Annotated in this window: 183 protein-coding genes, 1 tRNA gene and 1 pseudogene (2 of these 185 cut by a window edge); 87 read left to right on the plus strand and 98 right to left on the minus strand. The window is 70.9% G+C overall.

All coding sequences use genetic code 11. The features are described from left to right. On the minus strand, positions 1–335 hold the start of the coding sequence (locus OV427_RS14725; RefSeq protein WP_267856735.1) for a polyprenyl synthetase family protein. 751 nt of this gene lie to the left of the window's left edge; 335 of the gene's 1,086 nt are visible here — the first part of the coding sequence; it begins with the start codon at positions 333–335; its stop codon lies beyond the left edge, outside the window. A 230-nt stretch (positions 336–565) separates the two neighbouring features. Between OV427_RS14725 and OV427_RS14730 the strand changes: the two genes are divergently transcribed. The 4 genes from OV427_RS14730 (at position 566) to OV427_RS14745 (ending at position 3,774) form a co-directional block, all read left to right on the plus strand. Then, positions 566–1,027: a hypothetical protein gene (locus OV427_RS14730; RefSeq protein ID WP_267856736.1), complete on the plus strand. Its 462-nt coding sequence runs from the start codon at positions 566–568 to the stop codon at positions 1,025–1,027. Further along, positions 1,024–1,929 carry a TIGR01777 family oxidoreductase gene (locus OV427_RS14735; protein WP_267856737.1) on the plus strand — a complete coding sequence of 302 codons (906 nt, stop codon included), beginning with the start codon at positions 1,024–1,026 and terminating at the stop codon, positions 1,927–1,929. Before OV427_RS14730 ends, OV427_RS14735 begins: the two co-directional genes overlap by 4 nt. A gap of 10 nt (positions 1,930–1,939) precedes the next feature. Continuing rightward, positions 1,940–2,992 (plus strand): alpha/beta hydrolase-fold protein, encoded by a 1,053-nt coding sequence (locus OV427_RS14740; protein ID WP_267856738.1) that lies wholly within the window; start codon positions 1,940–1,942, stop codon positions 2,990–2,992. 167 nt (positions 2,993–3,159) lie between these two features. Next, a complete protein-coding gene (locus tag OV427_RS14745; protein ID WP_267856739.1) occupies positions 3,160–3,774 on the plus strand; it encodes a hypothetical protein in 615 nt (204 codons plus the stop codon). A gap of 325 nt (positions 3,775–4,099) precedes the next feature. On the opposite strand, the gene OV427_RS14750 is transcribed toward OV427_RS14745, so the two are convergent. Beyond that, complete coding sequence (locus tag OV427_RS14750; RefSeq protein WP_267856740.1) at positions 4,100–4,747, minus strand: hypothetical protein; 648 nt, start codon at positions 4,745–4,747, stop codon at positions 4,100–4,102. Between the two features lie 37 nt (positions 4,748–4,784). Here OV427_RS14750 and OV427_RS14755 point away from each other — a divergent pair, with 37 nt between their 5' ends. The 3 genes from OV427_RS14755 to OV427_RS14765 all read left to right on the plus strand — a co-directional run bounded on the left by OV427_RS14755 (position 4,785) and on the right by OV427_RS14765 (position 10,302). Then, entirely contained in the window at positions 4,785–7,706 is a 2,922-nt protein-coding gene (locus tag OV427_RS14755) for a HEAT repeat domain-containing protein (RefSeq protein WP_267856741.1), read from the plus strand. Between the two features lie 209 nt (positions 7,707–7,915). Next, the gene (locus OV427_RS14760; protein ID WP_267856742.1) at positions 7,916–9,331 is read left to right on the plus strand and encodes a reverse transcriptase family protein; all 1,416 of its coding nucleotides are present in this window, start codon (positions 7,916–7,918) and stop codon (positions 9,329–9,331) included. Beyond that, positions 9,328–10,302, plus strand: a complete 975-nt coding sequence (locus OV427_RS14765) for a hypothetical protein (RefSeq protein WP_267856743.1) — start codon at positions 9,328–9,330, stop codon at positions 10,300–10,302. Before OV427_RS14760 ends, OV427_RS14765 begins: the two co-directional genes overlap by 4 nt. Before the next feature lie 22 nt (positions 10,303–10,324). On the opposite strand, the gene OV427_RS14770 is transcribed toward OV427_RS14765, so the two are convergent. Further along, on the minus strand, positions 10,325–10,600 hold the full coding sequence (locus OV427_RS14770; RefSeq protein WP_267856744.1) for a hypothetical protein: 276 nt from the start codon (positions 10,598–10,600) through the stop codon (positions 10,325–10,327). A 162-nt stretch (positions 10,601–10,762) separates the two neighbouring features. Continuing rightward, the gene (locus OV427_RS14775; protein WP_267856745.1) at positions 10,763–15,145 is read right to left on the minus strand and encodes a chromosome condensation regulator RCC1; all 4,383 of its coding nucleotides are present in this window, start codon (positions 15,143–15,145) and stop codon (positions 10,763–10,765) included. 275 nt (positions 15,146–15,420) lie between these two features. Between OV427_RS14775 and OV427_RS14780 the strand changes: the two genes are divergently transcribed. Next, on the plus strand, positions 15,421–16,788 hold the full coding sequence (locus tag OV427_RS14780) for a metallophosphoesterase (protein WP_267856746.1): 1,368 nt from the start codon (positions 15,421–15,423) through the stop codon (positions 16,786–16,788). A gap of 19 nt (positions 16,789–16,807) precedes the next feature. Then, the gene (locus tag OV427_RS14785; protein WP_267856747.1) at positions 16,808–17,440 is read left to right on the plus strand and encodes a TetR/AcrR family transcriptional regulator; all 633 of its coding nucleotides are present in this window, start codon (positions 16,808–16,810) and stop codon (positions 17,438–17,440) included. A gap of 137 nt (positions 17,441–17,577) precedes the next feature. Here OV427_RS14785 and OV427_RS14790 read toward each other — a convergent pair whose 3' ends face one another. After that, entirely contained in the window at positions 17,578–22,242 is a 4,665-nt protein-coding gene (locus OV427_RS14790) for a lamin tail domain-containing protein (RefSeq protein WP_267856748.1), read from the minus strand. Between the two features lie 227 nt (positions 22,243–22,469). Here OV427_RS14790 and OV427_RS14795 point away from each other — a divergent pair, with 227 nt between their 5' ends. Both OV427_RS14795 and OV427_RS14800 read left to right on the plus strand, forming a co-directional pair. Next, positions 22,470–24,080 (plus strand): serine/threonine-protein kinase, encoded by a 1,611-nt coding sequence (locus OV427_RS14795; RefSeq protein ID WP_267856749.1) that lies wholly within the window; start codon positions 22,470–22,472, stop codon positions 24,078–24,080. A 102-nt stretch (positions 24,081–24,182) separates the two neighbouring features. Continuing rightward, positions 24,183–25,034, plus strand: a complete 852-nt coding sequence (locus tag OV427_RS14800; protein WP_267856750.1) for an ATP-grasp domain-containing protein — start codon at positions 24,183–24,185, stop codon at positions 25,032–25,034. 12 nt (positions 25,035–25,046) lie between these two features. Here OV427_RS14800 and OV427_RS14805 read toward each other — a convergent pair whose 3' ends face one another. Then, positions 25,047–26,465 carry an alpha/beta hydrolase gene (locus OV427_RS14805; protein WP_267856751.1) on the minus strand — a complete coding sequence of 473 codons (1,419 nt, stop codon included), beginning with the start codon at positions 26,463–26,465 and terminating at the stop codon, positions 25,047–25,049. Positions 26,466–26,663: 198 nt separating this feature from the next. Here OV427_RS14805 and OV427_RS14810 point away from each other — a divergent pair, with 198 nt between their 5' ends. Beyond that, positions 26,664–27,200: an FHA domain-containing protein gene (locus OV427_RS14810; RefSeq protein WP_267856752.1), complete on the plus strand. Its 537-nt coding sequence runs from the start codon at positions 26,664–26,666 to the stop codon at positions 27,198–27,200. Positions 27,201–27,368: 168 nt separating this feature from the next. Here OV427_RS14810 and OV427_RS14815 read toward each other — a convergent pair whose 3' ends face one another. The 3 genes from OV427_RS14815 to OV427_RS14825 all read right to left on the minus strand — a co-directional run bounded on the left by OV427_RS14815 (position 27,369) and on the right by OV427_RS14825 (position 31,712). After that, positions 27,369–28,874 (minus strand): serine/threonine-protein kinase, encoded by a 1,506-nt coding sequence (locus tag OV427_RS14815; RefSeq protein ID WP_267856753.1) that lies wholly within the window; start codon positions 28,872–28,874, stop codon positions 27,369–27,371. Between the two features lie 332 nt (positions 28,875–29,206). Then, positions 29,207–30,493 (minus strand): MopE-related protein, encoded by a 1,287-nt coding sequence (locus OV427_RS14820; RefSeq protein ID WP_267856754.1) that lies wholly within the window; start codon positions 30,491–30,493, stop codon positions 29,207–29,209. Positions 30,494–30,500: 7 nt separating this feature from the next. Then, the gene (locus OV427_RS14825) at positions 30,501–31,712 is read right to left on the minus strand and encodes a hypothetical protein (protein ID WP_267856755.1); all 1,212 of its coding nucleotides are present in this window, start codon (positions 31,710–31,712) and stop codon (positions 30,501–30,503) included. 196 nt (positions 31,713–31,908) lie between these two features. On the opposite strand from OV427_RS14825, the gene OV427_RS14830 reads away from it, so the two are divergent. From OV427_RS14830 to OV427_RS14845, 4 genes are all read left to right on the plus strand, one after another. Further along, a complete protein-coding gene (locus tag OV427_RS14830; RefSeq protein WP_267856756.1) occupies positions 31,909–32,349 on the plus strand; it encodes a host attachment protein in 441 nt (146 codons plus the stop codon). 96 nt (positions 32,350–32,445) lie between these two features. Then, complete coding sequence (locus tag OV427_RS14835) at positions 32,446–34,344, plus strand: methyl-accepting chemotaxis protein (RefSeq protein WP_267856757.1); 1,899 nt, start codon at positions 32,446–32,448, stop codon at positions 34,342–34,344. A gap of 10 nt (positions 34,345–34,354) precedes the next feature. Then, positions 34,355–34,954, plus strand: a complete 600-nt coding sequence (locus tag OV427_RS14840; protein WP_267856758.1) for an HAD family hydrolase — start codon at positions 34,355–34,357, stop codon at positions 34,952–34,954. After that, positions 34,951–35,775 carry a glycosyltransferase gene (locus tag OV427_RS14845; protein ID WP_267856759.1) on the plus strand — a complete coding sequence of 275 codons (825 nt, stop codon included), beginning with the start codon at positions 34,951–34,953 and terminating at the stop codon, positions 35,773–35,775. The genes OV427_RS14840 and OV427_RS14845 overlap by 4 nt, the downstream gene beginning before the upstream one ends. Before the next feature lie 3 nt (positions 35,776–35,778). Here the strand turns inward: OV427_RS14845 and OV427_RS14850 are convergent, their stop codons facing one another. The 6 genes from OV427_RS14850 to OV427_RS14875 all read right to left on the minus strand — a co-directional run bounded on the left by OV427_RS14850 (position 35,779) and on the right by OV427_RS14875 (position 43,450). Next, a complete protein-coding gene (locus OV427_RS14850; RefSeq protein ID WP_267856760.1) occupies positions 35,779–36,438 on the minus strand; it encodes a glutathione S-transferase family protein in 660 nt (219 codons plus the stop codon). Positions 36,439–36,478: 40 nt separating this feature from the next. Then, positions 36,479–37,078 (minus strand): adenylate/guanylate cyclase domain-containing protein, encoded by a 600-nt coding sequence (locus OV427_RS14855; RefSeq protein ID WP_267856761.1) that lies wholly within the window; start codon positions 37,076–37,078, stop codon positions 36,479–36,481. A gap of 379 nt (positions 37,079–37,457) precedes the next feature. Then, a complete protein-coding gene (locus tag OV427_RS14860; protein ID WP_267856762.1) occupies positions 37,458–38,282 on the minus strand; it encodes a hypothetical protein in 825 nt (274 codons plus the stop codon). 13 nt (positions 38,283–38,295) lie between these two features. Next, positions 38,296–39,114, minus strand: a complete 819-nt coding sequence (locus OV427_RS14865) for a hypothetical protein (protein WP_267856763.1) — start codon at positions 39,112–39,114, stop codon at positions 38,296–38,298. 73 nt (positions 39,115–39,187) lie between these two features. Next, the gene (locus OV427_RS14870) at positions 39,188–41,200 is read right to left on the minus strand and encodes a serine/threonine-protein kinase (protein WP_267856764.1); all 2,013 of its coding nucleotides are present in this window, start codon (positions 41,198–41,200) and stop codon (positions 39,188–39,190) included. Between the two features lie 171 nt (positions 41,201–41,371). Beyond that, positions 41,372–43,450, minus strand: coding sequence for a S46 family peptidase (locus OV427_RS14875; protein ID WP_267856765.1), 2,079 nt, complete (start codon positions 43,448–43,450; stop codon positions 41,372–41,374). 133 nt (positions 43,451–43,583) lie between these two features. Between OV427_RS14875 and OV427_RS14880 the strand changes: the two genes are divergently transcribed. Beyond that, positions 43,584–44,723, plus strand: a complete 1,140-nt coding sequence (locus OV427_RS14880) for an esterase/lipase family protein (protein ID WP_267856766.1) — start codon at positions 43,584–43,586, stop codon at positions 44,721–44,723. Between the two features lie 4 nt (positions 44,724–44,727). On the opposite strand, the gene OV427_RS14885 is transcribed toward OV427_RS14880, so the two are convergent. After that, complete coding sequence (locus OV427_RS14885; RefSeq protein WP_267856767.1) at positions 44,728–46,209, minus strand: PLP-dependent aminotransferase family protein; 1,482 nt, start codon at positions 46,207–46,209, stop codon at positions 44,728–44,730. 142 nt (positions 46,210–46,351) lie between these two features. On the opposite strand from OV427_RS14885, the gene OV427_RS14890 reads away from it, so the two are divergent. Continuing rightward, positions 46,352–46,807, plus strand: coding sequence for a rhodanese-like domain-containing protein (locus OV427_RS14890; protein WP_267856768.1), 456 nt, complete (start codon positions 46,352–46,354; stop codon positions 46,805–46,807). A gap of 807 nt (positions 46,808–47,614) precedes the next feature. Here the strand turns inward: OV427_RS14890 and OV427_RS50795 are convergent. Together OV427_RS50795 and OV427_RS14895 are read right to left on the minus strand one after the other, a co-directional pair. Continuing rightward, positions 47,615–47,773 (minus strand): annotated as a pseudogene (locus tag OV427_RS50795) (helix-turn-helix domain-containing protein); the annotation flags it as partial. Between the two features lie 236 nt (positions 47,774–48,009). Then, complete coding sequence (locus OV427_RS14895) at positions 48,010–49,131, minus strand: ferrichrome ABC transporter substrate-binding protein (protein ID WP_267856769.1); 1,122 nt, start codon at positions 49,129–49,131, stop codon at positions 48,010–48,012. Positions 49,132–49,469: 338 nt separating this feature from the next. Here OV427_RS14895 and OV427_RS14900 point away from each other — a divergent pair, with 338 nt between their 5' ends. Continuing rightward, positions 49,470–51,275 (plus strand): hypothetical protein, encoded by a 1,806-nt coding sequence (locus OV427_RS14900; RefSeq protein WP_267856770.1) that lies wholly within the window; start codon positions 49,470–49,472, stop codon positions 51,273–51,275. Here the strand turns inward: OV427_RS14900 and OV427_RS14905 are convergent. Then, entirely contained in the window at positions 51,269–51,760 is a 492-nt protein-coding gene (locus OV427_RS14905; RefSeq protein WP_267856771.1) for a DUF4442 domain-containing protein, read from the minus strand. The genes OV427_RS14900 and OV427_RS14905 overlap by 7 nt on opposite strands. A 157-nt stretch (positions 51,761–51,917) precedes the next feature. Between OV427_RS14905 and OV427_RS14910 the strand changes: the two genes are divergently transcribed. The 7 genes from OV427_RS14910 to OV427_RS14940 all read left to right on the plus strand — a co-directional run bounded on the left by OV427_RS14910 (position 51,918) and on the right by OV427_RS14940 (position 57,624). Beyond that, entirely contained in the window at positions 51,918–53,309 is a 1,392-nt protein-coding gene (locus tag OV427_RS14910) for a flavin monoamine oxidase family protein (protein ID WP_267856772.1), read from the plus strand. A 94-nt stretch (positions 53,310–53,403) separates the two neighbouring features. After that, positions 53,404–53,946: a DNA starvation/stationary phase protection protein Dps gene (gene dps / locus OV427_RS14915; protein WP_267856773.1), complete on the plus strand. Its 543-nt coding sequence runs from the start codon at positions 53,404–53,406 to the stop codon at positions 53,944–53,946. Between the two features lie 117 nt (positions 53,947–54,063). Continuing rightward, positions 54,064–54,906: an SDR family oxidoreductase gene (locus OV427_RS14920; protein WP_267863427.1), complete on the plus strand. Its 843-nt coding sequence runs from the start codon at positions 54,064–54,066 to the stop codon at positions 54,904–54,906. Further along, complete coding sequence (locus tag OV427_RS14925; protein WP_267856774.1) at positions 54,903–55,532, plus strand: glutathione S-transferase family protein; 630 nt, start codon at positions 54,903–54,905, stop codon at positions 55,530–55,532. Before OV427_RS14920 ends, OV427_RS14925 begins: the two co-directional genes overlap by 4 nt. 77 nt (positions 55,533–55,609) lie before the next feature. Next, entirely contained in the window at positions 55,610–56,113 is a 504-nt protein-coding gene (locus OV427_RS14930) for a hypothetical protein (RefSeq protein WP_267856775.1), read from the plus strand. Positions 56,114–56,181: 68 nt separating this feature from the next. Then, the gene (locus OV427_RS14935) at positions 56,182–56,721 is read left to right on the plus strand and encodes an inorganic diphosphatase (protein ID WP_267856776.1); all 540 of its coding nucleotides are present in this window, start codon (positions 56,182–56,184) and stop codon (positions 56,719–56,721) included. Next, complete coding sequence (locus tag OV427_RS14940) at positions 56,722–57,624, plus strand: CHAD domain-containing protein (RefSeq protein WP_267856777.1); 903 nt, start codon at positions 56,722–56,724, stop codon at positions 57,622–57,624. Positions 57,625–57,632: 8 nt separating this feature from the next. On the opposite strand, the gene OV427_RS14945 is transcribed toward OV427_RS14940, so the two are convergent. Continuing rightward, positions 57,633–58,388 carry a TetR/AcrR family transcriptional regulator gene (locus OV427_RS14945; protein ID WP_267856778.1) on the minus strand — a complete coding sequence of 252 codons (756 nt, stop codon included), beginning with the start codon at positions 58,386–58,388 and terminating at the stop codon, positions 57,633–57,635. Positions 58,389–58,471: 83 nt separating this feature from the next. On the opposite strand from OV427_RS14945, the gene OV427_RS14950 reads away from it, so the two are divergent. Genes OV427_RS14950 through OV427_RS14960 form a run of 3 tightly spaced genes read left to right on the plus strand, consistent with a single transcriptional unit; the run spans position 58,472 to position 62,162 of the window. Further along, positions 58,472–60,085: a bifunctional 3-(3-hydroxy-phenyl)propionate/3-hydroxycinnamic acid hydroxylase gene (locus tag OV427_RS14950; protein WP_267856779.1), complete on the plus strand. Its 1,614-nt coding sequence runs from the start codon at positions 58,472–58,474 to the stop codon at positions 60,083–60,085. Between the two features lie 17 nt (positions 60,086–60,102). Continuing rightward, a complete protein-coding gene (locus OV427_RS14955) occupies positions 60,103–61,176 on the plus strand; it encodes a VOC family protein (RefSeq protein WP_267856780.1) in 1,074 nt (357 codons plus the stop codon). A 29-nt stretch (positions 61,177–61,205) separates the two neighbouring features. Beyond that, positions 61,206–62,162 carry a fumarylacetoacetate hydrolase family protein gene (locus OV427_RS14960; RefSeq protein ID WP_267856781.1) on the plus strand — a complete coding sequence of 319 codons (957 nt, stop codon included), beginning with the start codon at positions 61,206–61,208 and terminating at the stop codon, positions 62,160–62,162. An 83-nt stretch (positions 62,163–62,245) separates the two neighbouring features. On the opposite strand, the gene OV427_RS14965 is transcribed toward OV427_RS14960, so the two are convergent. Then, positions 62,246–63,127 (minus strand): hypothetical protein, encoded by an 882-nt coding sequence (locus OV427_RS14965; protein ID WP_267856782.1) that lies wholly within the window; start codon positions 63,125–63,127, stop codon positions 62,246–62,248. Positions 63,128–63,292: 165 nt separating this feature from the next. Here OV427_RS14965 and OV427_RS14970 point away from each other — a divergent pair, with 165 nt between their 5' ends. Together OV427_RS14970 and OV427_RS14975 are read left to right on the plus strand one after the other, a co-directional pair. Next, a complete protein-coding gene (locus tag OV427_RS14970; protein ID WP_267856783.1) occupies positions 63,293–64,549 on the plus strand; it encodes an Hsp70 family protein in 1,257 nt (418 codons plus the stop codon). 121 nt (positions 64,550–64,670) lie between these two features. Next, positions 64,671–65,174, plus strand: a complete 504-nt coding sequence (locus tag OV427_RS14975) for a hypothetical protein (RefSeq protein ID WP_267856784.1) — start codon at positions 64,671–64,673, stop codon at positions 65,172–65,174. Between the two features lie 23 nt (positions 65,175–65,197). On the opposite strand, the gene OV427_RS14980 is transcribed toward OV427_RS14975, so the two are convergent. The 4 genes from OV427_RS14980 to OV427_RS14995 all read right to left on the minus strand — a co-directional run bounded on the left by OV427_RS14980 (position 65,198) and on the right by OV427_RS14995 (position 70,203). Beyond that, positions 65,198–66,064: a hypothetical protein gene (locus OV427_RS14980; RefSeq protein ID WP_267856785.1), complete on the minus strand. Its 867-nt coding sequence runs from the start codon at positions 66,062–66,064 to the stop codon at positions 65,198–65,200. Between the two features lie 3 nt (positions 66,065–66,067). After that, positions 66,068–68,689 carry a TonB-dependent receptor gene (locus OV427_RS14985; RefSeq protein ID WP_267856786.1) on the minus strand — a complete coding sequence of 874 codons (2,622 nt, stop codon included), beginning with the start codon at positions 68,687–68,689 and terminating at the stop codon, positions 66,068–66,070. 51 nt (positions 68,690–68,740) lie between these two features. Beyond that, a complete protein-coding gene (locus OV427_RS14990; protein WP_267856787.1) occupies positions 68,741–69,520 on the minus strand; it encodes an OmpA family protein in 780 nt (259 codons plus the stop codon). 128 nt (positions 69,521–69,648) lie between these two features. Then, positions 69,649–70,203, minus strand: coding sequence for a chalcone isomerase family protein (locus OV427_RS14995; protein WP_267856788.1), 555 nt, complete (start codon positions 70,201–70,203; stop codon positions 69,649–69,651). 337 nt (positions 70,204–70,540) lie between these two features. Here OV427_RS14995 and OV427_RS15000 point away from each other — a divergent pair, with 337 nt between their 5' ends. After that, entirely contained in the window at positions 70,541–73,750 is a 3,210-nt protein-coding gene (locus OV427_RS15000; protein ID WP_267856789.1) for an NEW3 domain-containing protein, read from the plus strand. A gap of 224 nt (positions 73,751–73,974) precedes the next feature. On the opposite strand, the gene OV427_RS15005 is transcribed toward OV427_RS15000, so the two are convergent. After that, positions 73,975–74,682: a hypothetical protein gene (locus OV427_RS15005; RefSeq protein WP_267856790.1), complete on the minus strand. Its 708-nt coding sequence runs from the start codon at positions 74,680–74,682 to the stop codon at positions 73,975–73,977. 87 nt (positions 74,683–74,769) lie between these two features. Continuing rightward, a complete protein-coding gene (locus OV427_RS15010) occupies positions 74,770–75,690 on the minus strand; it encodes a 3-oxoacyl-ACP synthase III family protein (protein WP_267856791.1) in 921 nt (306 codons plus the stop codon). A gap of 299 nt (positions 75,691–75,989) precedes the next feature. Here OV427_RS15010 and OV427_RS15015 point away from each other — a divergent pair, with 299 nt between their 5' ends. After that, positions 75,990–76,862, plus strand: coding sequence for an arginase family protein (locus OV427_RS15015; protein WP_267856792.1), 873 nt, complete (start codon positions 75,990–75,992; stop codon positions 76,860–76,862). Here OV427_RS15015 and OV427_RS15020 read toward each other — a convergent pair. Continuing rightward, positions 76,856–77,755, minus strand: a complete 900-nt coding sequence (locus OV427_RS15020) for a hypothetical protein (RefSeq protein WP_267856793.1) — start codon at positions 77,753–77,755, stop codon at positions 76,856–76,858. The genes OV427_RS15015 and OV427_RS15020 overlap by 7 nt on opposite strands. 196 nt (positions 77,756–77,951) lie before the next feature. Between OV427_RS15020 and OV427_RS15025 the strand changes: the two genes are divergently transcribed. After that, positions 77,952–80,165: a molybdopterin oxidoreductase family protein gene (locus OV427_RS15025; RefSeq protein ID WP_267856794.1), complete on the plus strand. Its 2,214-nt coding sequence runs from the start codon at positions 77,952–77,954 to the stop codon at positions 80,163–80,165. Here OV427_RS15025 and OV427_RS15030 read toward each other — a convergent pair. Beyond that, positions 80,101–81,150, minus strand: coding sequence for a lysylphosphatidylglycerol synthase domain-containing protein (locus tag OV427_RS15030; RefSeq protein WP_267856795.1), 1,050 nt, complete (start codon positions 81,148–81,150; stop codon positions 80,101–80,103). The genes OV427_RS15025 and OV427_RS15030 overlap by 65 nt on opposite strands. A 258-nt stretch (positions 81,151–81,408) precedes the next feature. Here OV427_RS15030 and OV427_RS15035 point away from each other — a divergent pair, with 258 nt between their 5' ends. The 4 genes from OV427_RS15035 to OV427_RS15050 all read left to right on the plus strand — a co-directional run bounded on the left by OV427_RS15035 (position 81,409) and on the right by OV427_RS15050 (position 84,786). Beyond that, a complete protein-coding gene (locus OV427_RS15035; protein ID WP_267856796.1) occupies positions 81,409–82,395 on the plus strand; it encodes a zinc-dependent alcohol dehydrogenase family protein in 987 nt (328 codons plus the stop codon). Positions 82,396–82,398: 3 nt separating this feature from the next. Next, positions 82,399–83,172 carry a glucose 1-dehydrogenase gene (locus OV427_RS15040; RefSeq protein ID WP_163989931.1) on the plus strand — a complete coding sequence of 258 codons (774 nt, stop codon included), beginning with the start codon at positions 82,399–82,401 and terminating at the stop codon, positions 83,170–83,172. Between the two features lie 100 nt (positions 83,173–83,272). Further along, positions 83,273–83,914: a TetR/AcrR family transcriptional regulator gene (locus tag OV427_RS15045; RefSeq protein WP_267856797.1), complete on the plus strand. Its 642-nt coding sequence runs from the start codon at positions 83,273–83,275 to the stop codon at positions 83,912–83,914. Beyond that, positions 83,911–84,786 carry an alpha/beta fold hydrolase gene (locus OV427_RS15050; RefSeq protein WP_267856798.1) on the plus strand — a complete coding sequence of 292 codons (876 nt, stop codon included), beginning with the start codon at positions 83,911–83,913 and terminating at the stop codon, positions 84,784–84,786. The genes OV427_RS15045 and OV427_RS15050 overlap by 4 nt, the downstream gene beginning before the upstream one ends. 12 nt (positions 84,787–84,798) lie before the next feature. Here OV427_RS15050 and OV427_RS15055 read toward each other — a convergent pair whose 3' ends face one another. Next, positions 84,799–86,190: a hypothetical protein gene (locus tag OV427_RS15055; RefSeq protein WP_267856799.1), complete on the minus strand. Its 1,392-nt coding sequence runs from the start codon at positions 86,188–86,190 to the stop codon at positions 84,799–84,801. A 148-nt stretch (positions 86,191–86,338) separates the two neighbouring features. On the opposite strand from OV427_RS15055, the gene OV427_RS15060 reads away from it, so the two are divergent. Beyond that, positions 86,339–87,604, plus strand: a complete 1,266-nt coding sequence (locus OV427_RS15060) for a phospholipase D-like domain-containing protein (RefSeq protein WP_267856800.1) — start codon at positions 86,339–86,341, stop codon at positions 87,602–87,604. Between the two features lie 22 nt (positions 87,605–87,626). Here OV427_RS15060 and OV427_RS15065 read toward each other — a convergent pair whose 3' ends face one another. The 7 genes from OV427_RS15065 to OV427_RS15095 all read right to left on the minus strand — a co-directional run bounded on the left by OV427_RS15065 (position 87,627) and on the right by OV427_RS15095 (position 94,159). Beyond that, positions 87,627–88,340, minus strand: coding sequence for a double-CXXCG motif protein (locus OV427_RS15065; protein ID WP_267856801.1), 714 nt, complete (start codon positions 88,338–88,340; stop codon positions 87,627–87,629). Positions 88,341–88,342: 2 nt separating this feature from the next. After that, positions 88,343–89,068 (minus strand): TIGR02269 family lipoprotein, encoded by a 726-nt coding sequence (locus OV427_RS15070; protein ID WP_267856802.1) that lies wholly within the window; start codon positions 89,066–89,068, stop codon positions 88,343–88,345. 117 nt (positions 89,069–89,185) lie between these two features. Beyond that, positions 89,186–89,386 carry a hypothetical protein gene (locus OV427_RS15075; RefSeq protein WP_163989919.1) on the minus strand — a complete coding sequence of 67 codons (201 nt, stop codon included), beginning with the start codon at positions 89,384–89,386 and terminating at the stop codon, positions 89,186–89,188. Between the two features lie 366 nt (positions 89,387–89,752). Beyond that, positions 89,753–90,292: a hypothetical protein gene (locus tag OV427_RS15080; protein WP_267856803.1), complete on the minus strand. Its 540-nt coding sequence runs from the start codon at positions 90,290–90,292 to the stop codon at positions 89,753–89,755. 138 nt (positions 90,293–90,430) lie between these two features. Then, a complete protein-coding gene (locus OV427_RS15085) occupies positions 90,431–91,735 on the minus strand; it encodes a hypothetical protein (protein WP_267856804.1) in 1,305 nt (434 codons plus the stop codon). A gap of 48 nt (positions 91,736–91,783) precedes the next feature. Continuing rightward, the gene (locus OV427_RS15090) at positions 91,784–93,091 is read right to left on the minus strand and encodes a leucine-rich repeat domain-containing protein (RefSeq protein WP_267856805.1); all 1,308 of its coding nucleotides are present in this window, start codon (positions 93,089–93,091) and stop codon (positions 91,784–91,786) included. Between the two features lie 54 nt (positions 93,092–93,145). Continuing rightward, complete coding sequence (locus tag OV427_RS15095) at positions 93,146–94,159, minus strand: zinc-dependent alcohol dehydrogenase family protein (RefSeq protein ID WP_267856806.1); 1,014 nt, start codon at positions 94,157–94,159, stop codon at positions 93,146–93,148. Between the two features lie 119 nt (positions 94,160–94,278). Here OV427_RS15095 and OV427_RS15100 point away from each other — a divergent pair, with 119 nt between their 5' ends. Beyond that, entirely contained in the window at positions 94,279–95,193 is a 915-nt protein-coding gene (locus tag OV427_RS15100; protein WP_267856807.1) for a LysR family transcriptional regulator, read from the plus strand. Here OV427_RS15100 and OV427_RS15105 read toward each other — a convergent pair. Continuing rightward, positions 95,190–95,801 (minus strand): CGNR zinc finger domain-containing protein, encoded by a 612-nt coding sequence (locus OV427_RS15105; protein WP_267856808.1) that lies wholly within the window; start codon positions 95,799–95,801, stop codon positions 95,190–95,192. The genes OV427_RS15100 and OV427_RS15105 overlap by 4 nt on opposite strands. 147 nt (positions 95,802–95,948) lie before the next feature. Here OV427_RS15105 and OV427_RS15110 point away from each other — a divergent pair, with 147 nt between their 5' ends. After that, positions 95,949–96,476 carry a lipocalin-like domain-containing protein gene (locus tag OV427_RS15110; RefSeq protein WP_267856809.1) on the plus strand — a complete coding sequence of 176 codons (528 nt, stop codon included), beginning with the start codon at positions 95,949–95,951 and terminating at the stop codon, positions 96,474–96,476. Here the strand turns inward: OV427_RS15110 and OV427_RS15115 are convergent. The 4 genes from OV427_RS15115 to OV427_RS15130 all read right to left on the minus strand — a co-directional run bounded on the left by OV427_RS15115 (position 96,462) and on the right by OV427_RS15130 (position 100,886). Further along, positions 96,462–97,073, minus strand: coding sequence for a TetR/AcrR family transcriptional regulator (locus OV427_RS15115; protein ID WP_267856810.1), 612 nt, complete (start codon positions 97,071–97,073; stop codon positions 96,462–96,464). The two genes, OV427_RS15110 and OV427_RS15115, sit on opposite strands and share 15 nt — an antisense overlap. Before the next feature lie 10 nt (positions 97,074–97,083). After that, positions 97,084–99,876 (minus strand): M20/M25/M40 family metallo-hydrolase, encoded by a 2,793-nt coding sequence (locus tag OV427_RS15120; protein WP_267856811.1) that lies wholly within the window; start codon positions 99,874–99,876, stop codon positions 97,084–97,086. Between the two features lie 102 nt (positions 99,877–99,978). After that, positions 99,979–100,338 (minus strand): hypothetical protein, encoded by a 360-nt coding sequence (locus OV427_RS15125; RefSeq protein WP_267856812.1) that lies wholly within the window; start codon positions 100,336–100,338, stop codon positions 99,979–99,981. Beyond that, complete coding sequence (locus tag OV427_RS15130) at positions 100,335–100,886, minus strand: YaeQ family protein (protein WP_267856813.1); 552 nt, start codon at positions 100,884–100,886, stop codon at positions 100,335–100,337. The genes OV427_RS15125 and OV427_RS15130 overlap by 4 nt, the downstream gene beginning before the upstream one ends. A gap of 87 nt (positions 100,887–100,973) precedes the next feature. Between OV427_RS15130 and OV427_RS15135 the strand changes: the two genes are divergently transcribed. The 3 genes from OV427_RS15135 to OV427_RS15145 all read left to right on the plus strand — a co-directional run bounded on the left by OV427_RS15135 (position 100,974) and on the right by OV427_RS15145 (position 103,550). After that, positions 100,974–102,092 carry a hypothetical protein gene (locus tag OV427_RS15135; protein ID WP_267856814.1) on the plus strand — a complete coding sequence of 373 codons (1,119 nt, stop codon included), beginning with the start codon at positions 100,974–100,976 and terminating at the stop codon, positions 102,090–102,092. Between the two features lie 168 nt (positions 102,093–102,260). Beyond that, the gene (locus OV427_RS15140) at positions 102,261–102,626 is read left to right on the plus strand and encodes a PilZ domain-containing protein (RefSeq protein ID WP_267856815.1); all 366 of its coding nucleotides are present in this window, start codon (positions 102,261–102,263) and stop codon (positions 102,624–102,626) included. Between the two features lie 12 nt (positions 102,627–102,638). Beyond that, positions 102,639–103,550, plus strand: coding sequence for a LysR substrate-binding domain-containing protein (locus tag OV427_RS15145; RefSeq protein WP_267856816.1), 912 nt, complete (start codon positions 102,639–102,641; stop codon positions 103,548–103,550). Positions 103,551–103,562: 12 nt separating this feature from the next. On the opposite strand, the gene OV427_RS15150 is transcribed toward OV427_RS15145, so the two are convergent. Together OV427_RS15150 and OV427_RS15155 are read right to left on the minus strand one after the other, a co-directional pair. Next, positions 103,563–104,456, minus strand: a complete 894-nt coding sequence (locus OV427_RS15150) for a sigma factor-like helix-turn-helix DNA-binding protein (RefSeq protein ID WP_267856817.1) — start codon at positions 104,454–104,456, stop codon at positions 103,563–103,565. Next, positions 104,453–107,509: a serine/threonine-protein kinase gene (locus OV427_RS15155; RefSeq protein WP_324289958.1), complete on the minus strand. Its 3,057-nt coding sequence runs from the start codon at positions 107,507–107,509 to the stop codon at positions 104,453–104,455. Before OV427_RS15155 ends, OV427_RS15150 begins: the two co-directional genes overlap by 4 nt. A gap of 189 nt (positions 107,510–107,698) precedes the next feature. Here OV427_RS15155 and OV427_RS15160 point away from each other — a divergent pair, with 189 nt between their 5' ends. The 7 genes from OV427_RS15160 (at position 107,699) to ureG (ending at position 120,225) form a co-directional block, all read left to right on the plus strand. After that, positions 107,699–111,805 (plus strand): hypothetical protein, encoded by a 4,107-nt coding sequence (locus tag OV427_RS15160; protein WP_267856819.1) that lies wholly within the window; start codon positions 107,699–107,701, stop codon positions 111,803–111,805. Positions 111,806–111,885: 80 nt separating this feature from the next. Then, a complete protein-coding gene (locus OV427_RS15165; RefSeq protein WP_267856820.1) occupies positions 111,886–112,731 on the plus strand; it encodes an urease accessory protein UreD in 846 nt (281 codons plus the stop codon). Between the two features lie 102 nt (positions 112,732–112,833). Further along, on the plus strand, positions 112,834–116,223 hold the full coding sequence (locus OV427_RS15170; protein WP_267856821.1) for an Ig-like domain-containing protein: 3,390 nt from the start codon (positions 112,834–112,836) through the stop codon (positions 116,221–116,223). Positions 116,224–116,328: 105 nt separating this feature from the next. Further along, positions 116,329–117,099, plus strand: a complete 771-nt coding sequence (gene ureA, locus OV427_RS15175; protein ID WP_267856822.1) for an urease subunit gamma — start codon at positions 116,329–116,331, stop codon at positions 117,097–117,099. Next, positions 117,096–118,811, plus strand: a complete 1,716-nt coding sequence (ureC, locus tag OV427_RS15180; RefSeq protein WP_267856823.1) for an urease subunit alpha — start codon at positions 117,096–117,098, stop codon at positions 118,809–118,811. The genes ureA and ureC overlap by 4 nt, the downstream gene beginning before the upstream one ends. A gap of 16 nt (positions 118,812–118,827) precedes the next feature. After that, positions 118,828–119,490, plus strand: coding sequence for an urease accessory protein UreF (locus tag OV427_RS15185; RefSeq protein WP_267856824.1), 663 nt, complete (start codon positions 118,828–118,830; stop codon positions 119,488–119,490). A 12-nt stretch (positions 119,491–119,502) separates the two neighbouring features. Further along, complete coding sequence (gene ureG / locus OV427_RS15190) at positions 119,503–120,225, plus strand: urease accessory protein UreG (protein ID WP_267856825.1); 723 nt, start codon at positions 119,503–119,505, stop codon at positions 120,223–120,225. On the opposite strand, the gene cglB is transcribed toward ureG, so the two are convergent. Beyond that, entirely contained in the window at positions 120,222–121,481 is a 1,260-nt protein-coding gene (gene cglB, locus OV427_RS15195; protein WP_267856826.1) for an adventurous gliding motility lipoprotein CglB, read from the minus strand. The two genes, ureG and cglB, sit on opposite strands and share 4 nt — an antisense overlap. Before the next feature lie 199 nt (positions 121,482–121,680). Between cglB and OV427_RS15200 the strand changes: the two genes are divergently transcribed. Further along, positions 121,681–121,950: a hypothetical protein gene (locus OV427_RS15200; RefSeq protein WP_267856827.1), complete on the plus strand. Its 270-nt coding sequence runs from the start codon at positions 121,681–121,683 to the stop codon at positions 121,948–121,950. A gap of 12 nt (positions 121,951–121,962) precedes the next feature. On the opposite strand, the gene OV427_RS15205 is transcribed toward OV427_RS15200, so the two are convergent. Beyond that, positions 121,963–122,655 carry a type 1 glutamine amidotransferase domain-containing protein gene (locus OV427_RS15205; RefSeq protein WP_267856828.1) on the minus strand — a complete coding sequence of 231 codons (693 nt, stop codon included), beginning with the start codon at positions 122,653–122,655 and terminating at the stop codon, positions 121,963–121,965. A gap of 176 nt (positions 122,656–122,831) precedes the next feature. Between OV427_RS15205 and OV427_RS15210 the strand changes: the two genes are divergently transcribed. Further along, positions 122,832–123,734, plus strand: coding sequence for a LysR family transcriptional regulator (locus OV427_RS15210; RefSeq protein WP_267856829.1), 903 nt, complete (start codon positions 122,832–122,834; stop codon positions 123,732–123,734). A gap of 102 nt (positions 123,735–123,836) precedes the next feature. Here OV427_RS15210 and OV427_RS15215 read toward each other — a convergent pair whose 3' ends face one another. The 3 genes from OV427_RS15215 to OV427_RS15225 all read right to left on the minus strand — a co-directional run bounded on the left by OV427_RS15215 (position 123,837) and on the right by OV427_RS15225 (position 129,545). Then, positions 123,837–127,022: an efflux RND transporter permease subunit gene (locus tag OV427_RS15215; protein ID WP_267856830.1), complete on the minus strand. Its 3,186-nt coding sequence runs from the start codon at positions 127,020–127,022 to the stop codon at positions 123,837–123,839. Next, on the minus strand, positions 127,019–128,206 hold the full coding sequence (locus OV427_RS15220; RefSeq protein ID WP_267856831.1) for an efflux RND transporter periplasmic adaptor subunit: 1,188 nt from the start codon (positions 128,204–128,206) through the stop codon (positions 127,019–127,021). Before OV427_RS15220 ends, OV427_RS15215 begins: the two co-directional genes overlap by 4 nt. A 562-nt stretch (positions 128,207–128,768) precedes the next feature. Further along, complete coding sequence (locus tag OV427_RS15225; RefSeq protein ID WP_267856832.1) at positions 128,769–129,545, minus strand: SDR family NAD(P)-dependent oxidoreductase; 777 nt, start codon at positions 129,543–129,545, stop codon at positions 128,769–128,771. 124 nt (positions 129,546–129,669) lie between these two features. Between OV427_RS15225 and OV427_RS15230 the strand changes: the two genes are divergently transcribed. Together OV427_RS15230 and OV427_RS15235 are read left to right on the plus strand one after the other, a co-directional pair. Then, the gene (locus tag OV427_RS15230; RefSeq protein WP_267856833.1) at positions 129,670–130,095 is read left to right on the plus strand and encodes a winged helix-turn-helix transcriptional regulator; all 426 of its coding nucleotides are present in this window, start codon (positions 129,670–129,672) and stop codon (positions 130,093–130,095) included. 95 nt (positions 130,096–130,190) lie between these two features. Continuing rightward, the gene (locus OV427_RS15235) at positions 130,191–131,552 is read left to right on the plus strand and encodes an erythromycin esterase family protein (RefSeq protein WP_267856834.1); all 1,362 of its coding nucleotides are present in this window, start codon (positions 130,191–130,193) and stop codon (positions 131,550–131,552) included. Between the two features lie 80 nt (positions 131,553–131,632). Here OV427_RS15235 and OV427_RS15240 read toward each other — a convergent pair whose 3' ends face one another. Continuing rightward, a complete protein-coding gene (locus OV427_RS15240; protein ID WP_267856835.1) occupies positions 131,633–132,172 on the minus strand; it encodes a nuclear transport factor 2 family protein in 540 nt (179 codons plus the stop codon). Between the two features lie 98 nt (positions 132,173–132,270). Between OV427_RS15240 and OV427_RS15245 the strand changes: the two genes are divergently transcribed. Further along, entirely contained in the window at positions 132,271–133,053 is a 783-nt protein-coding gene (locus OV427_RS15245; RefSeq protein ID WP_267856836.1) for an alpha/beta fold hydrolase, read from the plus strand. A 27-nt stretch (positions 133,054–133,080) separates the two neighbouring features. Here OV427_RS15245 and OV427_RS15250 read toward each other — a convergent pair whose 3' ends face one another. The 9 genes from OV427_RS15250 to OV427_RS15290 all read right to left on the minus strand — a co-directional run bounded on the left by OV427_RS15250 (position 133,081) and on the right by OV427_RS15290 (position 143,146). Further along, positions 133,081–133,500 carry a hypothetical protein gene (locus OV427_RS15250; protein ID WP_267856837.1) on the minus strand — a complete coding sequence of 140 codons (420 nt, stop codon included), beginning with the start codon at positions 133,498–133,500 and terminating at the stop codon, positions 133,081–133,083. A gap of 37 nt (positions 133,501–133,537) precedes the next feature. After that, positions 133,538–134,173, minus strand: coding sequence for a hypothetical protein (locus OV427_RS15255; RefSeq protein WP_267856838.1), 636 nt, complete (start codon positions 134,171–134,173; stop codon positions 133,538–133,540). 91 nt (positions 134,174–134,264) lie between these two features. Next, positions 134,265–136,427 (minus strand): caspase family protein, encoded by a 2,163-nt coding sequence (locus OV427_RS15260; protein WP_267856839.1) that lies wholly within the window; start codon positions 136,425–136,427, stop codon positions 134,265–134,267. Positions 136,428–136,521: 94 nt separating this feature from the next. Further along, positions 136,522–137,442, minus strand: coding sequence for a hypothetical protein (locus tag OV427_RS15265; protein ID WP_267856840.1), 921 nt, complete (start codon positions 137,440–137,442; stop codon positions 136,522–136,524). 1 nt (position 137,443) lies between these two features. Continuing rightward, complete coding sequence (locus OV427_RS15270; RefSeq protein ID WP_267856841.1) at positions 137,444–140,179, minus strand: TonB family protein; 2,736 nt, start codon at positions 140,177–140,179, stop codon at positions 137,444–137,446. A 162-nt stretch (positions 140,180–140,341) separates the two neighbouring features. Further along, on the minus strand, positions 140,342–141,127 hold the full coding sequence (locus tag OV427_RS15275; RefSeq protein ID WP_267856842.1) for an energy transducer TonB: 786 nt from the start codon (positions 141,125–141,127) through the stop codon (positions 140,342–140,344). 10 nt (positions 141,128–141,137) lie between these two features. Further along, positions 141,138–141,566, minus strand: a complete 429-nt coding sequence (locus OV427_RS15280; RefSeq protein ID WP_267856843.1) for an ExbD/TolR family protein — start codon at positions 141,564–141,566, stop codon at positions 141,138–141,140. A gap of 2 nt (positions 141,567–141,568) precedes the next feature. After that, complete coding sequence (locus OV427_RS15285; protein WP_163989815.1) at positions 141,569–142,240, minus strand: MotA/TolQ/ExbB proton channel family protein; 672 nt, start codon at positions 142,238–142,240, stop codon at positions 141,569–141,571. A 72-nt stretch (positions 142,241–142,312) separates the two neighbouring features. Then, positions 142,313–143,146 carry a YARHG domain-containing protein gene (locus OV427_RS15290; RefSeq protein WP_267856844.1) on the minus strand — a complete coding sequence of 278 codons (834 nt, stop codon included), beginning with the start codon at positions 143,144–143,146 and terminating at the stop codon, positions 142,313–142,315. Positions 143,147–143,225: 79 nt separating this feature from the next. Between OV427_RS15290 and OV427_RS15295 the strand changes: the two genes are divergently transcribed. Then, positions 143,226–144,713 carry a serine/threonine-protein kinase gene (locus OV427_RS15295; RefSeq protein ID WP_267856845.1) on the plus strand — a complete coding sequence of 496 codons (1,488 nt, stop codon included), beginning with the start codon at positions 143,226–143,228 and terminating at the stop codon, positions 144,711–144,713. A 10-nt stretch (positions 144,714–144,723) separates the two neighbouring features. Here OV427_RS15295 and OV427_RS15300 read toward each other — a convergent pair whose 3' ends face one another. From OV427_RS15300 to OV427_RS15320, 5 genes are all read right to left on the minus strand, one after another. After that, positions 144,724–145,101: a hypothetical protein gene (locus tag OV427_RS15300; RefSeq protein ID WP_267856846.1), complete on the minus strand. Its 378-nt coding sequence runs from the start codon at positions 145,099–145,101 to the stop codon at positions 144,724–144,726. A gap of 91 nt (positions 145,102–145,192) precedes the next feature. Next, entirely contained in the window at positions 145,193–147,553 is a 2,361-nt protein-coding gene (locus OV427_RS15305; RefSeq protein WP_267856847.1) for a hypothetical protein, read from the minus strand. A 60-nt stretch (positions 147,554–147,613) separates the two neighbouring features. Then, positions 147,614–148,648, minus strand: coding sequence for an effector-associated domain EAD1-containing protein (locus tag OV427_RS15310; protein WP_267856848.1), 1,035 nt, complete (start codon positions 148,646–148,648; stop codon positions 147,614–147,616). Between the two features lie 174 nt (positions 148,649–148,822). Further along, a complete protein-coding gene (locus tag OV427_RS15315; protein ID WP_267856849.1) occupies positions 148,823–151,273 on the minus strand; it encodes an alpha-2-macroglobulin family protein in 2,451 nt (816 codons plus the stop codon). Continuing rightward, complete coding sequence (locus OV427_RS15320) at positions 151,270–154,365, minus strand: MG2 domain-containing protein (protein WP_267856850.1); 3,096 nt, start codon at positions 154,363–154,365, stop codon at positions 151,270–151,272. The genes OV427_RS15315 and OV427_RS15320 overlap by 4 nt, the downstream gene beginning before the upstream one ends. Positions 154,366–154,485: 120 nt before the next feature. On the opposite strand from OV427_RS15320, the gene OV427_RS15325 reads away from it, so the two are divergent. Further along, positions 154,486–155,676: a hypothetical protein gene (locus OV427_RS15325; RefSeq protein ID WP_267856851.1), complete on the plus strand. Its 1,191-nt coding sequence runs from the start codon at positions 154,486–154,488 to the stop codon at positions 155,674–155,676. A gap of 6 nt (positions 155,677–155,682) precedes the next feature. Here the strand turns inward: OV427_RS15325 and OV427_RS15330 are convergent, their stop codons facing one another. Both OV427_RS15330 and OV427_RS15335 read right to left on the minus strand, forming a co-directional pair. After that, positions 155,683–155,988, minus strand: a complete 306-nt coding sequence (locus OV427_RS15330; RefSeq protein ID WP_267856852.1) for a hypothetical protein — start codon at positions 155,986–155,988, stop codon at positions 155,683–155,685. Positions 155,989–156,047: 59 nt separating this feature from the next. Continuing rightward, positions 156,048–156,272 (minus strand): hypothetical protein, encoded by a 225-nt coding sequence (locus OV427_RS15335; protein WP_267856853.1) that lies wholly within the window; start codon positions 156,270–156,272, stop codon positions 156,048–156,050. Positions 156,273–156,494: 222 nt separating this feature from the next. Here OV427_RS15335 and OV427_RS15340 point away from each other — a divergent pair, with 222 nt between their 5' ends. Beyond that, positions 156,495–156,704, plus strand: coding sequence for a hypothetical protein (locus OV427_RS15340; RefSeq protein ID WP_163989770.1), 210 nt, complete (start codon positions 156,495–156,497; stop codon positions 156,702–156,704). Positions 156,705–156,824: 120 nt separating this feature from the next. Here the strand turns inward: OV427_RS15340 and OV427_RS15345 are convergent, their stop codons facing one another. The 5 genes from OV427_RS15345 to OV427_RS15365 form a co-directional block, all read right to left on the minus strand. Further along, positions 156,825–157,625: a hypothetical protein gene (locus OV427_RS15345; protein ID WP_267856854.1), complete on the minus strand. Its 801-nt coding sequence runs from the start codon at positions 157,623–157,625 to the stop codon at positions 156,825–156,827. Between the two features lie 219 nt (positions 157,626–157,844). Further along, positions 157,845–158,606, minus strand: a complete 762-nt coding sequence (locus tag OV427_RS15350) for a DUF5953 family protein (protein WP_267856855.1) — start codon at positions 158,604–158,606, stop codon at positions 157,845–157,847. 1 nt (position 158,607) lies between these two features. After that, the gene (locus OV427_RS15355) at positions 158,608–159,543 is read right to left on the minus strand and encodes a DUF6310 domain-containing protein (RefSeq protein ID WP_267856856.1); all 936 of its coding nucleotides are present in this window, start codon (positions 159,541–159,543) and stop codon (positions 158,608–158,610) included. Between the two features lie 126 nt (positions 159,544–159,669). Further along, positions 159,670–160,575: an AEC family transporter gene (locus OV427_RS15360; protein ID WP_267856857.1), complete on the minus strand. Its 906-nt coding sequence runs from the start codon at positions 160,573–160,575 to the stop codon at positions 159,670–159,672. Beyond that, entirely contained in the window at positions 160,572–161,609 is a 1,038-nt protein-coding gene (locus OV427_RS15365) for a LysR family transcriptional regulator (RefSeq protein ID WP_267856858.1), read from the minus strand. Before OV427_RS15365 ends, OV427_RS15360 begins: the two co-directional genes overlap by 4 nt. A 103-nt stretch (positions 161,610–161,712) precedes the next feature. On the opposite strand from OV427_RS15365, the gene OV427_RS15370 reads away from it, so the two are divergent. The 5 genes from OV427_RS15370 (at position 161,713) to OV427_RS15390 (ending at position 171,468) form a co-directional block, all read left to right on the plus strand. Beyond that, on the plus strand, positions 161,713–162,309 hold the full coding sequence (locus tag OV427_RS15370) for a hypothetical protein (RefSeq protein ID WP_267856859.1): 597 nt from the start codon (positions 161,713–161,715) through the stop codon (positions 162,307–162,309). 83 nt (positions 162,310–162,392) lie between these two features. After that, positions 162,393–164,192 carry a sigma 54-interacting transcriptional regulator gene (locus OV427_RS15375; protein ID WP_267856860.1) on the plus strand — a complete coding sequence of 600 codons (1,800 nt, stop codon included), beginning with the start codon at positions 162,393–162,395 and terminating at the stop codon, positions 164,190–164,192. After that, positions 164,189–168,031, plus strand: coding sequence for a protein kinase domain-containing protein (locus OV427_RS15380; protein WP_267856861.1), 3,843 nt, complete (start codon positions 164,189–164,191; stop codon positions 168,029–168,031). Before OV427_RS15375 ends, OV427_RS15380 begins: the two co-directional genes overlap by 4 nt. A 79-nt stretch (positions 168,032–168,110) precedes the next feature. Further along, positions 168,111–169,790 (plus strand): ADYC domain-containing protein, encoded by a 1,680-nt coding sequence (locus tag OV427_RS15385; RefSeq protein ID WP_267856862.1) that lies wholly within the window; start codon positions 168,111–168,113, stop codon positions 169,788–169,790. 427 nt (positions 169,791–170,217) lie between these two features. Beyond that, positions 170,218–171,468, plus strand: a complete 1,251-nt coding sequence (locus OV427_RS15390) for an MDR family MFS transporter (protein ID WP_267856863.1) — start codon at positions 170,218–170,220, stop codon at positions 171,466–171,468. A gap of 317 nt (positions 171,469–171,785) precedes the next feature. On the opposite strand, the gene traC is transcribed toward OV427_RS15390, so the two are convergent. The 4 genes from traC to OV427_RS15410 all read right to left on the minus strand — a co-directional run bounded on the left by traC (position 171,786) and on the right by OV427_RS15410 (position 174,435). Then, entirely contained in the window at positions 171,786–173,597 is a 1,812-nt protein-coding gene (gene traC, locus OV427_RS15395) for an outer membrane exchange accessory lipoprotein TraC (protein ID WP_267856864.1), read from the minus strand. An 89-nt stretch (positions 173,598–173,686) separates the two neighbouring features. Continuing rightward, complete coding sequence (locus tag OV427_RS15400; protein WP_267856865.1) at positions 173,687–173,830, minus strand: hypothetical protein; 144 nt, start codon at positions 173,828–173,830, stop codon at positions 173,687–173,689. A 51-nt stretch (positions 173,831–173,881) separates the two neighbouring features. Then, positions 173,882–174,022, minus strand: a complete 141-nt coding sequence (locus OV427_RS15405) for a hypothetical protein (protein ID WP_267856866.1) — start codon at positions 174,020–174,022, stop codon at positions 173,882–173,884. Further along, positions 174,019–174,435 (minus strand): LysR substrate-binding domain-containing protein, encoded by a 417-nt coding sequence (locus tag OV427_RS15410; RefSeq protein ID WP_267856867.1) that lies wholly within the window; start codon positions 174,433–174,435, stop codon positions 174,019–174,021. Before OV427_RS15410 ends, OV427_RS15405 begins: the two co-directional genes overlap by 4 nt. Positions 174,436–174,606: 171 nt before the next feature. Here OV427_RS15410 and OV427_RS15415 point away from each other — a divergent pair, with 171 nt between their 5' ends. The 5 genes from OV427_RS15415 to OV427_RS15435 all read left to right on the plus strand — a co-directional run bounded on the left by OV427_RS15415 (position 174,607) and on the right by OV427_RS15435 (position 178,487). After that, positions 174,607–175,458 carry a hypothetical protein gene (locus OV427_RS15415; RefSeq protein ID WP_267856868.1) on the plus strand — a complete coding sequence of 284 codons (852 nt, stop codon included), beginning with the start codon at positions 174,607–174,609 and terminating at the stop codon, positions 175,456–175,458. 266 nt (positions 175,459–175,724) lie between these two features. Beyond that, positions 175,725–175,961, plus strand: coding sequence for a hypothetical protein (locus OV427_RS15420; protein ID WP_267856869.1), 237 nt, complete (start codon positions 175,725–175,727; stop codon positions 175,959–175,961). 139 nt (positions 175,962–176,100) lie between these two features. Continuing rightward, positions 176,101–176,508: a response regulator transcription factor gene (locus tag OV427_RS15425; RefSeq protein ID WP_267856870.1), complete on the plus strand. Its 408-nt coding sequence runs from the start codon at positions 176,101–176,103 to the stop codon at positions 176,506–176,508. Positions 176,509–176,684: 176 nt separating this feature from the next. After that, positions 176,685–177,602 (plus strand): DUF4202 family protein, encoded by a 918-nt coding sequence (locus OV427_RS15430; protein WP_267856871.1) that lies wholly within the window; start codon positions 176,685–176,687, stop codon positions 177,600–177,602. 96 nt (positions 177,603–177,698) lie between these two features. Continuing rightward, on the plus strand, positions 177,699–178,487 hold the full coding sequence (locus tag OV427_RS15435) for an FRG domain-containing protein (RefSeq protein WP_267856872.1): 789 nt from the start codon (positions 177,699–177,701) through the stop codon (positions 178,485–178,487). A gap of 10 nt (positions 178,488–178,497) precedes the next feature. Here the strand turns inward: OV427_RS15435 and OV427_RS15440 are convergent, their stop codons facing one another. The 3 genes from OV427_RS15440 to OV427_RS15450 form a co-directional block, all read right to left on the minus strand. After that, positions 178,498–178,707: a hypothetical protein gene (locus OV427_RS15440; protein WP_267856873.1), complete on the minus strand. Its 210-nt coding sequence runs from the start codon at positions 178,705–178,707 to the stop codon at positions 178,498–178,500. Between the two features lie 158 nt (positions 178,708–178,865). Further along, entirely contained in the window at positions 178,866–179,726 is an 861-nt protein-coding gene (locus tag OV427_RS15445; RefSeq protein ID WP_267856874.1) for an alpha/beta fold hydrolase, read from the minus strand. A gap of 11 nt (positions 179,727–179,737) precedes the next feature. Continuing rightward, entirely contained in the window at positions 179,738–180,367 is a 630-nt protein-coding gene (locus OV427_RS15450) for a cysteine hydrolase (protein ID WP_267856875.1), read from the minus strand. A 185-nt stretch (positions 180,368–180,552) separates the two neighbouring features. On the opposite strand from OV427_RS15450, the gene OV427_RS15455 reads away from it, so the two are divergent. After that, on the plus strand, positions 180,553–181,428 hold the full coding sequence (locus OV427_RS15455; protein ID WP_267856876.1) for an alpha/beta fold hydrolase: 876 nt from the start codon (positions 180,553–180,555) through the stop codon (positions 181,426–181,428). A 9-nt stretch (positions 181,429–181,437) separates the two neighbouring features. On the opposite strand, the gene OV427_RS15460 is transcribed toward OV427_RS15455, so the two are convergent. The 10 genes from OV427_RS15460 to OV427_RS15505 form a co-directional block, all read right to left on the minus strand. Then, positions 181,438–183,018, minus strand: a complete 1,581-nt coding sequence (locus tag OV427_RS15460) for a PAS domain-containing sensor histidine kinase (protein WP_267856877.1) — start codon at positions 183,016–183,018, stop codon at positions 181,438–181,440. Positions 183,019–183,071: 53 nt separating this feature from the next. Then, a complete protein-coding gene (locus OV427_RS15465; protein WP_267856878.1) occupies positions 183,072–183,440 on the minus strand; it encodes a response regulator transcription factor in 369 nt (122 codons plus the stop codon). Positions 183,441–183,454: 14 nt separating this feature from the next. Then, complete coding sequence (locus OV427_RS15470) at positions 183,455–184,111, minus strand: response regulator transcription factor (protein WP_267856879.1); 657 nt, start codon at positions 184,109–184,111, stop codon at positions 183,455–183,457. Between the two features lie 46 nt (positions 184,112–184,157). Beyond that, entirely contained in the window at positions 184,158–184,973 is an 816-nt protein-coding gene (locus OV427_RS15475; RefSeq protein WP_267856880.1) for an alpha/beta hydrolase, read from the minus strand. An 80-nt stretch (positions 184,974–185,053) separates the two neighbouring features. Then, complete coding sequence (locus OV427_RS15480; protein WP_267856881.1) at positions 185,054–186,187, minus strand: hybrid sensor histidine kinase/response regulator; 1,134 nt, start codon at positions 186,185–186,187, stop codon at positions 185,054–185,056. Further along, a complete protein-coding gene (locus tag OV427_RS15485; protein WP_267856882.1) occupies positions 186,184–186,642 on the minus strand; it encodes a response regulator in 459 nt (152 codons plus the stop codon). The genes OV427_RS15480 and OV427_RS15485 overlap by 4 nt, the downstream gene beginning before the upstream one ends. Continuing rightward, on the minus strand, positions 186,639–189,785 hold the full coding sequence (locus OV427_RS15490) for a GAF domain-containing protein (protein ID WP_420718266.1): 3,147 nt from the start codon (positions 189,783–189,785) through the stop codon (positions 186,639–186,641). The genes OV427_RS15485 and OV427_RS15490 overlap by 4 nt, the downstream gene beginning before the upstream one ends. 148 nt (positions 189,786–189,933) lie before the next feature. Then, positions 189,934–192,279, minus strand: coding sequence for a xanthine dehydrogenase family protein molybdopterin-binding subunit (locus OV427_RS15495; RefSeq protein ID WP_267856884.1), 2,346 nt, complete (start codon positions 192,277–192,279; stop codon positions 189,934–189,936). Then, positions 192,276–192,746 (minus strand): (2Fe-2S)-binding protein, encoded by a 471-nt coding sequence (locus tag OV427_RS15500; RefSeq protein WP_267856885.1) that lies wholly within the window; start codon positions 192,744–192,746, stop codon positions 192,276–192,278. Before OV427_RS15500 ends, OV427_RS15495 begins: the two co-directional genes overlap by 4 nt. Further along, positions 192,739–193,587: an FAD binding domain-containing protein gene (locus OV427_RS15505; protein ID WP_267856886.1), complete on the minus strand. Its 849-nt coding sequence runs from the start codon at positions 193,585–193,587 to the stop codon at positions 192,739–192,741. Before OV427_RS15505 ends, OV427_RS15500 begins: the two co-directional genes overlap by 8 nt. Before the next feature lie 200 nt (positions 193,588–193,787). Here OV427_RS15505 and OV427_RS15510 point away from each other — a divergent pair, with 200 nt between their 5' ends. From OV427_RS15510 to OV427_RS15530, 5 genes are read left to right on the plus strand one after another with little or no spacing between them, the layout of a single operon-like run. Then, positions 193,788–194,609 carry a TadE/TadG family type IV pilus assembly protein gene (locus OV427_RS15510; protein WP_267856887.1) on the plus strand — a complete coding sequence of 274 codons (822 nt, stop codon included), beginning with the start codon at positions 193,788–193,790 and terminating at the stop codon, positions 194,607–194,609. A 29-nt stretch (positions 194,610–194,638) separates the two neighbouring features. Next, entirely contained in the window at positions 194,639–196,267 is a 1,629-nt protein-coding gene (locus tag OV427_RS15515) for a TadE/TadG family type IV pilus assembly protein (protein WP_267856888.1), read from the plus strand. 10 nt (positions 196,268–196,277) lie between these two features. Beyond that, a complete protein-coding gene (locus OV427_RS15520; RefSeq protein ID WP_267856889.1) occupies positions 196,278–197,387 on the plus strand; it encodes a TadE family protein in 1,110 nt (369 codons plus the stop codon). Positions 197,388–197,430: 43 nt separating this feature from the next. After that, complete coding sequence (locus tag OV427_RS15525; protein WP_267856890.1) at positions 197,431–198,279, plus strand: hypothetical protein; 849 nt, start codon at positions 197,431–197,433, stop codon at positions 198,277–198,279. Next, a complete protein-coding gene (locus tag OV427_RS15530) occupies positions 198,276–198,476 on the plus strand; it encodes a hypothetical protein (protein WP_267856891.1) in 201 nt (66 codons plus the stop codon). Before OV427_RS15525 ends, OV427_RS15530 begins: the two co-directional genes overlap by 4 nt. A 14-nt stretch (positions 198,477–198,490) precedes the next feature. Here OV427_RS15530 and OV427_RS15535 read toward each other — a convergent pair whose 3' ends face one another. Beyond that, positions 198,491–199,081: a hypothetical protein gene (locus OV427_RS15535; protein ID WP_267856892.1), complete on the minus strand. Its 591-nt coding sequence runs from the start codon at positions 199,079–199,081 to the stop codon at positions 198,491–198,493. A gap of 206 nt (positions 199,082–199,287) precedes the next feature. Here OV427_RS15535 and OV427_RS15540 point away from each other — a divergent pair, with 206 nt between their 5' ends. After that, entirely contained in the window at positions 199,288–199,878 is a 591-nt protein-coding gene (locus OV427_RS15540) for a hypothetical protein (RefSeq protein WP_267856893.1), read from the plus strand. A 3-nt stretch (positions 199,879–199,881) separates the two neighbouring features. Here OV427_RS15540 and OV427_RS15545 read toward each other — a convergent pair whose 3' ends face one another. After that, on the minus strand, positions 199,882–200,499 hold the full coding sequence (locus tag OV427_RS15545; protein WP_267856894.1) for a hypothetical protein: 618 nt from the start codon (positions 200,497–200,499) through the stop codon (positions 199,882–199,884). A gap of 311 nt (positions 200,500–200,810) precedes the next feature. Between OV427_RS15545 and OV427_RS15550 the strand changes: the two genes are divergently transcribed. The 5 genes from OV427_RS15550 to OV427_RS15570 all read left to right on the plus strand — a co-directional run bounded on the left by OV427_RS15550 (position 200,811) and on the right by OV427_RS15570 (position 206,395). Further along, positions 200,811–201,212: a hypothetical protein gene (locus OV427_RS15550; RefSeq protein ID WP_267856895.1), complete on the plus strand. Its 402-nt coding sequence runs from the start codon at positions 200,811–200,813 to the stop codon at positions 201,210–201,212. 22 nt (positions 201,213–201,234) lie between these two features. Next, a complete protein-coding gene (locus OV427_RS15555) occupies positions 201,235–203,037 on the plus strand; it encodes an acyl-CoA dehydrogenase (RefSeq protein WP_267856896.1) in 1,803 nt (600 codons plus the stop codon). 99 nt (positions 203,038–203,136) lie between these two features. Next, positions 203,137–203,946 carry a hypothetical protein gene (locus OV427_RS15560; RefSeq protein WP_267856897.1) on the plus strand — a complete coding sequence of 270 codons (810 nt, stop codon included), beginning with the start codon at positions 203,137–203,139 and terminating at the stop codon, positions 203,944–203,946. A 238-nt stretch (positions 203,947–204,184) separates the two neighbouring features. Beyond that, entirely contained in the window at positions 204,185–205,027 is an 843-nt protein-coding gene (locus tag OV427_RS15565; protein WP_267856898.1) for a hypothetical protein, read from the plus strand. 159 nt (positions 205,028–205,186) lie between these two features. Further along, positions 205,187–206,395, plus strand: a complete 1,209-nt coding sequence (locus OV427_RS15570; protein WP_267856899.1) for a DUF1615 family protein — start codon at positions 205,187–205,189, stop codon at positions 206,393–206,395. 18 nt (positions 206,396–206,413) lie between these two features. Here the strand turns inward: OV427_RS15570 and OV427_RS15575 are convergent, their stop codons facing one another. From OV427_RS15575 to OV427_RS15585, 3 genes are all read right to left on the minus strand, one after another. Continuing rightward, positions 206,414–208,030, minus strand: a complete 1,617-nt coding sequence (locus OV427_RS15575; protein WP_267856900.1) for a hypothetical protein — start codon at positions 208,028–208,030, stop codon at positions 206,414–206,416. A gap of 119 nt (positions 208,031–208,149) precedes the next feature. Continuing rightward, the gene (locus OV427_RS15580) at positions 208,150–209,625 is read right to left on the minus strand and encodes a M16 family metallopeptidase (protein ID WP_267856901.1); all 1,476 of its coding nucleotides are present in this window, start codon (positions 209,623–209,625) and stop codon (positions 208,150–208,152) included. Continuing rightward, a complete protein-coding gene (locus OV427_RS15585) occupies positions 209,622–211,028 on the minus strand; it encodes a M16 family metallopeptidase (RefSeq protein ID WP_267856902.1) in 1,407 nt (468 codons plus the stop codon). The genes OV427_RS15580 and OV427_RS15585 overlap by 4 nt, the downstream gene beginning before the upstream one ends. Before the next feature lie 200 nt (positions 211,029–211,228). Between OV427_RS15585 and OV427_RS15590 the strand changes: the two genes are divergently transcribed. The 5 genes from OV427_RS15590 to OV427_RS15610 all read left to right on the plus strand — a co-directional run bounded on the left by OV427_RS15590 (position 211,229) and on the right by OV427_RS15610 (position 223,455). Continuing rightward, entirely contained in the window at positions 211,229–212,707 is a 1,479-nt protein-coding gene (locus tag OV427_RS15590; RefSeq protein WP_267856903.1) for a hypothetical protein, read from the plus strand. A 45-nt stretch (positions 212,708–212,752) separates the two neighbouring features. Continuing rightward, positions 212,753–217,414, plus strand: coding sequence for a hypothetical protein (locus tag OV427_RS15595; protein WP_267856904.1), 4,662 nt, complete (start codon positions 212,753–212,755; stop codon positions 217,412–217,414). A 64-nt stretch (positions 217,415–217,478) separates the two neighbouring features. Further along, positions 217,479–221,702, plus strand: coding sequence for a DEAD/DEAH box helicase family protein (locus tag OV427_RS15600; RefSeq protein WP_267856905.1), 4,224 nt, complete (start codon positions 217,479–217,481; stop codon positions 221,700–221,702). 86 nt (positions 221,703–221,788) lie between these two features. Continuing rightward, on the plus strand, positions 221,789–222,550 hold the full coding sequence (locus OV427_RS15605; RefSeq protein WP_267856906.1) for a hypothetical protein: 762 nt from the start codon (positions 221,789–221,791) through the stop codon (positions 222,548–222,550). Continuing rightward, entirely contained in the window at positions 222,547–223,455 is a 909-nt protein-coding gene (locus OV427_RS15610; protein WP_267856907.1) for a type VI immunity family protein, read from the plus strand. The genes OV427_RS15605 and OV427_RS15610 overlap by 4 nt, the downstream gene beginning before the upstream one ends. Positions 223,456–223,463: 8 nt before the next feature. Here the strand turns inward: OV427_RS15610 and OV427_RS15615 are convergent, their stop codons facing one another. The 4 genes from OV427_RS15615 to OV427_RS15630 form a co-directional block, all read right to left on the minus strand. Continuing rightward, the gene (locus OV427_RS15615; protein ID WP_267856908.1) at positions 223,464–227,342 is read right to left on the minus strand and encodes a DEAD/DEAH box helicase; all 3,879 of its coding nucleotides are present in this window, start codon (positions 227,340–227,342) and stop codon (positions 223,464–223,466) included. A gap of 178 nt (positions 227,343–227,520) precedes the next feature. After that, positions 227,521–228,063, minus strand: a complete 543-nt coding sequence (locus OV427_RS15620; RefSeq protein ID WP_267856909.1) for a hypothetical protein — start codon at positions 228,061–228,063, stop codon at positions 227,521–227,523. A gap of 254 nt (positions 228,064–228,317) precedes the next feature. Further along, positions 228,318–228,390, minus strand: a tRNA-Phe gene (locus OV427_RS15625). A gap of 89 nt (positions 228,391–228,479) precedes the next feature. Next, a complete protein-coding gene (locus tag OV427_RS15630) occupies positions 228,480–229,289 on the minus strand; it encodes a sigma-70 family RNA polymerase sigma factor (RefSeq protein ID WP_267856910.1) in 810 nt (269 codons plus the stop codon). Between the two features lie 119 nt (positions 229,290–229,408). Here OV427_RS15630 and nhaR point away from each other — a divergent pair, with 119 nt between their 5' ends. Further along, positions 229,409–230,308 carry a transcriptional activator NhaR gene (gene nhaR, locus OV427_RS15635; protein ID WP_267863428.1) on the plus strand — a complete coding sequence of 300 codons (900 nt, stop codon included), beginning with the start codon at positions 229,409–229,411 and terminating at the stop codon, positions 230,306–230,308. A gap of 18 nt (positions 230,309–230,326) precedes the next feature. Here nhaR and OV427_RS15640 read toward each other — a convergent pair whose 3' ends face one another. After that, positions 230,327–230,686 carry the end of an amidohydrolase gene (locus tag OV427_RS15640; protein WP_267856911.1) on the minus strand. It continues 1,239 nt past the right edge of the window, so only the last 360 of its 1,599 coding nucleotides appear in the window; its start codon lies off the right edge, out of view; the stop codon is at positions 230,327–230,329.

A 230,686-nucleotide genomic window follows, 5' to 3' on the forward strand; every position in this document is an offset into this window, starting at 1 on the left:
TGGTCCGCCACGTCGTCGTGGATGAGGAGGAAGGTGTGCAGCAGCTCCAGCCCCGCCGCGAAGGTCCACAGGCCGGAAGGCACCGCCGTGCTCCCCCGCGCCAGCGAGTGCCCCGCCATGACCAGCGCCGGCCGCAGCCGCTTGGCCGGCCGCAGGGCATACGTGCGGGCCTGGTCCATGGCCGCCGCCCAACGCGGGTCCAGATTGGACTCATCCGGCAGCTCGAAGAGCGCCCTCAGCGAGGACTCCACCTCCGTCTGCACGAGCTGCAGCCAGGCCTGCTCCAGAGGAAGCGCCCCCGGCAGAGGCCAGGCATTGCGAACCGAGAGTGCCATGCGGCGATCCTCCAGAAAGCCCGAGCTCTTCATCCCAAGAGGTAGCGTTTGCGTCCAGAGCTTGTCAAGGGTATGTCTAAGGTTTACAAGAACCTTGTACACGGGGTTCCCTCATGAAGGCGTGGATCGCGGGTGCGTTGACGGTGTCCCTGGCGGCAGGGAGTGCGTACGGAAGCGAACCTGCGTACGGGCCAGTCGACGCGACGTTACGGACCTCGGCCGGACAAGAGGTGCGCCTGTCCAAGTGGCGGGGGAAACCGGTCGTCCTGTTCTACGAGGACAAGGACTCCACGACGCTCAACCTGTCCCTGAAGGAGGCCCTCTTCTCCCGAGGCAAGGAGAAGGGCCTGCTGGACTCCGCGTGGGTGGTGGCGGTGGCCAACCTGGAGAAGTTCGACTTCTTTCCCGCCCGGCAGATTGCCCTCTCGTACGTCCGGGACGAGGAGAAGAAGGTGGGCGTGCCCATCCTCGTGGACCTGGACGGGACGCTGGGTGACGCGCCCTGGGATTTGCCCAAGAAGACGTCCAACGTGCTGCTGCTGGATGCGACGGGGGCGGTCGTCTTCCGTCACTCGGGGAAGATGAAGCCGGAGGAGCAGGAGGCGTTCTTCGCCGCGCTGAGCCGGCTCATCGGCGTGGACCTGTCGGCGCCCGCGGCGCCGCCGGCTCCGGCTCCGGGAGGCCGTCCATGAAGGTGGCCGTCACCGGGGCGACCGGGTTCCTGGGTCCAGGCCTTGTTCAACGTCTACGGGCCCGGGGGCACGAGGTGCACGTGCTCGCCCGCGACGTTGAACGGAGCCTGAGCCGACTTCCGGCGGGCGTGACGGGCGCCGTGTACGACGCCGGCAAGCCGCTGGCGCCGGAGGCCCTCGCGGGCGCGGAGGCCGTGGTCCACCTGGCGGGCGAGCCGGTGGCGCAGCGCTGGACGAAGGAGGCGAAACACCGCATCCACGACAGCCGGGTGCAGGGCACGCGGACGCTGGTGGAGGCGATGAAGGCCGCGGGCACGGTGAAGCGCTTCGTGTCGGTGTCGGCGATTGGTTACTACGGCGGCACGCGCGCGGCGGAGCCGCTGACGGAGGAGAGCTCGCCCGGGGACGACTTCCTCGCGCAGGTGTGCCGGGCCTGGGAGGCGGAGGCCGCGCGGGCGCGCGAGGCCGGCATCCGCACGTCGGTGGTGCGCATGGGCGTGGTGCTGCACCCGGAGGGCGGCGCGCTGCACAAGATGCTGCCGCCCTTCCGCATGGGCGCGGGCGGCCCGGTGGGCAGCGGCAAGCAGTACGTGAGCTGGGTGCACCGCGAGGACGCGCTGGACTTGCTCCTCTTCGTGCTGGAGCACCCGACGCTGGAGGGCCCCGTCAACGCCACCGCGCCCACGCCCGTCACCAACGAGGTCTTCGCGCATGCGCTGGGCCACGCGCTGGGCCGGCCGTCGGTGATGCACGTGCCGGCCTTCATGCTCAAGGCGGCGATGGGGGAGATGGCGAAGGTGGCGCTGGAGGGCCAGCGCGTCCTGCCCAGGCGTGCCCAGGAGGCCGGCTTCACGTTCCGCCACACGGACTTGGAGGCGGCACTCAGGGAGTTGCTGACGTAGGGTGCGCCGCATGGATGCGAAGACGCTGGAGGCGCGGGCTCGCGCGGAAGGCACGCCCGTCATTGAAGGAGACACCGCCACCTTCGTGTGGCGCGGGCGCGGGCCGGTGTCGCTGCTGGGAGACTTCCAGGACTGGCGCGGCGAGCCGCTGCCGCTGGAGCGCGTGGCCCCCGGCCTGTGGGCGCGCACGGTGACGCTGCCCCGGGACGCGTATGCGGAGTACGTGCTCCTCGACTCGCGCGGCGACAAGGTGGAGGACACCTTCAACCCGCGCACGTCCGACAACGGCTTCGGCGACACCAACCACTGCTTCTACATGCCCGAGGGCGCCCCGCCCGAAATCCTCCAGCGCCCGCGCGGAGCGCCGCGAGGCCGTGTCACCCGGCACATGCTGGAGACAGAGGACATGGCGGTGGGCGGCAGACGCTCGGTGGCGCTCTACGCGCCGCCCGTGCCCGGCCCGGTGCCGCTGATGGTGGTGTTCGACGGGGACGACTACCTCAAGCGCGTGAAGCTGCCGGAGGTGGTGGAGTCGCTGATGGCGCGGGGGCTGATGGGCCCGGTGGCGCTGGCCCTGGTGTCCAACGGCGGCGAGGCGCGCAGCGTGGAGTACTCGTGCAGCGAGTACACGGTGGACCTGCTCTTGAAGCGCGTGCTGCCGCTGGCGCACGAGCACCTGTCGCTGGTGGAGGAGCCCGGGGCGCACGCGGTGCTGGGCTCGTCCCTGGGCGGGCTGATGGCGCTCTTCACGGGCATGCGGGTTCCCGAGGTCTTCGGCCGCGTGCTGGCCCAGTCCGGGGCCTTCGCCATCGAGGGCCGCGACTTCGTCGTCTTCGACCTGGCGCGGCAGACGCCTCGCCGCCCGCTGGACGTGTGGATGGACTGCGGCCGCTTCGAGGTGCTCCTGGAGGGCAACCAGCGAATGGCGCCGCTGCTCAGGTCTTCCGGGCATCGCGTGGAGTACCGGGAGTACAACGCGGGCCACAACTACCCGGCGTGGCGGGATGATCTGTGGCGGGGATTGCAGTGGTTGTTCCCGGTGTCGTCCGCCAAACGCCGGTAAGCACTGCGGTTTACAAGTGTCAGGTGGTGAAGGTCCGGGGGTGCGCGGGGGCAGGGTCGGCCCCACCCTTCCGAGAGGGACGCAACTGGCGTCGCACGCGTCCGATAACCTACATGTGAATTCCCCTGGCCCTGTCCGCCAGGGGGTTCCACTGCTGGAGTTCCCCCATGTCGCGCATTGATGGTGGCAACCGCTCGTCCTCCCCCAAGGGCCCCGTTGCGGAGCGCTCCGGAGCGGAGCGTCCGGACACCGCCGCCAAGGGTGCGCAGCCGGGCGCGGGGACGAAAGGCGGCCAGACGCACCGCGCGGTACAGCCCTTCCAGGGGCGCAGCGACTTCGAGCCGGACCGCCGTCCCACGCCGCGCGCCACGCCGGCCGTGGCCTCACCGGGCACCGCGGCGCAGGACCTCGCGGCCGCCGCCGGGGCCGACGCGGAATTGGAATTGCTCTCCGAGTTCCCCGACCAGGCGGATGCGCAGGGCGGCCTCGCCTCCGCGATGCTCCACGCGCACGCGGACGAGCCCGCCTCGCAGGCCCGCATCGTCGAGCGCCTGAAGCAGGACGGCCGGCTGGAGTCCCTCTTCGGCGAGGTGTTCCGCGAGGGCAACCCGTTCGTCGAGCAGCCGCACCGCAACGCCGTCGTGCGTGCGCTCGACACCGCGCTCGCGCGGGGCACGGTGACGGGTGAGGAGCTGCGGGCCTTCGCCCGTGGCGCCTATGCACAGGAGTGGCAGCAGATCGGCTCCGAGCTGGCGGGGCCCGCCGCATCCGGCAAGCCGTAGCTGGCACTCCCCCAGTGCTCGCGTAACGCGTCCCCTCCTTCGGCGGCCCCTCCGCCCTCGCGTCGTCCCCCATGCACGTTCCTCGTCGACGAAGCTCGGTGCCAGGCCGGAGGACTCCAACGTCCTGCCGTCCCGTCGTGGTGCGCCGCGCACAGGGCCCCCACCATGCCCGGCTCCGCCCGCCTCCTCCGAGCCGGTGCGGCGGGAGGACGCGCCCCGCACGCCGCTCGGTGTGAGGGCTGTCCGCGCGCGTTACGGAGCGCCGAGCGACAGGAGCAGGAGCGCACCGCGAAGCGAGGGAGCGCGCATCGTCATCGCCTCCGCGTCAGGTGCCGAGGCGCCCCACCAGCGCGCCTCGCACCGACTGGGCGATGACGCGCGCGTTGGCGGAGAGTTCCTCGGGCAGCCAGTAGTAGAGGACCTTGCCGTCGGTCTCCACCTTCGAGCGAAGGAAGGTCAGGCCGCCCGTCCCGGCGCGCTCGGGGCTCTTCGGGAAGCACCGTCCGCACAGACACGGCAGCTTCGGCTGCGTCTCGTGCGAGGTGAGGTTGGTGGGGCCGCCTCCGGTGTCCTCACCGCCCGCGGTCTGGAGCAGCAGCGCGGCGTCCGCGGCGGAGAGGGCCCGAGGCGTCTGCAGTGACATGCCCAGCGCGCCCTTCGCGGCCTGGATGCCCTTGCCGGACTCGAAGCGAATCTTCGGGATGAGCGAGGTGACGTCGGTGATGGGCACGGTGTTGGGACGGGAGCGCCAGCCCTCGGCGTCGGACTTGAGCCCTTCGAGCACCGCCACCAGCCAGAGCGCCTCGTTGGGCGGGCGCACGGTGAAGAGGAAGAGGCGCCCGCCCGAACTCAGCGACGCCAGGTGCTTGCTGTTGCTGCGGTAGCGGTCCATCGGAAGCACGTCACCGGGCTTCTTGCCGGCGGCATCCTTCTCGAACACCGCCTTGCTGATGATGGCCAGCATGTCGGGCATGTCCGTGAGTGTACCAGGGCGCATAGAGTCCACCGCAATGCCCGACCTGGACCCGGCCATGGTGCGGTTGCTCGACGAGGACGTCGCGGTTCGGCGCGAGGCGGTGGGAGAGGTCGGCACCTCCACGCTCCCGGGACGCTACGCCCTGCGGCAGGCCCTGCTCACGGACGAGGACGCGGAGGTGCGCGCCACGGCCGCACAACGGCTCGGTGGGACGCGGGATACGCGCTTCGTGCAGGCCCTGCTCGATGCGCTCGCGGACCCGATGCCGCTGGTCAGGGACAGGGCATGGCGCGCGCTGGCACGGCTGGGGGCACAGGCGCTGCTGCCGCATGCGGTGCGCGCGGTGCGGGAAGAGCCCGTGTGGTGGGTGCGCCGGGCGGTGGTGCGGGCGTCTGCTTCCGTCGCGGGCTCGGGTGCTCTGGACGTGCTGCTCGGCGCGCTGGAGGACCCGTTCTGGCGCGTGCGCCATGCGGCGGTGCAGTCGCTGGCGTGGATTGGGACAGGCAACCCGGCCGTGCAGCAGCGCGTGCGGCAAGCGGCGGAGGGCGCCACGCAAGGGCCGATGCGCTCCGCGGTGGCGTGGCTCGAGACGGCGTGGAATGCGGCGCCTTCGCCCCAGGCAGCGGAGCACGTCGGGGATGCGCCGGAGCAGAACGAGCCCCCGCGCACGGAGCGTCTCGAATCCCCCGGCAACGAAGACCCGGCGGTGACGACGGCGCGACTGGAGGCCACTCCCGCCTCGGCGCTCGCTGCTCGCGAACTGGTGGAGTGGCTGGGCGACCCGCATGAGCCGCTGCGACTCCTCGCGCGGCGGCGCCTCCGTGAGCGGAAGGACTTGGACGCCCTGCTCCTCGCGATGCGCTGGCTGGACGAGCCTCGCGTGCCGCATGCGGCGGAGGAGGCCCGCTCGCTGCTCGAACGCCTCGACTTGGAGGACGTCGAGCTCGCATCCCGTGTCCTCACCGCGCCGCCCCGCCCGGGCGCGGTGGCCTGGGCCTCGCGCGTCGCGGTGCGCGAAGGGCACTCCGAATTGCTGGAGCGCGTGCGCCTCCTGCTGCGTCACCCCGAGCCCGCCCTGCGGCGTGCGGCGCTCTCCGGCCTCGTCTACGACCCCGACAGTCTCGACGACGTGCTCGCCGCGCTCGAAGACCCGGACGAGCGCGTGCGCGCGGAGGTCATCGCCGCCTGGGAGCGCAGGCCCCCGGCACGCTCCACCGCCGAGGCCTTCGCACTGGCACTGGCGCGCTTCGCACCCCGCGCCGCCACCCCTCGCGAGCGGCGCGCCGTGGCGGTGGCGGCCATGTTCCTGGAGGAGCCCGAGCTGCTCATCCACACCTCACACGACGAGGACCCGGCCGTGCGCGCCGTGGCTCTGCGTGCCCTCGCGTCGCTCGACCTGCTCACGGAGACAGAGCGCCAGGAGGCCGAGGAGCACGAGGACCCATGGATTCGCTCCGCGGTGCTGGACGCGGACTCCGCGCTCCGGGTCTGCGCGGAGGACCCGGACCCCACGCTGCGCCGGACCGCGCTCGAATTGCTGCTCCCCCTGGGCCGTCGGCTCGCGGCCAGGCCAGACTGGGCAGACCACGGCTTGAGCACGACCGCCCTCGCCTGCTCGCAGTCCTCCGACGCGTGGATGCGCGCCCGCGCCGCCGAGCTGCTCTCCCCCACCCGTGGCCACGATGACCTGCGCGCCCTGCTGCGCCTGTCGCTCGACACCACGCCCATGGTCCGCGCGGCGGCGGCCTCCATCCTGGAGCCGTGCGCCACGCTCGACACGCTCCTCGACGACCTCCTTCACGGCCCCACGCGGGAGCGGGATGAAGCCCTGCGCACCTCCGCCTGGACCTGGCGCCTGCGCCTCGCGGACGCCTCCGCCTTCGAGCACCTCCGCGCTGCCCTCCTCGGCGACAAAGAGCCCGAGCGCGTCGTCTCCCACCTCCAAGCCCTCACCCTCGTCTTCCCCGACGAGCTCATCGCCTCCGAGCCCGCCCTCGCGCGCCACCGTCCCTCGCGCCCCGCACAGCCGCGCACCGCTCCCGCACCGCGCCCCGCCGTGCCGCTCCACACCTCCTCGCGCCCCCTCGGCCGCACGGGCCTCACCGTCTCACCGCTCGTCCTCTCCGGTGCGCACCTCACCTCGCCCGAGCCCTTCTTCGAGGCACGTGAAGCCGGCCTCAACACCTTCTTCTGGGAGCCGCGCTACACCGCGCTCACCACGTTCCTCCGCAGTGGCCGCAACCTGCGCGACGGGCTCGTCATCGTCGCCGGCAGCTACTCCTCGGGCGCCGCCGCCCTCCGCCGCGACGTGGAAACCGCGCTCCGCCGCCTGCGCACCCCGTGGCTCGACGTCTTCCTCCTCTTCTGGGTGCGCTCCCCCGAGCGCCTCAACGCGGAGGACTTCGCCGCCCTCGAACGACTGCGCACCGAGGGCAAGGTCCGCACCTTCGGCTTCTCCACGCACCTGCGAGACCTGGCCCGCGACGCCCTCCGCCAGCACCCCTGGCCCGTGGTGATGACCCGCCACAGCGCCGCGCACCCCGGCGCGGAAGGAACATTCCTTCCGGAAGCCCGGGCCCGCGGCACCGGCGTGCTCACCTTCACCGCCACCTGCTACGGCCGCCTCCTCCAGCCCGCCCCCGGCACTCCACCGGACGCGCCGCTGCCCACGGCCGTGGACTGCTACCGCTACACCCTCTCGCAGCCCGGCGTCAGCGCGTCCCTCACCGCGCCGCGCAGCCGCCGCGAGCTGCTCCACAACCTGGACGTGCTCTCCCGCCCGTACATGGAACCGGACGCCCTGCCCGCCATGCGCGTCCACGGCGAGCGCGTGCGTGCCCGGAGCCGCCAGCTCGACGCGCTCGTCCGCCGCGCGCCGGGTGGGCCGCGTGACGCCCTGCTCGCGCTGCTCGAGGAGGACGGCCCTCCTGACGCGGGTGACCTTCCCTCCTCCTGACGGATGTGATGTGCTTCGCCTCGCTCCTGGGGCCGCGTGCAGCCAGCCTTCCGTCCGCGATGTCACGTCGCGGCTGCCTGTGACTCCCATTGAAGGACGAAGCGGTGCGAGGTCCGCCTGGCGGGCTTCCCCGACCTCGCCCGCATCTGCCGTGCAGGTGGCGGTGGCCCCAGGAGCCTGCAGTCCTTCACCGCGGTCGGAGCGCCGGAATGGACCTCGTTGGCCTCATCCTCGAGCTGAAACCCCTGCTGGCCGACCCCGAGTCGAACTTCGACCGCATCGTCGCGCTGCTGGAGCGCCACCAGGGCCTGGCCGAGTACGAGGTCGCCCGCTTCTACGTGAGCCGCTCCTGGCTGGAGCCCGTCTCCCGCCGTCTCAAGAGCGTGGACCCGCGTGAGCGGCTCCAGGCCGTGCGCCTCATCCCCCTGCTCTTCGCCCGCGCCAGCGCCGCCGGACAGCTCCGCCGCCGCGTGAAGGACCCGGACTCGCGCGTGGCCGCGCATGCCCGCGCCGCCGTGCGCCGCCTGGGCCTCGCGGACGTCTCCCCGCCCGACACGCGCGCCGACCCGCCGCGCCACCCCAGCGCCACCTCCGTGGGCGGCTGGAATCCCACCGGCTGGAACTTCGGCCTCTACCCGAGCATGAACCCGCCGGTGAAGCGCAAGGCCGCCCTCACCGCCGCCCTGCCCGTGCTGAAGTCGCGCGCGGACGTGGCGAAGCTCGTGGGCGTGCCGGTGGCGGAGCTGGACGCGCTGATGCGCCCGGGCTCGGAGGCCGGCTCCGGCTACGTGGAGTTCGACGTGCCCAAGCGCTCCGGAGGCGTGCGCCGCCTGTGCGCCCCGCGCGCGAAGCTCAAGGCCGTGCAGCGCGCCATCCTCGACAAGCTCCTCGCGCACCTGCCCACGCACCCCGCCGTGCACGGCTTCGTCCCCGGGCGCTCCACGGTGACGAACGCGACTCCGCACGTGGGCTCCACGGTGGTGGTGCGCGTGGACCTGGAGGACTTCTTCCCCACGGTGCACTACCGCCGCGTGAAGGGCCTCTTCGAGGCGCACGGCTACGGCGACGAGGTGGCCTCCGTGCTCGCCGGCCTCACCACATGGCGCCCCCGGCTGCCGGACGGCACCGTGGCGTGGCCCGGCGTGCTGCCGCAGGGCGCGCCCACGTCGCCCGCCATCGCCAACCTCGTCTGCCGCCGCATGGACGCGCGCCTCACCGCGCTGGCGAAGAAGGCGGACGCCACGTACACGCGCTACGCGGATGACCTGACCTTCTCCTTCCAGAGGCCACCGGAGAAGCCGGGCCGCTTCCTCTGGTGGGTGAACGCCATCCTCCAGCAGGAGGGCTTCGCGGAGAACGCCGCCAAGCGCCGCGTGATGCGCCAGGGCGGACGCCAGCGGGTGACGGGCCTCACCGTCAACCAGCAGGTCTCCATCCCCCGCGAGGAGCGCCGCCGCTTCAAGGCCATCCTCGCCAACTGCCGCCAGCACGGCGTGGAGTCGCAGGCGCGCGGGCGCCCGGACTTCCCCCAGTGGCTGACGGGCTACGCCGCCTACGTGCGCATGGTGCATCCCGAGCTGGGGGAGCGCTGGCAGCGCGAGGTGAAGGAGCTGCTCGCCCGATGAGTACCTGGCAGGAGCTGGTGGCGCGCGTGGCCGCCGAGCCCGAAAGCAACGATGCGCGGCTGGTCTGCGCGGACGTCCTCTGTGGCACCGACGACGCACGCGTCGAGCTCATCCACGCCCAGGTGGCGCTGAGCGGACGCATGGACCCGGCTCGCAGGCAGGCCCTCACGAAGCGCGTGAAGGCACTCCTGTCCGAGCATGGCAGCCGGTGGCGCCAACCGCTCCAGGAGGCCCATGCGAGCGATGGGGACTTCTCCCGGGGCTTCATCGAGGAGGCCACCCTGTCCGAGGGCCACCTCGCGAAGCACGGCGAGGCGCTGTTGGCGCGCGAGCCGCTGCACCGGCTGACGGTGGAGACGAAGGACGGCAAGGGCCTGGCGCTCGCCGCCGGGCAGCCCTGGTTCGAGCGCATCCGCCAGGTGAGGCTCATGGGCTCCGGCGTGGCTCGCGCGGCGAAGGCACTGGCCTCCGCGCCGCACGCGGGCCACCTCGCGAGGCTGATGGTGTCCGGCGCCAACGACGAGGCCGTCGAGGCAGTGGCCGGAGGCAGGGCGCTGACGGGGCTGCGCTCCTTGAGCGTCTCCAGCGCCGAGCTGTCCGACGCGTCCGCCGAGGCGCTCGCGAAGGGGCCGCTGTCGCTGGAGGCGCTCTACCTCTCCGGCACTGGCCTGTCCGACGAGGGCGCCCAGGCGCTGGCGCGGGGCACCGCGCTCGCCTCACTCAAGCTGCTGGCCCTCAACCGCAACAGCCTGTCCGACGAGGGCGCCCAGGCGCTCGCGGCCAGCAAGACGCTGCTCCAGGTGGAGCGGCTGGAGCTGTCCCGCAACGAGCTGAGCGAGGAGGGAGTGCTCGCATTCCGCTCCGCCAAGGCGATGCCGAAGCTGCGCCGTCTGGAGCTGTTGGACATGGGCCTGGACCGGCGCGAGCTGGAGCCGGTGCACAAGCGGCTGGGCGCGGGGCTGCGGCTCTGACAGCCCCGCACCCGGCACTTCGCTACATCTCCTCGAGGATGGGCTCGCCCTCCTCGTCCAGCAGGAGCTCGCAGGAGATGCGTCCGCCGGAGTCACACTGCACGAAGCCGGTGCCCGCGGGGCCGTCCACCCTCCAATAGCAGACGCGCGCGCCGTAACAGGACACGGTGGAGCCATCCACACACTTGACGCTCACCGTGCAGGGACCAGCCTTCTGCCCGTACGCCCACGCCACGGCCGGTACCAGCGCGCCCGCCGCGGTGAGCACCGCAACCACCACTGCCATCCACTTCGACATGGACTCCCTCGCTTTCGGACAACCGGAGTTGTCACGACTCATGGTGAGCGAAGGACGGACGCACGTCAATGCAACGGGGTTGCGCATGTTTCCGGATGGCCTGCGCATCTCCATGGCAACGCGGGGTGCACCGTGTGGGCCCCCGCGCACCCGGCTCCAGGCTCAGGGCATGACCACGGTGCCGGGGGAGCCGCGGGTTCCGCGGACGCCCTGCCCCAGCGTGCCGTAGAGGTTGCTGCCCCAGCTGAGCACGGTGCCGTCCTCCAGCATGGCCATGGAGAAGTCGCTGCCGGCGGACACGTGGCGGGTGGAGGCCAGCCCCTTCACGAGCACGGGCTCGGGGTGGGAGATGCTGTCCCCGTTGCCGAGCTGGCCATGGGAGTTGCGGCCCCACGTCCAGACGGCGCCCTCCGGACTCACGGCGAGCGAGTGCCGGGCTCCGGCACCAATGGCCGTCACGCCCGCCACGCCCGAGACGGCCCCTGGCACCAGGCGGGGCTTGCCGATGGCCGTGCCGAGCTGGCCGTAGCCGTTGTCGCCCCACGTCCACACCGTGCCATCCTCGCGCCGCGCCAGCGTGTGGTACGCGCCGGCCTGCACCTCCACCACACCGTCCAGCGCCAGCACCGATACCCGCGAGTAGCGCGTGGTGGTGGTGCCGTCGCCCAGCTGCCCGCTGGCGTTGTAGCCCCAGCCCACCAGCGTGCCGTTGTCGAGCAGCGCCAGCGAGTGGTGGTCTCCGCCCGCGACGAGTCGCGCGTCCTCGACACCCTCCACCTGCACCGGCATCAGGCGCGACTCGGCGGTGCCGTCCCCGAGCTGCCCGAAGGCGTTGTAGCCCCAGGTCCACACGGTGCCGTCCTCGCGCACCGCCAGCGAGTGGTAGCTGCCCGCGGCGATGGCCTTCACGTCCGACAGGCCTTCCACCCGTACCGGCAGTTGCCGTGAAGACGTGGTGCCGTCACCCAGCTGGCCGAAGCCGTTGCCGCCCCACGCCCACACCGTGCCGTCCGAGCGCAGCGCCAGCGAGTGGTACACGCCCGAGGACACCGCCTCCACGTCCATCAGCCCAATCACCTCGGCGGGCGAGGACCGGCTCACCGTGCTGCCGTCGCCCAGCTGGCCGTAGGTGTTGTCACCCCACGCGTGCACGGTGTGGTCCGCCAGCAGCACCAGCGCGTGCTGGTGCCAGGCGCGCACGTCGAGCACGGGCGGCCGGATTTTGGGCCCCTGCACCTTCACCGCCACCGGCTCCAGGCGCGGGCCCGAGGCCACCTCTCCCAGCTGGCCGTACTCGTTGCTGCCCCAGGAGCGCACCGTGCCGTCGCGCAGGAGCGCCAGGGCGTATTGCTCGCCCGCGGCCACGGCCAGGGCGTCCGCCATTCCCGGCACCTGCTTGGGCACGCCCGCGGACGTGTACGAGCCGTCACCCAGCTGGCCGAGGCTGTTGTCGCCCCAGGCCCACACCGTGCCGTCGTTGCGCACCGCCAGCACGTGGTGCGCGCCCGCGGACACGGCGGTGACACCCTCCAGGCCCGGCACCTGCTTGGGCAGGTTGTGGCCGACGTTGGTGCCGTCGCCGAGCTGTCCGGACGGATTCGTCCCCCACGACCACAGGGTGCCGTCCAGGCGGATGGCCAGCGAGAAGGCCCGCCCCGCCGCCAAGGACATGACCCCCTCCAGCCCCTGCACCCGCACGGGCACGGTGCTGTTGACGGTGGTGCCGTCACCGAGCTGCCCGGAGGCATTGGCGCCCCAGGCCCACAGCGTGCCGTCCTCGCTCAGGCCCAGGCCGTGCGTCTCGCCCAGCGTCACCGCCACCATGCCCCCCAGCCGCTTGAGTTGGAGGGGGGTGGAGCGGTCCGTCGTGGTGCCGTCGCCGAGCTGCCCGGTGAGGTTGCTCCCCCAGCCCCAGACGGAGCCGTCCGCGCGCAGCGCCAGCGACGAGTCCCCGCCCGCCGCGACGGACACCACGCCCGACAGGCCATCCACCATGGCCGGCGTGGAGCGCGTCACGTAGGCCGTGCCGTTGCCGAGCTGTCCCCGGTTGTTCGCGCCCCACGCCCACACCGTGCCGTCACACGCCAGCGCCAGCGTGTGCTGCTGGCCGGTGGAGACGGAGCGGACGCAGGGCACCCCGGGCACGGAGACGGGCGCCGCGCGGTGGACGCTGGAGCCGTCACCGAGCTGGCCGGAAGCATTCTGCCCCCACGCGAGCACCGTGCCGTCCTTGCGAACCAGCAGCGAGTGAGCGCGGCCGGCCGCCAGCCGGTCCTCGCGACCGAAGCCGCGCACCTGCACCGGCACCGGGCTCCAGCCGGCCACGCCGAGGCCGAGCTGGCCGAAGCGGTTGTAGCCCCACGCGCGCACCGTGCCGTCCTGGCGCAGCGCCAGCACGTGCAGGTAGCCGGGGCACAGCGACTTCACCCCCGACACGCCCGGCACCGCCGCGGGCAGCGAGTGCGAGGTCAGCGTGCCGTCCCCCAACTGGCCATAGCCATTGGAGCCCCAGGCGCGCAGCGTGCCGTCGGACAGCAGGGCCAGCGAGTGGGAACGCCCGCCGCTGACACTGGTGACGCCCTCCAGGCCGGACACCTTCACCGGGCGGAAGCGGTCCGACCACGTGCCGTCGCCGAGCTGCCCGTCGGCGTTGTCACCCCAGGCCCACACCGAGCCGTCCGTGCGCGCCACCAGCGCGTGCGCGGAGCCCGCGGCCACCGCCGTCACGCCCGTCAGCTCGGCCACCATCACCGGCGTCGTGCGCTGCACCCCGGCGCCGTCGCCCAACTGCCCCTCGTAGCCCTCGCCCCACGTCCACACCGTCTTGTCCGAGCGCAGCGCCATGGAGAAGTACGTGCCGGCCGCCACCGCCGTCACGCCCGTCAGCCCCGACGCGCGCACCGGCGTGGGCCGGTTCACCGTGGTGCCGTCACCCAACTGCCCCAGCGCGTTGTAGCCCCAGGCCCACACCGTGCCGTCGCCGCGCAGCGCCAGCACGTGGCTGCCGCCCGCGGCCACCGACACCACGCCCGTCAGCCCCGGCACCTGCGCGGGCACCGCGCGGTCATTCGTCGTGCCATCGCCGAGCTGCCCGGAGGCGTTGCGCCCCCACGTCCACACCGTCCCGTCCGAGCGCAGCGCCACCGAGTGGTGGCTCGCCGCGGCCACGGCGATGACGACACCGGACATCGCCACCCGCACCGCCGCGGTGCGCTCCGTCTGCGTCCCGTCCCCCAGCTGGCCATAGGTGTTGCGCCCCCACGCCCACACCGAGCCGTCCGAGAGCAGGCCCAGCGAGTGGAAGCTGCCCGAGGCCAGCGATGACACCCCGGTCAGCCGCAGCACCGGCTCCGCGGAGAGGTGCCGCTCGGAGCCGCCGTGGCCGAGCTGGCCGGACGCACCGCCGCCCCAGCCCCACAGCGTGCCATCCGCGCGCAGCGCCACCGCATGCTGCGCCCCCGCCGCCAGGGCCGTCACCGCGCTCAGAGACTGCACGGCCACCGGGGCGCCCCGCTCCGTGGTGGTGCCGTCGCCGAGCTGCCCGGAGGCGTTGTAGCCCCACGCGAGCACGGTGCCCGTCTTGCGCAGCGCCAGCGAGCCGGAGTCCTGCGCGGCCACCGCCTTCACGTCCGAGAAGCCCGGCACCTGCACCGGCGTGGGCCGGTCCATCCACGAGCCGTCCCCGAGCTGGCCGGCGCCGTTGGAGCCCCACGCCCACACCGTGCCGTCCGTGCGCAGCGCCAGCGTGTGGTAGGTGCCCGCGGCCACGGCGGTGATGCCGGTGAGCCCGGCCACCTTCACCGGCACCAGGCGCTGGGTGGAGGTGCCGTCCCCGAGCTGGCCGGAGCCGTTGGCGCCCCAGGCCCACACCGTGCCGTCGTTGCGCGCCGCCACGGTGAAGTCATAGCCGGCGGACAGCGCCACCACTCCCGTCAGGCCCGGCACCGGCTTGGGCTCGGCGTCGCTGCTGGAGGTGGAGCCTCGGCCGAGCTGGCCATTGAAGTTGATGCCCCACGTCCACACCGTGCCGTCCGCGCGCAGCGCCAGCGAGTGGAACTCGCCCGCGGCCACCGACACCACGTCCGCCAGCACCTGCTTCGGCGTGGCGCGGTCCACGAGGGTGCCGTCGCCCAGCTGCCCGGAGGCGTTGCTCCCCCACGTCCACACCGTCCCGTCCGAGCGCAGCGCCAGCGAGTGCGAGTCCCCCGCCGCCACCGCCACCACGTCCGTCAGCCCCGGCACCTGCGCCGCCGCCAGGTGCTGGAAGGAGACGTCCCCCCCACCGAGCTGCCCCGCCGTGTTGCCGCCCCACGCCCACACCGTGCCTCCGGGGGCGATGTAGAGCGAGTGCTGCGCGCCCGCGGCCAGCCGGGGCAGGTTGCCCTGGGGCACCACCAGCCGGGAGGCCCGCGTTGTGGAGGTGGGGGCCTGGGGCGTGGCGGCGTCTCCAGCAGGGCCCGGCTCCCGCTCGCAGCCGGCCATCAGCAGGGCTCCGAGCAGCAGCCCCCACAGGGCGCGAGCTCCCGCGTTCATGTCCTTGCGCATCGGTTCTTCCTCCGGGTGAGTGCGAGCACGTCCGACTGGCGGCTCGCGCCGTCTCACGAGAGGCGAAGCGCCAGGGGCCGTCCGGCGGGGGCGGTGTATACGGCCAAACCTCGTCTACTTGTACCGCGAGAACGGCTCTCGGCGCCCCTCCAGGCAGCCAGCTGTTTCAGGGTTGCAGGAGGACGGGGTCGTTTAGCCCCATTTCGCTCGCGGTCCACACTTCTTCACACGGATTGCATTGCGGTGCGCCCCGGGGGGACGGCTATTGGAAGTCCATGGATTCGCCGGTTCGCTTCATCGTCTTCGCCGTCGTGTCAGCCGTCGTCACGCTGCTCGCCCACATCTACCTGTACCGGCGCCTGTTCGTGGATACGTCGGACAACCCCCGGTGGCGTCGGCTGGGCGGGTGGGTGATGGCGGCGCTGGCCGTGCCGCTCGTGCTGTCCTGGTCCGTGACGCGCTTCCTGCCGCTGGACGCCACCTTCGCCGTGGCCACCGCGGTGTGGACGTGGATGGGCGCGGCCACCTACCTGCTGTTCGCCTTCTGGGTGGCGGGGGGCATCCGCCGGGTGGTGGGGTGGGTGGCCCGGGCGCGGGGGCGGAGGGAGGCCCTGACGACGCCGCCGGGGGCGGGTCCGGCGATGCCGGCCCGGGCGGCTCCGATGACGGTGGCGCCAGGGGCGGGTCCGGTGATGGTGGGAGCGACCCGGCGGGCGGAGTCGCTCGCCATGGCGACAGAGCCACGGACCCTCCCCACCGAGGCCGTGGCCCCCATGTCCGTCGTCAGGGCACCGGAGCCCTCCCGGCCCGTGGACGTGGAGCGCCGCCGCTTCCTCGCGCGAGCCACCGCGGGCGGCGCGCTGCTCGCCACGGGCGGCGTCACGGGCTTCGGCATGTGGCGCGCCTTCCACGAGCCGGTGGTGAGCGAGGTGGCGGTGCGCCTGCCCGGCCTGCCCCGCGCGCTGGACGGCTTCACGATTGTGCACCTCAGCGACATCCACGTGGGCCCCGTCATCCAGCGCCGCTTCATGGAGGAATTGGTGGCGCGCTGCGACGCGCTGCGCCCGGACCTCGTGTGCATCACCGGAGACCTGGTGGACGGGAATGTGAAGTCGCTGTCCCCCGCCGTCTCCGCGCTGCGGGACTTGAAGTCACGCCACGGCACGTACTTCATCACCGGCAACCACGAGTACTACTGGAACGCCGCCGCGTGGGCGGACGCGCTGGAGCGCATGGACATCCACGTGCTGCGCAACCGGCACGTGCGCATCGGCGACGCGGCCGCCTCGTTCGACCTGGTGGGCGTGGATGACTGGGCCGCGCGGAACACCCGGCAGGGCTACGACCTGAACGCCGCAATCGCTGGCAGGGATGTGGAGCGCGCCTCCGTGCTGCTCGCGCACCAGCCGTCGAACTGGGTGGAGGCGGCGAAGGCGGGCATGGGACTGCAGCTCTCCGGCCACACGCACGGCGGCCAGTTCTTCCCCTTCACGCTGGCGGTGTCCGCCATCTGGCAACACGACGCGGGCCACTTCCAGGAGGGAGACCGCCATCTCTATGTCAGCCGGGGAACAGGCTTCTGGGGTCCGCCGCTGCGAGTCGGCTCACCGCCGGAGATCGTAAAGGTAACCCTGATGGCATGAGGTATAGAGTTGCATTGATATGGGTAGGGAACCTGCACAGCGGGAAATCAAACAGGAACGGGCGGCGCGCACGCGGGTGGAAATCCTCGAGGCAGCCATCACCCTGTTCTCCCGCCGCGGCTTCCTCGCCACGACGATGGCGGACCTGTCCCGCGCCATCCGGATGACGCCCGGGGCGCTGTACTGGCACTTCCCCACGAAGGAAGACCTGCTGCTGGCGGCCATCGAAGAGCTGCACCAGCGCTGCGTGCGTGAGTTCAACAGCCACCTCCAGGAGGCCCGGAGCCGCCCGGCCCGGGAGCAGCTCCAGTCCTTCACCGAGCGCACCCAGGAGTTCCTGCGCTGCCACCGCGAGTACGGCATCTTCTTCGCCATGCTGGCGGCCGAGGCGGCGGAGTCGAATGACCGCGTGGCGGACGCCATCCGCGAGAAGCTGGCCGTCTACGCGAAGGTGCTGGAGGGCATCATCCGCCACGGCCAGAAGACGGGCGAGTTCCGCCAGGACGTGGACGCGCTGCACGCGGCCCACGGCCTCTTCGGCGGGTACATGGGCGTGCTGGTGCACCAGAACCTCTTCCGCGCCACGCTGGACTACGCCCCGCTGGTGGGCGCGCTGCACCGCCTGGTGACGGACGGGACGCAGGCGCGGTAGGCCACGCAATCCCTCTCTTCCGGCCCGGGGGCCCGGAGCACCGGAGCCCTGAAATGCAACGGGCGACCCCTGACATCGCAGGGGCCGCCCGTCTCAATTCCTCTCACCTGCTCGCGCGGCCACCTGCCGCGCCAGCGTCACGGCGCCGGAGGAGGCGGCGTGGTGATGGCGTTGACCGCTCCCGGGGTGATGCTGGTGGTGAAGTGGAAGTCCGCGAAGTTGACGTTGGTGTCGGCGGAGTCCGCGCCGCGCGACAGCGAGCCGGCCACCGTGCCGCTGTCCTCCAGCTTCGCCGTGTCCGCCGTCCCCTCACGCAGGTCGAACTTCTTCGTCGAGCCGGCGATGGTGGCCTGCGTCACGTTGCCCTCGTAGGAGATGGAGTCGATGAGCGCGTCCTGCGCCGAGTCGTAGATGGCCGCGGCATCCGGAGCACCGTTCTGGATGTAGTCCGTGGTGCCCTTCTGCAGCGTCTTCACTCCGGGGCGTCCGGCCAGGGGGCCGACCACGTTGGCGGAGCCGATGACCAGGTACTCCCCGGCGCCGAGCGCGCCACCCGCCACCTCGGACAGGGCCACCTTCTGGTAGCTCGTCATGTTGCTGCCGTTGACGAGCACGAGGAACAGAGTGGTCAGCGACACGGACCTGGAGGACGAGTTGTAGATCTCCACGAACTCCATCGAGTCACCGGCGCCGGGCATGTCGTAGTCCACCTCGTTGATGACCAGGCCCGCGCCCGCGGGGACGTCCACCGTCACCTGGGCCGTCTTCTCCACGCCGCCGAAGCTCGCCTTGAGGGCGACCTGCGCCGGGGCATCCACGTTGTTCGCCGTGAAGGTGAACGTGGCCGTCGTGGCATCACGCGCCACGCGCACCGTGGCCGGCACCGAGCCCACGCCCGTCGCGGGCTCCAGCGTCAGCGCCACGTCCGTCTCGTCCGTCTGGGCGGGGCGGTCCAGCGTCACCGTGAAGGTGAACGTCTTGCCCGTCATCACCGTCGCCGTCGCCGGAGACAGCGTGCTGAGCTTCGGCGGCGGCGGCGTCACCGTGAGGTCCGCCTGCCGGGTGATGCCGAACAGCGAGGCGGACACCTTGCCCGCGCCCCCACCGTCCGCGTCGGCGGTGAAGGTGAAGGTGGCCTCCGTCTGGCCCGTGGTCAGCGTCACCGTGGCGGGCACCGAGCCGTAGCGCGCCCCCGCCGTGCCCGGCGTGGCCGCCAGCGCCACCGCCGTGTCCGCCGTCACCGGGCGGTCCACCGTCACCCGGAACTCGCGGGTGCCACCGGCGGGCACCGGGCCCGCCTCGAGCGCCTCCACGGACACCAGCCGCGGCGCGTCCTGGTCCAGCGTCACGGTGGTGCTGGCGCTGCTACCCAGCGTCGCCGTCACCGTGCCCGTGGTGCCCGTGGCGTCCGCGTCCGCGGTGAAGGTGAAGGTCGCCCGGGTGGCATCCGTCGCCACCGCCAGCGTCGCGTTCGCCACCCCGAAGGTGCCGAAACCCGTCGCCGGGTCCACGCTCAGCGCCACGGTGGTGTTGGCGGGCGCCGGCCGGTCCAGCTCCACCGTCAGCGTCACCGTGCCACCCGGCACCATCGTCACCGCGGCCGGGGTGAGCTGGTGCACCGTGGGCTGCTCGTTCTGCCCCAGCACGCGCACCGTGTGCTGCCGCGTGGAGTCACCCAGCGTCGCCGTCAGGGTGACGGCGGCGGCCTGGGCCAGCGGGTCCAGCCTCACCGTCGCGGACGTCTGGCCCGCGGGGATGAGCACCCCGCCCGCCACCGCGGTCAGCGCCGTGGAGTCACTGGAGGTGATGGCCACGGAGACTTCCTCGGGGAAGGTGGAGGCCATCGTCACGGTGAGCACGGTCGGGAAGGTGTTCCCGGAGGCGGAGCCCACGCGGATGAAGTCCCCGCCCGTGAAGCCCGTCAGCGCGGGCAGCGGCGGCAGCGGGACGCGCATGTCATTCGCGCTGCGCGGCAGCAGCCTGTACTCGTTGAAGCTGAAGGTCAGCACGCCCGTCAGCGAGACGTACTTCGTGCCCGGCGCCTGCAGCGGGTAGTCGAAGGCCTGGTCATCCACCTTGAGGCCGGTGGTGGCGCCGTCGCCGCTCGGGTTCTCGTCGACGATGAACTCGTCGAAGCTGTTGGTGGCACCCGTGAGGGTGACGTCGCGCACCTGCAGCAGCACGCCGTCCAGCTTCTCGGCGCGAGGCCCGCCGGTGCGCACCTCCTCGGTGCGGACCACCACGGGGGCCGGCAGCACGTTGCCCGCGCTGCGCTTGGTGAACGTCACGTTCGTCAGCTCCAGCAGCCCGCGGTAGAGCGCCAGCGTCGCCTGGCTGATGTCCAGCCGGTCGCCCACGGCGACGTCCGCCTTGGGCCCGAAGACGTAGATGGCGGAGTAGTCCGCGCTCTGGCCCTGCGGCGCGGCCTGGACGAAGTAGCCGCTGGTGCCGGTGGCGTTCAGCGCGGTGACGATGACGTCGGACAGCGCCACCTTGGTGTTGAGCAGCGTAATGGCGCCGTTCACCGGCGTCTTCATCTCCTGGATGGTGGTGGGGCACGAGGCGCCGTCGGGGTTGGCCGCCGCGCACGGGTCACACGCGTCGCCCTGGCCGTCACCGTCCGTATCCTTCTGGTCCGGGTTGGCCAGGTACGCGCAGTTGTCGCCGGGCGTCAGCACGCCGTCGCGGTCGGGGTCCGTGGGGTCCGGGTTGGCGCACGTGCCGCCGGCCTGCGCGGGGCAGCCGTCGCACGCATCACCCTTGCCGTCCGAGTCCCCGTCCGCCTGGCCCGGGTTGGCCAGGAAGGGGCAGTTGTCCTTCCAGGTGGCCACGCCGTCGCCGTCGTCATCCGCGGGGTTCGGCGTGGTGCAGGTGGTGGTGTTGGCCGCCAGCGGGCACGGGTCACACGCGTCGCCCACGCGGTCCCCGTCCGAGTCCGCCTGCGCGCCGTTGTCCACCGGCCGCACCGGGTTGAAGATGGTCGGGCAGTTGTCCGCGCTGTCGGCGATGCCGTCGCCGTCCTTGTCGTCCGCGGTCACCTCGCTCGTGTAGACGGTGGAGTTGTTGCGGGACGCCAGCCACTTCGGGTCCGTGGAGGCGCGGCGGGGCGAGCACACCGGCTCGTTCTCCGGCGGGCCGTTGCAGGCGAACAGCGGGTAGGCGGTGCTGTTGGCCGCCTTCAGGGCCGTCAGGTCCTTGCCCACCTCGCCCTTGAGGCACACCGCCTTGGCGGCGCCGCAGACGTCCAGGGTGTCGCAGGTGTCCGTGCCCTTCAGCCCGTCCACCAGGGTGCCGTCGCCGTAGAGCGCCTTGCCGCCGCGCATGGTGAGGACCACGTCCTCCGGGTTGGCGGTGATGACCGCGCGGTGCGGCGAGGCGGCGAAGGTGCGCAGCCGGTAGATGGACAGGTCTCCCACCTTGCCGTTGGCGATGCGGCCCACCTTCTCGAAGATGTCCGTGGCGTCCGCGGCGTTGGCCGTCACCATGCGCCACATCTGCTCGTCGGACAGCGTCTTCGCGAAGTACGTGGCGTTGAGGTAGTCCGCGCACTGCAGCTCGCGCAGCAGGTTCATGGAGCCGGACTGAATCCAGTCGGTGCCCAGGGCGATGTTCACCCCCAGGTGCTTGAAGGCCGGCACCATGGCCGTGTCGCCGTACAGCGCGATGTTGGAGCGCGGCGACCAGATGAGGCCGGTGCCCCGCGCCGCCATGCTCGCCATCTCCTTCGCCGTCAGGCCGATGCCGTGGATGATGGACGTGCGCGCGAAGAGCACGTCGGAGTTGCCCGCGGACAGACAGCGGAACTCGTTGAGCGCCCGCTCGTCGATGCCCTCGGCGATGTGCGGCAGGTAGGCGCCCACCTTCGGCAGCCCGGAGGACGACGGCAGCGCCGGGTAGCTGCAACCCGTGGTCAGCGTCTCACCCGCGGAGTCGCCCAGCGGGAAGGTGTCCGAGTCCGCGTAGCCCTCCTCGAGCCCCTCCTGGCGGGCCAGCGTGCTGACGTCCACGTTGCGCAACAGGCCCGGAGAGCCACCGGCGCCCGCGACGGAGGTGGTGCCGGCCATCAGCTGCCGCAGTTCCTGGAAGCCGATGATGTCGCTGGCCGTCTTGCTGCCGTTGTTGTCCACCCGGGTGTGCCCGCCCAGGCCGCGGCGCCAGTCCTGGCGCTGCTCGAAGCGCTCCTCCGTGCCGACATACGGCTTGTCGGGGAAGGTGATGTGGTCGTGCGGGTTGATGAGGCCCGGGGAGATGACACCCGTCGGGCACGACACCTGCGTGGCCTCGGCCGCGCCGGCCGCGCCGGCGCAGTCACATGCGGAGCACTGGATGATGCCCTTGTCGTCCACCAGCACCTGGCCGCCCAGTAGCGTCTCGCCGTCCTTCAGCACCACGCCCGTGAAGAGGCGCGCGCCGTTGCCGGCCTTCGTCACCTCGCAGGTGGCCCCGCTCGGAAGCGCCGGCGCGGACGCGGCGGCGCAGCGGGTGGTGGCGAACGAGCAGTCCGAAGCGCAGGCGTCACCGTCGGCGATGTTGCCGTCGTCGCATACCTCCAGGCCGTCCACGCGCCCGTTCCCACATTGGCCGCCCCCCGTCGGCGTCGGCGTACAGTCCGCCTGGCAACCGTCACCGTTGGTGGTGTTGCCGTCGTCGCACTGCTCGCTTCCCTCCTTCACGTTGTTGCCACAGACGGGCGGGGCAACGCCGCAGCCATCCCCCTTGCAGGCGGGGTCGTCCGAACATCCGGCGTGGAAGAGCAGGACCGCGCCAAGCGCGGCCAGCAGGAAGCGTGGGGACATTCGCATTTCGTGGGTCTCCCGGCGGACACCGCCACGGGGAAGGTGGCAGGTCCTTGGCACGCACGGAGCGTACCCCGTGAAACATTTCAGCGACACCTTACGTACTGAGTCCAGCGCCCTGGAGTCCCAGCAGGCATCCTGGTCGCGCAGTGCGTTAGCCTCACACGCATGGTGTCGCAATCTTTGGTACTTCAGCCTTTGGCACGCCATCCATTCATAAGAGCACCCACATCATGACCTCCCACACCCAGACGAGTCCCGTCTCGCGCTTCCTCGACAGCCACCTGCGCCGGGACGCACAGGGTCGGGAGCTGTCCGTGGCCCGCTTCATGGCGGGCCTGTCCGGTGCCTCGGTGGTGGTGGCGGCGGCGCTGGGGCCCTCGCTGGGCTGGGGGCTGACGCAGGCGCTGATGGGGCTCTCCGCGGTGCTGTGCGTCTGGTACACGGTGCTGTGGCGGGTGCTGCGCTCGGGCGTGTTCCACCCGGTGGTGCCGTGGATCAACGTGGCCATCGAGGTGAGCATCCCCGCGGTGGTGCTGGCCTTCGACCTGCGCTACCAGGGGCCCGTCTACGCGCTCACCGCGCCCACGCTCGTCATCTGGCCCACGCTGATTACGCTGGCCACGCTGCGCAGCAACCCGCGGCTGGCGCTCTCCGCCGGCATCCTCGTCGCCGCGGAGTACCTGGGCATCTACTTCCTCTTCGTGCGGCCGCTCCTGCCGGACGAGACGCTCATCACCCTCACCCCGCGCTTCATCGCCACGCGCGCCTTCTTCTTCGTCGCCGCGGGCGTCTTCACCGCCATCCTCGCGCGCCACTTCCTCCAGCTCACCCGGGGCGCGCTGTCCGCCCTGCGCGAGCAGGAGGTCATGGGCAAGTACGTGCTGCACGAGCGCATCGGCGCGGGCGGCATGGCGGAGGTGTACCGCGCCACCTACTGCCCCGAGGGCGGCTTCCAGAAGGCGGTGGCCCTCAAGCGCATCCTCCCGGCCTTCACGGACAACGAGGAGTTCGTCACCCTCTTCCGCCACGAGGCGGAGCTGTGCTCCTCGCTCAACCACCCCAACATCGTCCAGGTGTTCGATCTGGGCCGCCACGGCGGCACCTACTTCCTCGCCATGGAGTTCGTGGACGGGCTGCCGCTGAGCAGCCTCTCCAGGTCGCTGGGACGCAAGCCCCTGCCGCTGGCGGCCGCCACGTACGTCGCCGCGGAGCTGGCGTCCGCACTGGACTACCTCCACCGCAAGACGGGCCCGGACGGCCAGCCGCTGCACCTGGTGCACAGAGACCTCAACCCACCCAACGTGCTGGTGTCCCGCTTCGGCGACGTGAAGCTGTCGGACTTCGGCATCGCCCGGGGCGCGGCGCGCGCCCAGCTCACCATGGCCGGCAGCGTGCGCGGCAAGCTGGGGTACATGGCCCCCGAGCAGGCCATGGGCCGGCCCTTCGACGGGCGCGCGGACCTCTTCGCGCTCGGGCTCACCCTCTATGAAGCTCTCACCGGACGACGCGCGCTGCACGCCGCCACGGATGAGCTGCTGCTGCGCGCGGCGGTGGACCAGCAGGTGGAGCCGCCGTCGCGCCTCAACCCGGAGGTGCCCGCGGCGCTGGACGCGGTGGTGATGCGCCTCTTGGAGAGGGACCCGGCGCGCCGCACCGCCACCGGCGCGGAGCTGCGCTCGCAGTTGCTCGCCCTGGAAGGCGCGGCGGCACCCTTCCCCCGCGGGCAGGCGCTGATGGCGCAGGCGGCGCGCGAAGCGCAGGAGCAGGCGCGCCGCGCGGTGGCGGCACAGGAAGAAGCGGACCACGTGCCCACCAGCCGCAAACTCACCGCACGGGCCTGACGTCCGCCGTCCTCGTAGGGGCGGGCAGGCGAGCAAACCGCTGCGTCCCCGCGCCGTCCGCGCTATCAAGGCGCCGCCGATTCCCCACCAGGAGCCCGCACCTTGGACGTCGCCGTCCTCACCTACTCCGGCCTGCCCCAGCTCGACGCGTTCGATTACCCGCTCCTGCCCGCGCTGGCGGACCTGGGCGTGGACGCGCGCCCCGTCGTCTGGGACGACCCGGCCGTGGACTGGCGCACCGTGCGCGTGGCCGTGGTCCGCTACACGTGGGACGCGCACCTGCGGCGCGACGAGTTCGTCGCCTGGGCGGAGCGTGTGGGCCGCCTCACCCGCCTCTACAACCCGGCCGACGTCCTGCGCTGGAACACGCACAAGCTGTACCTGCGCGAGCTGGAGGCGAAGGGCGTCCCGGTGACGCCCACCGTCTGGGTGGAGCGCGGCGGCGGCCTGGACGTGGGCGCGCTGGCCCGCGAGCGCGGCTGGGACGCGGTGGTGCTCAAGCCCGCCGTGTCCGCGGGCGCGCTGAAGACGTACGTCTTCCCCCGCTCGGACGCGAAGGAGGCCACCGCGCGCGTCACCGAGCTGGCCGCCGGGTGCGAGGTCATGGTGCAGCCCTACCTCACCTCCTTCGAGACGGAGGGCGAGCGCAGCTACATCTCCTTCGACGGGGCCTTCAGCCACGCGGTGCACCGGCCGCCCACGCTGCCGAGCGCGCCGCGCGGCTTCTCCGAGCCCCGCACCTTCACGCCCGACAACCCGGCGGAAGTCCGGCTGGCCCAGTCCGTGCTGGAGGCCATTGGCCAGCCCCTGCTCTACGCGCGCGTGGACGTGGCCACCGACAACGCCGGCCACCCGCGGCTCCAGGAGGTGGAGGTGACGGAGCCTCGCCTCTTCCTCTCGCTCGACGCGGGAGCCCCGGGCCGGCTGGCCCGGGCCATCGCCGCGAAGCTGTGAAGCGCTGACGGCCTACAGGCCGCACACCTTCGGGTCCGCGTTGCGGAAGGAGCACAGGAGCTTCGGCAGGCGCTTCTTCCAGAAGGACCAGTCGTGCGCGGCGCCCGGCTCGTTCCAGTGCGCCACGGTGTACCCCTTGCCCTTGAGCGCCGCGACGAACTGGAGGCTGGACTGGCAGTCGTCGCCGCCCTCCTCTCCGTCGCGGGTGCAGCCCGCGGTGGGCGAGCCGTGGTCCACGTAGAAGCGCAGCGCCACCACCGGGTCCTGCCCCGCGCGGACCACCATCGCGTTGCCGTCATCCCGGTCAATCTGCCCGTCGTGCGGCCAGAAGAGCGAGCCGGACTGGCAGCCCACGAAGCCGAAGCGCTCCGGCATCTGGAAGCCCGCGTACACGGAGATGAGGCCGCCCAGCGACGCGCCGGAGATGCCGGTGTCCTGGGGCCCCGTCTTCACCCGGAAGGCCGCCTCCACGCGCGGCATCAGGTCATCGCGGAGGAAGCCCAGGTACTCGTTGCCCAGCGGCGTGGGCCAGTTCGGGTCCTTCTTCGGGGGAAAGGTGTACTGCGCCAGGCGCACGTTCTGGTTGGGCAGCGCCACGAAGACGAGCACCGCCGAGTCCCCCGGGTGGGCCGCGTACCAGCCGTCCGCGGCCTCGGCAAAGGACTCGCGGGTGAGGCTCTCGTTGCCGTCGTGGAAGTACATGACGGGCAGTGACGGGCAGTCCGGTCCGTCGTACGCCGCGGGCGTGTACACGAAGACGTCTCGCGCGTCGTCCAGGGCGGTGGCGTGCACGCCGTACCACGCGGTGAGCCGGCCCTTCGTCTTGTCCTGCAGGCCCGGGTACACCAGCGAGTTGAACTGCCCCACGTCGTTGCGGTTGAGGCCGTCCCACACCACGTGGTGCGCGGCCGGGTCCTGGAAGTAGTTGCCGGCCTTCACCAGCTTGTACGGCTGCGGGCCGGTGCGGGGGATGTCCACCTCCGCCACGTACAGGTCCGTGTCCCGCACCTGCACCAGCGGCGTGGCGGTGGCGGACCACTCGTTGAAGGCGCCCGCCACGAAGGTGTCCCGCCCGGCGTCGCCGCGCACGAAGAAGGCCACCCGGGGGCGGATGGAGCTGGCGTCATTCACCAGCGGCGCGCCGCCCTGCTCGGCCACCAGCGCCACGAAGCGGTCGATGGCCGCCACGCGCGCCTCGCCCGTCGTCGCGCGGCTCATCTCCAGCTGCAGCTCCGACAGGAGCGACATGGGCGCGCCGTGCACCACCGTGTCGCGCTGGCACGCCGAGGGCTCCTGGGGCCCGGCGTCCGGCGTCCCTCCGTCGGGGAACGTCTGGGTGAAGGGCGGGGGCGGCGGGGTTCCGGAGGCCGGAGAGTCTTCACAGGCGACCCACAGGGTCGCGCACAGCACGACGGCGGACAGACGGCGCATCACGTTTCCAGGAGGCTGGGGGCCTTGACGGAGGGGCGATCAGCAGGCGCCGCATGGGACCTGCGACAGCATGTGGGAGTGGGTGTACTACAGGCCCCGGCCCGCGCGCGAGTGGGGGTGCCCCGCCGATTCGTGGACCCGTGGACAACCTGTTGCGGCTTGTGCCGCACGCTGCCCTGAGGGAGGTTATGAGTCCTCATGGCCCGCGCTCTGTTGCTCTCGCTGCTCGTGCGTCAGCACCTGGCACTCAAGGAGAAGTTTCGCGCCAAGTACCCACACCCGTGGCTGGTGTGGGAGGCGGGTGCGTGGAACGTCCCGGAGACGCTGGAGGGCAACGTGGCGGCCACGCGGCTGCCGCTGACGGACCTGCGCGACTGCCTGCCCGCCGGGGACGCCATGTGCTTCGAGCTGGTGGCCATGGCCGAGCGGGGCCCCATCGGCCTGGGGCGCGCCTCGCACAACGCCATGGTCGTCAATGACGCCACGGTGTCCCGCGAGCAGCTCGTCCTGAGCCCCACGCCGGACGGGCAGTGGCAGGTGACGCGCCTGCCCGGCTCGCGCCCCGTGTCGCTGGAAGGCGTGTCGCTGGAGCCCGAGCAGCCCGCCGTCCTGCGGCCGGGCCTTCAGCTCCAGGTAGGCGACGTGCGCCTCACCTTCCATGACGCGGAGGGCTTCAACGAGCGCATCGGCCGCATCGCCGCGCAGGTCATGGCCCAGGCCGCCGCGCCCCGCTGAGCGTCCGACGTCCGGCCCCGAGTGGTGCCGAGGGAGCGGACCCGGCAGGACGCCCCACACTCCCCAGCGAGGTGGAAGCCAGGTGGACCTGGAAGGATGCCTCACGCCGCCCATGCGGACGACGGCGCCACCACCACCAGCAGCACCCGCGGGACCCGCGACAGACCGCTACGGGGCCGCGAACGGGTCGATGACCCTATCGCGCCCCTTTTTCTCCTTCCGGGTTTCCGGCCGCGAGGGGCCCGGCGCGTGCCGGGGCGCCGTCTGGGCCTTGGCGAGCGGAAACTCCAGCGACGCATGCTCGTCCAGCCGCACCACCCGCTCCGCCGGGACGTAGCCGGCCAGCTCCACCCGCAGGCCGATGGGCGCGTTGCCCCCGGGGAGCTCCTTGATGAGCGGCGTGACGCCCAGCACCTCGCCCGTGTCCGCGCGCAGCACCTTCGCCCCTTCCGGGAACGAGCGCACCGTGAGGGTGACGGGCCCGTGCGCCACGGCCGTGGGCGCCTCCGCCGCCGCCACCACCGACGCGGCTCCCGGCATCAGCGGCGCGGGCGCAAGCGCGGGCTCGCGCGCGAGCCGGAGCCCGGACCAGGTGAGCACGCCGGACACCAGCGCCAGCACCGCCGCGCCGGCCGCCAGCGCCACGCGGGGAGGCAACCGCCCCACCGCCGCGCGCATCCGCTGCGTGGGCCGCTCCGAGGGGTCCACCGCCTCGGCGGCGGACGCCGTCTGCGCGGGCGTCGTGGGCAACATCAACAGCGCCGTGGTCACCTCCGCCAGGCTCTGCGGCCGCGCCTCCGGCTCCTTGGCGAGGCAGCGGAGGACGAGCTCGGACAACTTCGGCGGCAGCGGCTCGCCCGAGGGCAGGTGCGTGGGCAGCGGCGGCGGCGGCTGGGTGATGATTTGAACCACCAGCTGTCCGAAGGCCGGCGCCAGGAAGGGCGGCCGCCCGGAGAGCAGCTCGAAGAGGATGTTGCCCACCGCGTAGACGTCCGCGCGCGGGTCCACCTGCAGGCCCGCGGCCTGCTCCGGGGCCATGTATGCGGGCGTGCCGATGATGGTGCCGTCCAGCGTCCCCGTGGTGTTGCCCTCGGACGTGAGGAGCTTCGCCACGCCGAAGTCCAGCACCTTCACGAAGTCCGGCTGGCCCGCGCGGTGGATGATGAAGAGGTTGTCCGGCTTGATGTCCCGGTGCACCACCCCCACCTGGTGCGCCGCCCCCAGCGCCGCGCACACCTGCACGACGATGCGCTGGATGCGCGCGAGCGTCAGCTTCTCCTCCTGGGCAAGCGATGACAGGCTCTGCCCGCGCAACAGCTCCATCACGCAGTAGACGTGCCCGCCCTCACCCTCGTCCACGAAGTCGAAGATTTCGACGATGTGCTCGTGGTTGATCTGGTTGACGGTGCGCGCCTCCTGGAAGAAGCGCTGCACGAAGCCGCTGTCCCGCGCGTGCTCGGCCTTGAGCACCTTGAGCGCCACCTGACGCCCCAGCCGCGCATGGCGCGCCTGGAACACCTTGCCCATGGACCCCTCTCCGAGGAGTCGCTCGAGCTGGTAGTTCCCCAGCATGGAGCCTTCCCGCAGCTCCACGTCGGACCGGTTCACGACGCCAGCCACGGCGCCCCCGGCGGTAGACAGGACGGTCTGTGCGAAGAGGTCATCGGAGCCCATGATGGGAAGAACTTTCCATGATCGGGTCCAACGGCAACCCTCTCACGACAGTCTGTCTTCCCAGGGACGGCGAACTTGTCGGGCTGTGAGAATTCGCGATGCCTCATGTGGGGAGTTTCCGAGGGAACGCCCTCGGAGCAACACCCACCCGCCCCACCAGGGCTGTTCGCCAGTCGCCATGCCGGGGCCGCATCCGCCCATCGGTGACTGACGACCAACGAACAGTGCGGGAGTGACGGATTCACGACGCGGGGGCTCGGGAGTCGAAGCAGGGTGGATGGCGGGGGTGCGCGGCGGGGACTCGGGGGAGGACCCCGCCGCGGGTCAGGCGATCACCCACACGTCTTGTTGGCCTGGCAGGTGCCCGCCGTGCCGTTGTTGCGCGTGCAGGAGGTGCCCTGCGGGCAGTCCGCGCTGTCCGCGCAGTCAGCGCCGTTGTTGTTGTCGTTGTCGACGCGGTCGTTGCAGATTGTCTCCTTCTTGATGCCGGAGCCGCAGACGCACCCGGTGCCACACACCTGGCCGTCGCAGTCGGCGAGGTCCGCGCAGTCGATTTCCGGGTCGCCGTCGTTGCTGAGGCCGTCGGCGCAGTCCGTCTCCGTCCGATTGCCGCCGCCACATGTGCAGCCCTGGCCGCAGGCCTCGCCGGTGCAGGACACGGTGTCCGCGCAGTCGATGCCATTCTTCCCGTCGTCGTCCACGCCGTTGGTGCAGTCACCCTCGACGCACGCATTGACCCGGCAGATCTTCCCGGCGCCGCACGACAGCCCGTCACAGTCCGAGTCCAGGCAGTTGGCGGAGCCGTCGCCGTCATCGTCGATGGGAGTGCTCTGCGCGGTCTGATTGCTGCACTCCGTCTCCTCCTTGCGGCCATTCACGCACGCGCAGCCGGTGCCGCACGACTTGTTGTCGCAGTCGTCGCGGTCCGCGCAGTCGGTGAACCCGTCGCCGTCCTCGTCGCCACCGGCGCCGCAGTTGGCCTCGGTCCTCCGGCCGTTGCGGCACACGCAGCCCTCGCCGCACGCCTGGTTGTCGCAGTCGTCGCGGTCCGCGCAGTCAGCCGGGCCGTCGTTGTTGTCGTCCACGCCGTTGCCGCAGTCCAGCTCCGTGCGCCGGACGCACTCCCCCTTCACGCAGCTCTGCAGGGAGGTGCAGACCACGTCGCACCGGCCGCAGTGGCCGGGGTCCGTCTGCAGGTCGAAGTCCTCGTCGATGCTGTTGTCGCAGTCGTCGTCCTTGCCGTTGCACGTCTCGGTGCGCGGGAGCACCTGATTGATGCAGACGATGGCGCTGTTGCGGTCGCACACGGACTGGCCGGTCTTGCACAGCCCCACGCCGCCGGTGCCCGCCGGGCCCGTGTAGCAGGGCGTGTCCAATTCATCGACCGCGCCATCGCAGTCGTCGTCCACGTTGTTGCAGCGCTCGGCCTCTTCCGGGAGGCAGCAGTACTTCGCCCCGTCGTTGGGCAGCGCCGCGCACAGGTAGCCGTCGCCGCCACAGTCCGCGTCCGCGTCGCAGGTGTAGGGCACGTCGTTGGGGAACTCCACCTTGCAGCCCGCCGCACCGGACAGGAGCAGCAGGGCGCAGAGCGCGCGCAGCCAGGGATTGAAGGTCTTCATAAGAGGCTCAGAAGCTCCCGCCGACGACGAGGTGGAGCGCCGTGGAGGACGAGGCACCGCCGCGCCCGCCCGGCTCCAGCGAGGTAGAAGAAGAGGCACCGCGCGCGGGCACCACCACCAGCCACACCACGCTGCCGGCGGCCACCACGCCGCCTCCGGCGATGAGCGCCGTGGCGAGGTTGGCCTGCGCCTGCGCGTCCAGCCGCTCCTTGCGGCTCAAGTCGTAGATGCCGTCCCCGTCCGCGTCGGTCGCACGGGCCTCCACGTCCTGGGCGCTCTTGCCCATCACCATGCCCACGCCCACCGCCGCCAGGCCCACCAGCGCGGTGTAGAGCGCCGGCCGCTTGAAGATGGCCGGGACACCGCCGCCGCGGCCGGAGGCCTTCGCCACCGCGTCGTCACCGGGCCCTTCCGGCGCCGGGCCGGAGATTTCCAGCTGCACCTCCACCTCTTCGCGCGCGCCGGGCTTGAGGTTCAGCGTCCGGGTGAAGGTGCTGTACTCGTCCGCGGACACCTCGAGCTGCGCGGTGCCCGGGGGCAGGCGCGCCTCCACGCCGCCCACGCCGAGGATGCGCTCGCCCACCTTCACCACCGCCGTCGTCACGTTGACGCTCACCTTCAGCACCGCGCGCGGCCGGGCCAGCGCCATCATCCGGTTGGACAGCTTGGTGGTGGACTCCTTCTGGAAGGCGGCGTCCTTCGGGTTGCGCCCCGTCACCACGTCCTCGTGCACCACGCGCTTGTCCCGGTCATACGTCCACATCCGCAGCGTCCAGCCCGCGTCCTCCAGGGACAGGCGCGCGGTGGTGAGCAGGTCCGCGTCCAGTGACTCGGCCGGCTCCGCCAGGCACGTGGCCTCCGTGCAGCGCACCGCCGCGTCGTAGCCTTCCGCCAGCCGCTCGCGCGCCTCCTGGAGGCTGGCCCCCAGCGTCACCATGCCGGAGGACATCGCCCCGCGTGCCAGGGCCTTCAGCCAGACGGCCGACTGCTGCGCGCCGGCCCGCTCGGGCGTGTCCAGCCCCAGCAGCACGAAGCGCGGCATCAACTCCGTCTTCGGGTCTTCGGCGCGCAGGTCCAGCCCCATGTCGCCCGGCTGCTCCTGCGTCGAGGTGTCGCTACTGAGGTCCAGGCCCAGTCCGCCCTGCGCCTGGGCCCACGCGGGATGGACCCACAGCGCGAGCGCCAGCAGGGCGACGGAAGAGGCGGCGGGAATACGCATGCTGAACGTTTTACCCTGTCACCTCCCACAACGGAATGATCCTCGGCCGTTACGGCCGCCGTCTCGGGAGCACCCCCTGTCAACCCGGGTGGGACATGGCCGCCTGCCCTGCGCACGGCGGGGGCGCGGCTCGGTGACGGAAGCTTGCCGGGCGCCATGCCGGTCCTCATCTCCCTTCCTAAAGGAGAGAAACGACATGGCGGATGGAACGCTCTGGATTCTCGTGGGGAACTCGAGCCGCGCGCGGCTCTTCGCGACGGACGCGAAGGCGCAGGGGGACTGGCGACTGGTGGAGGAGTTCCAGCACGAAGAGAGCCGCACCAAGGCCTTGGAGCTGCTCAATCAGCCGGACAACCCGAACGGGGGCACGCTCCACGGCCCGCCCCCGGAGAACGAGCCCGGCGGCCGCAAGGAGCTGGAGCATGACCGCTTCGCCCGCGAGCTGTCCGACTACCTGGACAAGGGGCATGATCGCCACGCCTTCGACAAGCTCGTCATCGCGGCGCCTCCCGTTTTCCTCGGACGCGTGCGGCGGTTGCTGAGCTCGCGCGTAAAGCAGCGCGTGCTGCTGGACGTGGACGCGGACTACTCCAACGTGCCGGCCAGGGATTTGCCTGACCGAGTGCCTGTCCTCTAGGCAGGCGAGCGCGGAAGGCACTCGCGCGGGCGGCTCTGGTGTATAGGGCGGGGGCAACCTCCTCGGAGGGCCCCCGTCCCCCGAGCCCCGAGACACATGTCCCCTCGCCTCCTCGGCACCCTCTCGCTTCGCGGGCGCCTGACCCTGTACGTCACCCTGCTGTCCGTCGTTCCGCTGCTGACGCTCAACTGGCTCCAGACGCGCAATGCGCGGCGGATGCTGGAGGAGCAGATTCGCGCGTCGCTGCTGCGGGAAGCCGAGGGCGTGAAGGACCTGATGGAGGCGACGCTCGCCGAGCGCGAGTCGAGCCTGCAGAACTGGGCGGAGGACTCGGACGTGCGCTCCGCGCTGCGCACCGGCAACACCCGGTCCGCGGACGTGCTGCTGACGCTGCTCCAGCGCCGCTACCTCACCCTCAACGGCATCGTCCTCTTCAACGACGAGGGCCACACCGTGTCCGCCAGCATGCCGGCGCTGCGCGAAGCCTACGCGGCCGTCCCGGAGCTGGTGAGGAGCAGCGCCTGGTTCCGCGAGGCGCGCAAGGGCCGCACCACCGGCGAGGGCGTCACCACGGAGGACCCCATCCTCGGCGTGCGCGTGCTGTCGCTGGCGGTGCCCGTGGTCGACCCCGCGACGAAACACCGCATGGGCGTGCTGATGGCCGCCTTCGACTGGGCCCAGGTGGACGAGCTGGTGCGCCCCTCGCTGACCCGCGCGGGCCAGCGGGACTTGAAGAGCTTCGCCCTGGTGCTGAGGCAGCCGGACGACACGGTGCTCTACGACTCGCGCGGCGCGGAAGGCGGCACGGACGCGGGGCTGCTGGCCGTTTCGGCCGTCAACGGCACGGACGTGAAGGACGTGGGCGACGGCTGGCGCTTCGAGGCGCTGGTGTCCCCGGACGAGGCCTACGCGCCGGTGAGCCGCGCGCGCACCGAGGCGCTGCTGATGGCCGTCGGCTTCCTGGCGGTGGGCGTGGTGGGCGCGTGGCTGCTCGCGCGCGGCGTCACCCGGCCGGTGCTGGCCCTGCGCGAGGCGGTGACGCGCATCGTCCGCGAGGGCGACCTCACCCAGGCCCTCGACGTGAAGGCGGGCGACGACGAGGTGGGCGAGCTGGCGGACGCCTTCGGCCAGCTCGTGAAGCAGCTGCGAGACACGGCGCACAGCCTGCACGGTGGCACCCGCGTGCTCAGCGACACCGTGGCGCAATTGCAGAGCGCCGCCGCCCAGCAGGAGCGCAACGTGGCGCGCCAGGCCGCCGCCCTGCAGGAGACGCAGGTGACGGCGCAGGAAATCAAGCAGACGTCGCTGCTCGCCGCGGAGAAGGCGGACGCGGTGCTGACGGTGGCCGTGCGCGCGGAGAAGGTGGGCCAGGCGGGCGAGGAGGACATCCGCGACAGCCTCGGCGGCTTCCAGTCCCTGCTGGACCAGTCCCGGCAGATGACCGACCGCATCTCCCAGCTCAACGAGCGCACGCGGCAGATTGGCGGAATCACCCAGACGGTGAAGGACCTGGCGGACCAGTCCAACATGCTGGCGCTCAACGCGGCGATTGAAGCGGCGCGCTCGGGCGAGCACGGCAAGGGCTTTGGCGTGGTGGCGCGCGAAATCCGCAGCCTGGCGGACCAGTCCATCGACTCCACGGTGCGGGTGCGCGACATCCTCAACGAGCTGGGCAACGCCATCCTCTCCACCGCGCGGATGACGGAGGCGGGCCACACCCGCGTGGCGGCGGGCCTGGAGCAGGTGCGCAGCAGCGGAGACAGACTGAAGGAGCTGGCCACCATCATCCAGGACAACGCGTCCGCGGTGAGGCAGATTGCCGGAGCGGTGGCCCAGCAGAACGCGGGCATCGCCCAAATCTTCGGCGCGGTGACGGACCTGTCCTCGATGATGAACGACACCCAGCAGGGCCTGGCGGCCACCACCCAGGCGGCGACGCTCCTGCGAGAGGTGTCCGAGCAGATGCAGGTCGTGGCTCGCGCCTACCGAATCTGAAGGAGGCTGCATGGCGGCGGTGAAGGCGGTGCTGTTGGATTTGGGCAACGTCCTCGTCTTCCATGACAACGCGTTGCTCTTCGCGCGGCTGGCCGCGCGCGCGGGGCTCTCCGGCCCGGAGGTGGGCCAGCGGCTCGCCGGCGCGGGCTGGACGGCCGCCAACCGGGGCCTGCTGGACGCCGAGGGCATCCGCCAGGACGTGTGCCGCGCGCTCGGCGTGGACCTCCCCATGGCGGAGTTCGCGCCGCTCTGGAGCAGCCACTTCACCCTGCACACCGCGGTGCTGCCGCGCGTGGAGGGGCTGGTGGGCCGGGTGAAGCTGGGGCTCGTCTCCAACACCAACGCGCTCCATGCCGCGTACCTCAAGCCCCTGCTGCCGCTGCTCGAGCGCTTCGACAGCGTGGTGATGAGCTGCGAGGTGGGCCACGTGAAGCCGGAGCCGGAAATCTACCGGCTCGCGCTGAAGGGCGTGGGCTGCGCCCCGCACGAGGCCGCCTTCTTCGACGACCTCCAGGAGTTCGTGGACACGGCCAATGCGCTCGGCCTGCGCGGCCACCTCTTCACCACCGCGGACGCGTTCGACGCGCAGCTGAAGGGGCTGGGACTGTGAGGCTCGGCGGCTACGTCCTGCACCGCGACAACCGCGACACGCTGGAGCCCTGCCTGCGCGGGCTCCTGGCGCTCTGCGACGACGTGGTGGCGCTGGACTCCGGGGCCACGGACGGCTCCGCGGACCTGGCGCGCTCGCTGGGGGCGCGCTCGGTGCCGCATGCGTGGCGCGGCTACGGGGCGGCGCGCGAGGCGGCGGTGGCGGCGCTGGAGCCGTGTGACTACGTCTTCTTCCTGGACTCGGACGAGGCGCTGTCGGCGGAGGCGGTGGAGACGCTGCGCGCGTGGAAGGCGTCCTCCCCCACCGAGGCCGTGTACCGGCTGCCCCGGCGGGACTGGGCGGAGCTGGAGGGCCACCGCTTCCTCTTCCGCACGCAGTGGCGCGCGCGACTGGTGCGCCGGGACAGGGCGGTGTGGCGGGCGGAGCAGATTGTCCACGAGGCGCTGCCGAAGATGCCGGGCGGCCGGGTGCACGCGCCGATTGAGCACCGTTTCGCCACGTCGGTGGCGCGGCGCTCGGCGAAGGAGGAGCGCTACGCGCTGCTCTGGGCCCTGCGCGCCCATGCCGAGCACCGGCGGCTCAAGCCCGTGGGCGTGCAGCGCGTGGCGGCCTGGGTGCGCGACTGCGTGCTGAAGGGCGCGCTGTGGCGCGGCGGAGGCGATGCGTCCCGCCTGGCGTGGGCCGTGGCGGGCTACCACGCCGCGAAGTACGCGTACCTCCGCGAGCTGCGCCAGGGCCGCTACCCGGAGCTGGCGCGCGCCTACGCGGAGGGCCGCTACGACGAGCTCTTCACACGCGTGCGGGAAGGCTCGCTCGGCTGAAAGTCAGTCGTACTTCGCCACCGGCTTGTCGTGCTGCGCCGCCTCGGCCCACTTCTGGAAGGCCGGCAGGGCGAGCACCGCGTCGCGGTACGCGGCGCACACCGCGTCCAGCGTCACGTCATACGTCACGAAGCGGGTGACGACGGGCGCGTAGAAGGCGTCCGCAATCGAGAACCGGCCGAAGAGGAAGGGGCCGCCCTGGCCGAAGCGGGCGCGGCACTCGTTCCAGATGGCCTGGATGCGGGTGATGTCCTCCGCCACGCCGGGCGCGCGGCCCTGGCCCGGCTTGCGGGCGCGGATGTTCATGTTCATGTGGTTGCGCAGCGCCGTGAAGCCCGAGTGCATCTCCGCCGTCACGGAGCGCGCCACCGCGCGGGCCGCCTTGTCCTCGGGCCACAGGCGCGCCTCGGGGAAGGTCTCCGCGAGGTATTCGCAGATGGCCAGCGAGTCCCAGATGGCCAGCTCGCCGTGCTTCAACAACGGCACGCGCCCGCTGGGCGAGTGCTGGAGGATTTTCTGGGTGGAGTCCGGCTCCCCGAGATGAATCACCACCTCCTGGAACGGCTGCCCGGTGTGGGCCAGCGCCAGGTAGGGGCGGAGGGACCAGGAGGAGTAGTTCTTCGTACCGACGACGAGCGTGAGCGGGGCGTGGGACTGGGACATGGCGGCACCCTAACGCCGTCCGGCCCCGCGCGCGCGAGCTTCAGTTCGCCGGCCCCATGCGGCCCAGGAACGAGCGCATGCGTGACAACAACGGCACCCGGTTGCGGCGCTCGGGCGGGTCGATGCGGTAGACGGCCACCGGCAGGCGGATGTTCTTCATCTCCCCGCGCCCCAGCCGCACCGGCGGCCTGGGCAGCCGGCCCTCCACCTGCCGCGCCACCGTCTCGCTGACGTAGAGCGTGCCGGGCCGGGCCAGCGCTTCGATGCGGGCCGCCAGGTTGACGCCCTCGCCGAACACGTCGCCGTCGCGGTGCACCACCATGCCCAGGTGCACGCCCACGCGCAGCACCATGCGCCGCTCGGCCCCGACGCCGCCGTTGCGCGCCGCCAGCGTGCGCTGCAATTCCAGGCCGAAGTCCACCGCGGCCAGCCCGCCCTCGAACTCCAGCAGGAAGCCGTCCTCCAGCCGCTTCACCTCGCGGCCACCGTGGCGCGGCAGCAGCTCGCGCACCAGCGAGGCGTGCTCGTCACGCAAGAGTTGTTGGAGCGCATCATCGCGCCACGAGTCCCGCCCCGGGCCTTCGATGCCCGTGAACAGGATGGCACAAAGCTTCCTGGGTTCCGGTGCCTCCATCACCATCGCTCAGCTCCCCTCCCCCCGGCACAGACAGTGGACGACGTTACTTCACGACGGGGTTCCCGGTCCCAGCCGGGCCCCCCGTCCCGGCTGGGACCGGGCCCCGGACGACCCTTCGCCACCGGGAGCGCGGCCGTACGACAGGCGCATCCCCACCACCCCCGCGAGCCCCGGCAGCGGAGGCGGGAGGCAGGCCCCCCGGCGTCAGCTCCGACCTGGACTGCGAGGTGGTGGACATTGCGTAAACCATCCTATTCGGTTCTATCAGGATAGGTCATCACTGACGCAATGCACCAACCTCCCGAGCGGTTCGCACGTGGGGTGTCCAGGGTCGGACTCAGGAGGTCGGGTGAGGTCCGAGCCCGAACAGTGCGGAGGTTGGCTACAGGTCGTCGCAGGGCGTGCCCAGGCGCGCGCCGGTGTAGACGCCCAGCTCGTTGTAGATGAGCAGGCGGTTCTCCTCCACGGGCACGGGGCGCAGCTCCCTGCGCTTCTTCTTCACAATCCAGAACGAGGGCTGCTCGCGGTCCAGCACGAGCTGCAAATCCCCGCCCTTCGTGGAGAAGATTTCGCCCTTCGAGTCCTCGACGACGTTGAGCATCCGCTGCGGCTTGAGCCGGCCGCGAGGGCCGATGGAGACGCGGTAGCCCTTCAGTCCAGACGTGGGCGTGCTCTTCTCCACGAGGTAGTAGGCGCCCTTCGTGTCCCGCAGCAGGGCATGCGGCTCGTACTTCTGCGGGCTCGGCTCGAACGCGGCCTTGAGCAGCAGCTCACGGGCCTGGGCGGGCTCCACCAGAGAGAAGGGCGTGGTGCGCCGGCCGCAGGTGACGGCACACGTCTTCGCCTTCGGGTCGACCACGACGCGCGAGTAGGGCCGCAGGTCGAGGCCACTGTCGTTCACGTTGCTGTTGGCCTCGGGGTTCTCGAAGCGTGGATCGAGGAACGCGCCCGGGGGCATCCAGATGCTGTTGGGCGCCAGCGGCATCTCGTTGAAGCGCTTCCCGTCACCGTAGAAGAGCTGGACGTGGGACTTCCCCGGGAAGGGCGTGGACGCGACGTAGTGGCCGCTGCCGTCGGTGCACAGCGAGGTGCGCTCGAGGGCCATGCGCTGGCCCAGGTTCTGCCCCGGACCCCAGGGTGGCTCGAGGGCCAGGGACCCGCCGGAGGAAAGGAGCACCGCCAGGGCGAGGACTCGTGAGGGTGACATGCGCGGGCTCCGCCTAGAGGGTGTCCATGAAGAACTGGGCAATCTGCTCGGCGCCCATGCTGTCCGCGCCGGGGGCGATGCTCCACTGCACCGTGTCCGCCTCGACGCGGCCGGAGAAGCGCTCACCGGCGCGGCAGTCCACGCGCTTCACCTTCGCCTGCACGGTGCGGCGTGCCTCCTCCGACTCGTCGCACAGCGACTTGAGCGCCTCGAGCGGCCTGGCGCAGTAGTCGCCGATGGCCTCTCCGTCATCGAGCAGCTTCTGGGGGACGGCGTCCCAGGTGATGGCCGCCGCCACCGAGGAGCCGCATGACGTGTTGAGGGCCTTCAGCGCCTCGGCGAGCCGCCGGTCATGGTCCCTGGACCAGAAGGCCTTGTCGAAGGCCTCGCCCCTGGCGAGCGTGCCGTCCGCGAACTGGCGCAGGTACAACTCCTGGACGTCCTCGGACTTCAGCGCGGCGGTGCGCTCCGCGTCGGGCTTCATGTGGATGGCGTCGTCCTTCAGGAGCGACGACACCATGAAGTCGCCCGTCTTCTTCCGGAAGCTCTTCCGCTCCTGGAAGAGGCGCAGGTTCCGGCCGCGCCAGCGCGCCCAGAACTCCGTCCCATCCTCCGTGGCGGTGTGGAGGAGCACCTTCCCGTCGTGGTCATCGCCGGGGACCTGGAACTGGATGAGGTACTTGCGCTCCTCCAGGGGCAGCAGCGGGACGACGCTCACCGACTCGCCGCTCGGGGCGGAGTAGACGGTGCCCTTTGCCACGGGATGGGTGCCCGGGCCGGTGGGGCGGGCGCCGCGGGCACAGCCCAGCGCGACGGCGAAGACGACACTCATGGCCAGCAGGTTTCTCAAGACAGCTCACCTCGGAGTGGAAGCCCGGCGCGGGCCCGGCGCGCGGGCCCGGCGCTCAGAGCGCGATGTCGTACTGCTTGCAGTACTGGCGCACCCGGGTGCGCTCCCAGGCGGGGACGCGCGGCCACGTGGTGCGGGCATTGGAGAGGTCCTTCTGGAGGCAGTACGCGCGGACGAGGAGCGCGTGGGAGGTGCCGGTGACCTGCACCCGCTGGCTGCGACGGACCAGGTGCAGCGCCTCGTCCGCGTCTCCGCGCGCCAGGGCCCGCTCCGCCGCCATGAGGTCCGCCAGCGCCGCTTCGGAAATGGGCGCGGACGGGTTCTTCGGCTTCTGGGTCGGCGGGCGCGCTGTCACGGAAGGGCCGGGCGGCGGCGCCACACCGGGCGCGCCGGAAGGGGGCGAGGTGGTACCTGCGTCCACGGAAGGGAGTGCTGCCATCGGCTGCGACGGTACCGGACCGGTCTGTCGCGGCTCCGGCTGCGCCGTGCCGGGCGGCTCGGCGGGGTTCACCTGCGCCGTGCCGGGCGGCTCGGACGGCCCCGGCTGCGAAGGCGCGACACCCGGCGAGGGCTCCTTCTGCGCGGGACTGGCCGGGTCGGCCGAAGGCGCTGCTCCAACCTGCTCGGGCCGCGCCGGCGCGGGCTGCGACGGCACACTCCCCACGTTCGCGACGTCGGGGCGGGGCGGCGTCATTCCGGGAGGAGCATCTGCTGGCGCGACGGGTGCGTCGGGCTTCGGCCCGGTGATGCCCGGCCGCAGCCCCATGGCGAGCCACACGGCACCGACGAGGACGAGCACCGCGGCGGCCACCCACCACCGCTTCCCGGAGCGCTTCGTCTCGATGAACGGCGCGGGGCCCTGGGCGACACCGACGTCCGGGCGCACCACGTGCGTGGCGCCTCCGGGGGGCGTCACCAGCAGCTCGGGCTCCGGCCGGGGAGCCATGGCCTCCGGCGGCGGCCCATCCACCGTCATGGTGACCACCTCGTGCAGGGGCACGTTGACGACGGGCCGCTTCGCCGAGGCCTCCACCGACGCGGATGACTGGAGCTGCCCCCGCTCCGACACCGTCTCCGCCCTCGACGGGGGCGCCTTCGCCGCCGGGGGCTCACGCCTCCCGCCCACCGTCTCGAGCTGGGACGGACGGACCGACAGGGCGGGCACCGGAATCGCGCTGGGAGGCAGCGTCTGCAGCGGGCTCCCCGTCAGCTCGGCGATGAAGCTGCCCACGTCGGGGTAGCGGTTCTCCGGCTTCTTCTCCAGGGCCCGCTCAATCGCATCCACCACGTTTGGCGGCACGCCGGGGACCAGCGACGCCAGCGGCTGCGGCGGGTCATAGACGATGCGGTAGATGAGCTCCGGCAACGGCCCGTCCTTGAACGGGAGCCGCCGGGCCAGCATCTCGTACACCATGCACCCGAAGGCGAAGATGTCCGTGCGGGGGTCCACCTCCTGGTTCTTCCCCTGGGCCTGCTCGGGCGCCATGTACTGCGGCGTGCCCAGCAGGATGCCGCCCTGGGTGTTGATGCTCTGCGAGTCGATGATCTTCGAGATTCCGAAGTCGAGCAGCTTCACGTGCTCCACGACGACGCCGCCCATCTCGGTGGGCATGAGGAACACGTTTCCGGGCTTGAGGTCCCGGTGGACGATGCCCGCGCGGTGGGCCGCCTGCAGCGCCGAGCCCATCTGCCGCGAAACGGAGAACACCTCCTCCAGCGTGAGGGCGGCCCCCCGCCGCAGCCGCCGGGACAGGGGCTGCCCGCGCAGGCACTCCATGACGAGGAACGGAGAGCCGTCCTCCAGGTTGTCGAAGTCGAGCACCTCGACGATGTTCGGATGCCCCAGGCGCGAGGCGATTTCCGCCTCGCGGCGGAAGCGGACGAAGACTTCCTTGCCCAGGCCCCCGTCGCCGCGCAGCACCTTGATGGCCACCTGCCGGCCGGGAAGCCGCAGGTGGTTGGCCAGGAAGACGGTGCCCATGCCTCCCCGGCCCAGCACGCCGACGATTTCGTAGGTTCCCCTCAGGACGGTGCCGAGGGGGATATCGCGAGTCACGGAGGAAGGCATGAAGGATGGGCTCTCAAACCCGAAAGCCAATTCTATCCTGTCCCCCCCGACACCCCTTGGCGAGTTGTCCGACCCGCCCGCGCCCTCCAAGAGAGGGATTAATGCTTCTGACTTTTGAGAAAGCAGGAGGCCAGCCCGGGGAGCCGACCTCCTGCGTCCCGAGGCCGGAGCCTACTTCGCGGGCGGGGCGCTGGCGTCACTGGCGGCGCGCAGCTCGCCCACCACGCGGTTGGCGCCGTAGATGTGCTCCAGGGCGGCGAGGATGCCGTCCCCGTGCACGGCGACGGCGCGGTTCGTCTCGGGCACGTACGCGTACCGGCCGCCGAGCGAGTGCAGGTTGCCGTCGAAGATGAGCCCCACCACGCGTCCTTCCCGGTTCACCATGGGTGAGCCCGAGTTGCCGCCGATGATGTCGTTGGTGGTGGCCAGGTCCAGCGGCGTCCCGGCGGGCACCTTCCCCTGCGCCTTCATCCAGGAGTCCGGCAGCTTGAACGGCTCCTTGCCGGTGTGGCGCGCATAGGCGCCGCCGAAGGTGGTGAGCGGCGGCACGGCGCGGCCATTCTCGTCCCAGCCCTTCACCTGGCCGTGGTTGAGGCGCAGGGTGAAGGTGGCGTCCGGATAGCCGGAGGTGCCGTACACCGCGACGTGCGCCTTGGCGATGCGCTCGCCGTTGCGCTTGAGCACCGCCTCCACCGTGTCCTCGTAGCGCTTGCGGACCGCGCGTGCCTCCGCGTCCACCTTGCGCGCGAGGAGAATCATCGGGTCCTTCGACGCATCGACCGCCGCCTTGCCGCCCTCGAGCAGCGCCTGGCGCACCTTCACGTCGCCCAGCTTCGTGCCCTTCACCAGCGAGCGGGCGAGGTCCGCCGGCGCCTCGCGGCCGAGCACGAGCTGCACGAAGGGGTCATCCGCGCCCAGCGTCTCGCGCACGCGGTTGAGGCCGAAGGCCAGCTGCGCCTGCTCCAGCTCGACGGCGATGGGCGCGCCGCGCAGCAACTGCTGGCGCAGGGAGGGCAGCTGGGCCTCGGTGTACTCGCGCAGCCGCTCCGCGTTGGGCTTGGGCTGCTCGTCGGCGGCGCGCACCAGCTGCCGGGCCAGGGTGAACAGCTCGCCGGGGTACGCGTCTGCTCCCTCCTTCATCTTGTACTCGGGGAGCATGCGGCGGTACGCGTCGAGCGCCTGCGCCGTCTCCTCCCACGCGCCCGCGGTGGCGGCCTTCACCTGCGCGTTGGCGTCCACCTTCCTGCGCAGCTCGGCTTCTTCCTGGCGCTTGCGGCCGAGCAGCGCCGGGTCGGCCAGCGCCTGCTGCCGGCCGCGCAGCGCCTTGAGGCCGTTCTCCACGGCGCGCAGCCGCGAGCGCGTGGTGCGGTAGCGCTCGGGCGAGGTGCTGGCGAACTCGCGCAGCATGCCGCGCAGCTCCGCGAGCTGGAGCAGCGTGTACGGCAGGTTGACGTCACGCTGGAACTCCAGCTCGGCGACGGTGGCCTTGCGCTCGGTGCCGCCGGGGTGGCCGGAGACGAAGACGAGGTCCCCCTCCTTCGCGCCCTCCTTCGCCCACGGCAGGAAGTCCGGACTCTTCGCGGGCGCGTCGCCCTGCCACACGCGCAGGAAGGCCGCGTCGAAGCCGAAGCGCGGGAAGTTGAAGTTGTCCGGGTCGCCACCGAAGGCGGCCATGGAGAACTCGGGCGCGAAGACGAGCCGCACGTCCTGGAAGCGGCGGTACTGGTACAGGTGGTACTTCCCGCCGTTGAAGAGCGTCACCACGTCACAGCGCCGGTCCACGGAGGTGGCGCACTCGGACTCGGCCGCGGCCATCTCCTTCTTGAGCGCGGTGTTGAAGGCCGCGCCGGTGAGGCCCTTCGTCGCCGCGTTCATCCGCTCGGTGACGTCGGTCATCTTCTCCAACTGGTTGGCCTCCACCTTGGGGCAGCGGCGCTCCTCGGCGGGCGTCTTCGCCACGAAGCCCTTGGCCAGCAGGTCCTCCTTCGGCGAGGACAAATCCTCGATGCACTCACGGACACAGTGGTGATTGGTCATCACCAGGCCGTCGGGTGACACGAAGCTGGCGGAGCAGCCGCCGGCGAGCCGCACCGAGCCGAGGCGGACCTTGTCCAGCCATGCCTGCGTGGGCGCGAAGCCGTAGGCCTTCTTCACGGCCTCCGAGGGAAATGCGTCGTAGGTCCACATGCCCTCGTCCGCCGAGGCGGGGAGGGACAGCAGCAGGCCGAGTGCGAGCAGTCTGCGGTCCACGTGCGGTCGTCCTTCTGGAATGACTGGGAGTAGGAGACCCGTTCTCGTCATGAGGACAGGCGCGCGTCAACCACCGTGCGCGGGGTGCATTCCCGGCGGGGCTTCACGCGTCGCGTCAGGTATGGTGGGGGCAATGCCCGCGAAGCACCACATCTACCTCGTCCCCGGCTTCTTCGGCTTCATCAACCTGGGCGAGCTCATCTACTTCGGCCACGCGTACGACTACCTCAAGGCGGAGCTGGCCCGCCGTGGGGTGGAGTCCGAGGTGACGATTGTCCTCTCGCACCCGACGGCCTCCATCCGGACGCGCACGGCGGACCTGCTGAGGGCCGTGCAGGAGACGGCGGCCGGCGACGACGGGCCCATCCACCTCGTGGGCCACTCGACGGGCGGGCTGGACTCACGGCTGTTCGTCAGCCCCGGGGCACAGCTGGCGGAGGGGCTGGATTTGGAGCCCTTCGCGCAGCGGGTGCGCTCGGTGGTGACGGTGTCCACGCCGCACGCGGGCACGCCGCTGGCCACGTTCTTCATGGGCCTGTTCGGTCAGAAGATATTGAAGCTACTGTCGCTCTTCACGGTGTACGTGCTGCGCTACGGCCGGCTGCCGCTGCGGGTGGCGTTCCGCTTCGGGCACGTGCTGGCGCGCGCGGACGACAACCTCGGGTGGAAGCCCACGCTGCTGGACCAGCTCTATGACCAGCTTCTGGGGGACTTCTCCTCCGAGCGGCGGGACGCGGTGGCGAAGTTCCTCAGTGACGTGGGCAACGACACGTCGCTGATTCCGCAGCTCACGCCGGAGGGCATCGACCTCTTCAACGCGAGCACCCTCGACCGGCCGGGGGTGCGGTACGGCTCGGTGGTGACGCAGGCGCGGCCGCCGTCGTTCCGCACGCGCATGGCCGCGGGGCTGGACCCGTACGCGCAATTGACTCACACCATCTACGCGCTGGTGTACGGGCAGACGCAGCGGATGCCGCTGACGTCCCTGCCGCCGCACACGCCCGCCCAGACGGCGGCGCTGGTGCAGGCCTACGGGGCGCTGCCGGGGCCCACTGCGTGTGACGGCATCGTCCCCACGCGCTCGCAGGTGTATGGCCGCGTGCTGGCGGCGGTGCGCGCGGACCACCTGGATGCGATTGGCCACTTCGACCAGCCAGCGCACCAGCCGCCGCACGTGGACTGGCTCATCTCCGGCTCCGGCTTCCGCCGGCCCCAGTTCGAGTCCATGTGGAAGAGCATCGTGGACTTCCTGATGGAGGAAGAGGCGCGCTGAAGGCTCAGCCGTTCCGCGGTCGCGTGAGCATGCGCACGGCCGCGCGCAGTCCCGCGGGGCTCGCGCCGGAGAAGCCCAGCACCAGCCCCTGCTCCGCGTCGCGGCCCAGGTAGAGCGGCGACAGCCTGCGAGCCCCGAGCCGCTTCGTCTCCGCGCGCCGCACGACGTCCTCGTCCCGCGCGCCCGACGCGAGGAAGGTCGTCACGTGCATGCCCGCCTCCGCCGCTCCGGGGCGCAGCCACCCGTCCGCGTCGCGACGCAGGGCATCCAGCAGCGCGTCCCTGCGCTCGGCGTAGGCCAGCCGCATCTGCCGCAGGTGCGCGGCGTAGTGCCCGGCCTCCATGAAGTGCGCCATGGCCGCCTGGGAGAGCAGCGGCGCATGGCCATCCGTGGCGGCCCGCGCGGCGGAGAAGGCATCCACCAGCGCCTCCGGGACGACGAGGAACGCGAGCCGCAGCGAGGGAAACATCACCTTGTTGAAGGTGCCCGCGTAGAGGACGCGCCCCGCCACGTCCAGGCCCTGAATCGCCGCCAGCGGGCGCGTGGCGTAGCGGAACTCGCTGTCGTAGTCGTCCTCGAATACCCAGGCGCTCGCGGCCCGGGCCCACTCCAGCAGCGCCAGCCGCCGGGGGAGGCTCAGCGTCACGCCGAGCGGGTACTGGTGCGACGGCGTGACGTAGGCCAGCCGCGCCCCGGGCGCGCGACGCTTCCCCACCTCGACGCGCAGCCCCTCCGCGTCCACCGGCACCGGAAACACGCGGGCCCCCGAGGACTCGAATGCGGCGCGGGCCCCGAGATACCCGGGCTCCTCCAGCCAGACCGGGTCCCCTTCATCCAGCAGCAGCCGCGCTGACAGGTCCAGCGCCTGCTGCGTGCTGGCGAGCACGAGCACCTGCCGCCACGTACAGCGCACGCCGCGTGCCGTGCCCAGGTGGGCGGCAATCGCCTCTCGCAGCGGACGGAAGCCCGCGGGCTCCCCCGCTGTCATCGACTCCGGGCCGAGCAGCCGGGCCTGCCTCGCCACCGCGCGTCCCCACAAGCGCGTGGGAAACAGGTCCAGCGCGGGCAGGCACGGGGTGAAGGGCTGGACGTCGCGGGGCTCCGGAGGGAGCACGTCGCGCGACAGCCGCTGGCCCCGACGTGACAGGCCCGGACGCGCTGGGACGCCATTGCGACGGCCCGGCGCCGCCGCGCCGCTCCGGGGCAGACGCGCATGCTCGGGCAGGGCCACCACGCTGCCGGAGCCCACGCGCCGCGCCAGGAAGCCCTCCGCGTCCAACTGCGCGAATGCGCCCTCCACCGTGCCTCGCGAGACGCCCAGCTCGCGCGACAGCGTGCGCGTGGAAGGCAGGCGGCTGCGCGGCGCGAGCGCACCGGAGAGGATGGCCTCTCGGAGGCGCTCGTAGAGCTGACGGTGGAGGGGCGCCCCTCCGCCCGTGTCCGGCTGCAAGAAGGGAAGTGGCACCCCGGCGGCCCGCTTCGGCATGGCGCCATGAAGCCAGGGCCTGGACCTTCAGGCAACCGTCGCCACCGCCATAATGGCCCATGCCCATGACACGAAATGGAGCTTCCCGCCGGACCACTCCGGGGGCACATTTCCCCGCGTCGAAGTCACTGGAGGTTTCGTCATGACCACTGCCGCCACCCCGTTCTCCTTCGTCCTCGAAACCCCGGCCGCCGCACCCGAGGAGGCGCGGCGTCACTTCCTCGCGAAGCTGTCCGTCGAGACAGACCCCGCCGATGTCCACCTGGACCTGGAGCGCGGCAAGAAGGGCTTCGTCGTGGTGGACGTGCGCTCGAAGGAGGCCTACGCCGAGCGCCACGTGCCCGGCGCACTCAACCTTCCCTCGCGGACCATCACCGCGGAGACGACGGCGCACCTGAACAGGGACGACGTCATCGTCACCTACTGCTGGGGTCCGGGCTGCAACGGCTCCACCAAGGCGGCCGCGCGCTTCGCCGCGCTGGGCTTCCGCGTGAAGGAGATGATTGGCGGCATCGAGTACTGGGTGAAGGAAGGCCACGCCACCGAGGGCACGGCCCCGCGAGGCGCCCCCGTGTACACGCATCGCGGCGACACCTGATTCAAGGCGCGAGACACGGCGGGAGGACGCGCCAGCCGTCGATTCCCCTGGCGCCGTCGAAGGCGCCACCGTGGGGCCGCCAGGCATCATGGAGGGAGGCTGGGTGGTACCTGAAGGAGGAGCATCCGTGCCCCGAGGCCCGGAGTCCGCGGCAGGCGCCAGGGCTCGCCAGAGAAACGCGGCCGAGGCGAGGACCTCGGCTTCAGTCACCTGCACGCCCTCCTCGGCCGGCGCGCGTACCAGTTCCATCAGCGCGCCCCATACCAGGCCCTCGCCCACGCGGGCGCTTCCAGGAGCCAGCGCGCCCTCACGCTCGCCCTGCTCCAGAATCTCGCGCACCAGCGCCCTCGCCGCCCTGCCGTGTGACTGCGGCCCCAGGGCGCGCGGCGCGCGAGGTCTGGAGGACTGGAGCGAATGCGTCCCCAGGTCATCTGCCCCGGGGCCGTCTGGCGCATACGGCTCCAGGACATCTGGCTCGGAGTCATCTGGGGCATACGCCTCCAGCGCCTCGGGCCCGAAAGCCTCGGGCGCATGCGCAGCGGGAGCGTCGGACGGGAGTGGCCCGAGGGAGCGCGGCACATACGGCGTGAGAGCGTAGCGCGCATGAGGTCCAGGGACCTGCGGGTGCCAGTGCAGGAACGTGAAGGCGAAAAGGCCGGGTTCATCCAGGGCCGCACCGACCAGCTCCCACCAGAAGGAGAAGAAGGCCTGGCGGAAGTCCACGCCCTCCCTGCCGTGCTCACACTCGAAGCCGCTGCGCGCCCGGATGCACAGGGCACTCTCCGCGAAATCCCGCACCGCCAGCGCGAAGCCATGCTTGCTGCCGTAGCGCCGGTAGAGGGTGCCCACCGACATGCGCAGCGCCCGGGCCAGCTCCGAGGCCTGCACGTGCTCGTACCCCCGACGCGCCAGCAACACCGCCGCCTCGCACATGGCGTCGGCGCGCATCTGCTCCAGAATCCCCATTCCCCTTCCCCTTACCCCGCCCCCGCGGGCGACCGACGGCTGGAAGGAACGTTCCTTCCACGCGCTCCTGTCTACCGGGTAGGTCTGACATGGAGGGGCAACCGGTGGCGGAGGCCTGGGCGGGAACAGCTCGCGACGCTGGCACAGGCACGGCGTGTTCCACGTCTCACCACCTGTGTGGACCGTGAGAACTCGAGAGCCCCGCAGCCCGGCGCGGGCCTCCTTCGAGCCCTGGGTCAGTAGACGCCAATCAGGTGGATCTGCACCCTGGGGTTGCCGAGGAACTCCTTCAACCGCCACCGGCTCCGCATCCCGTCGTCGTGGATGCCCACGCCGCCGTCGCTGGGGGCGTCTGCCTGGGCGAGGGCCTCGCGGAGCTGGGAAACGGCCCACTCGTCGAACTTCGGGTCGCCGGAGCCTTCAATCACCTGCAGGTCCAGCACCTTCCCGTCGCGGGCCTGGCGGACCTCGACGACGGCGGCGAGCGCCAGGATGGGCTCGGTGACGTCTACCATGAACATGTTCGCGGCGCGTCCCGCCTCCACGGCGGCCTGGAACCGGTTGCGCTGCTCCAGGCGATGGTCGCGCTCCTTCGGGGCGTAGGGGCTGCCCGTCTTGCCAAAGCGCTCGATGGCCTCCACCTGCTCGCGCTTCATCCGCGAGGCGAGCACCTTCAGGTCCGGCGGCGGTGGATTGACCAACTCCTTCGAGAAGTCCTTCTGCAGCTTCGCGAAGTACGGCGAGGGCGCCCCGCTCTCCGCGCGCGCCGACGCCAGCGAGTCCTTGGCCCAGCCATCCACCTTCTCGCGCGCCTCCTCCGCCTGCTGCCGCGCGATGACCTTCGGGTCGGGCACCTCTCCCGTGTTGCGCAACGTCCGTCCCGTCGAGGGTGGCTTTCCCGTCAGCCCCTCACCCAGCAGATGCCCCGGCACCAGGATGGGCCGCTCCGCCCGCTCTTCCGCGGGAGCATACGGCGCGTCCGACTTCGGGGGTTCCGCCTTCGCGGTCGCGTCGTCCTGTCCGGTCTTCGCTTCCGACGGCGTGTCCTGCCGGGAAGCGCCCGACTCCGGGGGCGAGGTCGCCACCTGGGGTTCCGGTGTCCCTGACTCCGATGGCGAAGGGCGCTCGGCCTGGTGCCGGGGAGGAGCCGTCACACGGCCGGGCGGCCGCACGGCCGCACCGGGAGCAGCCGGCGCCGTCGTCTTTGGGGGCGTGTGCAGGACTTCGAGCTCCACCACCTGCGTCGACGGCTGCTCCGGAAGCCGGGCGGACGGGACCCGCGACAGCGCGAACAAGAGCGCTGCGTGCAGGAGCACCGAGAGCAGCAGTGTGAGGCCCAGCCGGGAGCGACGCGACACAAGAGTCAGCTTGCCTCGCCGGGCCATCCGCGTGAAGCGCCCCGAGGTCCGGGTGTTGACCCGTCACGCCGTCCTGCCTGCCGGGCAGTTCCGCCGTCATATTGCGCCGCTCCCCGCAAGACATCCCCTGCGTCCCCGCCCGCTCCGAGGTACGCGAGCTGTCCCGACGATTCCCCAGACCCGGAAAGCCAGCATGGGGTCGGCCGCGGGCAGCCAAGAACCGGGCGCGGTCCGCGTCCACCGGAGGTGCCGCCTGGCGCCGGCCGCATGCGGTTTCTTGCGTGCCTCGAGCGCGGCGCCGGCCGCGTCCATGGGCAGTCCCGCCTAGAGTCAGCCGCATGCAGTCCTTGCTCCGTGTCCTGCTCGCGTTGCTCCTGCCTGCCCTGTCGTCCTGCGCGACTGGCGCCCCTCCCGCGGATGACGCGGGGGTGCCAGATGCGGGTGCGAGGCTGGAGGGTCCACGCGCGCTCCAGGTCCGCGTGCTCGGCCCCGACGGAGTGCCCCTTCCGGGCAGCCATGTGCAGGTCGTCTCCGAGTCGCTGGACGCCACCAACGTCTGGCTCCAGACGAACGACCGTGGAGAGGCGGGCCACGCGGCTCCCCCGCCCGGCCGCTATCGGGTGCTGGCCTTCTGGGTGGAGAAGGAACAGTTCCAGCGCTACGCGTGGCAGGACTTCGAATCAGGCCCCGGCACGGACGACCTGCGCATGGAGCTCCGCTTCCCGCAGCGCTCCGCGACCCCCATCTCGGGACGGGTGCGGAGGTTGGATGGGCAGCCCGTGGCCGGAGCCACGGTGGAGGCCTGGCAGCATTTCCCCTCCGTGCCGCTGGACGGAGACCTCCTCCGCAACACGTCCGCGCCTCGGGAGCTGGCAACGGCCACGACGGACGCCGAGGGCCGCTTCACGCTGGAGCCCTTTCGAGAGGGAGAGTACGGGCTCCACATCCAACACCAGGAGGGCCTGGGTGATGCCACGGCTCGAACGGGAGGCCCCGCGCCCGACATCGTGCTGGCCCCCCGCTGCGTGAGGAGCGCCGCCGGCCGCGTGGTCGACGAGCAGGGCACTCCGCTCAAGAGCTTCGAGGTGGGCTCGAGGCGCGTGCGCGACGCGAAGGGGCGCTTCCAGCTCGGGTCCACCTGCTTCACCCACATCGAGTCCGCCGGCTTCGTGTCCCAGGAACTTCCGCTCCTCGGCCTGAAGTCACTGCATGCGGAGCTGCCAGACATCGTGCTCGAGCGGGGACGCCCGCTCACGGGCCGCGTCGTGGGCCCGGATGGCAAGCCGGTGGAGTCGGTGGACCTCCGCGCGAGCTGGAATGGAGCCAGGGGCGGCGCCGACTCGACGAGCACGGATGCCTCCGGCCGCTTCTCCCTCGGACCGGTGCCGGTGGGCCGGGAAGTGGCACTCTGGACGAAGTGGGACGACCGGCTCCTGCGGCAGCGCATCCCCGCCGGGAAGGACGGGAAGGTCGAGGTCCAATTTCCCTCGGAGGACTCCCGCCTGGAGGTCCTCGTGAGGGACGCGCGGGGAGCGCCCCTCGCGGGCATGAACGTCATGGCGGAGGGCACGTGGGGCCTCCTCACCTTGCGTACGGACGGCGCGGGCCGTGCCGTCCACGGCGTGCCCGCGGGGAGCTACGAGGTCCGCGCCACCCACAAGCCCTCCATGCGCCGGGCGGGGCCGCGCGTCCCGTACCGCTTCGCCCCGGTGCGCGTGGAGGTCTCCCCCGAGAACAGCGCCACCGTCGTCGTCCAGGCCTCGCAAGGCGCCGGGCGGCTCCGAGTGCTGCTCCCCGAGTCGACGCACTACGACGCCATCTTCGTCGTTCCCGGCGCGCACGACTGGCCCGCCGACATCCCGGGCTGGGTCAAGCTCGTGGAGCACCCGCTGATCGAGAACATGAGCACGGACATGCGGGAGCAATACTCGGGGGGCATCATCTATTACGAGTCGCAGAACGACTTCAGCGAGCTGGTGCCGGGGCCCTACACCATCTTCGCCAGGAACCCGCGCGATGACGGCCCGGGCCTGCTCCTCTACCGCGAGGTCGTCCAGGTCGACGGCCGTGGGCGGCAGGTCGTCCAGGTCCGCTTCGAGGGTGATGGCTCGCGCAGGCTGCCTGAAGCGTCCACGCCTCAGTAGCGCTTGAGGACCGCGAGGAAGCGCGCGTCCGCGATGTGCCTGCCCTCGAAGTCCTCCAGCCGCACGGGCACCCACTCGCGGGCCTTGTCGTTCTTCTCGCGGAGGGCGGCGTCCAGCGTGGTGAAGAGCTCGGCGGGCGGCTCGCAGATGGCGCGCACGCCGCCCTTCGCCTTGGCGTGGAAGGACACCTCCACCTTGTCCACCAGCGCGTTGTAGCGGCCCGGCGGGAAGCGGCGGAAGAGCCACAGCCCCATCGTCAACTCCATCACCGTCACCTGCACGCCCAGGTACACGCCGCCCACGTGGTTGCGCGTGCGTCGCTTGAGGGGCACGGACGCGCGCGTCCTCGCGTCGGACGCCTCCTCCACCTTGAAGCCCATCACCGCCGACAGCGGGATGATGTTCTTCACCGCCACCGTCATCAGGGCATTCGCCGCCGCCGGCGACACCTGGCGCAGCCGTTCCACGAGGTCGAGCGCGAGCATGGCTCCTCACCATCCATCCACAACGAAGGGCCACCATCGTAGCGCCAGCACGGATGGAAGCACGGCCTCGAGTGGACCCCGGCACTCCATGTCCGGTGCGGGCACCCCGTGGCGCGCGCCTCTTGCGCCCGGCATAGAGTCCCGCCCCGGAGGGCACATGGACGCGAGCGGAGCGGATGTCGTCATCGTGGGCGCGGGGGTGGCGGGGCTCACCGCCGCGCGGGCGCTCTCGCGGACCGGGTTCTCCGTCGCCGTGCTCGAAGCCCGGGAGCGCGTCGGTGGACGCACGCTCACCCAGTCCCTCGGGGGTGAGGCCGTGGACCTCGGCGGCCAGTGGGTGGGCCCCCAACAGCGCCATGTGCTGCGCCTCGCGGACGAACTGGGCCTCAAGCGCTTTCCGCAGCACCACCAGGGCACCAAGGTGCTCGACGTGCGCGGGGCGCTGCGCACCTATCGCGGCCAGGTACCGTCGCTGCCACTGCTGTCGCTGCTGGACCTCCAGCGCATCATCTGGAAGCTGGACGGCCTGTCGAAGCGCGTCCCCCGCGAGCGCCCGGACGCCGCGCCCCGCGCCGCCGAGTGGGACGCCCTCACGCTGGAGGAATGGAAGCAGCGCCACGTGCCCACGTGGGGCGCCCGCGCCGCGCTGGACATCGCCACCCGCGCCGTCTTCGGCGCCGAGCCCTCGGAATTGTCCTTCCTCCACTTCCTCTTCTACATCCACTCCAACAACGGCCTCATGCCCCTCACCACCATCGAGGGCGGCGCCCAGGCCGAGCGCTTCAAGGGCGGCGCCCAGACGCTCAGCCTCCGCATGGCCTCTGAGTTGGGCGGAAGCGTCCACCTCTCCACCCCCGTACACGCCGTGCTCCAGGACGCGGACGGCGTCACCGTCACCGCCGGGGATGGCCGGACGTGGCGCGCGCGCTACGCGGTGGTCGCCGTACCGCCCGCGCTGGCCGAGCGCATCGACTTCGGCGCCGCCCTCCCCGCCGGGCGCCGCCGCGCCCACGCGGACATTCCCATGGGCAGCGTCATCAAGGTGGTGGCCACTTACGAGCGCCCCTTCTGGCGTGAGGCCGGCTTCTCCGGCGAGGCCGTGAGCGACACCGGCCCCGTGCGCCTGTGCTTCGACGACTGCGGCGCGGACGGCCACCATCCCGCCCTGGTGGGCTTCTTCCTCGGAGAGACGGCGCGCGCGTGGACGGGGCGTCCTCCGGAGGAGCGGCGGCGCGCCGCGCTGGACTCCTTCGCGCGCTTCTTCGGCCCCCAGGCCCTGAAGCCCACCGCCGTCGCGGACCTGGACTGGATTGCCGAGCCCTGGAGCAAGGGCTGCTACGTGGGCCTCCCCCGCCCCGGCACCCTCACCGCCATTGGCGAGGCCCTGCGCGCCCCCTTCGGCCGCGTCCACTGGGCGGGCACCGAGACGGCCCTCGAGGGCTGTGGCTACATCGACGGCGCGGTGGAGTCCGGCGAGCGCGCGGCCACGGAGTTGTCCGCACGGCTGGCCGCTCCCGGGGACGTGGGCGTCCGGGGCCGCGCCGTGTGAGGCCTGGCCGCCTGCCCTCCAGCCGTCGCGGCGTGGATTGGCGTCCCCCGGGGCCATCCCCACCCTTGGGGGGCCCTCTGGAGGAGGCCGGAACATGAACTTTCCCAGTCACGTGAATCTCCCCGCCGACGCGCGCGAAGAGCTCATCGATTCCCTCAACATCCTGCTGGCCGATTCCATCGACCTGCACTGGCAGATAAAGCAGGCCCACTGGAACATCCGCGGCAAGCACTTCTACAGCCGCCACGAGTTGTTCGACGAGCTGGCCAAGCACGCGCGCAAGCAGGCCGACGCGTTCGCCGAGCGCGCCGGCACCCTGGGCGGCTACGCCGAGGGCACCATCCGCCTCGCCGCGAAGAACAGCGAGCTGCCCGAATACGACTTGCAGGCCGTGGACGGCGACGCGCACCTGCGCGCCCTGGTGGACCGCTTCGCGCGCTACGGGGCCAGCATCCGCAACGGCATCCACCGCTCCGAGGAGCTGAATGACCCCGTCACCGTGGACCTGCTCACGCAGTCGCTGGGCGAGGTGGAGTTGGACCTGTGGTTCCTGGAGAGCCACCTGCACGGCGACGTGCGAGCCAACGCGCGCCGCGGCGCCGGGGAAGAAGCCGGCTCCCGGCCCCCCAACGCCTGACGGGCAATGAGCAGAAGGCACCGCCGCGCTCGCGGTTGGGCGAGCGCGCGGGCCGGCTCCGGCGTATAGAAGGCGTCCTCTCGCGACGGAGGACGCTTTTTGACTTCACAGACGCGGATGGACGGGAAGGTCTGCCTCATCACCGGAGCCTCCGGCGGCATCGGCCTGGAGGCGGCCAAGGCGCTGGCGGGCCTGGGCGCCACGGTGGTGCTGGTGGGCCGTGACGCGACGCGCACCGAGGCCGCCGTCAGCGCCGTGCGCGCCGCCGCCCCCGGCGCGAAGGTGGAGTGGCTGAAGGCCGACCTCGCCTCGCTCCAGTCCGTGCGCGAGCTGGCCGCCACCTTCAAGGCCCGCTACCCGCGGCTGGACGTGCTGCTGAACAACGCGGGCCTCATCCTCGACAACCGCGAGGTGACGGGGGACGGACTGGAGGGCACGATGGCCACCAACCACTTCGCGCCCTTCCTCCTCACGAATCTGCTGCTGGACGTGCTCAAGGCCAGCGCCCCGGCTCGCGTCGTCACCGTCTCCTCGGACGCCCACCGCGTCGGCAGGATGGACCTCGCGGACCTCCAGAGCGAGCGCGACTATGCCTCCTTCCGCGTGTACGGCACCTCCAAGCTGGCCAACATCCTGTTCACCCGCGCGCTGGCGAAGCGGCTGAAGGGGACGGGGGTGACGGCCAACTGTCTGCACCCCGGCGTGGTGCGCACGGGCTTCGGCCACAACACGAAGGGTTTCTTCCGCCACATCGTCAAGCTGGGCGCGCCGTTCATGCTTTCGGCGGAGAAGGGAGCGCGGACGTCCATCTACCTGGCGTCCTCGCCCGAAGTGGAGTCGGTGTCCGGGGAGTACTTCTACAAGTGCCGACCGAAGAAGGCGTCCTCCGCGGCCCGGGATGACGCCCTCGCGGAGCGGCTCTGGCAGGTGAGCGAGCAGCTCACGGGAGTGAAGGCATGATTGACCTGTACACGTTCGCTACGCCCAACGGGCGCAAGGTGTCCATCGCGCTGGAAGAGATGGAGCTGCCCTACAACGTCAAGGTGGTGGACATCACGAAGGGCGACCAGTTCAAGCCCGAGTTCCTGGCCATCAACCCCAACAACAAGATTCCGGCCATCGTCGACCACGCGCCGGTGGACCACCGGCCCCTGACTGTCTTCGAGTCCGGCGCCATCCTGCTCTACCTCGCGGAGAAGACGGGCAAGCTGCTGCCCTCCCACCCACGCGGCAAGGCCGAAGTCACGCAGTGGCTGATGTTCCAGATGGGCGGCATCGGCCCCATGCTCGGGCAGCTCGGCTACTTCACCCGCTTCAGCAAGGCGTACGTGCCGCACGCGATTGAGCGCTACCGCAATGAATCCAGGCGCATCCTCGGCGTGCTGGATGCGCAGCTCGGCCAGGGTGACTATGTGGCGGGCAAGTTCTCCATCGCGGACTGTGCCATCTACCCGTGGGTGGCGGGCGCGCGCGAGTACAACCCGGACCTCTTCCAGGGCCTGCGCAACGTCCCGCAGTACCTGCACCGCGTGGGCAGCCGTCCCGCCGTGCAGCGCGGCATGAAGGTGCCGGAGCTGAAGAAGTAGCAGCGCCCGGGTGCAGGGCGGGCGGGCAGGCGGGGCAGGCGCGGGGCAGCGGAAGGCCGGTGCGTAGCTTGAAGCGCATGATGGAACCGTCTGTCCCCTCGCGTCCCCGCCTCCTGCTCCGTGCCCTCGGGCCGGGGCTGGTGGGCGCCACGTCCCTGACGCTCGTCCACGAGGGTGCCCGCCGCGTGCTGGAGCACCCGCCCCGGATGGATGTGCCAGGCAAGCGCGCCCTGAAGAAGGGCCTCCGCTGGCTCGGCGGCAGGCCCGCGCACGGCCTGCGCCTGCACCGGCAGTCGCTCGCGGGGGATGCGTTGACCAACACCCTCTTCTACTCACTGGTGGCGCTGGGCCGGCCGAAGCGGCCGTACCTGCGCGGCGCGGTGCTGGGGCTGCTCGCGGGCCTGGGCGCGGTGGTGCTGCCGTCGTACCTGGGGCTGGGCCGAGGGCCCGCCCGCGCGCGGACGTCCACGTCGCTCTTCACCGTCGCCTGGTACACGCTGGGCGGGCTGGCCGCGGCGCGGGCCACACGCAGGCTCCTGGACGCGGCGCCACCCCTGGAGACGCATGGCCCTGGCTGGTAGGCCGCGCTCCTCGGGGGCGAGGGGTGGGTGCTTGCCCCGGGCGGTGATGCGGCCAACCTTGCCCGCATATGGTGACGGACCTCACCCGCCTGCCCCTGCGCGGGCAGAATGGCGCCTTCCACGTGGTCGTCGAGTCGCCTCGCGGCTCGACGGTGAAGCTGAAGTACGAGCCCACGCTGCGGGCCTTCTCCATCTCCCGGCCCCTCACGCGCGGGCTGCGCTACCCCTTCGACTGGGGCTTCATCCCCTCCACGAAGGGGCCGGACGGGGACCCGCTGGACGTCATGGTGTACTGGGACGACACGACGTGGCCCGGCGTGGTGCTGCCCAGCCGCGCGCTCGGCGTGTTGCAGGTGGACCAGAAGAAGCGCGGCGGCAAGCCCGGCGAGCGCGAGCGCAATGACCGCATCCTCGCCGTGCCCGTCTCCTCCACCCGCGCCGAGCACCTGCAGACCTTTCAACAGCTCTCCAAGCGCGAGCGCGAGGAACTGGAGCACTTCTTCCTCGCCGCCGTGCACTTCGAGGACAAGGACGCGCGCATCCTCGGGTGGGAGGGGCCAGAGGGCGCGGAGCGGATGCTGCGGCAGTACGCGCTCACGGAGGGCTGAGTGGCACACCCCACACCCATCCGGGGCCTGGGCCCCGACAGCCAGTTGGGACACGCCGCGCGGCGCATCCTCGCGGGCCGGCTCGCGGACGTGCGCAAGCCGGAGGCCGGGCTCGAGGACGGCGTGGATGACGAGTCCGTCCATGACATGCGCGTGGCGACCCGCCGCCTGCGCGCGGCCCTCCTGGTGTTCCGCTCCCTCGGGGGACTGAAGAAGCTGGAGCGCGACGTGAAGCGCCTCCAGGACGCGCTGGGGGGCGTGCGGGACTTGCACGTGCAGGCGGCCTGGCTGGAGGGCGCGGCCGGCAAGGCGGAGAAGGAGAAGCGCGGCACGCGCGCGGGCGTCCTCGCCCTGCGCGACGCGCGGATGGCCTCGCTGGACGAAAAGGAGCGCCTGCTGCGCGCGGAGCTGAAGCGCTGGGTGAAGCGGACGATTCCGCGGCTGCTGGAGAAGGTGGATGCGCTGGACGACAGCGCGCACCGCTTCGGTGGCCGGCGGGTGCGGAAGGTCCTGCGCGCGCGCGTGCGCACCGTGCGCAAGCGGATGGAGGCGTACGCGGACGCGCCGGACGCGGAGTCCGCGCATGCACTGCGCAAGGACTTGAAGAAGCTGCGCTACGAGCTGGAAATCTTCCAGCCGGCCTTCCGCCGGACGATGGACGCGATGCTGGAGGTACTCGTTCCCTTGCAGGACGGGCTGGGCGAACTGCACGACGCGGACGTGCGGCTGGAACTCTTCGAGCGGCTCGCCGCCGAGGCCGCGCCGACGGAGCGCAAGGCCGCGCGGGCGCTGCTGCCGCAGGTGCAAGATGAGCGCGCGGTGCTGGCGAAGGAGCTTGCGCGCGAGGTTCAGCGCTGGCACTCCGAGGAGATTCCCCGGCGGCTGCGCCGGATGCTCGCGTGACGGGAGCCCTACCCCACCGGCTCCGGAGTCACCGCCCCCTCGGGGAGTGGCCGCCTCGCGACGGCCGCTGCCTCCACCGCGGACAGCCCGAGCGTGCGCAGCACCATGGTGGCGGCTCGCTCCGGCACGCCTTCCGCGTCCAGACCGAGGCCACGGAGCAGCTCCGCCTGCGGCGCGCCCGGCACACCGAACTGCAGCTCCACGGAAATGGCGCCCAGGACGGTGCCGCCCACGGCGACGAAGGTCATCAACGGGTCGTCGGCCTTGAAGCGCCGGGCCTCGAGGCCCCTCTGGATGTCGCGCAGCAGGCGCTGCCCGAGGCCGCGTGACAACACGCGGGCCGAAGAGCCCTCGCGCATCAGGAAGCGCCCCCAGATTGGCTCCCGGCGCGCACGCCGGAGGGTGTGACGGATGGAGACCGCGATGATTTCCGCCGGGTCGGTGGTGTCCACCGTGAGCCGGTCGAGCGCATCGGCGAAGCCCTCGAAGACGGTGTCCATCACCGCGCCGTGGATGGCCTCCTTGGACTCGAAGTGGTTGTAGAAGGACCCGAAGCCGACGTCGGCGGCCTCCGTAATCTCGTTGATGGCCACCCCTTCCATTCCCCGCTCCGACATCAGCCGCAGCGCCGCGTCCATCAACCGCGCGCGCGTCTCACGCTTGCGGCGTGCGCCACGCGGCTCCTTCTCCGGCGGGACAACCTTCGCGGGCTTCGGGGACGGGCGCGTTCGCTGGGGACGCTTCGGGGCGGCGGGCTTGGGCATGGCTTCGAGCGGGCGGGCGGCCTCCAGCATAGCAGGCCGTCAAAGTTGACAAAGTCATCAGTTTTGACCAATACATTCAAATCATGGTGTCCCTCCCCGCGAAGGTCGAGGTGCTGGTGGTCGGCTTCGGTCCGGTCGGAGCCGCGGCGGCGAGCCTGCTGGGCGGGCATGGCGTGCGCACGCTCGTCGTCGACCGCTCGCGGGAGCTGCTCATGCATCCGCGCGCCATCGCGCTCGACAATGAAGCGCTGCGCATCCTCCAGCTCTGCGGCCTTCCGGAGGATGCCTTCCCCACGCTCGCGATTCCCTACGTGCGGATGCACTCGCCGTACTGCGGCGAGTTCGCGCGAATCAACACCGGTGGCGCCATCAACGGGCACCCGAAGCTGGTCACCTTCTTCCAGCCCGAGCTGGAACAGGCGCTGCGCGCGAAGGTGGCGTCGCACCCCACCGTGGACACGGCCCTGGGGGTGGAGTTGACGGAGCTCGAGGAGCGGGGTGGGGCCGTCGTCGCGACGCTGAAGCACGCCGACGGGAGCACGGCCGAGGTGGAAGCGGCCTATGTCGTCGGCGCGGACGGGGCCGGCTCCGCCGTGCGCCGGCTCATCGGGCTGGACTTCGAGGGGCGCACCTACGCCGAGGACTGGCTGATTGTCGACGCGAGGCACGTGCCGCGGCCCATCGACCACGTGGAGTTCCTGTGCCACCCGCGGCGGCCGACGCCGCACATGGTGGCGCCGGGCGGCCGCGAGCGCTGGGAGTTCATGCTGCGGCCCGGAGAGTCGCGCGAGGAAGTCACGAGCGACGAGGGCGTGCTGCGCCTGCTCTCACGCTGGGGCCGCCCCGAGGAGCTGCACATCGAGCGCAGGGCCGTCTACCGCTTCCACGCGCGCACGGCGGATGCCTTCCGCCGCGGCCGCGTGTTCCTGGCCGGCGACGCCGCCCACGTCACGCCGCCGTTCGTCGGCCAGGGGCTCGTCGCGGGCCTGCGAGATGCCGCCAACCTGTGCTGGAAGCTCGCCTGGGTGCTGCGCTACGGCGCCGCGCCCTCCATCCTCGACAGCTACGACGCCGAGCGACGCCCGCATGCCCGGAGGATGATTGCGCTCGCCCAGCGGATGGGCCGGCTGGTGATGCCGGGCAATGCCGCCATGGCGATGCTCACGCACGGACTGATGCGGCTGCTCCGGCTGGTGCCGCCCGTGCGCACCTGGCTCGAGGAGCTGGGCGTCAAGCCCCGGCAGCACTTCGAGCGGGGGCTGTTCGTCCGGGGACGCTCGCGCTCGCGCCTGCGTCGCGGCGGCATGCTGCCCCAGGGCTGGCTGCGGGGGGACGACGGCTCGGTGCGACTGAGCGACGACGTGCTCGGACCTTCGCTGACGCTGCTCGGCTTCGGCCCGGACGCCGGCGGGCAACTCGACGCGGCGGCCCGGGCCGCCTTCACCGCCGCGGGTGGCAGGGTGGTGCAGCTCCGGCACCGCGGCCAGCGGCTGCACCGCGCGGCCCACGGCGACTCCTGGGAGGACCTGCATGAAGCGCTGACTCCCGGCGCGGCGCCCTTCGGCTGGGCGGCCATCGTGCGGCCGGACCGCACCGTGCTGACCGACGGCCCCGTCAGCGAGGTGAACCGCCTCGTTCGCGAGGCACTCCTCCTGCTCGGCGCCCCGCGCGCGGCCGGGCCTTCCCCCCACCCCTGAGTGCCGGAGCCGCTCCCATGCCGCCATCCCCGCCCACTCCCCTGTCCCGCCACCCGCACCCGACGGTGAAGGCCCGGGCACTCGCCTTCCTGATGTTCGAGCGTCCGGAGCTCGACCTCACCGAGCGCTTCCTCACCGACTTCGGCCTGCGCGTGGCCGCGCGGACGGACGTGGCCCTGTTCCTGCGCGGCACGGCACCGGCGCCGTTCTGCTACGTGGCCTTGCAGGGCCGGAGGCCGCGCTTCGCCGGGCTCGGCCTGCGCGTGGGCTCGCGTGAGGACCTGGAGAAGCTCGCGATGCTCCCCGGCGCCTCCGAGCTGGAGCCCTCACCCTGGCCCGGAGGTGGCGAGCGCGTGCGGCTGACGGACCCTTCCGGCTTCGCGGTGCACGCCGTCCATGGCGCGGCGGAGGCCGAGGCGCTGCCCCACCGCGCGCCCATGCCACTCAACTCCGTGGACGCGCATCCCCGCATCAACGGCACGCAGCGGCTGCCGGTGGCGCCGCCCGACGTCATCCGCCTGGGCCATGTGGTCCTCGAGGTGGTGGACTTCCAGGCGACGGCCCACTGGTACCTCCAGCACTTCGGCCTGCTGCCCTCCGACGTGCAGGTGCTGCCGGACGGCTCTCCGGCCGTCGCCTTCCTGCGCCTGGACCTCGGCCCCCATCCAGCGGACCACCACACGGTGGCCCTGGCCCAGGGAGTGATGCCCACGTACAGCCACAGCGCCTACGAGGTCGTGGACACGGACGCCGTGGGCATGGGCCACCGCGTGCTGCGCGACAGGGGCTGGCGGCATGCCTGGGGTGTCGGCCGTCACATCCTCGGCAGCCAGATTTTCGACTACTGGCATGACCCCTACGGAGACAAGCACGAGCACTACACCGACGGGGACCTCTTCACCGCCGACGTGCCGGCCGGCGTGCACCCCACCTCGCGCGAGGCGATGGCGCAGTGGGGCAAGCCCATGCCACGCAGCTTCTCCCGGCCCCCACTCACGCCGCGGGTGCTGCTGCGCATCCTGCGGAACCTGCGCCGCAGTCCGGACCTGAGCCTCGGCAAGCTGCGCACCCTCGCCCGACTCTTCGGCTAGCACCGGCCTGACCTTCGAGGAACACCTCCATGCCACTGCACGTCATGCGCTTCGAGCATCAGGGCCGCGCCCAATGGGGCGTGGCGCGCGAGGACCGGCTCACGCCGGTTCCGGGCGACTTCCCGACCACCGGCGACTTCATCCGCGGCCACACCGTCGCCAGCCTCTGCGCGCTCGAGGGCCCCAGCCTCGCCAGGGAGGAGGTCCGGCTGCTGTCACCGGTGACGCGGAACCAGCAGTTCCTCTGCCAGGGCGCGAACTACCGGCAGCACATGCTCGAGTCGGGGATGGACCCGGACGCGAAGACATTCAACATGTTCTTCACCAAGGCGCAGAGCTGCATCGTGCCCGCCGACAGCGAGCTGGTGAGGCCCTCGCACGTGCGGTTCCTCGACTACGAGGTCGAGCTGGGCCTGGTGCTCAAGCGGGATTTGGACCGCGGGGCCGTCGTCACGCCGGCCTCCCTGCACGAGTTCATCGCGGGCATCGTCATCGTCAACGACTACTCGGCGCGCGACGTCCAGATTCCGCAGATGCAGTTCTACAAGGGCAAGAGCTACCGCACCTTCGGCCCCGTCGGCCCCCGGCTCTGCCTCCTGGAGCCCCGGGACATTCCCCGACTGGAGCAGCTCCACCTGGAGCTCACCGTCAATGGAGAGGTCCGGCAGCGGGACTCCACCGCGAACCTCGTGTTCGGCCCGGCGGAGACCCTGACCGAGCTGTCGGGACTGCAGGACCTCTTCGCCGGAGACCTCATCGCCACCGGTACGCCCGCCGGCTGCGCGCTCTCCATTCCCTCGCCCGCGAAGCAGCGGCTCGCCGCGTTCCTGCCGGAGAAGAAGAAGTGGGAGCTCTTCCTGAAGGCGCAGGCGAAGCGCTCCCAGTACCTGAAGGCCGGCGACGTCGTGGAGTCCCGCATCCACTGCCACGACGGAGCCATCGACCTCGGCGTGCAACGCAACCGCGTCGTGGATGAGGGCGCCTGAAGGCCCTGCCGTGGCATGCACCGCGCCCCGCCGGCCTCCACCGTGTAGCGGCGGGACCCAGGCGGGGCGCGGGGATACCACGGTTACTGCTGCTGCGTCGGCGCGCCCGGAGACGACTCGCCGCTCTCCGGTGAGGCCGGCGCGGTGGGCTTCACCTGCGACGTGGCCTCGATGCGCACCGCCTGCGGCTCGCCGCTGCTCTGGTCCGTGCGGTACGAGGCGCGCACCTGGCTGCCCTCCTGGATGTCCGCCGCGCTCGCCTGACGGCCGTCCACCGTCACCTGCGTCTGGGGGCCAATCTGCAGGCGGAGCTGCGGCTCACCGCGCGAGCTGAGCAGCACCTCCTGCTCGGTCGACGTCAGCACCTCGCCGACAATCTGCTGCTCGGAGCCCTGCGCCTGGGTCTTGGCCTGCGCCTGGGCCGGCTGCTGCGAAGGCTGGGCCGGCTGCTGCTGCGAGGGCTGGGCCGGCGCGGGCGCCGCGGCTACCGGCTGCTGCGCCTGTTGGCGGAGCTGCTCGGACTGCTGCTGCGCCTGCTGCTGGTTCTGCTGACTCTGCTGCGCCAGCTCCTGCTGCTGCTTCTTCTGGGCCTCCAGCGCGCTGGCCTGTGCCGACTGCGCCTCCTGCTGGGCCGCCTGCGTCTGCTGCTGGGCGGACTGCTGCGCCTGCTGAGCCTCCTGTGCCTCCTTCCCGGCGCGGGCCTGGGCATCCTGGAGCTCCTTCTGCTTCTCCTGGAGGTCCTGCTGGGCGTTGGCGGCCTCCTTCTGCTGCTCGGTGGCCTCCTCCTGCGAGTCGCGGGCCTTGCCGAAGGCGTTCTCCGAGCGCTCCTGCGCCTGCTCTGCCTGGCTGCTCGCGGACGCCTGCTCGCCCGATTGCTCGGTGCGACTCTTGCTCCGCTCCTCACAGCCCGTCCCCAGCACCAGCGCCGCCGCCCCGGCCATCAACCATCCCGCGCGGAATTTCATGGATGTCTCCTGTCGTGAAAGTGACAGCGCAAAGATGGCGAGCCCTCCAGCGGAGCCAACCCACACCCCATGCATGCGCCCGCCAACCCGCCCGGTCACCAGCGGGCGGCCCCCTCCACGCGGCGCTACCCTTGAGAGGACTTTGAGGGTAAGGGGCGCACCCCCATGCGTGCCTGCGGACTCGACTTCGGAACCAGCAACACCGCCGCGGCGCTGCCCGACGGCACGGTGCTGCCCCTGCAGCCCCACACCTCGGAGCCGCGCCTGTTCCGCTCCGTCCTCTTCTTCCCGGACGACGAGCAGCAAATCTACGCGGGCGCGGACGCCATCCAGCGCTACCTCGAGGACAACACCGGGCGCTTCATCCAGTCCGTGAAGTCCTTCCTCCACTCCAACTCCTTCCGCGCCACCCAGGTGAAGGGGCGCACGTACACGATTGAGGAGCTGGTCGCCGTCCTCCTGCGCCGCGTGCGCGAGGCCGCCGGTGTCCACATGGGCGGCCCGCCCGAGGCCGTCATCCTCGGCCGCCCCGCCGTCTTCACCCCGGACCCGCAGGCGGACGCGCTCGCCCAGCAGCGCCTGCTCCGCGCCGCCGAGCTGGCCGGCTTCCAGCAGGTGCAGTTCCTCATCGAGCCCATCGCCGCCGCGCTCGCCTACGAGGCCCAGCTCACCCGTGACGAGCTCGTCCTCGTCGCCGACTTCGGCGCCGGCACCACCGACCTCACGCTCATGCGCCTGGGGCCCTCGCGCCGCGGCAACGTGGACCGGCGCCCGGACGTGGTGGGCTCCACCGGCGTGCGCATCGGCGGTGACCGCTTCGACGCCGAAATCATGCGCCACAAGCTGCTGCCCCGCTTCGGCGCCGGCTCCACGTACCGGGTGCGCGGCTTCAGCGACAAGCGACTGCCGATTCCGCAGCACGTCATGGCCAAGCTGCTCTCCTGGCACGAGATGTCCTTCATCCGCGAGAAGTCCACCCAGGAACTCCTCGAGACGATGCTGGAGACGAGCGACAAGAAGGCCGAAATCCAGGCGCTCCATGACCTGGTCATGGACAACCTGGGCTACCGGCTCTTCCGCGCGATTGAGGCGGCCAAGGTGCGCTTGTCGCGCGACGAGCAGGCGACAGTGGACTTCGAGGAGGGTCGCATCCACCTCCATGAGCCGATTACCCGCGCCGAGTTCGACGCCTTCAGCAAGCCCCTGCTCGACGAGCTGGAGCAGTGCACCGAGGGACTGCTCGCCCGCCATCCGGAGGCGGCAGCCATCGACGCGGTGTTCCTCACCGGCGGCTCATCGCAGATTCCCGCGGTGCGTCAACTCTACGTGCGCCGCTTCGGCGAGGAGCGCGTGCGCACGGCGGATGCCTTCACCTCGGTGGCCGAGGGCCTCGGGCGTGCGTCAGCCCACCTGACCTCCTGAAGAGGAGACGGACTCGGGGCGAGTACGGGCGGACTCATTCCGCCCGTCCCGATGCGTGCGTCATCATCGTGCGCAAAGGGATGTCCTTCGCGAACCCCTCGCGCGAAGGCGGACACACCACATGGCTGGTCAGATTCTGGGCGCCTACTGCAGGGCCGTCATGAGCTCCATGCTCGACGCCACCGCGACGCTGCTCTTCCCCCAGCACCGCAAGCGCATCGCGGAGATGAAGGACGACGCGTGGTACCCGATGGAGGACTACGTGCGGATGATTCAAGACCTGCACGCGAAGCTGGGGGACACCACCATGACGGCGCTCGGCCAGGCCGCCGTCCAGAAGACCTTCCACCTCACCAAGGCCCAGGGCTTCGACACGCTGGAGAAGGTCTTCAAGGACTTCAACGCGCTGTCGTCGGCCGTGGTGAGGAACGCCACCCCTGATGAAGCCGTACGCACGGTGTCCCTGACGAAGGACACCGTGGTGATGGAGAGTGAATCGAAGGTGCCACCCTCGCTGATGGTGGGCTACTTCCGCGGGCTGTTCTTCGCCTTCGGGAAGCTCGTCACCAGCGAGACGGTGGAGCGCAAGGGCGACACCGTGCGCTACACGCTGAAATGGCTGTGAGGCACCAACTCCACGACTGAAGCCTAGGGGCCCACGTCCACCGTGCGGCTCAGCCACCCCACCCCACCGCGCCCGTCGCGCGCCACCACCCAGAAGGTGACGCGCTGGGGCGCGGCCGGCGTCTCGTACTTCGACGTGGGGTCGCCCGGCTTGTCGTCCACCGACTCAATCGAGCGGAACTCCTTCACCTCGCCGTCGCCGGTGGCGAACCAGCTGTAGAAGACCTGCTCCGTGCGCGGGCCGTCCTCCGCCTCATAGACTTCCGCGCTGCCCTCCGCGAGCACCGGCCGGAAGGTCACCTCCGTGCCCACCGGCAGCGGGCCCACCAGCGGCGCGCCCTCCCAGAGGACGTCCGCCATCTCCGGGTTCTGGTTGGGCGCGGCCGCCGCCCGAAGCGTCACGCGGCGCACGCCGCGCTCGGTGCCCTCGGGAGTGCCGGTGCCGTCCGTGGCCTCGTAGCCGACGAAGAGGGGAATGCCCTCCTGCAGTGCCGCGAGCAGCGCCGGGTCGTTCGGGTCCACCGGGCCTCCGCCGGGATTGGCCGCTTGCAGCGCCTCGGACAGCACCGCCTGCACGTTGGGGTCCTGGAGCGACAGCACGCCTTCCGGCAGCGGGACGCCGTTGTCCCCCGGGCAGCGACCGTCGTAGGGGTTGCCGGTGAAGCGGCACAGCGCATAGCTGACGGTGACGGGGCGCGCGTCCGCGGCCACCGCCAGCGCGTCGAACGTCATCGGGCCCGGGAGCGTGGGGGCGTTCGGGTCCAGCACCAATTCCGCGGGCTCGGCGCGAATCGCGAGCACGCGCACGCGGCGGATTTCACTCTGCAGCTCGAGGTCGGGGCCACACGCGGCCACGAGCGCGGCCAGCAGGACGAAGAGGGACGGGCGCATGCGCTAGAAGCTCCCCTTGGCGCCGAGAATCGGGAGGATGGGCAGCCCCTCGAAGTACGCGCTCTGCGAGTAGTTGTAGTTGTAGGCGATGCCTTCCACCGCCGGGTTGTTGTAGGCGTTCGTCAGGTCCAGGTAGACGTCCAGGGTCCACCGCTCGAAGACGAAGTTCTTGTCCACGCGGATGTCCAGTTGGTTGAAGGACGGCAGCCGCACCGAGTTCACCGCCGCGTAGAGGGGCACGAAGACGTCATTCACATCGTCGCGCACGGCGCCGACCACGGGCGTGGTGGGGTTGCCCGAGGCGAAGCGCAGGCGCGCGCCCACCTCCCAGCCCCTCGGCAGCTTGTAGGACGCAATCGCCGTCAGCACGTGCGTCTGGTCATTGTCGAAGAGGCGCCACGCCGCGTCGGGCGAGTCGCGGCGCTCGCTGCGGCTGAGCGTGTAGGAAATCCACCCGAAGAGGCGGTCCGTCAGCGAGCGGCGCACCAGCACCTCCAGGCCGTAGATGCGGCCCACCCCGCCGTTCTTCAGCCGCTCCGGCACCGGCTCGCCGTCGCGCACCACGGTGCCGTTGGAGCGGACGATGAGGCCATCCAGGTCGTTGTAGAAGACCTCGCCGCTGATGAACCACTCCGGCCTCGGCTGCCACTCCGCGCCCAGGCCGTACTGGAGCGAGCGCTTCGCCGCGAGGTCCGGGTTGCCGAAGGTGGCGCTCGGCTCATCCTGGATGGGCGGGCCGTGGTAGACGCCCGCGCCGCCCTTGAGCGACACCGTCTCCGTGAGCGCGTAGCGCACCGCCAGGCGCGGGTTGAGGGTGCGCTGCGGCGACGCCTGGTCCGTGAAGACGTAGCTCTCCGCGCGCACGCCCGGCACCACCAGCAGGTCCTTGATGGGCCGCCAGCGCGCCTCCACCCAGACGGAGGGGAAGTACTGGACGAAGTCCCCGTCGGTGACGAGCAGCTCGTCGGTGACGGTGGGCGTGGGCGGCTCGCCCTCGCGCGGTGGGGATTGGATGCGCGCGGTGACGTGCGCGAAGCTGCTCACCACGTCCAGGCCACCGGCCAGCGTGAGCGCGTCGCCGAAGGCGTACTCGGCGGTGGAGCGCAGATTCAGGTCCGTGGAGTCGATGCGCAGGCCGCGCTCGCCGATGGCGAACTCCAGGAGCGTGCTGCCCACCAGCGCCTGCGTGTCCAGCGTGAGCTTGTCGCCGCGGTACTGGTGGCGCAGCCGGAGCTGGTTGAAGCCGGTGGTGACGTCCAGGTCGCCGGTGACGGTGGGGTCATTGTCCGCCGGCTGGTCGAAGACGAGGCCCAGCCTGTCGCGCGAGGTGAGCCCCTGCAACGAGAAGGTGTGCCGCGACAGGGGCTTCCACACCAGCTTGAGCTGCGCGTCGTAGTAGCGCGGCGCCACCTGGAGGCTGGGCCCGTTGTCGCCCTCGGGCACCAGCCCCAGCACCAGGTCGATGTACGAGCGCCGGCCGCCCACCACGAAGCCCAGCGTCTCGGTAATGGGCCCTTCGATGACCGCGTTGGATTCAATCAGGCTGACGCCCACGGTGCCGTGGATGCGGTCCATGCGCGGCTCGCGGCTGCGCACGTTGATGACGCCGCCGGTGAGGTCGCCGTAGTAGGCGGAGAAGTTGCCGGGCAGGTAGTCCACCGCGTCCAGCAGCTCCGAGTTGTACACGGAGGTGAGGCCACCGAAGTGGTACAGCAGCGGAATGCGCTGGCCGTCGAGGAAGACGCCAGACTCCTGCGGGCTGGAGCCGCGGATGATGAGCTGGCCGCCGTTGAAGGCGGGGCGCGCCACGCCGGGCAGGTTCTGCACCACCTTCAGCGTGTCGCCCTGAGTGCCGGGGATGCGCTGCACCTCGGCCACCTGGATGGAGGTCTGCGTCACCTCCTTGCGCTCGCGCTCCGTGCGCACCACCGTCTCGTACTGGCTGAAGATGCGCTTGCGCACGTAGTACGTGACGCGCGTCTCCTGCCCTTCCGAAATCGTCTCCTTCGTGCGGTAGCGGTCGTACCCGCCCTGCACCACCAGCACCTCGTGGGTGCCCGGGGGGACGCCCCTGAACGAGAAGCGCCCCTCCGCGTCCGACACGGTGGACAGGTCCAGCTCCGGCAGCACCACCTCCGCGCCGTTGAGCGGGTTGCGCGTGCCGCGCTCCAGCGCCTGGCCGCTGAAATTCACGGGGGCCTCGGGCGTGGCGGCGCCGCCGTCGGTGCCCTCCGGCGGCGGGGCCGGGCGGAAGACGAACTGGTAGGCGTACTGGATGCGCACCGGGGCGGGGACGTTGTCCACCTCGGCGGGCTCGAACTGGAACTGCTTCACCGCCTCCACCGCCGCCTCGTCGAAGCCGTGGCCGGCGGGCTGGGTGACTTCGACATTCGTGACGGTGCCCGTCTCCGAGATGTCGATGAACATCACCACCGTGCCCTCGAGCTGCTGGGCGGCGGCGTCCGGCGGGTACGGGGCCTCCACCTGGCGCAGCAGGGCGGGCGGCTTCGTCAGCACACCGGTGGGGACACCGGCATCCATGGTGCCGGCGTCCTCCGGAGACTGGGGAAGCCAGGCCCGGGCTTCGGCCGCGAGGAGACAGAGGACGAGTGCGAGTGTTTTCATGAGGGGCGGGGAAGTGCCGAGCCCCTCATATACGTCCCTGCGCTTCGGGTGTTACTTGGGCGCGAGCACGATTTCGATTCGCCGGTTGAGCGAACGATTTTCCGGCGAGTCATTCGCGGCGATGGGCTGGTACTGGCCATACCCCGCCGCGGACAGCGTCGTGGGGTCCACGCCGGCGTCCTGGAGGCTGCGCACCACCGCCATGGCGCGCGCCAGGCTCAGCTCCCAGTTGGTGGGGAACTGGGCACTGCCGATGGGGACGTCGTCCGTGTGGCCCTCCACGCGGATGATTTTTCCCTGCACCGTCTTGAGCGCGTCGGCGATCTTCGCCAGGGCGTCCTCACCCTCCTTGCCCACGCGCGCGGAGCCGGAGGCGAAGAGAATCTTGTCCTTGAGCTGGACGGTCATCTTCCCCTTCAGCTCGGACAGCTGGATCTTCCCGTCGGAAATCTCCTGCTTGAGGCTCTGGGCGAGGTTCTCGTACTCGGAGCTCTTCTTCTCCAGCTCCGCCTTCGCCTGGCTCAGCTGCTTCGTGTTGCGCGCCAGCTCGTCGTTGAGGGCCTGGAGCTGCGCGTTCTTCTCTTCCAGGGCGCGGCGCTCGGCGGAGCCCGCGGTGAGGCGCGACTCGGAGGTGGTGAGCCGGGCGTTGAGCGCGTCCCGCTCCGCCTCCAGCGCCTTCACCTTCTCCTCGGCGGCCGCGCGCGCGCCCTTCTCGTCATTGAGCCCCTTGGCGAGCTGCTCCGCCTCCAGCGTCTTGGCTTCGAACTTCCCCTTCGAGACGCAGCCCGTGGAGAGCGCGACGAGTGCCGCCAGAACCAGCCGTGTCCGCATGTGTACGTGTCCTCCCGACAGCAGTGAATGAGCTGCCAGACTACCGCCAGCAGCGGCCCGGGTCAGGAAGAACCTCCACTTTGTTTTGAACACAAATGAACGCCCGCCAGGAGGGGGCTCGCCCGTGCTCAGCGGGGGAAGATGGGGTGGGCCTCCAGCCACACGGAGAAGAGGGCGTCGGCGAAGCTCTTGCCGGGGATGAAGGCCCCTCCGCTGGCGCCGCCGCCAATCTCCAGCCCGGCGCCGGGCAGGTAGGTGATGACGAGGTCCTCGCCCTTCCGGACGTCCTTGAGCGAGGACAGCATGACGCGCAGGTGGTCGGCCATGGGCCCCTGCTTCATGTCCGGGTTCTTCTGGAGGCCGTCGCGCAGGCTGCCCACGAGTTGCTCGCGGCTGATGTTGCGCAGGAAGCGGAAGTGGAGGCGCTTGACGGAGTTGGAGGCGATGGCCTCGGACGCGCTGCGCGGCTCGTTCTCCAGGTAGAGGCTCCACACGTAGACTTTGAAGAACAGTCGCTTTTGCAACTGCATATGCGCGAGGGCAATCCTGCGCCCCTGCAGCGTCAGCGAGTCCGGCATGTCGACGCCGCCCACCTGCTTCTGGCCCGCCTGGGCCGTGCCCACGGCGAGCACCATGCCGAGCACGAGCCACCGCGCACCTGTACGCCACGCCAGAGTTCTCATGCGTTGGACCCCCGAACCCCTCTCAATCCGGTACCGCGTACGGTGCGCACGGACGCGCCGGACCGCCACCGTCTGAAACCCCGGGGCTGTGCGGCAGTGGACGAGGACCACGGGTGGTGAAGCGCGGCACACCTCGGGTGCCAGGACGGTGAACACACCCATGTCCCGTAACACGCTGGGGCGACATCCCGGACAACTCCACGCAACGGCACGGGCCTCGCGCCCGCGAGTGCTGGAGTGGTGTTGAAAACATCCAGCGCCCCAGTGCACAAGGCGCGCGCGGCGGCCAGCAAGGCGCACTCCATGTGCCGGGGCCGCCGCTCATCCGGGAGAAGGAATGCTTCGCACGTTACTGGCAGTCACCCTGGCGCTGGCCGTGGGCTGTGCCACGCAGGAGGAGCCCGCGCCGTCCGCGCCGGCCCCCGTGAAGACGGAAGGCCAGGCCCCCGCGCGGCCCGAGGTGGCGCCGCTGAAGGAAAAGGTGTCCCACCTCAACGCCCGGCTGCGCCGGAGCGCGGCGAGCGTCACGCCCGTGCTGAGCGAGCGCGCCGAGGCCCTGGCCGCGCTGATGGACGTGGACGCGGGCGCCGCCCTGGCGCTGGCCCTGCCGGAGTCGGTGCGCGCGAGCCTGGCCCGCAAGCACCCCGATGCCGCGCCGCTCCTGGAGGCGCGCGGCACGTTCGAAGGTGAGTGGGAAGTCCTCGTCGCGGACAGCCCCGCGCGGACCGAGGTGCGCACGGAGCACTTCCTGCGCGTGAAGGGAGAGCGGCTCCAGGTGCGCTTCGCCCACGCCGCGCCTGGGGAGCTGCGCAGCGGCCTGCGCGTGCGCGTCCAGGGCCTCAAGCTGGGGACGCGGCTGGCCGCGGAGGAGGCCCAGGTGGTGCCGGTGCGCTCGGCGCTCTCCGCCACGTCGGCATGCACCTCCACGGGGGACCAGCGCACGCTCGTCATCCTGGCCACCTTCCCGGGGCAGCCGCAGGCGCTCACCGTGGAGCAGGTGCGCGAGGTGTTCTTCTCCAGCACGCAGCGCTCGCTGACGCGCTTCTGGAGCGAGGCGTCCCAGGGCCGCACCACCGCCAGCGGTGACGTGGTGGGCTGGTACACGCTGGACCGTGGGTACTCCTGCAACGAGTCGGACGCGATGCGCATCGCCGCCATCGCCGCCGCCGACGCGGACGTGGACTTCCGCCAGTACGACCGCGTCTTCATCGTCCACCCGCAGGCGACGGGTACGAGCTGCTACTACGGCGGCCTGGGCACGCTGGCGTGCGGCACGCAGCAGACGCAGGACGGCCCCATCACCGCCTCCACGTCGTGGCTGCGCGCCGAGTACATGAGCCCCAATGACCTGGGCGTGGAGCTGGTGACGCACGAGGCCGGCCACAACCTCACCCTGCACCACGCCAGCTCGCGCGACTTCGGCGCGGAGGCGCTGGGCCCCGTGGGCGTCACGGGCAGCCTCACCGAGTACGGAGATTTGTTCTCCACCATGGGGAGCTGGAACCTGGGCCAGTACGCCGCGCCCCACAAGGTGCGCATCGGCTGGCTGGAGCCGGGCGCGGTGACCACGGTGGACGGCACCGACGGCACCTTCACCTTGTCCCCGCTGTCCGCGCCGCTGGGCAGCGGCGTGCAGGCGCTGAAGGTGCGCCGGGGCTTCCATGGCGACGGCTGGCTGTGGCTGGAGGCCCGCCGCCCCGTGGGCGACTACGACGTCACCCTGCCCTCGCAGGTGTTCGGCGGCGCCGTCATCCACTACGAGGACCCGTCCACCAGCAGCTACACGCACCTGCTCGACTTCACCCCGGAGACGCCCTCGTGGTTGGACCCGGCGCTCCTGCCCGGCGCCACGTGGACGGACCCGTACACCAACCTGCGGCTGACGGTGGACGGCGCCACACCCGCGGGCATCACCGTGAGCGTCCACTACGAGCCGGTGCCGTGCGTGCGCGCACCGCCGACGGTGGAGTTCGACACCTGGTACGAGTACGCCGTGCCGGGCTGGCAGGTGGAGAGCGGCCTCACACTCACCAACAACGACACGGTGGGCTGCCCCGCGTCCACGTTCGCCTTCCAGACTTCGCTGCCCGCGGGCTGGCCGACCACGGACCTGCCCGCCAGCATCACCCTGGAGCCCGGCAAGCAGCGCTTCCTCTACTTCTCCAAGCAGGTTCCAGAAAGCACGCCGTATGCCACGTACACGGTGGACCTTACCGTCTCGCGGGACTCGGAGAGCGTCACCGCGGATGACACGCTGGACGTGATTGCGCCGTGCCAGACGGCGCCCATCGAGGTGCGCTTCGACCGGCAGTCGCAGGTCGTCACCGCCGGAGACACCGCCGCCTTCGGAGTCACCCTCATCAACCACGACTCGCGCGCCTGCGGCTGGGTGTACTTCGAGCCCGCGTCCACGCTGCCCCAGGGCTGGATCACTGAATATGACCAGTTCGGCTTCGACATCGAGGCCGGCGGCTCCTTCGAGTTCACCATGTACAAGGCGGTGCCCACGGATGCGCAGGGCACCTACGACGTGGACGTGCAGGTGCTGCGGGACGGCTACACGGTGGAGGCCACCACCACGGCCACGGTGACGGTGAATCCGTGCGTGCGCACGGCGCCCACGTTCACCGTGCTGCCCGCGACGGTGGACGTGGAGCCCGGCGGCTCGGCGAGCTACACGCTGTCGCTCACCAACCACGACCCGGCGTCGTGCGGCGCGTCCACCTTCACGTTGGATTTGACCGACACCGACCCCTGGGCGTCCGTCCTCTCCGCGCCGTCGCTCACCGTGACGCCCGGGGGTACTGCTACCGCCACGTTGACTGTCACGGCGCCCACGAATGCGGGCAGCGGGAGCCGCTACTTCGAACTGGGCGTGTTGCGCGGCGACACCTCCGTCGGTGGCGCGGAACTGGAGGCGCGCGTGGTGTGTCGGCGCAATGCGCCCACCGTGAGCTTCACGCCGGCTTCGGGCACCGTGGAGGCGGGCAAGCCGCTCACCTTCACCATGAGGGTGACGAACACCGACAACAGGGCGTGCACTGCGAGCAGCTTCACGGTGGGCGCCACGGTGCCGTCGGGCTGGACGTACGGCTTCGCGCAGACGGCGCTCACGCTGGCGGCGGGCGCGAGCGGCACGGTGGGTCTCACCGTGACTCCGCCGGAGACGGCGGCAGGCAGCTACACGCTCAGTGGCCTCGCTTCACACCCGGGCGCGAGCACGACGACGGGCGCCTTCACGGTGAACGTCACCCCGCCGCCGCTCAAGGCCACGCTGTCCGTGCCGGGCACGAGCTACAAGCGCAACAGCGCGGTGCCCCTCACCACCACCGTGACGCGAGGCACCCTCGCCGCGCAGGCCAGCGTGCGCTTCAGCGTCAGCCGGCCGGATGGCGTCACCGCAGTGCTCACCGTGTCCACGGCCGCCAACGGCAAGGCCACGTGGAGCTACACGGCGCGCGTGCGCGGCACCCACAGTGTGACGGCCACGGCCACGTCGGGTACGGAGACGGCCACCAGCAACACGGTGAGCTTCTCGGTGCAGTGAGGCCCGTGCCTCCTTGAGCGCGCCTCGCGGTGCACCGCGGCTCATGCCCTCACGGGTGCGCTTCTCGGTGCAGTGATACGCCGAGGTGGGGAGCAACCTGGGCGTGCTCACGCTCCGACGCGGACGGCGGGCTCCTCGCGGTGGCAGCGCGACGCCGTAACGCTGTGTGAATGAAGGCCGGGCCCCGTTGCTCCGGGCCCGGCCTGTCATTCCGTGGGACTCGCTTACAGAGGAGCGGTGAGTTCCGGGACACGCGTGGGCTTGCGGTGATGCTCGTGGTCGTAGAAGCACTCGGGGCCGAGCACGGTGATGAGGCGCTGCTCGATGGCGTCCCCCTCCGGTGTCATCGCCTGCGTGGGGAGCGCGTAGGGCTGGACGAGGACGATTCCGTTTCCGAGCTCCTGGCGGGTGTCTGGCGGGAGGGAGAGAAGGCGCTCGCCGAACATGCGGATGAAAGGCGGGCCGAAGAAGTTGCGCCAGAAGAGTCCGGCAAGCCCTTCGCTGGGGTCTCTCACGGTGAAGGTCTGCTCGGTGCCGAAGCCATCGGGGTTGGGGATGAACCGCTCTTCTTTGCGGTACACGTCATCAATCATTCCGGACTGCGCCAGTGAGGACCCCACCAGTCGCATGAGCTCCACCACCTGATGCAGGTGAGTACCGAGCCATCCCGCGAGGCGTTCCTCTTCAATCGAGACGGCCCAGGTGAGCCCGCCGACAAAAGGATATTCCGTCCGCGCCGACGTGGAGATGCTCAGGAAGTCATGCTCCATGCGGTCCATGACGGAGACGCTCTGGTACTCGTCGTACTGGGCGAGGAGGGCTTCGTAGTCAGGGCTCCCAGGCTCCAGGCGTGCCGCATCTCCGAAGCACGACGACAAGGCGGGTGGGAACCAGCGGTACTCCTCGAAGGCAAGCTGAAGGAGCCTCCGCACGACCGTCGTGGGCGGAGGTCCCGGTGGAAGATGGATGCTCGTCGAGATGGAGCACAAAGCCATCGCGGGCCCGGTAGTACCCTCGCGCTACGGCTTCGCGGCCGCCGTGCGCTCCAGCAGCGCGCCCGCCCAGGTGAGCCCGCTGCCGACCACGCTCAGCACCACCGCATCGCCCAGCGACGCATCATCCCAGTGCTCGCTGAGCACGCCCGGTGCTCCAGCCGAGCCCGTGTTCCCTCGCACGTTCACGTTGTAGACGTGGCGCGCGTCAGGCACCTCGCAGCGCCGCTGCACCGACTCCAGCATGCGCAGGTTCGCCTGGTGTCCGATGAAGGTGACGTCCCCCTGCCCCTTCGCCGGGTGTTTCGCCAGGTAGCGCCCGCGCAAGTCCTGGAACGTCTCCCCCGTGCGGCGGATGGCGAACTTCTGCACCTCGCCGCCCTGCTGGGTGAAGTGGCCCACGCGCGGCACGCGCACCTTGTCCGCGCCCGCCGGGTCTCCCGCGAGCAGCGTCTCCGTCACCTGCCAGCGACCCGGTATCCTCGGGGACAGAATCGCCGCCGACGCGCCGTCACCCCACAGCACCGCGCTGGAGCGGTCCGTGTAGTCCACCACGCGCGTGGAGTTGTCCATGTTCACCACCAGCACGTAGTCCGGCAGACGCTCCGGCCGCATGCCCGTGAGGAAGTGGAGCTGCATGCAGAACGACGAGCACGCGCTCTGCAGGTCCACCGCTGGCGCGTCGATGCCCAGCAGCTGCGCCACGCGGTTGGACTCGGCCGGAATGCACTCGTCCGGGCTGCACCCGCCCGCCACCACCAGGCCGATGTCCGACGGCTTCAGCCCCGCTCGCTCCAGCGCCATCAGCGCCGCCCGCCGCCCCGTCTCCGCGTTGCTGAAGAGGGCCGCCTCCTGCGCCGCGCGCACGTCGCGGTTGCGCGTCTCGCGCAGGTAGTCCAGCGGCAGCCCGTGTGCCGCGTCCGGATGCCCACCCGCTCCAGAATCCACGCGTCGTTCGTCTCGAGTCCGAGTTCCTCGAAGAAGGCATTCGTCAGGAGGTTGGGCGGGTGGAAGTGGCCGAGCGCGTGCAGGAACATGTGAAACCCTCTAACCCCCGACACTGACAATTCTTTGTCAGCCTCATGTCACGGCCCCGCCGTGTCGGTGGGCCGTCGGCCATGCGAGCAGGGCACCGCGGCGCGGCAGGGTCACGGCAACGCAACACGTCATCCCCGTGAGACGATGACGGGCCTACGCTGCACGCCGTCCAGGAAGGCGGGCGTGGCGCGCCCCGGAAAGGGAGACGGATGACGACCTCCACGACACGAGACGGCTCGCTCGGCCTCTTCTTCCCGCAGTGGCAGGGCGCGGGCGAAGTGCCAGCGCTGGAGACGGGCGCGCGGCGGCTGCGCGCACGACTCGACGGAGTGGGCCCGTGGGCCCGGGTGGACGTGCCCTCCGTGCACCCACTGCGCCGCGAGGCGGGCGTGTGGGGACATGGCGAGCTGGTGGAGCAGCTCGGTGCGGCCCGCCGGTTGCTGGACGCCCACCAGCCCGCGCGAGTGCTCACGATTGGCGGCGACTGCGGCGTGGAAGTGGCCCCCGTCAGCTACCTCAACGCCCGGCTCGGCGGAGACCTGGCAGTGGTCTGGTTCGACGCCCACGCCGACCTCAACACGCCTGACAGCTCGCTCAGCGCGCACTTCCACGGCATGGCGCTGCGCGTGCTGCTGGGCCAGGGCGCTCCCGCCTTCGTCGAAGGCGCGCGGCCCCACCTGGAGCCCCGGCAGGTGTTCCTCGCGGGCGTGCGCGAGCTGGACCCGCCCGAGGCCGACTTCATCCGCGAGCACGCGCTGCGCCGCTTCACGCCCACGGACCTGCGCTCACGGCCGGGCGCCCTGGCCCAGGCCCTGCGCGACTCGGGCTTCCGCCACGTCTACGTCCACATGGACCTGGACGTCACCGACCCGGGCGAGCTGCCCGATGTCGCGTGTCCCACGCCCCACGGGCTGGAGCTGGCACTGCTCGTCGCCCAGCTCCGCGCCCTCCGCGAGTCACTCCACCAGGTGGGCGCGAGCCTCGTCGAGTACGCGCCAGGAGACTCGGCCGGCTCGCACGAGGCGGTGATCTCCGCGCTCCTCGACGAGGTGCGCACCCTGCTGGTCCCGATTCCTCACTGAGGAACCGAGCACGTCAGGTGCAGCTTCATCTCTCCCTCGCCCGCCACCGTCACGCCGTGGTTGCGAAACTCCTCGCGCACCGCCACCTGCGCGGGGCCGGCGAGGGAGAACTCGAGCAAGCGGGCGCCTTCCGCCAGCATGGACAGCCTTCCCTCCAGGGGAATCGTCATCACCACGGGCGAGTCGGCCTGCTTGAGGGTCATCGTCGTCGACACGCTGAAGATGCCCACGGGGCCCTTCGCGTCCTGGGTGATTTCGGAGAGACGGATGCGAGTCCCACGGAAGCGCGTGGACGGGTCCTCCGTCTGGAGGACCTCCTCGGTGAAGACCTTGGCGAAGCGGTCCAGGCTGTCCCCCACGCGGATGGGCTTGTCGGGAAGCGCCGCCTCCAGCGGGTCCGCCTTGCCCAGCTCCGGCAGGTTCTCCTTCACGGCGGCCTGTTCCTCCTTGGAGACGGGCTTGCCCGCCTCGTCCGTCACCACCAGGCGCCCCTTCGTCATCCCGGCGAGGTACGTCCTGCCGCTGATCGGGCTGCCCTGCCGCTCCTTCTTGCCGCCCTCCTCCGTCTCGTCGGACATGTCCCCGAAGGCCACCTTCACCCGGTCGACGATGCCCTTGCGCGCGGCGAGCACCGTGGTGGTGCAGTGGCTGGCCGTCGTGCTCGACACGTTCAGCGGCTCGGGCTCTATCTCCGGCCCGGTCAGCTCGAAAGCCAGCCGCAGCGCCACCAGCAGGTCCACCGTCTCCACGTCGCCGACCGCGGCCTGGCGCTTCTTCAGCTGGAAGGACTGTTCCTTCCGGGCGCCCTCGGCCTGGGCTCCGGCCTGGGCTCCAACGACGGACGGCGCGAGCAGCAGTCCCACTGCGACGATGAACGACGAAACGCGATGCATGTCGGGCTCTCCCTTTCGCGACCATCCTTCCACGGCTCCGCCGCGTGGGACTGGGGATTCCAGTTTCGCCAGGCGGTACACCGCCGTGGCCAGCCAGGGTGGAATCGAGCAGTGGCTCTCGAAGACCTTCCGTCTGGAGTCCGACTGAAGGGCACCTCGCCGTGTCGGCCACCCGGAGCGTTGTAGAGTCCGGGGCATGAGCGCCACCGCCGCGTCCCGGGTCCACTTCCGTACCTGCAACCTCTGCGAGGCCATGTGCGGCCTGCGCATCGAGCTGGAGGGAGAGCGCATCACCTCCATCCGCGGCGACGAGGAAGACGCGTTCAGCCGAGGCCACATCTGTCCCAAGGCGCTGGCCCTCAAGGATTTGCACGAGGACCCGGACCGGCTGCGCCACCCCATGCGCCGCACCGCGAGCGGCTGGGAGCAGGTGTCCTGGGAGGACGCGCTGGACGAGGTGGCGCGCCGCCTCCATGCCATCCAGAAGGAGCACGGCCGCGACGCGGTGGGCGCGTACCTGGGCAACCCCAACGTCCACAACCTGGGCAGCATCATGTTCGGGCCCGAGCTGCTGCGGACGCTCCGCTCGCGCAACCGCTTCTCCGCCACGTCGGTGGACCAGCTCCCGCACCAGCTCGTCGCCTACCTCATGTTCGGCCACCAGCTCCTGGTGCCGATTCCGGACATCGACCGCACCCGGTACATGCTGGTGATGGGCGCCAACCCGCTGGCCTCCAACGGCAGCCTGATGACGGCCCCGGACGTGCGCACCCGCCTGCGCGCGATTCAGCAGCGCGGCGGCCGCGTCGTCGTCGTCGACCCGCGCCGGACTGAAACAGCCCGCATCGCCGACGCCCACGTCTTCATCCGTCCCGGCACCGACGCGCTCCTGCTGCTCGCCCTGCTGCACGTGGCCGTGGTGGAGGGCACGCCGCGCCCCGGCCACCTCGCCGCGCACGTGGACGGCCTGGACGCGGTGCGCGAGCTGGCCCGCGACTTCACGCCCGAGCGCGTGGCCGCGCACACCGGCGTGGCGCCCGAGACGGTGCGCGGCATTGCCCGGGACTTCCTCGCCGCGGAAGGCGCCGTCTGCTACGGCCGCATGGGCCTGTCCACGCAGCCGTTCGGCTCGCTGTGCCAGTGGCTCATCAACGTCCTCAACACGGTGACGGGCAACATGGACCGCGAGGGCGGCGCCATGTTCACCCTGCCCGCCTTCGACATCGTCGGCGGCCCCAAGGCGCTGGGCCTGGGGCGCGGCAGCATCGGCCGCTGGAAGAGCCGCGTGCGCGGGCTGCCCGAGTTCGGCGGCGAGCTGCCCGTCGCCGCGCTCGCGGAGGAAATCCTCACCCCGGGCGAGGGCCGCATCCGCGCGCTCGTCACGCTCGCGGGCAACCCCGTGCTGTCCACCCCCAACGGCGCGCAACTGGACCGTGCGCTGGGCGGGCTGGACTTCATGGTGAGCATCGACCCGTACCTCAACGAGACGACGCGCCACGCGCACCTCATCCTCCCGCCCGTGTCCCCGCTGGAGCGCAGCCACTACGACATCGCCTTCCACGTGCTCGCGGTGCGCAACACGGCGAAGTACTCGCCCGCCCTCTTCGAGCCGGGGCCGGACGCGCGCCACGACTGGCAGATTCTCCTCTCGCTCCAGCACCGGCTGGAGGTGCTGCGCAAGGGCCGTAGGTCACTTCGCGCCGCGCTGAAGTACCAGGCACTGTCACGCATGGGCCCGGAGCGGCTGCTGGACCTGGGCCTGCGGCTGGGGCCCCATGGTGCCCACTTCCACCCGCTGAAGCAGGGCCTCTCCCTCGCGAAGCTGCGCGAGGCGCCGCACGGCGTGGACCTGGGCCCGCTGAAGCCCTGCCTCCCCCACCGCCTCCAGACGAGGGACCACCGCATCCACCTCGCCCCGGAAGTGCTGGTGGCGGACGTGAAGCGGCTGCGCGAGCGCTTCCTCGACGCCGCCACGCCAGAGGTGGCGAGCGGCGAATTGCTCCTCATCGGCCGGCGCCACCTGCGCGACAACAACTCCTGGCTGCACAACGTGCCCGGGCTGGTGAAGGGCAAGCCGCGCTGCACGCTGATGGTGCACCCGGAGGACGCGACACGGCTGGGACTCACCGACGGCGAGGACGTCTCCGTCACCTCCCGCGTGGGCGAGGTGACGGTGCCCGTCGCGGTGACGGACGACGTGATGCCCGGCGTGGTGAGCCTGCCGCACGGCTACGGGCATGGACGCCAGGGCACGCGGCTCCAGGTCGCCACCGGGAGCGCGGGTGCCAGCATCAACGACCTCACGGATGAGCGGGCGCTGGACGCGCTCAGCGGCAACGCCGCCTTCAGCGGCACGCCGGTGCGGGTGAAGCGGGCCGGGTCGCCCGCGCTCGCCACACCAGCGGCGTGAGCGCGCCCGCCGCGACGAAGAGCAACTGCACCAGGTGCCCGAGCAGCGCCACCGACATGGCGCGCGCGGCCGTGGTGTCCAGCACGCCCGCCGCGAGCGCGAAGGCCCCGTCACTCACCCCCACCTGCCCCGGCACCAGCGAGCCCACCGCCAGCGCGCAGAGGTAGAGGCCCTGGGAGAAGAGGGCCTGCACCACCGAGGTGTCGATGCCCACCGCGTGCGTCAGCACCGCGTACTGGCACACCTGGAGCAGCCGGCTGCCCAGGAAGGCCAGCGTGGGGCGACAGGGCAGCAGCGCACCGCACCGCGCGGAGGCCTGGAACTGCTCCGCGTGCGAGGCCCACCGGCGGAAGCGCCGCGCCATCCACGCGCCGGGCCGCTTCGCGCGCATGCACGCGCGCACGCCCGCCGACAGCGACACCAGCAACACGCCGTGCGCCAGCATGGCCACCGTGAAAATCGAGAAGCCCGTCAGGAGGTACGACGCCGCCGCGCACGGGAAGGAGATGAAGCCCCCCGCCGCCAGGGACGCGGACTGCGAGGTGGCCGCCGCCGACGTGGCGTTGGCGCCGCCCATGTGGGGCGCGAGGAGGGCCGCCTTGGTGGCCTCCGCCGCCGCGCGCCCCGCCGGGGCCATGCTGGACACCGCCGTACCGATGAGCTGCGCGCGCGCCAGCACGGACAGGGGAACCTTCTCCGCACCCGCCCCGTACGAGAAGCGCGTGGCCAGCGCGTCCATGCACTGGCGTCCCATCTCCAGCAGCACCACGCAGGGCAGCCAGCCGGCGGCGTCCGACAACACCGCGCCCAGCTCATGGGGGCCCGCCTTGCGCACCAGCAGCGCCAGCATCCCCAGTCCGGCCAGCGCGAAGAGGGGACGCAGGAGTCCCGTCATCCGCCGGCGCACGTTTCCAGGCAGCGCGGGCACCGTCATCACGGCACCCATCGGCTGGCCCAGGGACACCTCCCCGTGCGCGTCGCTCACCCTCGCCCCCTCTTCGCCGTCCCACCCATCCTTGGGCCAGGAATCAAGGTGAGCAGCGTGATCGCCGGAGGGGAGGGCGGACTGTCAGAAGGCGTCCGCTGCCTGCCCTCCCCGTTCGAGGGTGGACACCCGGGCCTGTCCCACACGGCCTCCGGAGGTGAGAACCACCGGGCGACAGTGCCTGCCTGCACGCTCGGCTCCCGGACGGAAGGTCGCTAGGGTGCGCCTGCGTTTTCCCCCTCGGACACGGAGCGACGCATGAAAGCAGTGCGGTTCTCGACCTTCGGACATCCCATGAAGGTGGTGGAGGTGGTGGAGGAGCCGGACGTGGCGCTGAAGCCCGGCGAGGCGCGGCTGGAGGTGCTGGCCAGCCCCATCAATCCCTCCGACGTGCTCACCATCACCGGCCAGTACGGCCAGCTCCCCAAGCTGCCCGCCACCCCCGGCAACGAGGGCGTGGGCCGGGTGGTGGAGGTGAAGGACTCCACCGCCGTGCGCGTGGGAGACGTCGTGTTCCTCCCGCTCGGCGCGGGCACCTGGCGCACCCACCTCACCGCTCCCGCCGAGGCGCTGACGCCAGTGCCCCCGGGCACGGACGTGCTGCAGGCGTCGATGATGTTCGTCAACCCGCCCACCGCGGACATCATGCTGCGGCAGTTCGTCACCCTGCAGCCCGGGGACTGGGTGCTGCAGAACGCCGCCAACTCGGCGGTGGGGCGCTACGTCATCACCCTGGCGAAGCTGGCCGGGTACAAGACGGTGAATGTGGTGCGCCGCGAGGAGCTGGCGGCGGAGCTCACGGCGCTGGGCGCGGACGCCGTGCTGGTGGACTCCGACAAACTGTCCGAGCGCGTGCGCGAGGTGACGGGCGGCGCGAAGGTGCGGCTGGCCCTGGACGGTGTGGGCGGCGACTCCACGATGAACCTGGGCGACTCGCTCGCCACGGGTGGCACGGTGGTGAACTACGGCGTCATGAGCGGCAAGGCGCCGAAGCTGTCCGCGGCGGCCACCATCTTCAAGGACGTCACCCTGCGCGGCTTCTGGCTGGTGCTGTGGATGAAGCGCACCCCGCGCGAGGAGCAGCGCGCCCTCTTCACCCGGCTGGCGGGGCTGATTGCCAATGGCACCCTGAAGACGGCGGTGGAGGGCACCTTCGCGCTGGAGGACATCAAGGACGCGCTGGCGCGGGCCATGGAGGGCGGCCGCGGCGGCAAGGTGTTGCTCACCCCCAACGGAAAGGTCTGAGTCATGAAGCGAGTCGAAGGCAAGGTGGCACTGGTGACGGGCGCCGCGGGCGGGCTGGGCAGCGCGGCGGCGCGGATGCTGGCGCGCGAGGGCGCGAAGGTGGTGGTGACGGACCGCAAGGAGCGCGAGCAGGACGGGCTCGCGCTCGTCGCGTCCCTGGGTGAGGGCGTGGGCCTCTTCCTCCCGCTGGACGTCACGAAGGAAGCGGACTGGGCGAGCGCGATGGAGCGCACGCTGGCGCACTTCGGCCGGCTGGACGTGCTGGTCAACAACGCCGGCATGGGCATCCCCAAGGACATCGAATCCATCTCCCTGGAGGAGTGGCGCATCGTCCACGCCGTCAACCTGGACGGCGTGTTCCTGGGCTGCAAGCACGCAATCAAAGCCATGCGTCAGTGCGGGGCCAAGGGCTCCATCATCAACGTGTCCTCGGTGGCGGGCCTGCTGGGTGTGCCCACCATCGTCGCGTATGGCTCGGCCAAGGGCGCGGTGCGCATGCTCAGCAAGTCGGTGGCCATGCACTGCGCGTACAAGGGCTACGGCATCCGCTGCAACTCCATCCACCCCACGTTCATCGAGACGGACATGGTGGACGCGCTGGCGAAGAGCAGCGGTGACGCGGCCAAGGCCCGCGCCAACATGGCGCGCACCATCCCCCTGGGCCACCTGGGCGAGCCGGACGACTTCGCCTACGCCGTCGTCTACCTCGCCTCGGACGAGTCGAAGCTGATGACGGGCTCGGAGTTCGTCCTCGACGGAGGCGCCACCGCGCAGTGACGCCGTTCGGAGCGGCGGCGCCCTTTGGACGCCGCCGCCCTCCCCTTCCCGACGCCGCCTGGACATCCTCGCGCCTCTTCATTAAACACGTTCATTGAACGTGTCCAACGAATCCAGGAAACAGCCCGGCGTCCGGGCGACGCAGAAGGAAGCCACCGGCAAGGCGGTGCTGGAGGCGGCGCGGGAGGAGTTCGAGCGCGTCGGCTTCGAGGCGGCGAACCTCCGCGCCATCGCGGCACGGGCGGGCGTCTCCGCCGGGACAGTCATCCACCACCACGGCGACAAGCGGGAGTTGCTCCACGCGGCGCTGTTCGATGACCTGGACGAGACGCTGCGGCGCGCGCTCTCCGGGATGGGCCCGGGGCCGCTGGAGTCCCAGCTCTCCGCGCTGACGCGCACCGTGTTCGGCTACTACCAGCGGCGGCCGAAGCTCTCGCGCACCCTGCTCAAGGAGTCGCTCTTCGCGGACGCGCCGTGGGCCGGGAAGTTCACTGCGCAGGCGGGCATGGTGCATGGGGCGCTCGCGAAGCTGGCCACCGAGGCGGCCGCCCGGGGCGAGCTGCGCCCCGACGTGAACGGCGCGCTGTTCGCCGTCGCGTACCTCTCCTTCTTCTACTTCGCCCTCATCTCGTGGGTGCAGGGCGCGCACGGCACTCCGGTGTCGATGGTGGAGCACCTGGTCCTCCAGCACCTGGAGGGCCTCCGTCCCACGAAGAAACCCTCCCGGAGGAAGTCCCGATGAAGTCCGCGTTTCGAGGCGAGCAGGCCAGGGGCGTGCTCCTGAAGTGGTACGAGCATTTCCGCAGCCGCCTGAAGGTGCCCACCGAGAGCCGCACCGTGCGCACGCGCTTCGGAGACACCCACGTGCTCGTCGGAGGACCGGAAGCCGGCCCCAACCTGGTGGTGCTCCACGGCGCGCTCGCCAGCTCCGCGCACGTGCTCCACGAGCTGGCGCCGCTGTTGGAGCGCTTCCGCGTCCACGCGGTGGACATCGTCGGGCAGTCGGTGAAGAGCGCGGACGCGCGGCCCTCGGTGTCCAACAACGAGTACGGCGCGTGGCTGACGGACGTGCTCGACGGGCTGTCGCTCCAGCGCACGCACGTGGTGGGCGTCAGCTGGGGCGGCTTCGTGGCCATCCGCCTCGCGGCGTCCGCGCCCGAGCGCATCGACCGGCTCGCCCTCCTCGTCCCCGCGGGCGTGGTGAATGGCTCGCCGTGGGCCGGGTTCACCCGGCTGGCCCTCCCGATGATGCTCTACCGCCTGTTCCCCTCGGAGCGGCGCCTGGAGGCGTTCACCCGGAACCTGCTCACCACCCGGGATGACGACTGGAGGCCCTACCTGGGCGACGCCTTCCGCGCGTACAACATGGACATGCGGGTGCCGGCGCTCGCGAAGCCGGAGGAGCTCTCACGGCTGAAGGCACCCACGCTGGTGCTGGGCGCGGACCTGGACGTGAGCATCCCGGGACAGAAGCTGCTCGACCGCGCGCCCCAGCTCTTTCCCACGCTCGCGGACCGGGAGCTCCTCAAGGACTGCCTCCACTGCCCGCCGACGACGGACGCCTTCCGGCGCTGGCTGTCGGAGCGCATCAGCGGCTTCCTGCTCGCGAGCTGACTCGGGGGCCCGCTAGTCCTTCATCACCTGCGCGGCCTTCAAGAGACGCACCGCCTCCGCCGCGCCGGGGGCCTTCTTCTCCACCAGCGCGCGCAGCCGCGTGGCCACCTGCGGGGTGAGCGATTCCATCAGCGCCTGGTGGAGCGCCTCCCAGCCGAGGCCCGGGTTCTCCAGCGCCGGGCCGAGCAGCTCCACGGCCCGCCGGTCCTTCAGCCGCACCAGCGCCGCCGTGGCGTCCGCTCGGGCCCGAGGGCACTGGCGCCCGAGCTGGTACGCCGTGTCCGCAGCCTCGCGCCCCTTCACGAAGCCGAGCAGATTCACGCCCGAGCCGCCACCGGTATCCCGACAGAACACGGTCTGGAGGATGGTCGCCTTCGCCTGCGGGTGGCCCTGCCGCGCCGCCGCCTCCAGCTCCGCCTCCTGGACGAAGGCGTGCTCCACCTTGAAGGTCACCTTCACCGGAACGGTGAAGCCCGCATTGACGAGCTTCGCCGCCAACCGGTTGCGCTCGTCCTCGGGGTAGCGCTCCAGGTCCTTCACCGCGCGCGCCCCGGCGGCCTGCCGGCTTCCCATGGCAATCCACTGGCCGGTGGCCACCGGCATCAACAGCTCCGGCAGGTACCGGCCGCGCTCGGCCACCGCCTCGTACAGCGCCACCGCGCAGCCCGGAGCCACCTCCAGCGACTCGCCCGGCCCGGCGCGCGCCGTCACCCGCAGCTCGTCGTTGGAGCGGGACCAGCCCCGCGCGTTGGCCGTCCCCGCCGCCAGCATCTCCACCCACCGGGCGTCGACCTGCGCCGGCTCCTGGCACGTCTTCTCCTCCCGCAACGTCCGGGCCCGCTCGGACAGCGACTTCAGCGACTCGCCCAGCGACGCCGCCTTCGCGCCCTGCCGCATCACCGTGCATTGCACGAACGACTCCGCCCAGAGCACGAGCCAGGGCTCCTTCTCCCGGGCCAGCCGCTCCACGGCGCCGGGCAGCGCGTCGGGCACGCCGTCCGCGGCCAGCAGCGCCAGGGCGCGGTCGAACGGCTCCGCGGACGCCTCCGCGCGCTGGCGCAATTCCGGGGACTGCACCAGCAGCTTGAGGGCCAGCTTCGAGGTCTTCTCCGGCAGCCGGGACTGCCCCATCTGCCCCCCCATGCTCATCATGTGCATGGCGAACATCGGGCAGGCCCTGATGCCGGCGGCCAGCGCCAGCGCCCGCTCCTCGCCACTCACGCGCGCCAGCTTCACCAGCACGTCGTACGCGGCGGCGCCTCCCTTCAGCAGCACGGCCTCCGCCTCTTCTCCCTTCCCAGGCTTGTCCAACGCGTACGCGGCCTGCCACAGCGTGGCGTCGTCCGCGGCATGTGCCGCACCCGCGAGCACGAGGAAGGCGACGAGGAACGTGAGGCGGTGCATGGAACCTCCTGGGGTCAGCCAGTGACGCGGCGACATCGTACACCCGGGTGCACGGCGCCCCATTGGCATTGGCACGTTTCAAGTGATTTACCCGGAATACACACCTTCATCCCGTAGCACGGCGGCGATGAACCTCCGGGAGAGCACCATGCTTTGGAAGTCCGCTTCGCTTCGGCGAGCCCTCGCCACCGTCCTCTGCACGTCGGCCGTCATCGGCTGCGAGCCACTGCCTTCCGAGCCCGACGTCGGTGACGCGGACCTGGGTACCGCGCAGGCCGGCATCCGCTCCGCGTCCGGGACACTGGGCGGCAAGGTGGTATGGGCGCACTTCAACAACCCGCCCGCGTACAGCGGCCGGGACTACACCATCACCGACGAATTGAAGCGGCTCATCAACGAAGTACCGGCGGGCGGCACCATCCGCGGCGCCATCCACTCGCTGAGCATCGACGGGGTCGCGGATGCGCTGCTCGCGGCGCAGAACACGCGCGGCGTCACGGTGTACCTGGTGCTGGACGGGAAGAACGCGCCGTCCACGGACCCGGCGGTGAACACCATCCGGCAGGTCGCCAACACGCGCTTCTGCACCAACTCGAGCGGAGGCGGTGGCTGCATCAGCACCACGTCCGCCAGCAACATGCACACGAAGATGTTCACGTTCAGCGCGACCAAGGACCCCAACGGGGTGCTGCGCCCCTACGTGTCCTGGTTCGGCTCGGCGAACCTGACGTACACGAGCGGCACGGACGCGTTCAACAACACCCTCACCGTGTACGACGCCGTCACGCTGTACGACGGCCTCAACGCCAACCACTCCGACATGTGGAACCGGCGTCACTACTCCGGCAACGACTACTACGACTCGGCGAGCGGCCGGGGCTACTACCTGGCGAACCCGGCGGATGCGTACGCCTCGCCCGAGGCGGCGGGACAGACGGACACCATCGTCACGCGCCTGAATGACGTCACGCCGGATGGTAACTGCCGGGTGCGCATCGGCATGGCCTTCGTCACCACCGGGCGGCCCGCGCTGCTGTCGCAAATCAAGAGCATGAAGGCCGGGGGCTGCGCGGTGTGGATGGTGGTGAGCGGCAACCCGACGGACGGCATCGACATGTCGCAGTCCGTCTACAACGAACTGCTCGACGCGGGCGTTGCCATCCACCGCCGCGACAAGGTGCACGACAAGTTCTTCCTCGTGTACGGCAAGTACGGCTCCAGCTACGCGTACCGCGTCTACTCGGGCTCACAGAACTGGTCCCAGGACGCGCTGAGCGAGAACGAGGAGCTCTTCGTGAAGATGGCGCCCGAGACAGGCTCCGTGCACCCGATGTACGACGCGTATTACACGCACTTCAACGACGCCTATAACGGCGGCGTGGCGTGCACGAAGAGCAACTACCCCTGCCGCTGAGGCGGGCGAGCCTCCCCCATCATCAGCGTGCCGGCAGCTCGCGGAACTCCACTTCTTCGAACCCGAGCTGCCGCACCGTTTCCACGAACCGCTCTGTCCCGATGATGGCCGTTGTGAAGTTGGCGAGCCGGAAGAGATCCCGCCCCTCGGGAAGAGCCATGACATCAAGGATGGGCTCCCGGGGAAAGGTGAACGCAAGCCGGCCGCACGTCACGCACGGAGGAGGCAGGCCCCGGGGCAGGCAATCGGGATGCAGCCGTCCACGTAGTTCAAGCTGCAGTTCCTGCAACTCGATTGGGTCCTTCTCCCTCAACCGCAGCTCCGTTCTACAACCCAGCAGACCACGCAGACCCGCAGCCTGGAGCTGCTGCAACGCCTCCCTGCGCATGACCAGTTGCCACGGAGTGGCAAAGAAGAGCTGCGGAAGCCGGCCTCGCCCGGAGCCAACCAGCGGGCCGAAGTTCGCTCCTGGCTCAAGCGGCGCACCTTCAGGAGCCAGAGGGCGCACCAGTTCTCGCAGCCGCGTGAACTCCTTGAAGTCCTCTTCCACGCGGGCCTTGAACTTCCTGTGCTCTGACAGCTCCGACAGGTCCACCGCCGGATACGCCTCCCCCGTGCCACTCCAGACTTCATCGCACGTGGGACAGTGGATGCCGGGAAGCCACCATTTGGAGCTTGCTCGAACGCTCCATGAGGAGCGCGATGGGAACACGTTCCCGACACGAAACAGCCGCATGGCTAATGGATGTCCTCTTCGATGTTGGGGAACAGGGGAATGGCCTTCTTTCGCGAGTACGGCACGACGGGCCCCGAGAGGTCGTAGCGGAAAATCATCTGCGTCGCGAAGAGGTGGATGGCCTGCGGATTCCCCAGTGGATTATCGATGATGTAGAGGTACCACTCTGCATTCCAAGGTCCGCCCGCTGCGCCTCGATGAATCTTCAAGTGGACCTGCTTGTCGACGACCAGCGTCCACTCATGGATGTTCACTCCCCTGGCGTTGAACCACGTCTTGAACGCCCGGGGGAAGACATGATGCTTGACCCAGGTTCGTTTGGGTTGGTCCTCCTGTTCCTTCCTGAGCCGAGCTGCGTACTCCTCCTCGGTCTCATGCCAGGGGATGATGAAGATGGGTGCCGCATCCCTGGGTAGCCCCTGCATGCTTCCCCAGTAGCGCTGGGGGTTGGCCGGCGTCGGGAACGGCGCTGCGACTCCAGGCATCGGAGGCCGGATGGGCGCCACGGCTTGCGCCCGAACGATGCCGCCCGGGTCCACGTCCTTGCAGTAGTAGAGGCCGCACGCCCCCACCCCGCAGATGAACATGGTGCATCGATCCGCTCCGGGGTCGTCACACTCCTCGGTCTCCGGCTCCGCGTCCGCCGTCTCCCAGCGTTGCTGAGCAATGTTCGTTGAAGCGCACGCCGTCACCAGCAAGCCACACACCAGCAATCGCCAGTTTTTCATGGGGCTCACCTACCAAATCCCCCGCCAGTCCCGTGCGGCACCACTGCGATGCCGACGGGAAGACACCAAGCCATCGAGGCGGCGGAGGGCCCGCACCGCCCTTCGCCGGAGCGACTGTCACGACACCAGCACGGGCCTGCGCCGCTGGCGCGTGGCAGCGCACGCGGCGCAGACGCGCAGCTCACGGGCAATCTGAAGCCCCGTGCCGCCCGGGTCGTCATTCCACTTCACGCGCCTGCCCTGGGCGTAGCGCTGGGTGCTGGGGCGAGCGGGGAACTCAGTGAGCCGCGTGGCCACGGTGACGAGCTGACTGGACACTCCCGGACCGACGGACTTCTGACACGACTGACAGCGATACATCGGAACAGCCGAAGGAACGACGAGCCCGCGAGGTGGCTGAATCCCCGAGGGACGGGTGACCGGCCGCGATGAGCGGCCGGAGTAGCTCCGCGCACCTTCCTGGACACGGAAGGACGCACGAAGCCGGCGAGGCCCTCATGGCCCCGCGAGCGTGCGAGCTGGGATTGGGAAAGACGCGAGCCGCTCACGCCGTGCTGCCACGAGGAGGCGGCGCCGGGAGGCTTCAGCTCAAGCTGTGGAGGAGTTCACGCGAGAGGCGCTGCGGCGCCACGTCGAGAGGATGCGCGCAAGGTAACGACACCTCGCGCGCCCGTCAATCCCCCGTCACAACGTGAAGTTCACCACCACGTCCACGGTGCCGGTGGCGCCCGAGGACTCCAGGGGCAGCAGGTGGACCTGCATGGTGCCCTTGAAGCGGTACGACACCACGGTGCCGCTGTCGATGTAGTCCTCCACCTGCGTGAAGGTCAGCGTGCAACTCCCGCGCAGGTGCACGCCCGCAGCGGGGTCCTCGTAGTACGGATACCAGGCCTTGCCGCCGTCGCGGACCGTCACGGCGCAGTCCACCTCGGAGGTGGGGCCGACGAAGTCCCCCACGAAGGGACGGCCATTCGCGTTCGGGCGTACCTGCACCAGGGGCCTGGAGCCCGTCCCCATATCCAGGGTGAGGCTGAAGTCGTCAGTCGTCTCCCTGTAGGTGAGCGACGCGTCCTGGCACGCGGGCGTTCCCGTCACCGCGCCCGAGACGGTGACGTTGCAGACCGCCTGGGGCAGCGGCTCATCCTCCACCAGGGCCCCGCCCGCCCCTCCACAGCCCATGAGCAGCGCCGTGCTCAACCACGTCAGTCCAGGGATTCTTCGCATGCGAGTCTCCGCTGCCAGGAAAGTGCGGCGGAATCTACCCCGGCCTCACAGGCGCTGGAACATCACGTGCAGTCCCACCGGGCCCCGGTTCGGCCCGGGGAGGGCCTCCTCCAGCGAGAGGCCCTCCGATTGCGTCCCTCAGCCCAGCTCGCGCAGGTTCGTCTCCGCGATGCGGGTCAGCGCCACGACACGCTTGTAGAGCCAGAGCCCGAACGGGACGATGCGCTCGGGCTTCACCGGCCTCGGCAGGTCCTGGAGGTTGTCACCGAACGGGATGACGGCGTACTCGCCGCCAGGTGAGCTCACGCGCTGGTCGAAAGCCCAGGAGCGGTCCTGGTGCCAGCCGCCGTGGAACACGAAGAGGTTCTCGAGCTCCTCGTTGCCCGTGGCCTCCACCTGGTCGTCCATCGAGTAGTCGCTGTCGCTGTCAATCTCCAGGCAGCTCCACCCGCCCCCCGTCACGTTGCCGCAGTAGAACATCTCGAGGCCCGCGTCGGCCGCGCCGTCGAGAATCCAGGTGATGGAGCCGTACACGTTCGCGAAGTAGTCCCAGCTCGACTCGTTCTTCTTCGGCTTGCGGGGCTTCGCCTTCGCCCACCGCCCGACGCGCGCCTTGTGCATGCGCAGGAAGAAGGCGGCATGCTCCTCGACCGAGGCGACGCGCTTGCGGTCGGCCTCGAGGTCCAGGCACTCGGTGACGAAGTGCGCGGTCGGGATTCGCTCATGCAGGTCCTCGAGCATCGCCACGGCCGCGTCCACGGCCTCGTAGGCGTCCTTCGGCTTCGGGACGGGCGCCCGCTTCGGCAGGGGGTTCCGGGCGGGAGCGCCCTTCGGGGGCTTGGGCTCGGGATTGGGATGGTCGGAGGTCATCAGCTCGATGAGGTACAGCCTGAACCCGGCCTTCTCCTTCGCGCGGATGCGCTTCTCCGCGAGCGCGATGGCTGCCTCATGGCTCGGAGCGGGAGTATCCCGCGCACTATCGACGAGGACGTTGCCGTGCACCTCCACCGTCCACGCGGCGAACGGCTTCTGCCGGTGGTACTCGCGCCGCGTCGCGAGCGTCTTCGTCGCGTTCCACGGGAAGCCATCCTTGAAGCCGAACGCCCGGTAGCGCGCGAGCAACGGCTCCACCTCCGAGGGGGCGATGCGCGTCGACACGTCGGCGCCGTTCAGGATGCCCCGGCGGACCACTGCCTGCTCACCACGCACCTCCACGTCGACAAAGAGCTTCTCTCGCAGCCTGTAGAGCGTGAAGCGCCCGGTGATGGGCCCCTTGGCCTCGTGCGCCTTCTTGTCGAACTTGTGGAGGACGCCGGCGCTCGACACCCGCAGCTCGCGGGTGCCCACGAGGAACCAGACCTCGTCCTTCATGTCGAACTTCGGCTCGCTGTTGTAGATGGGCTCGCCGCCGTTGAGCTTCTGGATTTGCTTCCAGTGAGTCATGGCCACTGCTCGTACCGCACCCGGCGGGCCATGCCCACCCTCAACGGCTCAGTACCCCACGTGCAGGCGTCCGGGTGGCAGCGCCGCTTCCAGTCGCTTCACCTCCGGCTCGGGGACGCGGTCCAGCCCCAGCTTGAACTGCTTGAGCCGGGCGAGCGGCGCGAGTCCCCCCGGCAGCGCGGACAGCTCCCCCTGGAAGAAGCCGGCATGTGTCAGCTTCGGCATCCGCCCGAGCCCGTCCACCAGGAGCTGGACCTGGCCCGGCGTCGTCTTGAAGAAGCGCCAGAACCAGAGCTTCTTCAGCCGGGGCAGCCGCGTCAGCACCTCGGGGAAGCCCTCCAGCGCCATCGCGTCCAGGTACAGCTCCTCCAGCGCCTCCAGCTCACCGAACGCGTCCGGGAGCCGGGTGAGGTTGTTGCAGTAGCGCAGGCTCAGCTTCTTCAGCGCGGGGAGCCGGCACAGCTCCACTGGGAGCGTCGTCAGCGGCAGGCTCTCCAGGCTCAGGCTCTTCAGCGCCCGCAGCTCGCCGATGCGCGGGGAAATCTCCGCGATGTCATTGGTGTCCAGCGTGAGGCTCTCCAGCCCGGTGAGTGAAAAGACCTCCTCGGGGATGGTCTTCAGCTTCTTCTGGGCGAGCCCCAGTCGCATCGCCTTCTCGCCCCGCGCCGCCTTCTCCTTCACGGCGGCGATGGCCTTCTCCGCCGGGCCGAGCCGGGTGTCCGCCAGCACGGGCGCCCCCGCGCGCAGCTTCGCGAGGAGCCCCTTCCGGTCCAGCGTCGAGTCGGTGACGTCGCCCTCGTCCTCGTCCTCCACGGTGAAGGTGCCCGGCAGGAGCGCCTCGTGCGGCTCCAGCTTCTTGCGGGGCTTCTCCGTCGCGGTGAGCTTGCTGCCCACGAGGGCGTCCACGTCGAGCGCGCCGTACACGTGAAGGTGGTGGTGTTCCTCGACGAGGGTGCGCGCCTTCAGCCCTCCGCCGACACAGAAGACGTCATCCCCGAGCGAGTCACCGAAGAGCATCCCCCGAATCCGGACGTTGCCCGCGATGAACATGGCGGAGAACGTCGCCACGTTCTCCACTTCCAGGTCTCCCAGCACCACCAGGAGGGTGTGGTCGGCCTCATGGCCATCCTCGAGCAACCCCTTCAATCGGACGCTGCCGGTGACGACGAGCGGCTGGGGGCCAACGACGAGCGAGTCGGCCTCGAGGTCCCCCTCGTGGATGAGGACGACCTGCTCGGTGGTGCCCTTCCACCACGGGGCCAGCTTCGTCCGCCACTCGGGCGTCCCCGCCGCCTCCACGCGTGCCCATACCTCTTTCACCGGGGCGTCTCGCCCCCAGTCCTGCTTCGCCGCCATGTCCCGGTGCTCCCTTCGGGAGACATCACGCCATGGAACCGCGGCGAGGAACAGTCAGCGGACGCGGACGACGAGCTTGCCAAAGGGCCCACGGTCCAGGTGCTCCAGCGCCTTGGGGAACTCGGCGAGGGGATACACGGTGTCGATGACCGGCTTGAGCGCGAGCGCGTCCACCGCGCGCACCAGGTCCTCCAGGCCGCGCCGGTGGCCGACGAAGATGCCCTGGATGATGCCATGCCGTTGCATCAGTGGCACGGTGGGGAAGCGCACGTCGAAGCCCTCGAACACGCCGATGAGGGAGATGCGTCCACCGGGCGCCAGCGCCTTCGCCGAGCGGCCGAGGTTGTCGCCCCCAACCAACTCCAGGATGTGGTCCGCCCCCTGGCCCCCGGTGAGCTCCAGCACCGCCGCATCCCAGTCGGGCGTGTGACGCCGGTGCAGGCCATGCGCCGCGCCCAGCGCCTTCGCACGGACGAGCTTGCCCTCGTCTCCTGAGAGCACGATGACCTTCGCCCCCATGGCCGAAGCGAGCTGCACCGCGAACAGGGACACACCTCCCGTGCCCTGCGTTACCACCGTCTGCCCTGGCAGCGGCGCGCCCGAGCCCGTCAGCGCCGTCCACGCGGTGAGCCCCGCACAGGGCAGCGTGCTCGCCTGCGCGTCATCCACCGTCGTGGGCGAGGCGACCAGCCAACCCTCCGGCATGGCCACGTACTCGGCCAGCACGCCGGGGGCGGAGGCGCCCAGGCTGCGCATCTGGCGGGGCGGCGGCCCGTCCACCCAGTCCGTCTGGAAGTTGGCGATGACTCGCGCGCCCTCCTGGAAGCGCCGCGCGCCCGCGCCGGTGGCGACGACCTGGCCCGCCATGTCGGACGTGGGGACGAGGGGCTCCGTCATGCCCGCGTAGCCACCGCCATCCAGCAGGAGCTTCTCGCGGTAGTTGAGGGAGACGGCCGAGACGCGAACCAGCACCTCGCCCGCGCCCGGCTTCGGAATCGCCACGTCCGCCAGCCTCAGGTGCTGCCGGCCGGGCTGCTCCAACCGCCACTGCTTCATCGTGCCGCTCATCGTCTGCTCCCGCGTCATGCGTGAAGGCCGCACGGCGGATATAGAGACGCGTCCCTTTCCTCAGTGGCGACACTTCGTTGACTCACTGCGGACAGGGAGGCACCAATCGGAGCAGCGCCATGACGGACCGACTCAGCGGAGTGCTCACCTTCGTCCAGGCCGCGGAGGCCGGCAGCTTCGCGCTCGCCGCCGAGCGCATGGGCCTGTCGCGCTCGGCCATCGGCAAGAGCATTGCCCGGCTGGAAGAGCGGCTGGGCACGCGCCTGTTCCAGCGCACCACGCGCAGCCAGAGCCTCACCGACGACGGACAGGCCTTCTATGAACGCTGCGTGCGCGCGCTGGCGGAATTGGAAGCCGCCGAGGCCGCGCTGGACTCCGGCCGCCGTGCCCCCACCGGCCGCCTGCGCGTGAGCATGCCCGTGCTGTTCGGCCGGCACTGCGCGGCGCCGCTGCTGTGGGAGCTGACTCGCGAGCACCCGGGACTGGAGGTGGAAATCTCCTTCAGCGACCGCGTGGTGGACCTCATCGAGGAGGGCTACGACATGGCCGTCCGCGTCGCGCCGCTCGCCGACACCGCCAACCTGACGGCGCGCCGGCTGGGAGTGCAGGAGATGGTGGTGTGCGCCTCACCGGCGTACCTCGCGAAGCACGGCAGCCCCCGGACGCTGGACGAGTTGGAGCGGCACGAGGCCGTCGTCTACGGCCGCAACGGCGTCTCCAAGCAGTGGTGCTTCCCGGACGGCCAGGGTGGCATGAGACAGGTGGCCGTGCCGTCCCGCCTGCGCCTCGACGACGTGGAGACCATCGCCGACGCCGCCGTGCAGGGCGCCGGGCTGGCGTGGCTGCCGTGCTGGCTCGTCGGAGAGCGCCTGCGCAAGAAGCAGCTCACCCTGGTGCTCCGAGACATGCCCCGCTACGGCAATGAAATCTTCGCCGTCTGGCCGCAGAACAAGCACCTGCCCTCGAAGGTGCGCACCGCCATCGACGTGCTGGTGGCGCACATCCCCGGGCGGCTGAGCGCGGTCCACCGTTAGCGGCCGTCCTCCCGCTGCCGGCGGCGGAACTCCTCCACCTTCGCCTTGTTGCCGCAGCCGGACATGGAGCACCAGCGCCGCTGGCCGGAGCGCGAGGTGTCCACGAAGAGCAGCGCGCAGCCCTCCCCTTCACAGTTGCGGATGCGCTCCGCGAGCGGGCCACCCAGCAGCTCCACACCGTCCCGCGCCACCGCCGCCAGCAGGGAGCGCACGCCACCGCTCGTCCAGGTGAGCCCCTCGGGACCCAGCTGCGGCGCCGGGGGAGGCTCCGCCGCCCACCGGTTCACCAGCGCCCGGTCCTTCGAGTCGAAGTCCTCTCCGCGCACGCACGCCCGCGCCAGCCGGTAGAGGGCCTCGCGCAGCTCACGCGCCTGATGCAACTCCTCGTCCGAGGGCCTCGGGTCCTTCGCCGCCAGCCCAGCGGCCACGAGCCAGCGGCCCAGGTCCCGCGGAGTCTCCAGCAAGTCCCGCGGCTCGGCCTTGAGCCGCGCGGCCAGCGACGCCGGCAGGTCCAGGGCCAGCCGGCCGGAGCGGAACTTGAACCCTTCCCGCAGCTCGCCTGTTGGCGCCACGTGCGGCTCCGGGGTGGGACGTTTCGAGCGTGCCATGTGCGTCACCAGCAAATCATGAAACCGGATTGACAGGTTACAGATTCCAGCCCATATCCACACCACGTAACCAGTCAATACGGTTACAAACTCCACCGACACCGTCCGCGCCATGGACGGCGGCGGGCCGCTCATGTGAGGAACCTCATGCACCTGTCCCGAAGCCTCACCCTCGCCGCCGTGTCCCTGCTGCTCCTGGCCGCCGCCCCTCGTGAGAAGGTGTCCACGAAGGAGCTCGCGGGGACGTGGACGCTCGTGCTCTGCGACAACGTGTATCCCGACGGCCGGCGCGTGCAGCTCTACGGCCCCCAGCCCCAGGGCCTGCTGATGTTCGACGGCCAGGGCCGCTACTCCCTCCACATCCTCCGCACGGGCCGCGCCCGCTTCGCGTCCAATGACAAGAGCCAGGGCACGCCGGACGAGTACAAGGCCACGGTGCAGGGGAGCAACTCGCACTTCGGCCGGTACACGGTGGATGGCGCGGAAGGCACCCTCACCTTCCACATCGACCACGCCTCGTTCCCGAACTGGGAGGGCACCGAGCAGCGGCGCGGCTTCACGCTCACCGGCGACGAGCTGACGTACACCGTCCCCGTCCCCACGAGCGGCGGCACGGCGGCCGTGGGCGAGGTAAAGTGGCGGCGCGCAAACCAGGCGCCCTCACCGGCGCCGTAGGTAGCGCAGCAGCAGGGTGACGAGCTCCTCGGTGAGCGCTCCGCTCGCGAGGTCCTGGGGACGCTCGATGACGCCCCGGTGGATGACGGCATGCGAGACGGTGTCCACCATCCACAGGGCCCGCTCCAGGTCCTCGACGCCCACGGCGAGGCGCTCGAACAGCTTGCGCGCCTCGGCGAGCACGGGGTCCTCCTCCGGCTGACCCACTCGCGAGACGCGGGCCGGCAGCTCCTCCGTGAGCGCATGGTGGAGCTTCGGGTTCACCGCGTGCGCCGCGACGCCCATGGAGACGAGCGCGCGTACCGTCGCCTCCAGCCCCTCCCCTCGCAGCTCCGTCATGGCCTCTCGCATGGCCACCTGCTGCGCGTCCACGTGGCGGCGGCGCACCTCCGCCACGAGCGCCTCCTTGCCGGGGAAGAACTGGTACAGCGACGCGATGTTGACCCCGGCGCGCTCGGCCACGCGATTGGTGGTCAGCTTCTCGTAGCCGTCGCGCACCAGGAGGTCCGCGGTCGCCTGCACCAGCGCGTCCACCGTGGCGCGGGAGCGCTCCTGGGTGGGCGTCTTCCGCGGCGCGAGCTTCGTCCTGCGCGGCATGGCGCCTCCCTCAGCGAGGCCGCTTGCTCTCCTGGAACGTCACCTCCAGCGGCACTTCCTTCCCGTCGCGGAGGACCACGGCCCGCACCGTCTCGCCGGGCTTGGAGGTGTTGAGCACGAACATCAAATCCTCCACGCCACCAATCACGCTCTTGCCGAGCCGCACGAGGATGTCGCCCCGCTTCATGCCCGCCTGGTCCGCCGCGCCCCCGGCCCGCACGCCCGCGAGCAACATGCCCTTCTGCCCCTCCGGCGGGCCCGCGTAGTCCGGCACGGTGCCGAGCGAGGCGTTGAAGCTGCGCATGTCTCCCCGCGGCGCCGGGGACGGCACCTTCCGGTAGGTGAGCGCCGTCTTCCCGTCCAGCGACAGCGCCACGGTGGAGACGATGCGAGCCACCCGCTCCGTGCCCGCGACGTTGAGGGTGTCCACCGTGTCCGAGGGCTTGTGGTAGTCCGAGTGCGCCCCCGTGAAGAAGTGCAGCACCGGGACGCCGGCCGCGTAGAACGGCGAGTGGTCGCTCGGGCCATAGCCGTCGCCACTGGGCGAGCAGGGCACGCGGGCCTGCTCACAGGCGGCGGAGATGAGCGGCCCCCACTCCCCGGCCGACTCGGCTCCCAGCACCGTCAGCCCGCCCGAGCGCAGCCGGCCCACCATGTCCAGGTTGAGCATGGCCGCGATGTCCTTCATCCCCGCGTCGCCGCGCTGCCGCGTGAAGTACGTGGACCCGAGCACGCCCGTCTCCTCGCCGGAGAAGGCCACGAAGAACACGTCGCGCTGGAGCTTCGTGCGCTGCTCCGCGAGGGTGCGCGCGATTTCGAGCAGGCCCGCGACGCCAGAGGCGTTGTCGTCCGCTCCACCATGCGGCTCGTGCCGGTCCGGCGCGAGCGAGAAGCGTCCGCCCAGGCCCAGGTGGTCGTAGTGCGCGCCAATCACGATGGCGCCGGGCAGCTTCCCCTCTCCCGCCGACAGCAGGCCCACGACGTTGAAGGCGTCGCGCTTCTCGAAGTCGAGCCGCGTCTCGACGCGGGCCTCGACGCGCTTGCCCCGCGTCAGCGCGTCCATCAGCGGCGCCAGGGCCGCGCGCTTCACCACCACCACGGGGATGCCAGCGTCACCGTGGCCCTCGGGCGACAGGCCGGGCAGCGACGCCTCGGACGGCAACTGCCAGTCCTTCTGGGGCGGCGTGGGGGCCTCGGGCCAGTCGACGACGAGGAGCGCCTTCGCGCCTCGCTGCGCGGCGACCCACGCCTTGTAGCGCAGGTCCCCGAAGCGCCGCTGCTTGTCGGTGTCGGAGAACGTGGCCGTGTCCGGCACGAAGCGCCGCACCACCACGAGCTTCCCCTTCACCGACTGCTTCGCGTAGTCGTCCACCTTCAGCGACGGCTCGACGATGCCGTAGCCGGCGAACACCAGCGGCCCCTGCGCCACGCCCTGCGCGGAGAACCCGAGCACCGTGTACGCGTCCGCCGGCACCTGCGTCCCGCCGAGCGTCACCTGTGTGCCCGCACCCGGCTTCACCGCCGTCGTCACCGGGAACACCTGGCGGAACGTGCCGCCGTCCCCCGCGGGCGAAAGGCCGAGCGACTGGAAACGCTGCTCGATGTGCTGGCCCGCCGCCTCCAGTCCGGTGGTGCCGATGCCGCGCCCCTCACGCTCCGGGGCCGCGAGGAAGGTGACGTCCTGCTTGATGCGGTCCGTGGCCGTCGCCTCGGTGACGGGCTTCGCGTCGTCCACCCAGCGCGCGAGGAAGAGGTTGGTGTCGCTCTTCCCGGGCGCGGTGGCGCGGTTGCTGGAGAACGCCAGCCACTTCCCGTCGGGGGAGAACATGGGGAAGCCGTCGAAGCCGGGGGCGTGGGTGATGCGCTCCAGGTTGGAGCCGTCGACGTCCACCGCCCAGATGTCGAACTCGCGGCCCTTCGGGTCGCCGTAGTTGGACGAGAAGAGGATGCGCCGCCCGTTGGGGTGGAAGAACGGCGCGAAGGAGGCGGCGTTGAGCCACGTAATCTGCTTCGCTTCCGAGCCGTCCGCGTTGGCCACGTACAGCTCCAGCTTCGTGGGCCGCACCAGCCCCCGGGCCAGCAGACCCTGGTAGTCCTCCAGTTCCTTGCCCGCGTGCGGGCGCGAGGCGCGCCAGACAATCTTCGTGCAGTCCGCGTTGAAGAACGCGCCACCGTCATAGCCGGGCGTATTCGTGAGCCGCCGGACGTTCTTCCCGTCCCGGTCCATGCGGTACAGCTCCAGGTCTCCATCCCGCACGGAGGTGAAGATGATGGAGCCGTCCTTCGCGCAGACGGTGCCCTCCGCGTCGTAGCCCTTCGTCTCCGTCAGCCGGGCCAGCTCGCCCGTGCCGTCCGCGCGCGTCTTGAAGATGTCGTAGGTGTCGTAGAGCGCCCAGACGTAGCCCATGGAGTGGTCCGGGCGCGGCGGGCACGCCTCGCCGCCCAGGTGCGTGGAGGCGTAGATGAGCTCCTGGTCTCCCGGCAGGAAGTGCGAGCACGTCGTCGCGCCCTGCCCGCTCGACACCGGTGTCACCGTGGGCTTCGCGCCCGCCGGGTCGATGGCCATGCGGTAGATGCGGTCACACCCCATCCCCTCGTGCCGGGCCTGGAGGGAGAGCTGCGTGCCGTCGAAGGACCAGTAGGCCTCCGCGTTCTCTCCCCCGAAGGTGAGCTGGCGCAGGTCGGCCAGCCGAACCTCCTGGGGAAGCGGCGACGAGGTGGCCACGGGCTCCACGGTGGGCACGGAGCTCGGCGGCGTGGCGCAGGCAACGAGGACGAGACAGGGCAGGAGGCAACGCTTCATGGGGCAGACCATCGCAAAGCCCCCCGCACAGCTCAATCCTTTGCCTGCGCAACCCGATTGCATCCATGTGGGGGGAGCTGGCACCCGGCTCCGTCGCGCGCCCTACCCGCCTTCCACGTCGAGCAGCGCCGCGAGGAACAATGAATAGGTCAGCTCCGCGACGGGCCGCTTCTCGCGGCGGGCCTGGGTGCGCAGCGCCTTGGGCAGGGAGCACGGCCTGCCGCGCTCACCCTCGCGGAGCTGCACATAGCCCCGCTCGGAGTACCCGAGCACCTGCCAGCCCCGCTGACGGAGCGCCTGGCTCAGGTCATCGGTGAGCTGATGGTGGAGAGCCCTCGCCGTCTTGTGCAGGCCGAAGATGTCGCTGGACCAGCCACCCTCCTCCTCGCGCCAGCCGCGCGAGCGCAGGTAGTGGGCCTTCCGGGCGAGCGAGAGCCCTCCGACGTGGCGCTCGAGCTTCACGGAGTGGAGCGGGTGAGCGGACCGTCGAAGCTCTGCCCCTCGCACTCGACATAGGCGTGGTCGCCGACGAAGGTCACCGACAGCTTGATGCGCCGCGAGTCGAACTGGGAGAGCTCGCGCAGCAGGTCCGCATCCACCGCGACGAGCTCCGCCCTGGAGACGCGTGCCGCCTTCGCCTCTCGCGCCTCGGCGAGGAAGGCCTCCATGCGCTGGGTGGACTCGAACACCACGGCGACCTTCGCGTGCGGGTTCTGGTCCACGGCGCGCTGGACCTTCAGCGGGTCCGCCTTCCCCACGCGCACCCAGCGGGTGACGAGGCCCGTGTAGTCGCGGCATTCGATGTCCGGAGAGTCGGGCTCGGCCAGGCCCTTGCCGAAGGCCAGCCGCTCCTCCCACAGCCAGCAGAACGCGAGCACCCGCAGCCACGCGCGCTGCATCGTCTCCGACGGGTGGCGCGCGAGCTTGATGACCAGCGTGGGCTGGTCAATCGAGCGGTCGACGTGACTCAGGGCGACCTGGAAGTCGTACAGCGTCGGAACGAGGGTCATCAGGGCGTGCGGTATAGCCCATCCCCCGGGTTGTCGGTGTGCGGCCGCCTGGACGAGACTGCCGGCCGTCCACACCCTGGAGGCCACATGGGAATCGCCGAGCGCAAGGCCGCGAAGCAGTTCGAGGAGACGCACTACCCGAAGCTGAAGAAGGACGTCGACGCCGCCGCCCGCTTCGACGTGCCGGTGGAGGTGGACTGGACGAGCCTCGCCGTCGAGGGCTACGAGCACCTCTACGAGGAGACGTGGCCCAAGGTCTTCTTCGCCCCGCTCATCGGCGCACTGCGCGCCATCAGCCAGGATGACCTCGGGCGCGAGTCGCTCCAGGGCTCGCTCAAGCGCGTCGTCATCCGCAACAGCGCCGGCAACTCCTCCGCCTCCAGCGTGGCCAGCTTCCGGGACGGCGTGCTCACGCTGGACCACGAGCCCGCCACCAACGTGGACGAGGTGGAGGACCGGCAGCAGGCCATCCAGAAGGCGCTGGAGGCCGCGCCCGAGCTGCCCAACGTCTACAGTGCGAAGGACCCGCTGCGCGCCTTCCTCGACTGGGACGCGAAGGGCCTGGACGCGACGCTGCAGGCGGTGCTCCGCATCACCTGGCGCCAGCAGGCCGGCATCCCCCTGGTGCTCCCGCGCATCGGCCTCTCCCTGCGCAGCGGGCGCGCCGCGTCCGGCTTCGTCCGGGAGATTCTGGAGGACCGCCGCGAAGGCCGCGCCGTGCTCCTCCACGTGCCCGCCGAGAGCGGCACCCCCTACGAAGGAGCCATCGTCATCCCCGTGGGAACCATCGAGTCCATCTCCATCCTCGACGTCCCCGCCTTCGGCGCGCTGAAGCGCGACTCGGTGCCCGTCCCCTCGCTGCTCCAGCTCCGCCGCCAGCTCGCCGCCGTGGAGGCCCGCGTGCGCGCCGCCACCGAGACGTCCGTCACCCTAGGCCTCGCGTCCGGCGTCGACGCCACCAGCGCGGAGGAGCTGCGGGCGCTCGGCTTCCTGGCGGAGCGCGCCCGCGAGGTGCTGGAGGCGCTGGTGAAGGACGACCTCGGCCGCTCCACCCTGCGCGAGAAGGTGAAGCGCATCCAGCTGCGCACCGACAAGCACGCCTCCGTGGCGTTCGCCGACGGGACACTGGAGCTGGTGACGGGGCGCCGCCCCGTGGACTGGCACACCCGCGCGGAGCTGGAGAAGGCCGTCGAGGCCGCCCTCTGAGCAGTCAGGCAGGCCCGGGTTCGAGCCACCGTCGTCAGCTCGGACCCAGGGTGGCCTGGCTGAAACGTTGCAGCGGATTTCCTTGCAGGTGTGGGAATCCCCTATGCTCGTCCAGGTTGTCCGGGAGGTGCGCCGGGCACCCCCCGGAGAAGGCGTATGAGGCACAGCGTGAGCGAGACCAACTCCCCGTCAGACCGCCGCCGCTTCCCCCGACTCGCGGCGCCACTGTATGCACGCCCGGCACGGCTGAGGCGCGTGGACTGGCAGCAGGTGCTGGACGCCAGCCTCGGCGGTGTGCGCATCTACTCCGACGAGGAGTTCAGCGCGAAAATCCCCCTGGAGCTGGACCTGTTCCTCAAGGACGGCACGACGCTGAGCTGCGTGGCGCGCGTGGCATGGACGAAGAAGCTCCCCGTCGACGCGGTGGCCCGCTTCGAGGTGGGCCTCGCCTTCACCGAGGCGTCGCCCGCGATGCTGGACCAGCTCAAGACGGTGCTCGTCCCCGAGGAAGAGGGCAGCCCGGACTCGCCGTAGCAGGCTGGGGCCATGAACCTCGCGCCCCACCCCTTCACGCTGCGACAGCTCCAGTACGTGGTCGCGGTGGCGGACTCGCTGAGCTTCCGGAAGGCGGCGGAACGCTGCCACGTGTCCCAGCCGTCGCTGAGCGCCCAGATTGCCCAGCTCGAGGGCGTGCTGGGGGTGCAGCTGTTCGAGAGAGACCAGCGCCGCGTGTTGTTGACCGCCGTGGGGACGGAGCTGGCCGAGCGTGCGAGGCGGCTGCTGGTGGACGTGGAGGCCCTCACCGAAGCGGCCCGGCGGGCGGGAGACCCGCTCAGCGGCACCCTGCGGCTGGGCATCATCCCCACCGTGTCGCCCTACCTGCTGCCGGCGGTGACGCCCGCGCTGCGCAAGCACTTCCCCCGGCTCACCGTGCGCTGGCTGGAGGACAAGACGGAGGCACTGACACGCGAGCTGGAGCGGGGCGGGCTGGACGCCGCGCTCGTCGCGCTGGAGACCGGGCTGGGTGACGTGGAGTCAGCGGTGCTCGCGGAGGACCCGTTCTTCCTCGTGACGCCGAAGGACCACCCGCTGGGCCAGAAGAAGGGCGAGGCCTCTCCATCGGAACTCCGCGGACAGGACGTGCTGCTCCTGGACGAGGGGCACTGCTTCCGGGAGCAGGCGCTCGCCCTGTGCTCCAAGGCGCGCGCACATGAATTGGAGTTCCGCGCGACGAGCCTTCCCACGCTGACGCAGATGATTGCCTCGGGCGCGGGCGTCACCCTGCTGCCGTCGCTGGCGGTGGCCACCGAGGTGAAGCGCTCGGAGCTGCGGGTGCGCCCCTTCGCGGACCCGGCCCCCAAGCGGACGCTGGCCCTCATCTGGAGGAAGCGCTCGCCCTTCACGGGCGCGCTCAAAGAGGTGGCCGGGGCCATGAGGGACGCGTGGCCCCGGAAGTAGCGCGTCCGGCCCTCAGCCCAGCAGGCGGTTGAGGCTCAAGTCGAGCCGGCTGCGCACCAGGCCCAGCAGGCTCTCCAGCTCCGAGCCCTCCAGCCGCATCCGCGCGGCCAGCTCCGCGCGGGTGAGTTTCAGCAACCGCTCGCGCGCGTGCGCCACCTGGCGCTGCAGGCCGGAGCGCGACTCGCCATACAGCGCGGAGAGCCGGTCCATGGTGAAGCCGTGGAGGTGGTGCAGTCGCAGGAGCGCGCGCTCGCGCTCGGGGAGGGACGCGAGCACCTTGCGCAGCACCTCGACGAGCAGCTCGCGCGAGTCCTTGCGCACCATCTCGTGCTCCGGGTCCCCGGTGGAAAGCATCCGCGCGAAGGCTTCCGGGGGCTCGTCGAAGAGCTCCTCGCGCCCGTCCCGGTGCGCCAGTTCGCCAGCGATGCGCGAAGCGGTGATGCGCACCCAGGCCACGAGCGGGCCCCGGCCTGAGTAGTCCGCGACTTTCGGAGGCGCCTCGCCACGGCCCATCAGCAGCCGGGCGCGAAGCACCTGGAGCACCTCGTCCACGGTGGCGCGCGGCAGGGCGCCCAGCTTCGGGGGCACCTTCTGGAGGACGTGCTGGTCGAAGGCACGCAGGGCCTGCGGGTTGCCCTCGGCGCAGGCGCACGCGAGATACAGGTCCGCGCCGTGCAACTGGCGCAGCACGTCCGCCGTCGCCTCGGCGGGCAGGTGCCGGGCCACGTGGCGCAGGAAGGACTCCACCGGGAGCATCACCGTGGGCCACGCGGCCCGGGCCGCCGCGAGGTGCTCGTTCAGCAGGGCGTCCAGGCCCTCCACGGCCGCCACCTGCGCGCGGCGCTCCAGCGGGACGTACGCGCGGAGCAATTCGGCGAGGGAGTCGGGTTCCGGGGTGTCACTCATTGCAATCCCTCACGTCGCTGCCAGGCCACGACCTTCTCCAGCTCCGGGCGGGCCATGAGGCCCAGGGCCTTGAAGCGACTCCGGGCCTCCTCGGCCAGGGCGGCCGCGCGGGCGCGGTCCGGAGGTTTCAGCGCCCACAGCGTCCTGGCCAGGACGAAGGTGAACCAGGCCGTGTCCATGCCCTCGAAGGAGGAGGTGCCCAGGCGCACGCGGGCGCGCTCGACGAGCGACAGGGCCTTCTCGGGCTCGCCCAGCAGGAGCCAGGCCTCGCCCATGCAGCCCCCGTCCCTGGCGACGTCCAGGGAGTCCGCGCCCCCGGCGCGCTCGTGCATCGTCAGGGCGCGCTGGCAGCGCGCGAGCGCCTGTCGTGGCGCGCCCGTACGCATGTCCACCGACGCCAGCTGCACGAGCACCGTCCCCCCCAGGTCGCTGTCGGCGCCCTGGCCCTTCTCCACGAGGGCCTGCAACCGGAGGAGGTCGCGTCGCGCGTCCTCGAAGCGCCCCACCCGGACGTAGGTATTGGAGCGGTGGAGCAGCACCGTCGCGATGCGCGGCGAGTCCGGCCCCAGGGCGCGCTCGAAGCAGGCCAGGGACTCGCGGTAGAGCCCGAGGGCTTCCTCGATGTGGTCCGCGTCGCTGACGAGCCGCCCCAGGTTCGACAGCGCCACGGCCGTCTGGGGGTGGTCCAGGCCATGTTTCTGCCTGGCGAGGTCGAGCGCCCGCCGCAGGAGCGCCGTTGCCTCTTCAGTCTGGCCCAGGATCCGCAGTCGCAGGCCCAGGTTGGCGAGCAGGGCCGAGCGTGCCTGCTCCGGCGCCCCGGAGGCCTCGTGGACGGCGATGGCCCGCCGCTGGGTGGCGATGGACTCGTCCGCCTTGCCCAGGGCCGCATAGATGTTGGAGAGGCCGTTGAGGCAGGTGGCGAGCATCTGGTGGTCCTTCCCCAGGTGGTGCTCGTACAGCGCGAGCGCCTGAAGCTGCAGCTCCAGCGCCTCCGGGTACTTCCCCACATGGTAACGGGCACTGCCGAGCCCGGAGAGGAACCGGGCCATGCGCAGGCTGTCCGGGGCGTAGGCCCTGCGCGCCAGCTCCAACCCCCGCGTGATTTCCACCTCCGCCTCGACGTACTTCCCCTGCCCCATCAGCACCAGGGTCAGCCGATGATGCAGGTCCGCGGCGATGCCCGGGAAGCGCTCGCGCCCCAGGCGGTCCACCGCGGCCTGGGCGTGCTGGACGATGCGCTCCACGTCCGCGGCGCGCGCGAGGTCCACGCCCACCACAAAGATGAGCGAGTTCCACGCGCGCGCCGCCGTCTCGTCGTCGCGCCCGGCCTCGGCGGCGAAGACGGCCTTGTAGAGGGTGTCCTGCGCCTCCTTCGGCTTGCCGCTCAACTCCTGGAGCTCGCCATGGGCGAGCAGCACCTCTGCTTCGAGCGGCTTGTAATCCAGGCCCTGGAGGTCCCCGAGGAGGGTGGACGTGAGCCCGAGCCCCTCGCCGTACCGCCCCGCGACGCGCAAGGCCTCGACGTCCGCCAGCCTGCGCCGGATTACGTCCACGCGAGGACGGAGCGCGTCCGGCGGCTGCGGACGGGTGGACAGCTCCGGAGCATCCCGGCACCCTCCCAGCCCCTCGAGCGACGCGGTGAGCTGCCCCGCGTTGCGCACCGTCTGCGTGTCCGCCTTCTTCAGCACGTCGGTGACGGCGGCGAGCTGCCACAGCCGGGCATCGAGACAGGCAGCCATCTGCCACGCGTTGCTCGCGGGCTGCTCGTGGGACATGACACAGGCCTCGGTGCGCAGCTCGCGCCACTGCGAGGCGTGTGCGTCCAGCATCCCGGCCACCTTCTCCCAGACCTCGGCCGCGGCCGGCACGCCCGTGGCGAGGAAGGCCGCGCGTGCCTGCTCCCGCCGCGCGCTCCCCCACGCGCCCTCGAGCTTCTCCGTTTCCTGCGCGCAGCGCGTCTCGGTCCGGTGCGCCACCGAGTACGCCACGCCAGCGCCCAGAAGGCAGGCCGCACCGGCCAGCGCCGCCACCCGGGTCCATACACGCCGCGGCGGCGGAGCGAGCGCCGCCAGCAGCGGCTCCATGGACGGGTGGCGCTCCTCGGGACGCGGCAGCAGTCCGCGCAGCACCGCGCGCCGCACCCAGGCGGGCACCTTCGCGCCAGGGCTCGCCGGGCGCACGCGGCCCTCCAGCGCGGCGCGGGCCACCTCCTCCAGGCTGCCGCCCTCGAAGGGGCGCACGCCGTAGAGGGCCTCATGCAAGGCGACGCAGAAGCTGAACTGGTCCGACAGCGCGTCTGCCCGCCGGCCGCCGAGCAACTCCGGGGCCATGTACGCGGGCGTGCCCAGCAGGGCGCCCGTCCGCGTGAGGGGACTGGCCGTGGACGCGGCAGGGCCGGGCTCCGACCCGGGGGCGGCCCCCTGTCCCCGGTTGAGTGGACGCGCCATGCCGAAGTCCGTCACCCGCACCCGGCCGTCCCGCCCGACGAGGACGTTGGCGGGCTTGAAGTCGCGGTGCACGAGGCCCGCCGCGTGCGCCGCCGCCAGCCCGCGTCCGGCCTCGCTGAAGATGCGCAGCACCTCCTTCCAGGAGCGCGGCTGCTTCAACCACTCCGCGAGCGTGACGCCGTCCACCAGCTCCATGGCCAGGAAGACGCAGTCGCCATGGGTGCCCACGTCGAACACGGAGACGACATTGGCGTGGGAGAGGCGGGCCAGCGCCTGGGCCTCCAGCACCAGCCTCAGCCGCAACTCCTCCACCTGACGTCCCTCGGGGCGCAGCACCTTGAGGGCCACCTGGCGGTCCAGCTCCGGGTCATAGGCCGCGTACACCACGCCCATGGCCCCGGCGCCGATGCGCTCCAGCACCACGTACCGCGACAGCGTGGCGCCGCGCTCCAGCGGCGCGGCGGACACGTCCGGATCCGCCTTCGAGAAGATGGGGTCATCCCCCGCCGCGGCCAGGGCCCGCTGACAGTCGGTGCAACCCTCGAGGTGCGAGAGGACTCCGGCCCGCTGCTCGGGTGGCAGCAACCCCGCCAGCAGGTCGCTCAACGTCGTCTCGGCCGGGCACTCCGTCATACCGTGGCAAGCGTACCAGGATTCCCGGAGGGCCCCGCCCGACGGTTGCGCGACGGAGGTGACAGGGGGACGCGAAGATTTCTGGGACGGCGATACGGACGGTGGCTCCTCATGTGTGGAGCCCCCCGACGTCATTGTTTTGCATGTCCCCGAGGATTCGCCATGACCTCCATCAACCCGAACTCGTTCACCGCCGCCGCAGAAATCCAGCGCCGCGCGCGAGAGGCGGCCGAGGCTGCCGCACGACAGGCCGCCGAGGCCGCCCGCCGGGCCGCGGAGGCCCAGGCGAAGCTGGCCGAGCAGGCGACGAAGGGGCAACAGCCCCAGCCGTCGCGCTCCGGGTTCCAGGCCGGGGTGAAGCCGAAGGGGCCCGAGCTCTCCGCGGACCCCACGCCGCCGGCCAGCTCGCTGCTCACCGAGGACGTGCGCGACGGCCGGGCCAACTGCCTGGACCAGGCGGCGGACTGGCTGGACCTGGCGTCGCCGGAGATTCGCGCACGCTCGGAGATGGTCTTCCTGAAGGACAGCCGCCCGGGCGTGGAGGGTGAGTCGGGCCACGTCGTCATCCGCCAGGGCAACGGCGTCTTCGACCCGGCCTCGCGCAAGAGCTACGCGTCGATGGACGCGTACCTGAAGGACCAGCCCCACTATCAGCCGGTGGGCACGCTGAAGGCCGGCGCGGCGAAGCGCATCTTCGACACGCCTCCCGGGAGCCCCGCTCGCGCGGACGCGCTGGTGAAGGAGAAGGTGTCCCCCGAGCTGCAGCGAATGATGGTGGCGGATGCCGCGCCGCCTCCCGCCGAGCAGAAGCCGTCGTACACCCAGGAGCAGGCCACGAAGGACGCCGCCGCTCTTCACGACGCGATGGAGGGAGGCGTCACCGGCTGGGGCACCGACGAGGAGAAAGTCCACAAGACGCTGGCGGGCAAGACGCCCGAGCAGATTGAAACGCTCCGCAAGACGTACAAGGACCAGTACGGGAAGGACCTGGACAAGCTCATCCGCAAGGAGATGAGCGGCGCCGACCTCAAGAAGGCGGAGGCCCTGCTCAAAGGTGACGGCGCGAAGAGCGACGCGGTGGCCATCCAGGCGGAGCTGGACGGGACGTTCGGCTCGTCGGAGGAAATCCTCAAGACGCTGGAGAAGAAGTCCCCCGAGGAGCGGCACGCCATCGCCGAGAAGTACGCGGAGCTGAAGGGCGGCGCTCCGGCGGGCCAGTCGCCCGAGGACTTCATGCTGTCGAAGCTTGAGAAGGAGCTCGACAAGGACGAGATGGCGCGGGCGCGCAACCTGCTCGGCGTCAGCCAGGCGAAGACGCCCGAGGAGGCCGCGAAGCTGGAGGCCCAGGCCATCAAGGACGGCCTGCGCGAGGACATCAGCGGCCTGGGCACCGACGAGGACCGCATCTTCCAGCGACTGGAGAAGGCCACGCCCGAGCAGCGCGCCATCCTGCTCCAGGACCAGGCCCTGCTGAAGGACCTGAAGGGCGACCTGTCGAAGGAGGAGTACGACCGGGCCATGGGCCTGCTCCAGGGCAACAGCGCCCAGGCGGACACCGCGCGCCTTCGCGACTCCATGGATGGCGTCTTCGGCGCGGACGAGAAGGCCGTGCGCGGCGTGCTGGAGGGCAAGACGCCCGAGCAGCTGGACGCCATCAAGGCCGAGTACCAGAAGCAGACGGGCAAATCGTTGGAGAGCGAGGTGCGCAAGTGGGGCGGCGCGGACGCGGAGGTGACACTGCGGCTGCTCAACCCGCCGAAGGAAGGCGACACGAAGGCACAGGCGGAGGCCTCCGCCGAGCGACTCCACCTGGCCATGGACGGCGCGGGCACGGACGAGGACGCGCTGCGGAACGAGCTGCAGGGCAAGTCCAAGGCCGAGCTGGACACCATCACCGCGGCGTACAAGGAGAAGTACGGCAAGGACCTGCGCAAGGAGCTGGACTCCGAGCTGGATGGCCGCGAGCAGCTCGAGCTGCTCGAGCAGATGTATGACCTGGGCGCGGTCGACGCGAACGACCCGAATGCCAACGCGGAGCGCGTACGGCGGCTTCGCGAGCAGCAGGCGAACGAGAAGGGCTTCGGCACGTGGGTGCTCGACAACACGCAGCGGGCCATCAAGGGCGAGTCGGACAACGACCGGCTGGACCGCAACCTGGAGCGGGCGGACACGGCGATTGCGACGGGTGACACGGAGCGGGCCACTGCGCTCACCGGGTATGCGACGGAGGACGTGAAGGCGCTTCAGGCGAGCAAGGACTCGCTGGCGGAGGGCGCGGCGACGGCAGCGGTCATCGTCGTCACGGGCGCGGCGGTGATTGCCACCGGAGGCGCGGCGGCGCCGCTGGCGCTCGCGGGGTACGCGGCGCTGGGCGCGGGCACGCGGGCGGCGACGTACGCGGCCTTCCAGGGTGGCGCGGCCGGAGCGCAGGACCTGGGGCGGCAGGCGCTGATTGGCGCGGCGGAGGGCGCGACGGCCGTCATCCCCGTGGGCCGAGGTGCGAGCGCGCTGACGTCCGGAGCACGCGCGGGTGGCACCACCCTGGCGAAGGAGGGGGCCGCGACGGGAGCCCGGACGGGAGCCACCACCGTGGCGAAGGAGGCGGGCACCACCGCCGCGAAGGAAGCAGGCACCACCGCCGCGAAGGAAGCAGGCACCACCGCCGCGAAGGAAGCAGGCACCACCGCCGCGAAGGAGGCGGGCACCACCGCCGCGAAGCAGACGGCGGGCAGCAGCATCAAGCAGGCCGCGAAGGAAGGGGTGAAGGAGGGCGCGGCGGGAGGCGCGGCCGGCGGGGTGATGGACGCGGCCACGCGCAGCGAGACCTGGGACAACGGCGTGATGAATGCCCTGGGAGACATCGCCACCCGCGCGGTGGTGGATGGCACCATCGGCGCGGTGGCCGGTGGCCTCACCGGGGCGGGCCTCGCGGGCGGTCTCCACCTGGCAAAGGGAGCCCGGAGGTCGGGCAGCGAGGCCACGAGCCGGGCGGATGGGAGCAGGGATGGAGCGCCTGAAGCGCTTCAAGCCGACGGCATGCCTGCCAGAAGGAAGGCGGCGTCGGAAGGCAGCAACCCACCCTCCGTGTCGAACAGCACCGACGCGAGCGGCCCCACCCGAGCCGGGCCCGCGGCTCGCACCGCGCAGGCGCGCGCGAAGCTCGACAAGCAGCTCGAGGGCCTCTCCCCCGAGGCACAGGCCGCCGTGAAGGCGAGGCTCGCCCGGGAGCCGGTGGCCGCGGACGCCATCCACGACATCATGTCGCAGCCCTCCTGGTCCAGGCTCTCGCCGTCCCAGCGGGAAGGACTGTGCAAGGTCATCGCGGAGACGACTCCGCGCGGGCTCCGGGACCTCAAGCTGCTGGCGAGGGACGCGAACCGGCTGACCACTCCGGACAGCCAGGGCAGGGCGCTGGTGGACAACCTCACGGACCTGGCCACCCAGGCCCAGCACCCCAGCCTGGCGAAGGCGAACATCGGCCGGGGGGAGCTGCTGGAGTCCGTCCTCGGCGACGTGGCCGCGCCCCAGCGAATCCATCAGGGCCAGGTGAACAGCTGCCAGGTCGCCACGCTCCAGCGGGAGCTGGCGGCGAGAGACCCGTCGGAATACGTGCGCCTGATGAAGGGGCTGACCTCCACCTCGGGCACGGTGAAGATGCGCGGGGGCGCGGAGCTGAAGCTGGAGCAGTCGCTGTTCGACCGCGCCAAGTTCCAGCAGCCGCCCTCCGGCCTGACGCCCCAGCAGCAGCGCGCCAACATCTACCGGACGCGGCGGCTCCCCTACGAAGAGGACCTGCGCACGCCGTCCGAGGGCATCTTCCAGAGCTCCACCCTCCAGCGTGCGACCGGCGAGAACACGTACGACGCGCGCGCCGACCGATGGCGGGACAGCCAGGGCGAGTGGCAGCAGGGACTCGCGCCCAAGGAGACGGCGGAGCTGGCGAGCCAGCTCTACGGGCGGCCCTATCGCTTCGTCACGTCCGATACCAACATCGCCGTGGTGCGTGCTCGCATGGGCAGGCTGGGCGAGAATCCCAACCCTCCGTACCTGGCCCACCTTCGCGCCTCCCCCGAGCCCGGAGGCATGGGCCACGTGATGAGCATCTCCCGCTTCGAGAACGGCAGGGTCTACTTCTCCAACCCCTGGGGCCCCATGGAACCGGATACGACCTTCGGGCAGTTCGTGCAGGAAAACCCGGGCAAGGGTGAGTGGTCCATCGACGAAGCCATCTTCAAGGACTACCTGAAGGGCATCTCTGCCCCCGCGTGACGCGCGAAGGCGGGCTTCCACACCGCGATGAAGCCATGACAGGCGTTGTGTGCCGGCCGTGCGTGCCGCAGGCTCGCCCCATGGATGCCCCCACTTCCACGGAAGCGCCCTCCCGCACCGGACGCGCCGGCTTCGCGCGGCTCGCCTTCGAGCGCGCGGGGCCGCGCACCGTGGTGCGCACCGCGCTCGCCCACAGTCCGCTGCGGCTGCTCACCCCGCGCAACCACGGCCATGCCGCGTGGGCGTACACCAGCTCGCTGGGCGGCGGGCTGGTGGACGGGGACCATGTCTCGTTGGAGGTGGACGTGGCACCGGGCGCCTCCGCGCTCGTGTCCACCCAGGGCGCCAACCGCGTCTACCGCTCTCCCAACGGCTGCCGCAGCGAGCTCACCGCCCGCGTGGAGGAAGGTGCGCTGCTCGCCGTGGTGCCGGACCCCACGGTGTGCTTCACCGGCGCGCGGTATGCGCAGGCGTTCGACCTGCACCTGCACTCCAGCGCCTCGCTCGTCTTCGTGGACCTCGTCACCTCCGGCCGTGACGCCAGCGGCGAGCGCTGGGCCTTCACGCACTACACATCCACACTGCGAGTCCGCGTGGACGGCCGCGCCCGCGTGGACGAGCGCTGGCTGCTGGACCCGGCACACGGGCCCCTGCCCGAGCGCCTGGGCCGCTTCAACGCGCTGGCCTCCGTGCTCCTCCTGGGCCCGGCGCTGGCCTCCGCCCGCGAGTCGCTCTCCACCCAGCTCGCCGCGCTGCCCGTGTCCTCCCGCGCGGCGCTGATTCCCTCCGTCAGTCCGCTCGGCACCGACGGCCTGCTGCTGCGCGCCGCCGCCGTCTCCGTGGAGGAATTGCTGCGCGCCACCCGCGCCTGGCTGTCCTTCCTGCCGACCCTGCTGGGCGACGACCCGTGGGCGCGGCGCGTGTAGGCGCCAGACGCGGCGCGGCAGGGAACTTTTTCTCCCTCCCCACGACAATGCGGGGCCTGCTCGCACGGCAAGGTGCGGGCCGGAATAGAGGGGGAAGTTCAAATGCGAAGCATTCTCTGGATGTGGACGGCACTCGTGTGCCTGGCGGTGGGGTGCGAGCCCACTCAGGGGGACTCACAGGAGCCACTGGAATCAACGCCCCGGGCCCGCGCGGAGCAACTGGCCGTGGAGCGCGGCTTCGACCTGCGCGAGGCGACGCTGGTGGAGAAGCCCGGGGGGACGGGGCTGCGCCATCAACTGCAACTGCGGGGCGTGCCCGTCTGGGGCCTGGAGGCGAAGACGGCGCAGGGCCAGACGCACTTCACCAACGCCCGGCTGGCGCCCGGCGTGCGCGCCGAGACGAAGCCCCGGGTGACGCAGGAGCAGGCGGTACAGGCCGCCCTGGAGCGGCTGGCGGACGCTTCCGCGCAACTGACCGGCGCCCAGCTCGTGCTGCTGCCCCAGGAGGAGCGCCGACGCAGGGCGGATGCCCCACCCGCGACCGTCGCGCTCCCCAATGCCGCGCACTACGAGCGGGTGGTGACGGGCTTCACGCTCGTCTACCGGCTGGAGCTGTCCACGCGTGACCCGGACCTCCCAGTCGAGACGCCGTGGATTGCTGACGTGGACGCCCTGTCGGGGCAGGTGCTGAAGCTGACCCCGCTCCGGTTCGATGCGGGCGATTTCCGGACCGTCACCGGGTACGGCCTCAACTCCGGGACCCATTCGTTCCTCACCTTCTACGACTCGAGCGAGCAGCTGTACGAGCTCCGGGACACGCACGGGAACATCTTCAAGAGCACCTCGTCCGACTCCGACATCTACTTCAGCTACACCCCGAGGTTCGGCGACGGGAAGGTGTTCACCACCAGCAACGAACCGGACAGCGTGAACGGGGAGACCGCGGCGGTGGACGCGTTCTACGCCGTGAACATGACGTGGACCTTCTTCAACACCATCCTCAAGCGCGACGGGCCCAACGGGCGCGGCAGGCCCATGCCCGTCCGGCTCCACCTCCCCGACGCCAACGCGTACTACTCCCCCAGTCCCACCAAGCCGCAGCTCCTGGTGGGCTATACTTGGCTCATCACCTTCCCCATGAAGCCGTACCGCGTCCCCCTGACGGCGACCGACATCATCGCCCACGAGCTCGGGCATGACTTCTTCTGGTCGGAGCTCTCTTCGGACGGGATGGCCTCGGACCTCAGCAATACCGAGCTGAACGGCATCAGCGAGGGCACGGGGGACATCATCGGATTCCTCACCGAGCTCACCCGGGATGCCATCAGGGGCGGACGCCAGCCCAGCTACATCGACCAGATGGTGCCCCAGACCTCCAACTACACCCTTGGCGAGCAGGTCGGGCAGGTCTCCCGCAACCTCCTCATCCCCACCTACAACGAGTGGTACGACGGCATCGGCAGGCAGGACGAGCACAAGTCCTCCGGCCCCATCTCGCTGATGTTCCTGCGGCTCGCGTACGGCTGTGAGCCCATGCCCTCCTCGGGGAGCTGGACGGAGAAGAACTGCCCGCGAATTCCCGAGGGCTTCGCCGGCATCGGTCCCGTGCGCGCGGCGCGCATCTGGGCGCTGACGCTGGCGAACATGCCCATGGGCGCGGACTACCTCCAGACCCGGGAGCTGGCCCTCGAGGTGGCGCGCCAGGAGGACAGCGTGACCGGAGAGCAGCAGCGCAAGGCGGTGGCCTACGCCTTCGCGGCCATCGCCGTGGGCGGCCGGCCCGACGAGGACCCTCCGCGGACGACGCTGTCCTGCCAGCAGGTGGCCCTCGACATCCGGTGCACCGGTAGCGTCACCGACGCCGGGCAGATTCCCGGCGAGCCCCTGCGGCCCGCCCAGCTTTCCGTGCTGGGCACCTCGCTGAAGAACTCGCTGCTGGACTGGCAGTTCACGCAGACGTTCCCCGGCACGTCGCTCTCCACCGCGAGCTACGTCATCCAGCTGAAGGCCTGGGACGGCTGGAACAACGTGGCCACCCGGACCGTCACCGTCGCCTTCGACAAGACGGGGCCGCAGGCCACGCTGTCCCGCCTGGGCACCCCCAAGCAGCCCCTGCTCAGCGTCACGGCCACCGACCCCTCGGGCATCCTCAAGGTCGAGTTCCTCGAAGGCACCCAGCTGCTGGCCACGGTGCTCACCCCGCCCTACGACAAGACCTTCGACACCTCCACCTGGAGCGACGGCACCCACGCCATGGTCGCGAAGGTGTATGACTCGTTCAACAACGTCACCGTCCTCAACCACGCGCTGCTGGTGGACAACACCCGGCCGGTGGTGACAATGACCGTGGGCGGCGGCACCACCCCGCCCTTCCCCGTCAACGCCACCGCGACGGATGCCTCGGCGCTGGTCCGCGCGGACTTCAAGGTGGACGGGCTCGTCTTCGCCACCCGCACCACGGGCTCTCCCTACTCGGCGACGTACTCGCCGGTGGACCCGCTGCCCCACAACCTCACCGTGGAGGTGACGGACTCCTTCGGGAACAAGGGCACCGCCACCGTGGCCGCGCCGCTCGACAAGGCGCCTCCCGCCGTGACGTTCAGCGCCCAGCAGGGCTACACCGGCACCATGACGCTCACCGTCGGCACGTCCGACACCTGCGGCGTCCAGTACCCGTATGCCCTGTACGTGGACGGCACCCTCGTGGGCCAGCCCACCACGCCCGGCTACGTCGTGGTCATGGCCGCCGAGGCGGTATCCGTCGGAGTGCACGCCTTCCAGGCCCTGGTCCGGGACAACTGCGGCAACCTGACCCAGTTCCAGACGACCTTCAGCAAGGTCTACACGCCCCCCGGCATCTCCTCCATCGCCCGCGACGACACCCAGCCGAAGAAGCCGAAGTTCACCGTGCAGTGCAACGACTTCGACGGCGTGCACCACGTGGAGATGCGGGAGAACGGCGCGGTCCTGCAGTCGGACAGCACGCCGCCCTACGAGTTCGTGGTGGACACCACCACGCGGGCGGACAGGGACTACTCGATGCTGTTCCAGTGCTTCGACGTCTACGGGGCCTGGAGCCCACCGGAGTCCCGGACAGTGACCGCCGACAACACCGCGCCCGTCATCCAGGGCTTCACCATGTACGGCTCCGGCCACTCGTACCAGGTGGCCGTCTCCACCATCAGCGACCCTCGGGGGCTGAAGACTGTCGTCCTCCGGGGAGGGCTCGGCATCGACCCCACGTTCAGGACCACGCTGACGCAGCCCCCCTGGTTCTACAACCTCCTCTTCGCCGCGAGCCTGGACCTGAACACGAGCTACGCGGTCTGGGTCGATGCCACGGACAAGTGGGGCAACCTGCGGACCGACATGTACTTCTGTCCCCTGGACACGGACACCACCCAGAATGCGTACCTGCCTTGCACGCTCTACAGCTCCCAGACCCAGAGCTCCCAGCTCCAGGCCTACGTTCCGTTGAGCTGGGGTGGGTGAGGCGCTGGCCCCACTCATCGGCCAGATGACGTCGTCGCGACAGTCACCGAACCTGAACGCAGGCTCACCTTGGAAGTGACTGACGCAGCGCGCTAGCCTGCGGGCGTGCACCTCTCCCCAAGAGACGTCGACAAGCTGCTGCTGCACCAGGCCGGCTTCCTCGCGCAGAAGCGCCTCGCGCGAGGCGTCCGGCTCAACTACCCGGAGGCGGTGGCGCTCATCGCCACGCAGTTGCTGGAGTTCATCCGTGACGGCCGGGGCGTGGCCGAGCTGATGGACCTGGGCCGCCGCCTCCTGGGCCGCGCGCAGGTGATGGAGGGCGTGCCGGAGCTGCTGGCGGAGGTGCAGGTGGAGGGCACCTTCCCGGACGGCTCCAAGCTGGTGACGGTGCACCACCCCGTCGTCGCCGAGCACGGCGATTTGGAGTTGGCCCTCTACGGCAGCTTCCTGCCGGTGCCCCCGCGCGAGCGCTTCAGCGTGCCCGCGCCCACGCAGGAGGGCCCGCCCGGCGAGGTACGCGTGCTCCCCGGCGAGCTGGTCCTCAACGACGGGCGCGACGCCATCTCCCTGCGCGTGACGCACAAGGGAGACCGGCCCATCCAGGTGGGCAGCCACTACCCCTTCTTCGAGACGAACCGTGCGCTCGTCTTCGACCGGGCGAAGGCCTACGGCCGGCGCCTGGACATCCCCGCGGGCACGGCGGTGCGCTTCGAGCCGGGGGAAACGAAGACGGTGCCGCTCGTCTCCATCGCCGGGGACGCGGTGGTGCGCGGCGGCAACGCGCTGGGCAGCGGGAAGGTGTCACCCGAGGGCCGCGAGCGCGCCATGGACGCGGTGCGCGCGCAGGGCTTCGGTCACCAGGAGGAGGGCTCATGAGCCGGAAGATGGACCGCCGCCACTACGCGGACATGTTCGGCCCCACCACGGGAGACCGGGTGCGGCTGGGCGACACGGGGCTGTGGGCCGAGGTGGAGCGCGACGCCACCGTCTACGGCGACGAGTGCAAGTTCGGCGGCGGCAAGGTGCTGCGCGAGGGCATGGGCCAGCAGGCCGGCGTCGGCGACGACAGGGCGCTCGACTGCGTCATCACCAACGCGCTCATCCTCGACTGGACGGGCATCTACAAGGCGGACATCGGAATCAAGCACGGCCGCATCGCCGGCATCGGCAAGGCGGGCAACCCGGACGTCATGGCCGGCGTCACGCCGGGCATGGTGGTGGGCGTCACCACCGAGGCCATTGCCGGCGAGGGCCTCATCGTCACCGCGGGCGGGCTGGACACGCACATCCACTTCATCTGCCCGCAGCAGGCGGACGAGGCGCTGGCCAGCGGAATCACCACGTGGGTAGGCGGCGGCACCGGCCCCGCCACCGGCACCAAGGCCACCACCTGCACGCCCGGCGCTTGGAACCTCCAGCGGATGCTCCAGGCCACGGACACCATTCCGCTCAACATCGGCCTCACCGGCAAGGGCAACACGTCCCTGCCCGAGGGGCTCGTGGACCAGATTCGCGCGGGCGCCATCGGCCTGAAGCTGCACGAGGACTGGGGCACCACGCCGGCCGCCATCGACACCTGCCTCTCCGTGGCGGAGGGCGAGGACGTCCAGGTCACCATCCACACGGACACGCTGAACGAGTCCGGCTACGTGGACGACTCGCTGGCCGCGTTCAAGGGCCGCACCATCCACACCTACCACTCCGAGGGCGCGGGAGGCGGACACGCCCCGGACATCATCCGCGTGTGCGGCGCGCCCAACGTGCTGCCCAGCTCCACCAACCCCACGCGCCCATACACGGTGAACACGCTGGATGAGCACCTGGACATGCTCATGGTGTGTCACCACCTGGACCGCGAGATTCCCGAGGACGTCGCCTTCGCGGAGAGCCGCATCCGCGGGGAGACCATCGCCGCGGAGGACATCCTCCATGACCTGGGCGCCATCAGCATGATGTCGTCCGACAGCCAGGCCATGGGGCGCGTGGGCGAGGTCATCTGCCGCACGTGGCAGACGGCCCACAAGATGCGCGAGCAGCGCGGCCGGCTGCGCGACGAGCGCGGCGACAACGACAACCTCCGCATCCGCCGCTACGTGGCGAAGTACACCATCAACCCCGCCATCGCCCATGGGCTGGCGCACGAGGTGGGCTCCGTCGAGCCAGGGAAGCTCGCGGACCTGGTGCTGTGGCGGCCGGCCTTCTTCGGCCTCAAGCCCGAATTGGTGCTCAAGGGCGGCTTCATCGCCTGGGGGCAGATGGGTGACGCCAACGCGTCCATTCCCACGCCGCAGCCGTACCTCATGCGACCCATGTTCGGTGCGCGCGGCCGGGCGCTCGGGGCCACGAGCCTCGCCTTCGTCTCCGCCCGCGCGCTGGCGGAAGGCACCACGCGAGAGTTGGGGCTCACCAAGCGCCTGTCCGCGGTGAGCCGCTGCCGGGGCCTGGGCAAGCGGGACATGAAGCTCAACGACGCCCTGCCCATCCTCACCGTGGACCCGGAGACGTACGAGGTGCGCGCGGACGGCGAGCTGCTGCGCTGCGAGCCCGCCCGCATCCTCCCCCTGGCCCAGCTCTACTCGCTGTTCTGATGGAGGGCTGAAAGCCATGGGCGCGTCGTGGAGGGTGTTGCAGCTGGCGGACTCGGGCTTTCCCACCGGGGGCTTCGCGCACTCGGCGGGGCTGGAGGCCGCCGTGCAGCAGGGCGAGGTGCGCGGGGCTCCGGAGCTGCGGCGCTTCGTGCGCGAGCTGCTCTGGCAGGCGGGGCATGGCGGGCTGCCGCTGCTCGGTGCCGCGCACCACGAGCCCACCACCCTGCCCGCGCTGGACGCGCGCGCGGACGCCTTCCTCACCAGCCACGTGGCCAACCGCGCCAGCCGCACGCAGGGCCGGGCCCTGCTGGACACCTGCGCGCGCATCTTCCCCGGGCCGGTGGCGCCGCTGCGCGAGGCCGCTCGCGCGGACAAGCTGTGCTTCCACCATGCGCCCCTCTTCGGCGCGGTGCTGCGCGCGCTGGACGTGGCGCTGCCGGACGCGCAGGCGCTCTACCTGTCCCTGACGCTGCGGGGCACGCTGTCCGCGGCGGTGCGGCTGGGCATCGTCGGCACGCACGAGTCGCACCAACTCCAGCATCAGGCCACGCCGCTGCTGGACGCCGTCCTGGAGCAGTGCGCCGGGCTGGGCGTGGACGCCCTGGCGCAGCCCTCTCCCCTGTTGGATCTGCTCGGGTCCACGCACGACCGGCTCTATTCGAGGCTCTTCCTGTCCTGAGGTGAAGCGCACATGCACGACGACCACCGCGGCCACGGCCACGACGACGACCATGACCACGAGCACGAGGAGTGGGACCACCCGGGCCACTTCGACGAGCGCGAGGAGCCGAAGAAGCGCGACTACAAGGCCCGCGCCTTCACCATCGGCATCGGCGGGCCCGTGGGCAGCGGGAAGACGGCGCTGGTGCTGGCCCTGTGCCGCAAGCTGCGCGACCGCGTCCGCCTGGGCGTCGTCACCAACGACATCTTCACCAAGGAGGACGCCGAGTTCCTCGTCCGCAACCAGGCCCTGTCCCCCGAGCGAATCAAGGCGGTGGAGACGGGCGGCTGCCCCCACGCGGCCATCCGCGAGGACATCAGCCACAACCTGATGGCGCTGGAGCAGCTCATGGAGGAGCTGTCGCCGGAGCTGCTCATCGTGGAGAGCGGCGGCGACAACCTCGCGGCGCAGTACAGCCGCGAGCTGGCGGACTACACCGTCTACGTCATCGACGTGGCCGGCGGGGACAAGGTGCCGCGCAAGGGCGGCCCCGGGATTACGCAGTCCGACCTGCTGGTCATCAACAAGACGGACCTGGCGCCACACGTGGGCGCGGACCTGGGCGTCATGGAGCGCGACGCGAAGAAGATGCGCGGCAACGGGCCCTTCGTCTTCACCCAGGTGACGAAGGGCGTGGGCCTGGACGAGGTGGTGGAGCACCTCCTCGGCGCGTGGCGCCAGCGCACCGCCTAGCGCTGGCGGATGGCGCGAAGGCTCACGTCGATGGGCGCATCCGGCGTGGACGCCTTGAGGCGCTCGCACAGCGCACCGGTGAAGAGGACGCCTTGGTCCGTCAGCTCCCAGGTGTCCACTCCCGGGGGGGTGCGCACTTCTTCCACGTAGACGACGATGAGCTTGGGGTCCGACGGGAGCTGTGAAGGGTCCAGCGCGACGAGGCAGGGCTGCGGGTTGACGACCTCCTTGCTGATGGCCTCCAGCACCTGGGCCAGCTCGGTCTGGTTGCCCGCCTGGTAGAAGGGGCGCTGGCACAGGTGCGTGACGGCGTCACACGGGTCATTCGGGCCGCAGGACGTCTGACCCTCCTTGCAGGTGCGGGCGAAGCCGCCAGCACGGGCCATGGCGTCCAGCACCGCGGGGCCATCACCCTCCGCCGTCTCCGTGCCGAACCCGATGACGATGGTGGTGATTTCCTTGCCGGCCAGCTCCCGCACCGCCTCCACCGAGGCCTCCATGTCCAGGCAGCCCAGCTTCTCCGCCGCCCCCGCACAGGTCGAGGCCGTGCACCGGCAGCGCGGGTCTGTGCCCTTGTAGATGTTATCGCCGTTGCAGTTGGGCAGGCCGTCCGTGAGCAGCACCACGAACTGCTTGCGCTCCGCGTCCTGGAGCCCGGGCAGGTTCTTCACGAAGCGCAGGCTCAGGCTCGTCGGCGTGCCGCCCAGGGGACGCCCCGTCCCCGCGTTGGGGATGCCCTGGATGATGTCGTTGATTTGATTCGCGTTCGCCAGCAGCGAGGCATCGTCCTCCGCCACCGGCAGGTCCTTGCGCACGGTGGTCTCCGACGCGGTCCGGCAGGACGCGAGGATGCCGGCTTCTCCGCGCGGGTCGGGATAGGTCGTCAGGCCGAAGCGGACGAAGGCCCCGGTGTCGGCGAGGAACTTCGGCACCGCGGCCTGCAGCTCCGTCCAGCGCGTGGGGCAGACTGCCGGGTTGCAGGCATCCGTGTCCCCGCAGACCTTGCCGTCATCTCTCCCGGGCACGAGGCAGTCGGGGTCCGACGTGTCCACCGGGTCCGTCATGGAGGCGGAGGTGTCCACCAACAGCATGACGTTGGGCTTGAGCCTGCGCCCGACGAAGGGCTCCTCGAAGGTCGTCTGCGCGATGGCGAGGGGCTCCACCGGCTCGAAGTCATAGGTCTGGCAGGCTCCCGCGAGGGCACTCAGACAGGCGCCGAAAGCGAGAGCACTCAGCAGGGTCGGCCGGGTGCGCATGGACGAGGGACTCCTTCGTTCGGGGGCGCGTGCAGGGTAGCGCGCCATTTCTCCCCGAGGGCAAGGACTCCGCACGCCGCGCGGCGATCACCACCGCATTGCAACTACCACTCACATGCACACTGAAGTTTTTGAAGAGACTGGGACGGGGCGAGGTTCCTGTGAGACGTCAGAACACCGCTCTATATTTTGTCCCACCATGACCACCACGACCCGTCGTGCCCTGATGCTGCTGTCCTTCCTGTCCCTCGCCGCCTGCGGAGGGCCGGTGGAGGAGGCCTCGTCCGAGTCCGCCTCCAGCGAGGCGTCCCAGGAGCAGGCCGCCACCCTCATCTGTCCGGACTTCGTCCTGAGTGCTCCCGAGTGCACCAACCTGCCCGCTACCTCCCCCTGCGTGCGGAGCAACGGCGCACCGGGCACCTGTCACGCGTACATGAGCAAGCCGGGACTCGTCTGCTCCTGTTACTAGCCTCCCGCGCCGTCAGCGGGTGCCGGTGGCCTGGCGCTGGGGCGTGAGTACACGCACCAGCGCCTCGGCCACGGCGGCGGCGGACGCCGGGTTCTGCCCGGTGACGAGCCGCTCGCTCACCACCACGTGCCGCTGGAAGTCGGGCGCCTTCGTGAAGCGCGCGCCGCGCTCGATGAGCTTCGACTCCAGGAGGAAGGGCACGACCTGGGTGAGCTTCACCGCCGCCTCCTCCTCGTTGGTGAAGGCGGACACGTCCCGCCCCGCCACGAGGTAGCCGCCGTCCGGCAGCTTCGCGTTCACCAGCGCCGCGGGGCCGTGGCACACCGCAGCCACCGCTCCGCCGCGCGCGTAGAGGGCGCCGATGAGCGCATTGAGGCGCGCGTCTTGCGGCAAATCGAACATCGTCCCGTGCCCGCCCGGCACGTAGATGGCGGCATACCGCGCGGGCTCCACCTGCTCCGGGCGCAGCGTCGTCTCCAGGCGCGCCAGTTGCCGCGCGTCGTCGAGGAAGGCGCGATTGAGGGCATCGTCGCGTGACACGCCGTCCATCGGCGCCCGTCCGCCCTTGGGGCTGACGTAGTCCACCTCCAGGCCGGCGCGGGTGAAGACGTCGAGCGCGTGGGTGAGTTCGGACAGGTAGAAGCCCGTCTTCCGTCCGGTGTCGCCGAGGGTGTCGTGGCTGGTGAGGACGATGAGGATGCGCATGGGTTTGTTTCCTCGAGGGGAAGGGGAAGCCTGGGGACCTGCGCCCGTGGCAAGGAGCGCCACGGCGAGCAGGCCGAGCCAGCGGAGTGAGTGGGTGCCGTTCATGGCGCTGCAAGGTATGAGGCGGGGACGCCGGGCGCCCATCGGCCTTCCGACTGCGAGCGATAGGATTTTTCATGGCTGAGCTGGACCTGCTCCACTCGTTCCTCGCCATCTACCGGGCGGGCTCCATCTCCCGCGCGGCCACCACGGTGCACCTCACGCAGCCGGCGCTGTCCGCGCACCTCCAGGCGTTGGAGGCGCGGCTGGGACGGCCCCTCTTCACGCGACGGGCGCGCGGCGTGGTGCCGACGCCCGCGGGGCACGACCTCGCGCAGGCGGCCGCCGCGCACGTGGACGCGCTGGACACCCTCGTGGACGCGATGCGGGCGGGCAACACGGCGCTGGAGGGGACGCTCTACCTGGGCGGACCGGCGGAGCTGCTGGCGGCGAAGGTGCTCCCGGCGCTCGCGCCGCTGGTGGCCCGGGGCCTGACGCTCCAGGTGCGGCTGGACGTGGTGACGCCGCTGCTCGAGGCGCTCGGCGCGGGCGAGCTGGACCTGGTGGTGGCCTCGCGCAAGGTGGCCGCGCGCGGGCTGGTGTACCAGGTCCTCTATGACGAGGAGCTGGTGCTGGTGGGCGCCCCGGACTGGGCGGAGCGGCTGCCACGCAAGGCGCTGGAGGCGGCGGGCGGAGAGGCGCTGCTCGCGGACGTGCCGTGGCTGGCCTACGCGGGCGACCTTCCGCTGCTGCGGCGATTCTTCCGAGATGCTTTCGGCGCCCGTGTCCGCGGAAGCGCACGCGCCGCCGTGCCAGACCTCCGCGCGGTGATGGCCCTGGCCGAAGGAGGCGCGGGCATGACGGTGCTGCCCCGCTACCTGTGCGAGGGCGCCTTGCAGCGGGGCTCGCTGGTGGAGCTGATGCGGCCTGCCCGGCCCGTGCTCAACCGGCTCCACCTGGCCACGCGCGAGGCCCGGGGCCTGGCGCCCCGAGTCCGGGCCGCGGTGGAGCTGCTGCTCCGCTCGGCCCCGGGGTGGTAGCGCGAGGGCCCCCATCCGGAGGCCGAGCGCCACCTGTCCCCATGAAAGACACCGTGCCGGGCGAAGTCCCACTTCCCCGCCCGGCGCGGCTGCGTTCCTGCTTCAGTGCCCCGGTGCGCCCGTGGCTCCGGGAGGAACCGGCGCGGGCTCCGGCTCGGCCCGGCGTAGCTCCAGCTTGCGGATGACGATGTAGAAGATGGGCGTCAGCACCAGGCCGAAGAGCGTCACCCCAAGCATGCCGGCGAGCACCGCCACGCCCATCGCCTGCCGCATCTCCGAGCCCGCGCCCGTGGCCGTCGCGAGCGGCACCACGCCCATGATGAAGGCCACCGACGTCATCAGGATGGGCCGCAGCCGCAGCCGGCATGCCTCGAGCGCCGCCTGCGCCACGCCCATGCCCTCGTCCTCCTTGGAGCGGGCGAACTCGACGATGAGGATGGCGTTCTTCGCCGCGAGGCCGATGAGCACCACGAGGCCAATCTGCGTGAAGATGTTGTTCTCCCCGCCCGTGAGCCACACGCCGACAATCGCGCTGAGCAGCGCCATGGGCACCGTCAGCAGCACCGCCAGCGGCAGCGTCCAGCTGTTGTACTGCGCCGCGAGGATGAGGAAGGCGAGCAGGATGGCCAGCGGGAAGACGAGCAGCCCTTCCTTGCCGGCGAGCTTCTCCTGGTAGGTGAGGTCGGTCCACTCGAAGCTCATCCCGGCGGGAAGCGTCTCCGCCGCGACTCGCTCCATCGCCGCCACCGCCGCTCCCGTGCTGACACCCGGCCGGGCCATGCCATTGAGGTCCGCGGACGGGTAGCCGTTGTAGCGCATCACCTGGTCCGGTCCGAAGGACGGCGCCACGTTGACGAGTGACGCCAGCGGCACCATGCCGCCCTGCGCATTGCGCACCTGGAGCCGGCCGATGTCCTCCGCCTGCATGCGGTACGGCGCGTCCGCCTGCACATTCACCTGGTAGGTGCGCCCGAAGCGGTTGAAGTCATTCACGTAGAGCGAGCCCAGGTGGATTTGCAGCGTGTCGAAGATGTCCCCGAGCGGCACGCCCTGCGTCTTCGCCTTCACCCGGTCCACGTCGAGCTGGAGCTGGGGCACGTTGATTTCGAAGCCCGTCATCAGCCCCGCCACCTCCGGCTCCTGGGCGGCCCGCCGCGACAGGGCCTGCGCGGCCTCGTAGAGCGCCTCGGGGCCCAGGCCCGCGCGGTCCTCCAGTTGGAGCTTGAAGCCCGCCAGCGCGCCCATGCCCGGCACCGGCGGGGGCGGGAAGATGGCGGTGAAGCCTTCCTGGATGGTGCTGAACTTCGCCTGGAGGCGCCCGGCAATCGCGTTCGCCGACAGCTCCGGCGACTGCCGCTTCTCGAAGGTATCGAGCGCGGTGAAGACCACCGCCGCGTTGGGCGCGTTGACGAAGCCATTCACCGACAGGCCGGAGAACGCAATCACGTTGGCCACGCCGGGCTCGGCCAGCGCAATCTCCGACATGCGGCGCACCACGTCCGTCGTCCTGTCCAGCGACGAGGCCGGCGGCAGCTGGGCAATGCCCACGAGGTAGTACTTGTCCTGCATGGGGACGAAGCCCTTGGGCACGTGCGCGAAGCCCGCCCACGTCAGCCCCAGCAGCCCGCCGTAGATGAGCAGCGCCACCGCGCTGACGCGCACCACGCGCTTCACCGTGCGCACGTAGCCTTCCGACGCGCGCTCGAAGAAGCGGTTGAAGGGCTTGAAGAGCCGGCCCCCCAGCGACCAGTCCATGAAGCGCGTGAGGGCGTCCTTGCGGCCATGGTGCGAGCGCAGCAGCACGCCCGCCAGCGCCGGGCTCAGCGTGAGCGAGTTGAAGGCGGACAGCAGCGTGGAGATGGCGATGGTGAGGGCGAACTGCCGGTAAAACTGGCCGGTGAGGCCGCCGAGGAACGCGGTGGGGATGAAGACGGCCGCCAGCACCGACGTAATCGCGATGATGGGCCCCGTCACCTCCGTCATCGCCCTGCGGGCCGCCTCCTTCGGACTGGCCCCCAGCGAGATGTGCCGCTCGACGTTCTCCACGACGACGATGGCGTCATCCACCACGATGCCGATGGAGAGCACCAGTCCGAAGAGTGACAGCGTGTTGAGCGAGAAGCCCAACAGGTGCATCACCGCCGCCGTGCCCACCAGCGACACCGGCACCGCCGCGAGCGGGATGATGGACGCGCGCCACGTCTGGAGGAAGAGCACCACCACCAGCACCACGAGGAACACGGCCTCCAGCAGCGTGGTCACCACGTTCTTGATGGAGGCGCGCACGAAGAAGGTCGGGTCATACGCGACGCGGTACTCCATGCCCTTCGGGAAGGCCGCGCTCAACTCCGCCACGCGCTCGCGCACGGCGGCAGAGACTTCGAGCGCGTTGGAGCCGGAGGCCTGGTTGATGCCAATGGCCACCGCCGGCTTGCCGTCCAGGAGCGCCTTCAGCCCGTAGCTGCTGGCCCCCATCTCCACCCGGGCCACGTCGCGCAGGCGCGTCACCTGGCCGCCCTCGCCCACCTTGAGGACGATGTCGCCGAACTGCTGCTCGTCGGCGAGCCGGCCCTGCGTGGTGACGGTGATTTGAAACGCGGAGCTGGCGTCCGGCTGCTGCCCGACGACGCCCGCGGCCACCTGCACGTTCTGCTCACGGATGGCGGCCACCGCGTCGCTCGCGGTGAGCTTGCGCGAGGCCAGCTTCTGCGGGTCCAACCAGATGCGCATGCTGTACTCGCCCGCGCCCCACACCACGACGCTGCCCACGCCGGGGATGCGCTGGAGCACGTCCTTCACCTGGAGCACCGCGTAGTTGGAGAGGTAGAGCGGCTCCAGTGACGCGTCCGGGGAGACGAGGTGCACCACCATCAGGATGTCCGTGCTCGTCTTCTCCGTGAGCACGCCCAGCCGCTGCACCTCCTGCGGCAGGCGCGGCAGCGCGCGCGCCACGCGGTTCTGCACCTGCACCTGCGCGAGGTCCGCGTCCACGCCCTGGGCGAACGTCACCGTGAGGGACACGCGGCCGTCGCTGGTGGACTGCGAGGACATGTAGAGCATGCCCTCCACGCCGTTGATTTCCTGCTCCAGCGGCGCGGCCACCGTCTCCGCGATGACGCGCGGGTTGGCGCCGGGGTAGGCCGCGCGCACCACCACCGTGGGCGGCGCGACGGCGGGGTACTCACTGAGGGGAAGCTGGACGATGGAGAGCCCTCCCGCGATGAGCAGGAGGACGGAGAGCACGGCCGCGAAGATGGGCCGGTCGACGAAGAAGTGGGCGAACTTCATGGCCGGGCGCTCCCCGCGCGCTGCGTCTTCGCCATCGCCACGAGCTTCGGCGTCACCTTCATGCCGGGCCGGGCGAGGCCCTTGAGGACGATGCGCTCGCCGGGCGACAGGCCCTTCACCACCGTGCGCAGGCCGCCGTCGCTGGCGCCCAGCTCCACGCGGCGCTGCTCCAGCGCCCCGTCCGCGCCCACCACGAGCACGTAGCGGCCCTGCTGGTCCGTGCCCACCGCCAGGTCGTCGATGAGGACCGTGTCGCGGGACGGGCCCGTCTCCAGGCGCACGCGCGCGAAGAGGCCCGGGGTGAGCCGGCCGTCGGGATTGGACAGGACGGCGCGTGCCCGCGCGGTGCCGGTGCCGGAGTCCACCTTGTTGGACAGGAAGTCGAGCTTCGCCTCGTGGGGGAAGCCGTCCTCGCCCAGCAGCGCCACGCGCACGGGCACGGGCTGGATGCGCCCGTCGGCCTGGCGGCCCGAGGGGCCGGCGCTGGCGAAGCGCAGGTAGGTGGGCTCGTCCACGTCGAAGTAGACGTAGAACGGGTCCACCGAGACGATGGTGGTGAGCAGCGTGGCCCCGGCGGTGCCGCCGCTGACGAGGTTGCCCGGCGTTACGAGCGCCTGTCCCACGCGGCCGTTGATGGGCGCGCGGACCTTGGTGTCCTGGAGGTCGATTTCCGCGGAGCGCACGGCGGCGCGGGCGGACTCGACGCGGGCGAGGCTCTCGGCGTGCTCGGCCTTGAGCACGTCGAAGTCACTCTGGGAGATGACGCGCTCAGCCACGAGCTTCTCGCCGCGCTCGAAGCGGCTCTTCGCCAGGGTGCTGCGCTCCTCGGACTGGCGCAGGTCGGCCTGCGCGCGAGAGAGCGTGGCCTCGTAGGTGCGCGCGTCGAGCTGGAAGAGCACCTGCCCGGCCTTGACCAGCCCGCCCTCGGCGAAGCGGACGGAGTCGATGTAGCCGCCCACGCGGGGACGCAACTCCACGCTCTGCACGGCGGCGAGCGCGCCGGTGAACTCCGCGCTCTCCGACAGGGGCTTCGTGACGACCTCTGCCACCACGACTTCGGGGGCCGCCGGTTGCGCGGCTCCCTGCCCTGACTGCTCTCCCTTGCCGTCCCGGGCCAGGACGAAACCACCCACCACCAGCGGGGCGACCAGGGCCGCTCCCACCACGACACGTCTGAGCTTCATGGATGACTCCTCTGCTGCGAAGGCACACGACGGCACGAGACGACTCGCGCTCCCGCGAGCCGCCGCGTTCTGCCGGCGTCGAGATTCAGGGCGTGAGCAGGGCTCCGCCCGGGCCCCTCCCGCGGAACACGTGTGTCCGCCGGGGAGCCGGGATGTGGATGGAATTCAGGGCCGCGAACGAAGGTCCGCGCGGGCTCTTACGGGGAATCGACCGGGGCGCGAGTCGCGCCGCTGCGTTGTCGACGACAACATGGGTGCGCCGGGAGCGTCCGGCGTTCTCGCGCACCGTGGCGGAACGTCGGGACAGTGGCGGCCATCCGCGCCCCATCCATGGGGGCGAGGGAATATCCGGGGGTGTAACCGGCCACGAAATGAAACATGGCGGGTTACTAATCACCCCGGAGCAAGGGGCGCAATGGATTCTTCCTTCCCTCCAGGACGGGGGCGGAGACCTCCCGCGAACCCTTTCCGGGTCGTGGCTGAAACGACACGTCCGGGCCCGCGGTGGCGCGGGCCCGGACGAAAATAGTCTCGCTGCTGGAAGGACTTGACGCAGGGCCACTCAGAGCTTGAAGCCGCCCGTCACCTCGATTCGCTGGCCGGTGAGCCAGCGGGTCTCCGGGGCGAGCAGCATGGCCACGATGCCGCCGATGTCGTCGGGCACTCCCACGCGACCGAGCGCCGTCTCCGAGGCGACGAATTTCTGCAGCTCGACGTCGCGCATCGCTCCGCCGCCGAAGTCGGTCTCGATACCGCCCGGAGCGATGACGTTGACCGAGATGCGCCGCGGTCCCAGCTCCGCGGCCATGTATCGCGTGAGGACCTCGACGCCGCCCTTCATCACCGCATAGGCCGAGTAGCCGGGGAACGTGTAGCGCGCGAGGCCGGTCGACACGTTCAGAATCCGGCCGCCGTCCGCGATGAGCGGCAGGAGCTTCTGCGCGAGGAAGAACGTGCCCTTGAGGTGGACGTTCAAGAGCTCGTCGAACTGCTCCTCCGTGGTGTCGGCGAAGGGGGCACCGATACCCGTGCCGGCGTTGTTCACCAGGTAGTCGAAGCGCTCGCGCTTCCACACGCTGGCGAGCTCGGCCTTCACCGCCATGGCGAACGCCTGGAACCCCGCGCTCTTGCCGACGTCGAAGGGCAGAACCGCGGCCTTGCGTCCCTTGGCTTCAATCCGCGCCGCCACCTCTCGCGCCTCCTTCACCGAGGTCCGGTAGGTGAGAATCACATCGACGCCGCGGTCGGCGAGGGTCAGGGCCATGCTCCTGCCAAGCCCGCGACTGCCGCCAGTGATGAGGGCAATGGGGGCAGCGGTGCTGCCGTTCGTCGTGCTCATGAGGCTCCCTTTCAAACGGCTCACGGTGTGCCGTGAAAGAGATGTGCCGTACGGCCCTGGTCGTCGCTAGATACTCTTTCGTCCCATACGAACCGGTTCGCCCCATACGAACCTGGCGGTAACCATGCCGACACTCTTCAAACAGCTTCCTCCCCTGCCAGCGGAGCGCGCACTCAAGGTCATCGGCGGCCGTTGGAAGGTGGTCATTCTCTATTACCTGTTTGAAGGCCCGAAACGCCTCTCGGAGCTCAGGCGCCTGGCGCCGCTCGCGAGCCAGAAGGTCCTGGTCCAGCAGCTTCGGGAGATGGAGGAGCACGGCATCGTTGACCGCAAGGTCTTCGCCCAAGTGCCTCCGCGCGTGGAGTACTCGGCGACGAAGCTGGGCCTCAGCCTCCAGCCCATCATCGCGTCGCTCTGCGAATGGGGCCGCCATCACGCGTCGGAGCTGAGCGCGCTCGATGCACCTGAAGTACAGGAGCGACCGGGTGGCGTCCGCAAACCCCGGCAGGCTGCGATTGGCATCAAGCCGGCCGGGCAGTCCCTCGACTGACGCCGGGGCCGCAGGGGCGTGCTCCCCTGCCCGCCCTCCGGTCTGCGGTGGGAGGCCGCTGGTCAGCGGCGCCTGGCCGTCCCACCTTTGAGGGCATGAGCCCGCCACGGGGTACGAGCCCGTTCGAGGACGAGCAGGACGCCTCGCCTGCCCTGCTGGAGGGTGTGCGAGCGGCCGCGCTCCCGCTGAGTGGCAGGTCCGAGGACCTGGAGCCGCTCCTCGAGAGCATCGGCGACGCGCGCTTCGTCCTCCTGGGCGAGGCCACCCACGGCACCCACGAGTTCTACCAGGCCCGCGCCGCGCTCACCCGCCGCCTCGTCTCCGAGCACGGCTTCACCGCCGTGGCCGTGGAGGCGGACTGGCCGGATGCCCTGCGCGTCAACGCCTTCGTCCACGGTGAGGGCAACGACAGGAACGCCGCGAGCGCGCTCGGCAACTTCCAGCGCTTCCCCAAGTGGATGTGGCGCAACCGCGACGTGGAGGAACTGGTCACCTGGCTGCGCGCACACAACGCCAGCGTGGGCCCGGAGTTCCGCGCCGGCTTCTACGGGCTGGACCTCTACAGCCTCCACGCGTCCATGCGCGAGGTGGTGGCCTATCTGGAGACGGTGGACCCCGCCGCCGCCCAGCGCGCCCGCGAGCGCTACTCCTGCTTCGACCACTTCGGCTATGAGCCACAGGCCTACGGCGCGGCCACCACCTACGCCCATGCGGAGACCTGTGAGGCCGCGGTCCAGGCGCAGTTGATGGAGCTACAGCGGCGCGCGCCCCTCAACACGCGGGACGAGGATGCGCGCTTCTTCGCCGAGCAGAACGCCCAGCTCGCCGCCGACGCGGAGGGCTACTACCGCGCCATGTACGCGGGCCGTCACGAGGGGTGGAACCTGCGCGACACGCACATGGCAAATGCCGCGGACGCGCTGCTGAAGCACCTGTCCCGCAAGGGGCGCAAAGCGCGCATGGTCATCTGGGCGCACAACTCACACCTGGGCGACGCACGCGCCACGCAGATGGGCGACCAGGGCGAGCTGAACCTGGGGCAGCTCCTGCGCGAGCGGCACGGCGACGCCACGTACAACGTGGGCTTCACCACGTACACCGGCGTCGTGATTGCCGCGCACGAGTGGGACGAGCCGGGCCTGCGCCGCCGCATCCAACCCGCCATGGCCGGCAGCTACGAGCACCTCTTCCACGAGGTGGGCCTGCCGTCCTTCCTGCTGCGCATGGAAGATTTGGGCGAAGCGGCCGGCGGCCTGCACGAGCGCCGGCTGGAGCGCGCCATCGGCGTCGTGTATGCGCCGCGCACCGAGCGCTGGAGCCACTACTTCCACGCGGACCTGCCCGCGCAGTTCGACGCCGTGCTGCACTACGACGAAACGCGCGCCCTGCGGCCGCTCGACGCCGACTCCGGCCACGAGGAGGAGGACGCGCCCGACACCTATCCCTTCGGCTTGTGAGGAGCGGAGTGGGCGCCACGACCCGGGTCCGACCCCAGGGGCCGTGGCACTCCCACTCCCTTCCTCACCCCGGAAGAGGGCTACTTCTTCGGCGCGGGCGCGGGCGTCGTGGGAGCCGGCGTGGCGGGGGCGGGCTTCGCCGCCTGCGCCTTCTCGTAGGCGGCGACGCGCTTCGTGACTTCGCCCATCAGGTCATTGGGAATGGGGACGGAGAGGTTGTACTGGGCAATCTTCCAGGCGTTGCCCTCCTTCACCAGCACGCCGCTGCCGCGGCTGGGGCCCAGGTTGGGCGTGTCGAGCGTCTCGTCGAACCAGGCCACCGTGCCGTCCGCCGAGAGGGAGATGAAGCGCTTCACCGGCTTGAAGCTCCACGCCTTGCCCTTGGAGAAGTAGGGCTTGGACCAGGCGCGGAACTCGTCTCGAGTCCACCGCTCGGTGGCATCGGTGCCCATGAAGACGCCATCGGCGGTGAAGTGGCCGAAGTAGCGCGGCTCGTCCGCGGCGGCGGCGGCCTTGTGCCAGTCATCCAGCACCGCGGCGACGGCGGCCTTCGGGTCGGCGGGGGAGGTGCCCACGGGGGCGGCGGCGAGTGCGAGAAGCAGCAGGGAGACAGTGGTCACGCGGAGAGACCTCGTCAGGCAGAAGGTTCGCGGTATGAAGCGGCACGCGGTGCCCCGGGTCAAGGCGCTCGGGGGCGGAATAGAAAGGTGTCTCGCAGATGGTCCTCGAGAGCTTCGGGGTGGGTGAGGGCGACGTGCCCACGGTGATGCTGCACGGCTTCCTCGGGACGGGGCGGAATCTGCGCTCGCTGGCGGCGGCCTGGAGCGCGGCGGACCCGCGCCGGCGCTTCCTGCTGCCGGACCTCACCGGCCATGGCAGCTCGCCGGCCCTGCCCGCCAGCGCGGACCTCTTCACCCTGGCCCGCGACGTGGTGGACACGGCGCGCGCGCAGGGCATCTCCGGTCCGTTCGACTGGGTGGGCCACTCGCTGGGCGGGCGCGTGTCGCTGGCCGGCAGCCTCCACGTGCCCGAGGCCGTCCGGAGCGTCACGCTGCTGGACATCACCCCGGGCCCGGTGCCGGGCGACCTGTCGGAGAGCGGCAAGGTGCTGGGCGTGCTGCTCCAGGCGCCGCCGCGCGCGGACAACCGCCGGGCGATGCGCGCGGAGCTGACCGGGCGCGGCCTGTCCGAGCCGCTGGCGGACTGGCTGCTGATGAACCTGGTCACCCAGCCGGACGGCGTGAAGTGGCGCTTCGACCGGCAGGCGCTGGCGGAATTGCACTCGCGCGTCAACGGCACGGATTTGTGGGAGGCGGTGGAGCGCCAGGGCCGCCCGCCCATGCGCTGCATCCGGGGTGGGAAGGCGAAGTACGTGTCGGACGCGGACGCGGAGCGCATGGTCGCCGCCGGCTGTCCCGTGGCCACGCTCCCGGACGCGGGCCACTTCGTCCACGTGGACGCGCCACAGGCCCTGCTGGAGTGGTTGATGCAGGAGGCGTGATAGGGGGCCGGGCGCCCGACCGAGGGACTACTGCTGCACCTTGAGGATGCGCCACCCCCGGACGTCGATGACGTAGCTGGCGCCCACATCGAGGATGGGCGGCCCACCGATGTCACACGCCTCCGGGTTGGGGACGATGCTGACGTACATGACACCTTCCGGGCCCGGTGCAGTCGCCACATCGTAGGACTCACGCCGCGAGAGACATTCCTGGAGTGGCGTCGCTCCGGTCGGGAGCTTGTGGTCCCACGGAAGGTAGTCCTCCATCGCCAACTGGATGGCTCTCAGCGAGGTCCCCGCGATGATTTGCCGCCCTTCGAGTGGGAGCGCGAGGGGGAGCTCCACGGCTGCCGCCTCCTCCGGAGGCGCATGTGGCGGACGTGGTGGGCGCTGGAACAGCGCACAGGCGGGGAGAAGAAGGAAAAGGACTGGCAGCGCGCGCTTCATGGAAGGTGCCTCGACTGAAAAGTCCGCACGTCGTGCGTCATTCATTCCCTACCGCCGTCACCAGACCGTACCTCTTGTCCTCCGGCCTGATGATGCCCACCAGCTTCCAGCGCTTCTCCTTGCGCAGATAGACCTCGCCAGGACGCTCATCATTTTCGACATAGGGGATGAGCTTCATGATTGTGCAAGCCCTGTCGAACTGGATGCGAATGCTCCAGAGTTGCGTCGCAGAAATCCGGTCGCCAGGACTCATCTGCGATGGCGCCCAGGGGTGGCTATGGAAGTCCCCCAGGACGGCGGGACGGCCGCGCTCGTCAGCGACGTAGCGAGGAGGAATGCACTTCTTCCGCTTCGCGGGTCCCACGAGCACTGGCTCTCCCAAGGGCGATGGCATGCTGGCGTAGTACGTGCCATCACCCAGGGAATAGATGGCTCCGCAGTACGCTTGGCCATATTCGCCATCCTGCGAGCGTGGCAGCTTCATGATGGCAGGGCATAGCTGGTCGATGACGTCGTCGACATTGGTCGATGGAGTGACAACGGCCCAGGGCCCCCTCACATGGACATGGTCGCCCGTGCGCCAGTAGCTCTCGGTCACACTCGCCGCCGGGGTGCTGGAAACGCAGCCCACCAGCAGGCCCAGCATCACCGCCCAGCTCGGCTCGGCGCGCATGAACGCCCTCCCCTCCGAACCATGCGACGCCGGGCTGGAGGCCGTCCACGCATGGCCAATCCCCGGAGCGATGCATTTGGATTCACGCGGCTCAGATTCGTACGCCGAGCAACAGGCCGGGCCACATCCGCGTCGCGTCCGGCCCGCGCCCCAGCTTCCACTGCGGCAGCGGGCTGACGTCCGGGTCCTCCTCACCGGAGGAGGGCTCGTACACGTTGAGGGAGACGCCGACGAAGAGGGCGAAGCGCCGCTTCAGCTCCCAGCCCACCATGGCGCGCAGCCGGCTCAGCGAGCCGTCCCAGTCCTCGCCGATGAACTGGGTGCCGACGTCCACGTCCAGGTAGTACCGCTCCGAAGCGCCCAGTGGGAAGTGCACGCCCAGCCCTATCAGCGTGAGCGTGCGCACGGAGCGGTCCTCCAGCCGCGCCCCCTCCGTGACGAGCACGTACACGGTGCGGCTGCCATACTTGATGCTCACCGACAGCGGGAGCACGTCATCGGCGGACACCTCGAAGGCCAGCCGCCCCTTGCGCACGATGCTCAGGATGCCGATGGGCACCGACACGTCGTCCGCGATGTTGATGAGCCCCAGCTGCACGCCGCGCACGTTGGCCGCCACGTTGATGAGCCCCACCTGCGCGCCCGCCACGTCCCCCGAGATGTTGATGAGCCCCACCTGTGCCCCGGCAAGCCGCTCCGCCAGGTTGATGCCCCCCGCGGCCTGGAACCCGCGCAGCTTCGCCGACGCGCGGTTGGCGGTGGTGCTGAGTTGGAAGCCCGTGTAGTCGCCCTCGGCGCTGTTGAAGACGGCGGACACCTGGCCTCCCGTGCCGCCCGCGAACGCGAGGTTGCCGCCAATCGCCGCCTGCAGCCCGAGCACCTCGCCGCCCGCGACGTTGGCGATGCCGGAGACCTGGAACCCCTCCATCGTCCCGTCCACCCACCCCAGACCGCCGGCCGCCCCCAGCCCGCGCAGTTGGAGCGAGCGCACCGCCAGCGCGCCCAGCGCCACGTGGTTGAGGCCACTGCCGCCCCACAGCGCGGTGCTCGCCAGCGGCGGCACCAGCGACAGGTTCAGCGGCACCGTGGGCACGTCCACCGAGGGCATGGGCGCGTCGGCCACCGCGGCCATGGGCTCGCCGCCGCCGCGCGCCGCCGTGCGCGTCAGCGTCACCGGGACGAAGTGCTCCGCGCGCAGCTCCGCGCCCCCCTTCGAGGACACCGCCAGCTCCGCTTCGAAGCGCTGCGAGGGGCGCTCCAGCACGAAGGTGTAGCGGCCGGCCGCCAGCCCTAGCGCGAGGCGCCGCCCACCGGGCTTCTGCAGCTCCGCGACGAGCTGGTTGCCCCAGTCGCGCACGAAGAGGCGGCCCTGCACATCCTCCGCCACCGCCAGCCGCACGCTGGAGCCGCGCAGGTCCGTCATCACCAAATCCCCGCTGCCCGCGAGCTGGATGTCGTAGGCCGCGTGCTGCGGGCCTCCCTGGGAGCGCTCCGTGCGCGCGAGCGTCTCGTGGAAGGCGAACTGGTAGGCCTCGTGCAGCGTCACCCGCCCGTCGCCGCTGGCGTCCGCCGCACCGCGCAGGCCGGTGACGAGGAAGTGCGTGAAGAAGGACGCGCCGATGCTGTCCGACTCCTGCGCGACTTCATCCGCCGAGCTGGACGCGAGGTAGGCGTGGCCCCGCACCTGCGACGACGCGTCCGTGAGGAAGGCCGGCCGGCGCACGCCGCCCTTGTAGCGGGTGAGCGCGCCGGAGCCGCACGAGTCGAGGATGGCGATGCGCACGTCCGCCGGCACAGCGCCCAGCGCGCGCCGCAAGTCGTCGTAGGAGAAGCGCTCGCCGCGCGGCAGCAGGCCGTCCCCGTCCGAGTGGCCCGAGTAGTACAGCACCAGCTCGCGCCGCACGCCCGGCGCCTCCGCCGCCTCCACCAGCGTCTTCGTCTGCTGCAGCGCCGCTTCCAGCGCGTGTTGGTCCGCCTCCAGCAGCAGCACCCGGTCCGCCACCGCCACGCCGCCCAGCTCCTCCAGCACGCGCGACATCGCCAGCGCGTCCGAGCCCGCATAGCGCAGCCGCTCGCGGCCCGGGCCGCCCTCGCTGGAGCCGACGACGAGCGCGAAGCGGCGCAGCGTGGCCCCGGGCTCCTCCACCGATTGGACGGCGGCGGCCTCCGGAGCGAAGAGGCACAGGCCCAGCCACGCGGCCGCCACCAGCCCGGCCACGCGTCCCCACCCATGCCCTGTGGTGCGTCTCATCATCCGCATCCCGCTCCGTGCCAGCCCCGGCCCGGCGTCACATGAGCGCCGGTGGCATACCTCGTTTGGCCGCCCCCCGCGCCCCCCCCCCCGCGCGCTACGGACTCCAGCGGGCGCGGCGCACCAGCCAGGAGCTGCCGCCCCGGCCGTCGCGCACCACCGCCCAGAACGTCACGTCCTGCGCCGTCGCGCCCTCGGCCGGCTCCCACTCCGTGCGGTGCCGCCCCTGCTGGCCGCCGAAGTCCGCGCCGCCCGTCACCTGCGGGGAGAACTCGCCCAGCGTGGTGTGCCAGGAAATCTCCCAGGCCTCCTTGAGCGTGACGGCGTTGAGCCGCAGGCCCGGCACCACGTACGTCTCCTCCAGCCCGGACACGTCGTCGGACGTCATGACGAAGGGGCCGGGGCCGCTCAGCTCCAGCGGCGTGCCCTCCTCCCAGGGCGCGTCGTCCACGCGCAGGCCCGGAAGCACCGGCTGCACGTTCTCCTTCATGCCCTCCACCAGCGGGCACCAGAAGACCATCAGCTTCTGCGCGTAGACCTCCTCGTCGCCCGCCGTCACGTGGAGCACCAGCGGCATGCGGATGCCGCCCAGCCCCTTGTACGGGTCCTCCTCGAGCACGCGCTCCAGCAGCAGCCGGTCGTCCCCCACCCGGACCGCGCCGGGACGGATGGGGAGCACCAGCTCGCCCACCGTCGTCGTGCCCTCCGCGAGCTTCGCGCGGCTCGCCGCATCCGAGCAGGTGGTGTCGTCCGTGTCCGCGCACGCCCACAGCTCGTAGCGGATGGGGCGTCCCTCGCCAGCGGGGTCCACCAGCAGGGCGCGGTAGGTGATTTCCTCCGCGAGCTGGTCAAACGCCTCCGGCGTCTGCTCGCAGGTGGAGGCATACAGCTCCGGCTTCTCGGTGGAGATGCCGAGCACACGGAAGTCGTGCACCTTCGACGGCTGGTCCTCGGGGTCGATGCAGGCGACAGCGCCGAGCGTGAGCAGGAGGCTGGCGCACTTGAGCAGGGCCTTCATGTCAGAAGCTTCCTTTCAGGCCCACCACGGGGAGGATGGGAATGCCGGGCACCTCGTACTCGCGCCGGCCGCGGTAATCGTTGAAGACGAACTCGGCGTTCTCGGCGTTGTAGAGGTTCTGCACGTCGAGGTAGGCCGTCAGCGTCCAGTTCTGGAACTGGAAGCTCTTGTCCACGCGCACGTCCAACTGGTGGAAGCCGGACGAGCGAGCCGACGCGTACGGGCCGAACGTGGGGCTGTAGTTGTTCGGGTCGGACTGGTACACGTCATACTGGTGGTCGAGCGGCGTCGACGGCCGGCCGGTGGTGTAGCGGAAGCGGCCGCCCACCTCCCAGCCGTTGCCCAGGATGTAGCTGCCCACCAGCGTGAGGATGTGCGTCTGGTCCCAGGGGCTCAGGCCATACGTCTCGTCCGAGTTGTCGCCAAACCCTCCTCCGCCGAAGCCCCCGCCGCCGTCGGGCATCGGCCCGGCGCGTCCGTCCAGGGCGCGGCTGAAGGTGTACGAAATCCAGCCGGACCACTTGTCCGTCGCGGACGCGCGGTCCTTCTTCGCCATCAGCTCGATGCCCCAGGCCTGGCCGATGCCGTCGTTGGAGTAGGGCAGCTGGACGATGCCCCCGCCCTCGCGCTCCACCAGCTGGCCGGGCAGCGCGATGTTCTTGAAGCGGCGGTTGAAGAAGCCCGTCACGTCCACGTTGAGCACGTCGGTGAAGCGGTGCTCCACGCCGAGGCTGCTCTGGAACGCGCGCTGGTAGATGAGGTCCGGGTTGCCGTACGGCAGGCTGATGAAGCGGAACGTCTCCGGCGGCTGGCTGTAGAGGCCGAGCGAGCCCTTGAGGCTGGTGCGCTCGGTGGCCGCGAAGCGCACCCAGAGCCGTGGATCCAACGCGATGTTCTGCGTGTCCCCCACCAGCTGGAGGTTGCCGCGCACGCCCGGGGTGAAGGTGAACTTCCCCACCTTCATGTCGGCTTCGAGGAAGAGCGCACCGTCGAAGCCGCCGAGCGCCAGGTGCTCCACCAGCACCTCTCCGACGGACTCGGCGCCGGGGAAGGCCACGTACTCGAAGTCCTCCGGGGCGGGGAACTGCACGTCGTAGGACTGGTGCTCGTAGACCATGTCCAGGCCGGTGCGCACGGTGAGCGCGGGGGACAGCTCCATGCCCACCACCTCGCGCGCGCCCACCGTGTACCCCACGCCGTCCTGCTTCGCGGCGCCGAACGCGAAGCTGATGCCGTCGTAGCCCACGTACGGCGTGAAGACGGAGGTGAGCGCGCCCTTGCGGTATGTCCAGTCACCCTTCACCCGGTGGAAGAGGGTGCGCGTGTCCAGCGACAAATCACGCTCCGTCTTCGGCCCCCCGGACACCACGCGCAGCTGGTCGTCGCTGCCGAAGGCCATGACGTAGCCGCTGCTGCGCGCGCCGCCCGCGTCTGTTTCGGTGGGGGCGCCGCGCTTCGCGCCGAAGTCCACGCGCAGCTGGTAGTCCCAGTACTTCGGCACCACGGAGAGCGTCGAGCCTTCATTCTTGGGAAGGAAGGCGGGCAGCAGCGTGTCGATGTACGAGCGCCGGGCCGCGGCGGCCACGCTGATGCCATCCGTAATCGGGGCCTCGAGGAAGAAGCCCGCGTCCAGCACGTCCACCTTCACCGAGCCGTGGAGCGTATCCGCCGCGCCCTTGCGCGTGCCCACCTCGACGACGCCGCCCACCGCGCGGCCGTACTGGCTGCCGTAGCCGCCCGGGTAGAAGTCGAGCTGGTCGATGAACTCGGCATTCACCACCGAGGGGCCACCGAGCAGGTGGAAGAGGATGGGGATGCTGACCCCGTCCATCATCGTCGCCGTCTGGCCGGGGTTGGAGCCACGCACCAGCAGCTCGCCGGAGATGAAGGGGGCGCGCGCCACGCCCGGCAGCGCCTGGATGACGCGGATGGGGTCGCCGAAGGTGCCCGGCGTCTTCTGCGCCTCCTCGCGCGTAATCGTGCGACGCACCACTTCCTTCTTCGGCCGCTCCGAGCGCACCACCGTCTCCAGCGCGCCACCCGACGGGGCGAGGTAGAAGTTCACCTCCGTCGTCTCGTTCTCCTTGAGCAATTCCTTCGTCTGGTAGAGCTGGTAGCCGGACGCCACCACGCGCACCGCGCACTCGCCCGGCGGTACCTCGAGGGTGAAGCGGCCTTCCGCGTCGGAGGTGGCCTCGGGCGCCTCCGGGTCGTCACCGCAGCGCACGGTGGCGCCCGCCACGCGCGAGCGGCTGCCGCGCGAAATCAGCTGGCCGGTGAGGGTGGCCTTCGGAGCCTCCTGCTCGGCCGCCGGAGTCTCGCCCTCCGCCGGGGGCGGGGCGTTGAGGGTGAAGTGGTAGACGTACTCCACCTGCACCGGCGAGGGGACGCCGTCCACCTCCGCGGGCGAGAAGCGGAACTGGCGCACGGCGGCGATGGCCGCCTCGTCGAAGCCGTTGCCCACCGCTTCCGTGGGCTGCACGTCCGACACCGCGCCGTCCTCGGCGATGGTGATGATGAGGCGCACGGAGGCGGTGAGGCCCTGCGCGAGTGCCTCGGGTGGATACTGCGCCTCCACCGGCTGCACCAGTTCGGGAGGCTTCGTAATCGTGGGCTGGTGGGCCTGCGCGGCTTCCGCGGGAGGCGCGCCGGCCTGGGGTTCCTGCGCGAGCGCGGGGGTCGTCAGCAGCAACGAGGCCGCGGCGAGCGCACTTCGGGCTTTCAGGGTCGAGGACATGGCGTGGGCGAGCATACGGGGTGATGGGACTTCCTGCTCCCGCTGAGGGAGGGGCGGAGCGAAGGCCTTGGAGAAGGGCCGCGCGGTGTGGCCGAGGAGGGGAAATCACCGGCCCGCGCAGCCCTTCCTCGCTCCGCCCCTCTCTCAGCGGGAGAGGGGGCGTCAGTCGAGAAGAAAGGTGTAGGAGTACTTCATCTCCGTGGAGACCGCCTCGCCGCCCTTGATGGCGGGCTTGAAGCGGAAGCGCCGGATGGCGTCTCTCGCCGCTTCATCCAGGCCGTAGCCCGGCCCCTTGAGAATCTTCGCGGCCACCACCCGGCCCTCGTTGTCGATGGTGATGGACAGCGTCACCGTGCCTTCGATGCCGGCGCGGCGCGCCTCGTCGGGGTAGGGAATCTTCACCTCGGAGGCCACGGTGGGCTCGGAGTCCACCTGGTAGATGGGCGTGTACTTCGGCGCGCTGTACGCCTTCACCTCCTGCGGCGCCTTCGCCTTGTCGGCGGTGCGGCCATAGAGGGTGTTGCCCACCGGCGCGGCGAAGCTGCCCGCGCTCGTGGTGGAGGACATGGACATGCCCACCACCAGCGGCGCCGGCTTCGCGGCCGGGGGCGTCTCGTTGGGCGGGGGCGGCGCGTCCAGCGGGGGAGGAGGCAGGGGCTTGGGCACCTCGGCCACCTTCACCGGCGGAGGACGCACGCGCACCTTCGGCGGAGGCGGCGGCTCGGGCTTTGGCTCCTCCTTCACCACGGGCGGCGGCGGCTTCTGCACCTCCACCATCACCAGCTCCACCGGCCGCTGCACCACCGGACGGTCCACGCGGCGGTTGTGCAGCACCCACAGTGCCAGCCCGTGCAGCGCGAGCGAGCCGACCACGAAGCCCACCAGCAGCCCGTTGCCTCCGCGCCTCGGCGCCACCCACGCCCTGTCGTCGAGCACCAGCTCACTCATGGGATTCGCGTCAGCCCCGCGGCGCGGTGGGCGCGACGTCCTTTTCGATGTTGAGCGCGAACTTCGCGATGCCCTGGCCCTTCACCACGTCGATGAGCTTCATCACGCGGCCGTAGGGAATGGACTGGTCGGCGCTGATGATGGCGCGGGTGTCCTTGTCCTTCGCCACCTGCTCGGCCACCTTCACGGACAGGTCCGCCTCGCTGACCTCGGCGCCGTCGAAGAAGAGCTTGCCCTCCTTGTCGAGCACCACGTTGACCAGGCCCTGCACCGTCTCGCCGCCGTTGGCCGCGCGGGGCAGGTCGACTTCCACCGTCTCGCGGACGATGAAGTTGGCCGTCACCATGAAGATGATGAGCAGCACCAGCACGATGTCCACCAGCGGCGTGACGTTGATGCCGGTGATTTCCTCGTCGTTGTCCTGCGCGCTCCCGGCCATGACTAGCGGACCTCCGCGCGCAGGCTGCCCACCAGCGCGTGGCCCAGCGCATTGGCGCGGCTGGTGAGCGTCTTGAGTTGGCGGTTGAAGACGTTGAAGGCCACCACCGCCGGAATCGCGACGGCCAGGCCCACCGCCGTGGCGACGAGCGCCTCGGAGATGCCCGCCATCACCGTCTGCTGAATCGCCGCGCCCTTGGCCCCCATGGAGCCCAGATCGTGGAAGGCCTTGATGATGCCGAGCACCGTGCCGAACAGGCCGATGAAGGGCGCGTTGTTGCCCAGCGTGCCGAGGAAGGACAGGAAGCGCTCGTACTGGGGACGCTCGCGCGCCATGGTGGAGGCAATCACCTGCTCCACGGTGTCCGCGCCCTGCGAGGAAGAGGCGAGGCCCTCGCGGATGATGGCGGCCTCCATGCCCTTCTTGCCCTGGATGGCAACGCGCACCGCCTCCAGCTCGCCGCGCGCCAGGCGCACCGCCAAGCCTTCCGAGTCCGACAGCCGGTTGCGGGAGAAGTACACCGCCCGCTCCAGCATGATGGCAATGGAAAGCACCGAAAGGCACACCAGCACCCACAGCACCCACTCGGCGGAGCTGAGCGTCACCCCGAGCAGCTTGCTGCTGAGCCAGCCCAGGTTTTCGGGCGCCTGGGCGAAGACGGCGATGGACGACATGTTTTTCCCCTCTTGAACCACGTTGGCGCGAAGGGAACACCGGCCGCCCGGAAATGTGTCACCCGGGACTTTTCAGCCCTTCTTTCCCGCCTTCGTCTCCGCGGCCTGGATGAGGTCCAGGTGCTGCTGGTCCTCCGGCGTGAGACGTGCGTCCGTGTAGGCGGGGTCCGGCTGGTACCAGGGCTCCTGGGAGAAGAAGTCCTGGAGGTCCCTGGCCTGGAAGACGCGGCCGCGGCGGGCATACACGGCGTTGCGCAGCAGGCGCAGCTGCGCCGGGGACAGCAACACGAGCGCATCCGCCGGCAGCTTCCCCTCCAGCGAGCGGATGGCGGCAGCGAGGAGGAGGTTCTGCCCGTACGGACAGGACAGGCGCTTGCGCGCGTCCGCGGGCTTCAAGCCCGGGGGCAGCGGCCAGAGCTGGTCCAACGTCACGTCCTCCAGGGCCAGCTCGGAGATGACGGTGTAGTGCTCGCAGTACGCGTAGAGCGCCCGGGTGAAGGCAGCGGCGTCTCCCTCCGTCGCCTTCACCAGCGTGTCCCACAGCGGCGCGCGGCCCGCGGACACCATGACGGGGCGGACCTTCGCGCGCACCGGGCCGTCCGCGTAGGACTGCGAGCCGAGCAGCAGGTTGATGGCTCCCTTGGACAGCGTCTTGTCCTTCGACACGGCCACCAGCGCGTCCACGCCCAGGCGGAAGGACTCCGGCGCCTGGTCGCCCTGCTTCACGTTCTTGTACGAGAGACCCCGCATGCAGCTGAGCGCGTCGACCTTGCTGGGACGGCCCTCCTCACACTTCGAGAGTTCCTCCGGCGTGGCCCTGCCCAGCAGCACCCGGGGGTACAGGTCGACCTCGCACAGACAGCTGCTCGCGAGGGCGCTGGGGGCGGCGAGCGACAAAGCGAGCACGGTGAAACATCCGAGGGGACCGGTGGGCAGTTTCATGCGCGGGGAACGATAGCCTACGCTCCGCGCAGGAGACTTCCCCTTGTCCTTCCTCCTCTATCCCTCTCGGGAGCGCACCGTCTTCCAGGATGGCGCCCCCCTGCTGTGGCAGCTCGGGCCCTACGTGGCGCTCTTCCAGCGGCCGGAGCTGGGGACCACGGGCGCGCTGCTCGCGCGGCGCGTGGAGGAGGACGGCAGCGAGCACGGTGACGTGCTCATCCACCAGCTCCCCGCCGGCTCCGCGCGCACCCAGGATGCGGCGGACGTCTTTCACGAGGAGTGGCGGCTGGCGACGCTCCTGTCGCATCCGAACATCCTCCGCACGCTCAACACGTGGCTCGACACGCAGGAGGGCGCGCCCCGGCCGCTGTTCTTCCAGCTCGTCACCGAGTACGTGCCGGGCGAGACGCTCTCCACCGTGCTCGCCGCGCTGGACGCGAAGGGCACACGCCTGCCCATGTCGGTGGCGCTGGCCCTGGGCGCGCAGGTGGCGCACGGGCTGCACGCCGCGCACGAGGCCACGGACGCGGAAGGCAGGCCGCTGGGGGTGCTGCACCGGGACGTGGCCCCCGCGCACGTGCTGCTCGCGTACGACGGCGGGGTGAAGTTGTCTGGCTTTGGCATTGCCCGCACCGCCGTGCGGCTGATGAGTGGCCCCATCTTCAAGCATGTGGGCTCGCAGCCACCGGAGGCGCAGCGCAAGGGCAGCGGGCAGGTGGACCGGCGCGCGGACGTGTACGGGCTGGGCGTGACGCTCTACGAGGCGCTCACCGGCGTGGACCCGTTCCGGCGCCCGCTGGACTACGACTCGCTGAAGGCGGCGATGAGCGGCGACGCGCCACCGCCGAGCAGACACCTTCCCGAGCTGTCGCCCATGGTGGACGCGGTGGTGATGCGCGCCATGGCACCCAAGGCCGAGGACCGCTACGCCACCGCCGCCGAGCTCGCCCGCGCGCTGGAGGCGCTGCGCACCACGCTGACGACGGTGGACGCGCGCGAGGAGCTGGCGGCGTTCCTGCGGGAGCTGTTCGGGGAGGAGCGGATTCGCGCTCGCACGCGGGTGCCGACGCTGGAGGAATTGCGCGGACGGGCCGCCGCGGCCGCCGCGCTGGAGGCCCTGCCCCCTGCTTCAGAGCAGGAGCCGGAGGACGCGGGGACGCCCGCTCCGGGCCGGGGGACGCGCTTCGTGCCGCACTCGCGGCTGATGATTCTCTACGGCGGCGTCCTGCTGCTCATCGTGTCCGCGGTGCTGACGCGGGTGGCGAAGACGCGCGAGTCCTTCGTCGCGGAGGTGGCGGAGGTCGCCCACGCGGGACAGGTGCGGGCGGTGTCGTGCCTGGACGGAGGCGGGGCCGAGCGCGTGCCGGTGCAGCTCACGCTCGACGGCCAGGGCCGCGCCGAGGCGAAGGTGGCGGGTCCGCTGGCGGGCACCGTGGCCGCGCGCTGCATCGAGGATGCGATGACGGCGCTCCCCTACCCCCACAAGCGCGGCATGCCGGTGACGGTGGAAGTGGCGGCCAGCGGGCCGTGAGCGCGGCGGCTCAGGCCAGGCGCTCTTCCCGGCCGCTTCCGCCACGGAAGTAGTCGCTGAGCTTCGCGCCCTCGCTGGAGGAGGTGCGTGCTACGTCCGTGGGCTTCTCTCCCGTAACGGCATCCACCGCCTTCTTGAGGAGCAACGGCAGGGCGGCGCCGACGATGAGGTACTGGCGCGCGGGCAGCTCTCCGTCCCCCCCGAACCACGCCCAGACGGCCAGGCCGGAGCCGATAATCATCAGGCCGGTGACGATCCAGTACCCCACGGACTTGATGAGCTTTTTGTAGCGCGGCGTCGCGAGGTGCTCGCGCAGGCCATACCAGTGCAGCAGTTCCTGGAGCGCGCTGCCCAGCGCTCCGACAAGGATGATTTCCAAGGTGCTCATGACACCCCCCGGTCTGTGTCTCCATGTGGCTGAGGGGACGGCCGGAGGATGTGACGCGGGGGGCAGAGCTTCCGCCCGGACGCCCGCCAGCTCAGTTGCCCGAGGCGCCCTGCTTCTCCACCCGCGTGAGCAGGCCGGTCAGTCCCTCGAAGGTGGCATTGCCCACCTGGTGCAGGCCGAAGCCCCAGAGGAAGGCCGTCATGCCCGCGCCGAAGCCGCCCCACGTGGGCGAGAAGATGTTGAGGAGCTGGAGCCCCAGCGCCACCGCCACGCCGGTGAGCAGCAGCAGCACGCCCAGCTCCACCACCCACATGTGTCGCGGGGACGGGAGCGGTATCCCCTCGAAGTCGCCCAGCACGGGCAGGCCGGCAGGTGCTTCCGGCAGCGCGGGGAGGCTGCCGCCCGTGGGAGCGCCGGGACTCGCGACTGGCGTCGGGGCACCCTCCCCCGCGTCCGCCAGCGACTCCAGGACGACGCCGGTCGCGGCCCGGAAGGGCCGCTGGTAGCGGGAGAAGGCGACGCGCGCCTCGTCGTACCGCAGCGCGGCCTCGTGTGGCGCCTCCGACGCGAGCGCCTTGTGCGCCTCGCCCAGCTTCGCGCTCACGGCGTCCAGCGTGGCCCGCTGCGCGTCCGTGGTGGCCTCCTCGCGCGCCTGCTCCACCTCGCCGCGCAGCTCCTTGACGAGCCGGCGCACGTAGACGGCGTGGGCGCCCTGGTACAGGCGGAAGGCGTCATCCACGCTGGCGTCGGCCATGGCCCGCGCCTGCCGCAGCCGCTCCTTCACGTCCGTGGTCAGCTCGCGCCACTCCACGTCGTCGAAGCCGCGCGGCGGATGGATGGCCGCCACCGCCGTGGACAGCTCCTCGCACAGGATGTCGAAGTACGAGCGGCGGGCCAGCTCGAGCTGCTGCCGCGCCGTCGCCACGTCCGAGCGGTCGAGCCTGTCGCCCACCGTGTCGAGCAGCGGCAACAGCTCGTACGTGAGCCGGAAGCCCAGGGAGTCGTCCTCTCCGCGCTGCTTCACCAGCGCGCGCGCCTGCCGGGTCAGGTCCTCCAGTTGCGCCTTCAGCCCCGCGCTCGCGAGCCCCACCACGTCCAGCTCCCGCACCGACTTGAGCCGCGCATCGAGCTGCTCGGTGGAGGTGTCCTCGCTCCGCAGCGCGTCCTCGACCTCGTCGAGCAGCTTGCGGGCCTGCGGGGGACGGACGCCCTCCGGCAGCGCGCGCAGCTTCTTCGAGGCGTCGCACCACGCCTCGTAGAGCCGCAGCCGTGGCTCCACCGCGGCCAATTCCGCGTCGCCCACGCGGATGCCGCGCACCGGCTTGCGAATCTCCGACACCAGCGTGTCCAACTGGGCCCGCACCGCGCGGCCCACCTCCTGCGCGTCCTTGTCCTGTCCGGACATGAGCGACTGGAGGCGGCGGCGCAACGCGAGGGCCCGCTGCAGGCGCTGCGCCCGGGGGCGGATGCGCTGCGTGTACAGCCGCACCGCGTACGACGAGAGCGCCCCCAGCGCGATGAGCAGCGCGCCCCACGTCCACGGCGAGCGCACCCAGACGGTGAAGGTCTGCTCCACGGGCACGCCCGCCGGCACGGCCACGCGCACGGTGCCGGTGTACTCGCCCGGCCCGTCCAGCCCGCGCAGCGTCAGCACCAGCGCGCCGCTGCCATGCGCGCCCACGGGAATGCGCCCCTGCAGCGAGCCCATGTCCTGGACGCCCCCGTCCGCCAGCACGCCCTCCACCGCGAAGTCGGCGCCCTCGAAGTCCGGCTGCACCAGCGCCGTGCCCAGGTCCGGCGCCTTGCGCTGGAGGTTGAGCAGCCGGGGCGTGGAGATGTGCCCCGCGACACCCGCCGTCTCCTTGAAGGGCAGCCGCACCGTGGCGTCCACCGAGCGCCAGCCCCACCCCGACGAGGCCACCGCCGGGGACGCCGCGACGAACTGCAGCGTGGGCGCCGCCTGCACGCGCGTGACGGTGAGCGCCGTCGTCTCACGCCCTCCCGCGTGCACCAGCACCACCTGCCCCGTGTAGTCCCCCACCGCCGGCAGCTTCCCGGACACCTCGACGTGCAGCGGCTGGCGCGCGGTGAGGCTCGCGGTGGCGCCGCCGTCCGCGGCCCCGCTCACCGTCGCCGTCAGCGGCACCTGCACGCCGTCCTGGGACTGGAGCGGGTCCACCAGCACCGTCACGCCGCCGGGCACCTCGTCGTCCACGCTCACGCCGCCATCCGTCGCCACGGTGGACAGCAGGTCCACGCGCAGCACGTGCCGGAAGTCCTCCGACGGCGTGCGCAGCTTCACCTCGTTGCTGGCGTTGGCGCCGGCCACGCGCAGCCGGGACGCCTGCGCATGGGCGGACATCCACGGTGCGGTGAGCAGCAACGCCAGGGCGAGGCGCGCGAGGCCCGTGCCACGGAGGAAGACGGAGGAACGGCGGGAGGCGGGTTCCATCCACCGACGATAGCAGGCGCGCCCCACGGCTCCAGTTCACGCCCCGGGCGGCCCGCCCCTTCAACTCCAGCCGAGCACGTCCAGCACCTCCCGGGACAGGCTGTCGCGGATGGTGTCGGTGGGGATGCCCTCGTTGTGGCCCAGCGAGGACGGCATGCGAGGGCCGCCGCTGTGGTGCAGCGCGGCCAGGCGCAAGTCACGCGTGAAGCACGGCGCGCCGGAGGAGCCCGGCCCCGTGCAGGGGCGGTAGGCCACGCGCGTGCGGGACGCGTTGACGCCGAGGAACTCGTCCACGGCCACGCTCATCGGCCGGCCCTCCGGGTGCTGGACGATGAGCACGAGGCTGCCGGGCAGGAAGGGCTCGCGCGCTCGGGGCAGCTCCAGCCAGCCGCGCTGCTCGCCGTCCACGTGCGCCTCGCCCGGGAGGCCCTCCACCTGGAGGAAGGCGTAGTCCAGCTCGTCCGTCCGGGCGTCGCGGGGCCGGGGGTGCATCAGGTCCGCGGGGCTGTAGCGGCTGTGGGCCAGGCACTTCGTCACCCGGTACACCGTGCCCGACTGGAGCAGCGTGCGGCCCGGCAGCACCTTGTGGTCGAAGCGCACGCGCAGCGACTCCAGCAGCTTGTTCTCGATGACGTGGAAGTTGGTGAGGACGACGTTGGGCGACACGAGGAAGCCGGTGCCCAGCGCCGCGCCCACCTGGGGCTCCACGCGGCACACCCGCCGTTCAATCGCCGCCAGCCGCCGACGCCAGGCCTCCGGCGCGCCGCCCATCCGCCCGGGGCCGAAGAGACGCTCCAGGCTGACGCGGGGAATGCTCCGCTCCACGGACGAGAGGTAGGCCTGGACGAAGCGCAACAGCCGCCGGTGGCGGGGATGGGCCTCGTACGCGCCCGTCACCAGTTCCCGCGTCCACCCCTCCGATTCCGCCCGGTGGATGAGCTCGAAGATGCGCTCACGCGCGCTGCCGGAGGACACGAGCGACTCCAGCCCCTGGCGCCGGGCGGACTCCACCACGCGGCGCAGCTCCTCCAACGAGGGGAAGGCACTGGTCAGCACCCGCAACAGCTCGTCTTTTTCCGCGCCGTCGAGCTCCATGGTTGTCACCCGAGACGAGGCCACCCACGAGGCAGGCCGGCCTCGTGACGCTCACGAAAATGTGCCGCATCCCAGGAGTGGAATCACGCGGGGCCCATAGCCAGACGGTGCTGATCGGACACTTTCGCGAGCCCGGTGTCCACGGCAGTGCCCTTGGGGGCAGGGGTGGGTCGCTCAGCGCACCGCCCATATAGTGGGAGGTACGTAGGAGACGAGGTCCGGCCGCGACACCACCTTCAGCGAGGAGGCCCCTCCCTGCAGCGTGCCGGCCAGCGTGGGGATGACGCGGAAGCGGGCCTGGAAGGGCTCGCCCGCTCCCCGGGGCGGAAGCTTCAGCGTCACCGCGCCGTCCTCGGCGTCCCAGGACGACACCCGCCCCTCGGCCACCAGCGCGTCGAGGCTGGCCGGGTCCACCTGCACGCCGGCGGGCAGCCCGTGGCGCAGCTCCAGTGCCAGGCCGGACGGCGTGGACGCCTCCACCACCACCTCCGCCGGCTGCCCCACCTTCGCCTCCGTGGGGCCCTTCACCACCAGTTCCAGCCCGCCCTGCGACTCCGGCTTCCAGGGCACGGCGGCGGCCAGCGCCAGCGAGAAGCCCAGTCCCGGCACCGCGGGCTCCGCGCGCACCGTCCACGCGTGCGCGCCGCCCGAGCCCGGTGCCGCCACCTCCAGCGCCAGCACCTCGCGCAGCGCCTTCGCGTCGTAGGTGCCCTCGGTGATGGCCTGGCCGTCGCGCTCCAGCACCACGCGCACCTTCGCGGGCAGCGGCTCGCGGAAGAGGGACACCACCGCGCGCAGTGCCAGCCGGTTGGCGCGGCCGCCGCCCCAGCCCAGGGCCGGCGCGTAGGTGGAGAGCAGCGACGCGCCCAGGTCCGCCAGCGGAGCCTTCGCGTCGCCCTCCAGCGCCAGCACCGCCAGCGCCGTGGCCTCCGCCTCCGAGGGCGTCCCGCCGCCGGCATCCACCACGCCCTGCTCCACCGGCAGGTACGCCGTGCCGCCCTCGCGCGTCTTCACCGCGTCGCGCACCTGGGTGCGCAGGTCGTCCTTCAGCGAGCCCGTCACCGCGCCGCTCGCCAGCAGCGCCGCCGCGGTGTAGCCGTCCTTCACGTGGGCCCGGTTGCGCTCCAGCGCGCCCGTGGCCTTCACGGTGAAGAGGGCCGCCCGGCGCTTGCCCTCGGGCGTTCCCGCCGCCGCATTCACGGCGCGCGTACAGTCCGCGGTGGCCACCAGCAGTCGCTGCAGCGTCCAGCCGTCACCGCCCTGGCAGGTGCCGTCCGGGAGCTGCGCCGCCGCCACCTTCGCGGCCAGCCGCTCACCCAGGCGGGAGAGCACCACGTTGTCCGGGTGGGCCAGCGCGCCTTCCGCCAGCAGCGCCGCCGTGGCCACGTCCGGCGCCCGGCCCTCGCGCAGCGCGCGCTGCGTGGCCTGGGCCAGCACCTTGCGCATCGCCTCCACGTCCACGACGGCCTCCACCGGCTGGGCCGGCGTCGCCATGCGCTTCGCATTCCCCGAAGTGAGCGCCTTCAGCGCCTCCGCGGACTGGGTCTCGCCCAGCGCGGCGAGCAGCCCCGGAGAGCGGCCGATGAGCATCAGCGTATAGGCCACATCGTCCGCGCCCTCGCGCCCGCCCGAGGCGGCCAATTCCGAGCGCAGCACGCCCAGCGCGCCGGGGTACACGAGCAGCCGCACGCGCTCACTGCCAGCCTGCGCGTCGGCGGGTCCCTCCAGGCTCACCGTGCGCGGCGCCGCCAGCGTGCCGCCGCGCTGCCGCACCACGGGCCGACCGGTGGGCCACACGTCGAAGTCCCGCACCACCGTGTCCGCGCTCCCCAGCGTCGCGCGCACGGCCACGGCGCCCGGCCCGGCCACGCGCACCGTCACGTACTCCACCACGCTGCCCCGCGCCGGCACGCGCACCGTGCGGCTGCCACCTTCCACCGTCGCGCCCTGGGCCTCCACCTTCAGCGACGCCTCCACGGCGGCGTCCGTCGTGTTCACCACCTGCACCGGCAGCCGCGCCGCGTCCCCCGCACGGAGGAAGGGCGGCAGCACCGGGTCCACGTACGTGGGCAGCGTGCCGGCGAAGCCCGCCACCGTGCCCGCCTGCGCCCCCGAGCGCGAGTGCGCCAGCGCCAGCACCCGCCAGCGCGTCAGCCGGTCCGGCACGCGCACCGGCACCGTCGCCGCGCCGGAGGCATCCGTCACCACCAGCGGCTCGAAGAGGAACGTCTCCGGGAACCAGGCGCGGCTCGGCGCTGAGCCCTCCGCCGGCTCGGCCTTCGTCTCCTCCCGCCCACCCCGGTCCGCCTTCTTGGCCATGTCGCCGTTGGCGCTGCGAAGCTTCCCTCCTCCGCCGGGCGCGCCGGCGAAGGATTCGGCCACGCCCTCCTCCATCTCCATCGGCGGTGAGGAGGGAGCCGGGGCGGCGGCCATCACCGGAGCCGGAGCACCATCCATGCCGCCGAACAGGGCATCGGAGGGCGCCGACTTGAAGGAAACGGTCTGCCCCGCGGGCTCCGCGGAACGGGTGACACTCCCCACCAGCCGGAACCCGAGCAGCAGCAGGAAGGCCAGCACGGCCCCCAGCACCACGCCCACCGTCCCCATCATCAACGTGCGCTTCATGGCGCCTCCCGGGCGACCCACGCGTTCCAGTTCTCCACGTCCTCCGGCAGCCGCGTCCCACTCGTCACCACCGCCCGTGGGTCGGTGAGGGACAGCAGGTCCTGCGGCAGCCGCGACAGCCGCAGCCGGCGGCCGAAGGCGTCCGTCACCTTCTCGCCGCGCTGCTCACACGCCTCCAGCGCGCCGTCCCACTGCTTCGCGAGGTCCTCCGGGTCCAGCGTCTCGCCCTCGGGCGCCTTCTCCTCCCACGTCCGCACCCGCGCGTGCAGCTCCGCGAGCACCGCGTAGAAGGGGTCCGTCAGCTCCGCGGACGGGTCGAAGGGCATCGCCGCGCTCACCGACACCGCCGGCTCCCCGTCCTCGCGCCGGGGCACCGCGCTCACGCGGAGCAGCGCCGCGGCCGCGGCGTTGGAGCCACGGATGCGCCCCATGGCCAGCGCCTGCCCGTCCAGCACGCCGAAGGCCGACGAGGCCATGCTCGGCGCGAGCCGCACGGAGTCCAGCGACTCCGCCCCCGGCAGCGGCGCGAGCTGCGCCAGCGTCTCGTCCACGCCGAAGAGGCCCACCGCGGCCGGGCCCTCCTTGCCGTCCACCCGCGTGCGGAGCTGGAGGCGGGCCAGCTCGCCGGGCGCGTACACCGGCTTCTCCGGCGACACCTCCACGGAGAGCTGTGCACGAGGCGGCACGTACACCCGCGCCACCGCGCCCTCCCACTGCGCCTCGGCCCAGCCCTCGAAGTCCGCCGGCAGCCGGAAGCGCACCGAGCGCGAGCCTCTGTCCACCTTGGACTCCAGCGCCGTCGCGCCCGCCTGGAGCACCAGCTTCTCCGGCAACTGGCCCACGTAGTGGGGGCCGCGCATCAGGTCGATGCGCACCTCGTCCCCCGCGCGCGCCTGCACCGGCGTGGCCCGCAGGCGCGTGTTCGGCAGCTGCGCGGGGCGCAGCACCAGCTTCGTCGCGCCCGCGTCCTTCCCGTCCACCTTCGCGCTCACGCTCAGCTCGTAGCCGGGGAAGACGGTGGCCAGGGCCGGCCCGTCCTCGCCCGAGACTCCCGCCGGGTACGCGGTGAGACGCACCACGCCCAGGGCCTCGCCCCGGTTCGCATCCTCGCCTCGCGCGGGCAGCCGCAGCCGCGAGAAGCGCTCCTGGATGCACGGCAGCACCGAGGCCGACAGCGCGCCCTCCTGCTTCGGCAGCGACACCCACGAGGCCGCGACTTCCGGCCCCGTCTTCGCCAGCCGCCAGCTCAGCGCGACGGGCAGCGGCGCCTCCGCCGCGAGCTCACGAGGCAGACACGCGCGGGCGTCCTTCGCCGCCTCGGCCAGCACGGCCGCCAGGCTCGAGCCCTCGCCAAAGGCCTCCTCCAGCTCCACCTCCAGCCGGGGCAGGCCCGCGTCCCTGACTTCGAGCTGCAGCGCCAGCACGCGCTCCCGACCGGGCGGCAGCACGCGCGAGCGCAGCGCCGTGGCGAGACACGCCGCCAGCGGCCCCGCCTCGCCCGCCACGTCCACCACCGCGCCGCCCGCGCCCACGCGCACGCCCAGCGCCACGCTGGTGTCACCCTCGTCCGGCTCCACGAAGCGCGCGCAGGGGAAGAGCGACGGCAGCCAGCCCTCCACCGCGAGCTGGTCCTTCAGCGACGGCTCGGTGTTCTCGTTCAGCAAATCCCGCAGGCCGTTCAGCTCCACCGAGGGCGGCGGAGGAGGCCTGCGCACCGGCATGGGCGGCACCACCACGTTGACGGGCGGGCCCGGATCCAACTGGAAGGCGGCCACGCCGTCCTCGTCCGCCACCGCGCGCACGCCCTCGTCACGAGCGTCCCACGTGCGCTTCACCGTCAGCTCCGCGCCGGGCAGCACGCGGCCATCCGCGGTGGTGGCGCGCAGGTAGACGCGGTTGCTGAAGCCCGCCACCAGCCCGTCCTCCAGCTCCGTCACGGTGGACACGGCGATGGCGTCCTCGGACAGCAGCAGCGACACCGCGCCCTCCACGCGGTCTCCCGCCGCGTCCTTCGCCGCCACGCTCGCGTGCAGCCGTGCGTTGCCGCGCAGGTCCGCCGGCACGCGCGGCAACGCCACCCGGAAGCGCCCCGCGGCGTCCGTGCGCGCGTGCTGGGGCAGCCCGCCGTCGAGCCAGCCCACCGGCGGCGGCCAGGCCCCCGACGCGTCCCAGTCCAGCTCCACCTCAGCGTCCGCCACCGGCGCGCCCGAGGCGTACACCACCTGCCCCTCCACCTCCGGCGCGTCGCCGGCACGCCAGAAGGGCCGCGGGCTGCTCGCCTCCACGCGGAAGCGCGGCAGGGTGAAGGGCTCCACCTTGAATTGCGCCTGCGCCGGGGTGCCGTTGCTCACCCAGCTCACCGTCCACGTCCCGGTGGCGGCGCCCCGGTCCAACGGGAAGCTGCCGGCCACCACGCCCCAGGGGCCCGCGGGCGCGCGCTCCTCCAGCACCACCTCGCCGGACGGGTCCGTCAGCGTCCACGTCCCGGGCCGGCCGTCCAGCGGCGACAGGTCCTTCGCGCGCAGCGCCACCGCGCGGAAGCGCACCTCGTTGCCGGGCTCGTACAGCGGCCGGTCCGTCAGCACGTGCACGCGCGCGGGCGCATATAAAGGTAGCGCCGCGTCCACCGTGTCCGTGCCCAGCGGCGTGGTGACGCGGGCGCGCAGCCGGTAGTCGCCGTCCGGCACCTGCGGCAGCGCCACGCGCGTCACCAGCGGCCCATGGTCCTCCCGCTTCCAGCCGTGCTCCTTGTCCGGCGGCAGCGGCGTTTCCTTGTCGTCCGCGTCCACGAGGAACAGCTCCGCGGAGCCGCGCAGCACCGGCACGTCCATCATGCCGCTGTAGCGGGGGCTGGGCGCATGCGCCTCCGCCACCACGGACACCTGGCCCGTCGCCCCGCGAGACAGCCCGTCCGCGCTCACACGCACCGTCTGCCGCATCTGCCCGTCCGGGCAGTACGGCATGGGCACGCCGTGCAGCAGGTAGGAGGACAGGCAGACCTCGAACGAGAGCACTGTGAGAAAGCCCCCGGCGAGCAGACCGGCGAGCCCCCCGATGAACAACGGGAGCCGGCCTCGGAAACGTTGCGTCATGCATCCTCCCCTGCCCCGCACTCTATGCCGGGAAACACACGCTCTGCCGAGCCCCCCTCTTTTCGCGCTCCGGCGGCGGTGCGCTAGGGTGCCTCACTCGCCTGCCCTTCACACCCCACCATGCCCGCGCCGACCCCCAAGTCCCGCCCTCCCCAGGACGCCCTGCCCTCGCGGCTGGAGGCGCTGCTGGAGTCCCTCACCGACCGACACCTCGCGGACCGGCTGGAGCGCGTGCACCGCGCGGCCGCCGTGGCCATCGACCGGCTGGGACACCTGAGCATCGCGAAGTACGAGCCGACGTCGGTGGAACCGGACGGCGGCGCGGACCTGTCCCTGTGGGAGACGATGGCGCCCGCCATCGGCGACACGCTGGTGGGCGTCAACCAGCTCGTCGCCGCCGTCCACAAGGAGTTCCCCCCGCCCTCGCGCCCGGCCGGCACGAGCGAGGGCTGGGCGCCTCCGCCCGCCAGCTCGGACGAGCGGCTGGCGCAGGAGGTGGAGTCGGTGCTGCACTCCATCGCGGCGCTGCTGGCGAAGCGCGTGGGTGAGCTGGGACTGCAGATGCGCCGCCCCGAAGTCGTCAGCGACCGCTGGACGCTGATGGCGGAGCTGCAGGCCTCCCGCGCCGACTTCAGCGTGCGCATCGGCGACCTCGTCTACCTCACCGCCGCGGCCTTCGAGGACGTGCGCCGCGAGGACGTGGTGCCCGGCTACGTGCACCAGGTGGGCGCGCGGGCCGCCCTGCGCGCGGCGGCGGCGGACCTGCGCCGCTCACTGCAGGGAAGGCTGGAGCGTGCCGCGAAGGCGGAGGCCCGCGCGCGCCCCGCACTGGCGAAGCAGGTGGCGGAGAGCCTGTCGGCCTTCGTCTCGCTCCCCGCCTCGGTGGCGCTGCGCACGCCGCAGAAGCACCAGATTCTGGAGCTGCGCGCGCGCCTGGTGGAAACGGCCTCGAAGCCCGAGCTGGAGCCGGACGCGCTGCCGGCGCTGGTGGAGCCCTTCCTCGCGGCCATGGAGGGGCACATGGAAGAGGTGACGCGCACCTGGCTCATCGTGCACGACCGCGCGGTGTGGGCGGCGTGCGGGGTGAAGCTGGAGCAGGGGGAGATGCACCTGTCGCTCGGCTCGCCGGGCGCGGCGCGGGCGGTGGCGGACGCGGTGGAGGCCGCGGGCGCGCTCCAGGGGCGCGTGGGCGCCTTCGACGTCTTCCTGCGCAAGGCGCGCCAGCAGACCACCGAGGGCCTGGACGAGGCAGGGACGCGGGAGCTGCTCGCGCTCTTCCGGGAGCGGCTCTCGGCCCTGCCGTTCAGCTGAAGCGGACTACTTCTTCGCGGCGTCGCCGGCCGGAGCGGCCGTGGCCTGCGCGGGCAGCGCCGGGACCAGCGGCTTCGGCGGCGTGACGCGGAGCTCGTCGAAGCGCGCGGCGAGCGTCTCCGGCGTCATCTCCTCCTGCCACTGCTTGGGGTTGGTGTTCCAGCCGAAGTCCGCCGGCACCTTGCCGCCGCCCTGGCTGGCGTAGCCAATCATGTCCGGGAACTGCGTGGACCAGCGGCCCGCGGGGTCCGGCTCCTTGGTGATGTGCTGACGGTTGGGACGGTGGAGGAAGGGCTTGGGTGCGTCGCTCATGGGCGAAAGCCTCTCCGAAAGCAGCCCGCAAGGGTAGAGGGAAGCGGAGGCCCGAGGCCTCAGGCTGCCCGCCGGGTGCGCTTGCGGCGCACGGACGTCACGGGGGGCAGCACCCTCGGCCCCAGGGCGAACACCGCCGCGAAGTACCGGGCCTGGGCCTCGCTGCCATAGCGGTAGCGCCGGACGTCCCCATCGCGCGTCCGCACCTCCACGCCCCAGCCTCTCCTGTCGTGGAGGAGCTCCACCTGTCCCACCTCGCCCATGCCATCCCCTCCCACATCCATGTCCCTCCGCTCTTGAAATCCCCGTGCCAGCGCCGCGCCGTAACGACTCCGGGTTGCGGTGTCGGAGAGTCATCACTCCCCGTGGGGGCGGTAAGGATTGCAGGAGGGCCCGGCTGGTCGCCTGCTGTCGCCGGGGCGCCGTGGAAGCGGGCACGGGTGTACGTCCCGGGCTACAACCCCGGGTCGCCTTGTGCCTTGCGAATCCTGCGTTAACTCAAAGGCATGACTCACTTCGAGAGCAGCAACGGCGACCGGTTCGCCGAATTCGTCCTTCCCGACGGCTGCGTGCTCTGCGGCGGCGAAGTGACTGTGCGCGCCTCACAGGCGGGCGCGCACAGCTACTGCCCGCAGTGTCACTGGCTGTCCAAGCCGAGCATGCGCGTGCACGACAACAGCGTGGAGCTGTCCTTCGCGACGACGGCGCAGGCGTAGCGCTCGACATCCTTCTCGGGTGGCGCGGAGGCAGTCCTGCCCCGCCACCCTCCGCCGCTTCAGCCGGGGGCCCCGCGGGGCCCCCTTTTCATTCACCGCGAGCGGCTGCGCGCGCGGGCCTCAGTGAGGCCCGTGCATGCTGCTGGAGTGCCCCGTGGCGAGCACCTCGTCGCCGCGCTGTCGGTCCTCTTCGTCCCAGGTGCGGCCGTCCTCGTAGCCCCACTCGTTGAGGTCGACCTGGTACTGGACGTGGGACAGCAGCCGGCCACGGCAGAGCTTCCGCTCCCAGTTGCCCTCCTGCACCGAGCCGCTGGCGCGGGACAGCAGCTCCTGCATCAGCCACTCGGGGACGATGGCGCGGTCCGCGGGGTAGGCGAAGCGGAAGAGCATGAGGTGCGAGAGGAGCACCTCCCAGTACCTGTCGAAGCGCTTGAGGAGCCGCGGCCAGTCGAAGTTGGCGCCCGCCTTCACGAGGAGGTGGGTGAGCTCGTGGCCGTCGAAGCGCTCGCGCTCCAGGACGAAGGCCTTGCTCCAGAAGATTTCCTCCGCTGGAGGCACCTTGCACGCACAGCCGAGGAGCTGGGCGCAGACGGCGTGCTCGAACCAGCCGTCGTCGACGACGGTGAGGCCGTTGCCGGAGGCGAAGATGATGTCGACGAGGTAGTCGTCCCAGAAGGCCTTGTGGAGCCAGCCGTGGACGTTGCTCTCGGTGCGCCACTCGTTCCGGGCCAGCAGCTCGAGGGCACGGTCCGCGTCGGCCTTGCGGATGAAGAGGTCCAGGTCCTTGGTGTCGCGATAGATGCCGGTGTAGTGCGCGAATGCGTACGCGCCGCCGACGAGGAATGGAATGCCGGCGTCATTGAGTAACTGGATGGCGTAGGCGCGTGCGCCCAGCTCGGCGACAGGTCGCCGGACCTCCATCCGCCGCGGGTCCCCCCCGGGTGCTCCCGAGGCCTTCGGTGGTTGCTCAGCCATGCGCAAAAGATAGGAGGACAGAGCCTGCACGACAGCGGTACGGCCGCGTGCCCGGATGAAGGGCAGGCAGGGAGGCACAGCGGTTGGTCCGGGGCTCGCGGTGGAGTGTCGGATAGCGCGCGATTCTCCGTCTCAGCGAACCAGCAACTCTCCGCGATGCGTGACTCAGCGGGCTGAGCGACCGCCTATCTCCGGGAAGCGCTCGTAAGCGCGCAGCAGCGCGTCAAGGTGGGCGGGGTCGTCCAGGTCGAGCGGCGCATCCGTCAGCCGGACAATCCACCCGCCCGTTGCGGTACGCCGCGCCCGCGATAGCAGGTCCGCGTCGCGCGAAGGGTCTGGGAACCCGAGGGTCCGCGCGGTGGCGGACGACCAGTAGTTCAGCCACCCCAGGTACTGCGGGATCTCCGGGGAGCGGATGTGCTCTGACTTCTTGAGCACTGGTAGCCCCCGCGGTGGGCGATGCGGCCCATGAAACGGGCGACTCGTCTGCTCCGCGATGTCCCCCGCCGCGCGCTTCGGCGTGGCATGTCCCCAGTAGGAGAGCGCGCCGTCCGCAACGCCTTCCAGCACGGCCGCCGCCGCCGCGATGCCGGCTGCGTTCAGCGGCAGTGCCACGTGGATGTCGAACAGCGGCTGACCTCCAGGCCCGCTGTCCGCCGGTATTTCCAGCCCGTAGGTCGTCACGCGATAGCCCTCATCGCCGTTGCAGAGGAGCGGGAATCCCCCGTCCGACCTCCCTTGGGCGACCCATGCATCGCGCTGCGGCAACGGAACGAGTTCTCCCTCGTCGGAGATCGTCCACTCCAAGCGCAAACCAGGGAACGCCCGTTCCATGGCACGAACAACGGCCAGGGGGCGCGCATCGTCGCCCACGAGCGCGGGCGCGTAGACGAGGATACGAAGGTCGTTTCGCTGCGTGGCTGTCACTTCAGCACCAGTCCATGACGACGATATCGAGGGAGCGGTCCGCGTCGCGCAGAGCAGCCCGATGCTCGGCGCTGCGAACGCCAACCCAGAAGTTGAATCCACAGGCCCTTGCGAGATCACGCTCACGCCGCAACTCCTTCACCTGCTTCGCAATCACGATCTCCTGAAGCTCGGGCGGGTACGTGTCGAAGTTATCTGTCTTGACCTCCCACAGCACGCGGGCGCGAAGTTGCAGCGCGTCGAAGCGCTTGCCGTTGACGAGCACGTCAAAGCCGCGAGCGTCGTTCTGCGGAACCCTGTCGGCGCACGTGTTGTGCAGAGCATCGCCGCCCAGGTGCGGCACGGGCCGGGGTGCACACTCCGGGCGGCGGTCTTGCTCCGCGGATTCGGGCGGCGCTGGGGGAAACCAGTCCTGACCTGATGGGGACCCCTCTGGCCCAGGCCTCGGTTCCGTCACCGGGTCCTGCGTGGCGGGCTTCGTTTCAGGCCGTGGCCTCGCAGGCTCACGGGATGCCTCTGCCTCGGGGCTGGCACGACGCCTCCGCGCATACTCATCCAGTTCCTCCTTGATGACGACGGCCACCACCACTGCGCTGGTGATGATCACCGCACCCACAACGATTTCCGGTGCCACCAGGATGCAGACTCCCAATCCCATGGCAGCCGCACCCGCCGAGGCGACAGCGCATCTCCCCGTGGGATCTCGAAACCGAACCTTGTCGTGGTCGAGCGCATGAAAGCACCGCTCCACCAGGACGGGCCATTCGTTGGAAGCCTCATGCACCACGCACTGCCCGTCATCCGCCCAGGGCAGCGTCGCCGCCCTCTGAAGGTTGGCGAGCCTCGGGCTCCGGGCCACCGGCGCTTTCGGGCCCGGCTCTGTCGTAGCGCAGGCCGAGAAGAGGAACAGCAGCACGATGCAGCTGAGGAACCGCATGGTCACTTCCGTTCAATCAAGCGAGGGAGCCGTAAATCAAGGCCGCACCAGTCTGGAGGATGTCAGCACGTCCTGATGGCGAGTCGGCAGCCTCAACCAGCGTCTCGCAGGAATCCCCTGCGCCCCTCACCGCACCAGCCACAGCATCAACGGCGCGGTGGCGAAGGACAGCGGAATCCCCACGCCGACCATCAGCACAGCCAGCTCCGGGTCCAGATTGTGCTCGGCGGCGAGGATGGCCGCGCTCACCATGGGCGCCATCGCCGCCTGGAGCACCGTGGCCTGCACCACCACCGGCGCCAGCCCCGGCATCGCCAGCAGTCCCAGCGCCACCAGCCCCGGCACCAGGAACAACTTGTAGGACAGCCCCAGCGCCAGCGCCGGAATCCGGTGGCTCACGCCCGTCAACCGCAGCTGCAACCCGACCGAGAACAGCGCCAGCGGCGTGAGCAGCGCGCCCAGTCGCTCCAGCACCGTGTCCACCCAGACGGGAAAGCCCCACGGCCGCAGTGCCAGCGACACCACCAGTGCGAGGAACGGCGGAAACGTCACTACCTTCCGCGCCAGCTCGCTCCACGGCAACTCCTTCTCCGCACTTGCCCTCGTCGCGGCCAGCGTCGCCAGCGTGGACAGCACAAGGAACGAGCCGAGCTGGTCCGCCACCACCGCCACCGCCAGGCCGCCCTGCCCCAGCAGCGCCTCCGCCATCGGCAGGCCGACGAAGGCCGTGTTGCCCAGCCCCGCTGTCAGCACCAGCGCCACCACCGACTGCCGCGTCAGCCCCAGCCGTGGCCCCAGCAACCGGAAGAACGGCCCCGCCGCCACGTAGTACAGCCACGGCACCACCGCGGCCACGATGAGCTCCGGCACGAACTCCAGCCGGTGCATCACCCGCAGCACCAACGCCGGCAGCGCCACGTACAGGATGAACGTGTTGAACGCGCTCGCCGCGCCCGATGAGAACTTGCCGCTGCGCCGGGCCAGCACGCCCAGCAGCAGGCACGTCCCCAGCAACCCGATGACCGCACTCATGACGTCCGCGCCTTCCCTCGCCGCGCCTGTCCCGCCCGAGCACGCGACGCCGCCTTCTTCACCGACTCCGCCGGATTCACCCGGGCGTCGGTCTCACCGACCCACTCCGAAGCCAATCCACCACCCGCCAGCAACGGTCTGTCCCTCTGGATGACCTCCGACAGGAAGTCCATCACCGCCCGCACCCGGGCGCTCTGCTGCAAATCCGGATGCACCACCAGCCAGATGTCCCGCCGCAGTGCCGCCACCGGAGGCAGCAGCCGCCGCAACCCCGGCAACGTGTCCCCCTGGAAGCACGGCATCAACCCCAGCCCCACACCCGCCCCCGCCGCGGCCACCACCGACAGCAACGAATTGCACCGCACCACCACCCGCGCGGACGTGGCCACCTCGCCCATCCACCGCGCCTCCGGCCACTTCGCCGCCGCGTCCGCATACCCGATGACGTCATGCCCCGCGAAGCCCACCGCCGGGTCCGGCAGCCCGCGCCGCGCCAGGTACCCCTCCGACGCGTAGAGGGAAATCGCAATCTCCCCCACCTTGCGAGCCACCAGCGACGCCTCCTTCGGCCGCGTCAGCCGCACCGCCAGGTCCGCCTCGCGCCGCGCCAGGTCCAGCGCGCCATAGTCCGTGAGGAACTGCACCTCGATGCCCGGGTGCCGCTCGCGAAACACACCGAAGCGCGGCAGCAGGTGATTCACGGCGAACGCCTCCGTCGTCGTCACCCGCACCACACCCTCCAGCCGCGCGTCCTCGCCGCCCGCCCGGCGCTCCACCGCGAGCACCGACGCCTCCATCTCCTCCACCGTGCCGCGGATGCCCTGCCCCGCCGCCGTCAGCACGAGCCGCCCCGGCGTCCGGTCGAACAGCCGCGTCCCCAACTCCTCCTCGAGCACCGTCAGCCGGCGCCCCACCGTCGTCGCATCCACCTTCAGCGCCCGAGACGCCGCCGCGAGCGTCCCCTCGCGAGAGATGGCCAGGAAGTAGCGCAGGTCATTCCAGTCCGGCATGGCGCCCTGCAAGATTGCAGGCACCCCCGGCAAACTCCAGCGTTTCCGCACGGCCGCCTCCAGGGCATTCATGTCTCCGCCAACGGGCCGCGACGCAAAGCGACCCACACCCCACGGGAGCACCGCCATGAACGCCACCACCCGCCTCGCCCTCACCCTCGTCACCCTCTCCGCCGCCGCGTGCGGTGGCGCCAAGACGGCCGTGAAGCCGCAGGACCTCGCCGGCAACTGGAACAGCGCCACCTGCGAGGCCATCCCCAACGGGGACGGCTCCAACAGCTACATCCAGCGCCACTTCCAGCTCACCGAGGCGAAGTGGACGCTCGACCTCGACGCCTTCGGCGACGCGCAGTGCCAGACGAAGCTCTTCACCGCCCGCGTCGCCGGCCCCTACACGCTGGAGCGCGACTCGGAGAAGGTGACCGGCGCCACCGAGGGCAACTTCGTCTTCGGGGAGCGCTCCCTCACCGCGCACGTGCAGCCGCTCGCGGACGCCTTCACCCAGTCCGGCTGCGGCGCGGGCGCGTGGACGGTGGGCGCCGAGCAGTCCGTCCCCGGCGCGTGCCTCTTCTTCAAGCCCATCAGCCAGTGCGGCACCGACCACGACGTGGTGAAGGTGGACGGCGACAAGCTCTTCTTCGGCCAGCGCCCGGCGGACAATGACATGTGCTCCCCGGACAAGCGCCCGCAGGCACTCGCGTCGCACCCCGTCGTCAAGGGCTGAGGCCCCCTCGCCATCAGGTCGTTGCACGTCCGCAGTCAGGGAGCGGCGGCCCTGTCGACTGTGCCAGACTCCCACGAGCGGACATGTCGACTCCGGACGCCAAAGAGACCCTGGATGCCCATCAACCCGACTCGCCTCCGGAGAAGGAGGCGGCGGAGCGGCTCTACCTGCTGGTCTTCGAAGGGGACTCGAGCTCGCTCTGTCCCCTGCCGCGCGAGGGAGAAATCCTGATTGGCCGTGGCAGCACGGCGGACCTCCGCGTGCAGGACGCCTCGGTGAGCCGCCACCATGCGCGGGTGAGCGTGACGGACGGCGTGGCGCGCATCGCGGACCTGGACAGCCACAACGGCGTCAAGGTCAACGGCGTCCGGGTGGAAGGCGCGCAGCCCCTGCGCAACGGCGACGTGGTGGAGCTGGGGGACGTCACCCTCGTCCTCAACTGCGAGGCCCGCCCCCGCGCCACCCCTCCCCTGCTGGACGCCAATGCCTTGCAGTCCCGGCTCGCCGACGAGCTGGAGCGCGTGGTGCGCTACGAGCGCAGCGTGGGCGTCGTCGCGCTGGAGCTCGGCCCCTTCACGGCCTCCCTCGCCGAGCTCGTCCGCGCCGCGAGCGGAGGCGGCCTGCGGCGGATGGACGTCGTCGGGCAGCAGGGCCCCGGTCAGCTCGTCATCCTCCTGCCAGAGCTGACGCGGGACGAAGTGGAGGACTCCGCCCGGCACCTCGTCGAGGCGCTCCTGCCGCTCGTCCCCGGAGCCCGCGCGGGACTGGCGACGGCCCCCCGGGATGGGATGGACGCGGACGCGCTCCTCTCCGCCGCGCGGGCCGCGGCGCTCGCGGCGCCCACCGGGGGCGTGGGCGTGAGCGGCCCCAACCTCTACCGGCTGGAGCTGGGAGAGCGCTCGGTCATCGTGGCGGACGCCGCCATGGTGCGCATCTACGAGCAGCTCCGGCGGCTGGCCTCCAGCTCGATTGCCGTCCTCATCCACGGCGAGACGGGCTCCGGCAAGGAGAACGCGGCCTGGGCGGTGCACCACTGGTCCAAGCGCGCGAGCGGTCCGTTCCTCGCGGTCAACTGCGCGACCCTCGTCGAAGCCCTGGCGGAGAGCACACTGTTCGGCCACGAGCGCGGCGCCTTCTCCGGCGCGGCGACGTCCCAGGCCGGTCTGTTCGAGCAGGCCAGCGGAGGCACCCTCTTCCTCGACGAGGTGGCCGAGCTGTCCCTCCCGGTGCAGGCCAAGCTGCTGCGCGCGCTGGACCAGAAGCGCATCACCCGGCTGGGGGACACGCGCGAGCGGCCCGTGGACGTGCGCATCGTCGCCGCCACCCACCAGAGCCTCGCCGACGCGGTGAAGGCCGGGCGCTTCCGCGAGGACCTGTTCTTCCGCCTCTCCACCGCCGTGGTGCTGCTGCGTCCCCTGCGCAGCCGGCCGCGCGAGGTGCCGCTATTGGCGCGCGCCTTCCTGGAAGAGGCCTGCGCCCGCGAAGGCCGGCCGCCGCTCGACATCTCCGCCGCCGCCATGGAGCTGCTATGCGCGTACCACTGGGAGGGCAACGTGCGCGTGCTCAAGGGCGTCATGGAGCGCGCCGCGGCCATGGCGGACGGCCCCGTGCTGGAGCCCTCGCACCTGCCGGACGCCCTCCAGCGACAGGAGCCTGACGACGCCGAGCCGCCCTCCCCACCGAAGGCGCCCGAGGCGCCACGCACCTTCCGTCCCATCGCCGAGGAGCTCCGGGAGGTGGAGCGGCAGCGGATGCTGGAGGCACTGGAGGCGACGGGCGGCGTGCAGAAGCACGCGGCGCGGCTCATCGGCATGCCGCTGCGGACCTTCGCGCTCAAGTACAAGCAGTATGGACTGTCTCGCTGGACCCGACCCGAGACATGACCGCCAGGGCCCCCACCTCCACGTGGCAGCCGCCCACCGACTTCGAGGAGTACCACCTCCTGGAGCCGCTGGGCCGGGGGGCCATGGGCGAGGTCTTCCTGGCGCGGGACACCCTGCTGGACCGGCTGGTCGCGGTGAAGTTCATCGCGGGACTGGCGCCCCAGGAAGGCCAGCGCGAGCGCTTCCGCAACGAGGCACGCGCCATCGCCCGGGTGCAGCACCCCAACGTGGTGGGCATCTACCGCGTGGGCGAGGTGCTGCGCCGTCCCTATCTCGTCTCCGAGTTCGTGCGGGGGCAGAGCCTCGACCGGCTCACGCTCCCGCTGCCGTGGACGCGCGTGCTCACGCTCGGCATCGGCCTGGCGCGGGGGCTCGCCGCGGCGCACCGGCGCGGTGTCGTGCACCGCGACCTCAAGCCCGCCAACGCCATGCTGGCGGAGGACGGCGAAATCAAGCTGCTCGACTTCGGGGTGGCGAAGCTCGTCGACGCGGCGGCGGGACTGTCCGAGCCACCGGGCGCCCCGGACGTGGAGTCCCCGCTCCGGCTTCCCGACTCAGGGGACCGGGACGCGAGCACCGCGGACCTCGTGCGGACCGGCACGCCTCCGCCGCCCGCCGGAGCACCGCCCATGCCACCAGCAGTCGCCGCCAGGACGGGGCTGGTGGGCACGCCGAGCTACATCGCACCGGAGACGTGGCGCGGCGCCGCCGCCTCCCCGCGCGGTGACGTCTACTCCTTCGGGGTGATGCTCTACGAGCTGTGCACCGGCACCCCACCGTACCGGGCGGACTCGGTCCAGGCCCTGCGCGAGGCGGTGCTCCAGGGGCCGTACCGTCCGCTCGCGCAGGTGGCGCCCCAGGTGGACCCGGCCTTCGCCGCCATCATCGACCGCTGCCTGTCACGCGAGCCGTCCGCGCGCTTCGCCTCGGGCGATGCGCTCCGCGAGGCGCTCGAGGCGCTGCGCGAGAGCACCGGTGACGCGGCGCCCTCCAACGAGCCGCCCTACCCCGGCCTCCACCCCTTCAGCGCCCGCAACCGCGCCACCTTCTCCGGCCGCGCCGCCGACATCCGCGCGCTGCTGGACCGGCTGCGCGCCGAGCCGCTGGTGCTGGTGGCGGGTGACTCCGGCGTGGGGAAGTCCTCACTGTGCCGCGCGGGCGTCCTGCCCCGCGTGGCCGAGGGCGCCCTGGGCCCGGGCACGTGGACGACGTGCGAGCTGCTCCCGGGGCGGCACCCGCTCGCGGCGCTCGCGGCGGCGCTGGCTCCACTCACGGGAGGAGACGAGAGCGCGCTGCTGTCCGAGCTGCGCGAGGCACCGGCGGAGCTGGGGCGCCGGGTGCGCGCGGGCAGTGACACGCGAGGCGTGCTCGTGCTCGTGGACCAACTGGAGGAGCTGCTCACCCTCGCCCCGCACGAGGACGCGGAGCGCTTCGCCGTCGCGCTGGAGTCGCTCACGGCGGGCGGGCCGAAGCTGCGGGTGCTGGCCACGGCGCGCGGCGACTTCCTCGCGCGGCTGGCCTCTCTGCCCGGCCTGGGGGAGGTGCTCTCGGGCGGTGGGCTGTACCTCCTGCAGCGGCCCACGCCGGAGGGACTGAGGGAGGCTGTCGTCGCGCCCGCGCGCGGCCAGGGCTTCACCTTCGAGTCGGAGGAGCTGGTTGAAACGCTGGTGAAGGCCGGTGGCGGCGACGGTGGACTGCCGCTGCTCCAGTTCGCCCTGGCGGAGCTGTGGGAGCGCAGAGAACGTGAGCGCCACGTGATTCCGGCGGCGGCGCTGCGGGCCCTGGGCGGAGTCGACGGCGCGCTGGCCCGCCATGCCGACGGCGTGCTGTCCACCCTGCTCCCGGTGGAGCGGGGTGCCGCGCGGCGCCTGCTGCTCCGGCTGGTGACGGCGGAGGGGACGCGCGAGCGGCGCACGCGGGCGGAGCTGCTGGGCGACGCGGGCCGCGAGGAGCGCCCTGCCCGCGCGGCCCTGGAGGCCCTGGTGCGAGGCCGGCTGGTGGTGGCCCGGGAGGCCGCGGGCGAGGAGGCGGGCGCGGGCACCTACGCGCTGGCGCACGAGGCGCTGCTGGTGCGCTGGGACACGCTGCGCGGCTGGCTCGCGGGAGACGTGGAGCAGCGCGTGCTGCACCAGCGGCTCGAGCGGGCCCGCGCGGAGTGGCAGCGGCTGGGGCGCGCGGAGGACCTGCTGTGGCGCGGCCCCCAGCTCGCGGAAGCCGCGCGCCTGCCCACGGAGGCGCTGGGAGATGCGGAGCGCGCGTTCCTCCGGGAGTCGCGCCGGCAGGGCATCCGGCGGCGCATCGCACGCGTTGCCGCGGTGCTGTCGCTGCCCCTCGTCGCGGCCGCCGTGTACGGGGGCCTCCAGCTCCAGGAACTGCGCGCACGGGAGCGGGACATCGCCCAGTCCGTGGCGGTGGCCGAGCGGGCGATGGCGCTCGCCCACGCGGAGCAGACGCGCGCGGAGACGCTGCGGCGCCAGGCCTTCGCGGCCTACGACACGGGCCGCAAGCAGGAAGGCGAGGCCACCTGGGCGGACGCGCTGGCGTCCCTCGGCACGGTGGAGCGCGCCCATGGCGAGGCGAGCACGGCGCTGGACACCGCGCTCCGGAGGGACTTCGGCCACGCGGACGTGCGCCGCCGCTTCGCCGCGGTGCTCTTCGAGCGAATCGAGCTCGCCGAGCACCTGCGCCGCCCCGCGCTGCATGCCGAATTGCTCCAGCGCCTCGCCAGCGTCGACGACACCGGAGAAGTCCAACGCCGCCTCCAGGCGCCGGCACGGCTGGACCTGGAGACCACCCCCACCGGCGCCACGGTGCGCGTCGAGCGCGTGCTGCAAGAGGGAGGCAGGCAGCGCTGGTCCCATCCCGAGCCGCTCGGCACGACACCGCTGCGGGGCGCCCCGCTGCCACCGGGCTCCTACCGCCTGACGTTCCACCTGCCCGGCCGCCCGCCCGTCCTCTACCCGGTGCTGCTGGAGCGCGAGGAGCACCACGCGGCCCGCCTCGCGCTGCCCGCCGCCGTCCCCGAGGGCTTCGTGTACGTGCCCCCGGGGCGCTTCCTCTACGGCAGCGCGGACGAGGAGACCATCCGCCGCAACCTGGTGCGGGCCCAGCCCCTCCACACCCTCGCGACAGAGGGCTACCTCGTCGGACGCACCGAGGTCACCCACGCGGAGTACCTCGCCTTCCTGCGCACGCTGCCGCCCGCGGAGCGCGCCGAGCGCCGTCCCCATGCGAGCAACTACTTCGGGAGCATCGACGTCGCGGAAGGAGCCGACGGCCGCTGGGAGTTCCGCCTGGAGCGGCCGGGCAACAGCTACCGCGCCCGGGAAGGCGAGCCCGTGCACTACCGCGAGCGGGAGCGCCGCATCGTCCAGGACTGGCTCCGCTTCCCCGTCTCCGGAATCTCGTGGGAGGACGCCCGCGCCTACGTCGCCTGGCTGGACTCGACGGGCCGTGTGCGCGGAGCCCGTCTCTGCGACGAGCGCGAGTGGGAGCGCGCCGCGCGCGGAGCGGATGGCCGCAACTATCCACACGGAGACCGGCTCGAGCCGGATGACGCCAACTTCGACGCGACCTACGGCCGCAAGTCCCTCGCCTTCGGCCCCGACGAGGTCGGCTCGCACCCCGAGTCCGACAGTCCCTTCGGGGCGGCGGACTTCACGGGCAACGTCTGGGAATGGATGCGCTCGGCGACCTCCGCCGACCTGCCCATCTACGGCGGGGGCGGCTTCTATCAAGACATCTTCACGGCCCGCAGCCTCAACCATGGAGACGGCGAGCCGCGCCTGCGCAGTCCATGGACGGGCCTGCGCCTCTGCGCCCCCGCTCCCCCGCCCTGACGTCCGCGCCCGTTGGCAGGGTTCCTGCTTTGGCGTGAGGCCGCAGTGTCTGGATGGCAACTGCAAGGAGAGAACATCCATGCGACGATTCATCAGACCCGCGTTGGGGGCGTGGGCGGTCATCATGGGAGGGCTGTCTGCCTCCATGGCCAGGGCCGATCCCCCTCCGCAGAGCGACCAGGGCACCCGCCTCCACGGCACCGGCGCCGTGGAGGACGCGCACGTCAACATCCGGCTCGAACCCACCACGCCGCCACCGGGCTGCCAGTCCGTCACCCTGGAAAAGGGCGGCTTCAAGGCCCAGGCCTGCGTTCCGACGGACTTCGCCGGAGCCACCTTCACATCGGTGGATGGCGACTGGACCTTCAAGGTCAACTCCGTCCACACCCACGAGAGCATCTACCAGGACTGCACGCCACCGAGCGTGTGGCTGCAGGACACGACCTGGGAATACGACGTGACGGTGTCCCGCGGCAGCCGCTCCTCGAAGCTGTGCCCCGACGGAAGCGGCGCGCTGGCCGTGCCCCTGATGTGGGCGCCGGGCGTGCCTCCCGAGGCGTGGACGGTCCGTCCCCCTACCCCGGTGGAGAACACCTTCACCTTCGCCTGTGTCCCCAGGCCCGTCGCGCAGGGGAGCTGCGAGTTCACGGGGGGCGGCGTCATCGCCAAGTGCATCGACTGGGGCTACCCGCCCTGGGAGCACATGGGCCAGTCGCTGACCGGGCAGTTCCTCGTCGGTGACACCGTCGCCATGAAGCAGCTGTCAGGGAACAAGACCGAGGCACAGAGCTTCCACCAGGCGTGCCTGCGCATGGCCACCGCGGACTACTGCGGCGTGGGCCAGAGCAACACGCTGGATGGCACGCCCATCGCCTTCTACGACACGAAGTACGTGCCCCTCGGCGCACCGAATTCCCCCGCGCCAGGCGACGCCCCCATCGTCACCACCCTCGCGGAGCCCGACAATGACCTCGCCTTCGAGGCCGCCTGGGCGGACTGCAGGTTGCTCGAGAGGCCCGTCGCGAACTCGGCCTGCGACACCATCGAGAAGCTCCGCCTGGGCTTCGGCGCGGTGTGCCTGAGCAAGAAGCGCTGGTCCAGCCTCCCCGTCGCCGGCACCTGCTTCGACCCCAAGGCCTTCCAGGGTGCCTCCAAGCCGGACATGGCGGGCAAGCCGTGCGAGGACTACACGGAAGCGGAGCTGGAGGCGCATGGAGCGCGGTTCTTCTCCTTCTCGCGCTTCCTCGACACGGGCCTCTACCGGTTCACCAAGGTCAATGCCCCGGCGGCCTCCATCACCACGACGAAGTACGACGTACCCTCGGCCTTCCCCTCGCCCGGCACCGTGAGCCTGAAGGCCGGAATCGACCCGGGCCAGCCCTATCACTTCACCCGGTTCGAGGGGGCCATCCTCTCCCGGAAGCTCTCGCCGGCGCTGCAGACCCGGTTCAACCTCAGGGGTCTCTATCGCTGCGTGAGCCAGACCCAGAGCGGACTTCACTACCTCCTCAACACCACGAGCACCGCCTTCCCGGAGGACGCCTGTGCTCCTCTGCCCCACGGGAGGCTGGACACCCTCCATGTGAATGCCCCCGAGGAGGCGCTGGAAGGCTTCGTCTCGCAGCTGAGCATGGGCTTCTCGGACACGGAGTTGCTCCTGTGGCGCGACGTGAATGGGAACTTCATCACGGCGACGGTGCAGCCAGGCTCCTCGTGGACGAACGCCGGGTCCCTCGGGTTCATCCCCGGCAACAACTGACACCGGGGGGGGCGGATGCAGTTCTTGCACACTCGTGCAGCCGCTGCTTCGCCCCTCGCCCGTCATCGTGCAAGCGCTGCATCCGGGGCGCGTACATGCAGGGAGCGCGGAGGATGACAAGGGCCCCCGCCCGGGAAGCGGTCCCCCCGGGCGGGCACCTGCTCATGTGCCATGTGGCGGCAGGCCTCCGCGCCACACCCGCCTCCTGGCGCCTTCCCTTGCAGGCGGCCAGTCCCGGAGGTGGCGCAATGGCCAGCCACCCTGTCAGGTGGAGGGCTCCCGCACCGTCGCCCCAGGTGCGGGCGTCACCGCCACTCCCGGCGACTTGGAGCGACAGCCCCGCTGCCCCATGCTCCGACCCCTTCATGCAACCCCACCGCACACCACCCCGTCCGGCCCCCTTCCCCGCCCTTCCAGAGCCGCGGCCATGACCGGCGCGCTGCGCGAGGCGATACGGGAGATGGCCGGCGGGCTGCCCCGCACGTACTGGGTGCTGTGGACGGGCACGCTCGTCAACCGACTGGGCAGCTTCGTGGTGCCCTTCCTCGCCCTCTACCTCACGCGCGAGCGCGGCTACTCCGTGGCGCAGGCGGGCCTCGTCGTCTCGCTGTACGGAGCGGGCACGGTGCTCGCCGGGCCGCTGGGCGGCACGCTCGCGGACAAGGTGGGCCGCCGCTTCACGCTGGCCGCCGGCCTCTGGCTGGGCTCGGGCGGCATGCTCTTCCTCGGCTTCGCCCGCGAGCCCCAATGGATTGCCGTGGCCGCCTTCACGCTCGGCGTCCTCGGAGAGCTGTACCGGCCCGCGGTGTCCGCCGCCATCGCGGACGTGGTGCCGCCCCTGGACAGGGCCCGCGCCTACAGCCTCTTCTACTGGGTCATCAACCTGGGCTTCTCCATCTCCCTCCCGCTGGCCGGGCTGATGACCCGCTTCGGCTACGTGGCGCTCTTCATCGCCGACGCCATCACCACCTTCGTCTACGGCTGCTGCGTCTGGCTGTTCCTCCCGGAGACGCGTCCCCCACGCCAGGCCACCGCGGCAGGCACCGCCGCGCACAGCTCGCTGCTCGCGCCCTTCAAGGACCCCACCTTCCTCGCCTTCGGCCTGCCCATCTTCGCGGTGGCCCTCATCTTCTTCCAGGGACAGGTGGCGCTGCCGCTGGACCTGGGCCAGAAGGGGCTGACGCCGGCGCAGTTCGGCTCGGTGCTCGCCGTCAACGGCGTCCTCATCGTCGTGCTGCAGCCCTTCACGGGCCGGCGGGTGGGCCGCATGCGCCGGGCCCATGCGCTGGCCCTGGCCGGGGTGCTCACCGGCGTGGGCTTCGGGCTGCACACGCTCTCGGCCAACATGGGGCTGGCCATTCTCGCCGTGGTGGTGTGGACGCTGGGAGAGATTGCCCAGGCTCCGGTGGCCTCCACCGTGGTGGCGGACCTCGCTCCGGCCGAGCTGCGCGGCAGCTACCAGGGCGCCTACCACATGCTCTGGGGGCTGGCCGCCTGTGCCGCGCCCGCGGTGGGCGGACAGGTGCTGGGCCGCTTCGGCGCCACCTCGCTGTGGCTCGGCTGTCTCGTCGTGGGCGTGGCCGCGGCCGGCTGGCACCTGGCCATCGCCGGAGCGCGGCGCCGCCGCCTGGACACGCTGCGCACCCTGCGCCCCGAGGTGAGCGCCAGCGCGGACTGAGCCTCACGAGAAGCAACGGGGGCCCGCATCCGGACAATCCCGTTACAGCAGCAACGGGTTTGACGTCACACACCCCGGTCAGGTCGGGATGATGGCGAGCAGGGTGAGGATGATGAAGGCGACGAAGATGAACAGCGCGGCGGCGAGGTTCAGGTCGCTCTCGTGGAGCAGGTAGTTGAAGTCGAGTCGCATGGCGGTGTCCCCGTGGAAGCCCCTTCAAGAGGGGCTACGGGAGGCACCGTCTGTGATTGCGAGCACGCACCGGCCTCGCCCCTGGGACGCCCGTGTGACGGGCGACGGGGGCGGGGCTTCACGCGCTACAGGCCGAGGAGGGCCTCGGGGCGGTTGAGACCGCGCGCGCGGCCGAGCGGCTGGAGGATGTCCGGCGGGGGCGCGTCCGCGGTGAGCAGCAGCGCCCGCACGGCCGTCTCCACCACGTCCTCGGCGCCCGGGCGCACCATGCCCCGGCGCGCGTCCTCCACGCGCTTGCCGCGGTAGGTGTCGAAGCGCTCCTTCACCCGGCGGGCCACGTCGGCCACGGCCTTGTCGCCCACCTCCACGCGCAGCTCCAGCTCGTTGCGCAGCTGCACCGGGTCCGCGAGCACGCCGTAGCGGTCATAGCCCTTGTGCGCCACGTCCTCGTGCGCCACCGCGTAGTCCTGCGTCTGGGGGGCCACCACGCCCGCGTCCTTGATGAGGTCCTTCATCACCGCGGTGACGGAGGCGGTGACGGTGAGCCGGTGCAACTGCACGTCGTAGACGAAGTCCGAGTACATGGGCTCCTCCACGGTGACGGGCTCGCGGAAGGCGGTGTCGCGGTTGCGCTGCACGTCGATGCGCTGCGTCTCCGACTTGTCCAGCGCCGCCTCCAGCGCCTTCTCCTTCTCCTTCACCGCGGTGGCCTTCTGCACGAGCAGTTGCTCCTCCTGCGCGCACACGCCGCTGGCGCAGCGGGCGGGGTTGCAGTCGCCCGGGAGCTGTCCCGGCTCCTTCGCCTCGCGGGCCGCCTCGCCGCACTCCTGCAGGGCCTCGCGGCACTCGCGGCGCTCGCGGTCCCGGCAGCGCTCGGCGCCCTCGCGCACGGTGAGCAGCTCGGCCTGCATGCGCAGGTACTCGCGCAGCGCCGCCGCCTGCTTGCGGTCGGTCTCCTCCAGGGTGCGCTCGGACTGGAGCAGCTTGCCCTCGAAGCCCGCGCGGCGCGGGTTGGGCACGGAGCGGTTGCCCGCGAGGTAGCGCTGCGTGCGCTGCGAGTCCTCCGTCACCTTCAGCGGCAGCACGCGCTCCAGCGACAAATCCAACCGCACGCCCTCGCGGCCCTCGGGGGCTTCCGTCACCACGCGCAGGGGGAGCTGCGTGGGCAGCATCGTCGCCAGCCGGCCGGCCGACAGGCGCTGCACCACGTCCGGCGCTCCGGCGCGGTCCTCCACGGGCGCGGCCACCACGAGGAAGGCCACCTCGTCGCGCAGCTTCTGCCGCACCGCCTCGGCCCGCTCGCGAGCGGCGGTGGCGCCCACGCGCTCCTGGTCCGCGCGCACGTACGCCACCAGCGCGTTGCCCAGCTTGCCCGCCTTCTCCAGGGTGTCGCCGGTGCCGAACCAGCGCTTCGCCCACGCCACCTGCACGCCGTCCACGCCCCGCTTCGCGCCCGCGTGGTCCGGGGCCACGGCCAGCACCGCGTCGAACTCGGCGCGCGCCTCCTTCAGCCGCTCCTCCTTCAGCGCCGTCTGGCCCACCGCCACGCGCTGGTCCAGCGTCTGGCCCAGCAGCTCGCGCGCGGGCCCGTTCTCCGCGTTGAGCTCCAGCGCGCGCACCAGTCGCTTCATGGCGCCGTCGAGGTCACCGCTGGCGTGGACGCTCCGGGCCTCCTCCAGCACCACGTCGCTCCAGGCCGTGCGCACCTTGCCCAGCTTCACCTTCACCTCGGACGCCTCGGGGTCCGCGGCGAGCGCGCGCAGGTAGGCGGCCTCGGCCTCCGCCCACTTCTGCTGCTGGCTGGCGGTGTCGCCCTCCTTCACCGCGCGGGAGAAGGCGGAGCAACCCGTGAGGGCGAGCAGCGTGGCCAGGGCCAGGGCTCCCAGCCAGCGGGAAGCGGCGGGAGCGGAGTGGGGACTTCGGGCGGGGGTAGGCACGGCCGCATCTTCGGGGAAAGCTCTCCCCGGGTGAAGACTTCGACCGCATGCCCGCCTGCCCCCCGGCCCGGGAGCAGGCCCTGTTGCCCCTATCCGCCACCCGCCCGGGCCGGCTTCCGTGACACCCGTGCCGCCATCGCGTCCACCAGGACGCGCAGCTTGGGCAGGCGCTGGGCCCGCGCGGGGAAGTACAGGAAGAGGCCCGGCACGACGGGTCCGTAGTCGGGCAGCACCTGCTCCAGCGTACCCGCCTTCAGGTCCTGCGCCGCGGCCTGCTCGTTGACCTAGGCCAGCCCGGCGCCCCACCGCGCCGCGGACACCATCAGCACCGCGTCGTCGGTGACGAAGGGCCCGCGCACGGCCATCTGGCACTCGCGCCCGCCCTTCTCCAATTCCCAGACATAGCGCTGTCCCGAGGAGCTCATGCGGAAGCCGATGCAGTCAGGCCCCAGCAAATCCCCGGGCCGCCGCGGCCGTCCCTTGCGCGCGAGGTACGCGGGAGCGCCCACCATGATGAAGCGGACCGGTGGGGACACCCGCACGGCCCCACCAGGTCCTTCTCGATGAACTCGCTCAGGCGCACGCCGGCGTCGTAGCCGTCCGCGACGATGTCCACGTTGCGGCCGTCCACGGACACGTCCACCGACAACTCCGGATGGCGGGCCAGCAGCCCCGGCACCACCGGCTCGATGACGAGCGGCACCGCGATGCGCGGCACCGTCAGCCGCAGCGTGCCGGCCACATGGGACATCCCCTCCTGCACCTCCTCCACCGCGGCCAGGGCCTCGTGCAACGCGGGGCCCGCACGCTCCCGCTCTCGCACGCCGACCCGGGTCACCCTCACTCCATGCCTGGGTTCGACCAGACCTGATTGTCGAGGCGCACACGCAAAATTACAGCGATATTGCCCGGGTTTATGCTGGCTGGATATATTTGCCCGCAGCCCCGCATGGCCGGTCGCCTCCCTGCCCGGTTCGCCATCGACCTCACCATGGATCCTGCTCTCCGAATGGTGTCACCCCAGCCCCGGCAGATTGTACGAACGGTGCTCCACGAGGCCCTGGAGAGTCGGCTCGGAGGCGAGGTGGTGGTGAAGTCCGCCGCCGTCTCCGGGCGCATCTTCGTGGTGGAGCGGAAGGTGGCCTGGGCCGTCATCACCGAGCCCGCCACGCCCAACTTCGCGGCGCTGCTCGTCGAGCAACGGCTGGTCAGCCGCGAAGACCTGGAGCAGGTGATGACGGAGTGCCGCAAGAGCGGCGGCAACTTCTGCGAGATGCTCGTGTCCTGGGGCCTCGTGGCGCGCGAGCGCGTGCGCGAGCTGCTGCGCGGGCACCTCGCCGGCCAGCTGGAGACGCTGCTGGCCACTCCGGACGCGCAGGCCCTCTTCGTCCCGCAGACTCGCGCCTACTCCAGCCAGCTGACCTTCGGACTGGAGGAGCTGGTGTCCCCCGTTTCGCAACACCCCACCCCGCACGCACAGCAAGAAAGAGCCGTCATGCCGAACGTGAAGCAGTCCCTGGAAGAGTCGCTGAAAATCGATGGAGCCTTCGCGGCCTGCCTGGTGGACGCCAAGAGCGGCATGAGCCTCGGCGCCATCGGCGGCGGCCCCGCCTTCAACGTCGAAGCAGCGGCCGCGGGCAACACCGAGGTGGTGCGCGCCAAGCTGAAGACGATGAACGCGCTCGGCCTCAAGGACAAGATCGAGGACATCCTCATCACGCTCGGCGAGCAGTACCACGTCATCCGCCCGCTCGCGTCTCGCGACGGCCTGTTCCTCTACGTCGCCCTGCACCGCGCCAACGCGAACCTCGCCATGGCCCGCTTCAAGCTGGCGGACATCGAGAAGGGGCTGGCGCTCTGAGCGAGCGGCCTCCCGCTCTCCTCACGGCGTGAGCCCGTCCGCCCCACGAGCGAGGCGCCGCGCCCCCACCGCGCGGCGCCCCCGTGCATGCACAGGTGCACCCGGGACGTTAGACAGGACCACCCTCTCTGCTGGACCCCATGAGGCAGGGCCCGCATATCGCGCGGACCGCCCGGGGGTGCGTCGGGAATGACGCGTCGCACCAGCCGGTAGAGGAAATCAGCATCCCGGGAATCAGCACCCACGAGGGGGGCGAGAGAGTCACCATGTCCTGTCCACAGCCGCGACCTACCGAGTTCCGTCTTCCGCTACGCGCCGAGACCTTCTCCATCGAAGAGCACCGCAACGTGCACTGCCGCTTCTACGGCGGCTGCATCGACGTGGCGGTGAAGAAGGACTGGGACAGCTTCACCTGCGCCAAGTGCCCCATGTTCCGCCAGGACCGGGCGCCGGGCGCGGACACCTACGCCTTCAATCAGCCCGCGGATGCAGGCAGGCCGTAGCCTGCCCGGCAGTCGGAGGGACGGGCCCGGGCCCCGAGCGCTCCCATGGGACGAGCACGCGCGAGCGCCGGGGTTCTAGCGCAGCGGCGGAGACGAATCTCCGGAGCCCTGCCCCTCCTTCCGAGAAGTGAGCCCTTGAATGCCCCGCCGTCCCGTCATCGTACTGGCCGAGGATGATGCCGCCCTGCGCGAGACGATGACGGAGGCCCTCGAGCTGGAGGGCTACCGCATCCTCGCCTGTGAGAACGGCTTCGCCGCGCTGAAGGCCTTCTTCGCCGAGCCCTGCGTGGACGTGCTGGTGCTGGACTGGAGACTGCCCGACATCGAGGGCGGGGACCTCATCCGGCTGCTGCACGTGCAGCGTGAACTGGCGGAGCTTCCCGTCGTGCTGACCACCGGCCTGGACCTGGAGCTGCCTGGCTTCGAGGGCGCGGTGTGCCTGCTGCGCAAGCCCTTCGCCCCCGGCGAGCTGTCGCGCCTCCTCAGCCGCCTCACCCACCCGGGCCGCTGCGAATGCGCGCCGCCGCACGCCGCGCGCGTGGCCTGACGCCGCGAGGGTGACACCCGCGCACCCGCTTCCGTCCTCCAGTTCCCCTCCCACCGCCCCGCTGTGCGCCAGCGCACCTCGTCCTGTCTCTGGAGACAGTGGGCATGGGTGTGTTGCGGCTCCAGCTTGCCGGGCAACCGGCTTGGGCTCGGGTACGCCGCCGGACGGGAGGCGCCATGCTCCGCCAGTTGCTGCTGTCCGACTACGGAACCGAGGGCCCCTGCGCGGGCAACGGCTGGGCCCTGGTGCAGGCGGAGTTCCCCACGGTGGTGGTGGCCCCGCTCTCCGCCGGCCGGGGCATGCGCGTGCTGCGCCTGGACGTGTCCGAGTGGGGCTCACTGGACTTCGACCCCATCACCTGGGACGCGCGCGTCTTCGGCGCCGACGAGGCCTCCGAGCAGCTCGCGCTTCACCTGGAGGGCGCGCGGGGCGAAGCGCTCGTCCTCGCCGCGCTCGAGGTCCTCACCCGCTACCAGGGCCTCGTGGGCCGCCGCAACGAGGCGTCCGCGGCCCCGCTCTTCGACCGGGTGCTGGCGCGCCACCGCGCGCTGCATGACCTGGCCCGTCCCCTGGTGCGCGCGGACTACCAGCACGCGCTGGACGCGTGGCAGTGGGTGCTGCGGCTGCGCCCGGACGCGAACCTCGCGGTGCAGGCCGCCGCCCTCTTCCACGACGTGGAGCGGCTGGTGTCCGAGGCGGACCGGCGCGTGGAGCACCGGGCCCAGGACGCCCAGTCCCTCGAGGACGCCCCCGGCGCGGAGCTGGCGCGCAAGGTGCTCAAGGAGGTGGGCACGGACGTGGCCATCTGCCAGCGCGTGAAGGAGCTGGTGACGCAGCACGAGCGCCCCGGAGACGACCCGGACCTCGCGCTGCTCAACGACGCGGACGCGCTGTCGTTCTTCTCCCTCAACGCCTCCGCCTTCATCCGCTACTTCGACGCGGAGCTCAGCCGGCACAAGGTGGCGAACACGCTCGCGCGCCTGCGCCCGGAGCAGCGGCGGCGGCTGGGGCAGATGCGCTTCGCCCCGACGGTGAAGAACCTCCTCGACGTGCAGCTCGCCTCCGCGTCGCTCTACGACGACGGACCGGCCTGAAGCAGCGGGAAGTCCCGCTCTCGCGCCTGGCCGGGATATACGCACCGGGACGCCGTGTTTCGTCATGCAGGACACGGGCGGAGGGACGGGCACGCCATGCGGGAGCAACGGGTCGGCACATGGCTGGAGCTGCAGGACGCGCTCTTCGCGGGCTCCTGGAACGAGCGCCTGGGACGGCACCGCCCCAGCTTCGTCTTCCGGGGCATGCCGCACGTGGAGCACGATTTGTCCACGGCGCTCAACCGCCAGGGGATGTTCGTGCGGCAGGAGCGGGACTTGCTGCGCGCCTTCCGCAAGTACGCGCACGCCTCGGCGCAGCAGCAGATGACGTCCGTCTGGGACTGGCTGGCGCTGGCCCAGCACCACGGGCTGCCCACGCGACTGTTGGACTGGACGTTCAGTCCGAATGTCGCGCTGCACTTCCTCACCGAGGACTCGGAGCTGGCGGGCCAGGACGGCGTGGTGTGGTGCGTGGACTACCACGAGACGAACCGCCTGCTGCCCAGGCCCCTGAAGGCCCAGCTCCAGCAGGAGGGCGCGGACGTCTTCACCGCGGACATGCTGGCCGCGGTGGCTGGTGACTTGAGCGCGTTCGACCGGATGACGAAGCACCCCTTCGTGCTCTTCTTCGAGCCGCCGTCGCTGGACGCGCGCATCGTCAACCAGTTCGCGCTCTTCTCGGTGATGAACGGGCCCGCGCTGCGCCTGGACGAGTTCCTCGAGGACCAGAAGAAGGGCGTGCGCAAGCTCATCATCCCCGCCGCCCTGAAGTGGGAGGTGCGCGACAAGCTGGACCAGGCCAACGTCACCGAGCGCGTGCTCTTCCCCGGCCTGGACGGGCTGAGCCGCTGGCTGCGCCGCTACTACAGCCCGCGGCCCCGCTGAAGCCTTGCGCCTACGCGGGCACGTGGCGCTGGTCGTCGTAGTCCAGCGCGTGGGGGTCGTTCATCGTGGTGTCCCCCGTCAGGCCCGCCGCCCGCTGCTGCTCGACGAGCTCGCGTAGATCCTTCACGCGCTTGTTGCCGAAGGCGCCGCCGATGATGACCGCCAGGATGAGCCCGTAGAAGATGACGACGCCCAGCAGCGTGAATCCAAGAAGCGCCATGCGGTAGACCTCCGTGTCGGGGGCCGCGCGCCAGGGGCGGGCGGCCGCGTTGACTCCACCCCGCCAAGATGTGTCCTGCCGCCGTTCGCGGCTCCGCCTCCCCGGACGCTCGCCCGCTGGCCGCCCGCCACCAGGGCAGGCGGCCGGCCGGGAGCCCGTCAGCGGTTCGCGATGAAGCTCGTCATCAGGTCGGCGCAGACCTCCGGTGCCTCGTGCTGCGGGCCGTGTCCCATCTGGGGGAGGACCATCAGGTGCACCGACTGCGTCCGCGGCGTGACGTCGAACCAGTTCTCCACCGGGAAGACGATTTCCTGGTCGCCGGAGATGACCAGGACGGGGATGTCCGTCGCCATGAGGAAGTCCCGGTAGCCGTTGTCGTCCACGAAGAGGTCGTCGCCCTTCGTCTCGGCCAGCAGCTTCATCACGGTGTCGATGGGAATCGCCGGGCTGGTGTCCGTGGTGCGCGCCGCGATGCGGTTGTGCGAGGCCACCGCGGCGGCGCGGGACCTGCGGGACGGCGGATGGAAGAACAGCACCGTCTCGTCGTCCAGGTCGTTCACCGGCTTGAGGGCGCGCTCGAAGAAGATGGGCTTCGGTCCGAAGCGCACCTTCCCCGGCGGGGTGGTGCCAATCAGGATGAGCTTGATGACGCGCTCGGGGTGCAGGCGCGTCATCACCTGCGCCGCGATGCCGCCCAGCGACCAGCCACCGATGACGAAGCGCTCCAGGCCGAGCGCGTCCGCCAGGTCGAGGGCGTCCTGCGCCATCCGCGTGCGCACGTAGCTGGGCGTGCCGGTGGACTGGCCCAGGCCGGAATAGTCGAAGGTGATGACGCGGTGGTGGACCGCCAGCGCATCGAGGAAGGCGGGGTCCCACGAGTCGAGGACGCCACGAAACCGCAGGCACAGGATGAGCGGCACGCCCTGGCCCAGTTCGCGATAGGCGAGGCGGCGGCCCTTCACCTCCACGAAGCGGGTGGGCACGTTGACGGCGGTATGGGGGGAGGCGGGCATGTCCATGGCGTTCTCCTTCAGGGGTTGAGTGCGGACAGGGCCTCGAGCAGACCGGCCGTGTCGGTGATGGCGTGGGCGTAGTTGGGGCCGTTGAGCGCGTGCGCCGCGTGCATGCGGTCGGCGCTCATGGCGGCGGTGGCGTCCGTGACGAGCGTCACGTGGTAGCCGAGCTCCATTGCGTAGCGCGCCGTGGCCTCGATGCATGTATTGGCAATCATGCCGACGAAGATGAGCTTGCGGATGCCGTGCTGGGTCAGCAGCAGGTGCAGGTCCGTGTTGGCGAAGCTGTTCTGGCCCCAGTGCTCCTTGATGACGATGTCGCCCTCCTTCGGCGCGAAGTCCGGGTGCCACTCGCCGCCCCAGGTGCCGGCCTCGAAGGGGCGCAGCCGCATCACCCCCCGCTGGTCCGGGCTGGGGAAGGCCCAGTCCGAGTAGTCCCCGGGCTGGAAGCGCCGGTGCGGCGCGACGAAGACGCGCAGCCGCGCCTTCCGCACGGCGGCGGTGACGGCGCGCAGGTTGTCGAGCAACCCCACGCGCTTCGCCACCTCCTGGACGAACGGCCACATCTTGCCGCCCTCCGCGAGGAAGTCGTTGTACGGGTCGATGAAGATCAGCGCGGTGTCCCGACTGGAATAAATGGATGTCATTCTCAGGCTCCGTGGTGGACCTGAGCGGAATCATGCGGAGGGAACCCGGCGCCGTCTTTTGTACTGTGGGCTGGCCAACCTGAACCTTCGTATGAGGCACCCCAACCCCCGGTACGATGGCGGGGCATGATTGCGACGCGCATCCTCCCGGCGCTTCAACTCCCCCTCGCCGAAAGGAAGCGCGCATGGATACCAAGACGCGTCCGCATACCGTTTCCGCTGGCAAGCTCGACGGCAGCTACCTCACCACCCGGGACGGCACGCAGCTCTACTTCAAGGACTGGGGTCCGAAGGACGGCCAGCCCATTGTCTTCTCCCATGGCTGGCCTCTCAGCGCCGACGCGTGGGAGGACCAGATGGTGTTCCTTTCCGAGCAGGGCTATCGCACCATCGCGCATGACCGCCGGGGCCACGGCCGCTCGTCACAGCCGTGGGGCGGGCACGAGATGGACACCTACGCGGATGACCTCGCCCAGCTCACCGCCGCGCTCGACCTGAAGAAGGCCATCCATGTCGGCCACTCGACGGGCGGCGGCGAAGTCACGCGCTACCTCGGTCGCCACGGCACCTCGCGCGTCGCCAAGGCCGTGCTCATCAGCGCCGTGCCGCCCATCATGCTGAAGACGGACTGGCACCCCAATGGCCTGCCCCGTGAGGTCTTCGACGGCATCCGCGCCGGCGTGCACAATGACCGCTCCTCCTACTTCAAGGAGCTGAGCCTGGCGTTCTACGGCTTCAACCGCCCGGGCGCGAAGATCTCCGAGGGCCTGCGAGAGAGCTTCTGGATGCAAAGCATGATGGGCGGGCTGAAGGCCGAGTACGACTGCATCAAGGCCTTCTCCGAGACGGACTTCCGCGCCGACCTCGCGAGCTTCGACGTGCCCACCCTGGTGCTGCACGGCGAGGACGACCAGATCGTCCCCATCGACGGCGGGGGAAGGCTCTCCGTCACCCTGGTCAAGGGCGCGAAGCTGAAGACCTATCCCGGCTTCAGCCACGGCATGTGTTCGGTCAACAAGGACGTCATCAACAAGGACCTGCTGGCCTTCATCAAGGGCTAGGCGCGGGCCCTACCGGGCGAACGGCAGGGTGAAGACGAAGCGCGCGCCGCCATCTGGGATGTTTTCCCCCCAGATGCGGCCGCCGTGCGCCTCGATGATGTTGCGGCAGATGGACAGCCCCATGCCCAGGCCGCTCGCCTTGGTGGTGAAGAAGCTCTGGAAGAGCCGGTCCTGATGCTCCGGCGGAATCCCCGGCCCCGTGTCCTCGATGGCGAAGCGCAGCTCACCGGAGCTCGCCAACGTCATCAAGTCGAGCCGCGGCCGGGGGCAGCCAGCGCGCCTCATCTCCTGCATGGCATTGAGCGCCAGGTTGACCACGGTCTGCTGGAGCTGCACGCGGTCGGCCTCGATGTCGGGCAGGCCGCTGGAGAGCACGAGGCGCAGGTCCACCTCGTGCGCCATCAGCTCGTGGCGGAGGAACAGCACCGCCTCCTCGATGACCTGGTTGGGCGACAGACGCTGCCGCTCCACGGCCTTGTTGGACGCCATGGCGCGGATGCGGGCGATGATGTCGGCGGCGCGTCTCGCGTCGCTCACCATGTTGGCGTGGATGGCGCGCACCTCGTCCAGGTCGGGCTGGGGCCGCGACAGCCAGCGCGCCCCCGCCGCGCCGTTGGTGACGATGGCGGCCAGCGGCTGGTTCACCTCGTGCGCAATCGACGCCGTCAGCTCTCCGAGCATCGACAGGCGCGAGGCATGGGCGAACTCGCTCTGCAGGCGGCGCACCTCCCGCTCCGCCGCCACGCGGTCCGACAGGTCGATGACGCCGACGAGGACGGTGCCGCGCCCATGGTGGCCCGACGGCCAGCAGACGGTGAACAGGGCATCAATCATCCGCCCGTCGAGCGCGGACAGGCGCGTCTCCCGCGACAGGCTGGGCAGCCGGTCCACCGAGGCCAGCAGGCTCTCCGCATAGACGTGGCGGCTCTCCGGCGGCCAGAACGGGGCGACGGTGCCACCGATGAGGGCCTCGCGGCTGCCAGCGCCGAACAGCATCGCCGTCTTGTCATTGACGTCCACCACGCGCGTGACGGCGATGGCGGCGTCGATGAACTCGGGATGCGCCGCGAAGTACGCGCGGAAGTCCGCCACGCCCTCATGGATGCGCTGGCGCAGCATCTCGCGCACTTCGGAGAAGTCGAGCTCCCAGAACGACGCCGCCATGGCCTGGAACAGGTTGCGGTAGCGGTGCGCCTGCACGCGGGACTCCGCCTCCAGGTCGCTCAGACGCGTGAGGTCGCGGCCATACTCGAGGATGAAGGCGGGCTGGCCATCCGGACCGCGCTGCACCGTCCACCGGACCTCGACGCGCTTCTCCTCTCCGGAGGCGGTGGTCCGCTTCAGCTCCCCTTCCCAGTGCCCCTGCTCCAACAGACTTTGCTCGATGCGCGCAATCGTCGACGGGGGGTGGGCGTTGAGGCTGTCGTGGAGGTGGCGGCCCAGCATGGCGTCGCGCGCGTGGCCATAGAGCGCCTCGGAGGCCTTGTTCCACAGCAGGACGTGGCCGCTCGGGTCACGGACGATGATGCTCTCGGACGCTCCGTCGATGAGTGGGCCGAAGACGGCCTCTACACCTCTTGCTTCCGCCATCAGCCTGCTCCGACAAGAGTCCTGGAGCGCTCCGGGGCGAGCGCCGAAGCAAGCTACATTGCCAGGGCGCGCTCGACGCAAGCAACGAACTCGTCGCTGTCGAACGGCTTCTTCAGCAGGCAGGACGGATTGCACGCCCGCGCCCGCTCCATCACGGATGATTCAGTCTGTGCGGTAATCATGATGACGGGCACGGTGGAGCCCCGCGCATCGAGCCGTCTCTTGAGGTCGATGCCGCTCATGCCCGGCATGTGGATGTCGGTGATGACCAGCTTCGTGCTCTCCAGCTCGCCCGACTCCAGGAACGCCTCGGCGCTGTCGAACGCCAGTCCCTTCAGTCCGAGCGAGCGGAGCAGACTGAGGACCGCCGTGCGGACCGACGCGTCGTCGTCGACTACGGAGATGTGGGACTCGGGCGACATGGCCTTCTTCCAGACTAGGGTTTTCGCGCCTGGGAGGGAGTCGAGGCCGTGTCCAGGGTCTTCGGGAGCTTCAGCGCCTCGGCCATGCGCACCAGGTCGGCGAGGGAGTCCGCCTCCATCTTGCGCATCACCGAGCCGCGGTGAATCTTCACGGTGATTTCACTCAGGCCCAGCTCGCCGGCCACCTGCTTGTTGAGCTGCCCGGCCGTCACCAGCGTCATCACCTGCTGCTCGCGCGGCGACAGGCTGTCGAAGCGCCTGCGCAGGTCCGCCTGGTCCTCGCGCACCGCGCGCTGGCCGCGATGCTTCTCCACCGCCACCGCCACCGCGTCGAGCAGGTCCTGCTCGCGGAAGGGCTTGGCCAGGAAGTCGACGGCGCCCGCCTTCATCGCCCGCACCGACATGGGGATGTCGCCGTGGCCGGTCATCATGATGACCGGCAGGTCGATGCCGAGCGACTCCAGTTGCCCCTGGAAGGCGAGGCCGCTCGTCCCGGGCAGGCGCACGTCGAGCAACAGGCAGCCCGGTGCATCTCCCCGCTCGGCGTCGAGGAAGGCCCTCACCGAGTCATAGGCGTTGGCCTTCATGCCCACGGAGCGGAAGAGGGTCTGCAAGGCGGTGCGCAGCGACGAGTCGTCGTCCACGATGTGGACCAAGGCTTCCTCACCCATTCCATCAACTTGGCATGGTGAAAATGAGGCGGCAATCACTGCCGGCTCAGGCCGCCGCGTCCAGCCGCTGCGTGCCGGCCGCGGCCGCGGCCCAGTCGAGGACGAAGTCGGCCACCTCTTCCCAGCCCTCCTCGAGGCACAGGAAGTGCGAGCGGTCGGGGAACATCTTGAACTCCGTCTTGGACGGCGACTTCGCCTGCTTCTTCGCGTTCGTCCGGACCATGGGCAGGGGAATCGTGCGGTCGAACTCGGCGGCGGTGAGCAGCAGGGGCGCCCGCTCCGGATTGCCCGTCTTGATTTTCGAGCCCTTGCCCAGCACGGCCTGGAAGAAGATGCGGCCCGGCGTCGGGACGATGTACTTCTCCCAGGCCGCGCGCATCTCCGACTCCGGCAGGGTGTTGGCGAAGCCCTCGCGGAAGCCGTCGAGGCTCATCTTCAGCGCGCGGTTCCACCCGTTCCACGCGGTGAAGACGGACCGCGACGTCCAGACGGCCCGGGGATGCGCCGGGACGCCGAACGGCGGCCCCGGGTCGATGGCCACGCCCGCCACGCCCAGGCCGCGGTCCAGCAGCACCTGCACGATGAGGCCGCCGAACGAGTGGCCCATGAGGATGGGCTTCTCCGGCAGGGCGCGGATGATGGCGTCGTAGTGGTTGACGATGTCCTCCAGGTTCAGCTTCGCGAACCGGGGGTCCACGCCGTCACGCAGCTCGGCGACGGGCCGGTCCAGGTAGGGCCAGGCCGGGGTGATGACCTTGTAGCCCCGGGCCTCGTAGCGGGCGCGGAAGCCCTCCCAGGACACGGGGGTCAGCCAGGCACCGTGGATGAGCACAATCGTCTTCGAAGGAGCGGGAAGCGGCATGGCGCAATCTCCTGAATCGTTGATGGCAGGAGAATGCGCCGGGGCCTCGCCGAAGCCCATTCTACGTGCGGTTGTGCCGCCTATACCTTGGTATGGGTCCGCGGCAGGTGCAGCCAGAAGCGCGTGCCCTCCTGCGGGGTGGACGTCACCCGCAGCAGCCCGCCATGGGCGCGCACGATTTCGTGGGTGATGTAGAGCCCCAGCCCCAGCCCGTTGCGCTGCGCGCTGCGCATGTCCTGGGCGCGCACGAAGGGGTCGAAGATGTGGGGCAGGCGCTCGGCGGGGATGGGCAGCCCCTGGTTGTGGACGTCCAGCCGCACGCCGTCGCCTTCGTCGCGCAGGGACACCGTCACCGCCGTGTCCTCCGGCGAGTACTGCACGGCGTTGCCCACCAGGTTGGAGGCTGCCTGGGCAATCCGGTCCGCGTCCCACTCGCCCCAGCCGTTGCCGGACAGGCTCAGCTCGAAGCGGCGCTTCGGGTGCGCCACCTCCAGCTCCTCCACCACCTGCTGGACGACGTCATGCACGTTCATCCGCGCGCGGTTCAGCGCGTAGCCGCCGCCCAGGCGCGTGCGGGTGAAGTCGAGCAGGTCGTTGATCATCCGCGCCATGCGGTCCGCGGAGATGGAGATGCGGTTGACGGACTTGCGCTGCGGCTCGGCCAACCCGCCGTAGCGCAACAGCAGCGCCGCGTTGCCGGAGATGGCCTGCAAGGGATTGCGCAAATCGTGCCCGAGGATGCCGAGGAACTGCTCGCGGAACACCGCCGTCTGCCGCGCGGCCTCCTCGCGCTTGAGCCCCTCCTCCACCCGCTTGCGCTCAATCGCGTAGCGCAGGGCGCGCACCAGCAGCGGGCCCGTCACCTGCCCCTTCACGAGGTAGTCCTGGGCGCCCTGGTGGACGGCCTGCACCGCGAGCCGCTCGTCGTCCGTGCCGGTGAGCACCACCAGCGGCACCGAGGGCGCGGCCTGCAGCATGCGCGAGATGTTGCCCAGCCCGTGCCCGTCCGGCAGCGACAGGTCCAGCAGCACCGCGTCCACGCGCGCCTCGGACACCACGCGCAATGCGTCTCCCAGGCGCTCCACATGGACAACCTCGAAGCGCGTCGAGGAGGAGAACTCCCGCAACTCCTCCTGGAGCAGGCGCGCGTCGCCGGGGTTGTCCTCCACCAGCAGCACGCGCAGCGACTGTTCGTCCAGCACGCCCGGGCTCATGGCGCCTCGGGCTTGGGCGGCAGCCGGACCACCGACAGCCAGAAGTCGTCGATGGAGCGCACCACGGAGATGAACTGCTCCAGGTCCACCGGCTTGGCGATGTAGCAGTTCGCGTGCAAATCGTAGGTGCGCAGGATGTCCTCCTCCGCCTTGGAGGTGGTGAGCACCACCACGGGGATGCGGCGCAGCAACGTGTCCTGCTTGATTTCGGCCAGCACCTCACGCCCGTCCTTCCGGGGCAGGTTCAGGTCCAGCAGGATGAGGTCCGGCCGGGCCGCGTGGGCATGCGGGCCCTCCTTGCGCAGGAAGGCCAGCGCCTCCACGCCGTCGCGCGCCACCGACAGGGTGTTGCGCACCTTGCCCTCCTTGAGGGCCTCAATCGTCAACCGCACGTCGCCGGGGTTGTCCTCCACGAGGAGGATTTCAATCGGGTGTCCAGACTCGTCGTGACTCATGGCGTCTCAGGCTCCTGGGCGAACGGCGCGGCGGGCAGGGTGAACCAGAAGGTCGTCCCCTTCCCCTGTTGGGACTCCACGCCGATGCGCCCGCCGTGGCGCTCGACAATCTTCTTGCAGATGGCGAGCCCGATGCCGGTGCCCGGGTACTCCTCCTTGCCGTGCAGCCGCTGGAAGATGACGAAGATGCGGTCGAAGTACTGCGGGTCGATGCCGAGGCCCCGGTCCTTCACCGTGAAGCGGACCTCCGTTCCCTGCCGCTCGCCGGCGACTTCCACGTGCGGCGGGGCGCCGCCGTGGAACTTGAGCGCGTTGCCGATGAGGTTCTGGAACACCTGGGCCAGTTGCGTCTCGTCCGCGAGCACCGGGGGCAGCGGGCCCGGGAGCACCGTGGCGTGGCTCTCCTGGATGGCCGCCTGGAGGTTGGCCGTCGCCCGCTCCAGCGCCCGCCGCGCGTCACACGGCTTCGGCTGCAGGCCGCGCGTGCCCACGCGCGAGTACGTCAGCAGGTCCTGGATGAGCCGCTGCATGCGGTTGACGCCGTCCACCGCGTAGCCGATGAACTCGTCCGCGTCCGTGTCCAGCTTCCCCTTGTAGCGGCGGCCCAACAACTGCGTGTAGCTGGCCACCATGCGCAGCGGCTCCTGCAGGTCATGCGAGGCCACGTACGCGAACTGCTGCAACTCCTCATTGGAGCGGGCCAGCTCCTGCGCGTGCTGCTTGAGGGCCTCTTCCGCGCGGCGGCGCTCCACGCCCTGGGCGATGGCGTCCGCCACGGCGGCCAGCGCCGCCACCGCGTCCTCGCCCAGCGGCTGACGGTTGTAGACGCCCAGCACGCCCACGAGCTGGTCCTTCACCAGCAGGGGGATGCCCGCGAAGGCGCGGATGCCCGTCTCGCGCACCCACGCCGGGTCCAACGCGCGCGGGTCCAGGTCCATGCGGTCCACCCAGAGCTGCTGACGCCTGCGGGCCACCTCGCTCACCATGCTCGGGCCGCCGAAGGACACCCGGCTCCACTTCTCACGGGGCGGGGCCAGGGAGCCGGCGTTGCCCGCCAGCTCCAGCGTCTCCGTGGCGCGCACGTGGAGCCACAGCCGGGCCACCACCGCTTCCAGGTGCTTCGCCAGGGCCTGGGCGCAGTCCTGGAGGAGGTCCGGGACGGTGCCCTCGCGGGACAGTGCGTGGCTCACCTCCGCGCGCAGCGCTTCCAGCCGGCGGCCGGCCTTCTCGCGCTCCAGCCGGCGGGCGGCCTCCTCGGCGCGCAGCTGCGAGCTGATGTCCGAGTTGGTACCCACCCACTCGCGCACGCTTCCATCCGCGTTGAGCATGGGCACGCCGCGCGCCTTCGTGGGCGTATAGGTGCCGTCCGGGCGGCGCACGCGGTACTCCACCTCGTAGGGCCCGCGCGCCGCCACCGCGGCGCTCCAGGCCCGGGCCGCCCGCTCGCGGTCGTCCGGGTGGATGGCGTCCAGCCACCCCTTGCCCCGCCACTGCTCATACGTCTGCCCGGTGAAGGCACGCCACGAGGGGCTGTCCTCCACGATGTCGCCCTCCGGGTGCGTCACCCACACGGCCTGGGCCGTGGCGCTGACCAGCGAGCGGAAGCGCTCCTCCATCCGACGGGCGTCCTGGATGAGGCGCGCGTTGTCCAGCGCCACCGCCGCCTGGGACGCCACACCCTCCACCAGGCGCGCGTGCTCCGGCCGGAAGCGCCCCGGCTCCGGGTGCCCGAAGAACAATCCACCGAGGACCTCCCCCGAGCGGCTCCGCACCGGCACGGCCAGGTAGCTGCGCACGGGCAGGTGCCCCGCGGGCATGCCGTGGTAGGGCGCGTTCTTCCCGTAGTCGGAGTGCTTCGTCACGTCGTCCAGCAGCCGCGTGCCCTCGCCCCGGAACGTGGGGCCGAAGATGGCGGTGTTGCGCGGCATGGGCATGTGCGCGAAGGCCTCGCGGGGCGCGCCGGTCAGCGTGTAGAGCAGGTACGAGTCGCCGCGCTCGTCCACGCGGTTCTCGAAGAAGGCCCCGAAGGCGGCGCCGGTGAGAGCCACCGTCTCGTCGGTGATGCGCTGCACGAGCTTCGTGACATCCAGCTCGGAGGCGAGCGAGCCGCCGATGCGCATCAGCAGCTCCGCGAGGTTGCGCTCGGACTCGCTGCGCCGCAAAGCCTCCTGCGCGTCGCGGTACAGGCGCGCGTTGTCCACCGCGAGCGCGGCGCGCGCGGCGAGCTGCTCGGCGAGCGGCATGTCCGCCGAGGAGTAGCGCCGGCCCGACTCGGCGGTGACGAGCGTGAGCGCGCCCAGGGTGCGCCCGCGCGCCTTCAGCGGCAGCACCAGCGCCGAGCGCAGCCCCAGCTCGCGGGCGATGCGAAGGTGCTCCGCGTCCCGGGCACCGGCCACCAGCACGTCGTCCGGGATGTCCGCCATCAGCACCGGCTGGCCCGTGCGGATGACGGACAGCACGCCGGACGGGTCCTCCGGGCGGGGCGGGTAGCGCACCCGCAGCTCTTCGGCGAAACGCACCTTGGCGGGGTCCACGTGCGCCACGCCCACCTGCCGCGTGGAGCCGTCCTCGCTGGCGATTTCGATGGCGCACCAGTCCGCCAGCCGGGGCACCGTCAGCCGCGTCAGCGCGGCCAGCGTGGCCTCGTAGTCCAGCGGCGAGGCGGACAGCAGCGCGCTGGCCTCGTCCATGAGGCGCATCGAGTCCGCGGCGCGCTTCTGGTCGTCGATGTCCGTGCTGGTACCGAACCAGCGGACGATGCGGCCGTTGTCGTCTCGCACCGGGCGCGCGCGGCCGAGGAACCAGCGCCACCCCCCGTCGTGGCGGCGGCAGCGGAACTCCACCTCGTAGGGCTCGCCGGTGCGCAGCGAGTGGGCCCAGCGCCTGCTGGCCTCGCCCAGGTCCTCTGGGTGGAAGACCCGTCGCCACCCCTCTCCCGCCGCCTGCTCGGGGGTGAGGCCCGTGTACTCGTACCAGGGCGCGTTGAAGTACTCGTGGTGGCCGTCCGGACGCGCAATCCAGATGAGCTGGGGAATGCTCTCCGCGATTTGCTGGAAGACGTCCCCTGGGAGCAGACCCGTCAGCAGGTCCGTCGCCACGGGCTCCGGCGTCCTGACCGGAGGACTGGAGACTGGGTGTGTCATGGGAGGCACCCGACGTTAACAGCGCGTCCGCGCCCCACCCTTTCGCCCGGGGACGGCCTTTCCGGCAGCCGACAATCGCCCCCGAGGACCGTCCCCTCTCCGGGCGTGCAGGCGTCAGTCGCCGCTCACGCCCACCTGTCACCCGGGCTCAGGCCTCCTTCGCGGCCGGGTCCTCGTGCGCGAGCAGGGCGCGCAGCACGCGCTCACCCGTGGCTGGAATCTGGTGGATGCGCGCGCCCGTGGCATGGCGGATGGCATTGATGATGGCGGGAGCCGCGCCCACCACGCCCACCTCCGCCACGCCCTTGGCACCGAAGGGCCCGGGCCCGAAGGCCTGCTCCAGCAGGACGGCGTGGATGGCGACGGGCACGTCGAGCGCGCCCGGCACCTTGTAGCCACCCATGGAGGGATTCACGAGGTGGCCGTCCTTCCACACCAGCTCCTCGGTCAGCGCGTAGCCGAGCCCCTGGACGAAGCCGCCCTGCACCTGTCCCGCAGCCGCGGCGGGGTTGAGTGCCCGCCCCACGTCGTGGACGCACCACGCCTCCAGCACGTCCACCTTGCCCGTCACCTCGTCCACCTCGACCTCGGCCACCTGCGCGGCGAAGACGAAGAAGCCGTTGCCCATGGAGGGCAGCCCCTCCACGGTGGTGCGGCGCGTGTCGAGCTGCCACGCGGGGAACAGCCACCGCGAGGAGGCGATGATGGGCCCGCCCGCGACATAGAGCGCATACCCGGAGATGGCGCCGAAGGTGGTGGACAGGCCGGGCTCGCCCCGCACGCCCACGATGCCGCCGGGCCGCAGCTCGAGCTGCTTCACGGGACGCTCCAGCATCGAGCTGGCGTGCTCGAAGAGCTGCTCGCGCACCTGCTCACACGCCTCGGCGATGACGTGGCCCACGGTGAAGGTGGTGCGGGTGCCGCCAGTGCACCAGTCATACGGAGAGGTGTCCGTGTCGGGGCGGCTGAAGTTGATTTGCTCCAGCGACAGCCCGAGCGCGCCCGCCGCCACCTGCGCGAGCGCCGTGTCCGAGCCCTGGCCGGTGTCCACCGCGCCGGTGCTCACGTTGACGGTGCCGTCCTCGTTGAGCCGGACGGTGGCGCTGGAGCCCAGCAGCGCGGACACGTGGCCCACGGCCGCCATGCCAATGCCGCGCCGCTTCCCGGGGGACGTGGTGGACGGGCGCTCCCGGCGCCGGTGCCAGTCCGAAACTTCGCGGGCCTTCTCCAGGCAGGCGCGCAGCGTGCCGCTCTCCACCGGCGCGCCGCCCAGCCACTTCTCCCCGGTCTCCAGCGCGTTGCGAAGGCGCAGCTCGATGGGGTCCATGCCCAGCGCCTCGGCGAGCCGGTCCACCTGGATTTCGCTGGCGAAGTGGACCTGCGGGTTGCCGAAGCCGCGGAACGCGCCGGCGCGGAGCTTGTTGGTGTAGACGCTCCAGCACTCCACGTCGACGTGGGGGATGCGGTACGGCCCGCGCGAGAAGTAGCTGCCGATGGCCGCGACGAAGGGCCCGTCGTCCGCGTACGCCCCGGTGTCGTAGTGGATGCGCACCTGGCGGGCGAGGATGCGTCCGTCCCGCGTCGCACCCGTGCGCATGTGGATGCGGGCCCCGTGGCGCGAGCGCATCATCCGCATGTCGTCCGTGCGGGAGAAGGTCAGCCGCACCGGGGCGCCGGCCGCCTTCGCCAGGGCCACGGTGATGGGCTGGTTGGTGGACTCCACCTTGCCGCCGAACGCGCCGCCCACCCGGGGCACCTGGACGCGGATGCGGGACATGGGCACCGCCAGCGCCTCGGCGGTGATGGCCTGCACCCGGAACGCCGTCTGCGTGGACGTGTGGATGGTGATTCGGCCGGTGTCGGGGTCCACGGCCGCCAGCGTGGTGCACGGCTCCAGGTAGACGTGCTGCTGCGCGGGCGTCTCGTAGACGTCCTCGATGATGGCGTCGCACCGCGCCCACACCTTGTCGGGCTCGCCCTCCACGAGCCGGATGTGCGTGGCGACGTTGGGGTGCCCCTCGCCGCGCGGCGCGTGAATCACGGGCGCGTCCGGGCTCAGCGCCGCGTCGACGTCGAGGGCGGCGGGCAGGACCTCGTACCGGATGTCGATGAGCGCCAGGGCCCTGCGCGCGGTGGGCAGGTCCACCGCGGCGACGGCGGCCACGGGCTCGCCCGAGTAGCGGACCCTGCCCCGCGCGAGCAGCGGCTGGTCCTTGATGACGGGGCCGATGTCGACGGGCGGCAGGTCCTCGGCGGTGAGCACGGCGCGCACGCCGGGCAGCGCCTTCGCCCGCGAGGTGTCGTACGACAGGATGCGCGCATGCGGGTGCGGGCTGCCCAGCAGGGCGCCGTGCAGCATGCCGGGCAGGACGAGGTCGTCGGTGTAGAGCGCGCGCCCCGTCACCTTCTCGCGCGCGTCCGGCCTGGGCACGGACTGCCCCACGACTTCGCCCACGGGCCGCGGTACGGGCTTCGGCTTCGCGTCGTGGCTCATGGACGCCCTCCTACCGAGGCAATGGCCTCCACGACGCGGGCATATCCCGAGCACCGGCACACGTTGCCGCCGAGCGCATGTCTGACTTCGTCCACCGTGGGGCACGGGTTGCGCGCGAGCAGCGCCTTCGCGGCGAGGACGATGCCGGACATGCAGAAGCCGCACTGCACCGCGCCGTGCTGGACGAGGGCGCGCTGCACGGGGTGGAGCTCGCCGCCGGACTCCACCCCCTCGATGGTGCGGATGTCGCAGCAGCCCAGCCGCGCGGGCAGGGACAGGCACGAGAGCACGGGCAGGCCGTCCACGAGGACGGTGCAGGCCCCGCAGTCCCCCGCGTCGCAGCCGCGCCGGGTGCCCGTCATGCGGAGCTCCTCGCGCAGCACGTCCAGCAGCGTCCGCTCCGGGGCCACCGTGAGCGCGTGCTGCGCGCCGTTGATGGTGAGTGAGAGGGAAACGGTGTCAGCCATGGGCCAGCTCCCGGGCCTGGGACAGGGCGCGGCCGAGCAGTCGTGGAATGAGCATGCGCCGGTATTCCGCCGAGCCACGGACGTCATCGGGCGGCGCCGAGGCCTGGACGAGGAGTCGTCCCGCCTCGGCCACGTCGTGCGCGTCCAGCCGGCTGCCCACGAGCACCGCGTCCGCGGCGTCCACGTGGAGCGGCACGGGGCCACACGAGCCCAGCACCACGCGAGCGTGGCGGCACGTGTCGCCGTCCATCGCGAGCACCAGCGACACGGAGACGGTGGGGTAGTCGGAGGACACGCGGCTGAACCGGAGGTGGTGGCCCACCGCGCCGCTGACGCCCCGGGGGATGAAGACGCGGGTGAGCAGCTCGCCGCGCCCCAGGGACGTCTGGTGTGCGCCCACGAGGAACTGCTCGACGGGGAGGGTGCGCCGGCCGGAGGGGCCGGCGACTTCGACGCGGGCCGAGGCGGCGACGAGGGCCGAGGGCAGCTCCGTCCTGGGGTCGGCGAGACAGAGGGAGCCGCCCAGGGTGGCCATGTTGCGGATGGCCGGGTGCGCGAGCTGGCTCGCGGCACTGCGGACGACCTCCATGGCCCCGCGCAGGCGGGCCTCGGTGGCCACGGCGCGGTGGGTGGACATGGCGCCCAGCCAGAGCCCCTCGGCTGTCTCCGTGGTGGTGGCCAGCTCGTGGATGCGGTGCAGGCTGACCAGCATCGCGGGTGAGGCCTGGCCCGCGTTCATCATCGACACCAGCGAGGCGCCCCCGGCGAGGCAGCGCGCATCCTCGGTGGTGGAGAGGAGTGAGAGGCCCTCCTCCACGGTCTCCGGCTCCGCGTATCTCATCGCGTCACCCCCAGTGCTCCACACGACGGTTCGACCCGCCAGGGTAGCGCAATCAAGTTACGAGAGAAAGAGACTGTCGCCCGGCGGACAGGAAAGCCAGACACGAGGGCATTCCCTTTCAAAGCCTTGCAGTACAATTGCGATGGGCCTTCAGACGCGGGCCAGACTAAGGGCAATCCACTACAAGCGTTTGAGGGGCCATGCACCCGACCCGCCGACCCAAGTCCTCTCAGTCAGGCCAGGTGGCCGTCGAAACCGCGCTCGTGGTCCCGATGATGATCTTCCTCGTGCTGGGCATCATCCAGCTCGGCATGGTGCACCACGCAAGGCTGATGACGGAGTACGGCGCCTACCGCGCCGTCCGGGCCGGCATCGTCAACCATGGCGACTGCGGCATCATGGAGCGGGCCGCACTGGTGGCGCTGACTCCCACGCTGGGGCCGCTGAAGGGCATGTCTGGCCGCGTAGATACCATTGAGCAGGCTGTCAACCTCAACGAGGCATATGCCCTGGTTGTTCTCGGACCCGGGGCTCCACCGCCATTCTACCCAGCGGGCCCACTCCCCTTGCTGCGGGTGCAGGTTGTCAACCCCAGGGCGAGCCAGCTTATCAGTCTGTTCAACACCTACGGCTCCCATATGCGTGGACAGGAAATCGATTACGACGACATTCGGGATGACCAGGTCATCGGAGCCAACCTTCTCTCCGTGCGGCTCACCTACTTCTATGAGCTGCGCATCCCCTTCGCGAACTGGCAACTCCACAGCTTCTACATGGGCCGTGAGTACCTGGATGAACTGCGAGGCATTCAGTTCGAGAACAAGCGCGTCGGGGGACAGTCCGCCACGCGATACCTGGAGCGCCGGGGCGCTGAGCGAAGTGAGGACCACAAAAGCGCGGCCAGCCTGGCGGAGAGCGGCCGGTATGTCATGCCCCTGGTCGCCACCTGGTCCATGCGCATGCAGTCGAACTACTTGAACAACCCCCGGCACGGTCCAGGTCGCTGCGCCACCGACAACTGAGTCGCGCTCCCCGCCCACGGAGAATGTGAATGTTCAACCTCTTGAGAAGGATGCGCCGCGACGAGCGTGGGCAGGCCATGGTCATCGCCGTCGTGGCCATGCTGGTGCTGGCCGTCAGCGTGATGGCCTCGGTGAGCATCGGGCATGGGGTCTACGAGAAAATCAAGCTGCAGGATGCCGCCGACGCGCAGTCCTACACGTTCGCGGTGAAGGAGGCGCGAGCCTACAACTTCCTGGCCTACACCAACCGAGCCATGATCGTGCACTACTCGGCCATGCTCACGGTGATGTCCTATGTGAGCCATGCCGTGTACCTGGACCAGACCATCAAAGCCACGTCGAAGGTGCTCAAGGCCCTTCCAGGAATAGGCGCCCTCCTCACGGCGGTCTCACAGGCCATCAAGGTCTGGAAGGGCGCGGTGGACGCAGCAGCCCAGGCGCTCATCCCCATCCTGACGGAGCTCAATGTCGCACTCTGGCTCGCTCAGGAATCCATGATGGTCGGCACATTCCTGGGCCTGTTCCTGGATAAGAACACTCCGGATGTCTACAAAAGCACGGACCCCAAGTCATTCCCAGGCTTCGATGGCGTTGTCTATCAATCGGAATCCGGCTCGGAAATCACCGTCGACTCCTTCAATTTTTCGAACCTGAAGAATTTCCTCCACGTCATCGACGATGGTCCCCGAAGCCGCGATACCCAGGTCAGCCTGGACGATCCTACAGGACTCAGAAAACGCGCGGCATTGCTTCAGCGCAATGCGCTCTCCAACGCCAACATGGCGAAGTACCGACTGCTGATGGGCAACCTGGCCAACTCCGTACGCCGTGAGTGGACCGCCGTAGGGACAGGCCCGTTTCTCCTTGGACGCCAGTGGGAACTGGACCTCTGTGTCGCCATCGGGCAGGTGCGTATCAAGAAGACGGCCGACAGCCAGATCAAGAGCTTCGCGGAGGACTTCCAGGGCAATCGCAAGGACCAGCTCTACGCCGCCGATGACATCACGATTGACGTGCGTCCGGGCTGCGGCTTCCTTCCCTGGAATACGGTGTTCGAGTTGCACGCCCGTGTCGCCGCGGACGCGCGTGATGGCTTCCACAAGGATGACGGTGCGCGCATGAGCCACCGGCATCACCCCTGGACCGGCATCACGCCCTTCCTGACGTCGGATACGAGCTTCATCAAGCCCTGGGAGAACCACTTCGGCTACCCATGCAACATTGTCATCCTGTCCAAGGACATGAGGCCTCAAGACATGAGATCTCAAGAAGACGGCCAGGAGCAGGACAAGCCATTCCAGATGACCTCCCTCTCAAAGAGCGGCTTCATGGAGGAGAACAGCTCAGGCACCTTCGATGACCCGGCGAAAGGAATCAGGGGAGGCCTGCTCGACATGACCTGGCGCCATGTCGGAGATGACACGAGGTCCGATGGCTGGTCCTTCCTGGGTAGAACAAAAGGGATGATGGCCATGGCGGTGGGGCGCGCCATCTATCACCGTCCGGGTGACTGGCAGGAGGAGCCGAACTTCTTCAATCCACTCTGGACGGCCCGGCTGGCCTCTGTGAAGACACATTGGGAGCAGAAATTGATTCAAATGGCTACTCCTGAACTGGACCTCAACCAGCCTCGCTTCAGCGACACGCTCAACTACTGACGGAGACACCATGAATGGGCGCAAGCGCGGAGCTCAACGGGGCGCAGCGACGGTGGAACTCGCGCTGGTGGCTCCCATCCTGGTAGTGCTGGTCCTCTGGGCCAACTACTTCTGGGAGTTGCAGCGAGTTCGCCTCAAGGCCGCGGAACTGGCTCGCTTCATGGCCTTTGAGCGCACCGTGCGGACAGACCTGACGGGCATCACCGTCGAAGCAAGGAAGCGCTACCAGGACCTCGATGGATCGACCCGGACGGGTGAGCTTGGAACGGCCTTTCGCAACCGGCTCACTCTCGAGGTCGTCCAGGTTGAAAATGAACCTGCGCCCCTCATTGAAGTGCCCCTGGAGAACCGCGCCAGAGTGGGCAACGCGAGCAGGTTTCTCACCCCGGTCACGAGGGAGCTTGGCGCCAATGCGGAAGACGTTGCCCGGGAGATGGAGCTGAACCTTGATGAAGGCGCCGTCCTGGCGAAGGTGAGGTTCGAAATCAAGAACGGCATCATCCCCGACCACATCGCCCTCTACACGACTGGCTTGGGCGGCGACTGGCTGGACCTCTCCATGACCGAGCAGTTCTTCCTTGTCCATGACACCTGGCGGGCATGGGCGCCGGGAGACAATCCGCTCGACAGCTACGCGGCCGTGGAGCAGCACACCTTCGACCGCACGCAACACATCGTCTACAAGGGTGTGAAGCAACAGGCAGGTGGAGCATTGAGCGCCATTGGCGGCATGGCGTCGATGTTCCGCTTGGACAACATCGACGCCAAATCCTACATCCGGGAGTCGGTCAAGATTCTGCCAGTGGGTGTGGCGGCCGACTATTCCGCGGTGACCGCAACCTACACAGTGCCTGGGAATGTGCTTCACGCGGCTTATTGGAAGGACGACACCACTCCCTGTTTTGGGACCTGCGAGCCGGAGGGCATCAAGCAGAAGCGCGGCCTCATCAGCGGCGGCGCAGACGGCGAAAACTGGCCCATGCGGGCCTACAACTGCCGCGGTGAGTTCTTCCAGGGCGCCGCGAAATCCGAGCTTCCTGAGTCGGTGTATGGCGCGCACAACACCGAAAACAATGTCGGTCGTGAGTATCACAACTATGGAGACCGAGCGTGTCAGTAATGAACCTGGCCTCCTGCACCGCACGCCTCGGAGTCGCAGGAGCATGAAGTCATTCCTGGACCGGACAGGCACCCTCACGCGAGTGGTCGGGCTGGGAGGCCTGCTGCTCCTGGTCGCGACCGCGGCCACGTTGCGCGAGCCTCCACCCGAACCGACGGCGAAACCTCCCCCATCACCCCAGGACCTGCCGCCCGTGCAACCCGTGCCGCAGGTCGGGTCGGGGCGCATGCAGCGCATCTTCCCCGAATACCCGAAGGCGACCGTCATCCCCATGGGACGACTGGAAGCCAATGGCAATCCGATGGAGATGGCCTACTTCGAGACGCCGGGCTCCGCCCCGGAGGTGCTCGAGTTCTACGCCCGCGAGTTCCGTAGGCGCGGCCACCGCGTCGTCAACCAGCCCGACGGCGCCGGAGGCGGAGCCGTCAACTACTACGACGCGACACGCGGCGCGCTCATCTCCGTCACCGCCATTGGCGTGGGAGGCAAGCAACCGCGAACCCTGGTGTTCCCCTCCATCGTCGATGCGCCCCAGGGAGTCCATCTCAAGAGCAGCGTGCCGGACTCGCTGCCACGCCCTCCCGGAGCCGTGACGGTGCTGCGTGTGGATGACAGCAACCCGGGCCCCGCCGAGGGAAGCACCACGGTCACCGAGGTCGCCACCGGCACTCCGCGCATGCTCGCGGATTTCTACCTCGAGCAACTCCGGGGACGCGGCTTCTCGCAGGTGGAGTCGCGCTCAGGGGCCCAGGGCGTGGAGTCGCGGGATTTCGAGCGGCCCGGTGAGCGCATCTCCCTCTCCATCTCGCCCGTTTCGAAGGACGGGGTGCCCGAATCGTTCGTCACCGTGGTCCTGGAGCGGACCACTCCTACCGAGGAGCACCGACCATGAAGGGATGGATGTCCCGCCCGTACCGCTGGCTGAGGCGCTCCCGCTCACGCGGACAGGCGGCGGCGGAGTTCTCCCTCCTGCTGATGGCCCTGCTGGTCCTCATGGGCGGCATTGCCTCCTTTGCTCCCGACATGCTCGCGGCCTTCACCATCTACGTGCGCGGGTTCTACATCGTGCTCGGGTATCCGCTGGGTTGAGCGGCGTCGGCACCTCACTGCCCCTGCATCCGGGGGATGGCAATGGGCACGGTGCCCAGCTCGGGGCGAGCACCCGTGCCCGTCTTCCGGGCCACCCAGGTGGCCTCGGCATCGCGAACGGACTCCACGCCGAACACCGGCACCTTCGCCGTGCTGACCACCACCACCGTGCCGCCCTGCTCCCGCTTGAAGGTCCGCTGGTGCGCCCGTCCCGCGAAGACGCCTCCACGCACGTCTGTCTCCTTCTCCGCCGACAGCGCACCTCGCAGCTCGGGCTGGTCCACGTACAGGTCGACGGGGATGGAGATGGGCGCGTTGGGTGGAACGGAGACGGCCAGCCGCTCCACCCTGGGGCGCTTGCCCCCGATGACCCAGACCACCACCAGCGTGCGCGGCGTCGTGCCGTAGTCCAGCTCCACCTGGTACAGCGGGCTGCCATCCTCGCGGCGAATCGTCTCCCCCACCACGGCGGCGCGCACGGGGAAGCGCCCCTGCTTCGAGCTGAACTCGTACTCCACCCAGGTGCCGACCACGGGCTGGAACTCGCCGTAGAGCAGCGGTGGAGGCACCAGGGCCCGCGCCTCGGCCAGGCGCGAGGGGTCCACGATGGTGGCGCCATCCCCTGGAGCCGGAGTCCCGGCGTCGGCAGGGGAAGCAGGCCCAGGCCCTCGCGAACCGCCGTCATCGGGCGGCGCCGCGCCAAGCAACAGATTGCAGCAGAGAAGCACCGTCGGGAGGCGCGCCATGGAAGCCACACTATCAAGAGCGCTGTCTCGGGTTCGAGGCAAAAGCCAGACATGAAGGAACGCACATGAGCAGGGCATGGATTGTCATGGGAGCGCTGCTGTGCCTCCTGGCTTCACCCGCGCGCGCCCAGGACGTCGCTCCCGGAGGGATGCTCGGGCTGCCGCTCGTCGTCCGCTCGGGCGGCTGGGCCCGCTACGTGGCGGAGTCCTCGGACGGCCCCACGCAGTTCGTGGTCAAGGTCGGTGCGCCCGGGAAGCACGGCGGCCGGAGCGGCCGGTGGCTCCTCCTCGAAATCGAGGTGCCCTCCACGGGCCGCGTCGCCCTGCACTTCCTCGTCGAGGGAGAGCGCTTCACGGCCGACAAGGTGCTCCTGCTGCGGGTGCTGGTGCCCGGCCAGACGCCGCGCGAGTCCTCGGACGCCTTCGCCGACGCGAAGAAGCCGCCACGTCAGCCTCGCGTGCTCCGGAGAGGCACGGAGACGGTCGCTGGCCGGAAGCTCGAGGTGACGGAGTACTCCTATCCGGAAGGGCTCACCGCGGAGTGGTCTCCCTCGGTGCCCGCGCTGGGACTGGTCCGGGTCTCCGGGCCCCAGCCCTTCCAGCTCGTCGCCTTCGGCACCGGGGGCGACCCCTGGAGGGGCGCGGCGACGCCCTGAGCGTCAGGGGCGCCCCGGGCGCGAGGCGAGTCCCACCTGGAGGAGCGTCCCGCGCACGGTGCCCGCATCCGCGTCCGCGAGCCGGGCCTCCAGGCGCAGCACCATGCCGCGCCCCGCATGGAGGAGCACGCGAGGCGGCTCGCCCTCCTGCTTGCGCAGGCTGAACCACTCCAGCTCGGAGAACCGCGTCCGCCGGCCCAGCGGGTCGATGAAGCTGTCACCGCCCAGGAAGAGGGCGGGCACGACGCGCAGGCCGATGCCGCCAAGCCACGCCGCCAGCCCCAGACAGAACGTCCCCAGGGCGGGCCGCCCCTCCGTGTAGAGGAGGTGGAGCCCCAGCAGCCCCAGCACGCCCATCGCCATGAGCACCTGCACATAGGTGCCGACGCGCGCATGGGCATCGAGGACTCGCAGCACGCGGGCCCGGGACAGCATCCACGCGCCATGGAGGGACAGGAGCGCGAGCCCCACCGCCGCCACGGCCACGCCCAGGTCAATCATCCCCCGGCGCCCGCCCAGCGCCTGCGACTCCCGGACGAGCCCCGCCGCGCAGCCGCCGAAGAACACCAGCGCCAGCACGTGGAAGCCGACAGCGAAGCGGGGGAACGCGGGAGTCCTCATGCGGAGCCGTGAGCGCATCACACCGCGGGCCTGGAGAGGCGCGGAATGTGTCGGCTCCCGTCGGGTAGCCGACCTGGCAGGCGCCAGCCCTGCTTCCCCCCCTGCCCACGGACGGACGGCGCCGGGGCACCCCTACATGGCGGGCCTGCCTGCCCGTCATCAACCTTCCCAGACGGATGTCCCGCGGTGAGGGGGCCTGCGTCCGGGGGAGTGTGAGTCCCATGTGGAGTCCTTCGTTCCGCAGAGCGAAACGCACGCCCTGGCGGCCGCGAGGTCCGCGCGCGGGAGTGCTGGGCCCCAGGACGGCGGCGGTGACCTTCGCGCTGCTGGAGGTCCTGTCCCTGCGGCGCGCGCCAGGTGGCGGAGCGACGCGCGCCCGCGTGAATCGCGGCCTGGCCTTCGCCGCCCTCGGAGGCGCGACGCTGCGGCTGCTGAAGGCCCGCCTGGAGAAGCACCTGGGCCAGGGGAGTCGACGGGCCCACCGCTGGGGCTCTCGCACGGAGACCCTGCGGGAGCCGGTCGAGACGGCGCTCACCGTGGCGCTGCTCGGCGCGCTGGCGCTGCCACTCATGGTGGAGCAGGAGCCGAAGGCGCCGACCGGAAGGAAGCCGGTACCTCCGCGTGGGACGGAGACGGCGTCCGCGCGCTCGGTAGATGACGGTGAGGAGGACGGGGACGACCTGGGCCTCAATGGGGCCATCGCGTCCTGGTAGCGCTCCTGTTAACACCGGGGGCATGACCGCGCCTCGCCCCAACCCGCTGCTGTCGGACCGCGACGTGGACTTCCAGCTCTATGAGGTGCTGGACGCCGCGTCCCTCTGCGCGCTGCCTGCCTTCTCCGAGCACTCGCGCGACACCTTCACCCTGCTGCTGGACAGCACCCGCCGCTTCGCCCGCGAGGTGCTCTACCCCACCTACCGCCCCATGGACGCGGAGCCGCCGGTGTTCAAGGACGGCCGCGTCCACGTCCATCCGCTGATGCGCAAGCTCTACCCACAGATGGTGGAGCTGGGCCTGCTCACCGCCACGCGGCCACCGGAGGTCGGCGGTCAGCAACTGCCGCTCACCGTGCACGCGGTGTCCAGCGCGTACCTCATGGCGGCCAACCTGAGCGCCTTCGCGTACGTGGGGCTGACGCTGGGCGCGGCGCACCTGCTGGAGGTGTTCGGCTCGCCCGAGGTGCAGGAGATGTTCATGGCGCCCCTGTACCGGGGCGAGTGGACGGGCACCATGGCCCTCACCGAGCCGCAGGCGGGCAGCAGCCTCGCGGACGTGAGGACGCGCGCCACGCCCGCGCCGGACGGCACCTGGCGCATCCAGGGCTCGAAAATCTTCATCAGCGGCGGCGACCAGGACTTCACCCAGAACGTCGTCCACCTCACGCTGGCGCGCACCGAGGGCGCCGAGACGGGCGTGAAGGGCATCTCCCTCTTCGCGGTGCCGGCGCGGCGGCTCGAGGGCGGGAAGCTGGTGGACAACGACGTCCGCGTGGCGGGCGTCATCCACAAGATTGGCTGGAAGGGCATCCCCAGCCTCGCGCTCAACTACGGCGAGGAAGGCGACTGCCACGGCTGGATGGTGGGCCCGCCCGGGCGCGGGCTGGCGTGCATGTTCCAGATGATGAACGAGGCCCGCATCATGGTGGGCATGAACGGGGTGGCCACCGCGCTGGTGGCCTACCACGAGGCGGTGGCCTACGCGCGCGAGCGCCCGCAGGGCCGTCCCGCCGGCATCCGCGACGCCACGCGCCCGCAGTCGCCCATCATCGAGCACGCGGACGTGCGGCGCATGCTGCTGCGGCAGAAGGCGATTGTAGAGGGCGGCCTCTCGCTGCTGCTCGCCGCGTCGTACCAGGCGGACGTGGCGCTGCACGGGACGGACGAGGACTCGCGCAAGCGCGCGCAGCTGCTGGTAGACCTGCTGACGCCGGTGGCGAAGACCTTCCCCGCGGAGCGGGGCTTCGAGGCCAACGCGCTCGCGGTGCAGGTGCACGGCGGCTACGGCTACTCCAGCGAGTACCCGCCGGAGGCGTGGCTGAGGGACCAGAAGCTCAACAGCATCCACGAGGGCACCACCGGCATCCAGGGCCTGGATTTGCTCGGGCGCAAGGTGGTGGCGGGAGGAGGCGCGGCGCTGCAGTCCTTCAGCGAGGAGGTGGCGGCGACGGTGGCGCGGGCGCGCAAGGCGGGCGTGGAGGCCGCGTGGTGCGACGCGCTGGAGGCGGCGCTGGGCGAGGTGGCGGAGGTGGTGGGAGCGCTGGGCGCGCGCGGCATGTCCGGCGAGGTGGAGTTGATGCTGCGCCACAGCGCGGACTTCCTGGACCTGTTCAGCGTGCTCGCGGTGGCGTGGCGTTGGTTGGCCCAGGCGGCGGCGGCGAAGGAGGGCCTGGCGCGCGGAGGCGACGGGGACTTCTACGAGGGCAAGCTGGCGGCCGCGCAGTACTGGTTCGCCGTGGAATTGCCCCGCGTGCCCCTGCTGGCCTCGCTCTGCCGGACGGGCGAGGACTCCTACGCTCGCATGCGCCCCGAGTGGTTCTGACCGGTTCGCACGCCTGCCCGGCTGCCCTCTGCTCCCTGCGCATGAGCAGGCCTGCACGTTTCTGATGCACCGATTGTTGGTGCTCGTAAGATGTAAAGGGTGACTGTTTCTTTCCACCTGTGCCAACCCGGCGGCGGCGCTTCGTGTGGCGCCTGCTGTGGCCTGTACAACTTCCGGGACCACTCGCGCGCGGCGCTGACGGAGCAGCTCGCGATGCAGACGGAGCGGTTGCGCCGGGTGCCCTGGGAGGCGTCGGCCTGGCAGGAGGCGGCGCGCGAGCTCATCGCGGCGCGGCGCGCGGAGCCGATGTTCTCCGCGGTGCGGGTGTGCCCGTTGCTGGGGTTCCTGGACAAGGACCGCAAGCAGGTGGGCTGCCTGGGGCACCCGCTGGTGACGGGCGGGACGGACCTGCGCGACTGCGGCGTGTACCGCGCCTCCGTGTGCGAGACCTTCACCTGTCCGTCCTTCGGTTGGCTCACGGACGCGCAGGCGCGACTGGTCCAGGCAGCGTGCGCGGACTGGTACCTGTACGGACTGGTCATCACCGACGTGGAGTTCGTGCGCGGCTGCCTGCGACTCATCGAGTGGGAGCTGGGCGGGCCGGCAAAGCCCGAGGTGCTGGTGGAGAAGCCGGAGGTGCTCGCGGCGGTGCGCAAGCTCTTCGCGCTGAAGGAGACCGCGCCCCGGCGCGACGCGAAGGCCACGGTGTTCGGCCGCTTCGGCCGGGACACCGACGGCGAGCCGGTGCCGCGCACGGTGGACTACGTGCGCCTGGGCATGCGCGCGTCGCCCGAGGACGACGTGGTGCTGTGCCTGGGCTACACGCCCCAGGACTCCACCGAGCTGATGGCGGCGAGGGAGCTGGTGCGCTCGCACGTGAAGGCCGTGTCGCGCCTGCTCGCGAGCTGAGCCGGGCCGGGAAGGAACATTCCTTCCACGAGTCCGCCTCCCGGAGGAGTGGGTCCCGGGTGCCGTGCCATTCCGGGGCCTGAAGGAGTCACGCCATCGTCCGCCACCGCACATCCCAGGTGGCCACCGTCCACCCGCCACCGTGTTACCGGTGACGTCGCTCCCACCCTGACGGGCAAGCACGCAGCTTGCAGCGGCAAGCCGCGAGTCAATTCGGATGGGAACGCGAGGTGGTCGGATGGGCAGTCGATGGGTGTGGGTGGGAATGGTGGGACTCTGCGCGTTGACCTCGGGGTGTCACGAGCGTGGAGAGGGCAACACTTCTTCGGCGGCTCCGCGCGTGGAGGCGGCGACGCCGGACACCGCGGAGGCGGGGGCACTGGGGGTCCGGGCGCCGGTGACGAATGCGGTGGCGCAGGGCCCGGTGGCCCAGCCCGGCACGGCGGAGCGGCGCGCGCCGCCCACCGGCACGCAGGTGCGTGAGCCGACCGGAGCCGGCTCGACGGCCAGCGCTCCGGCGGGAGCCAACGCGGCGACCCCGGGCAGCCAGCCCGCGGCGTCCGGAACGGCGAATACGGCCCCCCGGACCACGACACCCGGCACGGCGAACGCGAGCACGGGCACGGCAGGCACACCCGCGACGGGCACGGCCGCGGCCGGCGCTGGCACCGCGACCCCGGGAGCGACCGGCACGGCGCAGGCTCCCGCGCGAGGCGGCAGGGTGATGATTGGCTCCGAGGCGGTGCAGGCGAGCGACGATGAAGCCTGGCACCTGGGCGCGGCGCGCGCGGCGAAGGACGCGGCGACGGGAGGCAGCGGCAACGCGGGCGCGTCGCTCGAGGACGTGGTCATCGCTTCCAGCTCGGTGAGCGGGCGCGTCACGAGGGTGGGCAATGACGTCATCACCGTGAGGGACCAGGAAGGCGGCGTCTACGAGCTGCAACTGGACCGCCGCAGCCGGGGTCTGCGCCAGGGCCGCAAGGTCTCCCTGCGCGGGCTCGAGGAGGGCACGCCGGTGCGCGCGCAGTTCGTCCTCATGGGCGGCCGCACCGTCGCGCGCGACGTGCAGATTCGCCGCTAGCGACACGCTTCCTCCACGCGGCCGGGGCGTCACGCGGTATGACGCCCCGGTTCATGAATTCGCCCGGCCGCCCACCCGTCGAAGGAGCGGGCGGCATGTGGGCGATGGCACTCCACCGGCTGTTGCAGTGTCCGAGTGGGGAGCCCTGGAGGCGAGCGCATGGAGGCAGCAGCACCCCGGCAGTCCGGGACGCGGTGTCACCCCTGGCTCGCCGTGCTGCTCGCGGCCTGCGCGCTCACCGCGTGCAGGCGCGGGGCGGGCACGCTGGAGCCTTCCGTGCCGCCGCCGCCGCGGCTCACCGTGGAGCAGGTGGCGCGGCTCCTCCCACCCAACGTGAAGGAGCGCGAGGGCTGGGCACGCGACGTGCTCGCCGCGCTGGAGGTGGAGGAGCTCGCGCCCTCGCCACCCGCGGTGTGCTCGGTGCTGGCCGTCATCGAGCAGGAGTCCGGCTTCGAAGCGGACCCGGCGGTACCGGGCCTGCCGAAGCTGGTGCGCACGCGGCTGGAGTCGCACGCGGACAAGCTGGGCCCGCCAGGCCGCAAGGTGCTGGCCTCCGTGCTGGAAGGAAAGGCGCCGGGCCAGAAGCGCACCTTCGACGAACGGCTCAGCACGGTGCGCACCGAGCACGACCTGGACCTGCTCTTCCGCGACATCCTCGCGTACTACGAGGACAAGTACCCGAAGACGTACGCGCTGGCGGACCTGGCCAGCTCGCTCTTCGCAACGGGGAAGCTGGAGGACCTCAACCCCATCACCACCGCCGGCTCCATGCAGGTGAGCGTGCGGTACGCGGTGGAGAAGGAAGGCGACGACGCGGACCCGACGGAGGTGCGCGAGCGGATGTACACGCGAGCGGGAGGCGTGCGCTACGGCACCGCGCGGCTGCTGGGCTACGAGGCCGCCTACCCGGAGCCCCTCTTCCGCTTCGCGGACTACAACGCCGGCGTCTACGCCTCGCGCAACGCGGCCCTGCAGGTGCAGGTGAGCCGCCTCACGGGCCTGGCGCTGGCGCCGGATGGGGACCTCCAGCTCTACGACAAACAGGGCGAGCCGCTGGACGACGACAGCAAGTCACTCAAGGCACTGCTCGTCTTCCGCCAGCGCTACGCGCCAGAGGTCAGCGAAAGGCAGGTGCGCCGCGACGTGCGCGAGGAGAAGGAGCAGGGCTTCGAGGACACCGACACGTTCCGCGCGGTGAAGCGCGTCTACGCGCGGGAGACGGGTGAGTCGCCCGCCTATGCCCAGCTCCCCCAGGTGACGCTGCGAAGCCCCAAGCTCAAGACGGAGCGCACCACCGCGTGGTTCGCGCGCTCGGTGCAGGGGAGATTCGACAAGTGCCAGGCCCGCTACCGCGCGCTGGCGAAGTAGCGGGCCCGGCGACTCAGCTCACGGCGTGGTGAAGAAGGAGCTGATGGCCTCCGAGGAAGCGAAGGGCAGCGACTCGCCGAAGGTGAAGGGCTTGCGCTCGATGTCGGACCCGGGCGAGTCCATGGCCGCCACGCGCAGGTAGTAGATGCCCCCCGAGGGCAGCACCCCGGGCGGCAGCCGCACCTGGGTGGCCGAGCCGGGCAGGTACAAGCGGACGGACGACGTGCTGAAGAAGAGCTCCGGGTCGAACTTGTAGATGGTCACCCGGTACGCGTTGGCCGCGCCCAGCGTGGGCGCCTGCCACGAGATGACGGGGCTGGCCGAGCCCACCTCACGCGCCACACTCGCGGGCACACCGTCGATGTTCAGCTCGCGGGGCGGAGACACGCGCGGCTGCACGGGCCCCGCGACGAGGTTGTCCAGCCGGTCGTACATCACCATCGTCCCCGACAGGTAGAACTGGCTGCCCGAGCCATTCGGAATGGGCTGGAGGGTGCGGAACGAGTACTGCGCGGCGGCCACCGTGCCCCAGCTCGACGGGAACGGATTGCCGTACGTCAGCCGGCGCGTGAAGTCATACGACGCGCCCCGGGGAAGCTGCAGGGTGAGCAGCTCGCCCGAGTAGCCCACCCAGCCGTCCGACAGGCCGTGCGCGGCGGGCGTGACGTAGAAGTACGGGATGGACGGCGTGGCCGACGGGTGCACCTCGGTGGCCCGGGCGGTGTACTGGGGCAGCCGCCACTCGATGGGGAACTCCGCCATGGGCACGGGCTGCATCACCCCGGTGACGGGAAGGGGCGTGGTGCCGTCCGGGGTGAAGTCGAAGGCGCCCATCTCCACGCTGCGCACCACCGTGGAGTACGCCAGCGCGCCGCCATCCGGCAGCGTGCCCGCATCCATGGGGTGGAGCTGGTTGACGACCAGCCGGTCCCCCTTGTCCGCCTCGAACACGGGGATGGGGCCGGTGCCGGCCCACAGCTCGGAGCCGGTGGAGAGGACGCTCGTCTGCCCGGTGGGGTCGAGGTCGAGGATGTCCACGCCGCCGTACAGGTCCACCTGCCGGGAGGCCACCTGGAGGCTGGAGCCGGGCACCGAGTTGCCCTGCCACTGCGCCCACGGCGCCAGGCCCACGAGGTTGAGCTGCACGGGCGTCGTCGACTCCTGGCTGAACACGGTGTCCGCGCGGCCCAGGCGGTTGCCGCCAATGTCCACCCGCCGCTCATCGGTGACGACGTAGCTGCTGGAGCCGGTCTTCAGGTAGTACGGGCCGGAGGGCACGCCAGCGAACTGGTAGCCGCCATCCACGGCCGTGCCGGTGATGCGCGTGAAGGTGACCCCGTTGGGGACCAGCACCTCGAGCGCACGCGTGGACAGGTCATCGGTCCGCTCCGCGATGCCCACCGCGGTGTGGAAGCGGGTGGTGCTCGTCACGAGCACCGTGTCGCCGGAGGAAGTGCCGCCGTCGGACGCGCAGCCCTCGGTGATGGGCACGCCCATCCAGGTGCCGTCGCCGCCGGTGGAGTCGGTGTCCACCGGGGACTGGCCGTCCTGGAGCTGTGGCGAGGTGCCGGGCTCGCCGCCAGCACAGCCCAGCCACGTGGCACAGAGCAGGAGAGAGAAGTGACGCAGGTACATGAAACCCCCGAAAGAGTGGGAAGGGTGGAGCACCCTACCGGGGGCCTCTGACGCCGACAGGTGAGCAACCTGACATGCGCCGGCCCGAGAGGAATCGGGCCGGCGCGGTGCGAAGCGCCTCAGTTCTTCGCGGGGGCGGCGGGCGGAGCGAAGCGCTTGTCGGAGATCTTCATCTCCGTGACGGTGCCGTACTTGCGGGCCACGTCGCGGATGGCGGACGCCTTGCCGATGAGGACGACGGTGAGGTCCTGCGGCGAGGGCAGCGTGCGCTGGATGACGGCGCGCACACTGTCGCGGGTGGCGGCGGAGACGTCGCGGGCGAAGCCGTCCACGTCGCTGGAGTCGAGCCCGTAGAAGGCGAGCTCGGACAGCTTGCCGGCCACCTGCGTGCCCGTCTCCAGCGTGGGCGGGAACTGGCCCAGCACGTACGCCTTGGACGAGGCGAGCATGGCGTCGTCCATGCCGGACTGGCGGTAGCGCGAGAGCACGTCCAGCGCGAGGTCGATGGCCCGGCCGGTGGACTCCGTCTTCGTGTACGAGCTGATGACCACGGGGCCCGGGCGCGAGTTGCGGATGAAGTATGCGGCGGCGCCGTAGCTGAGGCCGGACTTCACGCGCAGCTCGGTGTTGAGCAGCGAGGTGAAGCGGCCGCCGAACACGGTCTCCGCCAGTTCCACGGCGACGCGGTCCGGGTCGTCACGGGAGATGCCGGTGTTGCCAATCCAGAAGTACGTCTGGGTGGCGTCCGGCTTGTCCACGAGCAGCACGCGGCGGCCCTTGGACGCGGTGGTGGCGGGCACCTCGGGAGCCGGCGAGGCGGCCTTCGCCCAGCCGCCGAGCGCGGACTCCAGCTTCGCGGCGAGCGCCTTCGCGTCGAAGTCGCCCACCACGGAGAGGATGAGCCGGTCCGCGCCGAGCTGGTTCTTCGCGTACGCGAGCACGTCCTCGCGGGTGAGGCCCGGGAGGGACGCCTCGCTGCCCTTCACGGGAGCGCCGTACGGATGGCTGGTGAAGTGGAACGCCTGGAAGTACGAGCCGATGAGGGCGCGCAGGTCTCCGTCCTTGGCGGAGGCGATTTCGGACACCATGCGCTCGCGCGTCTTCTCCAGCTCGTCCTGGGAGAAGCGCGGGCGGGTGAGCATGTCGGTGAGCAGTTCCACCATCAGCCCGGTGTCGCGAGACATGAACTGGCCGTTGATGATGAGGGCCTCGAGGGTGGGCAACACCTCGAGGGTGGCTCCCACGCCGTCCACGGCCTCGGCGAACTGGCGGGCGTCACGAGGGCCGGCGCCCTTCTGCATCAGCTCGCCGGTGAGGGCGGCCAGGCCCTCCTTGCCGGCGGGAGCGCCGAGCGCACCGCCGCGAATCCACGCGCTGAACGAGACGAGCGGCAGATTCCTCCGCTCCACGAGGAGCAGCTTCGCGCCGTTCTTCAGCGTGACGGTGGTGGGCTTGGGGAGCGTCACGCCCTGCGCCGGAGCCGGAGCAGGCGTCGCCGGCTTCGGAGCCGGAGTGGCGGGGCCCTGCGCGGCGGAGGGGAAGGAGGAGAGCAGCAGCGAGCTGAGCAGGACCTTCCAGGAGAGGGGCGCCATCATCGCGTGGCCTCCTTGCGGGTGTCGGGGGTGGCGTCCTTCTCGTCGGTGGGCACGAGCCACCCGACGGTGCGGCGCTGGGAGTTGAAGATGCGCGCGGCGACCTTGCGCACGTCCTCGCGGGTGACCTTCTCGAACCGTGCGGGGGCGTCGAAGAGCTGGCGGTAGTCGCCGCGGAAGACCTCGGCGGTGCCGAGAGCGCGGCCACGGCCGTCATTGGTCTCCAGGCCGCGCCAGTAGCCGGCGAGGGCGATGTTGCGCGCCTTGCGCAGCTCCGCCTCGGTGACGCCGTCCTTCACGACACGGTCGAGCTCCTCGGTGAGCATCGCCTCCACCTTCGCGAGGTCACCGCCGGGGGGCAGGTCCGCCTGAATCCAGACGAGCGACGGGTCGAAGCCGGGGGAGAACAGGGGCTCGACCTTGATGGCGACGCGGGCCTCCTCGACGAGGCGGCGGTGCAGGCGCGAGGAGTCGCCGTCGGCGAGGATGCGCAGGAGCAGGTTGAGCGCCTCGGCGTCCGCGTCCTTCCCGGAGATGCCGTGGTAGGCGAGCTGGAGGATGGGGGACTGGGCCAGCTTGCGGACGACGACGCGGCGCTCCCCGTGCTGCTCGGGCTCCTGGGTGCGGACGGGAGCGGGGGCGGGCTGGGAGGGGATGGGCTCGAGGTACTTCTCCGCGAGCGCGAAGATTTCGGCGGGGGTGACGGCGCCGGTGACGATGAGGGTGCTGTTGTTGGGGGCGTAGTACGTCTTGAAGTAGCGCTGGAGGTCCTCGAGCTTCCAGGACTCGATGTCCGACGGCCAGCCGATGACGGGGAACTGGTACGGGTGGGCGACGTAGGCGGTGGCCTGGACCTGCTCCTGGAGGGCGCCGGCGTTGTAGTTGTCCACGGAGGAGCGGCGCTCCGAGTAGACGACGCCGCGCTCGGACTCGATGACCTTGGGGTCGAAGGCGAGGTTCTGGAGGCGGTCGGCCTCGAGGTCGAAGATGAGCTCGAGGGCGGAGCGGGGGAACCACTCCATGTAGACGGTGACGTCCTCGGAGGTGAAGGCGTTGTTGGCGCCGCCGTTGGCCTCCATGACGCGGTCGAACTCACCGGGGCCGTACTTCTTGGCGCCGTTGAACATCATGTGTTCGAAGAAGTGGGACAGGCCGGTGATGCCGGGGTACTCGTTGCGGCTGCCGACGCGGAACCAGTTGTAGAGGACGGCGTTGGGGATGTCCTGGTCGGGCCAGACGATGACCTTCATCCCGTTCTTGAGGGTGCGCGCCTCGATGCTGGCGCCGAGCTTCTGCGTGGTGGCCGGGGAAGGCTTGGACGCCGCCCTGCCCTGCCCCTGCGCGCCCGCGACGGGGGCCGCGAGCAGGGCCAGGCAGGACGCCCAGAGTAACGACTGACGGAACATCCGTACTCCTGTCGTGAGGAAGACGCCCGGGAACGGACGCGCGGGCACCATATTCCAGGTGCCGTCCTCCCGTGTGACTCAGCGGGGTGGTCGCGGCCCCTCGCCTCCCCTCCGCCGGAAAATCCCTGGATAATCCACCTCGGAGCTGGCGTCCGTCCCCCTCCCGGGGCGGCGCCGCCGCACACCCCAGGGGAGCGCCGATGCCGAACATCCGGGTGATGAACTGGAACATCCAGGACCTGAGCTGGAACAAGATTCAAATCAACGGCATGGCCACCGCCATCGCGCGCACGGTGGTGGCCCAGCAGGTCGACATCCTCGTGGTCGTCGAGGTGTGCAAGACGAACGTCGCACTCCTCATGAACCACCTGTCCGCGGCGCTGAACGCGGCGGCCGGTGGCGGAACCGCGTACCAGTCCTGGTTCCTCTCTCATGAGACCGGCACCGAGCACTATGGCTTCATCGTGAAGGACCTGGGGCTGGTGCGTCCCCTGCGATACCAGCCGAACGTGAACACGCCGGATGGAACGGCGGCCAGTCCGCTGCGGAACCTGGAGCAGGTGCGCTGGACCTCGTGGCCGGACAACAACACCTGGGGCCAGGTGCCCGCCCCGCTGCCGAACCCGCCCCGCATTCCCCTGGTCGATATCCACTCCCGGAGGCCCCGGGAGCGCCAGGCCAGCGCGAAGCAGTTCCGCGGACAGACGCTGCAGCACGGAGGCTACTCGGAGGGGCTGGGCTACCGGATGCCCTGCCTGGCGCTCTTCAAGGTGAGGACCGCCAACGGCGCCTACATCCTCCCCATCGTCTGCTGCCACTACGCGGCCGTGCGCAGCAGCACGCAGAACAACTTCCTGGCGCAGTCGCAGGTGAAGCAGCTCCCCCAGTTGCACATCGCCCGGCTCTACTCGAAGGAGCAGCACCTCTACGTCAACCCGGCCCAGAATCCCCCTCCGCTCTCCGGCCACCTGGACATCGACGGCGGCGCCAACCCGAGCCCTGGGACGCTGGTGCAGAACATCCTCTTCACCGGGGACTTCAACCTCGACTTCCAGTCGAACTCGGGTGCGGTGAACGCGGCGCACATCCCGCGCGCGAACCGCCTGGCGTACGACGCCATCACGCCGACGCAGGAGGCGGGAGGCTCCGCGACGCCGGCCGCCCAGCCCGGCAACGCGCCCCAGGGCAACGCCCCCAACGTGCCCTTCACCGCCTTCAGCGACCCGCCCGTCACCAGCGACATCCTCCCCCAGCGGCTCCGGGCCGCGGTCACCACGGAGGGCACCATCTTCCGTGAATACGACCCCGCCAACCCGCCGGCCAACGTGCCGGTGAACACCCAGGTCATCCGGGGGGCGACGTACGACAACTTCTTCTATGGCGGCGCCCAGGTCCGCAACACGGTGGGCAACTTCGGCGTCGGCAACGTGGACACGGGCCACGTCATCGACCTCGCGGCCAACATCATCCAGCCGGGAGCCGTGCCCGCCGCGGGACAGATTGACGTCTCCGGTCCCGCCGCCCACTTCGCCGCCCTGGGAAGGCGCAACGCCACGCACGCCCCGAACCTCCAGGCGAACGTCAACGCCAACCAGCCGCTCAACAACATCGACCGGTGGATTGGCGCGGGCCTGGTGAGCGACCACGTGCCCGTCGTCCTCGAGTTCGTCTGCCCCTGAGCCCGGCGCGTCCGGCTTCCCCTTCCTTCCGAACAGGAGTGCCCCATGCTCGCCATGGCTCCCATCGACGTCACGACGCTCAAGGCGCGCCTCTCCGCCGCGCTCGCGTCCTCCCCCTTCCAGGTCGGCGGTGCCGTCCTCGGGTCCGAGCCCCTCTCCCAGCTCCTCACCCGCCACCTCGGTGCGGACACTCTCGTGATGGAGCGCGCGAGCAGGACGTCCGAGACGGCCACCTCCGTCACCGTGAGTGGCACGCTCGCGCAGCCGTACCGCGGCCTCTCCGGCCTCAATGCCACCGCGACATTCACCGTCGTCGACGGCGTGGCGCACGTCTCGCTCCGCCTGACGGGGCTGCCCGCCGGCTGGAAGCCCTCGAACACGTTCCCCGCGCTGAAGGGCACCCACTTCGACCTGTTCTCCTACGCGGCGCCCGAGCTGACCCTCGCCTCCACGGGCGCGCCGTCGCTGCCTCCGGACTTCGCGGAGCACTTCGGCTTCCCGGCCCTGTCCCAGGGTCTGCGGCAGCAGGCCGTCACGGGCCTCGGCCTGCGCGCCACGCTCTCGCCGCTGCCGGCGCTGGGGAACCTGAGCTGGCTCCTGGGCGACAGCTCGCGCTGGGAGGCCACCGGCGCCATCGTCTTCCACGGAGAGCTGCCGAGTCTCTGCCTCACCGCCGCGCCCCAGAAGCCGCTGAGCCTGGCGGGCTATGACATCCCCTTCGCTCCGAGTCTCGGCAGCACTCCCGTCGAGCGGCAGGATGGTCAGCCGCCGGGCTTCGTCTCCACCTGCCTGCGGCTGGGAGCGGAGGTGTCGAAGGACGTGGGCGGTGCGCAGCCGCTGCGGCTCCCGTTCGTGGTGCGGCTCCACTCGCGCACGCTGGACGTGCTCACCGTCGAGTGCCGCCCACCCGCCGGACAGGGCCTCACCTTCGGCCAGCTTCCGCACCTGCTCGCGGGGTCCGCGCTGGACGCGCTCGTGCCGGACAGCCTGCCGGCGATGGACGACCTCCAGCTCCAGGAGCTGATGCTCTCGGTGGCGCCCGGGAGCCGGCGGCTGGTCGCCCTCGGCGTGACAGTCGCGTACGCCCGGCCCCAACCCTGGGTGGTGCTGGATGGACTGCTCACCTTCGAGCAGCTCGCCGTCACCTTCACCTACGCCCCCTCCAGTCCCAGCCCCCTCACCGCGGAGGTGGCGTGCCTGGGCACGCTGGGCGGCGGCACGCTTGAGGCCTCCATCGACCTGCCCTCGCTGGCCTTCGCCTGCAAGCTTCGAGAGGGGAGCACCGTGGACGTCGCCTCGCTGGTGCGTCATGCCGCGGGCGACTCGCTCTCCATGGAGCAGGTGCGCTGCACCGGGCTGAGGCTGCTCGGCAACGTGAACCAGAAGCAGTTCCACCTGCAGGCGCTCGTCTCGGACGTCTGGTCCTTCTCGCTGGGCAGCACGCCGCTGGAGCTGACCGGCATCTCCCTGGGGCTGGGCTACTCGCCGAGCCGGGGCTGCACGGGTGGACTGGCGGGCACCTTCTCCATTGCCGGCACGGAGCTGCGCGTCAGCGCCACGTACGAGGGCACCGGCCAGGGCTGGAGCTTCGCCGGCGGCACGGAGGGCGAGCAGAACATTCCCCTGACGAAGCTGATGGATGCGGCGCTCGACTTCTTCGGCCTGTCGCTGCCCGCCAACGCGCCGGAGCTGACGCTGCGCAACCTGAAGATGTCCTTCGACACGGGGACGCGGAGCTTCGGCTTCCAGGCGCTCAGCACCACGGAGCTGCTGGGGACGGCGTTCGACCTGGGTGTGGAGCTGGGGCTGTCGCGCACGCGGGAGGGTGCCTCGACGAAGACGTTCCAGGGCTACCTGTGGCTGGGCGACAGCGCCTTCGTGCTGGACTATCTCACCACCCCGCAGACGCAGATGCTCCACGCCATGTGGAGGCTGCAGGACCCGGCGGAGCGCCTGGGCGTGGACGACCTCGCCCGCGCGCTGGGCCTCACGCCGCCGTCCCTTCCCGGCGGCCTGGACGTGGGGCTCACCTCCGCGTCGCTCACGTATCGCTCCGCCACGGCGACGACTCCGAGCCAGCTCCAGGTGCAGGGCACGCTCGGAGCGTCGTGGAACCTGAAGTTCGGCGGCGGGGCGCCCGTGGAGCTGCGCACCATCACCGTGGGGCTCGACAGCGGGCCCACGAAGCAGCTCACGGGCCGGTTCGGCGGCACGGTGGAGGTGCTGGGGGCGAAGACGACGTTCCAGCTCGCGGTGCCGGGCGCCTTCCGCGTCGCCGCGGCGCTGCCCCGGTTCGAGGTGGACCTGTCACGCCTCATCTCGGACGTCGCTGGCAGCAGCTTCGACCTGCCGGAGTGGTTCCCGAGCTTCACACTTCCCCAGACGGAACTGTTCGTGGAGCAGCGCACGGACGCGGGCCGCTCCACCTTCAGCTTCGGCCTCTACGCGCGCCCCGAGTCGCTCGGCGTCATCGCGGTGCAGGTGCTGCGCACCGATGGCCGCTGGGGGCTCGCGGCGGGGCTGAACCTGGACATGGTGCGGCTGTCGGACGTCCCGGGCCTCGACATGCTCGCGCCGTTCGACGAGGTGTTCGCCTTCGAGAAGCTGCTCCTCGCGGTCGCCACGCAGACGCTGCCCGGCTTCACCTTCCCGGACCCGAAGGCGCTGGCGAACCCCACGCTCCAGTCGAGCCCCGTGTCCCTGCCTGTCCTGGCGGGCGGACTGCTGGAGGGCTTCACCCTCTACTCGCGGATGCGGTTCGGCGGGGACGCGACGGCGAACATCCTCCGGAAGTTCCTGGGCGTGCCCGTGGACGGCACGCTCGACATCACGCTCCAGATTGGGAGGGACCCGAAGAAGAGCTCGCGGCTCTCCGCGGCCGTGGCGTGCACCATCGATTCGAACACGCGGCTCACCGGCAGCTTCGGCGCGCTGATGGAGAACGGCGCCTTCGGCCTCTTCCTCGACGGGCTCGTGAAGACGACGGTGGAGGGCCAGCCGCTCACGTTCGACGTGAGGATGTCCGCGGTGCCCCTGGGCGTGTACCTCACCGGGACGATGAAGGGGACGCTGTCGTTCTCCTGCGTGAAGCTGACGAACCTGGCGCTCATGGTGGGCATCAACACGCAGGCCATCCCCACGCTGGGCCTGGCCGCGACGGTGGACGTGGCCCGCTTCAACAGCTCCATCGCGGTGCTGTTCGACTCCGTCAACCCGAGCCGCAGCATGTTCGCCGGCGCGGTGAGCGAGCTGACGCTGCAGGACGTCGTCACCGCCCTCGCCGGCGCGACGGTGCCCGCCGCGCTGGGCACCGTCCTCTCGGGCTTCGGCCTCCATGGCACCCGCACCTTCCTGCTTCCCGACACGGTGGCGGGGGCACTCGATGCGCGGGACGTCGCCACGGTGTCCGAGGCATTCCAGAGCCACGGTCAGGTGCGAATCCCCGCCACGCTCCAGTCGGCGCTGCTGACGGTGAACGCGCGCGGCCAAGTGTGGCACCTGACGGACCTGACGACGATGACGCACTACGAGCTGAAGCGCGACGGGACGAACATCCGCGTCTCGCTGCAGCCGCAAATCTACTGCGCGCCGCAGGCCACCTCGATTGGAGCGCTCTCCTTCCCCATGGGCTTCCAGGTGCATGGAGGCCTGGAGTTCTTCGGCCTCCGCGCCGAGACGGACGTCATCATCAACCCGATGAAGGGCATCGCCGTGGACGCGGACGTGGAGCCGCTCGTCATTGGCAAGCGCGAGCTGCTCTCCATCACCGGCTACCAGGGGAAGAGCCGCCCGCGCCTGTCGCTGTCCACCTTCTCGCAGCCGCAGCTCGAAGCGGCCTGGCGCGAGCCGCACGCCTTCCTGTCCGCGGGCCTGAAGCTGCTGGGCCTGGAGGTGGCCGGGCTGTTCATCTCCATCTCCGAGGGAGGCTTCGCCTTCAGCGTGACGCAGCGGCCGAGCCCGGTGCTGCTGTACGAGCTGGACGCCCGCTTCAAGAACCCGAGCGACTTCCGGTGCACGGGCCGGGTGGAGCTGGGCATCGACACGACGCTGGACCTGGCGGTGCGAGGCACCGTGAAGCTACAGACGCGGGTCGATGGGAAGCTCGACCTGGGGTACTCGGGCGGCAAGCTGTGGGCCCGGTGCACCGGTGGGTTCAGGGTTGTGGGGATGGGCTTCGATATTGCCGCGTTCGACCTCGCCATCGAGGACGACACGCTGGTGGCACTGCCGAAGGTCCTCCAGGACAAGGTGGAGGCACTCGTCCGGAAGGTGCTCGAGGAGGGGACCCAGTGGCTGCTGTGGGTGCGCCAGGGCGCCATCCTGGGGGTGGAGACGGCCGAGGCCGTCGCGGGCGTGCTGCTGAGCCACTACCACTACGCCCCTGACGCGGCGGCCGAGGGCCTTCGCATGCTCAACTACGGCGGCGCCGAGGCCGCGCAGGCGCTGGAGACCGTCTACAAGCTCGGAGGCGACGCCGCGGGCAAGATGCTCAAGGCCGCGGGCTACAGCGCGAAGCAGATCGCCGCTGGCCTGAACACGGCCTACGGCTGGACGGCGACGCACACCGCGCGGTTCTTGAAGGACACGCTGAAGTACGGAGACGACACCGTCAACGCCGCGCTCGAGGCCGCCGGGTACGCCTCGAAGGACATCAAGAAGGCGATGAAGTCCGTCTTCGGCTGGTTCGAGGACCTCTTCGACCTGTAGGAGTCCGTGCCGCGAGGGCGCAGGCGCCGAGCACGCCGCGGAGTGGCTGGGCTAGGGTGACGATGTGTCGTCTCCCTTCCTGTCGATTCCTGAATCCCAGTGGGTTGCGTCCAACGCGTTTGCCTTCGCCATCCGGGACAGGTTTCCCGTCAGTCCCGGACATACGCTGGTGATTCCCCGGCGGCTGGTGGCCACCTGGTTCGAGGCCACCGCCGAGGAACAGCGCGCCCTCTTCGAACTGGTGGAGGTGGTGCGGCGCGGGCTGGAGGCTGAGCTCCATCCGCACGGCTACAACATTGGAATCAATGTAGGCGCGGCGGCCGGACAGACGGTGTTCCACCTGCACGTGCATGTCATTCCGCGCTTCGAGGGAGACATGGCGGACCCCCGCGGCGGCGTCCGGCACGTGATTCCGGGCAAGGGCAATTACCTCACCGGGCAGGCGAAGCCACTGGCTACAGGGGGCCAGGAAGACCCCTTCCTGACGCACCTGGAGCCGCTGTTCTCGAACGCGATGGAGGTCGCGGTGCTCGCGGCCTTCGTCCAGGACAGCGGATTGGAAGTGCTGCGCGAGTCCGTGGATGCAGCCCTGGCCCGAGGCGCCAGCGTGCGAATCCTCACGGGCGACTACCTCGCCATCACCCAGGCCGACGCGCTGCGGCGGCTGCTCGACTGGATGGATGAGGACACCGCCCTCCAGCGTGAAGGGCGAGGCCGGTTCGAGGCACGAGTGGTGGAGGTGGAGAAACAGGGCGTGCCCTCGTTCCATCCGAAGTCCTGGCGCTTCCAGGGCAATGGATTCGCAGTGGCCTACGTGGGGTCGAGCAACATCTCCCGGGCCGCACTGAAGACAGGCATCGAGTGGAACCTCCGCCTGGAGAAGGACCGAGACCCACGAGCGTGGCAGGAGGTGGTCAACGCCTTCGAGGGCTGGTGGATGCGAGCCTCCCCGCTGGAGGCGGAGTGGGTGGAGCGCTACGCACTCCGCGCCAGGGATGCGGCGCGCGCGCTACCGGCAGGCGAGCTGGAAGCGGAGCCAGCGCTCCCCAGGCGCGAGCCTCATGCCTTGCAGCAGAAGGCCCTGGAGGAGCTGGCGCGCAGCCGGAGGGAGGGGCGCCGCCGGGCGCTCGTCGTCCTGGCGACGGGACTGGGGAAGACCCTGCTCGCCGCGCTCGACGTGGAGGCGTTCGGGAAGGGGATGGAACGAGCACCGCGAGTCCTCTTCCTCGCGCATCGGGAGGAGCTGCTCGTCCAGGCGGCGGAGACCTTCCGGCGGCAGTTGCCAGCACTGCGCTTCGGTTGGTGTGTCGGTGAGCGTTCCCAGCTCACGGGAAACGTGGTCTTCGCGTCAGTGCAGAAGCTCTCTCGCCCCGAGCTGCTCCAGCGGCTTCGGGAAACGGCGACGTTCGACTACGTCATCGTGGACGAGGTGCATCACGCCGCGGCGGCGAGCTACCGGGCCATCCTCGCGTGTCTGGAGCCGCGGTTCCTGCTGGGGCTCACGGCGACCCCCGAGCGCGCGGATGACGGGGATGTGCTCGGACTCTTCGATGACCATCTCGCCTGGCGCTCGGACCTCGGAGAGGGAATCCAGGCAGGACTGCTCGCACCGTTCGCGTACTTCGGCCTGAAGGACGCGGTGGATTACGACAACATCCCCTGGCGGAACCGGCGCTTCGACCCCGAACGGCTTGCCGAGGCCGTGCAGACAGAAGCACGCATGCAGACGCTGTGGCGCGCGTGGCGGGAGCACAGCGCGAGCCGCACCCTGGTGTTCTGCTGTTCGGTGAACCATGCCCATTACGTCCAGCAGTGGCTGGGGCGGCAGGGTGTACGCGCGGTCGCGGTCTACGCGGGCGCGGGCTCGGCGGACCGGGCTCAGTCGCTCCGGCAGCTCGCCGAGGGCACGCTGGACGCGGTGTGCGCGGTGGATTTGTTCAACGAAGGAGTCGACGTCCCGAGCATCGACCGGGTGGTGATGCTGCGCCCCACGGAGTCGCCGGTGGTGTTCCTCCAGCAGCTCGGCCGGGGGCTGCGGAAGTTCGAGGGCAAGGAGCAGGTCACCGTCATCGACTTCGTGGGCAATCACAAGGTGTTCCTCGACCGGGTGCGCACGCTGCTCGCGCTGGGACGAAGCCCGGTGTCGCTGCGCGACTTCCTGGTGGACGGCAAGGAGCCCGAGCTACCCCCTGGATGCGCCGTGCAGGTGGAGCTGGAAGCCAAGGACCTGCTCAAGCGACTGCTCCCTTCCGGAGGCTCGGAGGTCGAGCGCGTCTACCGGGAGCTTCGAGACGCACGCGGAGCACGTCCCACCGTGGGCGAGCTGTACCGGCGAGGCTCGCCCCCTTCGACCCTGCGCAAGGCCCACGGGAGCTGGTTCCACTTCGTGAAGAGCGAGGGGGACCTCGAGGAAGGTGAAGCCCGCGCATTGGAGAAGGGGCAGGACTGGTTCGAAGAGCTCGAGCTCACCGCCATGAGCAAGTGTTTCAAGATGGTGCTGCTGGAGGCACTGCTCGAAGCAAACGCCCTGGAGCAGGGGATGGCGTTGCCTGAGCTGGCGCGACGAAGCCTTGCCATCATCCAGCGCTCCCCCGAGTTGCTCCAGGACCTGGAGGGCGTAGAGGCACTGGACGACCCTCGCAACCCGAGCGCCGCGAAGTTCCTCGCCTACTGGAAGGCGAATCCCATCAAGGCCTGGACCCAGGGCAGCAACTGGTTCCGAGAGGAGGAGGACCGGTTCGTCCCTCGGCTCCCGATTGAACCTGGCATCAGACCGTCCTTCGAGGAGATGACCCTCGAGCTGGTGGATTACCGACTCGCGCAGTACCGGCGTCGACGGCAGCCGCAGACGGAGGGAACGGCGTTCGAGGCCAAGGTCTTCTCGAACAAGCGAGACCCCATCCTCAAGCTTCCGGACCGGGACAAGCGCACGGACCTCCCGCTGGGGCCCACGGACATTCGGCTTCCGGATGGCGGCATCTGGCGCTTCGACTTCGTGAAGATCGCCATCAACGTGGCACGGCCACCCGGGTCTCAACGCAACCAGCTCCCTGACCTCTTGCGGCAGTGGTTTGGTCCCACCGCGGGCATGCCGGGCACGGCCTTCCGTGTTCGCTTCACCCCAGGGCCAGACGGCTGGTGGGTGGAACCGTTGCAGGCGGAGGTGATTCCATTCACGCGTCCCGGAACGCTGGTGGCCTTCCCCAGCCTGAAAGCAGCCGCCGGTGCGGTGGACGCCGCGGTGTCGCTGGCGAGCGCACCGGAAGCGGAGCGCGTCCGGCTGCCAGTCCAGGCACGCGGTGAAGGACTGTTCGCGGTGCGGGCCTTCGGCGACTCGATGCAGGGGGGAGAGCAGCCCATCCGGGACGGCGACTGGCTGGTCATGCGCTACGCGCGAGCGGCTGGCGCGGGCTCCGTGGAGGGGAAGGTCGCCCTCGTGCAGGTGCCGGACTCCGCAGGCTTTGGCTATCAAATCAAACGGCTCGTGCGCGTCGAGGGGCGATGGATTCTTCGCTCTGACAATCCAGAGCGCCCGTCCTTCGAGGCGGGCAAAGAGGTGGTACCCATCGCCCTGCTCGCGGAGGTCGTTCCACCCGAGCGAATGGGCCCGGAGCGTGGGACTCCACTTACGGATGAGCAGCTCGAGGAGCACTTCGGTCTGAGCGCAACGCCCAGGACGGGCCGCCATGAAGGGCACCTGTTCCTGTGCATCACGAAGCAGGGAGTACTCACAGAACCAGACGCCCTCGACGTGAGAATCGCGGACCGTCGCCCTGCGGAAACCGCCTTCGTGCTGACGCGAGACACTCCTCAGAATCCTTGGCGATACTGGGGTGTGGCTCACTGGCAAGAAGACAAAGGCCAATGGACTCTTGCGGAACCAGTGGACCATGACACCTGGCGTGCATTGGGGCACGGACGCGGCAGCTCGAGACGGCTGCCCGACAAGGCAACACCCCAGGCGGCAGCATGGGTCGACCGCTTCCTCGCGGAGAATCCGCCGGGCCGACTCATCGAACACAGCGGGAAACGGTGCCGTTTCGTAGGCAGGGCTCCAGCAGGAGGGCTGCGTATCGACGGTGGACAGGGTGGATTCGCGGAGCGGACGGTCAGCCTCACCGACCTCGCATGGGCGCTTGTGGCACAGCAGAAGGCACGTGACTCCGGCGGCGCGCTGGATGAAGCGCTCGTGAATCGGCTGCGCTACCTTGAAGGCACGCCCAAGGAGTCCACCCGGTGGATTGATACCGGCTGGGCCTTGTACCTCCTAAGAGCATTCGCCTCCTGACCGTGCCTCCAACACGCCGTAAACCTCACGAACAGAAGGCCATGCCGCTCACCTGCTCCTGGCGCTGGTGGATACCTGCGGGATGCGTGCTCCTTGGAGGATGTGCAGGCACGCCCAACCAACGCCGTGCCGAGCCCTACCGCTTCGACACGGTGTCCAACTCCTGCCGGCAGAGCCCCGCCAACTGCGCGGCACTCGCTGGAAAGGAAACGGTGGGCACCACCCTGGCCGCGGCGGCGACCACGGGCTACGTGGTGGTACGCGCGCTGGAGGACCCCGCCAGGGACCTCGTCGAAGCGATACTGGTCGAGTGCGCCGACCTGGCGCGCTCCGAGGTCCTGCTCCGCCATCGCCGGGACTTCGCGGCGCAGAGCCCCACGAGAGAAGAGTGCAACCAGCAAGTGAGGGACGCGACGGGCAGGCGTGTCAACCGGGCCGCGCTGCTCGGCACGGAGATGCACCTGGTGGCACTCAGGTGTGCGAAGGAGCGGCTGGGCATGCTCCGGCCTGGGGGCTTCAGCCTGGAGCCGCACTACCGCTACGACTCGGAATCTGGAAGGACGACGCACATTCCCGAGAAGGATGTCGCGGCGCTACGGGAGTCCGGCAATGCGTCGGAGCTGTGGGGGACGCTCGCTCCAGATGTCGTCATCCATGCGGGGAGTCCCTTTCAAATCCAGGCGGTCTATGACTTCAAGTTTCCCTGCTTCCATCTGGATGGCATGCCTCGTTGGGACACATACCCACCAGAGCATCCGCACCAGAAGCTCAATCAAGGGCAGCTCTATAAAGCAGCCTTGAGAGTGCCACCCCTGCGTGTCGCTCCCAGGATAGGAGTCGAACGATGAACAGGCCTCCTCCCCGGATTCGACTCCGGAAACCCAACGGCGTTCCCATCGCGCGCGACGCCCTGAGCATCAACCTCTACATGCGCCATCCACATCGAGAGGTGGCTCCCGCGCTCCTGCGCTCCATCGACCGCTACCGGCGTGCACTGGGCAGCGATGTCCTCAGCGACTACTCATTTGAAGGATGCGGTTGGGATGAGCTCGACGACTCCGGCTGGGAGCGCCTTCGCAGAGAGGTGCTCGAGTCCCCAGGCCCCATCCTTGAGTTGATGGATACGACGAGCGGAGAGCAGCGATTTCGCCTCGACTACTTCGGCTCCTACGGCGCGCTCATAGGTCCCCCCACAGAGGGGCCGACGACGGTGTGCGCGGTCAGCTTCTGGCTGCCCACCGAGTACCTGGAGGAGCACGGGCCGGGGCACGTGCGCGAGCTGGCGCTGGAGCTGGCCGCGCCCCTGCCCTTCTGCTCCGGCCACGCGGGGCTCGCCTTCAATACCGGGCAAGACCTGCTCTACGCGAAGCCCGAGCTGCGCAAGCTGCTCTTTCTCCACCCGGGCATGGATGCCCCCAGGCTCGACACGCTCGCGCTGCATCTGGGTGCGAAGGTCCGCACGCCCTCCTGGCTCACCTTCCTCGGACAGCCCGTGCTGGGTGAACTCGGCGGTGCCTCCGGCCTCCGCGCCCGCCTCCACTCACCCGACATCACCGTGCAGGAAATGGAGAGCGAGCGCGTCGTCGTCACCTGCGGCCCCGAGCCGGAGGCAGGCGAAGACGGGCGCATGCCACCGGCCTACCGCGAGCTGGCGCGCGTCCTGGAGCCCTGGCTCTTCCACGAGCAGTACCTCATCGACTCCACCCTCACCGCGGATGAGCTGCGCCGCTGGGAGCGGCGCCTGCTCGACTGAGCGCCGCCTCACCCCTCCCCACCGAACCGCAGCAGGGCCAGCAACTGCTCGGGTGAGAGTGCCGCCGCGCCGTCGGCCTCGGACAGGAGGCTGTCGGCCAGCTCTCGCTTCTCCGCGTGCAAGGCGAGGATGGCCTCCTCCAGCGTCCCCTCGGACACCAGCCGCGACACGGTGACGGGCTTCGTCTGTCCAATCCGGTGCGCGCGATCCGTGGCCTGGTCCTCCACGGCCGGGTTCCACCACGGGTCCAGGTGGATGACGTGGTCGGCCGCGGTGAGGTTGAGGCCAGTGCCGCCCGCCTTGAGCGAGATGAGGAACAGCTCTCCCTCCCCACGCTGGAAGGCCTCCACCCGCGCCTGCCGCTCCGCCGGTGGCGTCTGCCCGTCCAGGTACTGCATGGACACGCCTCGCGCCTCCAGCGCCTGCCGCACCAGGGCCAGGTGCTTGACGAACTGGCTGAAGACGAGCGCCTTGCCGCCTGCGGCGCGCACCGCGTCCACTAGCTCCAGCAGTTGCTCCAGCTTCGAGGACGGCAGCGGCGAGTCCCCGTCCACCAGCCTCGGGTGGCACGCGGCCAACCGCAGCCGGGTGAGGGCCGCCAGCATCGCGAAGCGCTCCTCCGGCCCCGGCCTCTCTCCCAACCGGGCCAGCGCCGCCAGGCGCACGTCGTCGTAGAGGCGGCGCTCGCCCTCGGACAGGGAGACGGGCACCACCGTTTCGAGTCGCGCGGGCAGCTCGCGCGCCACCTGGGCCTTGGTGCGGCGCAGCAGGAAGGGCCGCACCACGCGGGCCAGCGACGCGCGGGCATGCGCGCTCCGCTCGCGCTCGATGGGGACGGCGAAGCGCTCGCGGAAGGACTCGCGGCTGCCGAGCAGTCCGGGGAAGAGCAGCGCGTAGAGGCTCCACAGCTCCGACAGGCTGTTCTCCACGGGCGTGCCGGTGAGGGCCACGCGGGCCTCGGCCTTCACGGCACGCACCGCGCGAGCCCTCGCGGTGTCCGGGTTCTTCACCGCCTGGGCCTCGTCCACGATGAGCGTCGCGAAGGCCACGCCGGCGAAGCGCTCCGCGTCGCGCACGAGCAGCCCGTAGCTGACGACCAGCACGTCACCGGGCCCCAGCGCGTCCAGCAGCGCCTCGCGCTCCGCCTCGCGGTAGGAGTGCACGCGCAGCGAGGGCGCGAAGCGCGCCGCCTCGCGAACCCAGTTGAAGCCCACGGAGGTGGGGGCCACCACCAGCGCGGGCCCCTCGCCCGCGCGGTGCAGCAGCAGCGCCAGTGCCTGGAGCGTCTTGCCCAACCCCATGTCGTCCGCGAGGCATGCGCCCGCGCCCCACTCGGCCAGCCTTGCCATCCACGTGAAGCCCTCGCGCTGGTAGTCGCGCAGCTCGGCCTTCAGCTTCCGGGGCACGGGCACCTTCCGCGCCTGTGCCTCCCGGACGCGGGTGGCCAGCCGGCGCCAGTCGGGCGGGGCCTGCACGCGGGCTCCCGCCTCCGCCAGCGCATCCAGCGCGGGAGCCGCCGCCGCGCTCACCTCCAGCCCGTGGCGCGTGGGGTGCACCAGGTCCGCCAGCGGGGCGAGCCGCTCCCGCAGCTCCTCGGTGAGGCGCATCCACCGGCCCGGCCCCAGCCGCGCGTAGCGGTGGCCCCGGCGCAGGGCCTCCAGCAGCACCGCCAGCTCCACGCGCTCTCCATCCACCTCCGCCCCGCCCTCCACGCCGAACCAATCCCGCCCCCGCTCCACCCTGACCTTGAGACGGGACATGTCCGCCCAGTGCGACACCTTCCAGGGCTGCTCCTCCCACTCCACCGTCACGGCGGGGCCGGCAAGCGGCTCCAGCGCCTCCAGCAACGCGAGCGAGGAGGCCGCGTCCTCGCGGGTGAAGCGGTGCGCGTCGGTGGGCAGGCCCAGGCGCTCGAGCAGCGCGGCGGCCTCGGCGCGCTCGGACTCCAGCTCGCGGCGGACCCTGACGCGCTGGCGGCCCCGCTGGCCGCGCACCACCGGAGCGCCCTCACCCGGAGGCTGCGGCGGGGCTTCCGGCAGCGGCCGGACGAGCACCACGCCCTCCAGGGCCTCCTCTCCCACCGCCCGCAGGCGGACGAGCAGCCCGCGCACGGGCTCCACCTCGGCGGCCTCCAGGGACTCGGGCAGGGACAGCGGGAAGCCAGCCTCCAGTCCGCCCAGGCTCGCCAGCAGCGGGCGACGCGTGGAGGCCGGCAGCCGCGAGCCGTACTCCCGCAGCGTGGCGAGCAGCGCGCGCGCCTCGGGCGGCACGGCCACCAGGGTGACTCGCGGCACCTCGGGCTGCACGAACAGCCACGGCTGCGCGGCGTGGAGCGCCAGCGGTGGCGCGTACAGGTCTTCCGGTCGGAGCGCGGCCCCCTCGACGGAGGGCCGCACACGCAGGGCTCCTCCTTCATCCTCCTCGAAGGTGAAGCCGAGCGGGGCCTCGCGAACATGCAGCGGCACGTCGGAGCGCTCCGCGAGGCGCAGGCGGGGGCTGTGCGCGAGCGCGCGCAACACCTGGAGGAGCAGCGGCCAGTTCTCCCCGCGAGAGGAGGTGAAGCCCGAGGACGACAGCGCGGAGCCCGCTTCAATCAGGGTGAGCGCCTCCTGCTCATCCGGCCGGGTGAGCGCGGCATGGACGTCGTCCCTCCAGCCCACCTGGGTGCCCTTGGAGAGTCCGCCCTTCTTCATCATCCGGTGCATGTAGGTCCGCACGGTGGGGGGACCTCCGGTGAGGACGCCCTCGAGGCGGAAGGTGATGTGCGGGACGGGCGCCGGGGCCTCGCGGGCGCGGGAGGCGAGCGACGCCTTCTCCAGGGCGGTGAGGATTTCCTGGCCGGGGACGACGAAGAGCAGCTCGGCCAGCCGCGCGTTGCCCCCCGCGGCCTGCTCCCGGCAGAGCGCATCCAGCACCGCGTCCAGCGCGGTGAGCGCGTGCACGCATTGCGCTCCGGCGTCGTGGGGGAAGCCCTGGGGACAGGGGCAGACCAGCGCCGGTCGGCCTTCGAGCAGCATGCGCGGCTCCAGACGGACGCCCGCGAAGGCGTCACCGTGCACACCGGACGGCTGCGCTTCTCCCGCCGACTCCGAGATGAGCAGCCGCAGCGGGCGCTCCTGGAGGTGCACCTCGGCCCTGACCTCCAGCGCGCGAGGGGGCGCATGGGCCCGCACGCGCTCGCGCTCCCGCTGGAGGGCGTCCACCAGGGGAGCCAGCCGCGCATCCGTGGGTGGCCCACGCGGCGCCGCGGCTGCCTCCTGCTCCAGCCCCCGGCGCACCCGCTCCACCTCCGCGAGCAGCCACGCCCACGCCGCGTCCTTGAGCGCGTCGCCGTCACCGGCTCGCAGGTAGCGGCTGGCTTCGTCGGACGTCAGGACGGAGAAGACGGAGCTCTGTGCCAGGTAGTGGAAGACGTGGTGCCGCTGGAGGGGAACGGGCAGGTGCGGCCGCAACACTCCAAGACGGGCCAGGCCCGCGTGCGCGACGTGGTGGGCGTCCAGCCATGCGCGCAGCGCCCCGGAGGTGCTGGGGCGAGCGGCATCGGAGGCGTCAGGCGGGGGACCCGGAGCGTCCCGCGTCAGGCTCAGCCAGGCGAGGCCCACGGCGACGACGTGCTTGCAGAAGAAGAGTCCCGCGAAGTCGGGGCACTGGCAGTCGAAGACGTTCCCCACACCCGTGGCGGAGAGGCGAACGAGATACGGGCCCCGGCTGCCGGCCGCGACGACTCCCTCGACGGATTCCCCCGCCGTCCGCACCGACAGGACGCGCTTGCGGACAAGCAGGTCCCTGCCCTGCGCGTAGAGGTCGGGGCCCCCTTCGTCGCGCAGCAAGCCATCGGTCAGCCACTGCCGGAGGGCGGAAGAGGACGCGAGGGATGAGTCGAGCATGTGGGACGCGGAAGCTACCTGCCGGGTCATGAGGAAGCGAGCCCTACCAGTGGGTCACTTCCTCAAACTCCGCGTCACCGCGCTCCATGTCCACCGGACGTCATCCGCGCCGTGCACGGCCCCGCGCCCCGCGAGCAGGCCGGGGAGCGGAGCGAGCCGTGGTGGGACTCCGGGATGCTCAGGCGCCGAGCACGCCGCGGAGCACTTCCTGGAAGTAGTTGATGCTGCCCGTGTGCGTGGAGAAGTGCCGGGCGGACTGGTGGAGGCGCTCGACGACGGCCTCGAACTCCGCCTGGCTGACTTCGCGCAGGGACATGTAGAGACGGACGGCGCCCTGCAGGTAGGAGAAGAGCGGGTTGCGGTCGGTGCCATCCGGGCGGCGCAGGAGGTGGCGGTAGAGCCGCTCGAACTCCTGGTCCGTCTCCGTGTTCCGGGTGGCGCGGCAGTAGCCGGCGGCCGTGGCCTCGATGAGCATGAAGAAGGGCTCGTACTCGGCGGGCGGGGCCTTGGCGAAGCTGGGGGGCTGCTTGTTGCCAGTCCACAGCTTGGAGATGGGTTGGAGGCCCACGTGCGCGAGCAGCTCTCCGTCGCGCACCTGGGCACGCTCACCCACGGGAACCACGTGCTTCCCGTCCTGCCACTCCACCGCCACGTACAGGCGGTCCGGCTGGTCCACCTTCACGCCCGCCTTCTGCAGCTCCGCCACGGCATTCGCGTCCATCTCGGTCCATCCCTCCGACGAACGCTGCGTATCAGGAGCCGCTCCGGTGCGCCACGCGGTATCCGGGGGCGCGTCGGTTGCCCGACGGGGGCTTGTGACACCCTGTCTTCAAGAACTCGACCACGAGAAGTACCTTCTCGATTCGAGCCTCACCGAGGACGAGCTGCGCCGATGGGAGCGTCGGCTCCTGGACTGAGCCATAAACGTCAAAGGCCCCCGGACTTGCGTCCAGAGGCCTCGGAATCTGCGGGAAGTGCCCAGAGCCGGAATCGAACCAGCGACACGGGGATTTTCAGTCCCCTGCTCTACCAACTGAGCTATCTGGGCGTGTGGGTCGCCGCGAGAAACAGCGCCCTCATAGCGAGCCCATCCCTCACCCGTCAACATCCATTTTGACGGGCCCGCTCGCTCTGCTCTCAGGCCGCCAGGGACATCGCCTCGCCGTCCCAGCGCGTGAGACTCGCCGTAAGCCTGCGGCGCAGCTTCGCCCGCAGCGCCTGCTCGATCTGCCGGATGCGCACCGCCGTCACCCCGAAGCGGCGGGCCAGCAGCTCCGCGCTCGCTCCCTCGTCCACCAGCATCCGCTCCTCCACCAGCGCCCGCTCCCGCGCGTCCAGCTCCGGCCAGGCCTCCTCCACGCTCTCCCGCAGCTTCACGGCCCACTCCGAGCGCTCCACCACCTGCTCCTGCGACTCCCACTCCGACTCCAGCCCCTCCAGCCGCGTCACCTCACTGTCCGGGGTCACCGGCGCATCCAGCGACACGTCCCGCCCCAGCGACTCCGCCGCCCGCGCCACGTCCTCCTCCCGCTTCCCCAGCGCCTCCGCCAGCCGCCTCGACACCTCCGGGTGACCCTCCCCCCACCGGGCCTCCAGCCGCGAGCGCTCGCGCCGCAGCTGGAACACCACCCACGGCGCACGCCCGCCCGCCATGCTCCAGTTGCGCCCCACGTACGCGCGGATCCGCGCCCGGATCCACTGGCTCGCATACACCGCGAAGGGGATGCCCCGGTCCTCGAACCGCCCCGCCGCCTCCATCAACCCCACGTTCCCCTCCCCCACCAGCTCCTCCAGGGGCAGACCCGTCCACCGGTACTTCCACGCCAACCGCTGCACCAGCTCCAGGTGCTGCCGCACCCGTGCCTCCACCACCTCGTCCGATGCCCTCGGCACCGACACCTCGAGCTCAGGGGACTCGCTGGACATGCTCTGGTTGACGGCTTCCATGGACCTCCTCCGGTCTGCTCCCCGGGGGAATCCCCGCGGAACGCAGAGAAACCTAAGGGCAGGAGGTCCATAAGAAAATGAGGTAGTTTGAACGCAATACTTAGGTTATCTCTATGAATATGAGCTGGCTCAACTACCACCATCTCCTGTATTTCTGGACGGTTGCGCGGGCGGGCAGCATCGCCAAGGCGAGCGAGGAGCTGCATCTGGCGCAGCCCACCATCAGCAGCCAGCTCAAGCTGCTGGAGGAGTCGCTCGGCCACAAGCTCTTCGAGCGACAGGGCCGCAAGCTCGTCCTCACCGACGTGGGCCGCACCGTCATGCGCTACGCGGACGAAATCTTCCGCCTGGGCAACGAGCTGAAGAACGTCGTCTCCGGCATGCCCGCCGGCCAGCAGCTCCGGCTCAACGTGGGCGTGCTCGACGTCATCCCCAAGCTCGTCGCCGAGCAGCTCCTCAAGCCCGCGCTCGAGGCCGGCCCGTCCCTGCGCATCATCTGCCGCGAAGGGCCCCTGCCCCAGCTCCTCGCCTCGCTCGCCCTGCATGAGCTGGACGTCGTGCTCGCGGACGCGCCCAGCTCCGAGCCCGTCAGCGTCCGCTCCTTCAACCACCTGCTCGGCAAGAGCGGCGTGTCCTTCTTCGCCGCCGGCAAGCTCGTGCAGCTCAAGAAGGACTTCCCCCGCTCGCTGGACGGCGCGCCCGTGCTGCTGCCCTCGGACGAGTCCTCCGTGCGCCGCTCGCTGGAGCTGTGGTTCGAGCGGCAGAACCTGCGGCCCGTCATCGCCGGGGACTTCGACGACAGCGCGCTCCTCCAGGCCTTCGGGCAGCGCGGGCACGGTGTCTTCGCCATGCCCACCGCCATCGAGGCCGAGGTGGAGCGCCAGTTCAACTGCTCCGTCATCGGCCGCACCGAAGAAATCGAGACCTGCTTCTACGCCATCACCGTCGAGCGCAAGCTGCGCCACCCCGCCGTCGTCGCCATCGCCGAGGCCGCGCGCTCGCAGATGTTCGGCGGGTGAGCCCCGCCCCCGAGCCCGTCAGCTCGCGCCCCGCGCGCGGTACACCTCCGCGCCCGCCACCACCGTGGCCACCACCTGCGCGTCCACCAGCGCCCGCGCCGGGCCCTCCAGCGGGTCGGCCGACAGCGCCACGAAGTCCGCGTCCAGGCCGGGCACCAGCCGCCCGCGCCGCGACTCCTCGAACGACGCCCACGCCGGACCCACCGTGAAGCCCTCCAGCGCCTCGGGCGCCGTCAGCCGCTCCTCCGGCCTCCACCCGCCCTCCGGCCGGCCCGCCGCGTCCTGCCGCGTGACGGCCGCGTACAGCCCCGCCAGCACGTCCGGGTTCTCAATGGGGAAGTCGCTGCCCAGCGCCAGGTGCGCCCCCGCGTCCCGCAG

This window comes from Pyxidicoccus sp. MSG2, assembly GCF_026626705.1.
GTDB lineage: Bacteria > Myxococcota > Myxococcia > Myxococcales > Myxococcaceae > Myxococcus.

Coding starts and splice junctions, on each gene's coding strand:
- OV427_RS14735 (WP_267856737.1), top strand. CDS start 1,024: ATGAAGGTGGCCGTCACCGGGGCGACCGGGTTCCTGGGTCCAGGCCTT.
- OV427_RS14740 (WP_267856738.1), top strand. CDS start 1,940: ATGGATGCGAAGACGCTGGAGGCGCGGGCTCGCGCGGAAGGCACGCCC.
- OV427_RS14745 (WP_267856739.1), top strand. CDS start 3,160: ATGTCGCGCATTGATGGTGGCAACCGCTCGTCCTCCCCCAAGGGCCCC.
- OV427_RS14750 (WP_267856740.1), bottom strand. CDS start 4,747: ATGCCCGACATGCTGGCCATCATCAGCAAGGCGGTGTTCGAGAAGGAT.
- OV427_RS14755 (WP_267856741.1), top strand. CDS start 4,785: ATGCCCGACCTGGACCCGGCCATGGTGCGGTTGCTCGACGAGGACGTC.
- OV427_RS14760 (WP_267856742.1), top strand. CDS start 7,916: ATGGACCTCGTTGGCCTCATCCTCGAGCTGAAACCCCTGCTGGCCGAC.
- OV427_RS14765 (WP_267856743.1), top strand. CDS start 9,328: ATGAGTACCTGGCAGGAGCTGGTGGCGCGCGTGGCCGCCGAGCCCGAA.
- OV427_RS14770 (WP_267856744.1), bottom strand. CDS start 10,600: ATGTCGAAGTGGATGGCAGTGGTGGTTGCGGTGCTCACCGCGGCGGGC.
- OV427_RS14775 (WP_267856745.1), bottom strand. CDS start 15,145: ATGCGCAAGGACATGAACGCGGGAGCTCGCGCCCTGTGGGGGCTGCTG.
- OV427_RS14780 (WP_267856746.1), top strand. CDS start 15,421: ATGGATTCGCCGGTTCGCTTCATCGTCTTCGCCGTCGTGTCAGCCGTC.
- OV427_RS14785 (WP_267856747.1), top strand. CDS start 16,808: ATGGGTAGGGAACCTGCACAGCGGGAAATCAAACAGGAACGGGCGGCG.
- OV427_RS14790 (WP_267856748.1), bottom strand. CDS start 22,242: ATGCGAATGTCCCCACGCTTCCTGCTGGCCGCGCTTGGCGCGGTCCTG.
- OV427_RS14795 (WP_267856749.1), top strand. CDS start 22,470: ATGACCTCCCACACCCAGACGAGTCCCGTCTCGCGCTTCCTCGACAGC.
- OV427_RS14805 (WP_267856751.1), bottom strand. CDS start 26,465: ATGCGCCGTCTGTCCGCCGTCGTGCTGTGCGCGACCCTGTGGGTCGCC.
- OV427_RS14810 (WP_267856752.1), top strand. CDS start 26,664: ATGGCCCGCGCTCTGTTGCTCTCGCTGCTCGTGCGTCAGCACCTGGCA.
- OV427_RS14815 (WP_267856753.1), bottom strand. CDS start 28,874: ATGGGCTCCGATGACCTCTTCGCACAGACCGTCCTGTCTACCGCCGGG.
- OV427_RS14820 (WP_267856754.1), bottom strand. CDS start 30,493: ATGAAGACCTTCAATCCCTGGCTGCGCGCGCTCTGCGCCCTGCTGCTC.
- OV427_RS14825 (WP_267856755.1), bottom strand. CDS start 31,712: ATGCGTATTCCCGCCGCCTCTTCCGTCGCCCTGCTGGCGCTCGCGCTG.
- OV427_RS14830 (WP_267856756.1), top strand. CDS start 31,909: ATGGCGGATGGAACGCTCTGGATTCTCGTGGGGAACTCGAGCCGCGCG.
- OV427_RS14835 (WP_267856757.1), top strand. CDS start 32,446: ATGTCCCCTCGCCTCCTCGGCACCCTCTCGCTTCGCGGGCGCCTGACC.
- OV427_RS14840 (WP_267856758.1), top strand. CDS start 34,355: ATGGCGGCGGTGAAGGCGGTGCTGTTGGATTTGGGCAACGTCCTCGTC.
- OV427_RS14850 (WP_267856760.1), bottom strand. CDS start 36,438: ATGTCCCAGTCCCACGCCCCGCTCACGCTCGTCGTCGGTACGAAGAAC.
- OV427_RS14855 (WP_267856761.1), bottom strand. CDS start 37,078: ATGGTGATGGAGGCACCGGAACCCAGGAAGCTTTGTGCCATCCTGTTC.
- OV427_RS14860 (WP_267856762.1), bottom strand. CDS start 38,282: ATGTCACCCTCACGAGTCCTCGCCCTGGCGGTGCTCCTTTCCTCCGGC.
- OV427_RS14865 (WP_267856763.1), bottom strand. CDS start 39,114: ATGAGTGTCGTCTTCGCCGTCGCGCTGGGCTGTGCCCGCGGCGCCCGC.
- OV427_RS14870 (WP_267856764.1), bottom strand. CDS start 41,200: ATGCCTTCCTCCGTGACTCGCGATATCCCCCTCGGCACCGTCCTGAGG.
- OV427_RS14880 (WP_267856766.1), top strand. CDS start 43,584: ATGCCCGCGAAGCACCACATCTACCTCGTCCCCGGCTTCTTCGGCTTC.
- OV427_RS14885 (WP_267856767.1), bottom strand. CDS start 46,209: ATGCCGAAGCGGGCCGCCGGGGTGCCACTTCCCTTCTTGCAGCCGGAC.
- OV427_RS14890 (WP_267856768.1), top strand. CDS start 46,352: ATGACCACTGCCGCCACCCCGTTCTCCTTCGTCCTCGAAACCCCGGCC.
- OV427_RS14900 (WP_267856770.1), top strand. CDS start 49,470: ATGCAGTCCTTGCTCCGTGTCCTGCTCGCGTTGCTCCTGCCTGCCCTG.
- OV427_RS14905 (WP_267856771.1), bottom strand. CDS start 51,760: ATGCTCGCGCTCGACCTCGTGGAACGGCTGCGCCAGGTGTCGCCGGCG.
- OV427_RS14910 (WP_267856772.1), top strand. CDS start 51,918: ATGGACGCGAGCGGAGCGGATGTCGTCATCGTGGGCGCGGGGGTGGCG.
- dps (WP_267856773.1), top strand. CDS start 53,404: ATGAACTTTCCCAGTCACGTGAATCTCCCCGCCGACGCGCGCGAAGAG.
- OV427_RS14920 (WP_267863427.1), top strand. CDS start 54,064: ATGGACGGGAAGGTCTGCCTCATCACCGGAGCCTCCGGCGGCATCGGC.
- OV427_RS14925 (WP_267856774.1), top strand. CDS start 54,903: ATGATTGACCTGTACACGTTCGCTACGCCCAACGGGCGCAAGGTGTCC.
- OV427_RS14930 (WP_267856775.1), top strand. CDS start 55,610: ATGATGGAACCGTCTGTCCCCTCGCGTCCCCGCCTCCTGCTCCGTGCC.
- OV427_RS14935 (WP_267856776.1), top strand. CDS start 56,182: ATGGTGACGGACCTCACCCGCCTGCCCCTGCGCGGGCAGAATGGCGCC.
- OV427_RS14945 (WP_267856778.1), bottom strand. CDS start 58,388: ATGCCCAAGCCCGCCGCCCCGAAGCGTCCCCAGCGAACGCGCCCGTCC.
- OV427_RS14950 (WP_267856779.1), top strand. CDS start 58,472: ATGGTGTCCCTCCCCGCGAAGGTCGAGGTGCTGGTGGTCGGCTTCGGT.
- OV427_RS14955 (WP_267856780.1), top strand. CDS start 60,103: ATGCCGCCATCCCCGCCCACTCCCCTGTCCCGCCACCCGCACCCGACG.
- OV427_RS14960 (WP_267856781.1), top strand. CDS start 61,206: ATGCCACTGCACGTCATGCGCTTCGAGCATCAGGGCCGCGCCCAATGG.
- OV427_RS14965 (WP_267856782.1), bottom strand. CDS start 63,127: ATGAAATTCCGCGCGGGATGGTTGATGGCCGGGGCGGCGGCGCTGGTG.
- OV427_RS14970 (WP_267856783.1), top strand. CDS start 63,293: ATGCGTGCCTGCGGACTCGACTTCGGAACCAGCAACACCGCCGCGGCG.
- OV427_RS14975 (WP_267856784.1), top strand. CDS start 64,671: ATGGCTGGTCAGATTCTGGGCGCCTACTGCAGGGCCGTCATGAGCTCC.
- OV427_RS14980 (WP_267856785.1), bottom strand. CDS start 66,064: ATGCGCCCGTCCCTCTTCGTCCTGCTGGCCGCGCTCGTGGCCGCGTGT.
- OV427_RS14985 (WP_267856786.1), bottom strand. CDS start 68,689: ATGAAAACACTCGCACTCGTCCTCTGTCTCCTCGCGGCCGAAGCCCGG.
- OV427_RS14990 (WP_267856787.1), bottom strand. CDS start 69,520: ATGCGGACACGGCTGGTTCTGGCGGCACTCGTCGCGCTCTCCACGGGC.
- OV427_RS14995 (WP_267856788.1), bottom strand. CDS start 70,203: ATGAGAACTCTGGCGTGGCGTACAGGTGCGCGGTGGCTCGTGCTCGGC.
- OV427_RS15000 (WP_267856789.1), top strand. CDS start 70,541: ATGCTTCGCACGTTACTGGCAGTCACCCTGGCGCTGGCCGTGGGCTGT.
- OV427_RS15015 (WP_267856792.1), top strand. CDS start 75,990: ATGACGACCTCCACGACACGAGACGGCTCGCTCGGCCTCTTCTTCCCG.
- OV427_RS15020 (WP_267856793.1), bottom strand. CDS start 77,755: ATGCATCGCGTTTCGTCGTTCATCGTCGCAGTGGGACTGCTGCTCGCG.
- OV427_RS15025 (WP_267856794.1), top strand. CDS start 77,952: ATGAGCGCCACCGCCGCGTCCCGGGTCCACTTCCGTACCTGCAACCTC.
- OV427_RS15035 (WP_267856796.1), top strand. CDS start 81,409: ATGAAAGCAGTGCGGTTCTCGACCTTCGGACATCCCATGAAGGTGGTG.
- OV427_RS15040 (WP_163989931.1), top strand. CDS start 82,399: ATGAAGCGAGTCGAAGGCAAGGTGGCACTGGTGACGGGCGCCGCGGGC.
- OV427_RS15050 (WP_267856798.1), top strand. CDS start 83,911: ATGAAGTCCGCGTTTCGAGGCGAGCAGGCCAGGGGCGTGCTCCTGAAG.
- OV427_RS15055 (WP_267856799.1), bottom strand. CDS start 86,190: ATGCACCGCCTCACGTTCCTCGTCGCCTTCCTCGTGCTCGCGGGTGCG.
- OV427_RS15060 (WP_267856800.1), top strand. CDS start 86,339: ATGCTTTGGAAGTCCGCTTCGCTTCGGCGAGCCCTCGCCACCGTCCTC.
- OV427_RS15065 (WP_267856801.1), bottom strand. CDS start 88,340: ATGCGGCTGTTTCGTGTCGGGAACGTGTTCCCATCGCGCTCCTCATGG.
- OV427_RS15070 (WP_267856802.1), bottom strand. CDS start 89,068: ATGAAAAACTGGCGATTGCTGGTGTGTGGCTTGCTGGTGACGGCGTGC.
- OV427_RS15080 (WP_267856803.1), bottom strand. CDS start 90,292: ATGCGAAGAATCCCTGGACTGACGTGGTTGAGCACGGCGCTGCTCATG.
- OV427_RS15085 (WP_267856804.1), bottom strand. CDS start 91,735: ATGACTCACTGGAAGCAAATCCAGAAGCTCAACGGCGGCGAGCCCATC.
- OV427_RS15090 (WP_267856805.1), bottom strand. CDS start 93,091: ATGGCGGCGAAGCAGGACTGGGGGCGAGACGCCCCGGTGAAAGAGGTA.
- OV427_RS15095 (WP_267856806.1), bottom strand. CDS start 94,159: ATGAGCGGCACGATGAAGCAGTGGCGGTTGGAGCAGCCCGGCCGGCAG.
- OV427_RS15100 (WP_267856807.1), top strand. CDS start 94,279: ATGACGGACCGACTCAGCGGAGTGCTCACCTTCGTCCAGGCCGCGGAG.
- OV427_RS15105 (WP_267856808.1), bottom strand. CDS start 95,801: ATGGCACGCTCGAAACGTCCCACCCCGGAGCCGCACGTGGCGCCAACA.
- OV427_RS15110 (WP_267856809.1), top strand. CDS start 95,949: ATGCACCTGTCCCGAAGCCTCACCCTCGCCGCCGTGTCCCTGCTGCTC.
- OV427_RS15115 (WP_267856810.1), bottom strand. CDS start 97,073: ATGCCGCGCAGGACGAAGCTCGCGCCGCGGAAGACGCCCACCCAGGAG.
- OV427_RS15120 (WP_267856811.1), bottom strand. CDS start 99,876: ATGAAGCGTTGCCTCCTGCCCTGTCTCGTCCTCGTTGCCTGCGCCACG.
- OV427_RS15130 (WP_267856813.1), bottom strand. CDS start 100,886: ATGACCCTCGTTCCGACGCTGTACGACTTCCAGGTCGCCCTGAGTCAC.
- OV427_RS15135 (WP_267856814.1), top strand. CDS start 100,974: ATGGGAATCGCCGAGCGCAAGGCCGCGAAGCAGTTCGAGGAGACGCAC.
- OV427_RS15145 (WP_267856816.1), top strand. CDS start 102,639: ATGAACCTCGCGCCCCACCCCTTCACGCTGCGACAGCTCCAGTACGTG.
- OV427_RS15150 (WP_267856817.1), bottom strand. CDS start 104,456: ATGAGTGACACCCCGGAACCCGACTCCCTCGCCGAATTGCTCCGCGCG.
- OV427_RS15160 (WP_267856819.1), top strand. CDS start 107,699: ATGACCTCCATCAACCCGAACTCGTTCACCGCCGCCGCAGAAATCCAG.
- OV427_RS15165 (WP_267856820.1), top strand. CDS start 111,886: ATGGATGCCCCCACTTCCACGGAAGCGCCCTCCCGCACCGGACGCGCC.
- OV427_RS15170 (WP_267856821.1), top strand. CDS start 112,834: ATGCGAAGCATTCTCTGGATGTGGACGGCACTCGTGTGCCTGGCGGTG.
- ureC (WP_267856823.1), top strand. CDS start 117,096: ATGAGCCGGAAGATGGACCGCCGCCACTACGCGGACATGTTCGGCCCC.
- OV427_RS15185 (WP_267856824.1), top strand. CDS start 118,828: ATGGGCGCGTCGTGGAGGGTGTTGCAGCTGGCGGACTCGGGCTTTCCC.
- ureG (WP_267856825.1), top strand. CDS start 119,503: ATGCACGACGACCACCGCGGCCACGGCCACGACGACGACCATGACCAC.
- cglB (WP_267856826.1), bottom strand. CDS start 121,481: ATGCGCACCCGGCCGACCCTGCTGAGTGCTCTCGCTTTCGGCGCCTGT.
- OV427_RS15200 (WP_267856827.1), top strand. CDS start 121,681: ATGACCACCACGACCCGTCGTGCCCTGATGCTGCTGTCCTTCCTGTCC.
- OV427_RS15205 (WP_267856828.1), bottom strand. CDS start 122,655: ATGCGCATCCTCATCGTCCTCACCAGCCACGACACCCTCGGCGACACC.
- OV427_RS15210 (WP_267856829.1), top strand. CDS start 122,832: ATGGCTGAGCTGGACCTGCTCCACTCGTTCCTCGCCATCTACCGGGCG.
- OV427_RS15215 (WP_267856830.1), bottom strand. CDS start 127,022: ATGAAGTTCGCCCACTTCTTCGTCGACCGGCCCATCTTCGCGGCCGTG.
- OV427_RS15220 (WP_267856831.1), bottom strand. CDS start 128,206: ATGAAGCTCAGACGTGTCGTGGTGGGAGCGGCCCTGGTCGCCCCGCTG.
- OV427_RS15225 (WP_267856832.1), bottom strand. CDS start 129,545: ATGAGCACGACGAACGGCAGCACCGCTGCCCCCATTGCCCTCATCACT.
- OV427_RS15230 (WP_267856833.1), top strand. CDS start 129,670: ATGCCGACACTCTTCAAACAGCTTCCTCCCCTGCCAGCGGAGCGCGCA.
- OV427_RS15235 (WP_267856834.1), top strand. CDS start 130,191: ATGAGCCCGCCACGGGGTACGAGCCCGTTCGAGGACGAGCAGGACGCC.
- OV427_RS15245 (WP_267856836.1), top strand. CDS start 132,271: ATGGTCCTCGAGAGCTTCGGGGTGGGTGAGGGCGACGTGCCCACGGTG.
- OV427_RS15250 (WP_267856837.1), bottom strand. CDS start 133,500: ATGAAGCGCGCGCTGCCAGTCCTTTTCCTTCTTCTCCCCGCCTGTGCG.
- OV427_RS15255 (WP_267856838.1), bottom strand. CDS start 134,173: ATGCGCGCCGAGCCGAGCTGGGCGGTGATGCTGGGCCTGCTGGTGGGC.
- OV427_RS15260 (WP_267856839.1), bottom strand. CDS start 136,427: ATGATGAGACGCACCACAGGGCATGGGTGGGGACGCGTGGCCGGGCTG.
- OV427_RS15265 (WP_267856840.1), bottom strand. CDS start 137,442: ATGAAGGCCCTGCTCAAGTGCGCCAGCCTCCTGCTCACGCTCGGCGCT.
- OV427_RS15270 (WP_267856841.1), bottom strand. CDS start 140,179: ATGTCCTCGACCCTGAAAGCCCGAAGTGCGCTCGCCGCGGCCTCGTTG.
- OV427_RS15275 (WP_267856842.1), bottom strand. CDS start 141,127: ATGAGTGAGCTGGTGCTCGACGACAGGGCGTGGGTGGCGCCGAGGCGC.
- OV427_RS15280 (WP_267856843.1), bottom strand. CDS start 141,566: ATGGCCGGGAGCGCGCAGGACAACGACGAGGAAATCACCGGCATCAAC.
- OV427_RS15285 (WP_163989815.1), bottom strand. CDS start 142,240: ATGTCGTCCATCGCCGTCTTCGCCCAGGCGCCCGAAAACCTGGGCTGG.
- OV427_RS15300 (WP_267856846.1), bottom strand. CDS start 145,101: ATGAGCACCTTGGAAATCATCCTTGTCGGAGCGCTGGGCAGCGCGCTC.
- OV427_RS15305 (WP_267856847.1), bottom strand. CDS start 147,553: ATGGAACCCGCCTCCCGCCGTTCCTCCGTCTTCCTCCGTGGCACGGGC.
- OV427_RS15310 (WP_267856848.1), bottom strand. CDS start 148,648: ATGGAGCTCGACGGCGCGGAAAAAGACGAGCTGTTGCGGGTGCTGACC.
- OV427_RS15315 (WP_267856849.1), bottom strand. CDS start 151,273: ATGAAGCGCACGTTGATGATGGGGACGGTGGGCGTGGTGCTGGGGGCC.
- OV427_RS15320 (WP_267856850.1), bottom strand. CDS start 154,365: ATGACGCAACGTTTCCGAGGCCGGCTCCCGTTGTTCATCGGGGGGCTC.
- OV427_RS15325 (WP_267856851.1), top strand. CDS start 154,486: ATGCCCGCGCCGACCCCCAAGTCCCGCCCTCCCCAGGACGCCCTGCCC.
- OV427_RS15330 (WP_267856852.1), bottom strand. CDS start 155,988: ATGAGCGACGCACCCAAGCCCTTCCTCCACCGTCCCAACCGTCAGCAC.
- OV427_RS15335 (WP_267856853.1), bottom strand. CDS start 156,272: ATGGATGTGGGAGGGGATGGCATGGGCGAGGTGGGACAGGTGGAGCTC.
- OV427_RS15340 (WP_163989770.1), top strand. CDS start 156,495: ATGACTCACTTCGAGAGCAGCAACGGCGACCGGTTCGCCGAATTCGTC.
- OV427_RS15345 (WP_267856854.1), bottom strand. CDS start 157,625: ATGGAGGTCCGGCGACCTGTCGCCGAGCTGGGCGCACGCGCCTACGCC.
- OV427_RS15355 (WP_267856856.1), bottom strand. CDS start 159,543: ATGCGGTTCCTCAGCTGCATCGTGCTGCTGTTCCTCTTCTCGGCCTGC.
- OV427_RS15360 (WP_267856857.1), bottom strand. CDS start 160,575: ATGAGTGCGGTCATCGGGTTGCTGGGGACGTGCCTGCTGCTGGGCGTG.
- OV427_RS15370 (WP_267856859.1), top strand. CDS start 161,713: ATGAACGCCACCACCCGCCTCGCCCTCACCCTCGTCACCCTCTCCGCC.
- OV427_RS15375 (WP_267856860.1), top strand. CDS start 162,393: ATGTCGACTCCGGACGCCAAAGAGACCCTGGATGCCCATCAACCCGAC.
- OV427_RS15380 (WP_267856861.1), top strand. CDS start 164,189: ATGACCGCCAGGGCCCCCACCTCCACGTGGCAGCCGCCCACCGACTTC.
- OV427_RS15385 (WP_267856862.1), top strand. CDS start 168,111: ATGCGACGATTCATCAGACCCGCGTTGGGGGCGTGGGCGGTCATCATG.
- OV427_RS15390 (WP_267856863.1), top strand. CDS start 170,218: ATGACCGGCGCGCTGCGCGAGGCGATACGGGAGATGGCCGGCGGGCTG.
- OV427_RS15405 (WP_267856866.1), bottom strand. CDS start 174,022: ATGAGCTCCTCGGGACAGCGCTATGTCTGGGAATTGGAGAAGGGCGGG.
- OV427_RS15415 (WP_267856868.1), top strand. CDS start 174,607: ATGGTGTCACCCCAGCCCCGGCAGATTGTACGAACGGTGCTCCACGAG.
- OV427_RS15420 (WP_267856869.1), top strand. CDS start 175,725: ATGTCCTGTCCACAGCCGCGACCTACCGAGTTCCGTCTTCCGCTACGC.
- OV427_RS15425 (WP_267856870.1), top strand. CDS start 176,101: ATGCCCCGCCGTCCCGTCATCGTACTGGCCGAGGATGATGCCGCCCTG.
- OV427_RS15430 (WP_267856871.1), top strand. CDS start 176,685: ATGCTCCGCCAGTTGCTGCTGTCCGACTACGGAACCGAGGGCCCCTGC.
- OV427_RS15435 (WP_267856872.1), top strand. CDS start 177,699: ATGCGGGAGCAACGGGTCGGCACATGGCTGGAGCTGCAGGACGCGCTC.
- OV427_RS15440 (WP_267856873.1), bottom strand. CDS start 178,707: ATGGCGCTTCTTGGATTCACGCTGCTGGGCGTCGTCATCTTCTACGGG.
- OV427_RS15445 (WP_267856874.1), bottom strand. CDS start 179,726: ATGGACATGCCCGCCTCCCCCCATACCGCCGTCAACGTGCCCACCCGC.
- OV427_RS15450 (WP_267856875.1), bottom strand. CDS start 180,367: ATGACATCCATTTATTCCAGTCGGGACACCGCGCTGATCTTCATCGAC.
- OV427_RS15455 (WP_267856876.1), top strand. CDS start 180,553: ATGGATACCAAGACGCGTCCGCATACCGTTTCCGCTGGCAAGCTCGAC.
- OV427_RS15460 (WP_267856877.1), bottom strand. CDS start 183,018: ATGGCGGAAGCAAGAGGTGTAGAGGCCGTCTTCGGCCCACTCATCGAC.
- OV427_RS15465 (WP_267856878.1), bottom strand. CDS start 183,440: ATGTCGCCCGAGTCCCACATCTCCGTAGTCGACGACGACGCGTCGGTC.
- OV427_RS15470 (WP_267856879.1), bottom strand. CDS start 184,111: ATGGGTGAGGAAGCCTTGGTCCACATCGTGGACGACGACTCGTCGCTG.
- OV427_RS15475 (WP_267856880.1), bottom strand. CDS start 184,973: ATGCCGCTTCCCGCTCCTTCGAAGACGATTGTGCTCATCCACGGTGCC.
- OV427_RS15480 (WP_267856881.1), bottom strand. CDS start 186,187: ATGAGCCCGGGCGTGCTGGACGAACAGTCGCTGCGCGTGCTGCTGGTG.
- OV427_RS15485 (WP_267856882.1), bottom strand. CDS start 186,642: ATGAGTCACGACGAGTCTGGACACCCGATTGAAATCCTCCTCGTGGAG.
- OV427_RS15490 (WP_420718266.1), bottom strand. CDS start 189,785: ATGACACACCCAGTCTCCAGTCCTCCGGTCAGGACGCCGGAGCCCGTG.
- OV427_RS15495 (WP_267856884.1), bottom strand. CDS start 192,279: ATGAGCCACGACGCGAAGCCGAAGCCCGTACCGCGGCCCGTGGGCGAA.
- OV427_RS15500 (WP_267856885.1), bottom strand. CDS start 192,746: ATGGCTGACACCGTTTCCCTCTCACTCACCATCAACGGCGCGCAGCAC.
- OV427_RS15505 (WP_267856886.1), bottom strand. CDS start 193,587: ATGAGATACGCGGAGCCGGAGACCGTGGAGGAGGGCCTCTCACTCCTC.
- OV427_RS15510 (WP_267856887.1), top strand. CDS start 193,788: ATGCACCCGACCCGCCGACCCAAGTCCTCTCAGTCAGGCCAGGTGGCC.
- OV427_RS15515 (WP_267856888.1), top strand. CDS start 194,639: ATGTTCAACCTCTTGAGAAGGATGCGCCGCGACGAGCGTGGGCAGGCC.
- OV427_RS15520 (WP_267856889.1), top strand. CDS start 196,278: ATGAATGGGCGCAAGCGCGGAGCTCAACGGGGCGCAGCGACGGTGGAA.
- OV427_RS15525 (WP_267856890.1), top strand. CDS start 197,431: ATGAAGTCATTCCTGGACCGGACAGGCACCCTCACGCGAGTGGTCGGG.
- OV427_RS15530 (WP_267856891.1), top strand. CDS start 198,276: ATGAAGGGATGGATGTCCCGCCCGTACCGCTGGCTGAGGCGCTCCCGC.
- OV427_RS15540 (WP_267856893.1), top strand. CDS start 199,288: ATGAGCAGGGCATGGATTGTCATGGGAGCGCTGCTGTGCCTCCTGGCT.
- OV427_RS15545 (WP_267856894.1), bottom strand. CDS start 200,499: ATGAGGACTCCCGCGTTCCCCCGCTTCGCTGTCGGCTTCCACGTGCTG.
- OV427_RS15555 (WP_267856896.1), top strand. CDS start 201,235: ATGACCGCGCCTCGCCCCAACCCGCTGCTGTCGGACCGCGACGTGGAC.
- OV427_RS15565 (WP_267856898.1), top strand. CDS start 204,185: ATGGGCAGTCGATGGGTGTGGGTGGGAATGGTGGGACTCTGCGCGTTG.
- OV427_RS15570 (WP_267856899.1), top strand. CDS start 205,187: ATGGAGGCAGCAGCACCCCGGCAGTCCGGGACGCGGTGTCACCCCTGG.
- OV427_RS15575 (WP_267856900.1), bottom strand. CDS start 208,030: ATGTACCTGCGTCACTTCTCTCTCCTGCTCTGTGCCACGTGGCTGGGC.
- OV427_RS15580 (WP_267856901.1), bottom strand. CDS start 209,625: ATGATGGCGCCCCTCTCCTGGAAGGTCCTGCTCAGCTCGCTGCTGCTC.
- OV427_RS15585 (WP_267856902.1), bottom strand. CDS start 211,028: ATGTTCCGTCAGTCGTTACTCTGGGCGTCCTGCCTGGCCCTGCTCGCG.
- OV427_RS15590 (WP_267856903.1), top strand. CDS start 211,229: ATGCCGAACATCCGGGTGATGAACTGGAACATCCAGGACCTGAGCTGG.
- OV427_RS15595 (WP_267856904.1), top strand. CDS start 212,753: ATGCTCGCCATGGCTCCCATCGACGTCACGACGCTCAAGGCGCGCCTC.
- OV427_RS15610 (WP_267856907.1), top strand. CDS start 222,547: ATGAACAGGCCTCCTCCCCGGATTCGACTCCGGAAACCCAACGGCGTT.
- OV427_RS15615 (WP_267856908.1), bottom strand. CDS start 227,342: ATGCTCGACTCATCCCTCGCGTCCTCTTCCGCCCTCCGGCAGTGGCTG.
- OV427_RS15620 (WP_267856909.1), bottom strand. CDS start 228,063: ATGGACGCGAATGCCGTGGCGGAGCTGCAGAAGGCGGGCGTGAAGGTG.
- OV427_RS15630 (WP_267856910.1), bottom strand. CDS start 229,289: ATGGAAGCCGTCAACCAGAGCATGTCCAGCGAGTCCCCTGAGCTCGAG.
- nhaR (WP_267863428.1), top strand. CDS start 229,409: ATGAGCTGGCTCAACTACCACCATCTCCTGTATTTCTGGACGGTTGCG.